The sequence below is a fragment of the Nocardioides sp. JS614 genome (assembly GCF_000015265.1).
In the GTDB taxonomy this organism is placed as follows: domain Bacteria; phylum Actinomycetota; class Actinomycetes; order Propionibacteriales; family Nocardioidaceae; genus Nocardioides.
Window position 1 is genome coordinate 1,641,206 of sequence record NC_008699.1, and the last position, 227,225, is coordinate 1,868,430.

217 protein-coding genes, 1 tRNA gene, 1 pseudogene and 1 other annotated feature (2 of these 220 running past the window's edge) are annotated in these 227,225 nt (G+C 71.0%); of the genes and pseudogenes, 123 read left to right on the top strand and 96 right to left on the bottom strand.

Annotated elements, in window-relative coordinates; genetic code table 11:
• Positions 1-763 carry the end of a LysM peptidoglycan-binding domain-containing protein gene (locus NOCA_RS09245; RefSeq protein ID WP_011755010.1) on the top strand. It extends 2,393 nt beyond the left edge of the window, so 763 of the gene's 3,156 nt are visible here — the last part of the coding sequence; its start codon lies off the left edge, out of view; its stop codon occupies positions 761-763.
• A gap of 93 nt (positions 764-856) precedes the next feature.
• Here the strand turns inward: NOCA_RS09245 and NOCA_RS09250 are convergent, their stop codons facing one another.
• The 4 genes from NOCA_RS09250 to NOCA_RS09265 all read right to left on the bottom strand — a co-directional run bounded on the left by NOCA_RS09250 (position 857) and on the right by NOCA_RS09265 (position 4,708).
• Positions 857-2,128 carry an MFS transporter gene (locus tag NOCA_RS09250; protein WP_011755011.1) on the bottom strand — a complete coding sequence of 424 codons (1,272 nt, stop codon included), beginning with the start codon at positions 2,126-2,128 and terminating at the stop codon, positions 857-859.
• Positions 2,125-2,859 carry a polysaccharide deacetylase family protein gene (locus tag NOCA_RS09255; protein WP_011755012.1) on the bottom strand — a complete coding sequence of 245 codons (735 nt, stop codon included), beginning with the start codon at positions 2,857-2,859 and terminating at the stop codon, positions 2,125-2,127. Before NOCA_RS09255 ends, NOCA_RS09250 begins: the two co-directional genes overlap by 4 nt.
• Positions 2,856-3,974 carry an MGDG synthase family glycosyltransferase gene (locus NOCA_RS09260; RefSeq protein WP_011755013.1) on the bottom strand — a complete coding sequence of 373 codons (1,119 nt, stop codon included), beginning with the start codon at positions 3,972-3,974 and terminating at the stop codon, positions 2,856-2,858. Before NOCA_RS09260 ends, NOCA_RS09255 begins: the two co-directional genes overlap by 4 nt.
• Positions 3,975-4,057: 83 nt before the next feature.
• A complete protein-coding gene (locus tag NOCA_RS09265) occupies positions 4,058-4,708 on the bottom strand; it encodes a DedA family protein (protein WP_011755014.1) in 651 nt (216 codons plus the stop codon).
• A 289-nt stretch (positions 4,709-4,997) separates the two neighbouring features.
• Here NOCA_RS09265 and NOCA_RS09270 point away from each other — a divergent pair, with 289 nt between their 5' ends.
• From NOCA_RS09270 to NOCA_RS25685, 25 genes are all read left to right on the top strand, one after another.
• Positions 4,998-5,621, top strand: coding sequence for a phosphatase PAP2 family protein (locus NOCA_RS09270; protein ID WP_011755015.1), 624 nt, complete (start codon positions 4,998-5,000; stop codon positions 5,619-5,621).
• On the top strand, positions 5,621-6,358 hold the full coding sequence (locus NOCA_RS09275; protein WP_041546426.1) for a DedA family protein: 738 nt from the start codon (positions 5,621-5,623) through the stop codon (positions 6,356-6,358). The genes NOCA_RS09270 and NOCA_RS09275 overlap by 1 nt, the downstream gene beginning before the upstream one ends.
• A gap of 215 nt (positions 6,359-6,573) precedes the next feature.
• Complete coding sequence (gene mptB / locus NOCA_RS09280; protein WP_011755017.1) at positions 6,574-8,103, top strand: polyprenol phosphomannose-dependent alpha 1,6 mannosyltransferase MptB; 1,530 nt, start codon at positions 6,574-6,576, stop codon at positions 8,101-8,103.
• A 125-nt stretch (positions 8,104-8,228) separates the two neighbouring features.
• Positions 8,229-9,209 carry a DMT family transporter gene (locus NOCA_RS09285; RefSeq protein WP_011755018.1) on the top strand — a complete coding sequence of 327 codons (981 nt, stop codon included), beginning with the start codon at positions 8,229-8,231 and terminating at the stop codon, positions 9,207-9,209.
• Positions 9,210-9,271: 62 nt separating this feature from the next.
• On the top strand, positions 9,272-10,246 hold the full coding sequence (locus NOCA_RS09290) for a hypothetical protein (protein WP_011755019.1): 975 nt from the start codon (positions 9,272-9,274) through the stop codon (positions 10,244-10,246).
• A gap of 173 nt (positions 10,247-10,419) precedes the next feature.
• Positions 10,420-12,030, top strand: coding sequence for a hypothetical protein (locus NOCA_RS09295; protein WP_238383443.1), 1,611 nt, complete (start codon positions 10,420-10,422; stop codon positions 12,028-12,030).
• Positions 12,027-12,713, top strand: coding sequence for a response regulator transcription factor (locus tag NOCA_RS09300; protein ID WP_011755021.1), 687 nt, complete (start codon positions 12,027-12,029; stop codon positions 12,711-12,713). Before NOCA_RS09295 ends, NOCA_RS09300 begins: the two co-directional genes overlap by 4 nt.
• Positions 12,710-14,170, top strand: a complete 1,461-nt coding sequence (locus NOCA_RS09305; RefSeq protein WP_011755022.1) for an ATP-binding protein — start codon at positions 12,710-12,712, stop codon at positions 14,168-14,170. The genes NOCA_RS09300 and NOCA_RS09305 overlap by 4 nt, the downstream gene beginning before the upstream one ends.
• A gap of 78 nt (positions 14,171-14,248) precedes the next feature.
• Positions 14,249-15,298: a phosphatase PAP2 family protein gene (locus NOCA_RS09310; protein ID WP_011755023.1), complete on the top strand. Its 1,050-nt coding sequence runs from the start codon at positions 14,249-14,251 to the stop codon at positions 15,296-15,298.
• A gap of 56 nt (positions 15,299-15,354) precedes the next feature.
• Positions 15,355-16,131 (top strand): polyprenol monophosphomannose synthase, encoded by a 777-nt coding sequence (locus NOCA_RS09315; RefSeq protein WP_011755024.1) that lies wholly within the window; start codon positions 15,355-15,357, stop codon positions 16,129-16,131.
• Positions 16,128-18,359 (top strand): glycosyltransferase, encoded by a 2,232-nt coding sequence (locus NOCA_RS25680; protein ID WP_011755025.1) that lies wholly within the window; start codon positions 16,128-16,130, stop codon positions 18,357-18,359. The genes NOCA_RS09315 and NOCA_RS25680 overlap by 4 nt, the downstream gene beginning before the upstream one ends.
• Before the next feature lie 7 nt (positions 18,360-18,366).
• Positions 18,367-19,116 (top strand): PIG-L family deacetylase, encoded by a 750-nt coding sequence (locus tag NOCA_RS09325; protein WP_011755026.1) that lies wholly within the window; start codon positions 18,367-18,369, stop codon positions 19,114-19,116.
• Positions 19,117-19,323: 207 nt separating this feature from the next.
• Positions 19,324-20,166: a hypothetical protein gene (locus tag NOCA_RS27035; RefSeq protein WP_140404106.1), complete on the top strand. Its 843-nt coding sequence runs from the start codon at positions 19,324-19,326 to the stop codon at positions 20,164-20,166.
• Positions 20,163-20,447, top strand: a complete 285-nt coding sequence (locus NOCA_RS09335; protein WP_011755028.1) for a hypothetical protein — start codon at positions 20,163-20,165, stop codon at positions 20,445-20,447. Before NOCA_RS27035 ends, NOCA_RS09335 begins: the two co-directional genes overlap by 4 nt.
• A gap of 152 nt (positions 20,448-20,599) precedes the next feature.
• A complete protein-coding gene (locus NOCA_RS09340; protein ID WP_041546429.1) occupies positions 20,600-21,166 on the top strand; it encodes a hypothetical protein in 567 nt (188 codons plus the stop codon).
• Positions 21,163-21,435 (top strand): hypothetical protein, encoded by a 273-nt coding sequence (locus NOCA_RS09345; RefSeq protein WP_011755030.1) that lies wholly within the window; start codon positions 21,163-21,165, stop codon positions 21,433-21,435. Before NOCA_RS09340 ends, NOCA_RS09345 begins: the two co-directional genes overlap by 4 nt.
• Positions 21,435-22,214, top strand: a complete 780-nt coding sequence (locus NOCA_RS09350; protein WP_011755031.1) for a hypothetical protein — start codon at positions 21,435-21,437, stop codon at positions 22,212-22,214. Before NOCA_RS09345 ends, NOCA_RS09350 begins: the two co-directional genes overlap by 1 nt.
• On the top strand, positions 22,211-23,584 hold the full coding sequence (locus tag NOCA_RS09355; RefSeq protein WP_011755032.1) for a hypothetical protein: 1,374 nt from the start codon (positions 22,211-22,213) through the stop codon (positions 23,582-23,584). The genes NOCA_RS09350 and NOCA_RS09355 overlap by 4 nt, the downstream gene beginning before the upstream one ends.
• The gene (locus NOCA_RS09360; protein WP_011755033.1) at positions 23,581-25,089 is read left to right on the top strand and encodes an SCO6880 family protein; all 1,509 of its coding nucleotides are present in this window, start codon (positions 23,581-23,583) and stop codon (positions 25,087-25,089) included. Before NOCA_RS09355 ends, NOCA_RS09360 begins: the two co-directional genes overlap by 4 nt.
• Before the next feature lie 2 nt (positions 25,090-25,091).
• Entirely contained in the window at positions 25,092-26,582 is a 1,491-nt protein-coding gene (locus NOCA_RS09365; protein ID WP_011755034.1) for an ATP-binding protein, read from the top strand.
• A gap of 3 nt (positions 26,583-26,585) precedes the next feature.
• Entirely contained in the window at positions 26,586-27,632 is a 1,047-nt protein-coding gene (locus NOCA_RS09370; RefSeq protein WP_011755035.1) for a M23 family metallopeptidase, read from the top strand.
• A gap of 4 nt (positions 27,633-27,636) precedes the next feature.
• Entirely contained in the window at positions 27,637-27,987 is a 351-nt protein-coding gene (locus NOCA_RS09375; RefSeq protein WP_011755036.1) for a hypothetical protein, read from the top strand.
• Between the two features lie 45 nt (positions 27,988-28,032).
• A complete protein-coding gene (locus tag NOCA_RS09380) occupies positions 28,033-28,488 on the top strand; it encodes a hypothetical protein (RefSeq protein ID WP_011755037.1) in 456 nt (151 codons plus the stop codon).
• Between the two features lie 68 nt (positions 28,489-28,556).
• Complete coding sequence (locus NOCA_RS09385) at positions 28,557-29,846, top strand: type IV secretory system conjugative DNA transfer family protein (protein ID WP_238383444.1); 1,290 nt, start codon at positions 28,557-28,559, stop codon at positions 29,844-29,846.
• Positions 29,843-30,382 (top strand): hypothetical protein, encoded by a 540-nt coding sequence (locus NOCA_RS25685; protein ID WP_011755039.1) that lies wholly within the window; start codon positions 29,843-29,845, stop codon positions 30,380-30,382. Before NOCA_RS09385 ends, NOCA_RS25685 begins: the two co-directional genes overlap by 4 nt.
• Positions 30,383-30,423: 41 nt before the next feature.
• Here NOCA_RS25685 and NOCA_RS09395 read toward each other — a convergent pair whose 3' ends face one another.
• The 5 genes from NOCA_RS09395 to NOCA_RS09415 form a co-directional block, all read right to left on the bottom strand.
• A complete protein-coding gene (locus NOCA_RS09395) occupies positions 30,424-31,422 on the bottom strand; it encodes a hypothetical protein (RefSeq protein ID WP_011755040.1) in 999 nt (332 codons plus the stop codon).
• Entirely contained in the window at positions 31,419-31,889 is a 471-nt protein-coding gene (locus NOCA_RS09400) for a DUF6932 family protein (RefSeq protein WP_011755041.1), read from the bottom strand. The genes NOCA_RS09395 and NOCA_RS09400 overlap by 4 nt, the downstream gene beginning before the upstream one ends.
• Positions 31,890-31,975: 86 nt before the next feature.
• Positions 31,976-37,297 (bottom strand): MobF family relaxase, encoded by a 5,322-nt coding sequence (gene mobF, locus NOCA_RS09405; protein ID WP_049774285.1) that lies wholly within the window; start codon positions 37,295-37,297, stop codon positions 31,976-31,978.
• 145 nt (positions 37,298-37,442) lie between these two features.
• Positions 37,443-38,447, bottom strand: a complete 1,005-nt coding sequence (locus tag NOCA_RS09410; RefSeq protein WP_011755043.1) for a DUF932 domain-containing protein — start codon at positions 38,445-38,447, stop codon at positions 37,443-37,445.
• 19 nt (positions 38,448-38,466) lie between these two features.
• On the bottom strand, positions 38,467-39,918 hold the full coding sequence (locus NOCA_RS09415) for a ParB/RepB/Spo0J family partition protein (protein WP_011755044.1): 1,452 nt from the start codon (positions 39,916-39,918) through the stop codon (positions 38,467-38,469).
• A 210-nt stretch (positions 39,919-40,128) separates the two neighbouring features.
• On the opposite strand from NOCA_RS09415, the gene NOCA_RS09420 reads away from it, so the two are divergent.
• The 3 genes from NOCA_RS09420 to NOCA_RS09430 are packed head-to-tail and all read left to right on the top strand — an operon-like array spanning position 40,129 to position 42,178.
• A complete protein-coding gene (locus tag NOCA_RS09420) occupies positions 40,129-40,575 on the top strand; it encodes a hypothetical protein (protein WP_041546432.1) in 447 nt (148 codons plus the stop codon).
• Positions 40,575-40,871 carry a hypothetical protein gene (locus NOCA_RS09425; RefSeq protein ID WP_011755045.1) on the top strand — a complete coding sequence of 99 codons (297 nt, stop codon included), beginning with the start codon at positions 40,575-40,577 and terminating at the stop codon, positions 40,869-40,871. Before NOCA_RS09420 ends, NOCA_RS09425 begins: the two co-directional genes overlap by 1 nt.
• Positions 40,871-42,178 (top strand): hypothetical protein, encoded by a 1,308-nt coding sequence (locus NOCA_RS09430; protein WP_011755046.1) that lies wholly within the window; start codon positions 40,871-40,873, stop codon positions 42,176-42,178. Before NOCA_RS09425 ends, NOCA_RS09430 begins: the two co-directional genes overlap by 1 nt.
• A gap of 54 nt (positions 42,179-42,232) precedes the next feature.
• On the opposite strand, the gene NOCA_RS09435 is transcribed toward NOCA_RS09430, so the two are convergent.
• Positions 42,233-43,318: a DUF3644 domain-containing protein gene (locus NOCA_RS09435; RefSeq protein ID WP_140404108.1), complete on the bottom strand. Its 1,086-nt coding sequence runs from the start codon at positions 43,316-43,318 to the stop codon at positions 42,233-42,235.
• A gap of 150 nt (positions 43,319-43,468) precedes the next feature.
• Positions 43,469-44,383 carry a restriction endonuclease gene (locus tag NOCA_RS09440; RefSeq protein WP_011755048.1) on the bottom strand — a complete coding sequence of 305 codons (915 nt, stop codon included), beginning with the start codon at positions 44,381-44,383 and terminating at the stop codon, positions 43,469-43,471.
• Positions 44,384-44,552: 169 nt separating this feature from the next.
• Here NOCA_RS09440 and NOCA_RS09445 point away from each other — a divergent pair, with 169 nt between their 5' ends.
• Genes NOCA_RS09445 through NOCA_RS09455 form a run of 3 tightly spaced genes read left to right on the top strand, consistent with a single transcriptional unit; the run spans position 44,553 to position 49,552 of the window.
• A complete protein-coding gene (locus tag NOCA_RS09445; RefSeq protein ID WP_011755049.1) occupies positions 44,553-45,218 on the top strand; it encodes a hypothetical protein in 666 nt (221 codons plus the stop codon).
• Positions 45,211-48,495, top strand: coding sequence for a DEAD/DEAH box helicase (locus tag NOCA_RS09450; protein ID WP_011755050.1), 3,285 nt, complete (start codon positions 45,211-45,213; stop codon positions 48,493-48,495). Before NOCA_RS09445 ends, NOCA_RS09450 begins: the two co-directional genes overlap by 8 nt.
• 1 nt (position 48,496) lies before the next feature.
• Entirely contained in the window at positions 48,497-49,552 is a 1,056-nt protein-coding gene (locus tag NOCA_RS09455; protein WP_011755051.1) for an Eco57I restriction-modification methylase domain-containing protein, read from the top strand.
• 146 nt (positions 49,553-49,698) lie between these two features.
• Here NOCA_RS09455 and NOCA_RS09460 read toward each other — a convergent pair whose 3' ends face one another.
• Entirely contained in the window at positions 49,699-50,295 is a 597-nt protein-coding gene (locus NOCA_RS09460; protein ID WP_011755052.1) for a tyrosine-type recombinase/integrase, read from the bottom strand.
• A gap of 26 nt (positions 50,296-50,321) precedes the next feature.
• On the opposite strand from NOCA_RS09460, the gene NOCA_RS09470 reads away from it, so the two are divergent.
• Positions 50,322-51,601 (top strand): IS3 family transposase gene (locus tag NOCA_RS09470; RefSeq protein ID WP_086000400.1). Its coding sequence is split into 2 segments (ribosomal slippage): positions 50,322-50,595 and positions 50,595-51,601, totalling 1,281 coding nucleotides; the frame shifts between segments, so codons are not numbered across the junction.
• Positions 50,591-50,725 (top strand) — a sequence feature (AL1L pseudoknot). It overlaps the preceding gene by 135 nt.
• Before the next feature lie 24 nt (positions 51,602-51,625).
• Here the strand turns inward: NOCA_RS09470 and NOCA_RS09475 are convergent.
• The 5 genes from NOCA_RS09475 to NOCA_RS09495 form a co-directional block, all read right to left on the bottom strand.
• Positions 51,626-52,180, bottom strand: coding sequence for a tyrosine-type recombinase/integrase (locus NOCA_RS09475; RefSeq protein ID WP_011755054.1), 555 nt, complete (start codon positions 52,178-52,180; stop codon positions 51,626-51,628).
• 453 nt (positions 52,181-52,633) lie between these two features.
• Entirely contained in the window at positions 52,634-52,918 is a 285-nt protein-coding gene (locus NOCA_RS26480) for a helix-turn-helix transcriptional regulator (protein ID WP_011755055.1), read from the bottom strand.
• A 526-nt stretch (positions 52,919-53,444) separates the two neighbouring features.
• Entirely contained in the window at positions 53,445-54,821 is a 1,377-nt protein-coding gene (locus NOCA_RS26485) for a bifunctional DedA family/phosphatase PAP2 family protein (RefSeq protein WP_011755056.1), read from the bottom strand.
• 76 nt (positions 54,822-54,897) lie between these two features.
• On the bottom strand, positions 54,898-55,302 hold the full coding sequence (locus NOCA_RS09490; RefSeq protein WP_011755057.1) for a phosphomannose isomerase type II C-terminal cupin domain: 405 nt from the start codon (positions 55,300-55,302) through the stop codon (positions 54,898-54,900).
• Between the two features lie 49 nt (positions 55,303-55,351).
• Entirely contained in the window at positions 55,352-55,816 is a 465-nt protein-coding gene (locus tag NOCA_RS09495; protein ID WP_011755058.1) for a GtrA family protein, read from the bottom strand.
• 93 nt (positions 55,817-55,909) lie between these two features.
• Between NOCA_RS09495 and NOCA_RS09500 the strand changes: the two genes are divergently transcribed.
• Together NOCA_RS09500 and NOCA_RS09505 are read left to right on the top strand one after the other, a co-directional pair.
• The gene (locus tag NOCA_RS09500) at positions 55,910-56,590 is read left to right on the top strand and encodes a response regulator transcription factor (protein WP_011755059.1); all 681 of its coding nucleotides are present in this window, start codon (positions 55,910-55,912) and stop codon (positions 56,588-56,590) included.
• 44 nt (positions 56,591-56,634) lie between these two features.
• The gene (locus NOCA_RS09505; protein WP_041546434.1) at positions 56,635-57,948 is read left to right on the top strand and encodes a sensor histidine kinase; all 1,314 of its coding nucleotides are present in this window, start codon (positions 56,635-56,637) and stop codon (positions 57,946-57,948) included.
• Positions 57,949-58,043: 95 nt separating this feature from the next.
• Here the strand turns inward: NOCA_RS09505 and NOCA_RS09510 are convergent, their stop codons facing one another.
• From NOCA_RS09510 to NOCA_RS09555, 10 genes are all read right to left on the bottom strand, one after another.
• Positions 58,044-58,490, bottom strand: coding sequence for a hypothetical protein (locus tag NOCA_RS09510; RefSeq protein ID WP_041546435.1), 447 nt, complete (start codon positions 58,488-58,490; stop codon positions 58,044-58,046).
• Positions 58,491-58,516: 26 nt separating this feature from the next.
• Entirely contained in the window at positions 58,517-59,305 is a 789-nt protein-coding gene (locus NOCA_RS09515) for a COG4705 family protein (protein ID WP_238383446.1), read from the bottom strand.
• 80 nt (positions 59,306-59,385) lie between these two features.
• Complete coding sequence (locus tag NOCA_RS09520; protein ID WP_041546437.1) at positions 59,386-60,849, bottom strand: hypothetical protein; 1,464 nt, start codon at positions 60,847-60,849, stop codon at positions 59,386-59,388.
• A 156-nt stretch (positions 60,850-61,005) separates the two neighbouring features.
• The gene (locus NOCA_RS09525; protein WP_049774287.1) at positions 61,006-61,782 is read right to left on the bottom strand and encodes an alkaline phosphatase family protein; all 777 of its coding nucleotides are present in this window, start codon (positions 61,780-61,782) and stop codon (positions 61,006-61,008) included.
• Positions 61,783-62,030: 248 nt separating this feature from the next.
• Positions 62,031-62,765 (bottom strand): polyprenol monophosphomannose synthase, encoded by a 735-nt coding sequence (locus NOCA_RS09530; protein ID WP_238383447.1) that lies wholly within the window; start codon positions 62,763-62,765, stop codon positions 62,031-62,033.
• 230 nt (positions 62,766-62,995) lie between these two features.
• Positions 62,996-65,689 (bottom strand): ABC transporter permease, encoded by a 2,694-nt coding sequence (locus NOCA_RS09535; RefSeq protein ID WP_011755066.1) that lies wholly within the window; start codon positions 65,687-65,689, stop codon positions 62,996-62,998.
• Positions 65,686-66,288 (bottom strand): ABC transporter ATP-binding protein, encoded by a 603-nt coding sequence (locus NOCA_RS09540; RefSeq protein WP_238383448.1) that lies wholly within the window; start codon positions 66,286-66,288, stop codon positions 65,686-65,688. Before NOCA_RS09540 ends, NOCA_RS09535 begins: the two co-directional genes overlap by 4 nt.
• A gap of 119 nt (positions 66,289-66,407) precedes the next feature.
• Positions 66,408-67,151 (bottom strand): ABC transporter ATP-binding protein, encoded by a 744-nt coding sequence (locus NOCA_RS09545; RefSeq protein WP_011755068.1) that lies wholly within the window; start codon positions 67,149-67,151, stop codon positions 66,408-66,410.
• A gap of 3 nt (positions 67,152-67,154) precedes the next feature.
• Complete coding sequence (locus NOCA_RS09550) at positions 67,155-67,634, bottom strand: hypothetical protein (protein ID WP_049774288.1); 480 nt, start codon at positions 67,632-67,634, stop codon at positions 67,155-67,157.
• 403 nt (positions 67,635-68,037) lie between these two features.
• Complete coding sequence (locus NOCA_RS09555; protein WP_011755070.1) at positions 68,038-68,361, bottom strand: PepSY domain-containing protein; 324 nt, start codon at positions 68,359-68,361, stop codon at positions 68,038-68,040.
• Positions 68,362-68,485: 124 nt separating this feature from the next.
• Between NOCA_RS09555 and NOCA_RS09560 the strand changes: the two genes are divergently transcribed.
• Positions 68,486-69,184, top strand: coding sequence for a response regulator transcription factor (locus tag NOCA_RS09560; RefSeq protein ID WP_011755071.1), 699 nt, complete (start codon positions 68,486-68,488; stop codon positions 69,182-69,184).
• 44 nt (positions 69,185-69,228) lie between these two features.
• Entirely contained in the window at positions 69,229-70,539 is a 1,311-nt protein-coding gene (locus NOCA_RS09565) for a sensor histidine kinase (protein ID WP_158305652.1), read from the top strand.
• A gap of 127 nt (positions 70,540-70,666) precedes the next feature.
• On the opposite strand, the gene NOCA_RS09570 is transcribed toward NOCA_RS09565, so the two are convergent.
• Complete coding sequence (locus NOCA_RS09570) at positions 70,667-71,098, bottom strand: hypothetical protein (RefSeq protein WP_011755073.1); 432 nt, start codon at positions 71,096-71,098, stop codon at positions 70,667-70,669.
• Between the two features lie 161 nt (positions 71,099-71,259).
• Here NOCA_RS09570 and NOCA_RS09575 point away from each other — a divergent pair, with 161 nt between their 5' ends.
• Together NOCA_RS09575 and NOCA_RS09580 are read left to right on the top strand one after the other, a co-directional pair.
• Positions 71,260-71,937, top strand: coding sequence for a response regulator transcription factor (locus NOCA_RS09575; RefSeq protein ID WP_011755074.1), 678 nt, complete (start codon positions 71,260-71,262; stop codon positions 71,935-71,937).
• The gene (locus NOCA_RS09580; protein WP_011755075.1) at positions 71,934-73,301 is read left to right on the top strand and encodes a sensor histidine kinase; all 1,368 of its coding nucleotides are present in this window, start codon (positions 71,934-71,936) and stop codon (positions 73,299-73,301) included. Before NOCA_RS09575 ends, NOCA_RS09580 begins: the two co-directional genes overlap by 4 nt.
• A gap of 237 nt (positions 73,302-73,538) precedes the next feature.
• Here the strand turns inward: NOCA_RS09580 and NOCA_RS09585 are convergent, their stop codons facing one another.
• From NOCA_RS09585 to NOCA_RS27805, 4 genes are all read right to left on the bottom strand, one after another.
• Positions 73,539-74,645 (bottom strand): tyrosine-type recombinase/integrase, encoded by a 1,107-nt coding sequence (locus NOCA_RS09585; RefSeq protein ID WP_011755076.1) that lies wholly within the window; start codon positions 74,643-74,645, stop codon positions 73,539-73,541.
• A 490-nt stretch (positions 74,646-75,135) separates the two neighbouring features.
• Entirely contained in the window at positions 75,136-75,471 is a 336-nt protein-coding gene (locus tag NOCA_RS09590) for a carboxymuconolactone decarboxylase family protein (protein ID WP_011755077.1), read from the bottom strand.
• Positions 75,472-75,668: 197 nt separating this feature from the next.
• Entirely contained in the window at positions 75,669-76,610 is a 942-nt protein-coding gene (locus NOCA_RS09595) for a cation diffusion facilitator family transporter (RefSeq protein ID WP_011755078.1), read from the bottom strand.
• Positions 76,607-76,930 (bottom strand): antibiotic biosynthesis monooxygenase family protein, encoded by a 324-nt coding sequence (locus tag NOCA_RS27805; protein ID WP_011755079.1) that lies wholly within the window; start codon positions 76,928-76,930, stop codon positions 76,607-76,609. The genes NOCA_RS09595 and NOCA_RS27805 overlap by 4 nt, the downstream gene beginning before the upstream one ends.
• Before the next feature lie 153 nt (positions 76,931-77,083).
• On the opposite strand from NOCA_RS27805, the gene NOCA_RS09605 reads away from it, so the two are divergent.
• On the top strand, positions 77,084-77,791 hold the full coding sequence (locus NOCA_RS09605; RefSeq protein WP_011755080.1) for a Crp/Fnr family transcriptional regulator: 708 nt from the start codon (positions 77,084-77,086) through the stop codon (positions 77,789-77,791).
• Between the two features lie 34 nt (positions 77,792-77,825).
• On the opposite strand, the pseudogene lepB reads toward NOCA_RS09605, so the two are convergent.
• Positions 77,826-78,227: pseudogene (gene lepB, locus NOCA_RS28220) on the bottom strand (signal peptidase I); the annotation flags it as partial.
• A gap of 11 nt (positions 78,228-78,238) precedes the next feature.
• On the bottom strand, positions 78,239-78,883 hold the full coding sequence (locus NOCA_RS28430) for a DUF6448 family protein (RefSeq protein WP_049774290.1): 645 nt from the start codon (positions 78,881-78,883) through the stop codon (positions 78,239-78,241).
• A 209-nt stretch (positions 78,884-79,092) separates the two neighbouring features.
• Between NOCA_RS28430 and NOCA_RS09615 the strand changes: the two genes are divergently transcribed.
• Together NOCA_RS09615 and NOCA_RS09620 are read left to right on the top strand one after the other, a co-directional pair.
• Complete coding sequence (locus NOCA_RS09615) at positions 79,093-79,683, top strand: cytochrome c oxidase subunit II (RefSeq protein WP_011755082.1); 591 nt, start codon at positions 79,093-79,095, stop codon at positions 79,681-79,683.
• Positions 79,680-81,365, top strand: coding sequence for a cbb3-type cytochrome c oxidase subunit I (locus NOCA_RS09620; RefSeq protein WP_011755083.1), 1,686 nt, complete (start codon positions 79,680-79,682; stop codon positions 81,363-81,365). Before NOCA_RS09615 ends, NOCA_RS09620 begins: the two co-directional genes overlap by 4 nt.
• A gap of 56 nt (positions 81,366-81,421) precedes the next feature.
• On the opposite strand, the gene NOCA_RS09625 is transcribed toward NOCA_RS09620, so the two are convergent.
• Positions 81,422-82,810: a tryptophanase gene (locus tag NOCA_RS09625; protein ID WP_011755084.1), complete on the bottom strand. Its 1,389-nt coding sequence runs from the start codon at positions 82,808-82,810 to the stop codon at positions 81,422-81,424.
• 121 nt (positions 82,811-82,931) lie between these two features.
• Between NOCA_RS09625 and NOCA_RS09630 the strand changes: the two genes are divergently transcribed.
• From NOCA_RS09630 to xdhC, 14 genes are all read left to right on the top strand, one after another.
• Positions 82,932-83,378 (top strand): Lrp/AsnC family transcriptional regulator, encoded by a 447-nt coding sequence (locus NOCA_RS09630; protein ID WP_011755085.1) that lies wholly within the window; start codon positions 82,932-82,934, stop codon positions 83,376-83,378.
• Positions 83,379-83,479: 101 nt separating this feature from the next.
• Positions 83,480-84,850, top strand: coding sequence for an 8-oxoguanine deaminase (locus NOCA_RS09635; protein WP_197687717.1), 1,371 nt, complete (start codon positions 83,480-83,482; stop codon positions 84,848-84,850).
• Positions 84,851-84,890: 40 nt separating this feature from the next.
• Positions 84,891-86,414: a pyridoxal-phosphate dependent enzyme gene (locus NOCA_RS09640; RefSeq protein ID WP_011755087.1), complete on the top strand. Its 1,524-nt coding sequence runs from the start codon at positions 84,891-84,893 to the stop codon at positions 86,412-86,414.
• On the top strand, positions 86,411-87,796 hold the full coding sequence (locus NOCA_RS09645; protein WP_011755088.1) for a pyridoxal-phosphate dependent enzyme: 1,386 nt from the start codon (positions 86,411-86,413) through the stop codon (positions 87,794-87,796). Before NOCA_RS09640 ends, NOCA_RS09645 begins: the two co-directional genes overlap by 4 nt.
• Before the next feature lie 56 nt (positions 87,797-87,852).
• Positions 87,853-89,220, top strand: a complete 1,368-nt coding sequence (locus tag NOCA_RS09650) for an amidohydrolase family protein (RefSeq protein ID WP_158305653.1) — start codon at positions 87,853-87,855, stop codon at positions 89,218-89,220.
• Positions 89,217-90,218: an LLM class flavin-dependent oxidoreductase gene (locus NOCA_RS09655; RefSeq protein ID WP_011755090.1), complete on the top strand. Its 1,002-nt coding sequence runs from the start codon at positions 89,217-89,219 to the stop codon at positions 90,216-90,218. The genes NOCA_RS09650 and NOCA_RS09655 overlap by 4 nt, the downstream gene beginning before the upstream one ends.
• A gap of 15 nt (positions 90,219-90,233) precedes the next feature.
• Complete coding sequence (pyrB, locus tag NOCA_RS09660; protein WP_011755091.1) at positions 90,234-91,187, top strand: aspartate carbamoyltransferase; 954 nt, start codon at positions 90,234-90,236, stop codon at positions 91,185-91,187.
• Positions 91,188-91,204: 17 nt separating this feature from the next.
• Entirely contained in the window at positions 91,205-92,188 is a 984-nt protein-coding gene (locus NOCA_RS09665) for an ornithine carbamoyltransferase (protein WP_011755092.1), read from the top strand.
• Between the two features lie 22 nt (positions 92,189-92,210).
• Positions 92,211-92,936, top strand: a complete 726-nt coding sequence (locus tag NOCA_RS09670; RefSeq protein WP_011755093.1) for an FAD binding domain-containing protein — start codon at positions 92,211-92,213, stop codon at positions 92,934-92,936.
• Complete coding sequence (locus tag NOCA_RS09675; protein WP_011755094.1) at positions 92,933-95,851, top strand: molybdopterin-dependent oxidoreductase; 2,919 nt, start codon at positions 92,933-92,935, stop codon at positions 95,849-95,851. The genes NOCA_RS09670 and NOCA_RS09675 overlap by 4 nt, the downstream gene beginning before the upstream one ends.
• A 13-nt stretch (positions 95,852-95,864) precedes the next feature.
• Positions 95,865-97,268: a dihydropyrimidinase gene (gene hydA / locus NOCA_RS09680; RefSeq protein ID WP_011755095.1), complete on the top strand. Its 1,404-nt coding sequence runs from the start codon at positions 95,865-95,867 to the stop codon at positions 97,266-97,268.
• 92 nt (positions 97,269-97,360) lie between these two features.
• Positions 97,361-98,833 (top strand): xanthine dehydrogenase small subunit, encoded by a 1,473-nt coding sequence (locus NOCA_RS09685; protein WP_011755096.1) that lies wholly within the window; start codon positions 97,361-97,363, stop codon positions 98,831-98,833.
• Positions 98,830-101,133, top strand: coding sequence for a xanthine dehydrogenase molybdopterin binding subunit (locus tag NOCA_RS09690; RefSeq protein ID WP_011755097.1), 2,304 nt, complete (start codon positions 98,830-98,832; stop codon positions 101,131-101,133). The genes NOCA_RS09685 and NOCA_RS09690 overlap by 4 nt, the downstream gene beginning before the upstream one ends.
• Before the next feature lies 1 nt (position 101,134).
• Positions 101,135-101,995 carry a xanthine dehydrogenase accessory protein XdhC gene (gene xdhC / locus NOCA_RS09695; RefSeq protein WP_011755098.1) on the top strand — a complete coding sequence of 287 codons (861 nt, stop codon included), beginning with the start codon at positions 101,135-101,137 and terminating at the stop codon, positions 101,993-101,995.
• Positions 101,996-102,030: 35 nt separating this feature from the next.
• Here xdhC and egtD read toward each other — a convergent pair whose 3' ends face one another.
• The 4 genes from egtD to NOCA_RS09715 all read right to left on the bottom strand — a co-directional run bounded on the left by egtD (position 102,031) and on the right by NOCA_RS09715 (position 106,024).
• Positions 102,031-103,029 carry an L-histidine N(alpha)-methyltransferase gene (gene egtD / locus NOCA_RS09700; protein ID WP_011755099.1) on the bottom strand — a complete coding sequence of 333 codons (999 nt, stop codon included), beginning with the start codon at positions 103,027-103,029 and terminating at the stop codon, positions 102,031-102,033.
• Between the two features lie 91 nt (positions 103,030-103,120).
• Positions 103,121-104,398 (bottom strand): ergothioneine biosynthesis protein EgtB, encoded by a 1,278-nt coding sequence (egtB, locus tag NOCA_RS09705; RefSeq protein WP_041546439.1) that lies wholly within the window; start codon positions 104,396-104,398, stop codon positions 103,121-103,123.
• Positions 104,399-104,555: 157 nt separating this feature from the next.
• Positions 104,556-105,263, bottom strand: a complete 708-nt coding sequence (locus tag NOCA_RS09710) for a Crp/Fnr family transcriptional regulator (protein WP_041546440.1) — start codon at positions 105,261-105,263, stop codon at positions 104,556-104,558.
• Positions 105,264-105,451: 188 nt separating this feature from the next.
• A complete protein-coding gene (locus NOCA_RS09715; protein WP_197687716.1) occupies positions 105,452-106,024 on the bottom strand; it encodes a hypothetical protein in 573 nt (190 codons plus the stop codon).
• A gap of 158 nt (positions 106,025-106,182) precedes the next feature.
• Between NOCA_RS09715 and NOCA_RS09720 the strand changes: the two genes are divergently transcribed.
• The gene (locus NOCA_RS09720) at positions 106,183-106,728 is read left to right on the top strand and encodes a redoxin domain-containing protein (protein ID WP_011755103.1); all 546 of its coding nucleotides are present in this window, start codon (positions 106,183-106,185) and stop codon (positions 106,726-106,728) included.
• Positions 106,729-106,737: 9 nt separating this feature from the next.
• On the opposite strand, the gene NOCA_RS09725 is transcribed toward NOCA_RS09720, so the two are convergent.
• On the bottom strand, positions 106,738-107,058 hold the full coding sequence (locus tag NOCA_RS09725) for a DUF427 domain-containing protein (RefSeq protein ID WP_011755104.1): 321 nt from the start codon (positions 107,056-107,058) through the stop codon (positions 106,738-106,740).
• A gap of 163 nt (positions 107,059-107,221) precedes the next feature.
• Between NOCA_RS09725 and NOCA_RS09730 the strand changes: the two genes are divergently transcribed.
• A complete protein-coding gene (locus NOCA_RS09730) occupies positions 107,222-107,953 on the top strand; it encodes a haloacid dehalogenase type II (RefSeq protein WP_011755105.1) in 732 nt (243 codons plus the stop codon).
• Positions 107,954-108,028: 75 nt separating this feature from the next.
• On the opposite strand, the gene NOCA_RS09735 is transcribed toward NOCA_RS09730, so the two are convergent.
• Positions 108,029-108,430, bottom strand: a complete 402-nt coding sequence (locus tag NOCA_RS09735) for a heavy metal-responsive transcriptional regulator (RefSeq protein ID WP_011755106.1) — start codon at positions 108,428-108,430, stop codon at positions 108,029-108,031.
• A 54-nt stretch (positions 108,431-108,484) separates the two neighbouring features.
• Between NOCA_RS09735 and NOCA_RS09740 the strand changes: the two genes are divergently transcribed.
• Genes NOCA_RS09740 through NOCA_RS09750 form a run of 3 tightly spaced genes read left to right on the top strand, consistent with a single transcriptional unit; the run spans position 108,485 to position 110,361 of the window.
• On the top strand, positions 108,485-108,784 hold the full coding sequence (locus NOCA_RS09740) for a hypothetical protein (protein WP_011755107.1): 300 nt from the start codon (positions 108,485-108,487) through the stop codon (positions 108,782-108,784).
• Positions 108,777-109,007: a hypothetical protein gene (locus NOCA_RS09745; RefSeq protein WP_041546441.1), complete on the top strand. Its 231-nt coding sequence runs from the start codon at positions 108,777-108,779 to the stop codon at positions 109,005-109,007. Before NOCA_RS09740 ends, NOCA_RS09745 begins: the two co-directional genes overlap by 8 nt.
• A gap of 1 nt (position 109,008) precedes the next feature.
• A complete protein-coding gene (locus NOCA_RS09750) occupies positions 109,009-110,361 on the top strand; it encodes a dihydrolipoyl dehydrogenase family protein (RefSeq protein WP_011755108.1) in 1,353 nt (450 codons plus the stop codon).
• 189 nt (positions 110,362-110,550) lie between these two features.
• Here NOCA_RS09750 and dmpG read toward each other — a convergent pair whose 3' ends face one another.
• Genes dmpG through NOCA_RS09765 form a run of 3 tightly spaced genes read right to left on the bottom strand, consistent with a single transcriptional unit; the run spans position 110,551 to position 113,331 of the window.
• Entirely contained in the window at positions 110,551-111,570 is a 1,020-nt protein-coding gene (gene dmpG / locus NOCA_RS09755) for a 4-hydroxy-2-oxovalerate aldolase (RefSeq protein WP_011755109.1), read from the bottom strand.
• Positions 111,567-112,511, bottom strand: coding sequence for an acetaldehyde dehydrogenase (acetylating) (locus NOCA_RS09760; RefSeq protein ID WP_011755110.1), 945 nt, complete (start codon positions 112,509-112,511; stop codon positions 111,567-111,569). The genes dmpG and NOCA_RS09760 overlap by 4 nt, the downstream gene beginning before the upstream one ends.
• Positions 112,504-113,331: a 2-keto-4-pentenoate hydratase gene (locus NOCA_RS09765; RefSeq protein ID WP_011755111.1), complete on the bottom strand. Its 828-nt coding sequence runs from the start codon at positions 113,329-113,331 to the stop codon at positions 112,504-112,506. Before NOCA_RS09765 ends, NOCA_RS09760 begins: the two co-directional genes overlap by 8 nt.
• A gap of 69 nt (positions 113,332-113,400) precedes the next feature.
• On the opposite strand from NOCA_RS09765, the gene NOCA_RS09770 reads away from it, so the two are divergent.
• Complete coding sequence (locus NOCA_RS09770; RefSeq protein ID WP_011755112.1) at positions 113,401-114,174, top strand: IclR family transcriptional regulator; 774 nt, start codon at positions 113,401-113,403, stop codon at positions 114,172-114,174.
• 42 nt (positions 114,175-114,216) lie between these two features.
• On the opposite strand, the gene NOCA_RS09775 is transcribed toward NOCA_RS09770, so the two are convergent.
• From NOCA_RS09775 to NOCA_RS09790, 4 genes are all read right to left on the bottom strand, one after another.
• Positions 114,217-114,768: a hypothetical protein gene (locus NOCA_RS09775; protein ID WP_011755113.1), complete on the bottom strand. Its 552-nt coding sequence runs from the start codon at positions 114,766-114,768 to the stop codon at positions 114,217-114,219.
• Between the two features lie 133 nt (positions 114,769-114,901).
• A complete protein-coding gene (locus NOCA_RS09780) occupies positions 114,902-115,972 on the bottom strand; it encodes an alpha/beta hydrolase (protein WP_011755114.1) in 1,071 nt (356 codons plus the stop codon).
• Positions 115,969-117,618 carry a xylulokinase gene (locus NOCA_RS09785; RefSeq protein WP_011755115.1) on the bottom strand — a complete coding sequence of 550 codons (1,650 nt, stop codon included), beginning with the start codon at positions 117,616-117,618 and terminating at the stop codon, positions 115,969-115,971. The genes NOCA_RS09780 and NOCA_RS09785 overlap by 4 nt, the downstream gene beginning before the upstream one ends.
• Positions 117,615-119,888, bottom strand: coding sequence for an aminotransferase class III-fold pyridoxal phosphate-dependent enzyme (locus NOCA_RS09790; RefSeq protein WP_197687715.1), 2,274 nt, complete (start codon positions 119,886-119,888; stop codon positions 117,615-117,617). Before NOCA_RS09790 ends, NOCA_RS09785 begins: the two co-directional genes overlap by 4 nt.
• A 121-nt stretch (positions 119,889-120,009) precedes the next feature.
• Here NOCA_RS09790 and NOCA_RS09795 point away from each other — a divergent pair, with 121 nt between their 5' ends.
• Both NOCA_RS09795 and gdhA read left to right on the top strand, forming a co-directional pair.
• On the top strand, positions 120,010-121,269 hold the full coding sequence (locus NOCA_RS09795) for a PucR family transcriptional regulator (protein WP_011755117.1): 1,260 nt from the start codon (positions 120,010-120,012) through the stop codon (positions 121,267-121,269).
• A 49-nt stretch (positions 121,270-121,318) separates the two neighbouring features.
• On the top strand, positions 121,319-122,656 hold the full coding sequence (gene gdhA, locus NOCA_RS09800) for an NADP-specific glutamate dehydrogenase (RefSeq protein ID WP_172419852.1): 1,338 nt from the start codon (positions 121,319-121,321) through the stop codon (positions 122,654-122,656).
• A 17-nt stretch (positions 122,657-122,673) separates the two neighbouring features.
• Here the strand turns inward: gdhA and NOCA_RS09805 are convergent, their stop codons facing one another.
• Positions 122,674-123,231, bottom strand: a complete 558-nt coding sequence (locus NOCA_RS09805) for a hypothetical protein (RefSeq protein ID WP_011755119.1) — start codon at positions 123,229-123,231, stop codon at positions 122,674-122,676.
• Between the two features lie 80 nt (positions 123,232-123,311).
• Entirely contained in the window at positions 123,312-124,097 is a 786-nt protein-coding gene (locus NOCA_RS09810; RefSeq protein WP_011755120.1) for a Crp/Fnr family transcriptional regulator, read from the bottom strand.
• A gap of 124 nt (positions 124,098-124,221) precedes the next feature.
• Between NOCA_RS09810 and NOCA_RS09815 the strand changes: the two genes are divergently transcribed.
• Positions 124,222-124,554, top strand: a complete 333-nt coding sequence (locus tag NOCA_RS09815) for a cupin domain-containing protein (RefSeq protein WP_011755121.1) — start codon at positions 124,222-124,224, stop codon at positions 124,552-124,554.
• Positions 124,555-124,568: 14 nt separating this feature from the next.
• Here the strand turns inward: NOCA_RS09815 and NOCA_RS09820 are convergent, their stop codons facing one another.
• From NOCA_RS09820 to NOCA_RS25690, 3 genes are all read right to left on the bottom strand, one after another.
• Positions 124,569-126,458 (bottom strand): heavy metal translocating P-type ATPase, encoded by a 1,890-nt coding sequence (locus NOCA_RS09820; RefSeq protein WP_197687714.1) that lies wholly within the window; start codon positions 126,456-126,458, stop codon positions 124,569-124,571.
• 80 nt (positions 126,459-126,538) lie between these two features.
• A complete protein-coding gene (locus tag NOCA_RS09825) occupies positions 126,539-126,772 on the bottom strand; it encodes a heavy-metal-associated domain-containing protein (RefSeq protein WP_011755123.1) in 234 nt (77 codons plus the stop codon).
• Positions 126,773-127,001: 229 nt separating this feature from the next.
• Positions 127,002-127,571 carry a TetR/AcrR family transcriptional regulator gene (locus NOCA_RS25690; protein WP_011755124.1) on the bottom strand — a complete coding sequence of 190 codons (570 nt, stop codon included), beginning with the start codon at positions 127,569-127,571 and terminating at the stop codon, positions 127,002-127,004.
• A 90-nt stretch (positions 127,572-127,661) separates the two neighbouring features.
• Between NOCA_RS25690 and NOCA_RS09835 the strand changes: the two genes are divergently transcribed.
• The 5 genes from NOCA_RS09835 to NOCA_RS09855 all read left to right on the top strand — a co-directional run bounded on the left by NOCA_RS09835 (position 127,662) and on the right by NOCA_RS09855 (position 135,075).
• Entirely contained in the window at positions 127,662-128,612 is a 951-nt protein-coding gene (locus NOCA_RS09835) for an ABC transporter ATP-binding protein (protein WP_011755125.1), read from the top strand.
• Positions 128,609-130,255: an ABC transporter permease gene (locus NOCA_RS09840; RefSeq protein WP_011755126.1), complete on the top strand. Its 1,647-nt coding sequence runs from the start codon at positions 128,609-128,611 to the stop codon at positions 130,253-130,255. The genes NOCA_RS09835 and NOCA_RS09840 overlap by 4 nt, the downstream gene beginning before the upstream one ends.
• Positions 130,256-130,333: 78 nt before the next feature.
• Positions 130,334-131,425, top strand: coding sequence for an SDR family oxidoreductase (locus tag NOCA_RS09845; RefSeq protein WP_197687713.1), 1,092 nt, complete (start codon positions 130,334-130,336; stop codon positions 131,423-131,425).
• Between the two features lie 11 nt (positions 131,426-131,436).
• Positions 131,437-133,506, top strand: coding sequence for a dehydrogenase (locus tag NOCA_RS09850; RefSeq protein ID WP_011755128.1), 2,070 nt, complete (start codon positions 131,437-131,439; stop codon positions 133,504-133,506).
• 96 nt (positions 133,507-133,602) lie between these two features.
• Positions 133,603-135,075: a WS/DGAT domain-containing protein gene (locus NOCA_RS09855; protein WP_011755129.1), complete on the top strand. Its 1,473-nt coding sequence runs from the start codon at positions 133,603-133,605 to the stop codon at positions 135,073-135,075.
• 28 nt (positions 135,076-135,103) lie between these two features.
• On the opposite strand, the gene NOCA_RS09860 is transcribed toward NOCA_RS09855, so the two are convergent.
• From NOCA_RS09860 to NOCA_RS09870, 3 genes are all read right to left on the bottom strand, one after another.
• Positions 135,104-137,356 (bottom strand): hybrid sensor histidine kinase/response regulator, encoded by a 2,253-nt coding sequence (locus tag NOCA_RS09860; RefSeq protein WP_011755130.1) that lies wholly within the window; start codon positions 137,354-137,356, stop codon positions 135,104-135,106.
• Positions 137,353-137,721 carry an STAS/SEC14 domain-containing protein gene (locus tag NOCA_RS09865; RefSeq protein WP_011755131.1) on the bottom strand — a complete coding sequence of 123 codons (369 nt, stop codon included), beginning with the start codon at positions 137,719-137,721 and terminating at the stop codon, positions 137,353-137,355. The genes NOCA_RS09860 and NOCA_RS09865 overlap by 4 nt, the downstream gene beginning before the upstream one ends.
• A 173-nt stretch (positions 137,722-137,894) precedes the next feature.
• Positions 137,895-138,098 carry a YgaP family membrane protein gene (locus NOCA_RS09870; RefSeq protein WP_011755132.1) on the bottom strand — a complete coding sequence of 68 codons (204 nt, stop codon included), beginning with the start codon at positions 138,096-138,098 and terminating at the stop codon, positions 137,895-137,897.
• A 159-nt stretch (positions 138,099-138,257) separates the two neighbouring features.
• Between NOCA_RS09870 and NOCA_RS09875 the strand changes: the two genes are divergently transcribed.
• The gene (locus NOCA_RS09875) at positions 138,258-138,893 is read left to right on the top strand and encodes a hypothetical protein (RefSeq protein WP_011755133.1); all 636 of its coding nucleotides are present in this window, start codon (positions 138,258-138,260) and stop codon (positions 138,891-138,893) included.
• Positions 138,894-138,961: 68 nt separating this feature from the next.
• Here the strand turns inward: NOCA_RS09875 and NOCA_RS09880 are convergent, their stop codons facing one another.
• The gene (locus NOCA_RS09880) at positions 138,962-139,780 is read right to left on the bottom strand and encodes a YwiC-like family protein (RefSeq protein ID WP_011755134.1); all 819 of its coding nucleotides are present in this window, start codon (positions 139,778-139,780) and stop codon (positions 138,962-138,964) included.
• A 291-nt stretch (positions 139,781-140,071) separates the two neighbouring features.
• Here NOCA_RS09880 and NOCA_RS09885 point away from each other — a divergent pair, with 291 nt between their 5' ends.
• From NOCA_RS09885 to NOCA_RS09895, 3 genes are all read left to right on the top strand, one after another.
• Positions 140,072-142,243, top strand: a complete 2,172-nt coding sequence (locus NOCA_RS09885; RefSeq protein ID WP_011755135.1) for a DEAD/DEAH box helicase — start codon at positions 140,072-140,074, stop codon at positions 142,241-142,243.
• A 76-nt stretch (positions 142,244-142,319) separates the two neighbouring features.
• Complete coding sequence (locus tag NOCA_RS09890; protein ID WP_011755136.1) at positions 142,320-142,844, top strand: sigma-70 family RNA polymerase sigma factor; 525 nt, start codon at positions 142,320-142,322, stop codon at positions 142,842-142,844.
• Positions 142,841-143,560, top strand: a complete 720-nt coding sequence (locus NOCA_RS09895; protein ID WP_011755137.1) for an anti-sigma factor family protein — start codon at positions 142,841-142,843, stop codon at positions 143,558-143,560. The genes NOCA_RS09890 and NOCA_RS09895 overlap by 4 nt, the downstream gene beginning before the upstream one ends.
• On the opposite strand, the gene NOCA_RS09900 is transcribed toward NOCA_RS09895, so the two are convergent.
• Entirely contained in the window at positions 143,550-145,640 is a 2,091-nt protein-coding gene (locus tag NOCA_RS09900; RefSeq protein ID WP_158305654.1) for a CDP-alcohol phosphatidyltransferase family protein, read from the bottom strand. The genes NOCA_RS09895 and NOCA_RS09900 overlap by 11 nt on opposite strands.
• Positions 145,641-145,661: 21 nt before the next feature.
• Here NOCA_RS09900 and NOCA_RS09905 point away from each other — a divergent pair, with 21 nt between their 5' ends.
• From NOCA_RS09905 to NOCA_RS09930, 6 genes are read left to right on the top strand one after another with little or no spacing between them, the layout of a single operon-like run.
• Positions 145,662-146,705 carry a zinc-dependent alcohol dehydrogenase gene (locus tag NOCA_RS09905; RefSeq protein WP_049774552.1) on the top strand — a complete coding sequence of 348 codons (1,044 nt, stop codon included), beginning with the start codon at positions 145,662-145,664 and terminating at the stop codon, positions 146,703-146,705.
• Complete coding sequence (locus NOCA_RS09910; RefSeq protein ID WP_041546443.1) at positions 146,693-147,073, top strand: 6-pyruvoyl trahydropterin synthase family protein; 381 nt, start codon at positions 146,693-146,695, stop codon at positions 147,071-147,073. The genes NOCA_RS09905 and NOCA_RS09910 overlap by 13 nt, the downstream gene beginning before the upstream one ends.
• Positions 147,070-147,981 (top strand): glycosyltransferase family 4 protein, encoded by a 912-nt coding sequence (locus NOCA_RS09915; protein WP_011755141.1) that lies wholly within the window; start codon positions 147,070-147,072, stop codon positions 147,979-147,981. Before NOCA_RS09910 ends, NOCA_RS09915 begins: the two co-directional genes overlap by 4 nt.
• A 20-nt stretch (positions 147,982-148,001) precedes the next feature.
• Positions 148,002-148,802 carry a lysylphosphatidylglycerol synthase domain-containing protein gene (locus NOCA_RS09920; protein ID WP_197687712.1) on the top strand — a complete coding sequence of 267 codons (801 nt, stop codon included), beginning with the start codon at positions 148,002-148,004 and terminating at the stop codon, positions 148,800-148,802.
• Positions 148,795-149,490, top strand: coding sequence for a RibD family protein (locus tag NOCA_RS09925; RefSeq protein ID WP_011755143.1), 696 nt, complete (start codon positions 148,795-148,797; stop codon positions 149,488-149,490). The genes NOCA_RS09920 and NOCA_RS09925 overlap by 8 nt, the downstream gene beginning before the upstream one ends.
• A complete protein-coding gene (locus NOCA_RS09930; RefSeq protein ID WP_011755144.1) occupies positions 149,487-150,089 on the top strand; it encodes a GTP cyclohydrolase II in 603 nt (200 codons plus the stop codon). Before NOCA_RS09925 ends, NOCA_RS09930 begins: the two co-directional genes overlap by 4 nt.
• Before the next feature lie 96 nt (positions 150,090-150,185).
• Here the strand turns inward: NOCA_RS09930 and NOCA_RS25695 are convergent, their stop codons facing one another.
• The 3 genes from NOCA_RS25695 to NOCA_RS09945 all read right to left on the bottom strand — a co-directional run bounded on the left by NOCA_RS25695 (position 150,186) and on the right by NOCA_RS09945 (position 153,515).
• On the bottom strand, positions 150,186-152,102 hold the full coding sequence (locus NOCA_RS25695) for a peptidase S26B, signal peptidase (RefSeq protein ID WP_011755145.1): 1,917 nt from the start codon (positions 152,100-152,102) through the stop codon (positions 150,186-150,188).
• Between the two features lie 18 nt (positions 152,103-152,120).
• Complete coding sequence (locus NOCA_RS09940) at positions 152,121-152,531, bottom strand: hypothetical protein (protein ID WP_011755146.1); 411 nt, start codon at positions 152,529-152,531, stop codon at positions 152,121-152,123.
• A 201-nt stretch (positions 152,532-152,732) separates the two neighbouring features.
• Positions 152,733-153,515, bottom strand: a complete 783-nt coding sequence (locus tag NOCA_RS09945) for a ceramidase domain-containing protein (protein ID WP_140404012.1) — start codon at positions 153,513-153,515, stop codon at positions 152,733-152,735.
• A 17-nt stretch (positions 153,516-153,532) separates the two neighbouring features.
• Between NOCA_RS09945 and pdxR the strand changes: the two genes are divergently transcribed.
• Positions 153,533-155,008: a MocR-like pyridoxine biosynthesis transcription factor PdxR gene (pdxR, locus tag NOCA_RS09950; protein WP_011755148.1), complete on the top strand. Its 1,476-nt coding sequence runs from the start codon at positions 153,533-153,535 to the stop codon at positions 155,006-155,008.
• Here the strand turns inward: pdxR and NOCA_RS09955 are convergent.
• The 3 genes from NOCA_RS09955 to NOCA_RS09965 form a co-directional block, all read right to left on the bottom strand.
• Positions 154,905-156,227: an APC family permease gene (locus tag NOCA_RS09955; protein ID WP_238383449.1), complete on the bottom strand. Its 1,323-nt coding sequence runs from the start codon at positions 156,225-156,227 to the stop codon at positions 154,905-154,907. The two genes, pdxR and NOCA_RS09955, sit on opposite strands and share 104 nt — an antisense overlap.
• Positions 156,228-156,318: 91 nt before the next feature.
• Positions 156,319-157,920, bottom strand: a complete 1,602-nt coding sequence (locus NOCA_RS09960) for an MXAN_6640 family putative metalloprotease (RefSeq protein ID WP_011755150.1) — start codon at positions 157,918-157,920, stop codon at positions 156,319-156,321.
• A 110-nt stretch (positions 157,921-158,030) separates the two neighbouring features.
• Positions 158,031-158,429, bottom strand: coding sequence for an adenylyltransferase/cytidyltransferase family protein (locus tag NOCA_RS09965; RefSeq protein WP_011755151.1), 399 nt, complete (start codon positions 158,427-158,429; stop codon positions 158,031-158,033).
• A 45-nt stretch (positions 158,430-158,474) separates the two neighbouring features.
• Here NOCA_RS09965 and NOCA_RS09970 point away from each other — a divergent pair, with 45 nt between their 5' ends.
• Together NOCA_RS09970 and NOCA_RS09975 are read left to right on the top strand one after the other, a co-directional pair.
• Complete coding sequence (locus NOCA_RS09970) at positions 158,475-159,737, top strand: DUF445 domain-containing protein (RefSeq protein WP_011755152.1); 1,263 nt, start codon at positions 158,475-158,477, stop codon at positions 159,735-159,737.
• Between the two features lie 4 nt (positions 159,738-159,741).
• Complete coding sequence (locus NOCA_RS09975) at positions 159,742-159,996, top strand: RNA-binding S4 domain-containing protein (protein ID WP_011755153.1); 255 nt, start codon at positions 159,742-159,744, stop codon at positions 159,994-159,996.
• 85 nt (positions 159,997-160,081) lie between these two features.
• Here NOCA_RS09975 and NOCA_RS09980 read toward each other — a convergent pair whose 3' ends face one another.
• Positions 160,082-160,450: an FKBP-type peptidyl-prolyl cis-trans isomerase gene (locus NOCA_RS09980; protein WP_011755154.1), complete on the bottom strand. Its 369-nt coding sequence runs from the start codon at positions 160,448-160,450 to the stop codon at positions 160,082-160,084.
• Between the two features lie 33 nt (positions 160,451-160,483).
• Between NOCA_RS09980 and NOCA_RS09985 the strand changes: the two genes are divergently transcribed.
• Positions 160,484-161,524 carry a PP2C family protein-serine/threonine phosphatase gene (locus tag NOCA_RS09985; protein WP_011755155.1) on the top strand — a complete coding sequence of 347 codons (1,041 nt, stop codon included), beginning with the start codon at positions 160,484-160,486 and terminating at the stop codon, positions 161,522-161,524.
• Positions 161,525-161,554: 30 nt separating this feature from the next.
• Here the strand turns inward: NOCA_RS09985 and NOCA_RS09990 are convergent, their stop codons facing one another.
• Together NOCA_RS09990 and NOCA_RS09995 are read right to left on the bottom strand one after the other, a co-directional pair.
• The gene (locus NOCA_RS09990; RefSeq protein WP_011755156.1) at positions 161,555-161,986 is read right to left on the bottom strand and encodes a CBS domain-containing protein; all 432 of its coding nucleotides are present in this window, start codon (positions 161,984-161,986) and stop codon (positions 161,555-161,557) included.
• Between the two features lie 121 nt (positions 161,987-162,107).
• The gene (locus NOCA_RS09995) at positions 162,108-162,983 is read right to left on the bottom strand and encodes an inositol monophosphatase family protein (RefSeq protein ID WP_011755157.1); all 876 of its coding nucleotides are present in this window, start codon (positions 162,981-162,983) and stop codon (positions 162,108-162,110) included.
• Positions 162,984-162,995: 12 nt separating this feature from the next.
• Between NOCA_RS09995 and NOCA_RS10000 the strand changes: the two genes are divergently transcribed.
• Positions 162,996-163,472, top strand: a complete 477-nt coding sequence (locus NOCA_RS10000; protein WP_140404011.1) for a DUF2231 domain-containing protein — start codon at positions 162,996-162,998, stop codon at positions 163,470-163,472.
• Between the two features lie 109 nt (positions 163,473-163,581).
• Here NOCA_RS10000 and rsgA read toward each other — a convergent pair whose 3' ends face one another.
• Genes rsgA through NOCA_RS28435 form a run of 4 tightly spaced genes read right to left on the bottom strand, consistent with a single transcriptional unit; the run spans position 163,582 to position 167,890 of the window.
• Positions 163,582-164,595, bottom strand: coding sequence for a ribosome small subunit-dependent GTPase A (gene rsgA, locus NOCA_RS10005; RefSeq protein WP_011755159.1), 1,014 nt, complete (start codon positions 164,593-164,595; stop codon positions 163,582-163,584).
• A 7-nt stretch (positions 164,596-164,602) separates the two neighbouring features.
• On the bottom strand, positions 164,603-165,895 hold the full coding sequence (gene aroA / locus NOCA_RS10010) for a 3-phosphoshikimate 1-carboxyvinyltransferase (RefSeq protein ID WP_011755160.1): 1,293 nt from the start codon (positions 165,893-165,895) through the stop codon (positions 164,603-164,605).
• A 25-nt stretch (positions 165,896-165,920) separates the two neighbouring features.
• Positions 165,921-166,445 carry a DoxX family protein gene (locus NOCA_RS10015; protein WP_011755161.1) on the bottom strand — a complete coding sequence of 175 codons (525 nt, stop codon included), beginning with the start codon at positions 166,443-166,445 and terminating at the stop codon, positions 165,921-165,923.
• A 59-nt stretch (positions 166,446-166,504) separates the two neighbouring features.
• Entirely contained in the window at positions 166,505-167,890 is a 1,386-nt protein-coding gene (locus NOCA_RS28435; RefSeq protein ID WP_197687711.1) for a sigma-70 family RNA polymerase sigma factor, read from the bottom strand.
• 118 nt (positions 167,891-168,008) lie between these two features.
• Here NOCA_RS28435 and NOCA_RS10025 point away from each other — a divergent pair, with 118 nt between their 5' ends.
• The 5 genes from NOCA_RS10025 to rsrA all read left to right on the top strand — a co-directional run bounded on the left by NOCA_RS10025 (position 168,009) and on the right by rsrA (position 171,387).
• A complete protein-coding gene (locus NOCA_RS10025) occupies positions 168,009-168,758 on the top strand; it encodes a hypothetical protein (RefSeq protein WP_011755163.1) in 750 nt (249 codons plus the stop codon).
• 217 nt (positions 168,759-168,975) lie between these two features.
• On the top strand, positions 168,976-169,737 hold the full coding sequence (locus NOCA_RS10030; RefSeq protein ID WP_011755164.1) for an SOS response-associated peptidase: 762 nt from the start codon (positions 168,976-168,978) through the stop codon (positions 169,735-169,737).
• A complete protein-coding gene (locus NOCA_RS10035; RefSeq protein WP_011755165.1) occupies positions 169,734-170,396 on the top strand; it encodes an alpha/beta hydrolase family protein in 663 nt (220 codons plus the stop codon). Before NOCA_RS10030 ends, NOCA_RS10035 begins: the two co-directional genes overlap by 4 nt.
• Positions 170,397-170,458: 62 nt before the next feature.
• Positions 170,459-171,112 carry a sigma-70 family RNA polymerase sigma factor gene (locus NOCA_RS10040; protein WP_011755166.1) on the top strand — a complete coding sequence of 218 codons (654 nt, stop codon included), beginning with the start codon at positions 170,459-170,461 and terminating at the stop codon, positions 171,110-171,112.
• Positions 171,109-171,387, top strand: coding sequence for a mycothiol system anti-sigma-R factor (gene rsrA, locus NOCA_RS10045; protein ID WP_011755167.1), 279 nt, complete (start codon positions 171,109-171,111; stop codon positions 171,385-171,387). Before NOCA_RS10040 ends, rsrA begins: the two co-directional genes overlap by 4 nt.
• Before the next feature lie 168 nt (positions 171,388-171,555).
• Here rsrA and NOCA_RS28645 read toward each other — a convergent pair whose 3' ends face one another.
• The 5 genes from NOCA_RS28645 to NOCA_RS10065 form a co-directional block, all read right to left on the bottom strand.
• Complete coding sequence (locus tag NOCA_RS28645) at positions 171,556-171,630, bottom strand: 50S ribosomal protein bL37 (RefSeq protein WP_369759046.1); 75 nt, start codon at positions 171,628-171,630, stop codon at positions 171,556-171,558.
• Between the two features lie 98 nt (positions 171,631-171,728).
• Complete coding sequence (locus NOCA_RS10050) at positions 171,729-172,112, bottom strand: thioesterase family protein (protein ID WP_011755168.1); 384 nt, start codon at positions 172,110-172,112, stop codon at positions 171,729-171,731.
• Positions 172,112-172,609 carry a GNAT family N-acetyltransferase gene (locus tag NOCA_RS10055; protein ID WP_011755169.1) on the bottom strand — a complete coding sequence of 166 codons (498 nt, stop codon included), beginning with the start codon at positions 172,607-172,609 and terminating at the stop codon, positions 172,112-172,114. Before NOCA_RS10055 ends, NOCA_RS10050 begins: the two co-directional genes overlap by 1 nt.
• Positions 172,602-174,257 (bottom strand): acetolactate synthase, encoded by a 1,656-nt coding sequence (locus tag NOCA_RS10060; RefSeq protein ID WP_011755170.1) that lies wholly within the window; start codon positions 174,255-174,257, stop codon positions 172,602-172,604. Before NOCA_RS10060 ends, NOCA_RS10055 begins: the two co-directional genes overlap by 8 nt.
• A 10-nt stretch (positions 174,258-174,267) precedes the next feature.
• Positions 174,268-175,119 (bottom strand): DUF2785 domain-containing protein, encoded by an 852-nt coding sequence (locus tag NOCA_RS10065; RefSeq protein ID WP_011755171.1) that lies wholly within the window; start codon positions 175,117-175,119, stop codon positions 174,268-174,270.
• Between the two features lie 67 nt (positions 175,120-175,186).
• Here NOCA_RS10065 and NOCA_RS10070 point away from each other — a divergent pair, with 67 nt between their 5' ends.
• A complete protein-coding gene (locus tag NOCA_RS10070) occupies positions 175,187-176,662 on the top strand; it encodes a sensor histidine kinase (protein ID WP_011755172.1) in 1,476 nt (491 codons plus the stop codon).
• Positions 176,663-176,728: 66 nt separating this feature from the next.
• On the opposite strand, the gene NOCA_RS10075 is transcribed toward NOCA_RS10070, so the two are convergent.
• On the bottom strand, positions 176,729-176,980 hold the full coding sequence (locus NOCA_RS10075) for a WhiB family transcriptional regulator (RefSeq protein ID WP_011755173.1): 252 nt from the start codon (positions 176,978-176,980) through the stop codon (positions 176,729-176,731).
• A 226-nt stretch (positions 176,981-177,206) separates the two neighbouring features.
• Between NOCA_RS10075 and NOCA_RS10080 the strand changes: the two genes are divergently transcribed.
• The gene (locus tag NOCA_RS10080; protein WP_011755174.1) at positions 177,207-177,605 is read left to right on the top strand and encodes a hypothetical protein; all 399 of its coding nucleotides are present in this window, start codon (positions 177,207-177,209) and stop codon (positions 177,603-177,605) included.
• Between the two features lie 10 nt (positions 177,606-177,615).
• Here the strand turns inward: NOCA_RS10080 and NOCA_RS10085 are convergent, their stop codons facing one another.
• The 4 genes from NOCA_RS10085 to NOCA_RS10100 all read right to left on the bottom strand — a co-directional run bounded on the left by NOCA_RS10085 (position 177,616) and on the right by NOCA_RS10100 (position 182,891).
• Entirely contained in the window at positions 177,616-178,428 is an 813-nt protein-coding gene (locus NOCA_RS10085; protein WP_011755175.1) for an RNA polymerase sigma factor SigF, read from the bottom strand.
• 1 nt (position 178,429) lies between these two features.
• Positions 178,430-178,861 (bottom strand): anti-sigma factor, encoded by a 432-nt coding sequence (locus NOCA_RS10090; protein ID WP_011755176.1) that lies wholly within the window; start codon positions 178,859-178,861, stop codon positions 178,430-178,432.
• Positions 178,862-179,409: 548 nt separating this feature from the next.
• The gene (locus tag NOCA_RS10095) at positions 179,410-180,156 is read right to left on the bottom strand and encodes an ABC transporter ATP-binding protein (protein ID WP_011755177.1); all 747 of its coding nucleotides are present in this window, start codon (positions 180,154-180,156) and stop codon (positions 179,410-179,412) included.
• Entirely contained in the window at positions 180,153-182,891 is a 2,739-nt protein-coding gene (locus tag NOCA_RS10100; protein WP_011755178.1) for an FtsX-like permease family protein, read from the bottom strand. Before NOCA_RS10100 ends, NOCA_RS10095 begins: the two co-directional genes overlap by 4 nt.
• Before the next feature lie 197 nt (positions 182,892-183,088).
• Between NOCA_RS10100 and NOCA_RS27515 the strand changes: the two genes are divergently transcribed.
• A complete protein-coding gene (locus NOCA_RS27515; RefSeq protein WP_158305655.1) occupies positions 183,089-183,259 on the top strand; it encodes a hypothetical protein in 171 nt (56 codons plus the stop codon).
• Between the two features lie 28 nt (positions 183,260-183,287).
• On the opposite strand, the gene NOCA_RS10105 is transcribed toward NOCA_RS27515, so the two are convergent.
• Genes NOCA_RS10105 through NOCA_RS10110 form a run of 3 tightly spaced genes read right to left on the bottom strand, consistent with a single transcriptional unit; the run spans position 183,288 to position 186,248 of the window.
• Complete coding sequence (locus NOCA_RS10105) at positions 183,288-185,210, bottom strand: ABC transporter ATP-binding protein (RefSeq protein WP_337998995.1); 1,923 nt, start codon at positions 185,208-185,210, stop codon at positions 183,288-183,290.
• Entirely contained in the window at positions 185,143-185,700 is a 558-nt protein-coding gene (locus tag NOCA_RS27520; protein WP_158305657.1) for a hypothetical protein, read from the bottom strand. Before NOCA_RS27520 ends, NOCA_RS10105 begins: the two co-directional genes overlap by 68 nt.
• Positions 185,697-186,248, bottom strand: coding sequence for a MauE/DoxX family redox-associated membrane protein (locus tag NOCA_RS10110; RefSeq protein ID WP_337998992.1), 552 nt, complete (start codon positions 186,246-186,248; stop codon positions 185,697-185,699). Before NOCA_RS10110 ends, NOCA_RS27520 begins: the two co-directional genes overlap by 4 nt.
• Positions 186,249-186,422: 174 nt before the next feature.
• Between NOCA_RS10110 and NOCA_RS10115 the strand changes: the two genes are divergently transcribed.
• Complete coding sequence (locus NOCA_RS10115; protein ID WP_011755180.1) at positions 186,423-187,652, top strand: IS110 family transposase; 1,230 nt, start codon at positions 186,423-186,425, stop codon at positions 187,650-187,652.
• Between the two features lie 336 nt (positions 187,653-187,988).
• On the opposite strand, the gene NOCA_RS27810 is transcribed toward NOCA_RS10115, so the two are convergent.
• A complete protein-coding gene (locus NOCA_RS27810) occupies positions 187,989-188,144 on the bottom strand; it encodes a hypothetical protein (protein WP_172419901.1) in 156 nt (51 codons plus the stop codon).
• Positions 188,145-188,590: 446 nt separating this feature from the next.
• On the opposite strand from NOCA_RS27810, the gene mobF (NOCA_RS10125) reads away from it, so the two are divergent.
• On the top strand, positions 188,591-191,191 hold the full coding sequence (mobF, locus tag NOCA_RS10125) for a MobF family relaxase (RefSeq protein ID WP_011755181.1): 2,601 nt from the start codon (positions 188,591-188,593) through the stop codon (positions 191,189-191,191).
• 14 nt (positions 191,192-191,205) lie between these two features.
• On the opposite strand, the gene NOCA_RS25700 is transcribed toward mobF (NOCA_RS10125), so the two are convergent.
• Positions 191,206-191,820, bottom strand: coding sequence for a helix-turn-helix domain-containing protein (locus tag NOCA_RS25700; RefSeq protein ID WP_011755182.1), 615 nt, complete (start codon positions 191,818-191,820; stop codon positions 191,206-191,208).
• 98 nt (positions 191,821-191,918) lie between these two features.
• On the opposite strand from NOCA_RS25700, the gene NOCA_RS10135 reads away from it, so the two are divergent.
• On the top strand, positions 191,919-192,161 hold the full coding sequence (locus NOCA_RS10135) for a helix-turn-helix domain-containing protein (RefSeq protein WP_011755183.1): 243 nt from the start codon (positions 191,919-191,921) through the stop codon (positions 192,159-192,161).
• A 58-nt stretch (positions 192,162-192,219) separates the two neighbouring features.
• A complete protein-coding gene (locus NOCA_RS10140; protein ID WP_011755184.1) occupies positions 192,220-193,356 on the top strand; it encodes a tyrosine-type recombinase/integrase in 1,137 nt (378 codons plus the stop codon).
• A gap of 29 nt (positions 193,357-193,385) precedes the next feature.
• Here NOCA_RS10140 and sodN read toward each other — a convergent pair whose 3' ends face one another.
• A complete protein-coding gene (sodN, locus tag NOCA_RS10145; RefSeq protein ID WP_011755185.1) occupies positions 193,386-193,787 on the bottom strand; it encodes a superoxide dismutase, Ni in 402 nt (133 codons plus the stop codon).
• Between the two features lie 87 nt (positions 193,788-193,874).
• Here sodN and NOCA_RS10150 point away from each other — a divergent pair, with 87 nt between their 5' ends.
• The 4 genes from NOCA_RS10150 to NOCA_RS10165 all read left to right on the top strand — a co-directional run bounded on the left by NOCA_RS10150 (position 193,875) and on the right by NOCA_RS10165 (position 197,184).
• Positions 193,875-194,216: a S24 family peptidase gene (locus NOCA_RS10150; protein WP_011755186.1), complete on the top strand. Its 342-nt coding sequence runs from the start codon at positions 193,875-193,877 to the stop codon at positions 194,214-194,216.
• Positions 194,217-194,316: 100 nt separating this feature from the next.
• A complete protein-coding gene (locus tag NOCA_RS10155; RefSeq protein WP_011755187.1) occupies positions 194,317-195,507 on the top strand; it encodes an NAD(P)-dependent malic enzyme in 1,191 nt (396 codons plus the stop codon).
• A gap of 19 nt (positions 195,508-195,526) precedes the next feature.
• Entirely contained in the window at positions 195,527-196,504 is a 978-nt protein-coding gene (locus tag NOCA_RS10160) for a zinc-binding dehydrogenase (protein WP_011755188.1), read from the top strand.
• On the top strand, positions 196,501-197,184 hold the full coding sequence (locus NOCA_RS10165) for an SDR family oxidoreductase (protein WP_011755189.1): 684 nt from the start codon (positions 196,501-196,503) through the stop codon (positions 197,182-197,184). Before NOCA_RS10160 ends, NOCA_RS10165 begins: the two co-directional genes overlap by 4 nt.
• Here NOCA_RS10165 and NOCA_RS10170 read toward each other — a convergent pair.
• Positions 197,159-197,812 (bottom strand): TetR family transcriptional regulator, encoded by a 654-nt coding sequence (locus NOCA_RS10170; protein ID WP_049774299.1) that lies wholly within the window; start codon positions 197,810-197,812, stop codon positions 197,159-197,161. The genes NOCA_RS10165 and NOCA_RS10170 overlap by 26 nt on opposite strands.
• Positions 197,813-197,892: 80 nt before the next feature.
• Here NOCA_RS10170 and NOCA_RS10175 point away from each other — a divergent pair, with 80 nt between their 5' ends.
• Positions 197,893-198,129, top strand: coding sequence for a hypothetical protein (locus tag NOCA_RS10175; protein ID WP_011755191.1), 237 nt, complete (start codon positions 197,893-197,895; stop codon positions 198,127-198,129).
• A 129-nt stretch (positions 198,130-198,258) separates the two neighbouring features.
• On the opposite strand, the gene NOCA_RS10180 is transcribed toward NOCA_RS10175, so the two are convergent.
• From NOCA_RS10180 to NOCA_RS25705, 3 genes are all read right to left on the bottom strand, one after another.
• On the bottom strand, positions 198,259-198,459 hold the full coding sequence (locus NOCA_RS10180) for a DUF2188 domain-containing protein (protein WP_041546450.1): 201 nt from the start codon (positions 198,457-198,459) through the stop codon (positions 198,259-198,261).
• A gap of 83 nt (positions 198,460-198,542) precedes the next feature.
• The gene (locus NOCA_RS10185; RefSeq protein WP_011755193.1) at positions 198,543-198,956 is read right to left on the bottom strand and encodes an MmcQ/YjbR family DNA-binding protein; all 414 of its coding nucleotides are present in this window, start codon (positions 198,954-198,956) and stop codon (positions 198,543-198,545) included.
• A 4-nt stretch (positions 198,957-198,960) separates the two neighbouring features.
• Positions 198,961-199,617, bottom strand: coding sequence for an acetoacetate decarboxylase family protein (locus tag NOCA_RS25705; RefSeq protein WP_011755194.1), 657 nt, complete (start codon positions 199,615-199,617; stop codon positions 198,961-198,963).
• A 151-nt stretch (positions 199,618-199,768) separates the two neighbouring features.
• Between NOCA_RS25705 and NOCA_RS28440 the strand changes: the two genes are divergently transcribed.
• Complete coding sequence (locus tag NOCA_RS28440) at positions 199,769-200,254, top strand: sulfatase-like hydrolase/transferase (protein ID WP_041546451.1); 486 nt, start codon at positions 199,769-199,771, stop codon at positions 200,252-200,254.
• A gap of 88 nt (positions 200,255-200,342) precedes the next feature.
• Here NOCA_RS28440 and NOCA_RS27815 read toward each other — a convergent pair whose 3' ends face one another.
• Positions 200,343-200,519: a DUF6104 family protein gene (locus NOCA_RS27815; RefSeq protein WP_011755196.1), complete on the bottom strand. Its 177-nt coding sequence runs from the start codon at positions 200,517-200,519 to the stop codon at positions 200,343-200,345.
• 2 nt (positions 200,520-200,521) lie between these two features.
• The gene (locus NOCA_RS10200) at positions 200,522-204,313 is read right to left on the bottom strand and encodes a multifunctional oxoglutarate decarboxylase/oxoglutarate dehydrogenase thiamine pyrophosphate-binding subunit/dihydrolipoyllysine-residue succinyltransferase subunit (RefSeq protein ID WP_011755197.1); all 3,792 of its coding nucleotides are present in this window, start codon (positions 204,311-204,313) and stop codon (positions 200,522-200,524) included.
• A gap of 213 nt (positions 204,314-204,526) precedes the next feature.
• On the opposite strand from NOCA_RS10200, the gene NOCA_RS10205 reads away from it, so the two are divergent.
• Together NOCA_RS10205 and NOCA_RS10210 are read left to right on the top strand one after the other, a co-directional pair.
• The gene (locus NOCA_RS10205; protein ID WP_011755198.1) at positions 204,527-205,117 is read left to right on the top strand and encodes a hypothetical protein; all 591 of its coding nucleotides are present in this window, start codon (positions 204,527-204,529) and stop codon (positions 205,115-205,117) included.
• Positions 205,117-206,025 (top strand): LCP family protein, encoded by a 909-nt coding sequence (locus tag NOCA_RS10210; protein WP_011755199.1) that lies wholly within the window; start codon positions 205,117-205,119, stop codon positions 206,023-206,025. The genes NOCA_RS10205 and NOCA_RS10210 overlap by 1 nt, the downstream gene beginning before the upstream one ends.
• 61 nt (positions 206,026-206,086) lie before the next feature.
• Here NOCA_RS10210 and NOCA_RS10215 read toward each other — a convergent pair whose 3' ends face one another.
• The 3 genes from NOCA_RS10215 to NOCA_RS10225 all read right to left on the bottom strand — a co-directional run bounded on the left by NOCA_RS10215 (position 206,087) and on the right by NOCA_RS10225 (position 209,616).
• Complete coding sequence (locus NOCA_RS10215) at positions 206,087-207,460, bottom strand: hypothetical protein (RefSeq protein ID WP_140404177.1); 1,374 nt, start codon at positions 207,458-207,460, stop codon at positions 206,087-206,089.
• 470 nt (positions 207,461-207,930) lie between these two features.
• Positions 207,931-209,175 (bottom strand): HNH endonuclease signature motif containing protein, encoded by a 1,245-nt coding sequence (locus NOCA_RS25710; RefSeq protein WP_011755201.1) that lies wholly within the window; start codon positions 209,173-209,175, stop codon positions 207,931-207,933.
• Positions 209,176-209,543: 368 nt separating this feature from the next.
• Positions 209,544-209,616, bottom strand: a tRNA-Arg gene (locus NOCA_RS10225).
• A 129-nt stretch (positions 209,617-209,745) separates the two neighbouring features.
• On the opposite strand from NOCA_RS10225, the gene argS reads away from it, so the two are divergent.
• From argS to NOCA_RS10315, 18 genes are all read left to right on the top strand, one after another.
• Complete coding sequence (gene argS, locus NOCA_RS10230; protein ID WP_041546454.1) at positions 209,746-211,410, top strand: arginine--tRNA ligase; 1,665 nt, start codon at positions 209,746-209,748, stop codon at positions 211,408-211,410.
• Positions 211,411-211,415: 5 nt separating this feature from the next.
• Positions 211,416-212,816: a diaminopimelate decarboxylase gene (gene lysA, locus NOCA_RS10235; protein WP_011755203.1), complete on the top strand. Its 1,401-nt coding sequence runs from the start codon at positions 211,416-211,418 to the stop codon at positions 212,814-212,816.
• Positions 212,816-214,141: a homoserine dehydrogenase gene (locus NOCA_RS10240; RefSeq protein WP_011755204.1), complete on the top strand. Its 1,326-nt coding sequence runs from the start codon at positions 212,816-212,818 to the stop codon at positions 214,139-214,141. The genes lysA and NOCA_RS10240 overlap by 1 nt, the downstream gene beginning before the upstream one ends.
• Positions 214,138-215,235 (top strand): threonine synthase, encoded by a 1,098-nt coding sequence (gene thrC / locus NOCA_RS10245; protein WP_011755205.1) that lies wholly within the window; start codon positions 214,138-214,140, stop codon positions 215,233-215,235. The genes NOCA_RS10240 and thrC overlap by 4 nt, the downstream gene beginning before the upstream one ends.
• A 9-nt stretch (positions 215,236-215,244) precedes the next feature.
• A complete protein-coding gene (thrB, locus tag NOCA_RS10250) occupies positions 215,245-216,147 on the top strand; it encodes a homoserine kinase (protein ID WP_011755206.1) in 903 nt (300 codons plus the stop codon).
• Between the two features lie 481 nt (positions 216,148-216,628).
• Entirely contained in the window at positions 216,629-218,425 is a 1,797-nt protein-coding gene (gene rho / locus NOCA_RS10255; RefSeq protein ID WP_086000429.1) for a transcription termination factor Rho, read from the top strand.
• Positions 218,426-218,521: 96 nt separating this feature from the next.
• Positions 218,522-218,893: a response regulator transcription factor gene (locus tag NOCA_RS10260; protein WP_011755208.1), complete on the top strand. Its 372-nt coding sequence runs from the start codon at positions 218,522-218,524 to the stop codon at positions 218,891-218,893.
• Positions 218,894-219,085: 192 nt separating this feature from the next.
• Positions 219,086-220,771, top strand: coding sequence for a sensor histidine kinase (locus NOCA_RS25715; protein WP_049774300.1), 1,686 nt, complete (start codon positions 219,086-219,088; stop codon positions 220,769-220,771).
• A 143-nt stretch (positions 220,772-220,914) separates the two neighbouring features.
• Positions 220,915-221,142 (top strand): 50S ribosomal protein L31, encoded by a 228-nt coding sequence (gene rpmE / locus NOCA_RS10270; protein ID WP_011755210.1) that lies wholly within the window; start codon positions 220,915-220,917, stop codon positions 221,140-221,142.
• A gap of 95 nt (positions 221,143-221,237) precedes the next feature.
• Complete coding sequence (prfA, locus tag NOCA_RS10275; protein WP_011755211.1) at positions 221,238-222,311, top strand: peptide chain release factor 1; 1,074 nt, start codon at positions 221,238-221,240, stop codon at positions 222,309-222,311.
• A 7-nt stretch (positions 222,312-222,318) separates the two neighbouring features.
• Positions 222,319-223,197 carry a peptide chain release factor N(5)-glutamine methyltransferase gene (prmC, locus tag NOCA_RS10280; protein WP_011755212.1) on the top strand — a complete coding sequence of 293 codons (879 nt, stop codon included), beginning with the start codon at positions 222,319-222,321 and terminating at the stop codon, positions 223,195-223,197.
• 19 nt (positions 223,198-223,216) lie between these two features.
• Positions 223,217-223,876 (top strand): L-threonylcarbamoyladenylate synthase, encoded by a 660-nt coding sequence (locus NOCA_RS10285; RefSeq protein ID WP_011755213.1) that lies wholly within the window; start codon positions 223,217-223,219, stop codon positions 223,874-223,876.
• Positions 223,877-223,887: 11 nt separating this feature from the next.
• A complete protein-coding gene (locus tag NOCA_RS10290; RefSeq protein WP_011755214.1) occupies positions 223,888-225,072 on the top strand; it encodes a glycosyltransferase family 4 protein in 1,185 nt (394 codons plus the stop codon).
• A gap of 194 nt (positions 225,073-225,266) precedes the next feature.
• The gene (locus tag NOCA_RS25720) at positions 225,267-225,740 is read left to right on the top strand and encodes a hypothetical protein (protein ID WP_011755215.1); all 474 of its coding nucleotides are present in this window, start codon (positions 225,267-225,269) and stop codon (positions 225,738-225,740) included.
• A gap of 102 nt (positions 225,741-225,842) precedes the next feature.
• Positions 225,843-226,004, top strand: coding sequence for a hypothetical protein (locus tag NOCA_RS10300; protein WP_162094026.1), 162 nt, complete (start codon positions 225,843-225,845; stop codon positions 226,002-226,004).
• 10 nt (positions 226,005-226,014) lie between these two features.
• Positions 226,015-226,845 carry a F0F1 ATP synthase subunit A gene (atpB, locus tag NOCA_RS10305; RefSeq protein WP_011755217.1) on the top strand — a complete coding sequence of 277 codons (831 nt, stop codon included), beginning with the start codon at positions 226,015-226,017 and terminating at the stop codon, positions 226,843-226,845.
• Positions 226,846-226,925: 80 nt separating this feature from the next.
• Positions 226,926-227,135, top strand: a complete 210-nt coding sequence (atpE, locus tag NOCA_RS10310; protein WP_011755218.1) for an ATP synthase F0 subunit C — start codon at positions 226,926-226,928, stop codon at positions 227,133-227,135.
• 39 nt (positions 227,136-227,174) lie between these two features.
• Positions 227,175-227,225: the start of a F0F1 ATP synthase subunit B gene (locus NOCA_RS10315; protein WP_011755219.1), read on the top strand. It continues 519 nt past the right edge of the window; the window shows 51 of its 570 coding nt (coding positions 1-51); it begins with the start codon at positions 227,175-227,177; the stop codon falls past the right edge of the window.

Here is a 227,225-nt window from a genome sequence, read left to right on the forward strand (position 1 = left end):
GTGCCCTCGGCCGAAGCTCCGCGTCCTCGGGCCGGTCGAGCTTCGCGCGGTCGGGGAGAAGACCGCGGAGGTCGAGGGGCGACCGGCGTACTACTCCGAACTTGCCGCGTATCTGGCCTGCCATCCCGAAGGCGTAACGCCGAACCGGGTCGCGGCGGACTTCGGCATCCAGAACAACACGCTCCACTCTCGGCTCACCGGGCTACGGAAGTGGATGGGGAACAAGCCAGGCACCGAGGAGTGGTACCTGCCGGTCGCGCATCGGGTTCGCGGGCAGCAGGTCTACCAACTCTCCGATGTGCTCGTCGACGGAGACCTCTTCCGGCGACTGCGCGGTCGCGGCGAGGCTCGCGGCCCGAGCGGCATCGATGACTTCAGGACGGCGCTGGAGCTGGTGGCTGGCCAGCCCTACGAGCGGCAGCGCTCGAACGGCTTCGGGTGGCTCGTGGACACCCCGGTCGACCAGTACGCCGTCGTCGCGATCGTCGACGTGGCTCACGTGTATGCGACCCACTCGCTCGCGGAGGGTCGGCCCCGTGACGCCATGTGGGCGGCCGAGCGGGCCATCGCGGCCGCACCGTCGGAGGACAAGCCGCGGCTCGACCTGGCCAAGGCGATGCAGGCTTTGGGCGAGGTAGACGAGGCGGATCGCTACCTCGGCCGAGAGGTGTTCAACCGAACCGACGACGACCGTGCGCCTCTCGATCCGTCCGATCGCACGAAGGAGATCTTCCACCGGATGGATCGGCCACACAGGGGCTGACGAGCCGCGGTGGCCGCAGGGGTTGTCGCGCATGTCCGTCCTTTGCCGATCGGTGGCACAGAAGGTTTGGTCTCGACGAGGGGTCTGCGGCGGTCAGCGCGACTCGGCCGGCGCCCCGGACTCGCGACGGGTGAGGCGCATCAGGAGCATGAACGCGACCGCCTGAAGCCCGCCGATGACGGCTGCCAGGATCGGGACGTGACCGGTGACCAGCGCGCCGGCGAGGCCACCGCCGGCGAGCGCACCGAGTCCTTGGACGGCGGCGAAGACCCCATAGGCGGTGGCTCGGCGGGGCGCGGGGACGAGGTCGGCGACGTAGGCCTTGACGGTCGAGTCCTGGATGCCGGTGGCGACGCCCCACACGACGATGCCGACGAGCACCAGCCACAGTTGGGTAGCGAAGACGCAGAGTGGCACGATCGCGACGAGAACCGGGACGGCCAGCAGGACGCGACCACCTCGGCGGTCGAAGAGGTGCCCGGTGCCGAGGGCGGCAATGGCCTCGACGGCCATGGCGAGGGCGTACGCGAGGGGGACGGCGGCTGCGGCCAGGAGCCCGTCTTGTACGAGGCGGAATGAGATGACCCCGAACGTCATCAGGCCAGCAGTCATCATCGCGGTGGCCAGGGCGAAGAGGTGGAACGCGCGCGGCAGATCGCTGCCCACCACCGCCTTGCCGACAGCCACGAGCGCGCTCGTTGCCGGAAGGGGCGCGTCGTCGCGCTCGGGTTCGGTCACGATCGGTGCCCGAAGGCGCAGCTGTGCCAGCAGCACGAGGGAGAGCGCCCCGGGAATCGCCAGGATCGCGAAGCCCGGCCACAGCACACCGGTCGCGGCCGCGACTCCGGCCAGGAGGAGCGGTCCGGAGAAGGCGCCTATCTGGTCGAGGGCCTTGTGGACTGCGAATCCCTTGCCTCGGCCGGTCGCGGTCGCCATCCGTGCAAGCAGGGCGGACTTTGCCGGACTGCGGACGGCCTTTCCAGTGCGCTCGAGCAGGATCAGGGTTGCGGCGACGGCGAGCCCGGCAACGCCGATGAACGGGGTGATCGCGAGCAGCGGGACGCAGACGGCGGTCATGGCGTAGCCGAGGACGGTCAGCCGCCAGTGGTGGTGGCTCCGGTCGGCCCAGACGCCGGTGACCAGCCGGAGTACCAGCGCGATGCCTTCGCCGGCGCCGGTGACCAGGCCCACGGTGAGCGCAGACGCGCCGAGGGTGCCGAGGAAGGGTCCGGCCGTTGCCCGCATGCCTTCGTAGACCATGTCGGCGGCCAAGCTGACGAGGCCGAAGGCGAGGACCGTTCGCCACGGCGACCATGCTCCGCTCTGAGTGGTCGATGTGGCGGCGCTCGCGGGTGTCTGCGTCACGTGGACAGATTCTCGCAGGAACCGCTGGACCAGTGGTCCCGGAGGGGGCCGACGGCTGCCGAGGCGAGCGGTCCGCCCAGGAGGCGCTCTGTCGCGTGCAGGGTGTGACGCCAGTCGCCGTGGGGGGCGTGGAGGTCGGTGTCGTGGAGCAGGATGGTTCCGCCCGGTCGCAAGGTGCGTGTGACGGTTGCGACGATGGTGGTTGGGGTCGCGGATCGTTCCCATTCTCGTCCCCAGGCGGTCCACAGCACGGGGGTCAGGTCGAGGTTTCGGCACGCGAGGAGGGCTTCGGTGTTGAGCACGCCGTAGGGCGGTCGGTACCAGCTGACGGCGGTGTTGGTGATGTCTTCGACGGCTCGTTGCGCGTCCCGTAGCTCGCGGGTCAGGCGCGCGGGTGGCACGGTCAGGGTGCAGCGGTGTATCCATCCGTGGATGGCCAGTTCGTGCCCTTCCTGAATGATCCGCTGGACCAGCGCGGGATGGGCGACGGCCTGGGAGCCGAGCACGAAGAAGGTCGCCTGCCGCTGGCGTTCGGCGAGTAGCTCGAGGAACGCAGGTGTACTGACCGGGTCCGGCCCGTCGTCGAAGGTGAGTGCGATGTGGGGTCGGCTGCTGATTCCCGACAGGCGACGCATCCAACGTTGGCGGAGCGGGCCGATCGCCGTCACGGCGGGGCCTGCCGCGACGGTGAGTGCGCCGACGCCCAGCGCGGCCTGAAGCCGGCTGCTCATGCGGCGACAGTTGCAGCATGTCGGCCGGTGAGCACGTCGAGCAGGTCGGGGGCGTCCATGGGGAGGCGGTTGTGGCGGGGGGCGACTTGGGCGCCCGCCATCCACACTGCGAGCTCCTCCGGGGTGCGGGCCCAGGGGATCAGGCCCGCCGCCTCCAGGTTGGCCGAGTTCGCGACGCCGTGGCCCGGCAGGGGCCGGTAGGTGATCACCGGCTTACCGGAGGCCAGTGCCTCCAGCGAGGTGAAGCCACCCGCGTTCTGCACGATGCAGTCGCAGGCCGCCATCAGATCCGGGATGTCGTCGCGCCAGCCGAGCGCAACCACGCCGGGGATCCGGGCGAGGCGACGACGAAGCCGGTCGTCGGTCCCGCAGAGCACGACCGGTGTCATCTGCCCGTCCTCGAGGATGTCGCGCGCGGTTGCCGCCAGCTGGCCCATGCCCAGCGAGCCGCCGGTGACCAAAGCCCATGGGCCCGTGATGTCTGCGGCTCTCGGTTCACCGTGGATCGGCGCGGGCGCCTCGCGACGCGTCGGGATGAGTGGCCGAACGACGTCGGTTCGTCCGCCCCAGCGGCGTGCCTCGGCTGCCGCGACGTCGTGGATGGCGAGGTTGAGATCGACCCTGGGGTGGATCCACAGCGGGTGGACCGAGGTGTCGGTGAGGTAGGTAACTGCGGGTACGGCGAGGTCGCCGGTCGTTCGGGCGTGCCCGAGGGCCTGGGCGCCGAACGGGTGGGTGGTGACCACGAGGTCACAGCCGCGAGTGGCTTCGACGACGGGGGCGGCGGCGAAGGCCAGCAGCCACGTCACCAACCGGTGGGCCGCGCGGCCCGGCTCGAGCAGCCGCAGGGTGGTTCCCCAGGAGTTGGGACGCCGCCGCAGCTGCGCGTAGTAGACGCGCCGCAGGATCGGCCCGATCCTCCACGGCAGCAGCGTCACGACGTCATGGATCGCGACCTCGCACCCCGCGGTGGTGAGGACGCGGGCGATCTCGCGTGCCGCGGAGTTGTGGCCCGCGCCGTAGCTGCCGGTGATCACGGCGACGCGCGGTGCGGGCGCTCCGGGCGTGAGGGCGAGCAGCGGCGCCGCCGCGGGAGGCACTGTCTGGATGGTCATGAGGGTGAGGATGGCCTTGGTCGAGTGAAGGCCACGTGAAGCCGGAAAGTCCGTCCTGGGCCGGGACGCCTCCAGAGCAGGCGTCAGGTCTGCGTCTGGCGGCGGCGCCACCAGTGATAGGCGGCCGGCAGTGCTGAGAACGCCAGAATGGCGAGGATGGCGGAGTCGATGTTGTCCTTCATCGACGGGACCGTGGTGCCGAGGAAGTATCCGAGGAGAGTGATGCTGGCGACCCAGGCCGTCGCTCCAAGGGCGCTCCAGAGGACGAATCGGCGTCGTTCCATGCGAGCAACGCCGGCGGTCAATGTGATGTAGGTGCGAATGAAGGGGACGAAGCGGCCGATCACGATCGCTCGATTGCCGTGGCGTTGGAAGAATGCGTGCGTCTTGTCGAGGTGGCGGCGCCGCAGCAGGCGGCTGTCGCGTCGGTAGAGCCGCGGCCCGATGAGGCGGCCGATCTCGAACCCCGCAATGTTGCCGAGGAATGCGGCGGCCGTGAACATGCCGAGCGCGAGCGCCAGCTCGACGCCGTGGCTTCCCGACAGCAGCGAGATGTCGCCGGTGGCGACGAAGAGCCCGAGCGCGAACAGCAGCGTGTCGCCGGGCAGGAACGGGAACAGCAGGCCGCATTCGACGAAGATCATCAGCAGGCTGACCCAGACCAATGACGGGCCGAACTGCTGCAGTAGCCAGTCCGGATTCATCCAGTTGAGGCCGAGCAGCAGCGGAACCACGAGGCCTCTCATTCGACAGCACCCCGCCCGCGGCATCCGTGCGGCTGTTGGCGCGCGGTGGTTGAGCCGCCCCGCCTTGGGATGGGTCCGCGACTGGTGCCCGGGCCGGCCCGCGACCGCGGGTCTGCGGGGGCGTGGGTGTCCTGATCCATGGTCCGCAGCGTGACCCCACCCGGGTGAAGGGCAGGTGAAGGTCCGGATCGATCGCTTCATGGCTGCTTCATGCGGGCGTGTCTACCTTCGTCCGGACGCGGGTCGCCGGTCGGGCTGCGGGATGGAGGACGACGTCGTGAGCACGAGCGCTGGATCCGTGGTGTGGGGTTCGGCTCAGGAGGCCTGGTTCGATGCGGTCAATCACCTGGCACGGGTCACGCCGTGGTTGCACACGCCGGCGCGGCTGTATGCCGAGTACGGTGTCGAGCTGTTCGCTGGCCTGCTGCTGGTGTCGTGGTGGCTGGCCCGCCGCGACGGCGACCTGCGCCGCGTCGCGGCGACGCTGTGGGCGCCCGTGGGTGCTCTGGTCGCCTTGGGGGTCAACCAGCCGCTGGCCTCGGCGGTCGCCGAGCCTCGGCCCTACATGGTGCTCCCGCACGCGATGATCCTGGTTTCGCGGAGCAGCGACTACTCCTTCCCGAGCGACCACGCCGTGATGGCCGGAGCCGTGGCAGCCGGAGTGCTGCTCGCGCACCGCAGGCTCGGACTCGTCACCGCCGCGCTCGCGGTCCTGATGGCCTTCACCCGCGTGTACGTGGGCGCGCACTTCCCCCTCGACGTCGCCGCCGGCCTGGTCGTCGGGGCCGTCGTGGCGGTGGTGTCGTTCCTCCTTGCCCGGTCGCTGATCGTGCGGCTGGTCGAGCTCCTGGCGCGAACCCCCGCGCGTGCCTTGCTGACCACCGGCTCGCGGGCGACGTGATGACCGGCCTGATCGAGCACCTGCTAGCGACCCCGGCATGGGTGGCGCTGCTGGTGGTGTTCGCACTGCCCGCCCTGGAGTCCTCGGCCTTCCTCGGGTTCGTCTTCCCCGGAGAGCTGGCGGTCCTCCTCGGTGGCGTCGTGGCCAGCCAGGGTCACGTCCCGCTGGGCGGCGTGCTGGCGGCCGGCGTCGGTGGCGCGATCGCCGGGGATGCGGTCGGCTACCTCGTCGGGCGCCGCTGGGGTCGACGGATCCTCGACTCCACCCTGGGCCGGTTCGTCAAGGTCGAGCATCTGGATCGCGCAGAGGTCGCCCTGGCACGGCGCGGCGGCTGGGCGGTCTTCTTGGGCCGGTTCACCGTCGCGTTGCGCGTGATGATTCCTGGCCTGGCCGGCATGGCGGGTATGCCGTATCGACGCTTCGCGCTCGCCAACGTCACCGGCGGCGCATTGTGGGGCGCGACCGTGGCGCTCGCCGGGTACCTGGCCGGGAGCAGTTGGCACGTGGTCGAGCACGACATGTCGGTTGCCGGCATCGGCGTCACCCTCGGGGTGATTGCGTTGCTGCTCATCGCCCACGCGATCGGCCGTCGCAGGGCTAGGACCCGCACCGCCACAAGCAATCCCGAGAGCATCGGCGGCAGCGACGGATCGGGGCGCCGCCGGAACGGTGATGCGGGGCTCGGCGGACACGGCACGCGGGGCGGCGCAGCGTCGGCCGATTCCCCGTTGGTGTGAGCGGTGGCGGGTCGCACGGGACGGGACCGCGCCGTTCGTGACCGCGCGGTCGGCTCCGCGGCGATCCGGCAGTAAGGCGGCGGGACTTGCAGGCCAAGCCGATTGGGCGGGAGAGGCGGCGACGGGCGCCTGGCGTCCGTCCGCCCTCGCTGCGTTGGTGCCGCGGGCACGGCCAGCGACTCAACCTTCTCGGCGGCCTTCTCGCCACGGCCTGTATGACCATCGGCTCATACGCCTACGCGCCGATGCCGACGCCCCCTGCGTTGCTGCGTGCTACGCCGCTCGGCGCCGCGCTCACCGCCCTGCGGGCATCGGATGGGGCGCGGACGTGGGGGCTCGTCCTGTGCTTCACCGGTGTCACGGTTCTCACCCTCGCCTGGTTCGCACTGGGTGTCGCTGTGAAGAACGAGGAGTCGGGCGTCAGGCGGGTAACCCTGACGGGCCTCACGTGGTCGGTGCCTCTTCTGCTTGCCCCGCCCATGTTCAGCGGCGACGGATGGAGCTATGCCGCCTACGGCTACCTCACCGGGCACGACATGTCGCCCTATGTGGTGCCGCCGTCGGTGCTGCACGGGCCGCTCATCGACGCGGTTTGCAGTTGTTGGCGAGACACGCCGGCGCCATATGGTCCGGTGCCGCTGCTGTGGGGCGGGGCGTTCAGCAGGTTCACGGCGAGCCCGTGGCTACTGTTGGCGGCCTACCGGCTGCTGGCGCTGCTGGGGCTCGGGATGCTCATGTACGCCGCGCCACGGCTTGCCCGAATCGCCGGCCGGCACCCGGCGCGTGCGGCGTGGCTCGTGGCCAGCCCGCTCGTCTTGGCCCACGGGGTGGGCGGTGTCCATCTCGATCTGGTGATGGTCGGCTTGGTGGCCACGGCCCTGGCCTTCATGTTCAGTCTACCGTCTCAGACGTTGCCAAGGCGGCGCGAGAGTGCTCGAGCGATGGCCTCGGGCTGGTTCACCGGAGCGGTCGGTATCGGGCTGGCCACCGCGGTCAAGGCACCGGCGGTGGTCGCCGGTCTCGGCGTCGCCCTGGTTGCGCTCCCGCGCGAAGCGACCACAGCAGCCCGGCTGCGAGCCGGAGCACGGGTCGGCTTCCTCGCGGTCGGCACGACCGGCGTCATCGGCGTGCTCGCCGGACTCGGCGTGGGGTGGCTCATCACGATCCATGCGACCCTGGTGCTGCATACCCCGCTGTCGCTGACCTACGACGTCGGCACCTGGGTCAGCGGGCTCACCGGTCACAACGCGGCGCCGGTGGTCGACGTCATCGGGATCGTGGTGCTGATCGGGGCCTGTGGCGTCATCTTGTGCCGAAGCCGTACCGGTGAGCCAGGCGCCGCGCTCGGGGCGGCCGCGGTCGCCATGCTGCTGACCACCGTGCTCAGCCCGGTGACGAACTACTGGTACTACCTGTGGTGTCTTCCGCTGCTGGCCTGCTGCCGCCTGCCGGCCTGGGCTAGACGAAGTTTGACCGCGCTGGTGGGCGTGCTCGGCCTCCTCGCCCCGCTCGACCCCGCGCTCCACGTTCCGGGCACCGGGAACATCCAGCTCGCCGCGGCGCTGGGCGCGGTCCTGCTTGCCGCAGGCGCTCCCATCGCCCGCGACCTTGTTGACCGAGCGGCCAAACAGTCCCAGACACCACCCGCTCCTGCTGGTCGCACGGCCGCCGACGCCATTGGAGCGCCGGGTGGGCATACCGACGTCGCGGACGGTGTGGCGTCGCGCAGCCGCCCGCTCGGCTGATCCACCGACCGGCGTACTGCGGTGGGCAAGCTAGCTGCCAAAGGCGACCGGGCAGGCCGCAGCGCCGGGTACCCGCAGCGAAGCCTTCATGCCTCGTTCATCGACGGCTGTCTAGGTTCCCGGCCATGAATGTCGTCGGGCTCCTGGTCGCCATCCTCGCGGCGGCCGGCTTCGCCACTTCGACATCCCTGCAGCACCACGCGAACACAACACTGACAACGAGCGACCCCCGCGGTCATCGCGGTCCCGAGGAGCATCATGGCCGGGGCGAGGGACATTTCGCGTCGCTGCTGCGCCAACCGTGGTGGGTTGTCGGGCAGGCGATCGCCCTGGTCGCGTTCGCGCTGCACGCCTGGGCGCTGCGCGTCGGCCTCCTTGTTGTCGTCCAGCCGGTCGTGGTCTCCGGCATCGTCCTGGCGGTCCCGATCCGTGCCGCGCTCGAGCGGAGACTCCCACACCTCGGGGAACTAGGGACGGTCGCCCTGACCGCGACCGGACTGACCGCATTCCTCCTCGCCGTCCATCCCACCGCGCCGTTGGCCGCGCATCCCGCGACGGGCAGCGCCGCGGTTGCCACCCTCGTCGGTGCCGCCGCGGCACTGGCTGCCAGCCGGTGGGCCAAGGGGCGGTCCGGAATTGCTCAAGCCACCGGCTACGGCGCCGCCTCGGGCGTGCTGTTCGGCCTGAGCGCAGGCCTGGTCAAGCTCGCGGCCACCGCCGGCGCGACGGCGACAAGCTTCCCCGCCGAGCTCGCGGCAGTACTCACCGCGTGGCCCACCTGGCTGGTGCCACTCGTCGGGGTCGCCGGCGTCGTGCTGAATCAACGGGCCTATCGCGCCGCGCGCCTGTCGGCCTCCATGCCGCTTCTCAACATCATCGACGTGCTGGTCGCCATCGCCTTCGGAATCGTGGTCTTCTCCGAGACCCCAGCGCATCGTCCGCTTGACCTCGCCGGTCAGGGGATCGGGATCACGCTCATGCTGATCGGCCTGCACCGCCTCGCCCGTGATCCCGGTGTCGACGCCGAAACGCAGTCGTGCTCGTTGCCCACCACCTCCGCCGGCTCAGCTGTCGGTGAACCGCAGCGCACGAGGAGTGCTCGTTGATCCCGTTCTCCACCCCGTCACTCTTGCTTGCCGCAACTCTCGCGGCTGCCGTCGGGTTGCATGTGTCGACCTGGGGGGCGTTCAAGGACTCGCCGTACGAGGGCTATCACCCGTTGCGTCAGGTGCGCACCGTCGCGCTGGCCGCGGTCGCGGCGCTCGTGGTCGTGGCCAGTACGGCCACCCGCGCGGGCGGCGTTGCCGTGGTGATCCTGCCGGCCCTCGGGGTGGTCTACACCCTGGAGAGGCTGGCGACCGAGTGGTGGAAGTCGATCGTCCGATCCGACGACCAGGCCGCGTACACGATCCCGATGCGCCTGGGTTTCCGCGGCCGTCCCATCGACGCGACGGTTGTGCGGTGGGCCGTGGGCCTGGCGGTCATCGCCGCGATGGTGGTGATCGGGTGGCTGGTGCACGCGGCCCAACAGCAGGCGGGCGAGGTGCCCGGATGGCTGGTCGGGCTGACCGTCGGCGGGCTGGGTGGCTGGCTGACCGCGATCGGTGGCGCCTGGAAGGACGCCCCGATCGAGGGGTTCAGCGGTTGGAAGTTCCTGCGTAGCCCCCTGGTCGCGACCGCGTGGGCGGTACCGCTGTCGCTGCTCACCCAGGACTGGGTGACGCTGGTGCTGTCCGCTGGCGGGATGGCGGTCGCCTCCATCGAGACCTACAAGACCTTCCTCACCGGTGGTCGCCCGCCTGGCAAGTTCGACGGGAAGCCGGTCCGGTGGGTGCCCACGCTGCTCATGCGCCGGATCGGCCGTGCACACGCGGGCGGCTGGGCCATCTTCGGTGCGATCGCCCTGCTGCAGGCTGCGCAGCTGCTGCGGGGGCCGCACACCCTCAACGACGGGCATGAGGACCCGTCCCGCCTGCTACCCGCCCTCGTCGCCGGAGGTGTCGCCGTCGTGTGCGTGTGCGCCGTTGCGGTCGTCCTGCGCGCCTCCGCCCTGTTCGCGAGTGCGCAGGACCAGGTCGCAGAGGCTAGCGAGCGCGCCGCGACCACGTGCGGCGTGGGTGAACCGGTCGATGTCGCCATCTAGACGTCCACGCCTCGACGGGTCGCCCCCGAGGTGCCACACCGGGGCTCGGTAGAGGTTCCTGCGGCTGTCACACGGGGCGGGGCGTGGCGATGCCTGGAGCCGCCAGTCGCCGGGTCGCCCGGCCTGCGCCGGAATTAACGGCACCTTCACTCACCGTCTCCTACCGTTCCAGCGTGTCCACCTCACTCAGCGACGACACTTCGCGGCCGGCTCCCACGGAACCTGGCGCCGGGGCTGACCGGGGCACCGGTGGCCGGGCCTGGTCAGCCGTGGCCGTGCTGGTCGCCGCCGGAGTGACCGTGGCCGCGTGGCTGCCGTTCCTGCACGCCCCGCTGGGCTCGGATGAGAGTGGGTTCCTGCTGCTGGCCCAGCACTGGCGGCCGGGTAGCTCGCTGTATGGCGACTATTGGGTCGACCGGCCCCCGCTGTTGCTGTGGCTGTTCTCGACGGCCGACCACCTCGGCCCTACCCGCGTGACGGCGGCCGGCGTCACCGCGCCCGGGGTCAAGTTGCTCGGGGCTGCCGCGAGCGGTGCCGCGGTGATTCTCGCCGGCATCCTCGCCAATCTGGTCGCCCCGAAGGCCGGGTGGTCCCGGCGTGCTGCCATCGTGCTGGCCGCCGCTCTGTTGTCCAGCCCGCTCTTCGGGATGCCAGAGACCGACGGTGAAGTGCTGGCGGTACCGTTCGTGCTCCTCGGCGTGCTGTGCCTGCTCGCGGCGCTGCGCCGGCCGTCGGGGCGGCGCGCGATGCTGCTCGCGTTCACCGCCGGCGGGTCCGCGACGGCTGCCGCACTGGTGAAGCAGAACGTCATCGACGTCTTCGTGTTCGCCGTCGTACTCGCCATCCTGTCCCGAGGCCGGGTACCCGGTCTTGGGCCCCGGTTGGCCGGGTTCGCGGGCGGCGCAACGGGGGTGCTGGCCGCGGCGGTCGCCGGAGCGTGGGTGCAGGGTACGACGGTGGCGGGGTTGTGGGATGCGATCGTGGTCTTCCGCCTCCAGGCCTCGGGGGTGATCGGCTCCTCGGCGTCCGAGGCCACCCCGGCGCGCATGACCGGGTTGATCGAGGCTTTTGGAGCCAGCGGCGCCGCCGCTGTGCTGGTGGTGTCTGGGGGCGTGGTGCTGGCCCGCGTGGTGCGGGGGCGGCGACCTGCGACTCAGGAGACGGTGGATCCGTCGCTGATGCCCGGGCCAGATTTGGCGTGGCCGGTGCTGGCCATGGTCGTTTGGGAGTTGTGCGGGGTCGCTTTGGGCGGCAGCTACTGGCTGCACTACCTGACCGGCCTGGTGCCGGGTCTGGTGTTGATGGTCGCCATTGCCCGGCCCGGGCGGTGGTCGAAGCGGGTGTTGACGCTGACGGTGGCCTATGCGGCGGTGGCCAGCCTGGCTGTCTGGGGTCACGATGTGGCTACGCCGGCCGGTGTCTCCTCTGATGCGCAGGTGATGTCGTACCTGCGCGAGCACGCGCGGCCCTCCGACGGGGTGGTCGTCGGGTTCGGGCATCCCGACATCGTCGCGGGCAGCGAACTCCACAGTCCGTATGAGCACCTGTGGAGCCTGCCGGTGCGGGTCCGGGATCCACGGCTGACCGAGCTGCGGCTGGTGATGGCGGGACCATCGGCTCCTCGGTGGATCGTTGTGGCCGGCGACAGCCTGGACACGTGGGGGCTGGAGGCCGACGAGGCGCAGCAGTACCTGGTGCGGCACTACGTTGAGCAGGTGGCCTACGGCGACTGGCACATCTGGCGACGACTGGGCCAGCGCGGCGGCATGGAGGCGGTGCGATGAGGATTCTGGTGGCCGAGGACGATGTCCGCCTGGCCGGCCTGCTGGAGGAGTCACTGGCCGAGGCCGGGTGGCAGGTCGAGGTGGTGCACAACGGCCGAGTCGCCTACGACCGGCTCCTGAGCGACACCAGCTTCGATGTGGCGCTCTTGGACTGGATGCTGCCCGGCATGGACGGCGTCACCGTTGCCCGCCGGCTGCGCGGCCTCGGGCTGGCGCTACCGATCCTGATGTTGACCGCCCGAGGGGACGTGCGGGACCGCATCGACGGGCTCGACGCCGGTGCCGATGACTACCTCCCCAAGCCCTTCGACCTCGACGAGCTGCTGGCCCGCCTCCGGGCGCTGTACCGGCGTGGTGGCCTCGGCGGCGAGGCGCCGGTGCAGATCGGTGATCTGGTCGTGGATCCAGGGGCTCGCAGGGTCTCCCGAGGCGGCGTCGAGATCATCTTGTCCACGCGTGAGTTCGACATCCTCTATCTGCTGGCCTCGCACGCCGGACAGGTGGTGACCCGGTTGACGATCCTCGACGAGGTCTGGGACGGCGAGACCGACCTGCGCAGCAATGTCATCGACGTTCACCTCGCCGCCATCCGCGGCAAGATCGACAAGCCGTTTGGCACCGACACCATCACCACGCTGCGGGGGGTCGGCTACCGGCTCGACATCCCAGCCGGGAAACGATGAGCAGGCTCTGGGCACGCCTCTCCCGGTTGCCGCTGCGGGTCCGTCTGGTCGCCGGCTTCTCCGCCGCCAGCCTTGTGGTGCTGATCGGTGCCGGGGTGTTCGTGTACTGGCGCGTCGACTACGCCCTGGACCGCGGCCTGGACACCGAGCTCACCCAGGCCAGCCAGACGCTCAGGCCACTGGTGCGGTCCAACGGCGCGGTGAGCAGCCGGACGGCGGCCGACGCCACCGGCGTGGCCTGGCAGGTACTCGACGCGGACGGCACCGTCCTCGACCACGGTGGTCCGGCCGGCGCGACCAGCCTGTTGAGCTCACGACAGCTGGACCGGGTGACGACGACGCCACGCACCTTCGATGTCGGCGACTTCCTCCCCGTCTCATCCGAGCCGTATCGCCTGCAGGTCGTCGAGCTGTCGGCGACCCCCCAGCGCTACCTGCTGGTCGGGGTACGGCGCGATCACCGCGACGAGGCGCTGCGGGAACTCCTCGTGCAGCTCACCGTCGCCGGGCTCGGGGCTCTTCTCGTTACTGGCCTGGTGGGCGAGCGACTGGCCCGGGCCGCGCTGCGACCTGTCGAGCGGTACCGCCGCCGTGCCGCCGCGATCGCGGCCGGCAACACCAGCCTCCGGCTCGACGTGCCGCCCCTGCGCGAGGACGAGATCACCCGCCTGGGGCACACCTTCAACGACATGCTCACCACCCTCGAGGGCGCCCTGGACCGAGAACGGCAATTCGTCACCGAGGCCAGCCACGAGCTACGCACCCCGATCACGCTGCTGACTAGCCGGATCCAGTTGGCCCTGCGGCGCCCCCGCAGCCCGGCCGACCACGAACGCATCCTCACCGAGCTCAAGGTCGACCTCGACCGGCTCGCCGCGCTCTCCGAGCAGCTCCTCCAACTCGGCCGGGTCGACGGCAACCACATCGCCGGGCGTAGCGACCTGGTGAGCGTCGCCAGCCGCACGGTCAACCAACGGCGTCTCGCCGATCCCCGGCACGCGGGGAACATCACCGTCACCCTGCCCGAACGCCGCGTGCCGGTGCCGATGGCCGACTTCGAGCTGGAGCGGGTGGTCACCAACCTCCTGGACAACGCCGTCGTCCACGGGGCCCCGCCGGTCGAGGTGAGCGTCGATGAACCGGCCCCGGGGTGGGCGCGGCTGATCGTCACCGACGCCGGGGTCGGCATGCCACCCGGCCTGTTGGCAACCGCGACCCAGCGCTTCGCCCGGGCGGACGACGCGCGACCGCGCCCCGGGTCGGGGCTCGGGCTCGCCCTGGTCGACGCGCTGGTCACCGGAGCGAGCGGTGAGCTGCGGCTGTGCCACGACGGGCGGCACTCCATTCACGGTCACCCCGCACCGATCGCCTGTGCCCACGGGCCGCAGATGACGGTCACGGTGCTCCTGCCGACGACACCCGAGTCCGACGCATCAGCGGCACTGCCTGCTGCGTAGCCGCCGGCATGTCCTACGCCTGTTCATGCGGCCTTCATGCCCAGGCACCTACCGTCCGGGCGTGAAGGAGATCAAGAGGTGAGCGCCCTTCGGGAAGCGGCCACCGAACCGGTCGAGGCCGATCGCGAGACGCCGCGGTCGGCGTGGGTCCGCGCGGCGCGGCTGTGGGCCGTCGTGGTGTGCTTCGTCGGGGTGGGGATCGCCCGGTCGGTCCAGGTCGACATCCCGTTCCGCGATCCGCACGGGGCGTTCCTGGTGAGCCGGGTGTTCCTGACCCTGTGGATCTTCCTCGGACTCCTCGCCCTCGACGCGCTCATCCGCGCCGGTCGCCCCCGGACCGTAGGCCGGGTGTGGGCAACCGTCCGGCGCCGGTGGACGCCGCGGCGCCTGGCCCTCGCCTGGGCCGCGCTGCTGGCCTATCACGTGACCTACTTCACCTACCACAACCTCAAGAGCTGGGACGTCTTCAACGCCCCGCGGGATGCGATGCTCACCGGGTGGGACCGGTGGTTGTTCTTCGGCCACAGTCCCGCCGTCCTTCTGCACGACCTGTTGGGGCAGCAGGCCGCGGCGTGGGTGCTGATGGTCTGGTACGAGACGTTCCCGACTCTCGTGGTGCTCGCGTTCCCCGCCGCCGTCGTCCTGGCCCGGCGGATCCGGGATGCCTACGTCGGGATCGCGGCGTTCGTGTGGGTGTGGATCCTCGGCACCGCGACGTACTACCTGATCCCCTCGCTGGGGCCGTTCCACGCCGAACCCGCTGACTTCACGGGCCTGCCGCACATGATGATCCAGGACACCCAGGCCCGCTACCTGGCGCAGCGCGACTACCTGCTCGTACACCCCCACGCGGGCGACGGATTCGCGCAGGTCTCGGCGTTCGCCAGCCTGCACGTCGGCGTGACTGCCACGATTCTGGGGCTCGCGTGGTGGCACCGGCTGCGCCGCACCACCATCGTGCTCGGGGTGTTCCTGGCCGGGACGATGGTGGCCACCGTTTACCTCGGCTGGCACTTTGCCGTCGACATCCCCGCCGGCCTCGCGATCGCCGCCGTCGCCTGGTGGCTGGCGCCGCGGACCGTTGGGGTACGCCGCCGACCATCCCCGGCACGGCAATGCGAGGACTAACCGAACCGGGTCCCGGCTTCATGCTTGCTTCATCGGCGCCCGCCTACGGTCCGGTCATGCGGTGCGTGATCGTCATCCCGACCTACAACGAGGCCAGCGCACTTCCCGGGCTGCTCGCGGCTCTCGAAGCGCTCCGAGGCACCGCGCAGCGCCCGGCGGTCGACGTCCTGGTCGTCGATGACAACAGCCCCGACGGCACCGGAGACCTGGTCCGCGCCCACCACGGCTTCGGGAACTGGCTCAGCCTGCTCACCCGCACGTCCAAGGACGGCCTCGGTGCCGCCTACCGTGCCGGCTTCGCCGCGGCCATCGCCGCCGGCTACGACGCGGTCGTCCAGATGGACGCCGACGGCTCCCACCCGGTCGCCGCGGTTCCGGAGATGCTGGCGCTGCTGGACACCCACGAGGTGGTGCTCGGCTCCCGGTACGTCCCCGGTGGCGCAACCGAGAACTGGCCGGTTCGCCGACGGGTCCTGTCCTGGTGCGCCAACTTCTATGCCCGCCGCGTACTCGCCCTGTCCACCCGGGACACCACCTCGGGTTTCCGGGCCTGGCGCACCGACGCACTCGTCAGGGCCGGAGTCCTAGACACCGCCTCCAACGGCTACGGGTTCCAGGTGGAGAACACGTGGCGCTGCGAACGCCTCGGTCTGCGGGTAGCCGAGCACCCGATCACGTTCACCGAGCGCACCGCCGGCGCCTCCAAGATGAGCCCCGAGGTCGCCCGCGAGGCCGCCGCGCTCGTGCTCCGCTGGCGGATCGGCGAGATCACGCATCGCTCCAGCGCGCCGGGAGCCCAGTCCGCCCAAGCGACCGGCGTGAGGCCACGATGACTGGGACCTACGCGGCCGAACACTCGCCCGACGCGCTCGCCGGCGCCGCGCTTTCCCCCGCGCGCCGTTCACAGATGTGGGGGCGCCTGCGGTTCCTCGGCTCCTGGATTCTCGCGCTCATCCTGGTTGCGGTTGCCCTGCCTCGGACCGTCGACGTCTCCTGGCACGGCCTGCTTCCGGCGTTGCGGGCCGTGCACTGGCCGGCCCTGCTGGCCCTTGTGGCCTTGTGGCTCCTTGGGCTCTTCGTCCACTCCTTCGTCCTGACTGCGGCAGCACCCGCCCTGACCCACCGCCGTGCCCTGACCCTCAACGTGACCGGCAGCGCCGTCGCCAACGTGGTCCCCCTGGGCGGGGCCGCAGGTGTCGAGCTCAACCGCCGGATGATGAAGGCCTGGGGCATCGACACCCGTGCCTTCGCCGGCTACACCTTTCTCACCAACCTGTGGGACGTCGCGTCCAAGCTGCTCCTGCCCATGATTGGCGTCATCGCACTCGTCCACGCAGGCGAGACGATCACGCCCCAACTCAAGACCGCCTCAGTGCTCGCCGGCATCGCCTTCCTCGGGCTTGCCGCTTTCGCAACGGTGCTCCTTCTCAGCCCGAGAGGAACCGCTCAACTCGGACACGGGATCGAGCAGACGCTGCGGTTCGGGCTGCGGCTGATCGGCCGCGACCGTGCACTGGATCTGGCCGGCCGGCTCAACGACGTCCGCTCCGAATGCGCCGGCCTGGTCGCCTCCGGATGGGTTCGAATGACGGCCGGCATCACCGGGTACGTCGCCCTGCAATGGCTCCTCCTCGGGTTCTGCCTGCAGCTGACCGGCGCCGGAACCACCTGGCCCGAAGTGCTCGCCGGCTTCGCCGTCGAACGGCTCTTCACGATCGTCCCCCTCACCCCAGGCGGAGTCGGCGTCGCGGACCTCGGCCTCGTCGGCGTCCTGCTGACCCTCGGCGGTGACCCGGCCGGCGTCACCGCCGCGGCCGTGCTCTATCGCCTGTTCGTCTTCGCCGTCGAGATCCCCGTCGGCGGCGGCGTCCTCGGAATCTGGTTCCTCGCCCAGCGCCGAACTCCCGCGCGTCCGCAGGACGCGGTGCGGTCGCTCGGCCCGACCCGCCGGATCGCGCACGTCACCGACGTCTTCCTGCCGCGGCTCGGCGGGATCGAGACCCACGTCGACGACCTCGTCCGACACCAGCGGGCAACCGGGCTCGACGCCCACGTCCTAACCCCCACCCCTGGCAACGGCCCCGACCCGGCATGGGTGCGCCGGATGCCCGCCGTCGTCGCGCGCGGCACCGTCACCGAGTACGACACCATCCACGTCCACATCTCCATGTGGTCGCCCTACGGGATCGCGGTCGCTCGCGCCGCGATGGCCGCCGGGATGCCCACCCTCATCACCGTGCACTCGATGTGGGCCGGCGCCGGCGGACTCCTCCGGCTCATCGCGCTCGCCGGCCTCCGACGCTGGCCCGTCGCCTGGTCCGCGGTCAGCGGAGCCGCCGCCGAAGCATTCCGACGCTCGCTGAACGGAGCCGAGGTAGCGGTGCTACCCAACGCGATCGATATCGACTCCTGGCGACCGCGTCCGGCCCCCATCGCTCGGCGCGAGCCGCAGGCCGCTGAGGGGCCGCTCACCGTGGTGAGCGTGATGCGCCTGATGCCGCGCAAACGACCCCTCCAACTGCTCGACATGTTCGAGCGGATCCGCGCACTCACTCCGAACGACGATGTTCGGCTGGTCATCGTCGGTGACGGCCCGCTCCACAGACGGCTGCAACGCGCGGTGCGCCGACGCGGCCTCGACGAGCGCGTGCGGATCACCGGGCGCATCCCTCGACACCAGGTGCTCGAGGAGCTACAGGCCGCCTCGCTGTACGTCGCACCCGCCCCCAAGGAATCCTTCGGAATCGCCGCACTCGAAGCACGCTGCGCCGGCCTGCCCGTCGTCGCACACCGCCGCAGCGGCGTCGGCGAGTTCGTCCGCGACCGCGTCGACGGCATCCTGGTCGCCAACGACACCGAGATGGTCGTCGCGATCGCCGACCTGGTGCGCGACCCGAGCCTCCGCAACCGGTTCACCGCGCACAACCGACGCGTCGCCCCGAAGCTCGACTGGAGCGACATTCTCCGGCAAACCGATGCGCTCTACCTGAAGGCCGCCAGCCGCGCCGTTCTCTTGACCCAAGAAATTGCCGCGCCGGTGCCAGTGATGGCGGAAGCCTGAGCTCACCATGGCCACCATCGTCTCCCTGCACGCCCACCCCGACGACGAGGCACTCCTGACCGGCGGCTGGTTGGCCCAACGAGCCGCCGCCGGCGACCGCGTCGTGCTCGTGTTCGCGACAGACGGCGACGCCGGGCTCACCGCCGCGACCCGCGCCCCGGGGGCCCTCGGGCAGACCCGGCGCCGCGAGGCTGCCGCCTCCGCGAGAGCTGTCGGAGCAGCGCGCATCGCCTGGCTCGGCTACGCCGACTCCGGCATGGCCAACGCACCCACGACCGGCCAAGGCCGGCTGGTCGACACACCCGTCACGGAACTGGCCCAAGCAGTCGCGACGATCCTCAACGAGGAGAACGCCGACATCCTCACCGGCTACGACGCCAACGGCGGCTACGGACACCCCGACCACATCCAAGTCCACCGGATCGCCCGCGCCGCACAGCAGTTCGCCAACCGCCGTCCGCTGCTTCTCGAAGCCACCCTCGACAGGACATGGCTGGTGCGCATCCTCCGCCTCGTCCGACCCCTCGGACGGCTGCTCCCCGGCCTCACCATCCCCGGCAACGACATCTACACCCCTCGCACAGGCATCTCCCACTCGATCGATATCCGCAACCACCTCGAAGCAAAGCGCGCAGCGCTGGCAGCCCACGCATCCCAAACCAGCGGCGGCGTCCGCACCATCAGCCTCATCCTCGCCATGCCGCGACCGCTGGGCCGCCGACTGCTCGGGACCGAATGGTTCCACGCGGTCCTGTAGGACCGTCTTGATTGGGGACCTACAACCTGACGTCCGTGCGTCACGGTCGCCTTGTCTATGGGAGCGACGTTGCCTGGCAAGCCGGCCATTGAGTCACTTGGGGCCTCGGACCGGCAGCCGGCTCTCGTGAGGATTTCAAGATTTTTCGGTTTGTGAGCCATCCGGTGAGGCAGTTGGTGAGCGTGTCGGTGAGGACCGTCTTCTTCCGTGGAGTTCCGCCTGGATCCACGGAAAGGAACTCCGCCGATGCCTTCGATCACGCAAGCGGGCATCACGCCCCGCGAACTCGACGACCTCGTCGACGGCGAGCGCTGGCGAGCGTGGTGCCGCGCCCGACCCGAACTCGAAGCCTTCGACTCGCTGGCCAATATCAGGCGCCTGAGGGGCGCGGCCGAGGACCAGGCGCTCGGCGCCCTCCTTTGGCTGGGAGCGGCCGAGGGAGGCGACGACCAGCTCGCGGCTGTCGCGGTGCTCCACCAACTCGGCGCCTCCATCCGGATCATCGCCAGGCACTTCTGGTACGCCGCCGACGGCGAGGCGGACGGCATCGTCGCGGGCGCCATGTGGGAGCAGATCCGTGCCTACGACTGGCGTGAGCGAACTGGGCGCCATGCGCAGGCGATCCACCACGCGACCAGGAAGTCGGTGCGCTCGGCGTTGCTTCGCGACCCCTCCCGGTGGCAGACGCGAGGGGTGATCCCGCTCAACCCCCAGTCGTGGCTCTTCGAAGCAGTGATGGAGCGACAGATCGGGGCGGAGCTCCAGGTGACCGACCTCGGGCCCCAGGATGAGCTGCAGGCGCTCCTCTGCTGGTCCCTACGGACCGGCGTCCTCGGTGACGACGAAGTCGCACTGCTCACGGAGCTTCTCGACGCCGACCGGGACAACCCCCGCATCACGAAGTGGATGCGGGGAGCCTGCTCGACTTTGGCAGTGGAACGGGCGGCGTCGGCGCGCGGCGTCTGCGCCAAGTCCGTGACCCGGGCCCGTGATCGAGCCATCGCGAAACTCCGCGTGGCAGCCCCGAACTTCCTCGACGAGGTCGCGTGATGACTGTCCACTCCACCCCCGTTGGCGCGCTTGAAGGGGACATGAAGACCTGCCCTTCCCCAGAGACGCTCCCGATCGAGGCCGGCGACGTCGAATGGGTCGCCGACCTGTTCGACACGCTTCGCGCAGGTGACATCGACGCCATCGTCGATCGCCTCGACGAGGTGGCTCGGCTCGCCCGCAAGTCCGCCAAGGCACGTCGCATGTTGGGCACGGTCGATCCGAGATTGCTCAGCCAGGGGCTCGCGCTCCACCGGGTCAGGGGCGAGGCGTCCCGATGAATGCCGTCACCGAGCCTGTCGCCCTCGCCGATCTCGTGGCCGCAGTACGCCGCCAACTGGCAAGCGCAGCCCCTCCGACCTGGATGGCGACCTCACTCCTGGGAGCGAGCACGAGCGTGCGCGGTGCTCACCAAGGCGCTGGAGCCAGCACAGTGTCAGTTGCCCTGGCCGAGGCGCTCGCTGAGAACGGTGACGCCGGCGGCGCCACGATCGTCGACCTCACTGACGACGAGTCGTTCGGTGCCTGCGCGACGATCGAGGCACGTGCCGACGTCGGGCTACGAGGATGGTCCGGCGGTCGTCGAGGCAAGGTCCGGGTCGTGCGTCCCACCTGCGGTGTCGCCGATGCCGACGCCATTCCGGGCAGCGTCGTCGTGGACACCGGCGAGTGCGGCTGGCCCGAGCGGTCTGACGTGCTGGTCATGCGGGCGACCATCCCCAGCGTCCTTCGCGCCGAGCGGGTGCTCGACACTTCGTCGGCGTACGCGGTCGCCGTCGTCGCCGCAAACAAGTGGCCCTCGACCGTACGAGCCTCCCGTGGACCACGGCTCATGGCCGCCGAGGCTGAGAACCGGGTCGTGTTCTTCCCGCGCGAGGCCGAACTCGAGATCAACGGGTTGTCGGCCGATGACCTGCCCGCGAGCACGCGCCGCTCGGCCATCCGCCTGCGCGAGCTCCTGGACCGCGAGGAGCGGGACGAGATCGGAGCCAGCGCATGATCCTTCAAGCCATCAACGACGTCTGCGCCCAGGCGCCGACCGGCATCGACCGGTACGCCGACATGCTGCTCGGCTGGGTGAAGTACGGCGTGGCGGCCGTCATCATCGCCGGCGGGTTCGTGTCGATCGGCGCGCTGGTCGTCGGCAAGCTCGGCAGCATGTCCCGGGCCGCCCAACTGGGCGCGTCCGGCCTCATCTACTCCGTCCTGGCTGCCGTCGGCTACGTGACGATCTACGGCATCCTCAACGCGATCGTCGGGAACTGCTGATGTCCGCGCGCAACGCAGCTGCACGGATGCTGTCCGGGCCGGACGAGTGGAACCGGCGGCGCCTACAGGTCCTTCTCGTCGTCGCGGTGAGCATCATGGCCGCGGTCGTCGGCGGGATCGTTTGGTCAATCATCGAGCTGCTCCACGGCGACCAAGGCTCGACGCAAGCCGAGACTGCTGAGCGCGCACCCGCAGATCAAGCCTGGGGCGATACGTCGCTGGATGGTGCGCAGCCGGGCACGCTGTCGAGGGGATCGACCGGCGTCATCCACATCCCGCAGCCCCGCTCCCTCGGAGAGGCGCAGGTCGGCACGACGTTCCCGAGGTCGCCGGAGGGTGCACTGGCGCAGTTGATCGCGATCGACCGCCGAGCGATCGAGTCCGGATCTGTCGTGACGGCGCAGGACGTCATCTCAGCCTGGGCGGCTCCCGGAGGCCCGACCCCAGACTCGTGGTCGGGTGTCGCCGCGGTCCAGTCGTTGCTCGAGTCCGCCGGCCTCCCCGCGAATGGGTCGACCGAGCTGGCCATCCAGCTCGAACCGGCCATGGGCCTGGTCCAGGACGAAACGCCGACCGTCTGCGTCGACTTCATCCTCACTGTCACGGTGCGAGGCGGGCAGCCGGCCCGGATCGCGGCGGCCGACTGCCAGCACATGACCTGGATGGGCGACCGGTGGGTCATCGCGGCGGGCGACGAGGCAGCAGCGACCCCGTCGCTGTGGCCGGGCTCCCAGGCCTCCTACGACGCCGGGTATCAGTGGCTGGAGGTCGAGCCGTGATCACGAACCTCGTCCCGATGATCGACCTCAACCCGTTCCACTGGCTCGGGGACCAGGTCAAGGAGAGCCTGGCCGACACGTTCACTTCGATGATGATGGCGCTCTGGTCGGCGGCACTGTGGCTGATGGATCTGGTGTTCAGCGTCCTCGACAGATTCCTGACACCAGACGTCACCGACCCGGGCCTCAACCATCTGTACGGCGTGACCCTGTGGCTGTCGCTGGTCATGGCACTCGTCATCGGGTTCGGCCAGATCGGCCTGGCCGCCGTACGCCGCGACGGCCAGACCCTTGGCGCACTCGCGATGGGCATCGTCCAGTACGGAGCCGTCGTCGCCGGCTGGGTCGTAGTCTGCGGCGGCCTGATCGTCGGTTGCGCCGGACTGACCCGCGGGCTGCTCAGCACTTTGCTCGACGTACCAGGCTTCGCGGGCTACTCCGCCTCGGCCGGGCTGCCAAACCAGGTCGTCGGCACGGTCGAGGCCGCGGTGCTCGGCCTCTGCTCGCTGTTCCTCGTGATCCCCGCTGCGTTCGGCTATCTGCTCATCATGCTCGTGCGCGAGGCTGCACTGCTGATCCTTGTCGCCACCATGCCGGTCGCCGCGGCCGGGGCGCTGGGAGAAGGCACCCGAGCGTGGATGTGGAAGTCGATCAGGTGGTTCGTTGCCGCCTGCCTGACCTCGCCACTCCTGGCCCTGGTGGTCGGCCTCGGCGTCCAGATCTCGCGAGCCTCCTTCCCGGAGGCGAGTACGACGACCCAGGTTGGCTCGCTGGCAGGCGGCATCGTCAACGCCAACGCGGCGAGCGTCGGGATGGCCGTCGTCGGCTGCTCGGTGTTCGCGATCGCCTGCTTCTGCCCGATGGTGCTCTTCCGACTGCTGGCGTTCGTCGACCCGGGCACAGCGTCGGGCGCCTCGTTCCGGACCAACCTGGCCGCGAACGGCGGCATCTCCGGCCTGATCTCAGGGAGGCGCGCACAGGCCGACGGATCCGGCGCCGCGACCCAGGTCGACTCTGACGGCCGGGCGGCGAGTGAGACCGGTGCGGACGCCGAGACGGCCAACCGCTTCCAGTCCCGTGCGGCCAAGGCCTTCGGCGTCGCCGGCAAGGTGGTCGGCACTGGCATGGACGCGGTCGGGAAGGTCGCATCCACCGGCGCCTCGATGTCGGTCGACGTCATGGGCCAGGCGGGCGTCGGCCATCAGGGCTACTACGACACGACGCCTCCCCGGCGCACCGGCAAGCCACCACCGCAGCGGACACGCGTCGGCCGCGGACACGACGAGGGCGGCGTCGCGAACGACCCGGCGCACATCGCCAACGCCGACGAAGCGGCCGCCGTGGCCGAGGACGGCGCGATGCTGGCATGACCGTCTACGGAGCTTCCACGAGCCGCGACAGGCAGGGCTGGTTCTTCGGCCTCACTGGCCCACAGGTCTTCCTCGTGCTCGCGGCCGCGTTCCCGTGCTGGCTGGCCATGTCGGTCGGCCAGTGGCGGGCGCTGCTCGGGCTCGTGCCACTGTGGCTCGTCGCCGTCGCGCTGGTCTGCGTCCCCGTGCGCGGCTGGTCGGCCGCTCAGTGGATCGGGGTCCTGGTCCGTCACGTGATCGGCCGCGCCACCGGATGGACGCGCTTCCAGTCGAAGGCGGCTGCCGGGGAGTTCGAAGACGTGACCGAGGCGGACCTGCCCGGCGTACTCGCTGGCATCCAGATCCACGACGGACCCCCGATGGCGGGGCGCGCCGTACGCCCCGCGCTCATCCAGAACCACGCCACCCGCACTTGGGCCGCGACCGCAAGGGTCGTCCATCCCGGCATCGGCATGGCCGACGACGCGGACCGCGGGCGGATGGGCGCAGGGCTGTCCGAGCTCTTCGAGGCTGCGTCCGCGAGCAGCCTGATCGACGTAGTCGCCATCTGCGTGCGCACGGTTCCCGACGACGGCACGGAGCGAGCCGAGTGGGTACGCCAGCACGCCCGCGCTACAGAGCCCGAGATCTCGGCGCGCATCCACGCCCAGCTCGACGCCTCGATCAACGGCGCCGCCGTCCGCACGGAGGCGTTCGTCACCGTCGTCGTCCGCGAGGACGCGGTCGCCAAGGACGCCCGACGCGCAGGCCGGGGCGTGACCGGACGGGCCCGGATCCTGTACGGCGTCCTCGGGGAGGTCGAGGCCCGACTCATGGGGGCCATCGGCTGCACACAGGTCACATGGCTCGATAGCGCCGACCTGGCCATCGCGATCAGGACCGGGTTCGAGCCTGGAGACGCTCCCGCGCTCGCCGACTCGGTGATCCATCACGGCTACGACGGCGACATCGCCGCCGGGGTGCCGGTCGCCGCCGCTGGCCCGACCACGGCGACGACTGCGATGCGCTGCTACCGGCACGGCGAGTGGGAGTCGATCGCCACCACCATCCTGCTGCCCCGCAAGGGCGCGGTGATGGGAGCGCTCGCCCGGGCGCTCGTGCCGTCCCAGGTGGGCGAGCGCCGCGCGCTGACGGTGTTCTTTCACCCCATCGGTCAGGCCGTCGCCGACCGCACGACCGGCCGGGCGGAGATGTCGGCCACGATGGCGGCCGAGGTACGACGCAGGGTCGGGCGCGTCGAACGCGCCCGGGAGCGACGAGCCGTCGAGCAGGTACACGAGACCGACGAGAAGCTGGAGCGCGGTCGATCCCTCGTACGGCTCTCCTCGGCACTCGCCGTCACCGTGCCGGCGGCCTGGAACGCCCAGGACTACGGCCGCCGCCTCGACGCGTCCGTCCGCCTGTGCGGATTCACGCCGCTGCCCCTCGACGGTGCCCACGACGCTGCGTTCGCGGCCGCCGTGATCCCGCTGGGCACCGGACTGCCGAAGCGGCGCCGGAGCTGACCATGGCCCGGCGTACGGCGTCGCGGTCGGTCGACCACCTGCTGACCGACTTCGGCACGCACCTGCCGCGGCAGGAGGCGGCGCCGCCCGCGCCGCCGCCCGACAAGCCGTTCCCGAAGGTCGTCGGCCGCCGTGGCCGCCGTCAGGCCGGACACGGCTGGGCGCCGACCCTGCCACCGCTGGCCGGCTACCAGATGACGTCGGAGCAGACCCCGGTCATGTGGCCGCTGATCGCCGGCGGCGGCCTCCCGCCCACGGGCGCACCGATGGGGTTCGACGTCCTGTCCGGCGGGTCCTTCTATTGCGACCCGATGGGCTGGGTGAACGACGACTCCATCCCGGTGACCAACCCGAACGTCTTCATCTTCGGCAAGCCCGGTCGTGGCAAGTCGGCCCTGGTCAAGGCGTTCATGCTCCGGATGATCCGCTTCGGCTACCGGTCGCTGGTCCTCGGCGACGTCAAGGACGAGTACGAGGACATCTCGCGGGCACTCGGCGTCGAGCCGTACCGGATCGGGCCCGGCCTGCCCGGTCGAATCAACCCGCTCGACGTGGGGCCGCTCGCACTCGATTGGGAGCGGCAGGACCGGGCGGAGACCGCCCGGCGCGGTGCGATCATCTTCAACCGGTGGCTGGCGCTGATCCGCGGACTCGTCGGGTCGCAGCAGGTGCCGTTCACGCCGACAGAGGCGCGCATCATCACGCACGTCCTGCGTGACCTCACGGGATGGACGACTGGCCAGACGACGTTGGCGCCGGTGACGATCCCGATGGTCTGGAAGGCCCTAGACGACCCGAGCGAAGCGCTCGTGGAAGCTTGCCGCTACGACTCTCGGCAGGGCTTCTTCGACAGCAGCCGGGCGTTGCGTGACGCCCTGGGCTCGTTGTGCCAGGGCGAACTAGAGGGGCTCTTCGACGCACCCTCGACGTTCCAGCCGAACTGGCGCGCCCCGATCCAGACGCTGTCGCTCAACACGCTCCACTCAGCCGGCAACGAGGCCGCCGTCGGCATCGCCCTGATGTGCCTCAACTCCTGGGGCCAGGGGATCCGCGAGATGGCCGAGCCCGGTGACCGCCGGATCGTGCTGCGTGACGAGGCATGGATGCAGACCCGCCTCGGCGTCGAGGCGGTCAAGACACTCGACTCCAACTTGCGGCTATCCCGAAATGACGGCGACGTCCAGCTGGTGACCTACCACAAGCCGTCCGACCCGCTCTCTGCCGGCGACTCCGGTTCGCAGGCGGCACAGATCGCCAAGGACCTGCTGCACCTTGCCGACGTGCGCATCCTGCTTGGGCAGGACGAGGAGGTCGCCAACGAGCTCGGCCACTTGCTCGGGCTGACACGGATGCAGCAGGACCTCGTCACCGGGTGGGCGATGCAGGACAAGGGCCGCGCGCTGTGGATGGTCGGAGACCGTCGGTTCAAGGTCGCGACGGTCCTCTCGCCGATCGAACGGCGGCTGACGTTCACCAACGAAGCGGTGGCCTGAGCCGTGGCCGGGAAGGCGACGTACGCCGTCGGGATGCTGGCGGTTCCGATCGCGGTCCCGATCATCTTCCTGCTCGTGGTCGGCGGCCAGGCGGCGTCATCGTCCGCCTCGGCGTGCGGGCCGTCGATTGCCGGTGTCGTCGCTGAAGATCCCGATCTCGACGATGAGCAGATGCAGGTCGCTCGGCAGATCGTGGCCGCCGTGCGCGCCTTTCCCGCGACTGCCGACAAGCCGCATGCCGCTGTGATCGCCCTGGCCACCGCGAGGCAGGAGTCCGGCATCCGGAACCTGGACTACGGCGACCGCGACTCGCTCGGCGCGTTCCAGCAGCGCCCGTCGCAGGGGTGGGGCACGCCGGACCAGGTGATGAACGTTCCGCACGCCACGACGACGTTCCTGGAGCACCTCGTGCTCGTCCCCGACTGGGAGACGCGGCGCGTCACGGACGTCGCCGCCGACGTCCAGCGGCCGGCCAAGGAGTACCGGGGCTTGTACGAGCAGTGGGTTCCTCTCGCGACTCGCCTCACCGAACAGCTGTGGCCGCAGGCCGCGTCGCTGATGCCAACGAACTCGTCGACCTGCACACAGCCGGCGACCGGCACCGGTGGCGTTGTCTACCCGGTGCCTCCGGCGTTCATCGGGGCTGACAGCCACAACTGGGGAGGAAGCGGGAGCCACTGGAGCATTTGGCATACGGGCACGGACTTCTCCGTCCCGTGCGGGACACCCGTCCTCGCCGCGACGGCAGGCACCGTAGAGATCGAAACCGACCAGGCGTGGGCGGGCACGTGGCTCGTCAAGGTCGTCACCAGCCCGGACTCGGTCGCCACCTGGTACGCGCACATGCAGAAGCTCGACGTGAGCCCGGGCGAGCAGGTCAGGGCCGGGCAGCAACTCGGCGAGGTGGGCGCCCGTGGGAATGCCACCGGCTGCCACCTGCATTTCGAGGTGCACCTGCACAACGGCAGCATCTACGGACCCGACAACGTCGACCCGAGTCAGTGGCTCGCGCAGAACACCTCCCTGGCCAGCGCGACGCTGCGAGGATGACCGTGTGAAGAAAGCTGATGTCGAGGCCGCGTTCGTGCCCTACCTCCTCGAGCGCGGCTGGGATGTTGATATCGACAAGGCGGACCACGCCGACGTGGTAGCGCGACGCGGCGCGGAGCACATCGTCGCGGAGGTCAAGGGCACCACTGCCGCGCCCGGGCTCGATGTAGACACGGCCTACGGGCAGCTGCTGCGACGAATGGGCGACCGACCGGAGGGCACTCGCTTCGCGATCGTGGTGCCGGAATCGGCGCGCAAGGCGGCCCTGCGTGTACCTGAAGAGATCCGCTGGAGGTTCGGAATCGATGTCTGGGTCGTGGACGAGCTCGGCTCGGTTGTGTTGATCCAGGACTGACAGCATCATTTGTCCGCTCGCTCGCCTTGATGCGCTTGAAGGAGCGTGAGGGTTCAGAGCCGACGTACCGACGCCTTCCCGACGACCTGGGAGATCCCGGTCGGGATCGGCCTCGTGTGGCTCCTCGCGGCGTTCCTCGCTCTGCCCGCGGGCCAAGGGGTCGCCTTCTTCTTGCAGGGCGACGGATTCGTCTGGCCGGGTCCCCGACTCGGCGAGAGCCTCCTCGGCCTTCTGAGCGGGAAGCCTGGCCGAGGCTTGGGTGCAGGGTTGCGCTCGGCCACGCCTCCGGTGGCGGTGGTCTACGCGGCGGCCGTCCTCGTTGAGTTGGCACTGGCCGCGAGCGCACTCGTCGGCTTCACGTTCTGGTGGCGCACCGTCGGGCCCTACGCGCAGTTCGGCATGGCGGCGAAGCACGAGGTGGTCGACGTCCTCGGCCGCGGCCATCTGATGCGGCGGCGCCGGACGATCCGTCCGGATCTGAGCGGCGGAGGTCGACGATGACCATCGAGGCGACAGACCTCGGCTGGCGGCTGGGGCGATCGAAGATCCCCGCTGGCGTCGAAGTGTGGGTGCCTTTCGACCGCACCGTCGGCGTGTACGGGCCGCAGGGGTCCGGCAAGACCCTGGACCTGCTCACGCCGGCCCTACTCACGGCCCCAGGTGCCGCGCTGGTCACGCTCACCAAGCCGGAGGATCTCTACCTCACCATCGGCGCGCGCGGGATGCGCGGCGCCGTACACGTTCTCGACCCCTTCGACCTCGCGCCAGGGACGCCCGGGTTGGTATGGGATCCGGTGGACGGCTGCGCGGACTCGATGACAGCTGAGCGCCGGGCGAAGGCGTTCACGGCGGGGACCGTGGGCGGCGCGGTGACCCGCGGCGCAGGAGACGAGGCGGCACGGTTCTACGCGGCAGAGGCGGCGAAGGTCCTCCAGGCGTACTTCCACGCCGCCGCGCTCGAGGGAGCGTCGCTGGACGACGTACTGATGTGGATCGCGGACCCGCACAACGCGACCCAGCCGGAGGAGATCCTCCGCACGCATCCGGGCTCGGCACCGTTCTGGGATGGCTTGCTGAGGGGCGCCCTTCACGGTGATCACCGGACGGCGGGGAACACGATCACGACCGTCCAGCAGGCGATGGCGCTGTTCTTCCAGGAGTCGATCCGGCGGCGATGCGTGCCCAGCTCGAGTCGGCCGGCCACCGACCTCAAGCAGGTGATAGCCGACGGCGGCACCGTGTACCTGCTCGGTCGGGAGGATCCGTACGCGTCCGCCTCGCCGCTGATGACCGCGATCGCCGAGCACGTCCTCGACACCGCGCTGGGCATGGCCATGGCGTCGCCGTACGGCCGAATTTGCCCGCCGTTCCTGGCCTGCCTGGACGAACTGCCCTCGACCACGCCGCTACCGACGCTGCGGACGCGGATGGCCAACGAGCGGGCGCTCGGCCTGTCGTTCGTCTACGCCGCACAGACCTGGCGCCAGCTCGTCATCTGCTACGGCGAGGACGAAGCCCGAGCGATGTTCGGCCTGACGAACAACATCGTGATCTTCGGCGGCGGCAAAGACGGCGAGTTCTACAAAGAGGTGTCCGAGCTGCTCGGCACGGCGCGGGTGTCGCGCCGCAGCTACAACCTCCACCGAGGCGGCTGGGGCAGCAGCTTCTACGGCGACGATGTACCGGTCCTCCGGCCGGAGGAGATCCGGCAACTTCCCGATCGCCACGCTCTGGTCGTCGCCGAGAACGCACGACCGTTCGTCGCCAAGCTGTCCCGGTGCATCGACGGTCGTCAGGGAAAGGCGCTACTCAGAGAGCAGGCGGCCGCTCGGACGCAGGCTGCGGAGGCACGACGATGACGGCGCCGGGCCTCATGGCGGCCCCATTCCCGACCCCGCCCGGCGTGGTGGCCGCCGTACTCGATGAACTGCGGATCGCGGCAGCGGCGACTGACGAAACCGATCACGAAGCACGACGAGTCGCGCTCCTGCCGCGCCCGTGGGACCCACCGAGCTGCCTGCCGGAGATCCGTCTGAGCATGTACGCCTGGCTGGACGCCGTCGTGGCGTGGATCAACGAGGAGCACACGTGGCGGACCGACCGGGTCATCCCTGTCTGCTGGGACCTCCACCCGCACGTCGTCCACGAACTCGCGACGGTCGCGTGCCTGCGGTGGGAGGCCACCTTCGCGCGGACCCCAGCGGCGCTCGAAGAGTGGCATCGATTCACGCTACCGGCGTTTCTCGGACGCGTCATCGATCGGATCGGCGAGACGGGCTGCCCGCCGGGACGTCACCAGCCGAGCCCGGGCATGGGACGCAACGCGATCTACCGCGACGCGAGCGAGTCCACCCGCCGGCGGGGTCGACGGTTTCAGGACGAGGGATCGAACTGAGGAGGTCCGTCGCCGCCATTCGCGTACAAGGACAGACGCGGCTACTCGGCCTCCGGTAGCTGTGGCGGCTCCGGCAGCGTCGACAGGCCGGTGACGACGTACGACTTCCTCTCGGCACCAGTCGCCGTCGAGCGTGCGATCGTGACGATCGCATCCGCTGCGACCCGCTGGCTGTAGAACTCTCCGAGCCGCGGCACCAGATCGTCTGCCACCTTCGCGCTGATGACTTCACCGTTGTCTCGCTGGATCTCCAAGCGCCCACCGTGGAACTCACTGGCAGTGCCGAGATGACCGTGAATCGTCTCGGTGGCCTCCGTAACTCGGTTCATGGTCAGGACGTCGTTCAGGCGGCGTGCAGATTGCTTGTCGACGGTTGCGCGCCGGGTCTCCTGGCCGAGGTGGGTCCAGTCGAGGTTCGCCGTCATCTCTCGGTCCACGATCGCGTCGGACAGGTCCTTCAGATGCTTGAACGCACGACCGCCCAGGGGGAGCACGGCCTCGATGATCGGTCCGTCATCGACTCCCTCTGCTCCGGCCAGGTCGATCACGTCGAGCACGACGTCGACGGCCTGGTCGAGCAGTGTTTCGGTCTCGTCTTGGGGAAAGAGCGGGTCTTGTCCCGCCTCGATCATGGCCTCGACCTTCGCGTCCACAGGTCCGCGCAGCGTGGCGCCAAACGATCCAGGAAAGACAGCCGCCAAACGCAGCGACGTCGAGTCACGGATCACGCCGGGCAGGGAGGCTCGCTCAGTCGCCTTTCCTGTCAGCGCCTGCGCGACCGATGAGATCGCCTCCTGGAGGCTATAGAGCAGCCGGCTTAGGGCATCAACCCGGATCTCGTGTCCCTTGACCGGCACCCCTTCGATCACGACCTTCAGTTCGGGCCGAAGAGCCAGGTCGACCGCTTCGGCAAGGTCGTCGCGCATCTGGTCGATGCTTCGCATCATCATGCGGGTGGCGAACGACGTACTGGCTTCGGTCTCAACGGCCAAGGCTTCGAGTTCGGCGATTTGCTCGCGGAGCACGGCGACACTGGTCACGCGCCCACCTCCAGGAAGCCCTTCGTCAAGGTGCTGCCCTTGACATTCGTCCACATCCTCCGCCAGTAGCCCTCGGCCTTGCGGGCCGCCGTACGGTCCGGATGACCTTCAGCGTATGTCGGCACGAAGTACGAGTCGATGCCCCATCTGTCCCTGGTGGAGGGACCGGCGATCAGATCCTGCAGGAGTGCTTGTTGGGGAGGTGCCAGCGAGTTCAGCGCGTCGCCGTCGATGAAGGTCACCACGTCGATGTCGCCCGGATCGACCTTCGAAGTGACGTAGCTGCCGTTTAGCCACTGGCGCTCGATCGGGATGATCGTCTCGATCGCTTGACGGTGCAGCAGCCACTGGTCGTAGAGCCTCTGACGCGTCGTTGAGGACGTGAACGGCGCCACGAAATGCTGATGCACTTGCGCCGCCGAGACGCTGACCAGACCCGTCGGCAGCAACCCGTTAGCGCCCAACATTTGGTGATCCCCTCCGTGTGTCCGCTCACGCTAGCGATCACCCCCGACGCTTGTCCGAGGAACGGTCCTGACGGAGGGCATGCGGCTCACCGCTCGACGGCGGGACTTGGGGGACGCGAGAGGTGAATGGGACAGTGCTCGGACGTCGCTGCGGGCGGCTCCATCACGCGTTCGCGATGGGTAGCCTTCGGCGCGGCCGCGGAGACCCCGAGTCGAGCAAGTTCGCGAGAAGCACAGGCCCGAGGGTCGTCTGTCCACTCCGCACCGGCTTCGAGAACTTCATCGATGACCGCCTGTAGCGGAAGGTCGAGCCGTTCCGATGCGTGCTGGGCGTACGCCAGCCAGCGGTCGGGTGCCAGCGTTCCGATGGTGCGGGCTGCCTCTCGGCAGTGGTCCACCCGTGCGAAGGCGTCGTCGTGGGTCGCCAAGCGATCGTCGAGTACGCGATCGACGAGCACCAGGGCGAAGTCCCGCGAATCGGCGAGTCCCGTCCGGAGGGCGGCCTTGCCGTGCTTGCGCAGAGCATCGGCAGGGTCGACACCTTCCGGAAGAGTGAGATGTCGAGGCGCTGCGCGAAGAGCCGCGAGACGCCAGAACGCTCGCTGGGCCGACTGCCATCCAGCCGAGTCGGGGTCGGTTGCGATCACGATGTTGCTCGGCGCCTCACGTAGATGCGGCTTCAGCGTGGCGGCCTGGGTCTCGGTGAAGGCCGTGCCGAGCGGCGCGATGCCGACGTACTCGCCGCCCGAGGCCAGGGTCACGGCGATGGCGTCCATGGGGCCCTCGACGAGTACCGGCGTCGAGCCCGCGTCCAGGTCAGCGGTGGCCTCGGTCAGGCCGAAGAGTGCCTCGCCCTTGGCGAACACCGCGGTGCTCCGGGTGTTCAGGTACTTCGGGCCGGAGAACTCGCCGTCCGGCTTGGTCGGGTTGCGGCGGCCGATGAAGCCCACGAGATCGCTGCCGGAGTAGATCGGGAAGACCAGCCGGTCGCGGAAGGCGTCGACCAGGTGCCCGCGCTCTGTTCGCCGTGCGAGTCCGGCGTCGAGTAGTTCTTCCTCGCTGGTGCCCCGCGTAGCCAGGTGCTGGATCAGGCTGGTCGGCCCGGGCGGGGCGTACCCGACCTGGTAGCGCGGGTCGTCCGTGAGGTCGTTTCCAAGGCGGTCGCGGAGGTAGTCGGGTGCCCACGACTTGGGGTACATGGCTGAGTAGTGGTCGAGCGCCCAGTGGTTCAGCTCGATGATCCGCTCGGCGGGCGCCCCGGGCTCGTTCATTGCCGGGATCGGCGCAACCGGTGTCGGCTCCGGCTGAGAGAAGTCGGGCTCGGGCGGCTCCGGCTCGGCGAACGGTGCGTCCGTCATGGTGGCGATGCGCCACACCAGCGCCGAGCACAGTTCCTCAGGCCGTACGTCGGGACCGTGGCCCGAGGTCGCGGCATCGATCAGTTGCTCGGCAGTCCACTCGGCGGGGCGCGCGTGGATGGCCGCGACCAGGGCCGGCCACATCGCGTCGGCCATGACTCGCTCACAGGTCGCCTCACCGAGTCGCTCACTGAGGTGTGAGGTCCAGCTGGGTCGGAGCGTGTGAGCCTGGTTGGCCGACGCGCGCAGGGCGGCAGGGCCGAGATGACGCACGATTCGCCACCAGAGAGCGTCGGCCGTGCGCTCGTCGGGAAGCGGGTGGACCGTGTTGAGGGCTCGGTCCATCAGTGGGCCGACATCGACGTGTGCCGCCTGCAGTGCCCCGAGTCGCTCCGAGAGGCGGCCGAATTCGGCGTCCGTCCGGACTTCCTCTGGCATGAGTTCGAGAAGTTCGTCGTCGGCGCGGTGGACGCCCAGCACCGAGCGCACCCGGCGTTCGAGGTCCTGCTGGTGGGGCGCAGTCGACGCCCCCGGCTGCACGGGGCCGGTGGCACGGGCGTGGTCCTCGGGGACGTCGAACGCTGCGCGCCAGACCGAGAGGTCGCCGCGCAGTGCCGAGTGCTCGGCTGCGGTGAGTCCTGAGGCCCACGGAGGCGTTGCTGTCGGGGTCCACGCCTCGGCTTCACCCCGGACAGCGCCAGCGAGGGTCGTGATCCGTTCGAAGCGACTGCGGAGGTAGGGACCCCAGGTCGCGTGGTCGGCGAGCCGTTCTGGCACGCCGTCGAGCCATGGCAGGGGGCCGGCCGCAGCCTTGCCGAGCCGCCAGTCGAGGACGGCCGCACGGTCGTCGGAGGTGCCGAGCTCGCGCTCGTTGGCGGCGTCGAGCAGCGTGGCGACGGGGTCTGCTCCGTCGACGGTTCGCAGGGCAAGGTGCCCACGCAATGTCGGGTACGCCGGTTCGCTGGTGAGCCCCGGCCAGATCGCCTCGACCTCCCGGTTCGTGCTCGCCAGCGAGTCGGCGCCGAGCACGTCCTCGGCGGCGTAGCCGAGGGCGTCGTGGTAGCGCATGACGGCGTCGTGGAACTGGGTCGTGTACGCCGATGCCTCGCGCTGCGTGGTCGTGGCGGAGCGGTCGGAGCCGTCGCGTTCAAGGATCTCGGCGAGAATGTCGATCGCCGTGGGTGGACGGAGTGCCTTCGGGTCGATGAGGCTGTGTGGGTCCCCGTCGTACCCGGTGTCGAGGTAGATGTGGTTCGCCTGGCGGCCGCGGGAGATGCCGACGTACAGCGTCTGCCTCGTCTCCTCGCCCGCCGCGACGAGGTGTGCGGTGTCGGCCGTCATGCCCTGCGCGCCGTGGACCGTCGTCGCGTAGCCGAGATGGACGTGTTGGGCGACGTAGTCGAGCGGGAGCTCGACAGTGCGACCGAGCTCGAGGTGTCGGGCGAGGAGGCCGCCGTCGCCCAGGACCTTCTCGATGCGCCAGCGGTCGCCGTTCTTGACCCAGTTGCTCCGGGAGACGACGAGCCGCCGGCTGTTGCGCCGCGTGACGATCACGTCGCCGACAGAGCCTCGGTTGCCGTCGGCGAGGTCGACTTCCGGACCAACAGTGGCGGTCGCCGTGAGCCGGTCGGCCCGGGCGCGAGCGTTGAGCTGGCAGACGAGTTCGCGTGTCGGAGCGAGGAGTACCGAGTCCAGCCCGGCGGCGCGATCGGACGCCCAGCTGTCGTACGCCTGGTCGGCCACCGCGCTCAGGTCGCCCACGTGGATCCTCGCGTTGTCGGCGTAGAACCCGAGTGCGGCCGCGTCGCCTTCGCGCACCGCGAGGGTCGCGGCCGCCTCGGCCGGGTCGTCGAAGCGGCGGACCTCGGAAAGGGTCGAGGCGCCGTACTGCTGCTGGATGTCGCGCAGGACACCGCCAGCTCCGACTGCGGCGAGCTGCTGGTCGTCGCCGATGAGTCGTACGGCGCCGCCGCGCTCGGCGACGAAGCGCACGGCGGCGGCCAACTCAGTGGTGGCCGCCTGTCCGGCTTCGTCGACGATGACCAGCGACTGCGGCCCGATGTCGCGGATCCAGCGGGGCCAAGCAACGGACGGCTCGTTGGCCAACGTCCAGGTCAGCTTGGCGAGGGTGTCGGTGTAGCCGCTGACGGCCTGGCCGAGCTCATGGGCGGCTTGCGCCGACGGCGCCAGCCCGATCACCTGGCCGCCGCCCGCTGCCCACGCGTCGGCGAGGACGCTCATGGTGGTGGTCTTGCCGGTCCCAGCGGGAGCGAGGGCGAGCTGGACGACGGCGCCGGACGTGGCGAGGTCGCGCGCCATCGCCGCCTGGGCGTCGTTGAGCTCGAATCCGTTGGCCGCGGCGCCTGCGATGGCCACTTCGACGCGTACGTCGGCGAGCGCGTGTCCTCCGGTTCGCCCGGCGAGGTTGAGGATCTCCTCCTCGGCGAGCAGAACCTTGGCCGACGTGTAGAGCGTCGCGCCGTGGACGTCGTACACGCTCGCGCCATCCGGGCGCTGCAGCGGGGGCGGCTCGGAGATCGGGTCGTCGACTCCCAGCCTGACGGACCGGGAGATCGCGGCATCAACGACCTGGTCAACGGCCCGGTCGACGTCATCGCGGGCGATGCCTGCACGCCGTGCCTGGCGCTGGGCTTCGGCGAGGAGATGCCACACGTTCCACGTCGCTCGTGACTCCTCGACGAAAGCGATCGTCGCCGCGGCGACGTCCTCGACCCAGTCTCGCGTCGCCGTCCGGCCACCGTTCCGGCGGCCGACCGCCCGGGAGTACATCTCGTCGACCTCGGCAGGGTCGCCCAGGACGTCGTCGGCTTCGGCCCGCCACTCGTCCCGCTGCTCGCGCTCGCTGCGGCGGCCGTGCTTGGCGTCGCGCGTCTCCAGAGTCGCCTGGTCGGCGAGGCTCTTCGCCTCGATGGCGGTCGGTGGGCGCCCGAAGCGCCCTTGGAACTCGGCTGCGATCTCGGCCTGACGGGCCTCGATCGCGACTCGGCGACGGGACCACCAGCGCGTGAGCGTGGTGCTGACACCGCGGATTTCCCGGACGGGAACCTTGCCACCGACCGTGTCGTCCCGGTCCGCGAACTCGACTCCCAGCCGCGCGACCAGCTCGGCCTCGACGCGGGTGTTGTAGTGCTCGGAGGCTGTCACCTTGGCCGCGTACAGCAGGCGACCGTCGAGGGCGAGCCAATGTCCGTCCTCGGCCTGCACCTTGTTGCTGACGGCAACATGCGTGTGGAGATCGGGGTCGCCGGCACGACTGTCGCGGTGCGTGAAGGCAGCGGCGACGAGACCGCGGACCTTGACCTGCCTGACGCCGCCGCTGCCGACGCGAGTGTGCGCGACCTCGCGCTCCAGCCACGTCAGCGTGTCGACAACGGCAGCGTCGTGCGCCGCGCGGATGTCCGCGGCAACCTCCTTGGGGGCCAGAGCCCAAAGCGCCGAGACGGACTTGACCGGAGAGAAGGTGAGATCAAACCCGGCGACCGCGCTGGTCGGCTGGCGTGAAGCCTTGGCGATGAACCCGGACAGCTCGCGGGCGTCCTGCGGCTCGCGGCCGTGGCCCTCGACGAACATCGCCGTGCCGATCTGGGTCCGGATGCGTGCTCTTTCCTCGGGCCGGATCGGGGCATTCCACTTCTGGCGGTGTTGTGCGTTGTACGCCGTGAAGGCCTCCGCGACACGGACGTTGAAGGTCGAAGCCGTGTCGTGGATCGGGAATCGTTTGCCGAGGGCGATCGCCGCCTCGACCTCGGCGCGGCTGGCGCCCTGCTCGGCGAGGCGCTCCTCGATGTTCGCCGCGTCCGGATGGATGCCCAACCCGTAGAGCGCCTTCATCTGCTGCGCCGTGACCCCCTGGCCGGAGTTCATTCCCAGTCCCGTGAGTCCCGAGCCCATCCACCGGCCGGGCGACTCGCCCTTCTCGTCGTAGTAGTCCGCGAGGCTCGTGTGGCCCTTCTCGGTGGTGTCGTGCGCGGCGACCTGGCGGGTGAGGTAGCTGTAGCCGTCACCCGCGGTCAGCTTCCGCAGACTCATCACGACGCCTTCAAGCGCGCGGTGCCGGGCGAAAGGACAGTTCCCACGGGCGCAAAAAGGCCCGCCGATCACGTCAGTGCAAAGGGTGTGTGGCTGTGGTCTTCCGCTGGAAGGTGAGGCAAGGAGGTCGAGCAGGGCGGAGGGGTCAGGCAGCGGTGAGGGCGGACCAGGCGAGGCGCTTGGTCTTGGTGGGCTCGTCGGAGGTCAGGAGTCGACGGGCGCGAGCGTTGGCCGTGTCGCTCTTGGCGCGAACTGGCGCGTAGTGGTCGACGTACTCGGCCACTGCTTGGTAGCCGGCCCATGCTGTGCCTCGGATGCCGGCCTGCGTGTCGGCGTCGTGGAAGAGGTACGACAGGGCGTCGTGCCGGTCGGCGTCGGCCTGCTTCGTGCGCTCGCTGGCGTCGGGGTCGAGCGGTCCGAACGTCGCCTCGATGAGGTCGTCGAACTGGCCGTCGGTCAGGGTCGTCTCGATGAGACGCTCGGCCTCGACCTCGAACGCCTCGACGTACTCGAACGTCAGCCCGAGGGCGTCGCGAGCTGCTGCCACCGCTGCCTTGGCGTTGCGGGTGTGCCGGATGGAGAAGCTCGACGCGTGAGCCGCCAGCGCGGCTGCTTGGGTGTTGGCGCAGACCACGCGCACCGGCGTCACGAGGATCCGGAAGGCTCCCGAGCCGTCGTGGCTGTTCAGCGCGGCGATGTTCAGGTCGACGGCGTCGGTGCCGCCGATCCTGAGCGTGTCCGGCAACTGCATCGTGATGAAGACCTGCCGTCCACCACGAAGCGATCCGGCGGTGTCGAACACCGCGCCGGACTGGTCGGCGAGGTTGTTGAGGAACTCGGCGTGATCCTCGTTCTGGAGAGGCTCGTAGCCCGCGCCCACGACCCCGAGCGCCTCGGCGCGGCCGGTGAACGGGTTGTCGCGCACCGTCGCGTAGCCGGGGGCGCTGATGGCGGTCACTCCGTCCGTGGTGACCTCGTGCGCGGTCAGCGGGACCTTGCGGACCCGCCAGCCCCCGAGATGCCCGATCGTCATCGCTTCCTCGGCGCTGAACGCGCGGCCTCGGACGGTGGTCCCGAGCCGGTGCCACGCGTCGGTGCGGGCGAAGATGGCAGCGGCCTCGCTGCCGTATGTCTCGATCTGGTGTGCCATGGTCTTGGCTCCTTCGTGCTCAGACGGCGACCGGCTGGTCGTCGGTCGGTTGGGTGGCGAGCAGGAGGCCTTCGACCTCGCTCGGCTGATAGCCCCACGTGGAGAGGGCTCCGAGGACGCGGGCATCCCAACGGCTCGGGTTGCGCCACGTGTGCTTGCCGGTGCTCGACTCCCACGCGGTTACGACGGCGGCGAGGGTGGTCATCGTCGCGGCCTTGGGGGTGGCTGCCTGCTCGGCCAGGTGCTCGGCTGCCTGACGACCTCCGCCGTACACGCTGGCGGTGTCGAGGCCGAGCAGTTCGCGCAGCATCGGGTGGGCTGAGTCCATGGCCTTGGTGAGGGTGAACTGCCCGCCCACGACCGCCTCACAGATCAGCGCCTCGGCTCCCTGCGGCGCGGTCTTGCGGGCGAGGAACTGCCGCAGCCAGTCGCGGCGTACGACCTCGGCGCTGGCCCACGCCTTGTTGTTGGCGATGACGCGCCGACGTTCCTCGCGGGCCGCTTCGGCGGCTTCCTCCTCGTCGGCCTCGCCATCGCCGGTCTTGTGGGTTCCGGTCCGGTAGTTCCAGCGCTGGACGAGTCCAGCCGCCGCCGGATCACGACAGATCCACGTCGGCTTGAACACCTGCACCGGCTCGTCGTCCGACTCGTCGTCCCCGTCGGTGGTCTCGTTGTCGGGGTACTCCCACTCAGCGACGACCACGACCGCCGCTCCCGGCACGGTCGGCCAGTCGTCCTCGGCGATCGCCTCGCCGTCGGCGGCTCGGACGTGGTCGTCCAGCCGAAGCCCGCGGGCGTCCCGGACCTCGTCCGGGTCGAGCACGGGGAGGCCCTCGGCCCGGAGCCGGTCGACCTCGGCCAGGAGGGCGGCGCGCTCGGCGGCCTCGTCGCGGAGTCGCTGGGCCACGTGGGAGAGGGGGCGGCTGAACTGCATGGCGCGCTCGAGTCGCTCGACCGCCTCGGCGTCGTGCTCGAACTCGGCGAAGATGGCAGCCTCGTCGAGCGTCAGGTCACCGGAGACGACACGAGCGCGGGTCTGCTCCTTGTCGACGATCGCCAGCGCCGCGTTCACGCGGTTGCGGGGCAGGGCCGCGCGCTTGGCGATCTGCGCGGCGCTCACGCCGACGAGCGCGAGTTGCTCGACACCGCCGACGATCTCGCTGTCGCGCATGGCGGCGCGGTGCAGGTTCTCGACCATCTGGTCGGTGATCCGGTCAGCCTCGTCGGGCTTCGGCACGACCTGCGCCGGGATGTCGGTCAGGCCGACCTCGGCGGCGACGACGGTACGTCGCTGGCCGCGCAGGACGACGTACGCGCCGTCCTCGTCGGCGTACACCGTCACCGGCTCCAGAACGCCGCGCTCCTTGATCGAGCGGGCGAACTCCTTGGCGTCGGCGTGCAGGTCGGTGCGGACGTTCGCGCCGATCTTGATCTTGCTGGGGTCCAGGCGGACGAACTGCGAGTCGCTCATCGTGTCTCCTTCGGTTGGTTGAGCGGTCAGGGGCAGACTGCGAGCCGGTTGGGGCTCCCCGCTGCTGTGGGCGCCGGGGCTGTGGAGAGACGCCCCGGAAGCGACCCCGCTCGACCTCCTCGCTGCTTCCTCGGTGCAGCGGTCCTCACTGCGTGCATGGGGTGTGGCGCCAGGTGTCCGCTCGCTGTGGCTCTCGCGCTTGAAGGGCGCATGGGAACCGAAACCGCGAAGGCGCTGCGGGCACGAAGGCGGGAGTCGCGTGCACAGATTGACCGGCTGATCGCGAAGGCACATGAACGTAGTCCGCTCGGTTCGGTACGGCGGGCGCGAGTCGCCGAGAGCGCCCGCCTTGCCCGGCGCCGGATCAAGGCGCTCGCCACCACCCACGAGGCGGCCGCAGCCATCGAGGTCGAGATCGGCCGGGCACTGCTGCGAGTCGTCGAGCAGGGCCTGTCCCGCAACGAGGCGTTCGAGCTGGCTGGACTGCGCCGCCACCTCGGTCGCCGTTACCTGGCCGCGGCCGAGGGTGCCCAGGTCGCGGCCAAGGCCGGTTTCTCCACAGACCCGGTCGCGCCGGCCCATCCCGAGTACGGCCGGCGCGACCGTGGCACCGACGGCAGCCGCTCGGTCGCCGACGTACCGGAAGGGAAGAACTGATGCAGCTCGCTCACGCAGTCACGCTCGCCGAGGCCCGCTCGTACGTCGCGGCCCTCGCCGACAACGCCCGCACGTTCGACGCGTCCGTGGAGTACGAGCACGTCCTCCTCGAGCTCGACACCATCCACGGCGGCGAGGTGCCGCCCACCACCGAGGTCCTCACCGACAAGAGCGACGTCCTCTACACGGTCGCCGAGGCGGCGATCGAGGAGCTCGTCGACCACGGCGTCGACGGCCTCCAAGTCGAGCTGATCCTCGCCAGGCTCGAGGACGCCCGGGCCCTGGACCGTCCGTGATGTACGGGACGAACGGCCGGCAGCTTCGAGAGGAGCTCACGACCCTCCTGCGGCAGCACCGGATCCAGCAGCGGCTTGGTGGGCCTGGCTCTCAGTCGATTCCGGTGACGACGACACCTGAGCAGCGCGAGGATCTCGGTCAGCTGATCCAGCGTTACCGGTACGCGGCGCTGGCGTGGTGCCTTCACGCAGTCGTGGCGGCGGACCCGCGACCGGGTCTCCAAGATACGTCGTCGCGCGGGCCGGCGGAGGAACTGCGGTTCCGGCTGACGCGCAGCATCAACATGTCGAACGCTGGCATGCCATCGCTCGACGATCTGTCCAAGCCGCAGGACTTCGCGATGGTCGAGAGCTGGCGACAGGTCGCTCGAGCCGCGGTCTTCGGCGAGCACGACTTCCCCGGCCTCATGGACCAGGGCCGGCTTTCCTACGCCGAGCGCATGACCGTCCTCAAGGACGCGGCTGAGGTGACGCGAGGCCTGGTCGTGCTCGACAAGCGGTACGAAAACATCCCCGGCTGGATCCCCATCCGGGAGCGCGCACGCCTCGACCGAGTTGCCCAGGCCTGCGCCACCTTCGCCCGTGACGTCGAGCCGGACTACTCGGTCGACCACAAGGGCTGGCGCCCGCCATCCGCCACCATCGACGGCGGACCTCTGCCCGGGATCGGCGGCGTGCTCCAGGCCGAGCACAACATGCTCGTTCACCTGTCGAAGTTCCCAACCGCGCTCAACCTGCGACGGGTCATGGACGGCCAGCGGATTGTCTCCCACGAGGCAGCCCGGCGCGCGCCAAACGTCGCGCCCGAACTGATCGAGAAGTGGCTCGAGCGGGAGCAGACCTACAAGCGGCTAATCGACGAGACCCGAGACGTCGGCGGTTTGATCGGCCACGGGGGACTCGCCGCGGCAGAGGCCGCCAACGCTGTCAGCCGACTGCGGCGGGTTCACGTCGATGAGATCTCGACGCCGGAGCCGTTGCGCGACCTCGACAAGCTGTTCACAAGGACCGACGCCCGCGTGGCGGCCATCATCGAGCAGGGTGTCGCCGAGCGGCTCTACTTCGTCAGCGTTAAGGCGCCTCGGATCGTAGACGGCACTGGCCATCTTGTGAGCCCTGGCCGAGAGCGATACGTCCCGATCCACTTGCCGGTCCAGACCGATCTGCTCGCGACCACCAGGCATCAGCTGCAACCGCCTCCCGTCGCGCCCGTTGCACCCACCGCGGCGAACGACGGCCGCGATCTGCTGAATGAGTCGATCCATCACCGACCCCCGCCGAGGTCAGGCCCCAATGCTGCTCGGTAGCTGGCAGAGGCGCGGGCGGCTCTCCTTCCACAAGCGCTGTGAAGGCCGCAACCCCTACTCCTGGGGCTGCGTCTCCCGAGGCTTGGGCTTCGGGTCGCGCCCAGTCACTTCGCGGAACCCCTCTGGTGTGCCGCACTTCTTGATGAGGTGCTTCACATAGGCGCGGGTGTACCGGTACGACTTGGTCGGCTCGTCGTACTCGCACCAGTCCGGGTTCGTGCGTTCGGGGTTCTTCGCACCGCCGGCGGGGCGGGCCTTGAGGTTCTTCCACGCCTGGGTGAAGTGACTCATGTTGAAGACGAAGGGCAGACCAGCCTGGACCTCGGCGGCAGCTGCCTTCGGCAAGAGCCTGCCCAGGCCCGAGACCGGCTGCTTCCGGTCGCGGATGATGACCTGACCCTTGCGCCCCATCTCCTCGACGGCCGTGCGCTCCTCGTCAGTCATGTCGCTCAAGTGGGTGAACTGGATGGCGACTGCATCGGGGTCCTTAGGGGCCAGCTCTACCGCTGCTCGGAGCCGGAACTCATAGCGCGGATCGGAGGTGACCGCTACGTCCAGTCCCGACTCGTACTCGGTCAGGAACCCCTCCAAGTAGTTCGGCAGCGTCTTTCGCAGACGTCGGAGTGCCTGCTCTCCTTGCGGCGTAAAGGTTCCGACGAAGAGCGGGATGCGTAGGCGGAGCGCGAGGGACTGGTCGTGTCCGAACTGGGTCGTCAGTTCGTCTTCGTAGTTGAGGAGGTGGGCGTGGGCATGTCCTGCCAGAGCGACTACGAGCGCGACGTCGGCTGCAGCGTGTCGGTGCTCCAGGCGGTTCCGAAGACGGATGAAAAGTGCAATGTTCGCGCGGACAGGATCCACCGGGTCTGGCCAGTGCTCCTTCATGCTGCGCTCGAGCTCCCAGCACTTCGGCTCTCCGTCGATCTTGACCAAGCGGTTCTTCCGAGTCGGGTCCCAGTACCGGAAGTCAACACCGTCGCGGAGAAACACAGCATGGAGGAGGTAGAGCCACGCCATATGCATATGGACCGTGAAGCCCTCGAAGGCCCTGTTCTCGGCGGGGTCGTTATAGAGGCGGACAGCGAGGCAAGCTTCTTCGATGCTCGCGTCGAGCGTGCCCTGCCATCGTGGGGGACGGGCCATGGTTACGCGAACGTTCCTTCGTACTCGATGACTGCGCATGCTGTGGCGAGGCCCACAGATTGGATCCGCCGGAAGAACTCTCCAGTCCGGCGCTGCCGGAGGTCGCGCTGCTCTTCGTCGTGCGTCGCCGACGCGTAGTTCAACACTCGGTCAGAGCCCCTCAAAGAAGTCCTCGTTGATCCGGTTGATCGTGGCAACCTTGATCGCCTCGACGCCGACGCCGTGGTCGATCATCAGGTCGACGAGCTCCTCGCCGTTGATCAGAACGACCCGGACCCCGCGTCCGTCAAGCTCTCGTGTGGCGGCCGGCGTGAAGGTGCTGGTCGTCAGGAACACGCCCCGGTCAACCTTGCCCGACATGGCCCCAAGGAAGTTCCGCATCTCCTCGGACCCGACTGTGTTCCCGGCGCCGTAGCGCTTGGCTTGGACATAGATCCGGTTGAGGCCGAGCTTGTCTTCCTCGATTACCCCGTCGACGCCGCCGTCGCCCGTCCTGCCGGTGTGCCGCATCAGACCGAGCCCGCCGTAGCCCATGGCTTCGAGCAGCTTGAGGACCAGGCGCTCGAAGGCCGTGGCCTCGATGGAGCGGACCTTCTCCAGCAGTTCGCTGGCGAGTACGACACGGGCGTCCGCCTCGGCCCGTGCGATCAGGTCGTCGGGTGACTCGTCTTCGGCTGCTGAGGAGGGCTGCTCGGCCGAGGAAGATCGGGCGGCCTTCTTGCTTCGGTACTTGTCGTAGAACTCGCGGTACTCCGCGAACTGCTCCAGGGTCGAGTTCCGGATCTCGCCGGGCGTCGCCAGAAGGGCCTGCCCTCGCTCAGTGATCTGTACGCGGCCGCGCTGCGGCCGGTCGACGGCCCGTGCTTTGAACAGGTAGGTCACCGACCAATGGACCCGGTTGGCGACGAGGCTCATGCCCGAGGTGATCGTCTGACGGCGGTCGTCGTCGCTGAGCGAGAGCCGGTCGGAAAGCTCCTCGGTCAGGTCGCGCATGGCGCGCACGCGGCCATCGGCCAGGGTCTCCAGCACCGGCCGCATCAGACTCTGGTAGTCAGGGATGGCCACCCCCGCATGATGGCAGTCGGATCCGACGGTTCCCGAGTGTTCGGCGGAAACCGTCGGCCCGTCCTGCGAGAATCGCCCGCGTGAGCCAGATGACCGAGGCAGCCGGCAAGCCGGCCGATGAGCCCACCGCCACCTACGGCCTTGCTCATCGGCGGCGAGGGGGATACCAGTGACTGTGACGCATACGATCGTCGAGGAGCTGGTGGTGAAGTCGCGGCATCGTGTCAAGACCTACGGCGAGGTCCTCACTCCGCGTCACATGGTCGACCGGATGCTCGACTTGGTGCGCGATGAGCTGGAGGCCGGCCCCGACTTCGTCGACAAGACCTTCCTCGAGCCGGCGGCCGGGGACGGCAACTTCCTCGTCGCGATCCTGCACCGCAAGCTGCGCGCGGTCCAGCAGCGGTACCCACATGAGGAGTGGCCTGAAGCCTCCCTGTTCGCCCTCGCCTCGATCTACGGCATCGAGCTGCTGGAGGACAACCATCGGGACGCCAAGGCGGTCATGCTGGCGGAGTTCTTGCATTTCCACGACGAGCACGAGATCCCTTGCGGCCCGGATACGGAGCAGCGACAAGCCGCGACCTTCCTGATCGACACGAACATCGTGCGCGGCGACACCATCACCGGACTGACCCCCGAGGGCCTGGACATTCAGTTCTCATGGTGGAACCGGGTCGCTGGTGCCCGCGGGACGGTCCAGCGCGAGCCGTTCACGCTCGCCTCCCTGCGCGACAGCGCCGCACTTGACCTCGCCATGGACTTCACGGTCTACGAGACCTACGAACCGTGCCGGATCGACCGGGTCCACCTGGAGGCGAAGTCTGGTGCCTAGCCCGAAGATCAGCACCTACCGCGAGATCGTCCCTCTCATCTACTCGTGGCGGACTCCTGACGTCCCCAAGTACGCGGGCTGGGAGAAGATCGGCTACACCGAGCAGGACAGCGCGGAAAAGCGCATCGACCAGCAGGCCAGCCAGATGTCCATCACCAAGGAGAAGGTCTGGTCTCGACGCGCGCTGTACACCACGGAGGCCGGCGGGCGGTTCACGGACAAGGACTTCCACGAGTACCTGCGCCAGCAGGGGGTCCAGCGAGAAACCACCCCCAAGCGGACCGAGTGGCACAACCTCGCGGCAGCGCCGAAGAGGTCGCTGGACTACTTCAACGAGTTCGCAGGGCAGGACTTCGCTGACTTCCAGGCCGATGGAGTGGACGACTACGTCCTGCGCCCTGAGCAGCAGGCCGCCGTCGATCAGGCGCTGGCCGCCTTCGCCGCGCACGACGAGGTTCTGTGGAACGCGAAGCCCCGGTTCGGCAAGACGCTGACCACCTACAACCTGATGCGGAAGCTCGACGTCCACCGGGTCCTCATCGTCACCAACCGTCCTGCGATCGCGAACTCCTGGTACGACGACTTCATGCGCTTCATCGGCCACCGGACGACCTTCAAATTCGTCTCGGAGTCGCCGTCTCTGGAGAACCGCTCTCCGATGAGTCGGGAGCAGTGGCGCGCCCACTCACGCGAGCACGGCGATGCGGACCCGCGCATCGTCGAGTTCGTCTCGCTGCAGGACCTCAAGGGGTCGCAGTACTTCGGCGGCAACTACCCCAAGCTCAAGCACGTCGCCGACTTCGAGTGGGACCTGCTGGTCATTGACGAGGCCCATGAGGGCATCGACACCGACAAGACCGACGTCGCCTTCGACCAGATCACGCGCGCCCGCACGCTGCACCTGTCGGGCACACCGTTCAAGGCGCTGGCCAAGGGCAAGTTCGGCAAGGACCAGATCTTCAACTGGACATACGAGGACGAGCAGACCGCCCGCCAAGAGTGGGCCGACGCCTCCCAAGAGAACCCGTACCAGGCACTGCCGAAGCTCAACCTGCTGACCTACCAGATCTCGCGGATGATCACCGACCGCCTGGCCGAGGGCGTCGCGCTCGAGGAGGACGAGGCGAACATCGACTTCACCTTCGATCTCAACGAGTTCTTCGCGACCAAGGACAACGGCTACTTCGAGCACGAAGCCGAAGTGATCCGGTTCCTCGACTGCCTAGCGTCCAACGAGAAGTACCCGTTCTCCACCCCAGAGCTGCGCGATGAGATCCGACACTCGTTCTGGCTGCTCAACCGGGTCGCCTCCGCCAAGGCGCTGCAGAGGCTGCTCAAGCAGCACGAGGTGTTCAAGGACTACACGGTGGTTCTGGCTGCCGGCGACGGACGCTCCAACGACGACTCCGACCTGGTCGCGGTCGGCAAGTCGCTGGACAAGGTGCGCACCGCCATCGCGGAGGCCGAGGAGTGCGATGGGAAGACGATCACGCTGTCGGTCGGTCAGCTGACCACAGGCGTCACGGTGCCCGAGTGGACCGCAGTGATCATGCTGTCCGACATGTCCTCGCCGGCGCAGTACATGCAGGCGGCGTTTCGTGCGCAGAACCCGTGCACGTTCGAGCGCGCCGAGCACGTGTTCCAGAAGCAGAACGCCTACATCTTCGACTTCGCGCCTGAGCGGACGCTGAAGATCTTCGACGCCTTTGCCAACAACCTGCACCCGAACCCGTCTGGCGACCCGGGGGTGCGGCTGGAGAACATCCGTACGTTGCTGAACTTCTTCCCGGTCCTGGGCGAGGACTCCGAGGGCCGGATGATCGAGCTCGACGCGTCCCAGGTCCTGACGTTCCCACAGGTGTTCAAGGCCCGCGAGGTGGTGCGTCGCGGATTCCTGTCGAACCTGCTGTTCGCCAACGTGGCTGGCATCTTTCGCTACTCCGCGCACGTCAAGGAGATCCTCGACAAGCTGCCCACCGCGAAGCAGGGCAAGACCAAGAAGGGGGAGCCGATCGAGATCCCGCACCCGCCGCCGGTCACCGACCCCGACGGCAACGTCCTCCCGACCGGCCTCGCGTCCGTCATCAACCCCAAGGTCGAGGAGCTCGGCAAGCCGGTCTGGCGGACCGAGGACATCCCGATGCCGGAGCCAGACGTACCCGTGCACACCATGGCCACGAAGATCGCGAAGGCGGTCACCGAGCAGAGCCACGACAAGCGCGAGGAGCTTAAGGAAGCCTACGGACTCACCGCGGCCCAGGTCGACCGCGACGAGAAGCGCACCGAGCAGGCCGTGAAGGCGCAGGTCGAGCGTGCTTACACCGAGCACAACATTGCGAGCAAGCACCTTGAGGACGAACTGGAGAACGCTGCCACCGAGGCGGAGGCCGAGGCGATCCAGGCCAAGAAGGTCGAGCAGGACGAGGCGTTCAAAGCGAACATCCTGTCCATCGTCACCGAGACGATGGACTCGATCGTGCCCGAAGTGGTCACCCGCGAGGAGATCAAGTCCGAGCAGAAGCGGGCGAACCGGACGATGGACGACGCCCGCTCACACCTGCGCGGCTTCGCCCGGACGATCCCGATGTTCCTGATGGCATACGGCGACCGCGACATCCGGCTGGCGAACTTCGACGACTACACGCCCGACGACGTCTTCCACGAGATCACCGGGATCACCGAGGCGGAGTTCCGCGTCCTGCGCGACGGCCAAGAGATCACCGAGGAAGACGGCACCGTCACGAAGATCCCCGGGATGTTCGACGAGGCCGTCTTCGACCAGGCCGTCCAGGAGTTCCTGAACAAGAAGGAAGCACTGGCCGACTACTTCGACGACGCGCAGACCGAGAACATCTTCGCCTACATCCCGCAGCAGAAGACGTCCCTGGTGTTCACGCCGCAGCACGTGGTCAAGACGATGGTCGACATCCTCGAGGCCGAGGACCCAGGTGTCTTCGCCGACCCGGACAAGACCTTCGCCGACCTGTTCTCGACTGCCGGGCTGTACCTGATGGAGCTGGTGCGGCGCCTCGACACCGGCCTTGCCAATGCCCACCCTGACCAGGACGAGCGGATCAAGCACATCCTGACCTCACAGATCTTCGAGATGAGCCACAACGAGATCCTCCACCGCATCACCATCGAGGCAGTGTCGGGGGGTGTTCCCGAACGCAAGGAGTGGATCGAGAGGTCCGGACACTTCCGCGTAGGAAACCTCGCCAGGATGACGGCGGATGAGCGCAAGAAGGCCGTGAACGACATGTTGGGAGAGAACTGAGATGAACCGAAAGTTCGACGTCGTCATCGGCAACCCGCCCTACCAGGAGGAGGCCCAGGGCGAGGGAACTCGCGATACCCCGATCTACCACCAGTTCATGGACGCCGCATATGAGGTTGGCACCAAAGCCGTGCTCATCACACCAGCGCGATTCTTGTTCAATGCAGGCTTCACGCCGAAGGCATGGAACGAGAAGATGCTGGCCGACGAGCACCTGAAGGTGGCGTACTTCGAGTCCGACTCAAACCAACTATTTCCGGGTCTTACGGACCCCATCAAGGGCGGCATCGCCGTCACCTACCGCGACTCGGAGCGAACGCTCGGCCCCATCGGCTTCTTCGCCAGGCACCCCGAAATCAACACGATCTTGGACAAAGTCCGCGCGTCCGGCATGGAGCCGTTGGAGAAGCTTGGGATCACCAGCTCGCGTTCCTACCGCTACACGGACAAGTTGTACGAAGACCACCCTGAGGCTCGTGAGCTGCGACCTGAGGGCAACGCGGCCCTGGTGAACACCAACGCGTTCGAGCAGTTTGCGTTCCTGTACTCCGCAGACCGACCGAATGACGGAGCCGAGTATGTGCAACTCCTCGGGATCATCAAGAACAGACGCACTCGCTGTTGGATTCGCCGTGACTACATCACCGGCCCGGACAGCCTCGACGAGTACAAGGTTGCAGTCCCGGCGGCGAACGGGTCGGGGTCGACAACCGACTTCTTTGGCGTCGCGTTGAACAACCCGACTGTGCTTGAGCCTGGGGTCGGGGTCACGCAGACATTCATCACCATCGGCTCGTTCGAGACCGAAGCGGAAGCGCAGGCGTGCCAGAAGTACGTCAAGACCAAGTTCGCACGAACGATGCTCGGCGTCCTGAAGATCACACAGCACAACCCGCGGAACACCTGGAAGTTCGTCCCGGCGCAGAACTTTTCGAGCTCATCTGACATCGACTGGACCAAGACCATTCCAGAGATCGACGCACAGCTCTACGCCAAGTACGGCCTCGACACCGAGGAGATCGCCTTCATCGAGGCCCAGGTCAAGGCGATGGAGTGACTGATCGAGACGCGGCGATTGGTTGACAGTGAGCTCGACCCTCCTGGCCCACCGAACTTCCATAGGCCTTCGACGGTCGCGTACAGATGGCGGCCCGGTGCCACGTTGATTCGAGCCCAGCGCGGCGATGCGGGACCATCACCCAGTCACGAGCTTGGTCGGCGCCGCGTCATGCGGTCGAGGGCATCGATGCTGCGCTGGTCGGCCTCGGCCAGCGCATGTAGGTACTTCTGGGTGGTCTGGATCTGCGCGTGACCCAGCCGGTCCATCACCGTCTTGAGGTCCGCCCCGCCGGCCAGGAGCCAGGAGGCGTGGGCATGGCGGAGGTCGTGCATCCGCACATTGAACGAGACGCCGCTGGCCTTCACGGCCGGCTGCCAGACCCTGGTCCGGAAGGTGTTGCGCGAGATTGGCGTGCCCGCCAACGTGGCGAAGAGCAGGTCGTCGCGGCCGAGACCGTGGAGCCTCGTGTGCGCGGCGACGGCGTCGAGCCAGTCCTGGCGGACGGCGAACGTCCGAGGCTCGTTGTCCTTCGGGTACGGCTTGGCGACGTACCGCTCGCCGGTCGGCGAGTGCTTCCGCGACACCTCCACGATGGTGTCCTCGACAGTGATCGTGCGCCGCAGGAAGTCGACGTGCCGGGGCTTCAGTGCGATGAGTTCGCCCCAACGCATCCCGGTCTCGATCGCTGTCTCGACCATGAGTCGGTAGCGGTCTGAAGCGCCCCAGGTTTGATGCCGCATCCTTTTGAGTTGGAAGGATGCGAACCATGCCGAAGAAGATCGATCCCGCAGTCAAGGAGCGGTGCGTGCGGCAGGTGCTGGAGCACCTGCCGGAGTACCCGTCGCTGACCGCGGCCGCCGAGTCCGTCGCACGCCGCGAAGGCCTCGGGAAGGAGACCGTGCGCCGGTGGGTCGTCCAGGCCCAGATCGACGGCGGCCAGCGCCAGGGCGCAACCAGCGAGGAGCTCGCTGAGATCAAGGAGCTCAAAGCCAAGGTCCGTCGGCTCGAGGAAGACAACGAGATCCTCCGCCGGGCCTCAATTTTCTTCGCGGGGGAACTCGACCCCCGCAATCGCTGATCGTCGCGTTCATCGACGAGCTGCGGGCCGAGGGCCACGCGGTCGAGTCGATCTGCCGGGTCCTGCGCGAGCAGGGCTGCCAGATCGCCGCGCGGACCTACCGCGACTGGGCACAAGCCAACTGCCTTGTCGCAGCCCGGACGATCACCGACGCTCAGGTCACCAACCAGGTCCGTGACCTGGCCTGGACCGTCGACCACGAAGGGGTGCGCCGGATGACACCCGAGGGGCTCTACGGGCGTCGGAAGATGACCGCGCTGGTGCAGCGCACGTCGCCCGAGGCATCGCCCGGCAGCGTGGACCGGGCGATGAGAACCCTGTCCCTGCAAGGGGTTCGGCGTTCGAAGGGGATCCGGACCACGATCCCGGCCAAGGACGGCAAGCGAGCCGGTGACCTGCTGGATCGCGACTTCACCGCCGAAGCGCCGAACAGGACCTGGGTCATGGACTTCACCTACGTGAGAACCTGGGCCGGGTTCGTCTACGTCGCGTTCATCCTCGACGTGTTCGCCCAGAAGATCGTCGCCTGGAACGTCGCGCCCACCAAGGCCGTCGAGTTGGTCGACGTCCCGCTGCGAATGGCGTTGTGGCAACGCGACCGCGAGGGCCACCCGATCGTGCCCGGCGAACTGATCGGCCACGCCGACGCCGGATCGCAATACACCTCGATCACCTTCACCGAACACCTCGCCGAGGAAGGCATCCGGCCCTCGATCGGGACGGTTGCCGATGCCTATGACAACGCCCTGATGGAGTGCGTGATCGGGCTCTACAAGACCGAGTGCATCCGCACCACGGTCTTCCACGCCGGCCCCTACCGGACCATCGGCGACGTCGAGTACGCCACCGCCGGCTGGGTCGACTGGTACAACAACAGGCGCCTGCACGGCTCGCTTGGGATGATGACCCCAGTGGAGTTCGAGCAGGCCCACTACGCGACTCTCAACCGAGAGCCGCAACCCGCATAGGAGCGGCACAGAACCTGAGGCGCTTCAGTCCGGCACCGCGGTGATAAGGACGTCGAACTCGTCGGGCGTCAGCGTCCGGGTCTTCTTGGTGACGATCTTCGGCAGCTCGGTGTGCTCACACGGGTTGCTGATGATCAGCTGGTCGCGGACGGCCCGCTTGAAGATGGAGTGGAGCATCGTGTGGTACTTGCGGATCGACCTGGCCGAGAGTCCCTCGGCGGCTGCCTGGGTCACCCAGTCCTGCACGAGCGACGAGGTGATCTGGTACATCGGCTTCTTGCCGAAGAACGGGAAGAAGTGCTTGTTGAGGTTCGACATGTAGGCGGCCAGCGTGGTGGCCTCGATGTGCTTGCTCGGCAGCCAGTGCTTCTCGACGTACTCCTGGAACGGGATGGCGCCCAGCGAGCGGTCGAACCACGAGCCGGCGTGGACCAGTTGCTCCTCGCGGTTGCCGGCGCGCTCGGCTGCGCGGCGCGACGAGTGCGTGCCGGCGGAGCGGATCCGACCGCCTGGGTCCCGGTACTGGGCCAGGAAGCGCGACGTTCCGTCGTCCCTCTTGCGCTCGACCACCCAAGCCATCGCCGTACCTCCAATGTCAGCAGAGAATCAGCAAACGTTGCCGAAGGAGGGCGAAGGCCGGCGAAGGTTCGCGGAAACTCAAAAACATACTCTGACCTGCGATGATACCTCACAAAGCCTCACATTGAGCGTGGCTTGCAGAGCGGCTTGAGGCACTTCAGATTGCGCTCATAACCCAGAGGTCGCAGGTTCAAATCCTGCCCCCGCTACAAAGGGAAACCACAGGTCAGAGCCGGGTTCGTGGGTTACCACGGGCCCGGTTCGTGTGTCCCACGTCAGCGCGGTGTCTGCTGACACTGCGTCAAGGTGAACCGGATTGCGCTGCATAGCGAACGGCAGCAATGTCTGGCGAAGGTCTGCGGAATGTGAACCCGGGCGACCTCTTGATCGCTGACCCAGAGGTCGCTCCGGATGCGGTGCGGACATTGCAACTCCAGCCGTGAGTGCCCGCGACTATTTGCGCCCAACGACTGCCTCAGATGTCGAGTAGTGATGCCGCACCCTACGTGACCTGCGGAAACGTCGCTCAGAGGTGGTCTGGGGCCGCGCTGGGGCCGCACGTGGCCGTCTTTCACCTCGCCAACAGGGGGGGTCACTTGGGCGAGTTCGGCACCGTGGAGGTCGCGCTGACTCGAGGTCGTAGTCGGTCTGGATGTTGATCCAGAAGCGGTCATCGACACCGAGGGCCTTGGACAGCCGCAGGGCGGTGTCGGTGGTGAAGGCGCGCTTGCCGCGCACGATCTCGCCGATCCGGGTCTGGGGAGGCCGGTGGCCTGGGCGAGGCGGTACTGCGTGATGCCCAGCGGCTCCAGGACCTCGGTCAGCAGGATCTCGCCGGGAGTGATCGCGTCGTGTGCCTTCGACGTGGTGGCCATGTTCGGTCTCCTCTCCTTGGTTGGGGGAGTGGTAGGCGGTGATCTCGACGTCGTGTGCTCCCTTGTCGGTCGAGACGAAGCAGATGCGGAACTGGTCGTTAATGCGGATGGAGTGCTGGCCGGCTTGTCGCCGACCAGCTTCTCCCGACGGCCGGGTGGCTACTGCAGGCTGTTCAGTTCTGAGGCCGCGTTGAGGATTGGCGACGGTGTTCGTCCTCCGTTTGGGGAGCGTGGCTGTTGGCCAGGCCCTTTGGGCGGCTTTGCGGGGTCCTCGGAGACGCGCCGATTGTCGGGTAGGTGTGGTGCACGATCCGAATTCGTTTGGTCATTGCCAGGGGTAGCTGCGCGCTCGTCGCTGTGCAGGAAGCCGAACTCAACCCAAGGAGCGCTCACCTTTGCCGAAGCAGGTCGTCAACCCGGGTGAGACTCAGGGCCTGGCTCTGGTCAGGGGGCGTCGTCGCTTTCTGGTCCTCGGGGGCGCGGGAATACGGCAGGCGTGAGCGGTCCTGCACGCCTGAAGTGGGGCCGGTGCCTAGTTCGAGCGGTCGGGCGCTGACGAGCTCCGTGGCGAGGGCGAGGAGGGCCAGCCAGCCGGCGGCGATGAGGCAGGCGGCGATGATGTCGGTGGTCCAGTGGTAGCCGAGGTACACGCGACTCGCGCCGACCGCGGCCACGACCAGTGCGGCAAAGGCTGCCGCTCCGATCTGGCTGACGCGGGTCATCCGGGGCCAGGCCAGCCACACGACGGCGACGACGAGGGTCGCTGTCATCAGGGTGTGCCCGGACGGGAAGGAGTATCCGTGGTCGACCGGCCCAAGCACGATGTGGGGCCCGGGCCGGTGGCGTGACACCAGTTGTTTGATCCCGATCGTGAGCGCTGCTGCGCCAGTCATCGCTGTCGTGAGGATCAGCGCCGACCGGCGGTGTTGAGTGGTCCACAGGAACACGATCAGGACCCCGGCGAGGATCGCGACAACCACCTCGCCCCCCAAGAAGCTGAGCGCGCGCGCCACGGGCGTCAGTGTCGCGTCTCGGTGCGCGACCACTGCGGCTGCCACCCGGGGGTCCGAGGCGGCGGGTCCGTCGTGCTCGCCGGCGGCATCGGCAAGCCCGAGCACGAGGGCCGCGCTGGCTGCGGCGCCGGAAGCGAGTGCCCAAGGCCGGAGCCATGTCCGCCTTCGCAGCAGGGCTAGGCCGGCTGGCGTCAGCGACAGCACGATGATCCCGACTGTGATGAGCTCGATGTGGTGCCGTACTGGTCCGATGCCGCCGAACAGGTACCCGGCGCCCAGCATGGACGCACACCACAGTGTCGCGCCGAGAACGTTGTAAGTGGTGAAGTGACCCCGTCTCATTCGGGCGGCACCTGCTGCCACGGGCGTGAACGTTCGAGCGAGGGGGACGAAACGCGCGAGGATCACGGCGCGGGGGCCGTGTCTCGCGAAGAACATTGTGGCATTCTCGAGATGTCGGGGGTCGAGCAGGCGAGACTGTGGTCGGCTGAGCACGCGGGGTCCGTAGCGGCGTCCGACGAGGTAGCCGACTTGGTCGCCCGCGGCGGCGGCGGTCGTGACGGCCGGGACGATTACCCAGATTGGCACACCGAGGTCCCCGTGTGCCACCAGCAGTCCGGCGGTGAACAGCAGTGAGTCGCCGGGCAGGAAGAACCCGAACAGCAGCCCTGTCTCGGCGAAGACGACGCCGAGCACGAGGATGACTGCGAACGGTCCCAGCGTGGACAGCAGCGCGTCGAGATGGCCGCTCACGACGGGCCCACGGGGGGCTGCGTGGGGGGCGAGGTGCTGGCGAGGCGTTGGCGGGGGAGGGGCGCCGGAAGGCCGATCACGCGACGCCGGCCCGGCCGTAGTCGTCAGCGAGCCTGACGATGTCGTCCTCGCGCGTTTCTGCCCCCCACTGCACCTCGATCACCAGGAGTTCCTCGTCGTGCTGGTTCGCGAGTCGATGTGCTGAGCAGCGAGGTACGTGCGCCGTCTCCCCCGGCGATGCCAGCCAGGAGCGAGTGCCGACCTGGCAGGTGGCGATTCCGGCCACCACTATCCAGGCCTCGGCTCGGAAGTGGTGCTGCTGCAGGGACAAGCGGGCGTGGGGGTGGACGTGAAGTCGCTTCACCTTGAAGCCGGGGCCTTCATCTAGAACGAGCCAGTCGCCCCACGGGCGTACGTCGGCCTGCCTCCGCGCGAGGCTGGTGATGGCGGCCGACGGCTCTCGAAACCTCCAGGTCCTCATGCTCCTAAAGCTAGGAACCCGATGCTGACACGCACCTGACAGCAAGGGGTTACACGTTCGGGTCGGTGAAGACGAACCGCCGGTAGCTCCAGAAGCGGAACGCAGTGCCGAGCACCAAACCAACGACGTTGGCCGAGATGTTGTCCGCGAGCCGACTGGTCAGGCCCAGGACGTCGTGGGAAACGACCAGACATGCGACGGAGATGGCCAGGCCGACCAGGTTGAACCCCACGAAGAGAGTGATCTTCCGGTGTCGATCGGCGCCGAAGCGACCGCGCCAGGTGATCTGCCGGTTGCCCACGTAGGTCACGAGCATCGCCACGGCGACCGCGAGGCAGCGCGCCGCCCACGGATGCCACGTCGAGAATGGCGGCGTCGAGAGAAGGATGTTGAACACCACCACGTCGACGACGTACGCGACCCCTCCGACCCCGAGGAAGGTCACCAGCTCGGCGAGCCGTGGGCCGAGCAGGGGGGTCCTTGCGATGCGGGGCAGGTCCTCGGTGGTTACCACAGGTCCACACTGTCGGGTGATCCTGTCAGCAGGCTGACAGGATCCACGGTGTTGAGTGGGATTCATCCGGGGCAGCGGGAAAGGAGTCGGTCGGTGAGGGTGCTGGTCGTCGAGGATGAGGCCAGGTTGGCCGCCTCGCTCAAGGCGGGGCTGGAGGCCGAGGGCTTCGCCGTCGACGTAGCCGCGGACGGCGGAGAGGCGCTCTGGTATGCCGAGGAGACCAGCTACGACGTGATCCTGCTCGACGTCATGCTGCCGGTGCTTAACGGCTACGAGGTCTGCCGGCGTCTCCGCGAGCGGGAGGTCTGGACGCCCATCCTCATGCTCACCGCTCGAGACGAGGAGCTCGACGAGATCGAGGGTCTCGACCAGGGCGCTGATGACTATGTCACCAAGCCGTTCAGCTTCGACATCCTGTTAGCTCGGATCAGGTCGCTGGTGCGTCGTGGGGCCACAGAACGTCCGACCATCCTCGAGGTAGGCGATCTGCGTTACGACCCTGCCCGCAAGGCGGTGTCGCGGGCGGGCCAGCCCATCGACCTGACCTCGCGCGAGCTTGCGTTGATGGCCTTCTTCATGCGCCGCGCCGGGGATGTGCTGACCAAGTTGGAGATCTTGGAGAACGTGTGGGACTTCGCCTTCGAGGGTGATCCCAACATCGTGGAGGTTTACGTCGGACGCCTGCGACGCAAGGTGGACAAGCCGTTCGGGTGCGCCGACCTCGAGACCTTCCGCGGGACCGGGTATCGCCTCCGGGTTCCGGAGGTCCCGTGAGCCGCGTCGAGCCGGGGACGCCCCAGGGGGGCTGGGGGCGACGCGTGCTGGCCCCGGTGCGGGTGCGCGTCACTCTTGCCGCGACCAGCGTGGCCCTGGTGGTCGGAGTCGTCGGTGCGGTGCTCTTCGTGGCATCCCTGCACCGCGACCTGGAGCGTGCGCTGGTCGCCTCGGCCCGCCAGCAGGTGGAGACGATCACCGCGCAGCTCGAGAACGGTTCCACCCCGGCGCAGGCGGCCGTCACGGCGCGCGACGACGTGATCACCCAGATCCTGTCACCGAGGGGCGAGATCATCGGCAGCGACCATCCGAAGATCTCGACGCGGCTGCGGGACTCAGCGGGGGTGTCCACCTCGGTCCAGGTGACAGGGCTCGACGACACCTATGTCGTCGTCGCCGCTGTGGCACCTTCGGGTGAGCTGGTCACCGTTGCACACTCCCAGGAGCAACTCGCTCAGGCGAGGAGGACGGCGGAGACACTGTTGACCGTCGCACTGCCGCTCGGGCTCGCCCTCTTGGCGGCTGCGGTGTGGCTGGCGGTGGGACAGGCTTTGAGGCCCGTGGAGTCGATGCGTCGGGAGGCCGCGCAGATCACCACCGCACACCAGGACCGACGACTGCCGGTGCCGCAAGGCGGCGATGAGATCTCCCGGTTGGCGTTGACACTGAACCAGATGCTCGAGCGCATCGGTTCCTCCCAACGTGCCCAGCGCCAGTTCGCCTCCGACGCCTCCCACGAGCTGCGCTCACCGCTGGCCGTGATCCGCCAGCTCGCCGAGGTCGCGCGCCGGCACCCCGACCAAGCTGACGTCGTCACCTTGACGAACGAGATCCTGGCTGAGGAAGGGCGCATGGAGGAACTGGTGGCCGCGCTCCTGACGCTGGCGAGGCTCGAGGACCGGGATCCAGCCACGAGCCACCTGGTCGATCTCGATGACGTGGTGCTCGCTGAGGTGAAGCGTGCCCGTCCGGCCAGCGGTCCGGAGATCGATGCGACCGGCGTAGGGGCAGGGCAGGTCCGTGGCGAGGAGGTCCTCTTCGGGCAGGTGGTCCGCAACCTGCTCAGCAACGCCCTACGCCACGCACGCTCCCGCGTCCAGGTGTCCCTCGACGAGGTGGACAGCCGGGTGCGCCTGGTGGTCGCCGACGACGGCCCAGGCATCCCTGTCTCCGAACGCGAGCGCGTCTTCGGGCGGTTCGTCCGCCTCGACGATGCACGCGCGCGCGACGAAGGTGGCGCAGGTCTGGGGCTCGCGATCGTCGAGAGGGTCGTCACCGGCCTGCAGGGGTCGGTCGCCGTGGATGAGGCCCCCGGTGGAGGAGCCAGGTTCACCGTGACGCTGCCCGCAGCCGGCTGACCTTGCTGGGTCACGCCGCACCGTCCGGCAAACGGAAGTGCCGCGTCCGCCGATCGGCGGACGCGGCACGTGCGCCCGTGTGCGGCGGGAGGGGCTCAGCTGGCGCCGGCGCTGGCTCCGTGGCCGACCACGGTGACCGGGACGCCGAGGTGGCCCAGCCGGTGTTGCAGGTCCTGGTGCAGACGCACCGTGAGCGCGTGTTCATGGACCGCGAGCATGATCTCGTCGATCGGCTCCGCGTTCAGCACGTGCTCCAGGGTGTCCATCGGGTCGTGCTGGACCGAGACCGAGCCGACCACGTGGCCTCCGGCGGCCCGTTCGAGCTCTGGCAGTGCCGCCCGCAGCACCTGTTCTGCCGCGGCTGCCTTGTCGTGGCGTTCGGGGTGGAGGAGGTGGACCTCGGCGCGGGCCGGGTTCGGGATGACGACACGGAACTGTGCCGGGGACTGCGCCGTCCGTTGCTTGATCGCCTCGAGCAGCTCGGGGTTGGGGTCGGCCGTGTCGGTGACGATTAGGACGCGATGGGGGTGGGTGTCGTTCACGGGTTTCTCCTTGTCCAGGTTGTGGGTCAGGCCTCGATGAGCCGCGGTTCTTCCTCGGTGCGGTCCACCTTGGTGATGCTCAGATAGACCACGGTGGCCGTGATGGCGCCCAGGAAGAGCACCGAGGTCCACAACGTGCCGAGGCCGAGCCCGCCCTCGGCGCGAGGAGCGGACAGGAAGTCGCCGATGTTGGCGCCCAGCGGTCGGGTGAGGATGTAGGCCAGCCAGAAGGACAGCACCGGCCCCATCAGGCCGGTTCGCCACCCGAGGAAGACGGCGGCGATGAGACCCGCGGGGAGCAGGATCGAGGGGCCGGGGCCCCAGCCGGTGAGGTCCAGCGTCCAGTCGCCGACGGCGGTGCCCAGGGCGAAGGTCACGAGCACCACCAGCCAGTACCAGGCCTCACGTTGGGTGGTGTTGATCGAGTGGATCGACAGCGTGCGCTCACGGGCGTACCAGAGGCTGAAGACGACGGCGAGGAGGACCGAGAAGGTCACCGAGCTGATCCACAGAGGTACGCCGCGCGCGTCGGTGAGGTTGTCGGTGAGCAAGGTGCCCACCACGCTGATCAGCACCACAGTGAGCCAGTAGATCCAGGGGACGTAGCGCGGCTGCCGGAACTGGATGACCAGCGCGACGACGAGGGCGGCGCCGAAGAGCAGCGTGGTGTTGGTCAGGCCGAAGCCGAGGGTCTCGTTGATGTAGTCGGCGAAGCTCTCTCCCACTGTGGTGCAGAGGATCTTGATGACCCAGAACCAGAAGATGACCTCGGGGACCTTGTTCGCCAGACGGCGAGTGACGGTGTCGGTGCTCATGCGGGCAACCATGACGGTCTCGACCTGACTCTCACCTGAACCGGCGACGACGCGGTGCCGCGTGAATCTCGCCGCCCCGGTCATCGGGCGCAGAGCGCGGGACTCGGAACCCGGGCCAGGACTCGTGCGGCAGTGTCACGAAGCCAGACCTGGTGACCGCAGATGATGGCTGCGACGTGGTAGTGCTGCTGCAGGGCGGAATCCAGGGCGCCGTTCGCGTCGAGCCCCCAGGCGTGCTCCTGATCCCACTGGAGGAACCAGGTGGGTCCGTCGGCCGCGCGGAGGCGATCGCTGAGCAAAACCAGGTTCGGGTCGAGCGTGCGCAAGGGCAGGCTCCACGCATAGGGATAGGCCGGGGCCAGACCCGAGGCCTGGAGCACGTTGGCATGGGTATAGGCCACGGTCAACGTGTCGCCAGGGCGGGCTGAGTCCGCGATCCATCGGGCGGTCGCCGCCACTGTGCTGGGGGCTCGCACGTCGCGATAGGCCACCACCACGGCGGTGCCAGCGGTCAACGCGACCGTCACGACCACGAGGACGCGGAGGATCCGATGTCCCTGCCGCGCTACGGGCGACCCGGCCGTCCCATCGGGACCCATGGGCGGAGCCGTGACCGTGAGGGCGGCGGCGAGCGAGGTCATGGGGATCAGCGCGATCAGGTAGTGGCTCCAGTAGTTGCCGCCAGCAGCGATGCCGGCGAGCGCGGACACGGTCGCGGCGGCGATCGCGAGAGTCAGGGGGTCGGGGCGTCGCAGTCGGCGTACGTTGGTCGCGAAGGCCACGGTCATCACCACCAGCAGGCCGCAGAGCACGCCCGCGACGGCGAGGTTGTCGAGCCGCGTCAGCGGAGCGTGGAACGACCACGACGCCATCACGGCCGCAGCGTCGGCGCGGAAGCCGTACATCGCGTACAGCATCGCGCCGAGACGGTGCTGGGCGCTCGCCCACCACAGCACAGTCCCGGCCGCGGTGAGCGCACCAAGGGTGAACCACCCTGCCACCTTCACCGCATCAACCCGGCGCCGACGGCTCGTCACGGCGGTGCCGGTCAGCAGCACGGCCGCGAAGACCAGGGCATCAAGGAAGTTCTGCTTGGTCAGCACCGCCGCCAACGCCATGCCTCCGGCGAGAAGACCCAGCGCCCGCGAGTGCCGCGGCCGATGCGCGCCGTACAGGGCGTGCATCGTCGCCGCCACCGAGGTCATCACCGCCGCCGACGCGACGAGCTCGCCGTTGAGCTGCTGGGCGCCAATGAGGGGACTGCAAGCGAACGCGAAGGCGGTCCAGGCACCCCAGCCCGAGGCCCGCCGTCGCACCGCCGCGGCCGCCCAGCCCGCGGCGGCCACCAGCGCGACCGCGACGGCCAGGGCGACGATTCGCGCGCCGTAGGGACCCAGGTGCGCGGCCAACGCGAGCACCGCGATCAGGCCCGGAGGGCGGTCCACCCACAGCGGTCCGTACAGGTACCGACCCGGAACGCCCCAGTGCTGGGCGACCGCGAGGAAGCCGCCCTCGTCGTCACCCAGCCGCGTGCTGAGGAACATCGCATGCGCCACAGCAGTCGCCAGGCAGGCGGCCGCCACCGGATGGGTTCGAACCCAGTTCACCGGGGAGGGGTGCCGCCCCGACCCCCGCATCGGCAGATCCGCCGGCGCGGTGACGGCATCGCTTCGCGAGAGCTCTGTGGTCATGTCATGTCACTAGGGGGCCGTCTTCAGCCCGAAGGCGCTGAGCAGGGAGGGGGCGCCGGCGGCCTGGTTCAACGGGGCGCTGCCGCTGACCTCCGAGAGCGACCGGGACAACGAGAGATGGTTCAGCGGCTCGGTCACGACCTTGCCGTGAAGGGCGGGGTTGGCCACCAGGGTCAAGACGTTGTTGCCGTGGTGGCGGTCGTCCTCGTCCGCGGTCACCACGATGGCCAGGTGACCGGACTTCCAGTCGGGTCCCTCCGTCAGCGGGGTGATCTGCTTGGACAGCCAGGCATCCGCTGAGGCCAGGGAGCAGTCGTGGGCGTCGTTGCACAGGTCCGGGATCACCAGCGACACCGTCGGGAGTCGGCCGCTGGTGGTCGCCGACGGCAGGGCGTCGAGGGCGACGTCGTACTGCTGGCACAGGCTGCGCTCGTCCACGAAGTAGGTCCACGGGTTGTGCCTGACGGCGTAACGGGTTCCGCCGTTGGTCAAGGCGCAATTCTCGGGCATCCCCTCGGCGTACACCGCCGCCGTGTGGCCCGCGCGCACCGCCTTTCCGAGCACGGTCGGGCCACGCAGGACATGGGCCTCGGGGTTGCGGTCATCGGTCACCCCCTGGGTCGACCCGCTCACGATCGCGAGGTAGTTGGGCAGCGACGGGTGGGTCATCGCGGTGTAGCCGGTGGCATGACCGTAGGTCGTCGCCAACGCGTAGGTGAACGGCATCCGGTCACGCATCTGGTCCAGCGAGTGGTTCTCCACGATGAACACCACGACCTTGCTCACCCTCGACGCGTGTCCCGTTGTTGCCGGGGCTGGCGACCTCGTCACCCTCGGGGACCTCGTCGGGGGAGGGGACATCGTTGCGCTGGGGCTGATCGCCAGAGACAAGGGCGCGTTCGTCGCCTCAGCCGATGGCTGGGGCGAGCCCGTGTTTCCCGCGCACCCCGCAACCAGCAGAGCCGCTACGCTCACCCGCCCGATCGATCCCCCGAGTCTGCGCAGCCGGCCAGACCGGACGCCACCTCGACCCGTCATCGCCCTGCCACCGCATGCGGCACCTGCCCACGGCGCGTGTCCCGGCCGCCCCGGTAATCCCGGACACGCCAGAGCAGCACCCTGACCATGGCCTCGAGGACGATGCGGGCCGACATCTTCGACGCCCCCCGGGCACGGTCCACGAACGTGATCGGGACCTCGCCGACCCGCAGACCCTGACCCACCGCACGCCAGGTGTTCTCGACCTGGAAGCAGTAGCCGTTGGACTCCGAGCTCACCGCACCGATCCTGGCCAGCGCCTCGGACCGGAAGGCCTTGAACCCGGCCGTCGCGTCACGAACCGGCAGGTCCAGTACAACGCGGACGTACAGGTTGCCGCCGCGGGAGATCAGCCGACGTAATACCGGCCAGTTCCGGACCGCGCCGCCGGGCACATAGCGCGAGCCCACCACGACATCGAAGTGGGCGAGCCCCTTCAGGAGTGCCGGGATCCGCTCGGGCGGGTGAGAGAAATCGGCGTCCATCTGCACGACCGCTGCGTACCCACGGCTCAACGCCCACCGAAAGCCAGCCCGGTACGCCGGCCCCAGACCCGCCTTCGCCGGCCGGTCCAGCACGTGCACCCGATCCCCGAAGGCCGGGTGCGCCCGGACGATGCCAGCCGTGCCGTCGGGGCTGCTGTCGTCCACCACCAGCACATCGGCCGAGGTTGAAGCGAGCACACCGTCGATCAGCGACCCGATGTTCTCGGCCTCGTCGTAGGTCGGCACCACGACCAGCTCACTCCCCGGACCACCTGACGCCGAGGGAGCCTGAACGGCTTCGGCACGAAGGTTCACCGCACACTCGTTCCGCCGCCTCCGGCGCGAGATCACAGGCATGCGCTCATGATCAGAGGCCGTTGCTGAACCCAGCCTGAACAACCGGGATGCTGCTCGTGTGACCGATCATCGCTGGGCGTGCGGGTTGAGACGCGGCAATGCGGCGGGCCCTGCCGACCTCAGTCGCGTTCACGCAGATCCGCGACGGTAGTGCTGGCGCTGAGGCGCGAAGCAACGGCGCTGGCTGCCGCGACGGCGGCGAGAGCCGCCACAGCTATGGACGTCAGGTAGGCCCAGGGGATCGCGAGCGCTGCTGGCGGTGGGTCGAAGACTCCGGAGAGCACCTTGACCAGCATCCGGCTCATTGCCCACCCGATGAGCCCTCCGGCGGCCAGGCCGATCGCGCTGGTAACGGCGGCTTCGCTGACGGCGAGTTTGACGAGCTGCCGGCGTCGGGCGCCGAGCGCCGAGGCGATGGCGAAGGTGCGTCGACGTTCGGCGAGTTGTAGGCCGGTGACCAGAGTCGCGGCCGCCAATACGAGGATGGCTGCGAGGGCGAGCTCGACACGGGTGAGTCCGCGCAGGTCGACTGCGGTCAGGCTGGATCCGATCAGACCGCGGGTCTGGGTGATGTCGGTGACCACGGCCGAGGTGCCCAGCTCCTTGCGCACGCTGGAGGCGACGGCGCGCTCCTGCCCTGGCGTGGTGTCGATGAGCAAGGTGCTGGTGGAGGGGTCGTGGGTCTGCTGGGCGACGTAGGAGGCGTTGGTCACGAGGAAGCTGTCCTTGGGGGCGGTCGGGAACTCGTTGGCGACGCCGACATAGGTGAATTGCACCGGCCGCAGGCTCCCGGTCGCGCCGTCGCGCAGCCGCAGGGTGAGGTGGTCGCCGAGGGCGAGGTTGAAGTCGGTGACGGTCTCGGCGCTGACCAGCACCCCGGAGGGGGTGTCGTGCAGGCGGGTGAGGATCTGGCTGGCGGTGCCGCCCTGGAAGTAGGCGCTCTGGAGCGTGGTGACCGTGGGAATGGTTTGGGTGTTGATGCCGTAAAGGTCCTGGAGGTCGTTGCCGACGTAGGCGAACCGGTGCTGCATCGGTTCGACGTGACGCACGCCGTTCAGCGTGTCGAGCTGTCGTGCGCGGGCGTGCACGGTGGCAGGGTCGGCAGCGGGTCCGGAGGCGGGGAAGGCCACCTGCACGTCCGCGCCGTTGGTGAGCTGGGCGTCGACCTCGGCCTGCTGGGCGTAGGTGCTGTTGAAGGTGGCGGCGGAGATCGCGAAGGCGACGGCGAGGGCGAGCAGGGTCGAGGCTCGGGCGATGACTCCTCGGTTGCGGACGATCCCGGCGACAACGGTGGAGGTGATCCGCCGGTTCAGCGGTGACAGGGCCTTGGTCAGCGGTCCTCGCCCGTGTCGCAGGAAGAGGGACGCGCCGTCGCGGGTCACGAGATAGGCCCCCATCCACAGGAGGGCGGGGGCGGCGAAAGCCCAGTAGCTGATCGACAGCTTGGGCACGCCTTCGGGGGCGAGTACGAGGGCGTACTTGTTGCGCGAAGTGGCCCAGAACACCAGTCCGGCTCCCGCAAGTAGGACCAGGGCGATCGCGAGTCCGGCGTACCGGGGTCGAGCGCCGGCCCGGTCGACCTGGCGCCGGCTGTCGGCGACGGTGAGGGTGCGCAGGTCTCGTGCGGCGGGCAGAAGGTAGCAGGCTTGGGCGGTGAGGAGACCGACGGTGCCGATGACCACGAGCCACACGACGCCGGCGGTCACCGTCGCGCCGAAGGTGATGCTGTGCAGGGCGAGTCGGCCGGCGAGCATGGCCACGCCGAGCCCGAGAAGCGTGCCCAGCGCTCCGACACACGCGGCTTCGGCGGCGACGAGGCTCAGGACCGTCCGGTGCCGAGCGCCTCGCAAACGCAGTAGGGCGAGCTCGGCGCGGCGGCGGTCACCGCTGGAGCCGACCACCACGGCGGTCAGCAGGGCCGCCAGGATTGCGGCGGGGGCGCCGAGGAACAGGAAGAGGATTTGGGAGTACGCCGCGTCCTCGCGGGCCGCGTCCAGGGCGGCGCCGAGGTTGTTGCCCACCTTCACCGAGCCGGCGAGGTCGGCTTCGAGGTTGTTGGCGTCGGCCAGTGTCGCGGCGTAGGCGGACGCGGGGTCTGCGGGCAGGTGGTCCTCCAGCGCGACATGCAGCTGCACCTTGGGAGTGACACCGGAGGAGGCGGCCAGTCGTTGTGCGACTGCGTCGGGCAGGAGCACCACATTGTCCGGGGGCGCCAGTGGCTGCGACTGGGGTGGGGCTCCGACCTTCTGGAACAGTGAGTCCGCCTGGGGGAGCTCCACCACGCCGTCGACGGTGACGGTGGCTGGCCGGTCGCCCCAGAGCAGAGTGATGTCCTGGCCCGGTTTCACGTGCAGGTTCGCGGCGGTCTGTTGCGCGAGGAGCACGCCGGTGTCGGCGCCGACGAGGGTTCTGACCGCAGCGGGGAAGTCGTGGGTGTAGGTCGTCGGGAGGCCGAGGACGGCGGCCTTGCCGGTCACTTGGCGGGTTCCGTCGGTCGTCGCCTCGATCCCGCGTGCGGTGAAGAAGTGGACCGGGTCGACCGTGGTCACGTCTCCACGGGCGGTGAGGGTATCGGTGACGCGGGTGGCGTCGGCGGGGTTGTCGAGGGCGACCTGCCAGTCCACGGCGACGCTGCTGGCCGCACGGGCGGTCATCGTGGCCCGTGAGGCGCTGATGAACATGGCGAGGAACGCCAGGGTGGTGACCGTCAGGACAACCCCGGCGGTCGCGGCGAGGAAGCGGCCTCGGCGTCGCCGGGTCGAGCCGGAGATCCAAGTCAGGTGCTGGCGCACCCCCTCCCGCACGAGGGTCATCGCGGCTCCTGCGTCAAGCGACCGTCGAGGATCGGCCAGGTCGTCGCGAGCCGGTCGGCGATGCGAGGGTCGTGGGTGGCGACCAGCAGGGGGGCGCCCAGTTGATGGGCGGTATGGAGGAGAAGGTCGGTGACGACCAGTGCGTGGTCGAGGTCGAGCCGTCCGGTGGGCTCGTCGGCGCAGATCAGTCGGGGCCTGCCGGCCAGGACACGGGCCACGGCCACGCGTTGAGCCTGCCCACCGGAGATCTCCTCCGGCAGGGCACCGGCCAGACCGTCGAGCTCGAGGTCGCGCAGCGCCGCGTGCGCGAGGTCGCGCGCCACCGCGGTAGGCATTGTCCCCTGCAGCAGCAACGGCAGCTCGACGTTCTCCACCACGGACAGTGCGGGCACGAGGCTCGGCGCCTGGAACACCACACCGATCTGGTGCCGCACGGGGAGTGATCGGTCCAGTCCGGGCCAGCTGATCTGCCCGGAGGTCGGTGCCACCAGGCCAGCGACGAGGTGCAGAAGGGTCGACTTGCCTGATCCCGACGGCCCGCAGACGGCGGTCGTGTCGCCCGGCAGGAGGCGAGCTGTCGCCTCCACGAGGGCGTGCACGGCGGCTTCCCGGCTGCCATAGGTGACCGATACCTCGCTGATCTCGACAACGGCCTCCACTGGAGGCGGAGCCGGGTCGAACGCCGGGCGCCGTGCACTCGGGTTTTGCGTCGTGGCCCTCATCGCCCGACGACCTGTCCGTCGTCGAGGCGAACGACGCGGTCGGCCCCGGCCGCGACGGCGTCGCTGTGGCTCGCCACGATCACCGCGACGCCCTGGCGGGCCACCGACCGCAGGAGTTCAATGAGGGAGGCCTCGGTGTCGGCGTCGAGCTCACCCGTGGGCTCGTCGGCCACCAGGACGAGGGGAGCGCCGGTGAGGGCGACAGCGAGCGCTGCCCGGGCGGACTCACCTCCCGACAGCTGCTCGGGCCAGGCGTCCAGCCGACCTTCGATCCCGAGACGCGCCGCCGTTGCTGACCACGACCTCCCGGCCTCGTCATTCGCGGCGAGGGTGGTGTGCCGGCCGGTGCGTGCGAGGTGGGCGGCGAGCCGCAGGTTGTTGCCGACGCGAAGGTGGCTGAACAGGTTCCCCGACTGCGCCATCACTCCGACGTAGCGGGCGCGAATGCGGTCCCGGTCGCGCTGGGACCGGTAGTTGATCCGTTCCCCGGCGATGCGGACGGTCCCGCCGGAAGGCTCGTCCATCCCCGTCAGGCACGCCAGCAGCGTCGACTTGCCCGATCCCGACGGTCCGGCGACGACTACGAACTCGCCCGCATCCACGTGGAGGCTCACGCCACGCAGCGCGAGGGTCTCCTCCTCTCCGGATCTGAAGAAGCGGTAGACGTTCTCCGCAGCCACCGCGTGTGCTTCACGGTCCGGGTCGGCCGGCGGGTGGATGGTGACGCTCGAGCTGGTCATGGGTCACTTCCAGCGCACCGAGTCGCTGACCAGCCGCCACGGGTCGACGTTGTCGGCCCCGGTGGGCCCCGCGAGGGTGAGCACCGCCTCGACGCCGTCCTTGAAGTAGACGTACCGTTCGAACGCGTCGGTCACCGTCTTGCCAGTCACCTCGTCCTTCGGTCCGTCGGCCTTGAAGGTCGCCAGGATGGCGGTGGTCCCGGCGCGGTCGACGCTGGACACCTCACCGCCGGAGAAGTTGCTCAACGACCTGCGGAGCTGCGGCAGGTCGTCGTTCTTGACCGTGTCCTTAGTGGGCTTCCTGGTAGCGCCGAGCACCTCCAGCTGGATCGTGTTGAGCTTGTCGGTGAAGCTCACGCCGTTCGCGGTGTCGGACTGCGCCCAGCCTTCGGGAACCTTGATCGTCACCCGCCCCGAGGCGTCGGTGTAGTTCACGAACACCTGGTCGTCGGGAATGTCACCGGGCGGGCTGTACTCCTTCACCGTCCCCGATCCCGAGCTTGCACCCGAGTTCGACGACGACGACCCTCCGCACCCGGCAAGCAGCACGGACAGCGCGAGGAGGCACGCGGTGAATGCCGCGGTGGCGGTTGTTGCTCGCCACTGACCACGAGCTGGCGATGACGTGGCAGGGGTCGAGGGGTACTGCGATGGGTTCATGGGGTGGGCCTTCGCGCGGTGTGGACCAGAGTCGTTGGGGACTGCTGGATCCATGGTGCGAGGGACCCGCTGTGAACATCCTGAGAGCGGCGCAGGCTCAAGGCACCGGCGAACCGGTTACCGGCCGAGCCGCGCGCAGAGAACACCGCGCTGAGCGTTTGGTGGTCCATTCAGCACAGCAGCAGGGGTGCGGCCGAAGCCGCACCCCTGCTGTCATAGGCGTGGATCAGTTGTCGCCGGAGTCGCTGTCGCCCTCGATGACGACGACCTGGTAGTTCTCGTCCAGTCGGACGTCGACGGTCGTGCCGTCGGACTTGGTGACCTCGACCTCGTAGGTCGCACCGTTCTCGCTGTCGGTCTCTACGCTGTTCGCGGTCCCGCCGCCGGTGGCCGCCAGGGCCGCCTCCGTCGCCTTATCGGCCTGCCTCTGGGTGTACTGGTGGCTCGCCGGACCGTCGTCACCGCCGCTGGTTGCGACAGCAACACCACCCCCGGCGACCGCCAGGACGGCACCTACTCCGGCCGCGGCAACAATCGTTCGCTTTCGCATGACTCTCCTCTCTCAATCTGCATGGTCGAAACCAGCCTGCACGAGCCTTGCTGAAGCCACCCTGAAGCATCTGAATTTGTTGTGACTTCAGGGAGCGTTCAGCGGCGGCTGAGATGCTGGCCACGTGCGGATCTTGGTGGTCGAGGACGACAAGCAGCTGGCGGCTGCGCTGCGGCGTGGGCTGGAGTCCGAGGGCCACGCCGTGGATGTCGCTCTGACCGGTACCGACGGTGAGTGGTATGCCAGCGAGAACACCTACGACGCGATGGTGGTGGACGTGATGCTGCCTGGCCTCACAGGTGACGCCCTGTGTGCCCGGCGTCGGGAGTCAGGTGACTGGACTCCCATCCTGATGCTCACCGCACGCAGCGGGCCCGAGCAGGAGGCACGTGCGCTTGACGCAGGGGCGGACGACTTCTTGTCCAAGCCGTTCTCGTTCATGGTCCTGACCGCCCGGCTGCGGGCGCTGCTGCGGCGAGACAGTCGCGAGCGGCCCACCGTGCTGGAGGTCGGAGACCTGCGCCTGGATCCGGCGCTCCACCGGGTGTGGCGAGGGGACACGTCAATCGACCTGACTCCCAAGCAGTTCTCCCTGCTGGAGTTCATGATGCGCCACGCCGACCACATCCTCTCCAAGTCGATGATCTTGGAGCACGTCTGGGACTTCTCCTACGACGGACATCCCAACATCGTCGAGGTCTACGTACGCCAGCTGCGGCAGCGCATCGACGAGCCGTTCCAGCGATCCTCCTTGCAGACTGTCCGCCTGGTCGGCTACCGGGTCGTCGACGACCTGGCGCAGCCGGGAACGGCCGCGAAGTGATGGGCAGGCTGAGCTTGCGAGCTCGAGCCACACTGCTCGGCACCGTGGTGTTCGCCGTGCTCCTTGCTGTCGGCTCTGTGTTGTTGGTCTCGACGCTGGAGAGCCGGTTGACCGCCACATCCGACCAATTGTCCCAATCGCGGGTCGATGACCTGCTGACCCTGGCCCGCCGTGGGGCACTGCCGACGAGCCTGCGGAATGTCGACGACAACGGTGTGGCTCAGGTCGTCAGGACTGACGGGACCGTGGTGGCCGCGTCACCCAATGTGGCAGGCCAGCCCGCGGTGGCGGCGCTGCATCCCGGTGAACGCGCCGAGACCAGTACCTTCCGGGCGCCCGACGACACGGAGACTGAGACGTACCGGTTCTGGTACGCCTCCGGCCCAACTCCGGATGGAACGGTCACCGTCTATGTCGGCGACAGTCTCGAGACGGTCTCGGAGGCGTCCCGGGCTCTGCGCTGGGCGCTGGGAGTCGGCGTGCCCATGGTCGTGGTCCTGCTCGGGATAGCGATCTGGCTGCTCCTGGGCCGGGTGATCGGGCGCCTGGACCAGATCCGGGCCGAGGTCGACCGGATCTCGGAGGAGAACCTGGACGCCCGCGTGGCCGGCGACGGCGTCGACGACGAGGTCGGTCGCCTTGCCGCGACGATGAACGCGATGCTCGAGCGTCTCGACGCGGCCGCGCGGCGGCAGCGCGACTTCGTGGCCGATGTGTCCCACGATCTCCAGAGCCCGCTGGCCGCGCAGCGAGTCGCACTCGAGGTGGCCCTCACGACACCGGACACTGTCGATGCCGTTCGTCTGCGCGACGATGTGCTGGGCGCGACCGCCGACATGGAGCGCCTCGTAGCTGACCTGCTCGTCATCGCCTCGGTGGACGCCAGAACTGACCCCGCAGCCGAGTTGATGGACCTGGACAGCGTGGTCCTCGAGGAGGCCGCACGCGCTCGGGTCAGTGCGGCCGTCGAGGTGGACACGTCTGCCGTCTCGGCGGCGCCGACGTACGCCGATCCGGGCGATGTCCGCCGCGTCGTCCGCAACCTGGTGGAAAACGCTCTCGCCCACGCTGACAGCCGGGTCGGGCTGTCCGTCGACCTGGCCGAAGTCGGCCCCGGCCCGTGGGCAGAGCTCCTGGTCATGGATGACGGGCCCGGCGTGCCGGCGGAGCACCGGGACCGGATCTTCGACCGCTTCTACCGGGCCGACACCGCTCGGCCTCGTCACGGCAGCGGATTGGGTCTGTCGATCGCCCGCGAGCTCGCCGAGCGAAACGGCGGAACCCTCGACCTGGTCGTCACGGAGCCGGGCGCAACATTTCGGTTGAGGCTCCCGGGGTCTCGGGAGGCCGCGTAGGCGCGAGACCACGTCCTCGACCGTCTGGTCGGCGGCGCCGAAGCGAGTGGCCCCGCCGCTGGTCGCGGCGGGGCCACTCGGGTTGCCGACGTCGCTCGACCATGGCGATCTACGGGGGATCGATCACTCAGTTCGTCTCGCCGGACTCGTCGGCGTCCTGGTGCCCGGGCTCGTTTGGGTTGGCGTCGGGGCCCTGGTCCGGCCCGTCGTTGGCCTCCTCGGCGCCCTCGGCGCCCTCGGCGCCCTCGGCGCCCTCGGGGCCCTCGGCCTCGCCGGACTCGTCGGCGTCCTGGTGGCCGGGCTCGTTGGGGTTGGCGTCGGGGCCCTGGTCCGGCCCGTCGTTGGCCTCCTCGGCGCCCTCAGTGCCCTCGGCCTCGGTCGCGTCATTGACATCGCCGTCACCGTCGGACTGGTCGGACGGCTGAACCTGGTCGGGGGCCGGCCCGGTGTTGCTGGAGTCGGCGTTCGCCGTGGCGAGCCCGCCGATGCCCAGGCCACCGACGACCGCGGCGGCCGCGAGGACGGCGGCGTTGCGCCGGAACGGGTTCGTGGTCTTCACGGTGGGTTTCCTCCTGGTGTCTAGGTCGGCTGGTCGCGACCTCGTGACATCAGCGTGCGGGAGGGGTGCTGTGAGGACGCTGAGACCTCCTGAGAGCCGTCCTCAGCGTCCTCACAACCCTGATCGCTCAGACTGGGACCACGGGATCTGGAGGTACGCGCGTGCGGGTGTTGATGGTAGAAGACGAGGTGCGACTGGCCGAGACGGTCAGCCGCGGCCTGCGGGCCGAGGGCTTCGTCGTCGACACGATCCATGACGGGGCCGAGGGCCTGGCCGAGGCGCAGCTCCGTGACTACGACGTGATCGTGCTGGACATCATGCTGCCCTCGATGAACGGCTACGACGTGTGCCGTGAGCTGCGCAAGGCCGGGGTGTGGGTGCCGATCCTGATGTTGACGGCCAAGGATGGGGAGTACGACGAGGCGGATGCCCTCGACCTGGGTGCCGACGACTACCTGACCAAACCGTTCTCCTTCGTCGTCCTGGTCGCTCGGTTGCGAGCACTTGTCCGCCGAGGTGCCCCGAAGCGTCCATCGGTCCTGACTGTGGGTGACCTGACACTCGACCCCGCGACGCGGATGGTCGGCCGGGGTGGGACCGAGATCGCCTTGACGCCCCGGGAGTTCGCGCTGTTGCACTTCTTGATGCGCCACCCAGGTGAGGTGCTGTCCAAGACCGCGATCGTGCAGAGTGTGTGGGACTTGAACTACGACGGGGACGAGAACGTCGTCGAAGTCTATGTCGGCTACCTGCGTCGCAAGATCGACCAGCCCTTCGGCACCACCACGATCCAGACCATGCGCGGGGCCGGCTACCGGCTGCTGGGTGACGGCGTATGAGACGACCGAGGCCCCGCGCGCGCAGCGTGCGGGTGCGCGCCACCGCCGCGGCCACGCTGGTTGTGGCGATCTTCCTCGCCGCAGGGGCGATCGGCTTCGCTCTGCTGCAGCGGCACCAGCTGCAGACCACCGTCGTCGACGCCGCTCGCCAGCAGGCCGAGGACCTCTCACGCCAGGTAGCCACAACGACACCGTCCGGCGCGTTGAGCACGGGTGAAGGCGACCAGTCCCTGGTCCAGGTCATCGACGCCCGGGGGAGGGTCATCGCGTCCAGCCCGTCCGTCGACGGGGAGCAACCCATCCTGGTGATCCAGCCCGACCTAGGGACGACCCAGACCCGCATCACCAATTCCCTGCCCATCGGTGAAGGGAACGACTTCGTCGTGGTCGCTCGGGGCGCATCGACCCCCGACGGACCAGTCACGATCCTGGTCGCCCAGAGCTTGGAGCTGGTCAGCGAGTCGACTGCCATCATCGTGGGACTGCTCATGGTGGGCTATCCGCTGGTCCTGGTGGCGGTGGGGGGCACCTCGTACTGGCTCGTCGGTCGAGCTCTTGCGCCGGTCGAGCGGATCCGCAGCCGCGTGGCCACCATCCACGGCACCTCGAAGGCCACCGACCGCGTGCCCGTCCCCGACACGCACGACGAGATCAGCCGCCTCGCCGAGACCATGAACGCGATGCTCAGCAGGTTGGAGGCCGCCAGCGCCAGCCAGCGGCAGTTCGTGGCCGACGCCTCGCACGAGCTGCGGAGCCCGCTGGCCACCATTCGGGCTGTCCACGAGATCGCGGTGCTGCACCCGGACGCCCAGGACTGGGACCAGGCGAACCGCGAGGTCCTGGGGGAGCTGGACCGCGTCGACCGGCTCGTGGCCGACCTTGTGCTGCTCGCCCGAGCAGACGAACGCGGAATCCCGGTCACCCTCGAGGAGGTCGATCTCGACGACCTCCTCCACCAGGAAGCCGATCGCCTGCGACGACTGCATAGTCTGGACATCGTCCTCCACGCGCCGCCGGTGCGAGCGGTCACCGACCGCCACCAGCTCGCTCGTGCGCTGCGCAACCTCACCGACAACGCGGCTCGCCACTGCAAGTCCCGAGTCGAGCTGCGTCTCAGCGAAGCCAACGGATCCGCCACGATCGAGGTGACCGACGACGGCCCCGGGATCCCCCCGACCGACCGGATCCGCGTCTTCGACCGGTTCGTACGTTTGGACCAGAGTCGCGCTCGGTCCCAGGGAGGCACGGGCCTCGGGCTATCCATCGCCCGTGAGATCTCCGTCTCCCTCGGGGGGGCCCTTGACCTGGTCGACAGCGAGGTCGGTGCCCGATTTTCACTGAAGATCCCACTGGCACCAGAGTGAGGTCGTCCGACACGCGGGGGGGGGGGGGGGGGGACCGCGTGCGAGGGGACCTCAGGCCCTCCCAACTCAGCTGACTTGACCGGACGTCCAGCGTGCGCATCCCACGTGAATGAGCGCCAAGGGGCGCGCGGATATCCATCCGCGACTCCTCTTGCGCGTCAGTCCGCGGACGAAGCTCGTGAGGCCGGTCGCCCAATCCGCGTTCATCCAGACGGTCGCGGGCCGGTGGGAATCGGGTCAGGAATTGCGGATGCGGTTGAGGGCGTCGAGGTTCTTGGCGTCGGCGTCGGGAAGGGCATGCAGGTATTTCTGGGTGGTGGTGATCTGGGCGTGGCCCATCCGGTCCATGACGGACTTGAGGTCGGAGCCGCCTGCGAGGAGCCAGGATGCGTGTGCGTGGCGGAGGTCGTGGACGCGGACGTCGAAGTCGACTCCGGACGCTCGTATGGCGGGCAGCCAGACGCGGGTGCGGAACGTGTTGCGTGAGATCGGGGTTCCCTCGCGGGTCGCGAACAGCAGATCATCTAGCCGGAGCCGCCGGGTGGTGATCCAGTCGGCGAGCTGATCCACGAGGTCTGCCGGGAGGCCCATGGTGCGGGCCTCGTTGTCCTTGGGGTAGGGCTTAGTGAGCATCCGGTGGCCGGTGGGGGAGTTCTTGATCGAAACCTCCACGACTGTCTCTTCGACCGTCAGTTGGCGCTTGATGAGGTCGAGGTGACGGGGCTTGAGCGCGATGAGCTCACCCCACCGGAGGCCGGTGTTGATGGCGGTCTCGACCATCAGCCGATGCTGTTCGGGGAGGGCGGTCAGGATGGCGACGTACTCCTCGGGCGTGAGCGTGCGGGCCTTCTTCTTGACCACCTTCGGGAGCTCAGTGTGGACGCAGGGGTTGAAGGTGACCACCCGGTCGCGCAGGGCTCGTTCGAACACCGAGTGCAGCATCGTGTGGTACTTCCGCACACTGGCGGGCGAGAGGCCGTGCTCGGTGGCGGTGGTGACCCAGCGCTGGATCTCCGAGGGCAGGATCTTGCCCATCGGCCGGCGTCCGAAGGTGGGGATGAAGTGCCTGTCGAGGTAGGAGCGGTAGGCGGCCAAGGTGGAGGTCTCGACGTGCTTGGACGGCAGCCACACGGTCTCGACGTACTCGGCGAAGGTGACCTGACCGCGGGAGTGGTCGTGCCACGCGCCCTCCCTGACCTTGGCCTCCTCCCGGTGGGCGGCGCGTTCGGCGGCACGCCGGGAGGAGAAGGTGCCAGCGGAGCGTTGCCGTCCCTCCGGGTCGCGGTAGCAGGCAACGAACCGTGTGTCGCCGTCGTCGGTGACCCGGGTCTTGATCCACGCCATGGCGCCTCCCCAAGAGGTCTGAGAATTGATGTCCGCACAGTGTCCGCAAACGTTGCCCCGAAGGCCGGCGAAGGCGAGCGAAGAGTCGCGGAAACAGATTTTGCGTCTGACCTGGGACTTTACCCTTACATACCGCTCCAGTCGAGCGGGGTGTGAGGCATTGTGTGAGCCAGATACGGCACTCATAACCCAGAGGTCGCAGGTTCAAATCCTGCCCCCGCTACAAATGTGATGTCTCAGGACATCGGAAATCCGGTGAACCGACAGGTTCGCCGGGTTTCGTCATTTTCGGGTGGGTCCTTGGGGGTGCTCCGGTGGGCTGGTAGTCCCGACTGGGGTCGAGGGTCAGCTCGCGGAGGAGTTCGCCGGTGGCTCCGGCCGAGTGGGCAGAGTTCACCGCCTCGGCTGCGGCCACGCCCAACCCAAGAAGAGCGCCCTGCCGATCTTCCGCCGGATGCTCAGCAGCCACGCACGCGCACTCCAGGCGTCGTCACTTCTCCGCGTCGGACATGGCGGAGATCGCCAGCGTCGAGTGCGCGTAGGCGCCGCCCGCGCGCATCTCGGCGGCCACCCAGATGGCCTCCATGACCTCCTCGGGCCGGGCGCCCTTGCGCACCGCGAGCTTGGTGTGGCCCTCGATGCAGTAGGGGCACTGCGTGGTGTGCGCGACCGCCACGGCGATCAACTGCTTGGTTTTCTCGTCGATGGCCCCCTCGGCGAAGACCGCCTTGCTGAAGCTCGTGAACGCGTCGTGGATCCCGGGCGCGAGATCCTTGCGGCGCCGGTGCTCCTCGGGCGTGGTCCGGTGGTAGAGCGCTTCGGTCACTGCTTGCCTCCTGGGTCCTTGTTCGGTTGTTGCTTCAGTCCTATCTCGCCGCCGCGGCGCGGGCTCGTGCAGGCCCGAGTCCGTGGGGCGGTCCCGTAGTCGAACAGGGACAATTGCTCGCCAGGCGCGGTGCCCACGCGTGCGGGCGGACCAGGTCAGCGAGTTCTTCCTGGTCGACTGCGGCGCCCGTGGTTCGATCAGGTGGAGACCATGGGCTTCGGCGGCCGGGACGGTTCCAGCTCGACGACGCAGTGTGCGGCCTCCGCGATCCCGTCGTGGACGCGTCGCCGGACCTCTGCGACGATCCGCTCGCCCGCGGCGACGGTGGTGTCGGCGGCGACGGCGAGCCGGATCCCGGCATGGAGCTGCTCGGGGCCGACGTACTCGGCCTGGACGTCGATGACGTCGAGGATTCCCGGCACCGAACCGGCCGTCGCTTGCAGCCGGTCGAGGTACTCCGGATCGGGGGAGCGGCCGAGGAGCAGCGAGTAGTTGATGCGGAAGATCTTCACCGCCTCGTAGGCGATCACGGTGGCGACCACGATCGCCGCGATCGGGTCCGCGAGCGGCACCCCGACCGCCAGCAGCACGGTGCCGACGAGCGCGGCGGCCAGGCCGAGCTGATCGTTGATCAGCTCCTGGGTCTGCGCTCGGGCCGCGGCACCCCGCTCGTGGCGGCGCAGCAACCCGATCAGGGGTACGGCGGCGGCCAGGGCCGAGACCAGCAGGACGGCGATGGCCAGCCACAGGTTGGAGTACTCGGCCTCGTCGGCGCTGAAAAGGGCCGGCACCGCCTCGATGTAGAGCTGGTAGCTGGTGAAGGAGATGAACAGCGTGGCCGCCACCAGTGCCGCGACGTTCTCCGCACGCCCGTGCCCGAACCGGTGCTCGCGATCCGGCACGCGGCCGGCCACGTACACCGCCACCAGCAAGAAGCCGGACACGAACAGGTCCGAGAGCGTGTGCATGGCCTCGGCGAACAACGCCATCACGCCGGTGACCAGGTATGCGGCCAGCTTCATCGCCAAGATGCCCAGGTACACGCCGACCGAGATCTTCAGGGCCCGGAGGTCCCCTGCCCTCCGGGCCACGGCGGAGGTCGTGGCCACCGGTGGCCCGGTGACCGCGATGGCGGTCATGACCGGTCTTCCAACGAGCAGGACTCCGGGAGCACCTCGTCGACGACCTCGAAGAACGCCGGCTCCGGCCGGCCCTGCAGCAGCGGCTCGACCTCGTCCCACATCTGCTGACGTTCCGGCGAGGTGTGCATCGCCATGAACGTCAGCTCGCTGGCGTGCTCGACGACGGCCGCGTAGGAGCCGTCCGCCGAACGCAGCAGCCGCCGCAAGACGAACCCCGGGAAGTCCCGGTACACCTTGTTGGAGCGCTCGAACCACTCGACGAATGCCGCCTCACGACCCTCGACCAGGGCGGGGAAGCGGACCAGGTTCACAAACATCCTGCTGTCCTTCCTGTGCTGTTCCGATGCTTCGTGACGAGGCTAGGAAGCCCGGAGCGCGACGACCTTGACCCGGATCAAGGAGGTCCAGATTCGCGAGATCCGATGACGTCCTCGCTGTTCGAGTGGTGTGGTGGTGGCGGAGGTGAGGGGATGCGCGACCACGACCACAGGTTCGAGTGCGTGCGGCTCGTGCCGATCTTCGACGGCCTGTCGGAGGCCGACCAGCACCGGATCGCCGAGACCGCCGTGACCCGCACGTTCGAGCCGCGCGAGCAGGTGTACGGCGCCGGGGACCGGACCGGCCTGCACATCGTGCACCGCGGCCAGGTCAAGGCGTACCGACTCACCGAGGGCGGCTCCGAGCAGCTGGTCCGGCTGTTGTCCCCCGGAGACTTCCTCGGCGAGTCGGCGCTGCTCGCCGACTCGGTCAGCGATCACTTCGCGATGGCCATCCGGCGCAGTGAGGTGTGCTCGGTGCCGCGGGCGGGGATGCGCCAGCTCCTGGTCGAGAGGCCGGCGGTCGCGCTGCAGATGCTGCAGACCGTCTCGGGGCGGCTCGCCGCCGCGGAGGAGATGCTCGCGGCCGTCACCGGCCAGTCGGTCGGCGAGCGGCTGGCCCAGCAGCTCCTGCACCTGGCCGACGAGGCGGGCTCCGCCAGTTTCCGGCTGCCGACGTCCAAGCGGGACCTCGCGTCCTACCTGGGCACCACTCCCGAGACGCTCAGCCGTCGCCTCGGCGCGCTGCAGCGGTCCGGTGCGGTCCGACTGGGGCCGCAGCGGACCGTGACGGTCGTGGACCGGCGCCGCCTGGAGCAGCTGGGCGCCGGGGCCGGGCCACCCGACCGCGGACCGCACTGACGGGCAGGTACGGCGCGCGCCAGGCCCGCGCGTCGCTCGAGGCCGCGCGGTTGTCGCCGAGGAGCAGCAGGTGCCCCGCCGGCACGTCGAACGTCCCGGGCCGCCCGCCCCGGTGGACGAGGTACGGCTCGGCCAGCTCGCGCCCGGCCACCCGGACCATGCCGGCCGCATCCACGTCGACGTGCTCGCCCGGCAGCCCGACGACGCGCTTGATGATCGGGCGGCCGATCTCGGGGGAGTCGACGACCACGACGTCACCGCGACGCAGTGGCTGCGCCGCGCCGAGGCGCCGGGCCAGCAATCGCTGACCCGGCGCCAGGGTGGGGGACATCGAGAGGGACTCGACCTCGGTGACGAACCCGAGCCGGTGGCGGACGGCTCCTGCGAGCAGGATCGCCAGGACCGTCGATCCGGCCACCGCCAGCAGGGTCTCCATCGTGATCACCCTCAGTGCTGGTGCCCGGCGTGGGCCAACCCGTGGTCGTGCCCGGAATCGTGCCCGTGGCCGTGGCCGTGCCCGTGGCCGTGCCCGTGCTCGTGGTCCTCGCCCTCGGCGTACTTGAAGAAGGACACGTAGGCCTCGATGTAGGAGCGGCCGGCGGTCACGTCGGTGGTGTCGTACTCCTTGCGCTCGAGCACGGTGGCGAACCGGCGCTCGAGCTCGGCCCACCGCTCTGCGGGAACCAGGCCGTCGAGTGGTGCCAGGTCGCCCGCCGCGATGGCCGCGTCGGCGGCCGCGACCCGCTCGTCCACCGGTCCTCCGTGCGGCTGCACACCGGAGTACGACGCGCCCTCGCCGGCCCGGTGGATGCGGATCAGGTTCTCCACGAACCAGCGGTCGGCGACCTCCCGGGCCGCGGGGCCCAGGTCGCGGGCCGTGCGCGCCTTGTCGTACACCTCGCGCAGCTCCGCCTCGCCCGCGGGCGAGACCCACTTCAGTGCGAGCGCCGGGTTGCCGGTCTCCAGGGCTTGCAGTCCGTCCTGTGCGGTCGGGCCGTCCATCGTGTCGCAGTGGGCGCTGGCCCGCAGCGGCTTGAGCAGCACGGCGGCCAGCGTCGCTGCGAATGCGGTGATGACCAGTACGAGTGTCATGTCGATCTCCTCAGGTGGTGTCGGTGAACTGGTTCGCCCCATCCCACCGCCGGCTGGGGCGACCCGCCTTGACGCAGGTCAAGACGCCGCACGGCGTGACCCACGAGACATGTCGGGTGGGCACAAATGCCCTTCTGGCAGGGATCGACCGGCTCTTACCTTGGCCCTGCGGGTGTGCCCCATCCGAGGGCCCCGCGGAGGCAGATCTGATGAGGCTCCTTGTCATCGACTCCAGCACGGTCCTGTGGGGCCAGACGATCATGTACACGGCGTACTGCCTGGCGATCATCAGCCTGGTCTGGTGGTTCGCCACTCGCATCACGAGACCGACGGGGGAGTCTCGGATCACCCCGAAGATCTTCTACATCTGGGTGGGCTTCCTGGCCGTGGTCGGAGTGAGCCTGCACCTGGTCACCTACAACACCATCCCCTGGGTCAAGGACGACCTCAAGGGCAGCGACGACTACGTCGCCAGCTACGACATCACGGTCGGCGCCCATGCTTGGCAGCTGCCCGAGAAGACCCTGCAGGTGCCCTGCGGCGAGCTCGTTCAGTTCTCGGTGACCAGCACCGACCTGACCTACGGGTTCGGGCTGTTCCGTGACGACGACTCGATGGTCGCCCAGATGCAGGTCGTGCCGGGGCACGACAACGACCTGCTGTGGACCTTCGAGTCCGACGGCCTCTACAGCATCCGCTCGACCGAGTACTCCGGCCCCGAGGGCGACGGGATGATCGTCCCGGACGCCGTCGAGGTCACCGGATGCGACCAGGCCGAGGCGGAAGGCGGAGCACGATGAGCACGTTCACCGAGACCCTGGTCCACGGCAAGTCCGGCGCCTTCAAGCCGAAGTCGCTGACCCCGATGCAGAGCCTGACGCTGAAGTACGTCGTGTTCGGGCTGGTCTACTACGGGTTCGCGGCGATCGAGGGCATGCTCCTGCGGATCAACGCGGTGAGCCCGCAGGACCTGCTCTACCCCGAGCGCTACTACGCGATGCTCACCGCACACCCGCTGGTCGGCATCTTCGGATCGAGCTACCTGCTCGTCTTCGGCGCGTTCACCTTCCTGGTGCCGTTCTTGATGAAGAAGCCGCTGTGGTCCTACAAGCTCGCCAACTGGACGCTGTGGCTGATCGTGGTCGGCGTCTTCACCTTCTGGTTCGACGGCTTCTTGACCCACTACGCGCCGCTCTACACGCTCTACTGGCCGCTCCCGGCGGACTTCGACCAGTTCGAGCCGGTGGCCGGCGCGATCTTCATCACCGGCGTCGCCCTGGTGATGGTCGGCACCCTCTTCTTCGTGCTCAACGTGCTCAAGACCATCACCTACACACCGGAGGGCTGGACCCGGCAGCCGGCCGGCCGGCTGCTCGGTGACGCCCTCGGCCTGACCACGCTGAAGAAGTTCTTCACCGGTCAGCTGCGCCGGGACCGCGAGCAGGACCACCTGGTGTCGCTGCCGGTCGCGGCGATCGCCCGCGGCAGCGTCGACGTGCTCTTCAACGCGGGGATCATCCTGTTCTCCGGGGTCTTGATCCTGATCTACATGGTGGCCGAGATCTCGGGGACCTCGCTCGAGACGACGAACATCGACGCGCTGCTGTACAAGAACTGGTACTGGTGGGGGCTCGACCTCGTCGCCGACGGTCTGGTGCTGATCTTCGTCGCCGGCACCTGGTACCTCCTGGCCCAGCTGATCACCGGCCGCGAGGTCTTCATGGCGCGCTGGGCACGCTTCGCGCTGGGGCTGGAGCTGGTCGTCTCCTGGACGGTGTGGAGCCACCATCTGCTCTCGGACCAGTCGCAGCCGGCGGCGCTGAAGATGGGCTCCGGTGAGTTCGTCACCGCGTTCGAGCTGATCACGCAGGGGCTGGCGTTCTTCATCACCCTCGCCACGTTGTGGATGGCCCGGCCGCTGAAGATGACGAACCCGCTGAAGTTCCTGCTCGGTGGGCTCCTCGGGTTCGCCCTCGCGGTGCCAGCGGGCATCATGCAGGCCGACGCGGGCCTCAACCGGATCCTGCACAACACCCAGTGGGTCGTCGGACCGCACGTCCACGTGGCGGTGCTGGTGGGGCTCACGATGACCCTCTACGCGGCCGTCTACTTCCTGCTGCCGATCCTCACCAACGGTGCGGAGCTGTACAGCCAGCGGCTGGCGAACGTGCACTTCTGGTGCCACCTGATCGGCGGCATCGGGATGGGTGCGTTCATGGGCATGGCCGGCCTGCAGGGCATGCTGCGGCGCACGATCTACTACGACGACGAGTTCTTGCCCTACATGGTGCTCGCCGCGATCAGCGGCGCGCTCCTGCTGGTCGCCTTCGTGGTGTTCCTCTACAACATCGTGATGACGCTGGGTCTCCAGGGCGCCGTCGGACTGTTCAAGAAGTCCTCGGCACCGGCATCGGTCCTGGTCCCCGGGATGGACGTGTCGATCCAGCCCGGGCCGGAGCCGGCAGCACCCGCGGGCGCCTGACGCCACCGGGTCGGCTGCGGTCCACGCCGAGGGGGCGGCGTGGACCGCAGGTCACGTCATGCCGTGCGACCGAGCGGCGCGAACCTCGCGGTGAAGTGCCGCAGCGCCGGCGGCTCCTCGACGATCCGGTAGCCCGGCAGGTCGCTCGCGCGGTCCAGGATCCGCTCGCACACCTCGATGACGTAGTCGATGTGGCTCTGGGTGTAGGTGCGCCGCGGGATCGCGAGGCGGACCAGGTCCATGGCGGCCGGCTGCTCCGAGCCGTCGGGGTGCCGCCCGAACATCACCGTGCCGATCTCGCAGCTGCGGATGCCGCCGATCTCGTAGAGCGCGACGGCGACCGCCTGGCCGGGGTACTCCAGCGGGTCGAGGTGGGGGAGCAGGGCGCGGGCGTCGAGGTAGATCGCGTGCCCGCCGAACGGGCTGAGCACCGGCACGCCGCGCTCGGCGAGCGCCCGGCCGAGGTAGGCGGTCGAGCCGATCCGGTAGCGCAGGTAGTCGTGCTGCACCACCTCGGCGAGGCCCTGCGCGAGCGCCTCGAGGTCGCGGCCGGCCAGGCCGCCGTACGTCGGGAAGCCCTCGGTCAGGATCACGATGTTGCGACACTGCGCCGCCAGGTCGTCGTCGGCCAGCGCGAGCCAGCCGCCGATGTTGCCGAGCGGGTCCTTCTTCGCGCTCATCGTCACCCCGTCGGCGAGGCCGGTCACGTCCCGGATGATGTCGACGACGTCCCGCTCGCCCTGGCCCGCCTCGCGCTCGCGGATGAACCAGGCGTTCTCGGCGAACCGGCACGCGTCCAGGAACAGCGGCTTGCCGAACCGGTCGCACAGCGCGCGGACGCCGCGCAGGTTGGCCAGCGAGACCGGCTGCCCGCCGCCGCTGTTGTTGGTGATCGTCACCATCACGCAGGGCACGTCGTCGGCGTGTGCCTCCAGCAGCTGCTCGAGGGCGGCGAGGTCCATGTTGCCCTTGAACGGGTGGTCCGAGCGTGGATCGCGGCCCTCGGCGATCACCAGGTCGACCGCCTCGGCCCCGGTGGCCTCGATGTTGGCGCGCGTGGTGTCGAAGTGCGTGTTGTTCGGGATGACCTTGCCGGCACCGCCGAGCACCGAGAACAGGATCCGCTCGGCCGCCCGACCCTGGTGCACGGGGATGATGTGCTCGAAGTCGAAGAGCCGCCGCACCGCGTCGCGGAAGACGAAGTACGACGGCGACCCGGCGTACGACTCGTCGCCGCGCTGCACCGCCGCCCACTGGTCGCGCGACATCGCACCGGTCCCGGAGTCAGTGAGCAGGTCGATCAGCACGTGCTCGGCGCGGAGCTGGAAGAGGTTGTAGTCGACCGCCGCCAGGTGCGTACGGCGCTCCTCGGCGGTCGTCATCCGCATCGGCTCGACCGAGTGGATCCGGAACGGCTCGATGATGGTGCGGAAGGGCTGGTCCATGGGACCAGGATGGAAGGGCGAGGCCCGGTTCAGAAGGGCCGACGGACCACAGGTGCGGCGATCCGCTTTACGATCGGTCCGAGTGACACCGGTTCCGCTTCACGATCGTCAGGAGCAGCTCATGGACCACGTCGACTGGCAGATCCTGCACGAGCTGCAGGCCGATGCCCGGCTCTCGTTCAACGAGCTGTCGCGCCGCATCCACCTGTCGGCGCCGATGGTGGCCGAGCGCGTGCGCCGCCTCGAGTCCGGCGGGACGATCACCGGCTACCACGCGCACGTCGATCCGGGTCGCCTCGGCCGGTCGGTGCAGGCGCTGGTCGTGATGAACTGCTACGGGCCGACCTGCCTGCTGCGGGATCCGGAGGTGCCGACCTGGCCGGAGGTGCTGCAGCTCCTGCGGATCACCGGCGACGGCTGCTCGGTCATGCTGGCGGCCGTCGCGTCGATGGCGGACTTCGAGGCGTTCATCGACCGGCTCGCGGCCTACGGCCGGCCCAGCAGCAGCATGATCCTGTCGGCGCCGCTCCCGTGGGCCGCCGTGAGCGAGCCGCCCGCCCGAGGCTGAGCCGGCGGTCCGCCGGGTCCCGGCCGGAGGTGCGACCAGGCTCACGCGCGGGCCGTGCGATTCCGCCGACACGGCCGTGCGGGGATGGCTAGCGTCGCGGTGTGACCGTCGACTTGTTGATCGACGGGGCCGAGCATGTCGTGACACTCGACGCCGACGACCGCGAGATCGCCGGGGGCTGGATCGCCCTCGACCAGGGCTTGGTCGCGGCCATCGGGGGGCCGGGCGACGCACCCCCGCCCGCGACCCGGGTGCTGCGCGCGGACGGCTGCCTGGTCACCCCCGGGCTGATCAACACCCACCACCACATCTACCAGAACCTGACCCGCGCCCACCGGCCCTCGGTCAACACCTCGCTGTTCACCTGGCTCACCACGCTCTACCCCCTCTGGGCGGGTCTCGACGAGGAGGCGGCGTACCTCTCGGCCTGGGTCGGTCTGGCCGAGCTCGCGCTCGGCGGCTGCACGACCACCACCGACCACCTCTACGTCCACCCGCGCCACGGCGGTGACCTGATCTCCGCCGAGATCACCGCGGCGACCGAGCTCGGCATGCGGTTCCACCCGACCCGCGGCTCGATGAGCCTGTCCGAGAAGGACGGCGGCCTGCCGCCGGACTCCGTCGTGCAGGACGACGACGAGATCCTCGCGGACAGCGAGCGGCTGGTCGCCCGCCACCACGACCCGTCCTGGGGCGCGATGGTGCGGATCGCACTGGCGCCCTGCTCGCCGTTCTCGGTCTCCTCCGACCTGATGCGGCGTACGGCGGAGCTGGCCGAGCGGCTCGACGTCCGGCTGCACACCCACCTCGCCGAAGACCCCGACGAGGACCTCTTCGCCGCGAAGGCCTTCGGTCGCCGCACCATCGACCACTTCGAGGACGTCGGCTGGATGTCCGACCGCAGCTGGGTGGCGCACTGCATCTACCCCAACGACGACGAGGTACGGCGGCTCGGCGCCGCCGGTGTCGGCGTCGCCCACTGTCCCTCGTCGAACATGCTGATCGGCGGGGGTGGGCTGGCGCCGGTCGTGGAGCTGCGCGCGGCCGGGGCCCCGGTCGGGATCGGCTGCGACGGCTCCGCGTCCACCGACCACGCGTCACTGTGGCTGGAGGCCCGGACCGCCCTCCTGCTGGGGCACCAGCGCAAGGGGCCGACCGGCATGACCGCCCGCGACGTGCTCGACATCGCGACCCGCGGGTCGGCCGCGTGCCTGGGCCGGACGGGTGAGCTCGGGACGTTGAGCGTCGGTGCGGTCGGCGACGTCGTCTGCTGGCCGCTGACCGGGATCGCGTTCGCCGGGGCACTCACCGACCCGGTCGAGGCGTGGCTGCGGTGCGGCCCGGTCGCGGCCCGGCACACGATCGTCGCCGGCCGGGCCGTCGTGGTGGACGCCGCCCTCGTCCACCCCGGTCTCGAGGAGATCCTGCACCGCCACCGTGCCGCCGCCCGCCGCCTCCAGCGGCTGGCCTGACCACAGCCCGCCACAGCCTGACCAGAGATCGGAGCCCGCCATGTCGTCCCTAGGAGTCGAAGGCCACGTCGTCGACGCAGGCAGCCGGGACCGCGCGGTCGCGCACTTCCGGGCGGCCGGCATCGTGCTCCCCACGCTGGCGGAGCTGGCCGATCCGTCGCGGATCCCGGTGTCGACGACGGGGGCGCTGCGCGCCGTCGGGCCGGACGAGGCGGACCCGCGCAACCTGTTCCGGATCCACTGGTACAACGACGCGAGCCGGGTCGCCCGCACCTCGGTCCCCGAGCACGTGGTCCTGCCTCGCGAGCTCACCGGCGTGGACGCGCGGATCGCCGTCGTCTTCGGTGACCGGTTCCCGATGATCCGTGCCCACAAGGTGCTGGCCGCCTACGCGTGCCTGGTGCCCCGCATCGTCACCGGCGGCTTCGACCCGACGTCCCAGCGCGCCGTCTGGCCCTCGACCGGGAACTACTGCCGGGGCGGTGTGGCCATCTCGCGGATCCTCGGCTGTCGCGGTGTCGCCGTCCTCCCCGCCGGGATGAGCCAGGAGCGGTTCGACTGGCTGCGGGAGTGGGTGGTGTCCCCGGAGGACGTCGTCACCACGCCCGGCACCGAGAGCAACGTCCGGGAGATCTACGAGGCCTGCGACGAGCTCGCCCGCGACCCGGGGAACGTGATCCTCAACCAGTTCTCGGAGTTCGGGAACCACCTGGCGCACTGGCTGTGCACCGGCCGCGCCCTCGGTGACGTGTTCGAGCACCTGCGCGAGACCGATCCGGACGCCGGCGCGGACCTGCGCCTGCGCGCGTTCGTGTCCGCCTCGGGCTCCGCGGGGACGCTCGGCGCCGGCGATCACCTGAAGGAGGCGTACGGCGCCGTCATCGTCGCGGCCGAGGCGCTCGAGTGCCCCACGATGCTGCGCAACGGCTTCGGCGAGCACAACATCCAGGGCATCGGCGACAAGCACATCCCGCTGATCCACCACGTCCACAACACCGACGTCGTGGTGGACGTGACCGACCGCGCGACGGACCAGCTGTCGGTGCTGTTCAGCGACCCGGAGGGCCTGGCCTACCTCGCCCGACGACGGGGCGTACCCGACGCGACGCTCGCCGCGCTGCCATCGCTCGGGCTGTCGAGCATCTGCAACGTGCTCGCCGCGATCAAGACGGCCAAGCACCTCGAGCTCGGACCGGACGACGTCATCGTCACCGTCGCCACGGACGGCGCGCAGATGTACGAGAGCGAGCGGCGCCGGATCCGGGCCCGCGACTTCGCCGGTGGCTTCGACGAGGAGACCGCGGCGGAGGTGTTCGGGCGGTGGATGCTCGGCGCCGACGACAGCGACCTGCTCGAGACGACGACGCGGGACCGGGAACGGATCTTCGATCTCGGCTACTACACCTGGGTCGAGCAGCGCGGCATCCCGATCGAGGACTTCGTCGCGCGCCGGGTCCCGGCGTTCTGGAGCGGCCTGCGCACCAGGATCGACTCCTGGGACGAGCTGATCGCGGACTTCAACGCGCGCACGGGCCTCGCGGGCGCCGGGTCCGGCGCGGCGTGATCGCACCCGCCAGCCGCCTGGTCTGCTGGGGCTGCGGCGGCGCACCGGACCCGGCCGATCCGTACCCGTTCCGCTGCCCCCGAGCCGGCGTCGGTGACGTCGACCACGTCCTGGTGCGCGTCCTCGACCTCGACCGGGTGCGGTTCCCGGACGGGCCGGCGGGGACGGCTCCGCCGTTCGTGCAGTACGGCGGGCTCCTGCACAGCCACCACCGCGCGACCGCCGCGGGCGTCGGCGTGGCGGAGCTCGACGACCTCGTCACGCTGCTGGATGAGGCCGTGGCTCGGGTCGCCGGCGCGGGGTTCCGGGCCACGCCGTTCGGTCGCGACGACACCCTGTCGGAGCGGCTCGGGTTCAGCAGCGTCGGTGGCGTGTGGGTCAAGGACGAGACCGGCAACGTGGCCGGATCGCACAAGGGCCGCCACCTCATGGGCGTCCTGCTCCACCTCGAGGTCGCGGAGCGTCTCGGCCTCGCGGCGCCGTCGGCACGGCCGGACCTGGCGATCGCCAGCTGCGGCAACGCCGCCCTCGCCGCCGCAGTCGTCGCCCGCGCCGCCGGCCGCCGGCTCCGGGTCTTCGTCCCCGTCGACGCCGACCCGGCGGTGCTGGGCGACCTCCGCGACCTGGGCGCAGACGTGGTCACCTGCGCGCGCACCGCGGACGCGGACGGCGACCCGGCGTACCTGCGGCTGCAGGCGGAGCTGGCCGCCGGCGCACTGCCGTTCACGTGCCAGGGCAACGAGAACGGACTGGTGATCGAGGGCGGTGAGACGCTGGGCTACGAGATCGCGTCCGACCTCCGGGCCCAGCGCATCGACCTGGACCACCTCGTGGTCCAGGTCGGCGGCGGCGCCCTGGCCAGCTCCTGCATCCAGGCGCTCGACGAGGCGGTCGCGCTCGGTGTCCTGGCCCGGCAGCCGCGGGTGCACACCGTGCAGACCACGGGCGGCCACCCGCTCGAGCGCGCCTACACCCGGGTCCGGGACGGCCTGGGCCCAGCACCCGGTGCGGCCGAGATCGACGAGGCCCTCCACGCCGCGGCGATCCACCGGTCGGCGTACATGTGGCCGTGGGAGGGCGAGCCCCGCAGCATCGCCACCGGCATCCTCGACGACGAGACGTACGACTGGCGAGCCGTCGTCGGCGGGATGCTCCGGACCGGAGGCCGGTCGCTGGTCGTGTCCGAGGAGCGGCTCGCCGGTGCCCACGCCCTCGGTCGCGCGGCGGGCTACCGAGTCGACCCCACCGGCTCCTCCGGGTTGGCCGGCCTCCTGGACCTGGTGGCCGCCGGCGACGTCCACCCCGACGCGCGCGTTGGCGTGCTCTTCACCGGCGTCGAGCGCCAGGACCAGGCAGGGACCAGGCGGGTCCATGGACCCTAGTGGACCGTGTGGTCCGGGAGCACGCTGAGGAGGATCGGAGCAGAGGAGCGCACATCGTGGCGGCCGACATTCGAGACGCTGTCCCCTCCTTGGCGCTGTGCGGCGCCACGATCGTCGTCGCGCTCGACCCTCCGGAGGTGGTCTCCGGCGACGTCGTGATCGCGGGCGACCGGATCCTGACGGTCGGCACCGCGCCGCCCGGCGTGCCGCGGCGCGACTGCTCGGGGACGCTGCTCCTGCCCGGCAACGTCTGCGCCCACCACCACCTCTACTCGGCGCTCAGTCGCGGGATGCCGTACCACCTCGCTCCGCCGGCCACGTTCACCGAGATCCTCCAGCGGGTCTGGTGGCGCCTCGACCGCGCCCTGGACGAGCAGTCGATCCGGGCCTCGGCGCTGCGCGGCGGCCTCGACGCGTTGCGTGCCGGCACCACGACGATCGTGGACCACCACGCCTCGCCCAACGCCATCGACGGCTCGCTCGACATCATCGCCGAGACCCTGGCGGAGCTGGGGGTGCGCAGCGTCCTGTGCTACGAGGTCAGCGACCGGGACGGACCCGAGCGCGCCGCCGCCGGCATCGCCGAGAACGGCCGCTTCCTCGCGCGGGCGCGTGGGTTGACCCGCGGTCTGATGGGCGCGCACGCGTCGTTCACGCTCTCCGACGGCACCCTCGCCCAGCTGGTCGACGCGGCCGATCGGGCCGGGACCGGCGTGCACATCCACGTCGCGGAGGACGCCGCCGACCAGGCCGACGCCCGCGCGCGCAGCAGTCAGGGGGTCGTCGAGCGGCTCGACCGGGCCGGGGTGATCACCGAGCGGGCCCTGCTGGCCCACTGCGTCCACGTCACACCGGCCGAGATCCGCGCCGTCGTCGACCTCGGTGCCACCGTCGTCTGCAACCCGCGCAGCAACATGAACAACTCCGTGGGCCACTCGCCCTTCAACCACCTCGCGCCGGGTGTCGGCGGTGGCGTTGCCCTCGGCACCGACGGCATCGGCGGCGACCTGTTCGCCGAGTCCCAGGTCGGCTACTTCCGGACCCGCGAGAGCGAGGTCGGAACGCCCGGCAGCTGGCCGCTCGCGCGCCTCGCCGACGGCGCCCGCTTCGCCGGCCGCGTCCACGGGGAGCCCCTGCTCGGCAGCCTCCGGCCCGGTGCCCCGGCCGACCTCGTGGTGCTCGACTATCCGACGCCGACCCCCGTCACCGCCGACAACCTGGTCGGCCACTGGGTCTTCGGCCTGTCCTCCGCCCAGGTGCGCGACGTGCTCGTCGCCGGCGACCTGGTCGTCGCCGACCGCCGGTCGACCCGGGTCGACGAGGCGGAGGCCGCCGCGGCGGGCTCGGTCGAGGCCGAGCGGCTCTGGGCCCGGATGGACGCGATCCCTGCGCACGACTTCACGCCCGAGAGGAGCAGGCCATGACGCAGCCGACGAGGGTGGCGCTCTACCTCCAGGACCTCCACCCGCTGCGCGAGGGGATGGAGTACGCCCGCTACGCCGAGGAGCGCGGCTTCGACGCCGTATGGCAGGCCGAGAGCCGGCTGGTCCGCGAGGCCACCGTGCCGATGGCCGCGTACGCCGCCGTCACCAGCCGGATCAAGGTGGGCTCCGGCATCGTCCCCATCTGGACCCGCAACGTCGGGCTGCTGGCCGCGACGTTCGCGACGCTCGACGAGCTGGCCCCCGGCCGGGTGATCCTCGGGCTCGGCGCCTGGTGGGAGCCGCTCGCCACCAAGGTCGGGGTGGACCGCCGCAAGCCCCTGCGGGCGATGCGGGAGACCGTCGAGGCCACCCGTCGCCTGCTGGCGATGGAGCGGGTCACCTACGACGGCGAGTTCGTGCACCTCGACGACGTCGAGATCGACATCGTCCACGGTGACCGCTCGCCGAAGCAGGTGCCGATCTACGTCGGGGCCACCGGCATGCAGATGATGGAGCTGGCCGGCGAGATCGCCGACGGCGTCCTGCTCAACTACATGGTCGCCCCGGCGTACAACGCCCAGGCGATGGCAGCCCTCGCCGCGGGCGCGGCGAAGGCGGGCCGGTCGGTCGACGACCTCGACCGGCCGCAGCTCGTCGTGTGCTCCGTCGACCGGGACCGCGCGGTCGCCCTGGACCGCGCCCGGGAGCTGCTCACGCAGTACCTCGGCCAGCAGCCACACATCATGAAGGCCAGCGGCGTCGACCCCGCGCTGATCGAGGAGATCGGCAAGGTCCTGACCTGGCCGGCCGAGCGCGAGGAGATCCTGCGCGCCATGCGGCTGGTCCCCGATGACGTGGTGCAGCAGATCACCGCCTCCGGCAGCCCGGAGGAGTGCCGCGCCAAGGTCGCCGAGTACGTCGAGGCGGGCGCCACGTGCCCCGTCCTCTACCCGCTCGGCGAGGACGTCCGACTGATGATCGACACCTTCGGTGTCTGAAGAGGAGAACGCACGATGAGGAGCTTCCTGGGCCGCGACATCCTGTCCCTGAAGGACGTCGAGCGCGACGACTACTTCCGGATCTTCCAGGTGGCCGAGGAGCTGCGCCCTCACGCGGAGAACCGTCGCAACGGGGATCTCCTCCAGCACAAGACGCTGCTGACCGCGTTCTACCAGCCCAGCACCCGCACCCGGCTCTCGACGGAGGCCGCGATGCACCGCCTCGGCGGTCACGTCCTCGGCTTCTCCGACGCCAAGATGACCCGCGCCGGCGACTTCTACCAGGAGTCGATGAAGGACACCGTGAAGATGCTGGAGTTCTACGGCGACGTGATCGCCATGCGCTCCCACGTCCAGGGCGCCCCGCACGAAGCCGCGCGCTGGGCCTCGGTCCCGGTGATCAACTGCGGTGACGGCTGGGGCGAGCACCCGACCCAGGTGCTCACCGACCTCTACACGATCTGGCGCGACAAGGGCAGCCTCGACGGCATCAAGATGCTCCTTGTCGGCGACATGCGGATGCGCACCATGCACTCGATCCTGCTCGCGTCCTCGCAGTTCGACATGGAGACGATGGTCGTCTCCCCGCCGGAGCTGGCCCTGCTCGAGGACTTCAAGGGCGAGCTCGCCGAGCGCAGCGTGAACTACCGCGAGCTCGAGTCGGTCGAGCAGGGCATCGCCGACGCCGACGTGATCTACATGGAGCCGGTGGTCCAGGCCGACTACACGCAGTCCCGCGTCGACCCCACCGTCGAGAAGGGCACCACGCCGCCGGCGTACCAGGTCACCCGGCGGCTGCTGCACGAGAAGGCCAAGCAGGACTCGATCGTCCTGCACTCGCTGCCCCGGATGGACGAGCTCACTCCCGACGTGGACGCCACCCGGCACGCCCGCTACTGGGCCGAGGCCGCCAACGGCGTCTCGGTCCGGATGGCGCTGCTGGCGCTGGTCCTCGGCGCGGTCGAGTAGCCGGGGGAGGGGGACCGATGCAGACGCACCTGCGCGGCCGGGACGTCATCGACTTCCAGGAGTGGACCCGCGACGAGATCGAGACCGTGCTCGACGTCGCGTTCGCGCTGAAACGGGACCGGGCACTCGGGCAGCCACACCCGTACCTGCGGGACAAGGTGCTCGCGATGCTGTTCTTCTTCGCGAGCACCCGGACCCGGGCCTCCTTCGAGGCCGGGATGGCGCAGCTGGGCGGGCACGCCCAGTTCATCGAGAGCCGCTCGACCCAGATCGCGCACGGCGACACGGCCACCGAGATCGGCGAGATCCTCGGCCGCTACAACGACGGCATCGCGATCCGCAACGTCGACTGGGGTGTCGGCAACGGCTACATCCGCGCCGTCGCCGTCGCCGCCGCGAGCCGGGTGCCCGTGCTCAACATGCAGTGCGACCACTTCCACCCGCACCAGGCGCTGGCCGACCTGATGACGATCATCGAGCGGTTCGGCGACCCCCGCGGACGCACCGCGACGATCAGCTGGGCGTGCGCGAAGACGTACTCCAAGCCGCTGAGCGTGCCGCAGAGCCTGATCATGTTGCTCCCGCGGTTCGGCATGAACGTCCGCCTGGTGCACCCGCCCGAGTTCGCGCTGATGCCGGAGTACGTCGAGCAGGCGCGTGAGAACGCCCGGCTCGGTCGGGCTTCGTTCGAGCTGATGGACGACTTCGACGCGGGCATCCGCGGGACCGACGTCGTGTATGCCAAGAGCTGGGGCGCGGTGATGACCACCTCCGACGTGGAGGAGGAGAAGCGGCTCGTCGACTCCTACGCCGACTGGATCGCCGACGAGCGACGGCTCGACACCGCGTCCGACGACGCGATCTACATGCACCCGCTGCCGGGCGAGCGCGGCACCGAGGTGACCGACGGCGTGATCGACGGTCCGCACAGTGCGGTCTTCGACCAGGCCGAGAACCGCCTGCACGGCCAGAAGGCCGTGCTGGCGCTGACGATGGGCTGAGGCCCGGCAGGACGGTGACACCATGGTGACGGCAATCGCCTACGGGCGCCCCTCGACGATCGACGAGGCCTTCGAGCTGCTGGCCCGCCCCAGTGCGGTCGTGCTCGCCGGCGGCACCCGCCTCAACGGTGACACCTCGCCGCGGCAGGTCGAGGTGGTGGACCTGCAGGCCCTCCCCCTCCACGGCATCCGCTCCGAGGGAGACCACGGGCTGCGGATCGGGGCCATGACGACGCTGCAGCAGGTCGCCGACGACGACCTGGTCCCTCCGACCGTGCGCGAGGCGGCCCGCCGCGAGCGACCGAGCACCCTGCGCGCCCAGGGCACCCTCGGCGGCTGCCTGGCGACCGGAGACGCCGAGAGCGAGCTGCTCGCCGCGCTCCTGGTGCACGAGGCGGTCGTGCACGTCGAGAGCCGGGACCGGTCCGGCGCCCTCTCCCTGGAGGCGTTCTTGGACGGGCTGCCGCTGGAGCCCGGACACCTGGTGACCGCGGTGGCGCTGCGCACCGACGGCAGCACCGCAGCAGCCCGCACCGCGCGGACGCCCGCCGACCGGGCCATCGTCGCCGCCTTCGCCCGGACCGTGCAGGACGGTCGCCGGATCGCGCTCACCGGCGTCGCGCCGAGACCGGTGCTCGTGCAACCCGGGGAGGAGCTCGACCCGACGGGTGATTTCCGGGGATCGAGCGAGTACCGCCGGGCCCTGGCAGGCGTCCTGATCACCCGGGTGCTGGAGGCGACGTCATGAGCACCATGATCGACCTCGAGCTCCACCTCAACGGCGCTCCGCGCACCGTGACCTGCGCGCCGGGCGACTCGCTGCTGAGCGTGCTGCGGCGGCTGGGCTGCTTCAGCGTGCGGTTCGGCTCCGAGACCGGCGAGACCGGCGCCGCCGCGGTCCTGGTGGACGGGCGGCTGCTGGCCGCCGACGTGCTGCTCGCCGCCCAGGCCGCCGGCCACGAGGTGACGACCGTGGAGTCACTGAACGTCGCCACCGGCGAGCTGCACCCCATCCAGGCCGCGTTCGTGGAGTCCGGCGCGCTGCAGTCCGGCTACTCCGCCGGGGCCATGGTGCTCGCCACCCAGGCCCTGCTCGCGCGCGACCCCGACCCCTCGGAGTGGGAGATCCGCGACGCGTTCTCCGGGATCCTCGACCGGGAGACGGGCTACGTGAAGGTCGTCGACGCCGTGCAGCGCGCGGCCGCGCTGCTCCGTGGCGAGAAGCCGGAGCCGATGGCGCCCGTCGTCGTCGGGCGGCTCACCGACGGCGACGGTGGGACCGTCCCGGACGCTCCCGCTGCCATGCCGCGCCTCGTGCCCGCGGCGGACGTCCCCTCCATGCAGGTGGTCGGGACGCCCGCGCCCAAGGTCGACGCGCTCAAGCTGGTCAAGGGGAATCCGGCCTTCGTCGACGACATCGAGCTGCGCGGGATGCTCTACGCCAAGGTGCTGCGCAGCCCGCACGCGCACGCCCGGATCGTCGCCATCGACGACTCCGAGGCCCGCGCGCTCCCAGGCGTGCACGCCGTGCTGCACACCTTCAACACGGCCCGCGTGAAGTACGCCTCCGGCGGCCAGAGCTGGCCGAACCCGCGCCCCTGGGACCAGGTGAGCTTCGACGACAAGGTGCGCCACGTCGGTGACCGCGTGGCCGCGGTGGCCGCGGAGACCGTGGCGATCGCCGAGGAGGCCTGCCGGCGGATCAAGGTGACGTACGACGTCCTGCCGGCGGTCTTCGACGAGGTCGAGGCGATCGGCCCCGGCGCTCCCGTCATCCACGACGAGACCGACACGGAGGGGATCGCCGACGCGGCCCGCAACATCCCCCGCCGGGTCAACGGGCAGACGGTCACCGACGACGAGCTGGCGGCCGCGTTCGCCGACGCCGAGCACGTCTTCGAGCAGACCTTCCACGTCCAGCAGCAGCAGCAGACCCCGATCGAGCCGCACATCACCATCGGCTGGCTCGACGCGGACGAGCGGCTGACGCTGCGCAGCTCCACCCAGGTCCCGTTCCACACCCGCCGGATGGTCGCCCCTCTGCTCGGCCTGCCGGTCAAGCAGATCCGGGTGATCAAGCCGCGGCTCGGCGGTGGCTTCGGCGGCAAGCAGGAGATGCTGCTCGAGGACGTGGTCGGGCACCTGGTGCTCGCGACCCGCCGACCGGTCCGGCTGGAGCTGACCCGGGAGGAGGAGTTCGTCTCCTCGCGGATCCGTCACGCCCAGACGATCACCTTCCGCTCCGCCGTCGACGCCGACGGCCGACTGCTCGCCCTGGACCACCACGTGGTCGGTAACACCGGCCCGTACGCGACGCATGGGTTCACGGTGCAGTCCGTCTCCGGCCAGCGCGGCCTGTCGCAGTACAACTGCCCCGCCAAGCGGTACACGGCCGACGTCGCCTACACGAACCGGCCGGTGGCCGGGGCGTTCCGCGGCTACGGCGCGCCCCAGGCGCTGTTCGCGCTGGAGTCCCACATGGACGACATCGCCCGCAGCCTCGGCCTCGACCCGATCGAGCTCCGTCGGCGGAACTGGGTGCGCACCGGCGACCCCCTCGACATCCTGCCCACGCTGGGCGAGCGGGGCGCCGCGGAGATCCAGGGCGAGGTGCCCCGGGTGACCAGCTGCGCGACCGACGAGTGCGTGGCGCAGGCCAGGCGCGCGATCGGCTGGGAGCGGCGCAACGACCCCGCGTGGAAGCAGCCCGCGGACCGGCCGAGCATCCGCAGGGGGATCGGCTTCGCGCTGTGCATGCAGGCCACCGCGATCCCCAACCTCGACATGGGTGGTGCCTCGATCAAGATGAACGACGACGGCTCGTTCAACCTGCTGGTCGGTGCGACGGACCTCGGCACGGGCGCCGACACGGTGCTGGCCCAGATCGCCGCCGAGGTGCTCGGGGTCGAGGCCAGTGACGTGGTCGTGTACGCCGCCGACACCGACCTGACGCCGTTCGACGTCGGGGCCTACGCCGACTCCACGACGTACATCTCCGGGATGGCGGTCAAGAAGGCCGCCGAGGCCGTGCGCGAGCGGATCGTGCTGCGCGCGGCCCGGCTGCTCGAGCTGGCCGGCCCCGCCAAGGTCGAGCTGCGGAACAAGCAGGCCTGGGCGCCCGACGGGCGCTGCGTGACGCTCCAGGACGTGGCCCTCCATGCGCTGCACATCGAGGACCAGGAACAGATCATGGCGACGGCCTCGCACGTCTCGGGTGAGTCGCCGCCGCCCTTCGCCGCCCAGACGGCCGAGATCGAGGTGGACGTGGAGACCGGCCAGGTGACCGTCACGAAGCTGGTGATGGCCGTCGACGCCGGGGTCGTCATCAACCCGACCACGGCGAGCGGCCAGGTCGAGGGCGCGATGGTGCAGGCGCTGGGCTACGCGCTCACCGAGGACCTCGTCCTCGACGACGACGGCCGTGCGGTGAACGCCCGGTTCGGGCCGTACTGGATCTTCCGGCCCGACGACACGCCCCCGATGGAGGTGTTCCTGGTGCAGACCATGGAGCCGAGCGGGCCGTTCGGCGCCAAGTCGGTCGGCGAGATCGCCATCGACGGGGTGGCACCCGCCGTGCGCAACGCGATCCTCGACGCGACCGGGGCCACCGTCAACGAGCTGCCGCTCACCCCCGAACGGGTCTGGCGGGCGCTGCACGCCTGAAGACGCGACCGAGATGTCGAACGACCTCGTGGTGCGGGGCGGCACCGTCGTCGACGGTGCCGGCACCCGCCGGGCCGACGTGCTCGTGCGGGCCGGCCGGATCGTGGCGGTGGAGCCCGAGATCGCGCTCGACTCCGCCGCCGCTGCCGACATCGTGGACGCCGGCGGCGCCTACGTGGTCCCCGGCGGCATCGACGTCCACACCCACTTCGCCCTGCCGGTGGGGGCGGTCACGTCGGCGGACGACTTCGAGTCGGGCACGCTGGCCGCGGCGTGCGGCGGGACCACCTGCGTCGTCGACTTCGCCGGGGCCGGTCGCGAGCCGTGGCAGGAGGCCCTGGCCACCTGGCACGACCGCGCCCGGGACCGGGCGGTCGTCGACTACGGGTTCCACCTGACGGTCGCCGAGCTGCCCGAGGACCCCGAGGCCGCCGTCGCCCGGTTCGGCGAGTTCGTCGAGCACGGCGTCACCAGTGTGAAGCTGTACCTCGCCTACCCGGACCGCCTGATGGTCGACGACGACACGCTGGCGCGGGCGCTTGCCGCGGGTCGGCGTACCGGCGTCCGGGTCTGCGTGCACGCCGAGGACGGCGCAACCGTCGAGTCCCTGGTCGTCGAAGCGCTCGCGGCGGGTCGAAAGGGCCCGGACGCGATCCCGGCCGTGCGACCCGACTCCGTCGAGGCCGAGGCGATCCGCCGCGCCGCGGTGCTGGCCGCTGCCGCGGACACGAGCCTGTACGTCGTGCACCTCTCCAGCGCGGCCGGCCTGGAGGCCGTCCGCGCGGCCCGCGCCGTGGGGGCCGACGTCCACGCCGAGACCTGCCCGCACTACCTCTACCTCGACCAGGCGCACCTCGAGGCCGGCGAGCCGGACTTCGTGTGCGCCCCACCCCTGCGGGGGGCTGCCGACCGCGCGGCGCTGTGGGGTGCGATCGCCGCCGGTGAGGTCGAGGTCGTCGCCACCGACCACTGCCCGTTCACGCGGGCCGACCGTCGGCGAGGGACCGGTGGGGACGGCTGGGCGGACTTCCGGCAGCTCCCCGGCGGGCTCAGCGGGGTCGAGACCCGGCTCGCGCTGGCCTACCAGGGCGTCGTGTCGGGCCGGCTCACCCTCGGGCGCTGGGTCGAGGTGACGTCCGGAGCCCCGGCCCGGCTGTTCGGCCTGGCCGGCGTCAAGGGGTCGGTCCGGCCCGGGCTCGACGCGGACCTGGTCGTGTTCGATCCGGGAGCGACCCGCGTCCTCGACGCCGCGACCCTGCACTCGCGCTGCGACCACAGCCCGTACGAGGGCCTGGTCGTCACCGGCTGGCCGGCCCTGACCCTCAGCCGCGGCGAGGTGGTCGCGGCCGCCGGCGAGCCCGTGGAGCCGCGCCCCGGACGCGGCCGGTTCGTCCGAAGATCGCCGATCGTCCACTGACGTCGGCCGCGGCGACCGGCCGCCCGGAACGTGCTCGCGGAGGCCGCCGGCCACGTAAAATGTTGTCGCGTTGCGTGCGTGAGGAGAGCGGCATGGCAGCAGCACCCAGCATCCCCGGTGTCACCGTCAACGGCCGCCGCCTGTCCCTCGCCGGGGTGTCGCCGCACACCACGACGCTGGACCTGCTGCGCGGCGTCGGGCTCACCGGCGCCAAGGAGGGCTGCGCCGAGGGGGAGTGCGGCGCCTGCTCGGTGCTGGTCGCTCGCCCCGACGGCGAGGGCATCCGGTGGACCGCGCTCAACGCGTGCCTGGTCCCGGCGGCCGCGCTCGACGGCCAGGAGCTGGTCACGGCCGAGGGCCTCGGCACGCCCGAGGACCTGCACCCGGTCCAGCACGAGATGGCGGTCCGCGGCGGCTCGCAGTGCGGATACTGCACGCCGGGCTTCGTGTGCAGCATGGCCGCGGAGTTCTACCGGCCCGAGCGGGTCGCGACGGGCCCGGGTCCGTCCGGCGACGCGCACGAGCGGGGTCCCAACGGGTTCGACCTGGCCGCGCTGAGCGGCAACCTGTGCCGCTGCACGGGCTACCGACCGATCCGGGACGCGGCGTACGCCCTGGGCTCCCCGGCTCCCGACGACCCGCTCGCGGCCCGGGTTCACCGAGCCGCGCCGGCGCTGGAAGCCACCCGGCTCGAGGACGGGACCGGGGTGTTCGTGCGTCCGCGGGACCTCGCCGAGGCGCTGGCCCTGCTGGGTGAGCACCCCGAGGCGGTGCCGGTCGCCGGCTGCACCGACTGGGGTGTCGAGGTGAACCTCCGCGGCGCGCGGGCGCCGTACGTCGTCGCCGTCGACCGGCTCCCCGAGCTGCGGCGGGTGTCGCTCCCTGCCCCGTCCGGCGGCGCCTTCGAGATCGGCGCCGCGCTCTCGCTCTCCGAGGTCGAGCTCGCCCTGGCCGGCCGGGTGCCGCTCCTGGCCGCGGTGTTCCCGCTGTTCGCCTCCCGGCTGATCCGCAACGGCGCCACGATCGGCGGCAACCTGGCGACCGCCTCGCCCATCGGCGACCTCGCACCCGCCCTGCTCGCCCTCGAGGCGTCCGTGGTGCTCGTCTCGACCGACGGGGACCGCGAGCTGCCGATCGCGGAGCTCTTCACCGGCTACCGACGCTCGCAGCTGCGGCCGGGGGAGCTGATCCGAGCGGTGCGGATCCCACAGCCGCTGGCCGGCACCACCGCCTTCCACAAGATCGCCAAGCGCCGGTACGACGACATCTCCAGCGTCGCGGTCGCCTTCGCCCTCGACGTCGTCGACGAGACGGTCGTCCGGGCCAAGGTCGGCCTCGGCGGCGTGGCGGCCACGCCGATCCGCGCGCGGGCGACCGAGGCCGCGCTCGAGGGCCGGACCTGGTCGGCCGAGACGGCACGCGCGGCCGCCGCGGTCCTGGGTGGAGAGGGGACGCCGATGGACGACCACCGGGCGAGCGCCGCCTACCGCGCCGCGATGCTCGAGCAGTCGCTGCTCAGGCTCTGGGCCCAGGGCCCGTCGGACGAGGGTGAGGCGTCGGCATGAGTGACCTGTCCACGCGCCCGGCCGACGGCGTCGTCGGCCGCGAGGTGCCGCACGAGGGCGCGGCCCTCCACGTCACCGGCACGGCGCTGTACACCGACGACCTGGTCGTCCGCACCCAGGACTGCCTGCACGCCCACCCGGTGCAGGCGCCGCACGCGCACGCTCGGGTCACCGCGCTGCGGACCGCTCCCGCCCTGGCCGTGCCGGGCGTGGTCCGGGTGCTCACCGCCGAGGACGTGCCCGGTGTCAACGACGGTGGTGTGCGGGGTGACGAGCCGCTGTTCCCGAGCGAGGTCTGCTACTTCGGGCAGGCCGTCTGCTGGGTGCTCGGGGAGACGGCCGAGGCGGCCCGGCTCGGTGCCGCGGCCGTCGAGGTCGACTACGAGCCGCTGCCCTCGGTCCTCCTGGTGACCGAGGCGATCGCGGCCGAGAGCTTCCAGGGCGGCCGGCCCACCGTCGAGCGCGGCGAGGTGGAGCGCGGCCTCGCCTCCTCGGCCCACGTCTTCAGCGGGGTCACCGAGATGGCCGGCCAGGAGCACTTCTACCTCGAGACCCAGTGCTCCCTGGCGCAGGTCGACGAGTCCGGCCAGGTGTTCGTCCAGAGCAGCACCCAGCACCCCACCGAGACCCAGGAGGTCGTCGCCCACGTGCTGGGCCGCCACGCCCACGACGTCACGGTGCAGTCCCTGCGGATGGGCGGTGCCTTCGGGGGCAAGGAGATGCAGCCGCACGGGTACGCCGCCGTCGCCGCCCTCGGCGCGGTGCTCACCGGCCGTCCGGTCCGGGTGCGGCTCACCCGCACCCAGGACATGACGATGACCGGCAAGCGGCACGGCTTCCACGCCGAGTGGCGGGTGGGCTTCGATCCGGACGGCCGGTTGCAGGCGCTCGACGTCACGCTCACCGCCGACGGCGGCTGGAGCCTGGACCTCTCTGAGCCGGTGCTGACGCGGGCGCTGTGCCACGTCGACAACGCCTACTGGATCCCGCACGTGCGCCTGCACGGCCGGGTCGCGCGCACCAACAAGACCTCGCAGACGGCGTTCCGCGGGTTCGGCGGCCCGCAGGGGATGTTGGTGATCGAGGACGTCCTCGGGCGCTGTGCGCCGGCGCTCGGTGTCGACCCGACCGACCTGCGCCGCCGCAACCTCTACACCGCGGGCCAGAGCACGCCGTACGGCCAGGTCGTGCGGCACGCCGAGCGCGCGAGCCTGGTGTGGGACCAGGTCCTCGCGAACGGACGGGTGGCGGAGCGGCAGGCGGAGATCGCCGCGTTCAACGCCACCCATCGGCACACGAAGCGAGGCCTGGCCCTCACCCCGGTCAAGTTCGGCATCGCCTTCAACTTCACGGCGTTCAACCAGGCGGGCGCCCTGGTCCACGTCTACAAGGACGGCTCGGTGCTGATCAACCACGGCGGCACCGAGATGGGTCAGGGCCTGCACACGAAGATGCTGCAGGTCGCGGCGACGACCCTGCGTATCCCGCTGGAGCGGGTCCGGCTGGCCCCGACCCGGACCGACAAGGTCCCGAACACCTCCGCCACGGCCGCGAGCTCGGGTGCCGACCTCAACGGGGCGGCGGTGAAGGACGCCTGCGAACAGATCAGGGGCCGTCTCGACGACGTCGCCGCCGGCCGGGAGGTGGGCTGGGCGGACCTCGTGCGCGAGGCGTACCTGCGCCGGGTCCCGTTGTGGGCGGCGGGCTTCTACCGCACCGACGGCCTGGAGTGGGACGCCGCCCGGATGCGGGGCCACCCGTTCAAGTACTTCGTGTACGGCGCGGCCGCGGCCGAGGTCGAGGTGGACGGCTTCACGGGTGCCTACCGGACCCGGCGGGTCGACATCGTCCACGACGTCGGCGACACCCTCTCCCCGCTGGTGGACCTCGGGCAGATCGAGGGCGGCTTCGTGCAGGGGGCCGGCTGGTTGACCCTGGAGGACCTGCGGTGGGACGAGTCGGACGGGCCGACCCGGGGCCGGCTCGCGACCCAGGCCGCGAGCACCTACAAGCTGCCGAGCCTGAGCGAGATGCCCGAGGTGTTCAACGTGTCGCTGCTGGCGGGCGCGCACGAGGACGGTGTGGTCTACGGGTCGAAGGCGGTCGGCGAGCCGCCCCTCATGCTGGCGTTCTCGGTACGCGAGGCGATCCGCGCGGCGGTCGCCGCGTTCGGCTCGGGGTCGGCCAGCGTCGAGCTGCCGTCACCGGCGACGCCGGAGGCGGTGTTCTGGGCGATCGAGCGGGCCCGGACCGGCGCCACCGACGAGCGGGTCGCCCACGCGGTCCCGGGAGTTGGTTGAGATGCATTGGCACGCTGCCGTGGAGCGGCTCCGGCGCGAGCGCCGGGCCGGCGTGCTCGTGACGGTGACCGTCGTCCGCGGCCACGCTCCGCGCGAGGCGGGGGCCAAGCTGGTCGTCGCCCTGCCGGTCCCCGGCGCCGGCGCGACACCGGGGTCGGGTCCACCGCAGGTCTGGGGCACGATCGGCGGCGGCAACCTCGAGGAGACGGCCCTGGACCGTGCCGCCGAGCTCCTCGCCGGGCCGCCCGGACCACCCGAGTCGCTGACCCTGCAGCTCAACGAGAAGGCGCGCACCGAGCACGGCCGGCAGTGCTGCGGCGGCGAGGTCACCTTGCTGTTCGAGCACCTCCCGGTGCTCGCGGCGGTCGCCGTCTTCGGCGTGGGCCACGTCGGCCTCGAGCTGGCCCGGGTGCTGTCCCGCCAGGAGCTCGAGCTGCACCTGGTCGACTCGCGGGCGGACCGGGTCGAGCCGGCTCGGCTGGCGTTCCTCGACGACGGTCCCGCCGAGCTGCACCTCCACCACGCCCCGCTGCCCGAGCTGGTCCTCGGCGAGGTGCCCACGGGGACGCACGTGCTGGTGATGACGCACGACCACGCCGAGGACTTCGCCCTCTGCGACGCCGCGCTGCGCTGCGAGCACCTCGCCTCGATCGGCCTGATCGGGTCCGCGGCGAAATGGCGCCGCTTCCAGCGGGCGCTGGCGATGGAGGGCCACCCGGCGGCGGTGATCGAACGCATCCAGTGCCCGATCGGCAGGCCGGAGCTCACGGGCAAGGAGCCCGCCACCATCGCACTCGGTGTCGCCGCCGACCTCCTGCCGAGGATCCGCCGCGCGGGCGCCGAGCCGCGACTGCACGGCTGATCCGCCCCGTCACCGGCTGTGGTCAGCGGCTGTGGTCACCGGCGGGCGAGCACGAGCGCGAAGTCCCCGGCCGGGTCGGTCCACCAACCCTCGGGCCGCAGTCCGGCGTCCTCCAGTTGGCCCGCGAAGGCCGGCCGGCGGAACTTCGCGGAGATCTCGGTGCGGATCTCCTCGCCGGGCCCGAGTTCGATCTCGAGGTCGAGCGCCGGCAGCCGCACGGTCATCTCGCTGCGGGCTCGCAGCCGCATCTCGATCCACTCCTGCTCGGCGTCCCAGTGTGCGACATGGTCGAAGCGGCGCGGGTCGAAGTCGGCGCCGAGCTCCCGGTTGAGCACCCTCAATACGTTCCGGTTGAACTCGGCGGTGACGCCGGCGCTGTCGTCGTACGCCGCGACCAGCCGGGCCGGGTCCTTCACCAGGTCCAGCCCCAGCAGCAGGGCCTCGCCACCGTGCATCGATCCGGCCAGCCGGCGCAGGAAGACCGCGCGCTGTGCGGGCGGGTAGTTCCCCAGCGTGCTGCCCAGCAGCGCGACGAGCCTGCGGCCCGGCGCGGGAAGCTGCGGCAGGTGCCGGTCGAAGTCGGCCACCACCCCCTGCACGGGCAGGTCCGGATACTCGAGCGCCAGCCCCGCGATGGCCTCGCGCAGCGCACCCGCGCTGACGTCCACCGGGACGTAGCCGCCCAACGTGCCGGCCGCCACCAAGGCGTCCAGCAGGATCCGGGTCTTCTCCGACGACCCGGAGCCCAGCTCCAGCAGCACGTCGGCCCCGGAGGCCCGGGCGATCTCGGCCGCCCGGGACACCAGGATCGAGTGCTCGGTCCGCGTGGGGTAGTACTCCGGCAGCCGGGTGATCTGCTCGAAGAGCGCACTGCCGCGGTCGTCGTAGAAGTACTTGGGCGGCAGCCACCTCGGCGCCGTGGTCAGGCCCTCGCGAACATCGAGCTCCAGGCCGCGCCGCAGGTCGGCGGGGTCCAGCAGGACGTCGATGTCAGCGCCAAGAGCGAGTCGGGCCCTGGAACCGTGGGCAGTCATGCGTCCTCCAGGTAGGGTGCGGGCCGAACGTGGGCGGGGGTCGTCCCGCGGCCTGAGGCCGGTCGGTCGGCACACGCGGTTGCCGAGAAGATCACTGGCGGCCCAGGTCGTCGGCCAGCCGGACACCGGTCACCGGCCAGCGGGCTCCGGCGGGGAAGAAGTTCCGGTAGGTAGCGCGGGCATGTCCCGGCGGGGTCAGTGCGCAGCCGCCGCGCAGGACCATCTGGCCGGACATGAACTTGCCGTTGTACTCGCCGATGGCGCCGGCGGCGGGGTGGAAGCCCGGGTACGGCAGGTAGGCCGAGGATGTCCATTCCCAGCAGTCGCCGAACAGCTGTCGAAGGCCACCGGTCGGCGGCCCGGCCGAGCGGGGGTGCCAGGACTCGGTGTCGGACAGGTTCGCAGGCCGCTCGGCCGGCCCAGCGTCCTCGAGGGTGGCGGCGTGCTCCCACTCGGCCTCGGTCGGGAGGCGCTTGCCGGCCCAGGCCGCGTAGGCGTCGGCCTCGTAGTGGCTGACGTGGCACACCGGCAGTGCGGGGTCGACGGGGAAGGTGCCGTGCAGCGTGTGCTCGAGCCAGACCCCGTCGACCTGGCTCCAGTAGAAGGGCGCACCCCAGCCCTCGGCGGTGACGCGTGCCCAGCCGTCGGAGAGCCAGAGCTCGGGCCGCTGGTAGCCGCCGTCGGCGATGAAGTCCGACCATTCGCCGTTGGTGACCAGCCGATCGCCCATCCGGAAGGGCGGCAGGTACTGCTGGTGGCGGGGCAGCTCGTTGTCGAAGCAGAAGCCGCCGCCCTCGTGGCCCAGCTCGACCAGCCCGCCGTCGTACTCCCGCCAACCCAGCGGCGTCGGGTCCGCGGCGACCGGAGGCCGCCCCGCGTAGACGGGTCGGAGCGGGTTGAGCGACAGCACGTGCTTGATGTCCATCAGCAGCAGCTCTTGGTGCTGCTGCTCGTGGTGGAACCCGAGCTCGATGGTCGGCAGCAGCTTCGCGATGGCGCCCTCGTCGAGCCGGTCCAGGAGGTCGTGGATCCGGTTGTCCACGTTGGACCGGTAGACGCCCACGTCGTGGGCGCCGGGGCGGCTGATCACCCCGCGCATCGGCCGGCTGTGGCGGGGGCCGACCGCCTCGTAGTAGCTGTTGAACAGGAACCAGTACGTGTCCTGGAACGGGGTGAAGCCGGGCTCGTTGTCGGCGAGCACGAAGGTCTCGAAGAACCACGTCACGTGCGCGCGGTGCCACTTGGTGGGCGAGACGTCCGGCATCGACTGGACGGTCTGGTCCTCGGGGGAGAGCGGTGCGGACAGCCGCTCGGTGTAGGTGCGTACCTGGTCGTAGCGGCGCAGCAGGTCCGAGACGTCGACGCTCATGTGGCGAGTCTGACACTCGACCATGAGGCCGGACAGTGTGCTGGCTTACAGAGACGGCCTGGCGTGCCGTGAGCGTCGCGTGCCTCACTGCCCACCGACATTGATCACCTCACCCCGTCGGGTGCCTGAGCGAGCGCCACGGCGGTCGTGCGGAGTACTACTCGCCGCTGAGCACCCGCAGGCGCTCTCGGTTCAAGATGGTGATCCGGCCGCGACCGAGGGTGATCAACCCCTGGTCCGCCAGGTCGCCGAGGATCTTGGTCGTGGTCTCGCGCGAGGTCGCGGCGAGTGCGGCGAGCTGCTCGTGGGTGAGGCGGACCTGGATGCCCCGTCCGAGCGGTCGGCCCGAGGTGGCGGAGGCGAGAGTGACCAGAGCCCCGGCGATCCGCTCGGGGACGGACTTGAAGACCGCGTCGGAGAACTTCTGCTCCAGCTCACCGATGCGACGACCCAGGGTCTCCGAGATCCGCGCTGAGATCCTCGGGTCGCCGAGGAGGAGCCGGCGCACATCGGCCTTGGTCATCACGCACACGACGACGTCGTCGAGCGCCTCGGCGAAGCTGTCGTGCATCTGCTGCCCCACGATGACCATCTCCCCGAAGATCGTGCCGGGATCGATGATCGCGGTCGTGAGTGCGCGTCCGTCGGGGGAGACCCGGAAGATGCGGATCCGCCCCTTCTTGAGGATGAACAGGGTCTCCAGCGGCTGGTGTGGGGTGTAGACGAGCGCGCCTGTCGCGTAGGCCCGCATCGGCGCCGCCTGCGCCAGCGCATCCATCTCCGTGTCGTCGAGGTCGCAGAAGATGTCCACCTCGGACATGCACCAGAGCCGGTCCGGGCCGGCAGCGGCGCGCTCGATCTCCACGTCGTCCTCTCTGCGCCCGGGGGACCAGGGTCGGGCCCCTCCCGCAAGGTCCTCCGGGTCCGTGATCGTCAGGCAGTGGGGTGGTCGGGTTCCCATCGTGTCATCCTCGTCGGGGCTTGGGGCGGACCACGTCCAGCCGGGTGGCGGAGCCCGCCACCCGGCTGACGGGACGTGGGGTCAGCGAGGGGTCAGTGCGCGGGGACCGCGGTGCGCGCCGGCGCGGTCCGAGTGCGTGCGGTGACGGCCACCAGGACGCCGAGGACCACCCCGAAGATGAGGTGCTCGACGATGAAGGTGCCCCAACCGGCCATCTCGGCCATGTTCTCGATCGGGTCTCCGCTGCCGAACACGGCGGCCGCGATCGGGAGGGCGACGTACGCGCTCAGCGCGAACACGAGGAAGCCGTAGACCAGGCCCGCCCCGGCGAGGGTGGCACCGCCGAGGCGGAGGCGGTGGGCGATCGCACCGAAGGCCGCGCCGTACGCGGCGCCGGTCATCATGTGGATCACCGCACCGAGGATGGCCGGACCGGCCAGGAACGTGAACGCGTCGCCGCTCTGCTGGTCGGCCATCATCGACTTCATCATGTCGGCGTCGTCGGTGACCAGCGACGCGATGTGGTACATCGGCGTGAAGAAGCCGGTGTCCTTGGTGTAGGCAGCGAGCATCGCGTACATCGCCATCACCACGGAGGCGATCACGCCGGCGACGGCGCCGATGACGACGGCTCGGCGAAGGCTGGCCGTGCTGGTGGGGGTCATGGGGTGCTCCTTGTCGATCGGCTGGCCCACGTGGGTCAGGCTCTGGACCGAGTGTTCCGACCGTTGGAGGGGCCCGTCGGTGAGCGCGCTTACACACCTCGGCGCCGGTTCCGGGAAGGCTGGTCGATCGACCCGATCCCGACTCGTGAGGAGCCCCTGTGACCGCCGAGGCGACCATTGCCGTGCCGCTCGACCTGGCCCTGTCCACCCCCGAGGGCGCACCGATCGTCCTGCGGAGCGTGCTCGAGCACCCCCTCACCGTCGTGCACCTGGTGCGGTACTACGGCTGCCTGCCGTGCCAGGACTGGCTGGTCCGGCTCGATCGCGCCGCCGGCGAGCTGGCCCGCGAGGGGGTGGGCGCGATCGCGATCGGGGGCTCCGCCGACTACCAGGCACGGTGGCTGCGCGAGGAGAGGGGAGTACGGGTGTCGCTGCTCCTGGATCCCGAGCAGCGGTTCCGGGACCACGTGGGGGCAGCGGATCCGCTCGGCTGGCACCTGCTCGATCCGCGCGGGGCTGCGGCGTACACCCGGTCCCTGGCCCGCGGGTTCCGCCCCCAGCACATCACCCGAGACACGGTGCGCAGCCCGGGCGTCGTCGTCCTCGACGCGACGGGGGCGGTCCGGTGGCGGCACGTCGGCACCCGGATCGGTCACTACCCGTCGCTGGACAAGGTGCGTGCCGCCGTCAGCAGGCTGCGGTGAGCCGACCGGTCATCGGGTGGGTTCGTGCTCGTGTCGCTCGGGCGCCGGACGTACCTCCACGCCGCGCCAGAAGGCGACCCGCCCCTTGACCCTGCGCGCAAGCGGCGACGGCCTCGGGTAGTACCAGGCGGCGTTGGCGCTGGTCACCCCGTCGACACCCACGTCGTAGTACGACGCCAGGCCCTTCCAGGGGCAGATCGTGTGGGTGCCGGTCGGGGTGAGGAACTCGTGGCTCAATGACTCCTCGGGGAAGTAGTGGTTGCCCTCGACGACGATCGTGTCGTCGCTCTCGGCGATCACCACGCCGTGGAAGACGGCCTGCATCCTCATCGCATCTCCTGGTGTGTGAGTGGACCTGGGCTGGTCAGGGTCGTCCTGAGCGACCTGGTGGACCGGGGACACTCAGGCACCCACCGGCAGTCTCGCCACGGCCGGGGCTGCGCACTGTGAGCGCGCTCACCGTTCCGCCCAGCCGGGTGACTACGGTGGAGGGATGACGAGCCGGCGGTCCGATCACCCGCTTCCCAGCTCCGACCACCCGGTCAGCCCGGACGGCGCGCGCAGACCGGCGCTGCTGGTCTTCGACGTCAACGAGACCCTCTCGGACATGTCGGACATCGGCGGACGCTTCGAGGACGTCGGGGCCCCCGCCGCCCTCGCGACGACGTGGTTCGCCGGACTCCTCCGCGACGGCTTCGCCCTCACCGCGGTCGAGGCGTGCGAGCCCTTCGCCCGGATCGCTGCCGAGGCGCTGCGCGGCGTCCTGCACGACCAGTCGTTGGACCGTGCCATCGACGACGCCATCCAGCACGTCATGGCGGGCTTCGCCGGCCTTCCGGTGCACCCCGACGTCCCCGACGGAGTCCGCGCCCTGAGTGGCCTGGGCATCCGCCTGGTGACCCTGAGCAACGGCTCCGCATCGGTCGCCGAGGCCTTGTTCGACCGGGCCGGGGTCAGGGCGCAGTTCGAGGCCCTGCTCTCCGTCGAGGACGCCGGTGCGTGGAAGCCGGCGGCGACCGCCTACGCCTACGCACTCGAACGGACGCGGACCGACCCCATGGACGCGATGCTGGTCGCCGTGCACCCCTGGGACATCGACGGCGCCTCGCGGGCCGGCCTCGCAACCGCCTGGGTCAACCGGGCCGGCGCCCCCTACCCGGACTACTTCCGAGCGCCCGACCTGACGGTGCGCTCCCTGACGGAGCTCGCCGACCGGCTGCGGTGACCGCCTCGGACGATGCGGCGGCTCAGGGGCGACGCCGGGCCGGCCCGAGGAGCTGGCGAAGGGGACGCAGCCGGGTCACGAGTCCCCGACCAGGATGTGGCAGACGGCGGCGTCCCCGCAGTCGGCGGGGTCGAGGCGGTCGCCGCGCGTGAGGAGGCGCTCGAGCTCGCCGGCGAGTGCCTCGAGCTCGCGCACCCGCGCGTGAACCTCGTCGAGTCTGGCCGCCAGCAGGGTGGTGACGTGGGTGCACGGCACGGTGCCTGCGTCTCGCAGGTCGACGATGCCGCGGATCTCGGCGAGGGTGAGGCCCGATGCCTGAGCGCTCCGGATGAACCTGAGCCGGCCCAGTGTGTCACCGCCGTAGACGCGGTAGCCGTTGGCCTCCCGCGGTGGCCTCGGCAACAGGCCGTCGCGCTCGTAGAACCTGATCGTCTGCGCGGTCACGCCTGCCGCATCGGCCAACTGTCCGATCAACATGGTCGCAGCCTAGCCTTGACCTTGTAGTGCGGATCAAGGTCTAGGTTCGGCGCCATGGACGTCACGCTGCTCTACTTCGACGGCTGCCCGAACTGGAAGATCGCCGACGAGCGCCTCGCGGCGATCACCGCGAAACGACCGGACATCACGCTGACCCGCCGCCTGGTCGAGACGATCGACGAGGCGGAGCGGCTCCGGTTCCACGGCTCACCCAGCATCCTCGTGAACGGCGCCGATGCCTTCGCGGACGCCGATACCGCGGTCGGACTGTCCTGCCGGGTCTACCAGACACCCGACGGGCCTGCCGGCGCACCCACCACCGAGCAGTTGGAAGCAGCCCTCGCCCATGGGTGAGCGCGGCTCCGGGGTCGGCGTGGTTGCGACGGCTGCCGCGGGCCTCGGCCTGTGCTGCGGTCTCCCGCTGCTGGCCTCGCTCGGCGCCCTCGGGCTGCTCGCGGGGCTGTCGACAGGCACCTGGATCCTGGTCGCCGTGGGAGCGACCATCGCCGGGTTCGGCGGATGGCGGGTGGTCGGTCGCCGGCGTCGAGCCTGTCCGATCGCGCCGGAGGTGCACTGAGATGGCCGAGACCTACGATCTTGTCGTCGTCGGTGCCGGGATGGCCGGCGTCGCGGCCGCCAACAAGTGTGCGAGCAGCGGTTGGCGGGTGGCGATCGTCGACGCGCTGCCGTACGGCGGCACCTGCGCGCTGCGCGGCTGTGACCCGAAGAAGATCCTGCGACGCGGAGCCGAGATCATCGACGGTGCCCGGCTCATGCGCGGCAAGGGGATCGATGGGCAGGGGCTGCGCATCGACTGGGCGGACCTGATGCGGCACAAGCGTGGCTTCACCGACCCGGTGCCCGACAACCTCGAACGCGACCTGGCCGGCCATGGCGTCGAGACCCTCCACGGCAACGCGCGATTCCTCGGCGGCAACACCGTCGAGATCGCGGGCGCCTCCGTGGAGTCGAGACACTTCCTGGTCGCCACCGGCGCACGCCCACGCGCGCTCGCCTTCCCCGGCCACGAGCACCTGATCGACAGCACCGACTTCTTGGACCTCGAGCGGCTGCCTGCCCGGATCCTGTTCGTCGGCGGCGGCTTCATCTCCTTCGAGTTCGCCCACATCGCGACGCGCGCGGGCAGCGCCACCACGGTGGTCGACCGCGGGCCGCGACCGTTGCGCGGATTCGACCCAGACCTCGTGGACCTGCTGCTCGGACGCAGCCGGCAGGCAGGCATCGCCGTACGGCCTGCCACCACGGTCACGGCGATCGCCAAGGACAAGGCCGGCTACCAGGTCACCCTGGAGACTCCCGAGGGATCCGAGACGATCGAGTGCGATCTCGTCGTCCACGGCGCCGGACGCGAGGCCGACCTCGCCGGTCTCGACCTCGAGGCCGCCGGTGTCGAGTGGAGCCCACGCGGGGTGCGCGTCGCCGGCCACCTCCAGAGCACCACGAACCCCGCGGTCTACGCCGCCGGCGACTCGGCCGACACCCCCGGGATGCCCCTGACCCCGGTCGCTGTGTTCGAGGGCAGGGTCGCCGCCTCGAACATGGTGAACGGCACGACCAGGGCGCCCGACTACGCCGGCGTGCCGACGGCCGTCTTCACCATCCCCGAGCTCGCTCGCGTCGGGCTGCTCGAGCGGGAGGCCAGGGAGAGAGGGCTGGACGTCGACGTCCGCTTCAACGACACCAGTGGCTGGTACTCCAACTACCGCACCGGCGAGACCACGGCCGCGGCCAAGATCCTCGTCGACCGAGCGACCGACCGGGTCGTCGGAGCGCATCTGCTCGGTCCCGAGTACGCCGAGCTGATCAACGTCCTCGGTCTCGCGATCAAGCTCGGGCTCACGACGCGACAGCTCAAGTCGACGACCGCCGCCTACCCGACGGTTGGATCGGATCTCGGCTCCATGCTCTAGCGCCTGCGAGAGATACCGGATTCTGGCCAGGGCAACGGCACGGCCGTCCCCGGGGGTGAGCGGTGCCGGAGAGGTCGGTCCTCGACGCGCTCCGCAGGTAGGGCGATGCACTCAGTGGAGCCTGCCTCCTTCGGAGCCCGGGTGGCGGGGCTCCCCCGAGTGACCGGCTCCCCCCGGTGCGGGCACCGGTCAGCTGGCGACGGCGCCGACCTGATCGAGCGCGATGTCGATGATCATGTCCTCCTGGCCACCGACCAGGCCGCGCCGGCCGCACTCCATCAGCAGCTCGCGCACGTCGACGCCGTACTGATCGGCGGCCCGCTCGGCGTGCCGTAGGAACGAGGAGTAGACCCCGGCGTAGCCGAGGGTGAGGGTCTCGCGGTCCACCCGGACCGGGCGGTCCTGCAACGGGCGGACCAGGTCGTCGGCGGCGTCCTGCAGCGCGAACAGGTCGCAGCCGTGCTCGAAGCCGGAGAGGTTCGCCACCGCGACGAACGCCTCGATCGGACAGTTGCCGGCGCCGGCACCGTGCCCGGCGAGGGAGGCGTCGACCCGCACCGCACCGGTCTCGACGGCCACGACGGAGTTGGCGACCGAGAGCGAGAGGTTCTCGTGGGCGTGGATGCCGATCTCGGTGGCAGGGTCGAGGACGTCTCGGTACGCCGCGACCCGGTCGCGGACGTCGTTCATCGTGAGCCGGCCGCCGGAGTCGGTGACGTAGACGCAGTGCGCACCGTAGGACTCCATGAGCAGGGCCTGCTTGGCGAGCTCCGCCGGCGGCGCCATGTGGGAGAGCATCAGGAAGCCGGAGACGTCCATGCCGATCTCCCGGGCCGCGGTGATGTGCTGGGCGGAGATGTCGGCCTCCGTGCAGTGCGTGGCGACCCGGACCGAGCGGACCCCGAGGTCGTAGGCGGTCTTGAGCTCGTGGATGGTGCCGACCCCGGGTAGCAGCAGCGTGGTCAGGCGGGCCCGCTCGAGCACGTCGGCCGCGGCCTCGATCCACTCCCAGTCGGTGTGGGATCCGGGTCCGTAGTTCACCGAGGAGCCGGCGAGGCCGTCGCCGTGGGCGACCTCGATGGCGTCGACGCCGGCGGCGTCGAGCGCGGCGACGATGCGGCGCACGTCGTCGAGCCCGATCCGGTGCCGCACGGCGTGCATCCCGTCGCGCAGCGTGACGTCCTGGACGAAGATCTGGTGTGCGTTCACCGGTCGGCCTTCCCTGCAGCGATCCGCTCGGCCACCTGGAGCGCGGCGGAGGTCATGATGTCGAGGTTCCCGGCGTACGCCGGGAGGTAGTGCGCGGCGCCCTCGACCTCGAGGAACACCGAGACCTGGTGCGTGGGGCGCTCCGCGTCGGGAGCGAGGAGGGTGTGCACCGGCTGGTCCGCCGGGATCTCCGTGACCTGGACGGCCTGCTTGAGCCGGTAGCCGGGCACGTAGGCCGCAACGTCGGCCACCATCTTGTCGACGCTCGCGCGGATCTGTTCGTGGACGTCGGGGTCGGCGGCCGTGACCAGTGCGAAGACCGTGTCCCGCATGATCAGCGGCGGCTCGGCCGGGTTGAGGATGATGATCGCCTTGCCGCGCGTGGCGCCCCCCACCTCCACGATGGCCGACGAGGTGGTCTCGGTGAACTCGTCGATGTTGGCGCGGGTGCCGGGGCCGGCCGACCGGGACGCGATCGAGGCGACGATCTCGGCGTACTCGACCGGGACCACCCGCGAGATCGCCGCGACGATCGGGATCGTCGCCTGGCCGCCGCAGGTCACCATGTTCAGGTTCGGTGCCTCGAGGTGGTCCTCGAGGTTGACCGCCGGGATCGTGAAGGGGCCGAGGGCGGCCGGGGTCAGGTCGATCAGGCGCTTGCCGAGGGGCAGGAGCCGGGCCGCGTTCACGACGTGCGCGCCGGCCGAGGTGGCGTCGAAGACGATCTCGATGTCGTCGAAGCCGGGCAGCGCGACCAGGCCCTCGACGCCCTCCGCCGTTGTCGGGACACCGAACCGGCCGGCTCGGGCGAGCCCGTCCGAGGCCGGGTCGATGCCGACCATGGCCCCCATCTCGAGGTGCTTGCTGGTGCGCAGCACCTTGATCATCAGGTCGGTGCCGATGTTGCCGGACCCGATGATCGCGACCTTGGTCCTAGTCACGGTTCTCACTCCCTACGGTGAAGGTCACCGAGCCGAGGCCCGACACGGTGCTACGGACGGTCTGGCCCGGCGCGATCGGGCGCATCGGCCCGAGCGCGCCGGAGAGGATCAGCTGCCCCGCGCGCAGCGGTGCACCCAGCTCACGTGCCTGCCGGGCGAGCCACTGCACGGCGGCGACCGGGTCGCCCAGGCAGGCCTCGCCCGAGCCGGTCGAGACCTCCTCGCCGTCGATCGTCATCGACATCACGACGTCCTTGGGCTCGAAGTCGTCCAGGCTGCGGTGCCGGCTCCCGAGCACGTAGACGCCGGCCGAGGCGTTGTCCGCGACCGTGTCCGCCAGGCTGATGTCCCACCCGGCGATCCGGCTGCCGCAGATCTCGATCGCGGCGACCGCGTGCCCGATCGCCTGCCGCACCTGCTCGCGGTCCAGCGGGCCGTCCACGAGGTCGTCCGCGAGCACGAAGGCGATCTCCGCCTCGGCGCGGGCCTGCATCGTGGCGTCGGCGGGGACGACGTCGCCGTCCGCGTAGGCCATGTCGTCGAAGAGGACGCCGAGGTCGGGGGTGTCGACGCCGAGCTGCTGCTGGACCGCCTCGGAGGTCAGGCCGATCTTGCGGCCCACGACCGTCGCACCTGCGGCGACGCGCTCGGCGGTGAGCAGCTGCTGCACGGCGTACGCCGCAGCGAGGTCGTCGCTCGCGATCAGGTCTCGGATCGGCGGGCAGGGGACCCCGGCGCGGTCGGCTTCGCGGAGCCGGTCGGCGGCCGCCGCAAGGACGCTGCCGGAGACGCTGTTGGTTGCGAGGGTGGTGTCGGCCATGAGAAGAGCATCGAGGGGGGCGGGCGCCGACCGTGAGCCCGGCGTTCCACTCAGCGGTACGATCTTGGGGTGGACCTGCCGGGGGACGAGAGCGCGGACCTGGACACCGTGCTGGGCAAGGCGGTGACGATGCTGCGTGCCTTCACCGTCGACGACCAGGTGCTCTCGTTGGCCGAGCTGGTCCGCCGCACCGGCCTGGCCAAGGCGACCGTGCACCGGGTCGCGGGGGACCTGGTCGACAATCGCCTGCTCGACCGCACCGCGCTCGGCTATCGCCTCTCCGGGGGGCTCTTCGAGCTCGGGATGCGCGCGTCGCTGGAGCGCGGACTGCTCGAGCTGGCGATGCCGTTCCTGCAGGACCTCTACGAGCGGACCCACGAGACCGTCCACCTCGGGCTACGGGAGGGTCACGACGTCGTCTACGTCGCCAAGATCGGCGGCCATCGACAGGCGGCCGCCCCCTCCCGGACCGGCGGCCGGATGCCGGTGCACTGCACCGCGATCGGCAAGGCCCTGCTCGCCCACGCCGACGCCGCCGTGCAGCGCGAGGTGCTGAGCGGGCCGCTCGAGCGGCGTACGCCGCACACGATCGTCGCCGCCGGGCTGCTCCAGCGCCAGCTCGCGACCGTCCTGGAGGCCGGCGTCGCCTTCGAGCAGGAGGAGTCGACGATCGGCCTGCTCTGCGTGGCCGCGCCGGTGCTCGACGACACCGACCACGCGCTGGCGGCGATCAGCGTGGCCGGGCCGGTCGGACGGTTCCGGCCGCAGGCGCACGTCGACGCGGTCCGGGCCGCGGCCACGGGCCTCGGCAGTGTGGTCGCGCGGAGGCGCTCGCTGCGCTGAGATCCGGCGCGTCCGCGGGCGCTCCGAGGACGCGGCCGAGGCTCAGTAGCCGTCGGCGACCACGACGGAGTCGTAGTCGAGCGGCATCCGCGGGACCGTCGGCCGGCACTGCATGAGCACCGTCTGGCCCGGCAGCACGGCGGGGCAGTAGCAGTCGATCTCCGCCAGCCACTCGGCATGGCCGCGGAAGGTGAACGCGTAGCGCAGCATCCGGGCGGTGTCGCCGGTGTTCGTGACCTCCAGGCCGGTGATCGTGATGTGGGGCGCGGTGGCCGTGACCGCGTGGGCCGCCTCCTGCGCGACCGTCCAGTCGCTCGCGACCTGGAAGCCCGCCAGGAGGAAGGCCTCGCCCTCCTGCACCTCCGTCCGCACCACGTCGACGACGGGTGCGGGGGCCGCCTGGAACGCGGTTCCCATCTGGTGGGCGAGCCCACCGACGACGGCGAAGCAGCCGCCGACCAGCAGGATCATCGAGAGGACCAGGCCGATCGCGACGATGCGCAACGGGTCGTGGGACTTCGCGGGAGGTCGGGCGTAGAAGCCCCAGGGAGTCAGCTGGGGACCCGGTTCGGGCCGGTGGTGCAGGTGGAACATGCTGCCGCGGCTTCCTGCGGGCGGGGTGCCCGGTCGATCCACGCTATTCCCGGGGTGGCCGCGGCGCAGCCGAACCCGCGTCCTTTTGCGTGATCTACAACATTGTTCGGTCTTTTCTAGACGGAGTGGCGATTCAGCCCGACCCGGCGCGGGCGCCGAGCTCGATCCGGAGCGCCCCGGCCGCCTGGAGGAGTACCTCCCGCCCGGACCGACCCACGCCGGTGGCGTTCACGATCCCGTGGATCAGGCCGCTGTGCCGCTGCAGCGAGACGCGGACGCCGGCCTCCTGCAACCGGTGCGCGTAGGCCGCGCCCTCATCGCGGAGCGGGTCGAAGCCGGCGACGGCGACGTAGGCCGGGCACAGTCCCGAGAGGTCCTCGGCGAGCAGCGGCGACACGCGCGGGTCCAGCGCCTGCGCGGGATCCTCCAGGTAGTGGCCGCGGTACCACTCCATCTGCGCCTCGGTGAGGAAGTAGCCCTCGGAGAACAGTGCGTAGGACGGGTGCTTGGTGGAGAGGTCCGTGACGGGGAAGAACAGCAGCTGGCAGGCCGGCTCCGGTCCGGAAGCGGCGTGCGTCAGCTGCGCCACCACGGCGGCGAGGTTCCCGCCGGCGCTCTCGCCGCCGACGCCGATGGCGGCGGGGTCGACCCCCCAGGTCGTGGCCGCCGCGACGGCAGCGTGGAAGGCGTCGACGGCATCCTCGACCGCCGCCGGGAACCGATGCTCCGGTGCCAGGCGGTAGTCCACCGACAAGACGGCGATCCCGGCATGGTCGGCCAGGAAGCGGCACGCGGAGTCGGACGCGTCGAGCCCGCCGAGGACCCAGCCGCCGCCGTGGAAGTACACCAACAGTGCAGCCGGGTCGCTCCGCCCCGAGGGGAGGTAGAGCCGGGCCGGGATCGGGCCGTTGCGACCGTCCAGGGTGAGGTCCCGCACCGTCTCGACCGGGAGCTCGTCCCCGAAGACCCAGGCCTCGCTGCTGATCTGGGCACGTCCCTCGGCGAGCGGCAGGGTCTCGAAGGTCGGTCCGCCGGCCAGGTGCAGCAGCCGGAGGGCGAGCTGCACCTCGGGGTGCAGCTGCTGGCCGTCGATCCGGATCGGACGGCCGGCGAACGCGCGCTGCACCGGCGCCGGCAGGGCGCCGACGGTGCGCATCACGCGGCGCGCGATCCGCTCCTGGAGCGGGTGGGGCGCGGGGCTCATCGGTTCCTCCTGGGGCGGTTGTGGGCGGCGTACAGGCGACGGTTGCGCCGGTAGATCCGGGTGAACGTGCGGTACTGGCGGTCGTAGACCGCGCGCCGCGCGGGATCCGGGGTGAAGGTCCCGGTGGTCCGCACCAGCCCGCCGATCTCGTCCCACGAGACCACACCGAGCCCGACCGCCGCGGCGAGGGCCGCGCCACGGGCGTTGGCCAGGATCGGATCCTCGACCTGGCGGATGGTGCACCCGAGGACATCGGCGAGGGTCTGGCACCAGAGGTCGGAACGGGCACCGCCGCCGACGAAGGCCAGCTCGGCGAACCCACCCGGCAGGTCCTTGCCGAGGAACCGCTCGACCGACTCCTTCATCCAGCGCACGTTGAGCGCGATGCCCTCGAACACGCTGCGGGCGAGGTCGGCCCGGGTCGTCGTCAGCGACACGTTGAACCAGCCGCCGCGGAGGAACGGGTCGTCGACGGGGGTCCGCTCGCCGTTGAGCCAGGGGGTGAACACGACGCCGTTGCTGCCCGGCGGCGCGGTCAGCGCGAGGGCGTTGAGCCGCTCGACGGCGTCCTCGGGGGCCGGGTGGGCGTCCAGCATCCCGTCGTCGGGGTAGACGACCGAGTCGATCAGCCAGTCGATCGCCTTGCCGGCCACGTCCTGGACGGTCGCGACCCAGTAGCGCCCTGGGACCGCTGCGGGCAGCGAGGCGATGTTGCGCAGCACGTCGGTGCGCTTGAACGGGACGTGGCAGCTCAGCCACGCGGACGTGCCGATGTAGAGGTGCCCGCGGTAGTCGTCGACCGCGCCGGCGCCGATGGCGGCGGCGATGCTGTCCGAGGTGCCCGTCACCACCTGGACCGCGGCCGGCAGGCCGAGCTCGGCGGCCGCGTCGGGGTGCAGTGGCCCGACCACGCTGGCCGGGGGCACGAGCTCCGGGAGCTTCGCGACGTCGATCCCGGTGCGCTCGGCGAGCGCGGCGTCCCAGCGCACCCGCTCGGGGTCCCGGTTGTCGGTGCACCAGCGCAACGTGGAGGTGTCGGTGGCGGCGACCGCGCGGCCCGAGAGCCGCATGGTGAGGTACTCCGGGACGTCGAGCAGGTAGGCGCTGGCGGCGTAGACGTCGGGCTCGTGGCGGCGCAGCCAGTGCGTCATGCCGACCGGGTCCTTGCCCGTCCGGCTGGGGGCGCCGCCGGTCTTGCGGAGCCACTCCCGCAGGCGTCGTACGTCGTACCCCGCGCCCGGGATCGCGAGCCGTCCTCCCGTCACCGCCCGGGAGTACGGCGCGCCGCGGCTGTCCATCCAGATCAGTGCGTTGCGCAGGTGGTGGCCGGTGGTGTCCACGGGGACCAGGCCGCCCCACTGGGCCCCGACGCAGATCGCGACCACCTCGTCGAGCGGCACCAGGCCGCGTGCGAGCAGCCGTCGGGTCGCGGTCACGATCGCGGACCACCACTGCTCGGGGTCCTGCTCGGCTCCGCCGCCGGGGGAGAGCAGCAGCTCGACCTGCTCGGCCTCGAACCCCAGGACCCGGCCCCGGGCCGTGGTGAGGGCGACCTTGGGTCCGCCGGTGCCGAGGTCGACGCCGATCAGGTACGGCCCCGACCCCGGTGCCGGCCCCGGCGCTGACAGGGCCGATGGCGGCGTCACACGCCCTCGACGAGGGCGAAGACCCGGTCGAACCGCTCGAGCGCGTCGTCGATGACCTCGTCGGTGTCGGCCATCGAGGTGTACAGGCGGGAGCCGGCCAGCGTGATGATGCCGTGGGCGGCGTACGCCGCGCCCAGCTGCTCCATCAGGTGCTTGCGCGGCTTGCTCTCCTTGAGCAGCTTGACCGGGTTGCGCATGTCGAGCAGCAGCACGCCGCTGGACTGCAGGTGCACGATCGAGCCCTGGTTGTAGGCGACGTACGGCAGGCCGTAGTGGTCGATCAGTCGCTGCAGCCCGCGCGCGAGGCGGTCGCCCGCGGCGCCCGCGACCACGGGCGCGTTGGTGCGCGCCATCTCCTCGATCGCGAAGTGCCCCGCCGCGCAGGACAGCGGGTTGGCCGACAGCGTGCCGCCGACCAGCACGTGGGCGCCGTTCTTGCCGTCCAGCCCGGAGCCGAACACCGACATCACCTCCGCGCTCCCGCCGACGCCGCCCGCCATCGGGTACCCGCCGGCCACGGCCTTGCCGAGGACGGTCAGGTCGGGGGTGACCCCGAAGTAGCCGGCGGCACCACCCATGCCGACCCGGAAGCCGGTGACCACCTCGTCGAAGATCAGCAGCGCACCGAACTCGTCGCAGAGCTCCCGGACCCGGGCGTTGTAGTCGCGCGGCGCCGGCCGGGTCCCGGACTCGGGCCCGAGGGGCTCCACGATCACCGCGGCCGTGCCGCCGCGGGCCCGGTTCTCGATCAGCTTGCGGCGCAGCTGCCCCACGTCGTGGGGGAAGCTCTCGCGCGTCCCCGCGGTGGCGCCGAACGGGATGCCCTTCGCGTTCATCCGGAAGGTCCCGGGGACGCGGAGCCCGTAGACCATCGAGTCGGACCAGCCGTGGTAGGCGCCACCGACCTTGATCACCATGTGCTTGCCGGTCTTCACGCGAGCCGCGCGGACGGCGGCCATCACGGCCTCGGTGCCGGAGCCGAGGGACCGGTACATCTCGATGTGGGGCAGGTACCGGTTGATCGACTCCGCGAGCTTGAGCTCGTACTCGTGGAAGAGGCCCGTCACCGGCCCGGACTCGCGGATCACCTCCGCCACCTGCTCGTTCACCGGCCCGTAGTTGCTGCCGAGGATCGTCGGCCCGCCCGCTTGGAGGAAGTCGACGTAGACGTTCCCGTCCCGGTCGGTCAGGTGCGCGCCATCGGCGCGGTCGATGGCGAGGGGGAAGGGGTAGTTGAACGCGAGGTTGTGCTGCACGCCTCCCGGGATCCGGGCCTTGGCCCGGTCGGTGAGCTCCTTGCTCGCGGCGCACTTGGTGTCGAACCAGGCGAGCACGTCGAGGAGGGCGTCGTGCCTCAGGCCGCGGACCGGTTGACCGGTCAGTGCCTTGATCCGCCGCATCACGGCGTCGACGTCCGGGTAGTCGCTGATCGCGTAGCCCAGGTCCGCCGCTCCCGGGGCCGCCCCGGGCGCCGCAACCTCCGGACCCGCGCCCGGAGCCGTCCGGACCCGCTCGGCCACCGCGTCGGCGCTGGGCAGCGGCTCCTCGACCAGGTCCCGGTCGACGGGTACGAACTGCTCGACCTGCGCCGCGATCCGCTTCTGGTCACTCTTGAGCTTGGTGAGTGCGATCTCCCGGATCGCCGAGGGGATCGTGTAGACCCGGCCGGTCTCGGTCGTGAGCGCCAGGAGGTAGGCGAGGCAGACCTTCTCGAGCAGCGCCATGTTGAAGATCGCCCGGTCGGGGTCGGTGCCGACGGCCAGGATGCCGTGGTTGGCGATGATGAAGGCGTTGGCCGAGGACCCGAGGCGCTTCGCCACGTTCTTGGCCAGGAACGAGGTGCCGGCGGGCGCGTAGTCGATGATGGCCACCTCGCGACCGAGGAACCGCACCTGCTCGTCGGTGAGCGCCGGGATCGGCCGCCTCAGGAAGGCCAGGGCCGAGGCGTACGGCTGATGGGTGTGGACGACCGCATGCACGTCGGGACGCTCGCGGTAGACCGCTGCGTGGAGCCCGGACTCGACGGTCGGGGGGAGGTCGGAGCCGCCCGCCTCCGCCACGACCTTCCCCTCGAAGTCGAGGATGCAGATGTCCTCGGGGCGCATCTTGGCGTAGTCGTAGTTGCTCGGCGTCACGGCGAACCGGTCGTGACCGGGCACGCGCACGGAGATGTTTCCCTCGGTGGCCTTGAGGTAGCCGCGCTCCAAGAGCGTGCGACACATGTCGACGACGTGTCGCCTCGAGGGAACGTGCAGCACACCGGCCTCCATCCACGAAAGGTGTCTGATGCCAGGATGGCCGGAGGCGGGGGAACTGGCGACCCGTCGCCGGTAGCGATCCGGTCGGCCGGAGTTGTCACCCGGTGACAATCTGAGGTGTCATCATCGAGCCATGGCGAGCCCGACCGTGCACCCGACGCCCTGGCAGGACCTGGGCGCCGACGTCGGGGCCGCGCTCGAGCGCCGCCTGGAGACCATGGTCGAGGAGCTCGCCCACGGCGTGACCGTGTCGGTGCCCGGCTTCGCCGGCATCGACCAGCCGCGCTTCCACCGAGACGCCCGCGAGACGGTGCGCGTCGCGCTGCGTCGCTTCGTCACCCTTGCCGGCACCGAGGAGCCGGCGCTGACGCCCGAGGTTCGCGAGGTGTACGTCGCCCTCGGGGCCGCCGAGGCCCGCGAGGACCGGGGCCCGGACGCGCTCATCTCGGCGTTCCGCGCGGCCGCCCGGCTGCTGCTGCGGGAGGCGAGCGACGCCGTGCTCGCCGACGGCCCGCTGAGCGTCGACCAGGTCCTGCAGATCGCGGACGCGACGAACGCCTTCGTCGACGAGCTGGTCGCCGCCTGCACCGACGGGTACGCGCAGCAGGTGCGCGAGCTCGCCGGTGAGCGCGACCGGCGCCGCCACCGACTGGCGGAGCTGCTCCTCGAGGGGGGCGCGTCGCCGCCCGTGGTGCAGCAGGCCGCAGCCGCGGTCGGGTGGGACCCGCTGGACCGGGTCACGCCGGTCCTGCTGCCCCTCGCGGAGGCCCGCGAGGCCCGGTTCCGCTACGGCTCGGACGGCCTGGTCAGCGAGCGGGGCGACCAGGTCGTCGCGATCGTCCGGCACGGGACCCGGTTCGACCGGGACCTGCTCGGCCCGCGGCTGCGCGGGCGCCGGGCGGTGATCGGCCCGACCGGCCCCTGGACGGACCTGCCCGAGGGCGTCCGCCTGACCGAGCTGACCGCGCGGCTGACCCGCGATCGCGAGGCCGCGATCACCGTCGATGAACACCTGGTGGAGCTGGCCCTGCAGGGGCAGCCGGCCGCCGTCGCGCTCCTGGTGCGAAGCCGGCTCGCCCCGTTCGACGGGCTGCCCGAGGGCCAGCGCCGGCAGCTGTTGGTCACCCTCGAGTCCTGGCTGCGGAACTGGGGTGCGCGGGCGGCGGTGGCCGAAGAGCTCTTCGTCCACCCGCAGACCGTCAGCTACCGGATCCGCCGGGTGCGTCAGCTCCTCGGGAACCGGCTCGACGATCCGGCGTACCGCTTCGAGGCCCTGCTGGCACTGGCGGACGTGCTCGGTCGCGAAGCCGCCCCGACGCCCGGAGTGAGCCAGGACACGGGAAGTGACTCAGAGGGTAAGACCCGGTCTCACCACCGGGGCGGAGGCCCCTAGGCTCGCACGCATGGTCGCCACTGCAACTCCGGGCCACGACGTCTCCGCGCTGCACCCCGAGCTCCGCCCGATGTACGAGAAGGTCGTGAGCCGCAACCCCGGGGAGCGGGAGTTCCACCAGGCCGTCTTCGAGGTGATGCAGAGCGTCGGCCCGATCGCCGAGGAGCGCTCGGACTACGCCCAGTGGTCGATCCTGCAGCGGATCTGCGAGCCCGAGCGCCAGATCATCTTCCGGGTGCCGTGGGTCGCCGACGACGGCAAGGTCGAGATCAACCGGGGCTTCAGGGTGGAGTTCAACTCGGCCCTCGGCCCCTTCAAGGGTGGCCTGCGCTTCCACCCGAGCGTGAACCTGTCGATCATCAAGTTCCTCGGCTTCGAGCAGGTCTTCAAGAACGCCCTCACCGGCATGCCGATCGGCGGGGGCAAGGGTGGCGCCGACTTCGACCCGAAGGGCCGCTCGGACGGCGAGGTGATGCGGTTCTGCCAGTCGTTCATGACCGAGCTCTACCGGCACGTCGGTGAGTACACCGACGTGCCCGCGGGCGACATCGGTGTCGGTGGGCGGGAGATCGGCTACCTGTTCGGGCAGTACAAGCGGATCACGAACCGGTACGAGTCCGGCGTCATCACGGGCAAGGGCCTGACCTGGGGCGGGTCGCAGGTGCGCACCGAGGCGACCGGCTACGGCACGGTCTTCTTCGTCGAGCAGATGCTGCAGGCCCGCGGCGAGCACCTCGAGGGCAAGCGCGTGGTCGTCTCCGGTGCGGGCAACGTGGCCATCTACGCGGTCGAGAAGGCGCAGGCCCTCGGCGCCGTCGTCGTCGCGGTGTCCGACTCGGGCGGGTACGTCGTGGACGAGGCCGGCATCGACCTCGAGCTCCTCAAGGAGATCAAGGAGGTCGAGCGCGGACGCCTGACGGAGTACGTCGAGCGTCGGTCCGGGGCGACCCACGTCACGGATGGCTGCATCTGGGACGTCCCCTGCGACATCGCGCTCCCGTGCGCCACCCAGAACGAGCTCGACGAGTCCGCCGCGAAGACGCTCGCGGCGAACGGCGTGACGCTGGTGGCGGAGGGCGCGAACATGCCCAGCACCCCGGCAGCCGTGCAGCTCTTCCAGGCGGCCGGGGTGCTCTTCGCGCCCGGCAAGGCCTCGAACGCCGGCGGGGTCGCGACCAGTGCGCTGGAGATGCAGCAGAACGCCTCGCGCGACTCCTGGCACTTCGACGAGACCGAGGCTCGGCTGCAGGAGATCATGAGCGAGATCCACGACACCTGCCTGGCGACCAGCGACCACTACGGCGCGCCCGGCAACTACGTCGTCGGCGCCAACCTCGCCGGCTACGTCAGGGTGGCCGACGCGATGGTGGCCCTCGGCGTGATCTGAGCCGACCGGAGAGACGGCTACCGGGAGACGACCGAGCGCAGGGCGCGCGCCGCACTCGGACGCTGCGGCTGGGGCCGGAGCGGCAGCGGGATCACCACCGCGTCGTGCTCGGGTGCGTCCGCGCCGTCGTCCCCGGCCAGCACGGCCTCGAGGTCGAGGCCGTACCGCGCCGGGGTGCCGGGCTCGCAGGACTCCCCGTGCAGGAGGTCGCCGTAGTCGGGTCCCGACATGCCGGTGTCGATGGCGCGCACGGTGCCGAGCCGCAGCACGCTGGGATCGTCGCACTCGGCGAAGAGGTGGATCTGGCGCGCGACGTCGAGGCGGCTCAGCCGGTGCCGCCAGATCGCCCACTCGTGCCGAGAGTGCTGCTTGGCGATCGCGGTGGCCTGGCGCAGCACGGCGTCGGCCGCGTCGAAGGCGCGGGTGAGCGCCGTGTGCGCGGCTCGGCGCGCCGCGAGCGGTGCGCCGACGGGGACGCGGCTCAGCTGGGCCTCGGCCCGCGCGACCCCGGCGAGGGCGTCGGTGATCTGGCGCTGCAGCTCGAACGGGACGACCGGGGGGCGGTGTCGGAACATGAGCACTCCTTGATTTTAAACAATCGTTTCGTGTTTATAACACCGTACGAGGGCGGTGTCGAGACCGAGTGGGCCGCGGCTCAGCCGCGTCGGGCGCGGACCGGACCCGGGCCGTGGGCGGCCCCGGCGATCGCCGCGAGCGCGGCCCGGTCGGTGAGAGAGGTCCAGCGTCGCCCGGTCTCGATCAGGCCGGCGCGGCGCCACTTGCTCAGCGTCCGGCTCACCGACTCGGTGGTGGTGCCGGTCATGGACGCGAGGTCCTCGCGGGTCAGCGGCAGCTGCAGGAGCACGCCGCCGTCCCGCGGCTCGCCCAGCTGGTCGGCGAGGACGAGCAGGGACGAGGCGACCCGCTGCTCGACGGTGCCGCCGGAGAGCCGCCGGACGGTCTGCTGGGCCTCCTCGAGCCGGTGCGACACCTCGTCCAGGACGGCCAGGGCGACGGCCGGGTGCCGGTTCATCACCCGGCGGAGGTCGGCGGCCGAGATCCGCAGCACGCAGCTGACGGTCAGGGCCATCGCGGTGTCGGGGTACGTCGAGTGGCCGAGCGCGGCGACCGAGCCGAACGTCGCCCCGGGGGTGATCACCTCGACCAGCACGTCGGAGTCGTCCAGCGCGGGCCGCAGCACCTTGACCCGGCCCGACGCCAGCAGGAACAGGTGCTCCGCGGAGCCGCCCGCGTGGTAGATGGCCTCGCCCTCGGTGTAGCCGCGGACCTTGGCCGCCTCGTCGAGCGCGATGATCTCCTCGCGGCTCAGGCCGGCGAAGTACGGCGCGTGGGACAACACGTCGAGCCGCAACGGACGCGGGCAGGTGTGCGGGGCCGTGCAGGTGCTCGCCAGCGGAGTGCTGCGACGCTCACGGGCCACGACGTCCACCTTCTTCCAGCGCTATGGTCCCCTCATCAGGGACAACGTGCGGGTGTGCGGAGTTCGTTCCCGCACCGACGTGCAGCCCGGCCCTCCCGAGGGTCGATCGACGAGAGGCGCCACCGTGCAGAAGACCACCCTGCTCGCGCTCGCCCGCCACCAGCTGGAGATCGCCCTGGACGCCCCGAGCGGGCGCAGTGCGCACACCGTGTACGGCGGCCACGAGCACGTGCTGCGCCAGACCCTGGTGGCGCTGCGCGCGGGGTCGGTGCTGCAGGAGCACGAGAACCCGGGCGAGGCCACGCTGCACGTGCTGCAGGGTCGGGTGACGCTCAGCGCCGGCGAGGCCGCGTGGAACGGCCTCGCCGGCGATCTGATCATCATCCCGGACTCCCGGCACTCGGTGGAGGCCGTGGAGGACTCCGTCGTGCTGCTGACGGTGGCCAAGCAGCGCTGACCGGACGGTCACGCTCACGCCGCCTGGGGGACGGAGCGGTCGGCCGGCGGCCGGATCCTCGCGGAGGCGCCCGGGTCGTCGGACCGGTACTTGCGCGCTCGCAGCAGCCGCATCGCATTGACGATCACGACGAGCACCGAGACCTCGTGGACGAGCATCCCGATGGCCATGGTCACGCCGCCGAGGAGCACCCCGAGGAGCAGGAACGCGACCGTCGTGACGGCGATGGTGATGTTCTGCCGCATGTTCGCCACGGTCCGACGGGCCAGCGAGATCGCCTCGGGCAGCCGCAGCAGGTTGTCACCCATCAGCGCGATGTCCGCCGTCTCGACGGCCACAGCGGACCCGGCCGCCCCCATGGCGACGCCGATGTCGGCGGTCGCGAGTGCCGGCGCGTCGTTCACGCCGTCGCCGACCATCGCGACGGTGTGTCCCTCGCGCTGCAGCTCGAGGATGGCCTCGAGCTTGTCCTCGGGCAGCAGGCCGGCGCGCACCTCGTCGACGCCGGTCGCGGTACCGACCGCCTCGGCCACGAGCCGGGCGTCACCGGTGAGCATGACGACCTTCCTGACGCCGGCCGCGTGCAGCTCGGCGACCATCCTGGCCGCGTCGCGGCGGATCTCGTCGGCGACGGCGACGACGCCGACCACCCGGTCGTCGACCGCCACGATCATCGGGGTGCGTCCCGCCTGGGAGAGCTCCTCGGCGGTCCGTGCCGCGGCCTCCGTGTCGGCGATCCCGAACTGCTCGAGGAGGGCGAGGTTGCCGATCAGGATGCGATGTCCCTCTGCGGTGGCGGTGATGCCCTTGCCGGGGAACGGCTCCGTGTGCTCCGGCAGGCCCTGGACGCCCAGGCCGTCCGCGGTCGCGGCGTCGAGGATGGTCCGCGCCAGCGGGTGCTCGGAGCCGGCCTCGCCGCGAGCGGCCCAGGTGAGCACCTGAGCCCGGTCGAGGCCCGGGTCGAGCACGACCACGTCGGTCAGCTGCGGCCGGCCGCGGGTCAGGGTGCCGGTCTTGTCGACCGCGACCGCGCTGATCCGCGCGGAGGTCTCGAGGTACTCCCCGCCCTTGATCAGGATGCCGTCCTTGGCGGCCCGTCCGATCCCGGCGACGATCGAGACCGGGATCGAGATCACCAGGGCACCGGGGCAGCCGATGACCAGGAGGGTCAGGCCGAGCACGATGTCGCCGCTGATCACGCCGGCCACGAGGGCCAGGACCATGATCGCGGGCGTGTACCAGGCCGAGAACCGGTCCATGAACAGCTGCGTCTCGGCCTTGGCGTCCTGGGCCTCCTCGACCCGGTGGATGATCCGCGCCAGCGTGGTGTCGCTGCCGACCCCGGTCGCCCGGACCCGCAGGAACCCGCCGCGCGAGACCGTGCCGGCGAAGACCTGGTCGCCCGCGCTCTTCTCGACCGGGATGGACTCCCCGGTGATGGAGGCCTCGTCCAGGGCGCCGGTGCCGCCGATCACGACGCCGTCGACCGGAACCTTGGCGCCGTTCTTCACCAGCACGGTCTCGCCGGTCCCGACCTGGCCGGCGGGGACCTCGACCTGGACCCCGTCGCGCAGGACGACGGCGCCGTCCGGGGCGACGGCCACGAGGGCGGCCAGCGCGGACCGGGTCTTGTTCAAGGTGGCGGTCTCCAGTGCGTGACCGACCGCGAACAGGAAGGTGACCGCGGCCGCCTCCCAGAACTCGCCGATGGCGATGGCGCCGATCGAGGCGACCGCGACGAGGAGGTCGATGCCGATGACCGACGCCCGGAGCGCGTTGACGGCCTTCACCGCGATCGGGGCGCCGGCGACCACGGCCGCGGCGACCATCGCCACGTCGCCCGGGAGCGACGAGACGAGCAGCCGGTCCGCCAGCAGCGCCAGGACGATCAGGACACCGGACACGGTCGGGACGGTCCACCGTCCCGACCGCACGGCCGACAGGTGATCGGCCACGTGTCTGAGGTGCTCTCGGTGGTTCGGCATCAGAACGTCACCGGGGCTGCGACGTAGCCGGCCTTCGCGACCGCGGCGACCAGGTCGTCGACCGGGACGGACGGGGCGTGGTCGATCTCGATGCGAGCGGAGGCGAAGTGGACCTTGACCCGCGCGACCCCGTCGATCTGGCCGACGCGCTTCTCGATCTTGGCGACGCACGACGGGCAGGAGAAGCCCTCGGCGCGGAGGACGGTGCGGGTGACGGCGCTGGTGGTGCTCATGGTTCTCATCCCTTCATCTGGCTTGCCGAGTGATGTCAGGGACGGTATTTCGCGCGCACCGGCCCAACCATGACGCCGGTCAAGGAACCGCAGATCCGGCCCCGGCGGCGCCGCGAGGGCGGTTTCCCCGGTGAACCGGGGAAACCGGAACTGTTGCCCCGAAACTTCGGGCCAACAGTTCCAACATCCCCGGTGAACCGGGGAAACCGACGAGTCCCGGTAGTGCCGGTCAGGTCCCGAAGCCGTCGAGGAACGTGGTCGCCACGAGCTCACCGGCGTCGTCGGCGTCGACCAGGCCCATGGCCGCCGCCCGGACGGTGGTCATCAGCAGGCCCGCGAGGGCCAGCCCGAGCCAGGGGGTGCTCGCCGCCGGGGAGATCTCGCCGGCCTTCTGGCCGCGCTCGAGCAGGGCCACCAGGGGCGCCAGGGTCCGGGTGCGGGCCGCGAGGAACCCCGGGTCGGTGTCGGAGCCCTCGGTGAGCAGGATCCGGAACCGCATGCCGAGCGGTACCAGCGCGGCGGCCGCGCGTCGGAGGCCCTCGCGGGTGTCGCAGTCCGGCAGGCCGGCGCCGTCGAGCGCGGCCGCCGCCCGCTCGAGCGCCTCCGTCTGGATCGCACCCAGCAGCGCATCGCGGTTCTCGAAGTGCCGGTACAGCGTGGCCCGGGCCAGCCCCGCCCGGTTGGCGACCTCGGTCAACGACGCCTCCGGTGAGGCCGCCAGCACGTCTGCGGCGGCGTCGAGCAGTGCTGCTCGGTTGCGGAGCGCGTCCGCGCGGGGGTGTTCGTCCTGGCCGGCCACGATCGCAGGCTAGCGGCCACCACGAGCGACTCGTGCCGGACAGGGCCTTGTGCTCTGGCGGTGTCGGCCGTGGAGCGGGAGTGTGGAGCCATGGGTGAGGCGTTCGCCGCCATCGAGCGCACCTGTGCGGACCCGGCCGTGACGGCGGCCGGGCTGGTCAAGGACTTCGGCACGACGCGGGCCCTCGACCACCTGGAGCTGACCGTGCGCACGGGGGAGGTGCACGGCTTCCTCGGTCCCAACGGTGCGGGCAAGACCACGACGATCCGGGTCCTCCTCGGCCTGCTGCGTGCCTCGGGGGGCCGGGTCAGTCTTCTCGGTGGGGATCCGTGGCGCGAGGCCGCGGCGCTGCACCGCCGGCTCGCGTACGTGCCCGGAGAGGTGAACCTCTGGCCGAACCTGACCGGTGGCGAGGTCATCGACCTGCTCGGCGCACTGCGCGGTGGCCTGGACCCGGCGCGCCGTGGGCAGCTGCTGGAGCAGTTCGAGCTGGACCCGACCAAGCAGGTCCGGTCCTACTCGAAGGGCAACCGCCAGAAGGTCGCGCTGGTGGCGGCGTTCGCCTCCGACGTCGAGCTCTACCTCCTCGACGAGCCGACCTCGGGCCTGGACCCGCTGATGGAGACGGTCTTCCAGGACGTCGTGCGCGGGGTGCGGGAGCGCGGCCGCACGGTGCTGCTCTCGAGCCACATCCTCTCCGAGGTGGAGGCGCTCTGCGACCGGGTCACGATCATCCGGAACGGCCGGGCGGCCGAGTCGGGCACCTTCGCCGAGCTCCGGCACCTGACCCGCACCACGGTCGTCGCCGAGACCGCGCGACCGGCGACCGGGCTGGCCGGGCTGGTCGCCGTGCACGACCCGACGGTCGAGGGCAACACCGTCCGGTTCAGCGTCGACGCCGGAGACCTCAACGGCGTGCTCGAGCGGCTCGTGGCGTACGACGTCCGGTCGCTCACCAGCACCCCGCCCACGCTGGAGGAGCTGTTCCTCCGCCACTACGGCGACCGCCTCGATCGGCCGACCGCCGTCGGGAGCCGGTGAGCACCGTGTCCGCCCCTGCGCCGGTCGACCTGGCCGGCACCCGGCGCCTGGTCCGCCTGGCCGTGCGTCGCGACCGGTACACGATCCCCGCCTGGTGGGCGGGGCTGGGCCTGTTCGTGGCGGCGACGACCGCGATGTTCACCGAGGATCTGGCCCGCCAGGAGGACCTGCTGACCGAGACCGAGCTGGTGGCGACCAACGCAGGCATGCGTCTGATCGGGCTCACCTCCGGACCGAGCGTCGGCGGTTACCTGCTGCACCGCGAGTTCGTGACGCTCGCCGTGCTCGCCGCGGTGATGAGCACCTTCGCCGTGATCCGGCACACCCGCCAGAACGAGGAGCTGGGCCGGGCCGAGATGCTCGGCTCGACCGTCGTCGGACGGCAGGCTGGCCTGGCGGCCGGCGTCCTGGTCGCCCTGGCTGCCGACCTCGGCCTCGCGCTGGTGCTCGGCGCCGCCATCGCGGTCAACGGGCTGTCGGTCGAGGGGGCGTTCCTGGCCGGTGCCTCCGTCGCCGCGGTCGGCATCGTCTGGGTCGGCCTCGCCGCGGTGACCTGCCAGCTCTCCGCGACGACCCGCGGAGCCGCCGGGATCGCGATGGGCGCGCTCGGGGTCGCGTTCGTGCTCAGCGGCGTCGGCAACATGATCGGGACCGTCGACGAGGCCGGGCTCCGGGTGGCCAGCGCCTGGCCGGCGTGGCTCTCGCCCATCGGGTGGGGCCAGCAGACCCGGCCGTTCGCCGACGCCCTCTGGTGGCCGCTGCTGCTGGCCCTGGCGTTCGCCGGCCTGCTGCTCGTGGTCGCCGTCGCGCTCGGCTCGCGCCGCGACGTCGGGCGCGGCCTCTGGGCGCAGCGCAGGGGCCCCGGGCACGCCCGGCGGACCCTGCTGAGCCCCACCGGACTGGTCTGGCGGCTGCAGCGTGGGGTGTTCCTGGCATGGGGTGTGGCCCTCACCGTCTTCGGGCTGATCTTCGGGAGCCTCACCGAACAGATCCAGGGGCTGGAGGGGGACGCCAAGGAGTGGTGGACGGAGATGGGTGGCACCGCCGAGGTGGTCGCGGCCTACCAGGTGTCGATGATCCAGATGGCCGGCATGTTCGTGGCCATGTACGCGGTCCAGGCGCTGTTGCGGATGCGGGTCGACGAGCTCGGCGGCACGCTCGAGCCGCTGCTGGCCGCCGGCGTCACCCGGATCCGCTGGTGGTGGGCCCACCTCGTCACCGTGGTGGGCGGGTCGGCGGCGCTGATGGTGGGGTTCGCCGCCGGCATGGGGCTGGCGACCGGCCAGGTCGTCGGGGACACCGGCGTCCAGGTGCGCGACCTCCTGTGGGCCGGCCTGGTCCAGCTCCCGGGCGTGGTGGTCGTCGCCGCGGCGGTGGTCGCGATCGTCTGCCTGGTCCCGCGCTGGTCGGTCCCGGCCAGCTGGGCGCTGCTGCTCGCGGCCCTCGTGGCCGGGCCGATGTTCGGGCCGGGGCTGAAGCTGCCGACGTGGGTGCAGGACCTCTCGCCGTTCACCCACAGCCCGCAGGCACCCGCCGTGCCGGTCGACGCCGTACCGCTGCTCGCTCTCGGCGGTGCCGCCGTCGCCCTCGCGGGCGCCGCCCTGCTCGTCCTGCGACGCCGCGACCTGGCCCTGCCGGCGTGACCCGAGGCGGCCAAAGGTCCCGAAGGTGCAGCCGTTCGCCTCGGGCGCCCGCCCACCGCTGAAGCTACCGTCCGGTACGTGACGGCTCTGCTGATGACCGGGTTCCCCGGCTTCCTCGGATCGGCCCTGCTCGGGCGCCTGCTGGCCCGGCGGGAGGGGGTCCGGGCGATCTGCCTGGTCCAGCCCCGGCACCTTGCGGAGGCGCGCACCAGGCTCGCCAGGATCGAGGCCGACCAGCCCCACGTCGCCGGCCGCGTCGAGCTGGTCGAGGGCGACCTCACCGCGCCGGGCCTCGACGTCGCACCCGCCGCGCACGCCGGTCTGGCCGAGGTCACCGAGGTGTGGCACCTGGCCGCCGTCTACGACCTCACGGTGCCGGAGGCGGTCGCCCGACGGGTCAACGTCGAGGGCACCGAACGGATCCTCGAGTTCTGCCGCACCCGCGCGCGCCTCGACCGGCTGCAGTACGTCAGCACCTGCTACGTCAGCGGCCGTCACCCCGGCCGCTTCTCCGAGGACGACCTCGACACCGGGCAGGAGTTCCGCAACCACTACGAGTCCACGAAGTTCGAGGCCGAGCTCCTCGTCCGCCGGGCGATGGCCGACGGTCTGCCGGCCACGGTCTACCGGCCCGGCATCGTCGTCGGTGACTCGCGCACCGGGGCGACGCAGAAGTACGACGGCCCCTACTTCCTCGCGACCTTCCTGCGGCGGCAGCCACGGTGGGCCGCGGTGGTGCCCGCGGTCGGGGACGCCGACAGCGTGCGGTTCTGCCTGGTGCCGCGAGACTTCGTCATCGACGCCATGGACGCGCTCTCGGTGCTCGACCGCTCGGTGGGTCGCACCTATGCGCTGACCGACCCGCACCCGCCGACGGTCCGCGAGCTGGTGACCACGTTCGCGCGCCACCTGGGACGCCGGGTCGTGTGGCTGCGGCTGCCGCTCGGCCCGACCCGCGCCCTGGTGGGGCTCCCCGGAGTCGAGCGCCTGCTCGGCATCCCCGCCGAGTCGCTGGACTACTTCGCGTCGCCGACGAGCTACGACACCTCGCACACCTCCGCGAACCTCGAGGGGACCGGTGTGGTGTGCCCGTCCTTCGACTCCTACGCGGGCCGGCTCCTCGACTACATGGTCGAGCACCCGGAGATCAACGCCGCGGCGATGGTCTGAGGGTGAGCGCGATGCCGAGGACCGAGCTGCCACTGGTCGTGAACGTCAGCCTCGCCGGCCGTGAGCGTGACTACGACGAGACCGTCACCTTCCTGCACCGCCGGTTCCGGATCAGGCGGATCGGCACGGACGGGGACCTCGCGGCCGCCGAGGAGCTGGTGCGTGCGATGGCGCCACGGGCCACGGCGATCGCGGTCAGCGGGCTGCGCGAGGCCAAGGCCAGCGGGCTGTACGACGGCGAGCTGACCGCGATCGAGCGGGTGGTCCGCGCCACCGACGCGGTCCCGGTCACGGACGGGCATGCCCTCCTCGGCGTGCTCCAGGAGTGGGCGGTACGGCGCGTCCAGACCGAGCTGCCGGGCTACTTCGACAACGCCCGCACCGTCGTCCTCGGCGGCCAGAACCACGAGCGCACCACCCGGATCCTGCGCGAGTACACCGCCAACCTCGAGTTCGCCGACCCGCTGCTGCGCCTCGACCTGCCCGCCCGCCTCGACGCCAACCCGCTGCTCGCGGTCGCGGCGGACCTCGGCCGGTCCTCGCTGGGGCTGCTGCCGGGCCTGGTGCGGGCCCAGCTCCAGGCCCCTGGCCAGGTGGTCAGCCACGCCCTCGCCCGCCGCGCGGCCCGGGACTGCGACGTCGTCGTCGGGACGTACGAGGAGCTCGCGGGCTTCGGGCTCGAGGACCTCGCGGGCAAGACCCTGATCAGCAGGTCGATCTCCGCGGAGCGGCTCACCGAGCTGGGCGACCGCGGGGTCGACATGGTCATCGACGTGACGCCCCAGCCGTTCGGGGTCACCGTGAGCGCGGCGGTGCTCGAAGCGCTGATGCTGGCGACCGTGCACGCCTCCGGCCGGCTCACCAACGACGACCTCCTGGAGATGATCGCCGCCGCCGGCTTCGAGCCACGGGTCCTCTACCCGAACGGGTTCAAGCGCAAGAGCCGGTTCGCGTTCGTCATCCACCCCCTGTCGCAGCAGTACTTCAACAACGTCGAGCCGCTCCGGACCCTCTCCAAGATCGCGCCGGGCGTGGTCATGGACGCCGTGGAGAAGGCGGTCGCCTATGCGCCGCCGTTCACCTACAGCCACGTCACCGGCATCGTCTCCCCGACCGGCGCGGAGGCGGAGGGCTGGCTGATCTCGGTCGGCGGCACCCCCAAGGAGCTGATGGCGCACAGCCCCGAGTTCACCTACGGGCGGCTGCTCGCCGCGGCGGAGACGGCGCGCCGGCTGGGCGCCCAGATCATGGGTCTCGGCGCGTTCACCAAGGTGGTCGGCGATGCCGGGGTCACCGTGGCGAAGAAGGCGCCGCTCCCGATCACGACCGGCAACAGCTACAGCGCCGCCGGTGCCCTGTGGGCGGCGCACGAGGCGCTGCTCCAGCTCGGCCTGGCGCCGGTGGACGACCAGGGTCACCTCAAGGGCAAGGCGATGGTGGTCGGCGCCACCGGGGCGATCGGCTCGGTGTGCGCACGCCTGCTCGCGCTCGCGAGCGCCGAGCTGTGGCTGGTCTCGCCGGAGTCCGCGAAGCTGCTCGCCCTCAAGCAGGAGATCCAGCGGGAGAACCCCAGGGCGAAGGTGCACGTCGCGGCCACGCCGGACGACCACCTGGCGGCGATGGACCTGATCGTCACCGCCACCTCCGGCGCCGGCAAGCGGGTGCTCGACATCATGGCGGTCAAGCCGGGCTGCGTGATCACCGACGTGGCGCGTCCGTTGGACCTCTCGGCCGAGGACGTGGCCCGGCGGCCGGACGTGCTCGTGGTGGAGTCGGGCGAGATCGAGCTGCCCGGCGACGTACGGATGAAGAACATCGGGCTGCCCAAGAACGTGGCCTACGCGTGCCTGGCCGAGACCGTCGTCCTCGCCCTCGAGGGCCGCTACGAGACGTTCACCGTCGGTCGCAACATCGAGTGGCCGAAGGTCAAGGAGATCTACAAGCTCGGGCTCAAGCACGGGATGCGCCTGGCGACGATCTCGGGGGTGAACGGCATCTACACCGCCGAGCACATCGCGGGCATCCGCGAGCGCGCGCTCGCGGCCCGAGCCGCCGCAGGGGCCAGCCGGACCGGGTCGTGACGCTCGGCGCGCGCACTGATGACGTTCGTCCCTGCCCGTCGACCGCGGAGGGCGTGACGATGGGCGCTACCAGCGGGTCATGAGGGTGAGGCGGTCATGGGTGGACGACAGCGGTTGAGCGGCCAGGACGCGCTCTGGTTGGCGATGGACAAGCCCGGCAACCTGATGGTCGTCGACAGTCTCTTCTGGACGGCCGAGCCGATCGACTGGGACCGCTTCCGTGAGGTGATGAGGGAGCGCTTCTGGGAACGGTACGACGTGGTCCGCAGCGTCATCGTGCGCGACGAGGACGGCGCCCTGTGCTGGGAGGAGGTGCCCGAGGCCGACCTCGACGACCGCTTCGAGCAGGTGGTGCTCCCGGCGCCCGGGGGTGACGCGGAGCTGCAGGACCTGATCGCCGCGCAGCGGGTGCTCCCGCTCGATCGCGGCGAGCCGCTGTGGCGTGCGGTGCTCGTGGACGGGTTCCACGGCGGCAGCGCCGTGCTGTTCCGGGGCCACCACTCGATCGCCGACGGGATCCGGATGGTCCAGCTCGTGCTGCGGGTCTTCGACTGCAGCCCCGACGGCGAGGACCCCGGCCCAGCGCGGAAGACGGCCAGGAAGACGGTGCGGAAGGCGCCTGATGCCGCTCGGACGCCGGTCCCGCGCCGGGGCGACACCTCCCTGACCGGCCGTGCGGTGGCCGCTGCGACCACCTCCCTGCAGGTCGCCCGGAGCGCGATGACCAACCCGGTAGGGGCCGCGCACAGCGCCCTCACGCTCTCCGAGGCCATGCTCGGCCGGTTCGGTGCCCTGCCGGTGGTCTCGGCGCTCCCCGGCGACGTCGACGCTGCTCGCAAGCTGGTCCTGGGGACCCGCAACGACACCACCGCGTGGAGCGGGACGGTGGGGGACCGCAAGGCGATCGCCTGGACCGCTCCGTTGTCCCTCGCCGAGGTCAAGGCGGTCGCGCACGCGCACGGGGCGACCGCGAACGACGTGCTGGTCAGCTGCGTCGCGCAGTCGCTGCGGGCGTACCTCGAGGCCCATGACGCGGTGTGCCACAGCGTCACGTGGGACGTGCCGGTCAACCTCAAGCCGTTCGACCCGGACCTGCCCGTCGAGCTCGGCAACGGGTTCGCGCTGGTGCAGCTCGAGCTGCCGACGAACATCGACGACCCGGTCCGCGCCCTCGACGTGGTGCGGCGCCGGATGAGCCGGATCAAGAACGGCCACGAGGCGGTCGTCGACTACGGGATCCAGGCCGCCATCGGTCGGATGAGCACGGCCCTCTACCGCGCGACCATCGACCTCCTGGCCAACCGGGCGGTCGGAGTGCTGACGAACGTGCCGGGGCCGCAGGTGCCGCTCTACATCGCCGGGCGGAAGGTCGAGGCGATGCTGGGCTGGGCGCCGCTGACGGCCGACCAGGCGATGAGCCTGACGATCTACAGCTACGACGGCAAGGTGTTCGTCGGCCTCGCCGCCGACGCCGGCCTGGTGCCGGACCACCAGCAGGTGGTCGACGGTTTCGCCCAGGCGTTCGCGCGCCTGGTCGAGCGGACCGAGGCGACCCGGCGCGCCGGCTGAGCCCGGGGCCGAGGCGAGGGCCGCGCCGTCACCCGGCGCGCTGCAGCGTGCGGGTCAGCTGGTCGACGGCGCGGTCGACCTCCGCCTCGATCCGGCCGGCCGCCTCGCCCGGGGCCTCCCGGCCCTCGGCTGCGTGCCGCTCGATGGTCCGGGCCAGGCCGCCGGCCGCGAGTGCGCCGATGTTGTCGGCGGCGCCGGCGAGCTGGTGGGCCCGGGTGCGCACCGCCGGCCAGTCGTTCCGGGCGGCGGCTTCTGCAATGGTGTGGGCGAGGCTCGGCGCGGACGCTGCGAAGGCCTCGACCAGCGTGGGCAGCAGCCCTCCGGTGCTCGCGTTCCCCAGACCGCGCAGCAACGTGACGCGCTCCAGGTCGAGGGCCGGACCGAGGTCCTCGGTCGGATGCCCGTCGGCCGGTGCGGGCTCCTCGTCGGACGGTGCGCCCTGGTCGACCGGCTCGGCCGGAGCCCACTGGCTGAGCACCCGGTCCAAGGTGGCCGCGTCGACCGGCTTGGCCACGAACCCGTCCATCCCGGCGGCGAGCGCGCGCCGCTTGTCGTCCTCGGTGGCGGACGCGGTCATCGCGATGATCGGCAGTCGGGTCCCGACCTCACGGCTGCGGATCTCCGCGGTCGCCTGGTAGCCGTCCATGATCGGCATCTGGCCGTCCATCAGCACCGCGGTGTAGGACTGGCGCGCGACGGCCGCGACCGCTTCCTTGCCGTCGCCGGCGAGGTCCACCTCGAAGCCGAGCCTGGTGAGCAGGCCCTCGGCGACCAGCTGGTTGATCGAGTTGTCCTCGGCGACCAGCACCCGGCCGCGGCTCGGCGCCGACCCGCGGCTCGGCGCCGACCCGCGGGGCGGGGCCGGCGCGTCCGGCTCGGGAGCGGTCGGTGCGGGCGGCGCCAGCAGCTCGGTCAGCCGGCTCCGGAGCTCGCTCAGGCGGACCGGTTTGGTCACGACCGTGCTCACGCCGGCGCGGAGCACGGCGTCGTGGTCGAGCTCGGCCGTCGCGGACAGCAGGACGGGGCGGCTGTCCCGCAACGCGGGGTCGGCCCCGATCGCAGCCAGCACCTCGAGGCCGTCGACGCCCGGCAGCCGGGAGTCGACCAGGACGACGGCGTACGGGTCCGCGGCCGCCGCGGCGGCCCGCATCAGCGTCAGCACCGCCTCCGGGCGCCCGGTCACGTCGGTACGGAGCCCCGCCTCGGTCAGCTGGGCACCGAGGACGCGACGCTGGGTCGCGTTGTCGTCGACGAGCAGGGCGCGCGCGTCCGCGGGGATCCCCCTGGCCGGGTCCGCGTCCCGGCTGGTGTCCAGGTCCGCGGCGGTGAGCGGTACGGCGAACCAGAACGTGCTGCCGTGGCCCTCCTGGCTCTCGAAGCCGATGGTCCCACCCATCAGGCGGACCAGGCGTCGCGAGATCGCGAGACCGAGACCGGTGCCGCCGTACCTACGCGTGGTGGACGCCTCGGCCTGGGTGAACGACCGGAACAGGCGCGCCTGCGCGGCCTGCGGGATGCCGATGCCGGTGTCGACGACCTCGAACCGGACGGGGGTCTCGCCCGGACTCGCGGCCGGCTGGCCGGACCGGTCCAGGGTCGCCCGGATCACGACCTCTCCGGTGGACGTGAACTTCACCGCGTTCGAGGCGAGGTTCAGGAGCACCTGGCGCAGGCGGGCCTCGTCGCCGACGAGGCCCGCGGGCAGGTCCGGGACCGCCTCGACGACGAGCTCCACGTCCTTGCGAGCCGCGCTGTTCGCCACCAGGCCGGCAACGGCGTCCAGGGTCCGCCGGGGATCGAACGGCGCCCGCTCGAGGTCGAGCATCCCCGCCTCGATCTTGGAGAAGTCGAGGATGTCGTCGATCAGCGTCAGCAGCGTGGTCCCGGCCTCGCTCAGACCCTTGGCGTAGCGCCGTTGGGTCTCGTCGAGCTCGGTGTCGAGCAGCAGCCGGGTCAGGCCGATGACCCCGTTCATCGGGGTCCGGATCTCGTGGCTCATCGTGGCCAGGAACGCCGACTTGGCGGCGGTGGCGGCCTCCGCCTCCTTGCGGGCGCGCACCGCCTCCCGGCGCGTGATCTCGAGGTCGTGGGTGCGCGCCTCGATCCGCTTCTCGAGGTCGGTCCGGCTGGCGCTGAGCTCCTCGGCGAGCATGTTGATGCCGAAGATCACCGCGTCCAGGTCCTCGTCGCCGGCGATCCGGGCGCCGCGGGCATCGAGGTCGCCGGTCGCCAGCCTGGTCAGCAGCTCGATGACGGGCTGGATCCGCTCGTGGCTGGTCATGGCTGCGCCTGGAGCCAGGCGATCGCGTCGGCCTCGGAGCCGAACATCCGGACCGGGTTCTCGCCGCGCTTGAGGCCCAGGAAGAAGTTCGCGAGCATCCGTGCCGGTGCGTTGTCGGCGACCAGCGCGACCGCGCGGTAGTGCGGGTTCTGGTCGATGAAGTACTCGCGGGCGTCACGGTCGATCTGCACGCCGTCGCGCAGGTCCACCAGCGAGAGCACCCGGCCCCGACCCAGGGCGTGGATCTCCTCGTCGATGGCCTTCGCCAGGGCGAGGTCGCAGTGCGCGCCCGGCTGCCAGTCCGTGCGCGCCACGCCGGCGCGCTCGTCCCACGAGACCCGGTAGCCCTTGTCTGCGGTCGCCACAGCGTCACCCCTCAACTCATCCCCACGCCCAGCGTAGGTCAGGTGCCCCCCGGCATTCATGAAGATCGGCAGGCTCGAGACCGGTCTGAGGGCGCGAGAGAGTCGTCCAGATCACGACGTGCCGAGTCCGGATGTGCGGGGGCAGGGCGGGTGACCCTCAGCTCGGATCCAGCTCAGCGGAAGGCGCAGCTGCCGCTGAGGCCGCACCGGCGCAGGATCATCGCCGCCGGGCAGAAGCCGGTGAAGCTGGACTGCAGCAGGTTGAGGCCGACGAAGGTGGTCAGCAGCAGCCACCAGGGAGAGACGAGGGCGACGAGCAGGACGCTGATCAGGATGAGGGTGCCGGCGAGGGTGAGAACGGCGCGGTCGATGCTCATGAGTACGGCGGGTCCTTCGGCTTCGGGGTTGCGGGCAGGCGGGGTCGGGACGAGCGAGGTCCAAAGGCCCGGTCGTCGGGTCTCTGGACCCTCGTCCCACTATACCCCGGGGGGTATATCTGGTGTCACCTCGGGTACACCCGGAGAGAGGCTCGAGAGATGCGCAAGAAGGTCCTGGTGCTCGGCGCCAACTTCGGAGGACTGACCGCGGCGCTCGCGGTCCGGCACGAGCTGGACGGCGACGTCGACGTGACGGTGGTCTCCGCCAGTGACCACTTCCTGTTCAACCCCCTGCCCGCTGACGGGGAGCGGCTGCCGTTCGGCTTCGGCATGGTGGTGCCGCCGTTCGTCGGGCAGGACTTCCTCACCCGGTCCGACGGCCTGGCGGACGAGAAGGGCTACGTGCAGGTGCGCCCGACCTACCAGAGCGAGAAGTACGACGACGTCTACGCGGTCGGCGTGGCTGCGGCCGTGGACGTGCCGTGGCAGACCCCGACGCCGGTCGGGATCCCCAAGACCGGGTTCCCGGCCGAGGTGATGGCGCACACCGCCGCCGCCAACATCGCCGCGCAGGTCAAGGGCGAGGTCCCGACCCGGACGAAGTCGTTCGGGGACATCAAGGCGGTCTGTGTGATGGACGCCGGAAACAACGGCGTGATCCTCCTCGCCGACAAGATGCTGCCGCCGCGCAAGCACGGGGTGCTGATCCCGGGCCCGCAGGCGCACCTGATGAAGCTCGGCTTCGAGAAGTACTTCCTCTGGAAGATGCGCCACCGCCACGTCCAGCTGCCCTGACCCCCCACACGTCGGTCGTCCCGACTCCGGCGGCCGGCGAGGGCGAGGGGGACGGCCGTGGCGGTCGCTCAGGCGACCGCCACGGCCGCGCCCGCTGCCGCGAGCACGACCACGAACCCCCCGAGCTCGACCATGCCGATGGTGCCGGGCCGCATCCCGGACCAGTCGCGGCGCAGCGCACGGGCCGCGAGCACCGCGAAGCCGGGTACCAGGAGCCAGCCCGCCGGCAGCCCCCAGACGAGCGCGAGCAGCGGGGAGGCGAGCAGGCAGGCCACGGCGAACGCGCGAGACGCCCGGGCGTACCGCGGGTCCCGGCGCTCGCGCAGCAGCGACTTCACGTGCAGCGTCGAGCCGAGCAGGACGACCGCGCACACCAGCGCGAGCAGCCACGCCTGGTCCGGCACGGCCGCGAGCAGTCCCGCGGGCATCGACTCGTCGGGGTCGTCGCCGACCAACCCGGTCACCACGACGATCCCCGAGCACTGGGCCACGAACACCGCGTCGTTGACGAGGTCCCGCTCCCGGTTGCGCCGGGCGTACGCGAGGTTGACGGCGAACGAGGCGAGGTAGAGCAGCGCGACCCACAGCAGCCACGGCCGCATCACCGCCACCGCGAGACCGGCCGGGGCGAACAGCGCGGCCCACACGAGAAGGGGCCGGCGGAACCGCTCCGGCCTGCGCGCCCGGACGTAGCTGAGCACGAAGTACGACGCCGGGTAGGCGGCGATCCACGCCCAGGCGAGCGGCAGCCAGGCCCAGGCCGGGTCCCCGACCAGGAAGCCGAGCGCCAGCGGGAGCCCCAGGAACGCCCACGCGCCGTGCTGCGGCGGGAACAGCGAGGTGCGCTGTGCGGTGCGGTTCCGGGGTGCGTGGTCGGGCGCGGTCACGACTCGAGCCTAGGAGCCTGGGCAGCGATCCGTGGTGCCACCGCGTGTGCGCCGGACCACAGGGAATGCGGACCCCTGGGCGATTGCTGTGTACGATGGTCATCGCACCCGGTCGCACGTCGTGGACCGGTGCCCCACGCCGAGTCCCGGCCATCTCGCCCGGTCTCTCGATCTCGTAGGTCTGCGCCATCGATCCTGCGGATCCGTGGAACCAGTACGCCGACGAGCGCACCGCCCCGGGGCGCCCAGGTCGTCGTCCTTCAGAACGAGCACACTCCGGAGGAGGGGTTCTTGGCTCGACAGGGCCAGCGCCAGTCGGCAGGTCGCCGTGCCCCCGCACGCAACCAGCGTCGTGGCGGCCGCGCGCTCGACAACGAGGGCATCATCCCGGTGCTCGCCCGCGCGGTGCGCGAGGTGGAGACCGCCGTCCAGCGCGGCGCGGTGTCCCCGTCGACCCGCACGAAGTTCCAGGTCGTCGCCCTGCTGGTCCGCGAGGAGCGGGCCCGGGTCAAGGCCGACGCCGAGAGCACCGAGGCGCAGCGCGCCGAGCAGCTCAAGCGCCTGGACGGCATCGCGACGATCCTCGCCAAGACCGCCGCGCGGGACACCTCGCTGCTGGCGCTCCTGGCCGAGCAGGCGGTGGTCTCCGACGCCGCCCAGGAGCTGCGCCGGCGGATGATCGAGGCCGCCGGGCTCGAGGTCGTCGAGGAGGAGCCCGCCGAGCCGGAGCCGATGGCCGTGATCACCGCTCCCACGCGCCGCGTGGTGCCGCAGTCGGTCGTCCAGCGCCAGCTCTCCAACCCGTTCCTGGTGCCCGACTTCTCCCACGCGCCGCAGGGCAGCGGCCGCGCCCGCCGGCTGGCCGGCTGGGAGCTGCTCGGCCCGTTGTTCCGGTCCTTCGAGTACGCGCTGCCGAAGGTCGGGCAGACCGGCGCGGCCTCGTGCATGGCACTGCCCGAGCCGATCTCCGCGGTCCGGCTGCCCGCCGGCCGGGAGCTGATGCACCACCAGGCGCAGCTCGTGGCGGCGGCCGGCGCCGGTCACCGGACCTTCCTGCTCGCCGACGAGCCCGGCCTCGGCAAGACCGCCCAGGCGCTCCTCGCCGCCCAGGCCGCGGACGCCTACCCTCTCCTGGTCGTGGTCCCCAACGTCGTCAAGACGAACTGGGCGCGCGAGGTGGGCCTGTGGACGCCGGGACGCTCGGTCACCGTGATCCACGGCGACGGTGAGGACGTCGACGGCTTCGCCGACATCGTGGTGATCAACTACGAGGTCCTCGACCGGCACGTCGGCTGGCTGGGCCAGCACGGCTTCCGCGGGATGGTCGTCGACGAGGCGCACTTCATCAAGAACAAGTCCTCGCAGCGCTCCCAGCACGTGCTCCAGCTCTCCGACCGGATCCGCACCCGCTTCCCCCGGCCGCTGCTGATGGCGCTGACCGGCACCCCGCTCATCAACGACATCGAGGACTTCCAGGCGATCTGGGAGTTTCTCGGCTGGATCGACGAGAAGTTGCCGCTCGGGGCCCTGATGGACGCCCTCGAGGACACCGGCCTGACCCCCGCGGACCCGGGCTTCTACCCGAACGCACGGCGCGCGGTCGTCGACATGGGCATCGTCCGGCGGCGCAAGATCGACGTCGCCGCGGACATCCCGGCCCGTCGGGTCGCCGACCTGCCGGTCGAGCTCGACGACGAGGCCGGCCGCTCGATCCGGGCCGCCGAGCGCGAGCTCGCCCGCCGGCTCGTCGAGCGCTACGAGATGGCGCTGGCGACCCGCAAGGAGGGCCGCGTCGTCGAGGGCATCGACCACGAGCTCGTGCGGCGGGTCGCGACCTGGGAGCGCGAGGACATGGACACCTCGAGCGGCGAGAACGTGTTCAGCATGATGCGGCGCATCGGCAGGGCCAAGGCCGGGCTCGCGGCCGACTACGCCGCCCAGCTCGCCCGCAACGTCGGCAAGGTCGTCTTCTTCGCCAAGCACATCGAGGTGATGGACGAGGCGGAGCAGACCTTCGCCGCGCGCGGACTGCGCTACTCGTCGATCCGCGGCGACCAGACGACCGCCGTACGCCAGCGCAACATCGACGCGTTCGTCAACGACCCCGAGGTCGCGGTCATCGTGTGCTCGCTGACCGCCGCCGGCGTGGGCGTCAACCTCCAGGTCGCCTCGAACGTGGTCCTGGCCGAGCTGTCCTGGACCGACGCGGAGCAGACCCAGGCGATCGACCGGGTGCACCGGATCGGGCAGGAGGAGCCGGTGACCGCGTGGCGGATCATCGCCTCGCAGACCATCGACACCCGGGTCGCCGAGCTGATCGACAGCAAGGCCGGGCTCGCCGCCGTCGCCCTGGACGGGTCGGACGAGGAGATCGCGTCCTCGGTCGACGTCCAGCTCGAGGCACTGGTCGCACTGCTGACCCAGGCGCTGACCGAGGCCCAGGAGCGCGCGGCCGCCTCCTGATGTCGCCGCGCGGCACCACGGCTGGTCCAGACTGAACCGGACAGCCGGTTCCTGCGTGTGACGGGTGGGAGGTGCGATGGCCGCCGAGAGCCAGGGAAGCCCCGAGGCGTTGATGCAGCAGCTGCACGACGAGCACGCCGCCGCGCTCTGGGGCTACTGCCTGCGCCTGACCGGGCAGGACCGGGCCCGCGCCGAGGACGTGGTGCAGGAGACGCTGCTGCGTGCCTGGCGGAACTTCCCCGCCCTCGACGAGGCGCACGGCTCGGTGCGCGCCTGGCTGTTCCGGGTGGCGCGCAACATCGTCATCGACGAGTGGCGCACCAAGCGGTGGCAGAGCGAGATCGCCGTGGCCGACGTCCCGGACGGGGCCGGCGAGTCGGACCGCACCGACCAGCTCCTGTTGTCGTGGGTGGTCGGCGACGCACTCACCAGGCTCTCGGCCGAGCACCGGGCGGTGCTGCTCGAGTGCTACTACCGCGGCCAGTCCGTCGCGGAGGCCTCGCGGCGGCTCGGCGTGCCGGAGGGCACCGTCAAGTCGCGCACGCACTACGCGCTCCGGGCACTGCGCCTGGCCCTCGAGGAGAGCGGGGTGGTCGCATGACCAGCGTCCCGCACCCGGCCGACGGCTGCGAGCTCGCCCACCTCGACGGCGCCTACGTGCTCGGCGCACTGGCGCCGGAGGAGCGGCTGGAGTTCGAGCGCCACCTGCGCGGCTGCAAGGACTGTGCCCGGTCGGTGCAGCAGCTCGCCGGCCTGCCGGGCCTGCTGTCCCAGGTCTCGGTCGAGGTCCTCGAGTCCGCGCCCGTCGACGAGCCGGTGCCCGACACGCTCCTGCCGGCACTCGTGCGGGAGGTACGCCGGGGTCGCCGACGTCGGCGCTGGCTCACCGGTCTGGCCGCGGCCGCCGCGGTGGTGGTGGTCGGCGCCGCGTCGGTCGCGGTCGTCACGACGAACGACGGCGACGGCGCCCCGGTCGCGGTGCCCACCGCGTCCGCCTCGGCGCGCGAGATGACCCCGGTCGGCGCCGACGGCGTGACCGGGTGGCTCTCGATGACCTCGGTCGCCTGGGGCACCCGCCTCGAGCTGACCTGCACCTACCAGGCTCCGACCGACGGGTACTACCAGCAAGCCGGGCCACCGACGTACGAGCTGGTCGTGCGCACCCGCGACGGCGGCGTCGAGCAGGTCGCCAGCTGGCGCGGCCTGCCCGGCCGCACCCTCACGATCACCGGCGCGACCGCGGCGTCCGTCGCGGACATCGTGTCCGTGCAGGTCCGGTCGGCCGACGGCCACCCGGTGCTGCGGATCAGCGGCTGAACGTCTCCAGGAAGCGGTCGCGGAAGGCGTCCATGCGCCAGACGGTGGCGTCGGGGGCGGGGTGCAGGCCCGGCTGCCAGCCCCAGCCGGCGATCCGGTCGACGACCCGTGGGTCCTGGGCGATCACCGAGACCGGTACGTCGTGGCCCGGGTCCGGGCCGGTGACGTAGGAGTGCGGCTGGTGGTCGCCGAGGACGACCAGGACCAGGTTCGGGTCGGGGTAGGTCTCCAGGAACGACACCAGGGTGTCCATCGTGTACTCGATCGACTGGCCGTAGAGCCGGCGTACGTCGGAGGAGTCGGGCTGCGTCGCGGTCTCGCCGAACACGGACCCGTCGCCGACCCGGTCCCAGGGCACCAGCTCCGGTGAGGGTGCCCACGGGTGGTGGCTGGAGACCAGGTCGATCTCGGCCATCACCGGGCGCCGGTGCCGCTGCTGGAGCTCGAGCCGGCGGAAGGTGGCCAGCGTGTACTGGTCCGGCATCGTTGCGTAGCCGAACTCCGGGCCGCGGTAGCCGACGTTGCGCGAGTCGTAGAGCTGGTCGAAGCCGTAGAACGCTGCTCCCTCGGGCCAGTCGCGGGTGTTCGCCGGGACGTCGAAGACCGTGCGCCAGCCCGCACCCTCGAACGCCGAGGCGAGCGTGAGCCGGTCGGCTCCCACCAGCTGGTCGTAGCGCTGCTGGCTGTCGACCCACAGCCCGGACTGCAGGGTGGAGTGGGCCAGCCAGCTGGCGGCCCCGAAGGTCGGCGAGGTGAGGAACGCGCTGCGCGCCGACCAGCCGGCGGCCCGCAGCCGTCGGCTGCCGTCGTCGAGCACCGCGTCGACGCCGGGCGCGATGTTCGGCGCGAACGACGTGCCCTGCACGGCCACCCGGCCGTAGGACTCCACGAACACGACCAGCACGTCCTTGCCGCGCAGGCCGGCCAGCAGGCGGTCCGGGTGAACGCCCGCGTAGCGGTCGGTCTGGATCTCGTGCTCGAAGGCGCGCCGGTCGGCCAGGTCGGCACGCACCTGCTGGACCTCGTCGAAGGCCAGGCCGGCCGCGCCGCTCGTGGCCACGGGCAGGCCGATCATGCCGAGCAGCCAGGCCAGCCCCAGGGCGACTGCGGTCCGGGCCGAGGCTGCGCGATGGGTCGCGACCAGCCGGCTGACCCGGACGGTGGCGAGCGGCAGCACGACGAGGACCAGCACCGCCGCGAGGCCCGCCGCGACGGCGGTCGCGACCGCTGCCGGCCGGCCCACCGAGTCGCCCAGCACCCCGACGCCGGGCCCCAGATAGGCCCAGTCGGTGACCGGGTCGACGGGGCGGTCCAGGATCGCGCGGAACCCCGCGTCCGCGAGGCCGAGCACCATCAGGACGCCGAGCGCCAGGCCGACCAGCACCGCGGCGACCCGGCGCGCCCGCGCACCGAGCACCAGCGCGAGGAGCACGAGCAGCGCCGCCTCCACGGGCACGCGCACCAGGCCCCCGGGGCCGTCGGGCAGGACCAGCGCGACCCACACCACGGCGAGGGCGGCCAGGGTAAGGCCGCCGCCGCGGGGGTACGCCGCTTGGTCGTGCGGCGCCCGCCGGGTCCGCCGCAGCCACCACACGTCCCGGCCGAACGACTCGGCCAACAGGCCGAGGGCGACCACGAGCGCGACCTCGGCCAGGCGGTCGGGGACCAGGTCCGCGGCGACGACCGCGAGCGTCACGCCCTGGACCGCCGCCACCACCTTGCGCCAGTGGCGCGGCGGCACCGGCCGACGCAGCCACGGCCACAGCCGCTCGGCGAGCCACAGCAGGTAGCGGGCCGCGCCGATCGCCAGGACCCACCAGCCGTGCGCGGCGGCGACGTACACGCTGAGCACCGCGATCAGGAACGCGTCGGTCTCCATGTCGAAGCGCGCGCCGGACGCCGATGAGGTGCCGGTACGTCGGGCCACCTGGCCGTCCACCCAGTCGAGGGAGAGGGCGACGGCGACGAGCACCAGGCCCGGGCCGGTGGGCCCGATGACGGCGACGACGAGCGCGAGCAGCGCCCGGACCAGCGTGACGGCGTCCGCGGGTCGTCGGAGCCGGTGGTGAACCGTCGGCACGGCACCTCCGTGTGTGTGGGTGTGACCAGTCCTACGGACGCCGCTGCGGCCCGGTTCACCCCGACCCGCGCCGCCCGCGCCTTCTGGGTCGGCGGGCCCGGGCACGGCGAGCTCCGGCCGGTCGGGCCGCGTCGGCCCGCCGCCGGCGAGGTGCTGGTGCGCACGCTGCACTCCGGCGTGAGTCGTGGGACCGAGACGCTGGTGTTCCGCGGCCGGGTGCCCGCCGACCAGCGTGCGGCGATGCGCGCGCCCCACCAGGAGGGCGACTTCCCCGGGCCGGTGAAGTACGGCTACCTCAGCGTGGGCCGGGTCGAGGAGGGGCCCGCGGACCTCGTCGGCCGGACCGTCTTCTGCCTCCACCCCCACCAGACGGAGTACGTCGTCCCGGCGACCGCGGTCGTCCCGGTGCCGGACGGGGTGCCGGCCCGCCGCGCGGTGCTCGCCGGCACCGTCGAGACCGCGCTGAACGCGCTGTGGGACCTGGGGCCGCTGGTCGGGGACCGGATCGCGGTCGTGGGCGGCGGGATGGTGGGGTGCTGCGTGGCCCGGCTGGTCGCCCGGATCCCCGCCACCGAGGTCACGCTGGTCGACGTCGCCCCGGGGCGAGCCCGGGTCGCGGCCGCGCTGGGCGTCGGCTTCGCCGTACCCGACGAGGCGCCGGCTGCGCGGGACGCCGTCGTGCACTGCAGCGCCACCGCCGCGGGGTTGCAGCTCTCTCTCGACCTGCTCGCCGCGGAGGGCACCGTGCTCGACCTCAGCTGGTACGGCGACCAGCCGGTGCAGCTCTCGCTCGGCGGCGCGTTCCACTCCGGGCGGCTCGGCATCCGCGCCAGTCAGGTCGGAGCCGTGGCCGCGGCCCGCCGGGCCACCCGCACCCACGCCGACCGGCTGGCGCTCGCGCTGGAGCTGCTGCGCGACCCGGCGTTCGACGCGTTGCTGACCGGGGAGTCCGACTTCGAGGACCTGCCCGACGTGATGGCCCGGCTGGCCGACGGCCGCCTGGACGCGCTGTGTCACACGATCCGCTACCCGGACGTCGAGGGGGACCCGCCGTGTACACCGTGACGGTCCGCGACCACATGATGGTCGCGCACAGCTTCACCGGCGAGGTCTTCGGGCCGGCGCAGCGCCTGCACGGTGCGACCTACGTCGTCGACGCGGCGTTCTCCGGGCCGGAGCTCGGGCCGGACGGGATCCTCCTCGACATCGGCCGCGCGGCCGAGCTGCTCCGCGAGGTCCTCGGCGGGCTCACCTACCGCAACCTCGACGACGAGGCCGACTTCGCGGGCGTCAACACCTCGACCGAGCTGCTCGCGCGGACGGTCGCCGACCGGCTGGCGGAGCGGACCCCAGGGCTCGGCCCGGTGACGGGCCTCCTGGTCACCCTGCACGAGTCGCACATCGCCTCGGCCAGCTTCGCGAGGCCGGTGTGACCGTCCACCTGGTGCTGCCCGCAGGCGTCGACGACCCGGCCCGGCCGAGCGGCGGGAACGTCTACGACCGCCGGGTCTCCGACGGCCTCGGCGCGACCGAGCACACGTCGACGGCCACCGTCCCGGACGGGTCGCTGACCCTGGTCGACGGCCTGCTGACCACGCCGGACCTCGTGGCGGAGGCGCACCGGTTGCGGCTGGTGGTGCTGGTGCACCTGCCCCTCGGCCCGGAGGCGCCGTGGGAGCGCGACGTCCTGCGCGCCGCCGCCGGCGTGATCGCCACGAGCCGCTGGACCCGCACCTGGCTGGTGGAGCGCTACGGGCTGGAGCCCGATCGGGTCCTCGTCGCCGAGCCGGGCACCGACCCGGCACCCCTCGCGCCCGGCAGCGTCGACGGATCGGCCCTGCTGTGCGTGGGTGCGGTGACCCCGCTGAAGGGGTACGACGTCCTGGAGGCCGCCTTGGGTCGGCTCGACGACCTCGCGTGGACCTGCCGGGGCGTCGGGTCTCTGGACGTCGAGCCGGCCTTCGCGGCCGCCCTGGGCGGCGCGGTCCGGCTCACCGGTCCGCTGACCCGGTCGGCGCTGGAGGCGACGTACGCCGAGGCGGATCTGCTGGTCCTCGCCTCCCGCGCGGAGACCTACGGCATGGTCGTGACCGAGGCGCTCGCCCGCGGACTGCCGGTCGTCGCCACCGACGTGGGCGGGGTCCGCGAGGCGCTGGGTGACGGGGGAGTGCTGGTGCCTCCGGAGGACCCGGCGGCGCTGGCCGGCGCCCTGCGCGCCTGGCTCACCGACCCCGGGCACCGGGCCGAGCTCAGGGCGGCGGTGCTGCGGCGGCGCGCGACGCTGACCGGCTGGGAACGCACCACCGCGCTGGTCGCCGAGGCCCTGGCGGTCCTGCGATGAGGAGCCCGGCGGCGAGCCCGGTGACGAGCCCAGGAACGAACCCGGCGACGAGGTGGTGGCGGGTCGGCGGCGGCGTGTTGGTCCTCGCCGTGGTGGTCGAACGGGTCGGGCCGGGTCCTTTCGTCGACGCGGTCCGCGCCACCTCGCCGGCGGCCCTGGCCGCCGCGCTGGCGATCACCGCGCTCACCACGCTGTGCAGCGCCTGGCGCTGGCGCGTGGTCGCCGCGCGGCTCGGCGTCGACGTACCGCTGCGGCCGGCGGTCGGCGCCTACTACCGCTCGCAGTTCCTCAACGCCACGCTCCCCGGTGGCGTCCTCGGCGACGTCCACCGGGCCGTGCGGCACGGGCCCAAGCCGGTCGCGCTCGAGCGGGTCGTCGGTCAGGCCGTGCAGGTGGTCGCGACCGGGGGCGTGCTGCTGCTCGTCTCGCCGTGGCCGGCGGCAGCCGTGGCCGTCGGCGCCGGACTCACCGTCGCGCTGGTGCGCTGGCCGCAGGTCGTGGCCGCGTCGGTGCTGGCCGCGGCCGGCCACGTCGTCGTGTTCCTGGTGGCCGCACGCACCGCGGGCACCGACGCGTCGCTGGCGGAGCTGCTGCCGCTCGCGCTCGTCGTGCTGCTCGCCGCCGCGATCCCGCTCAACGTGGCGGGCTGGGGCCCCCGCGAAGGAGCGGCCGCGTGGGCCTTCGCGGGCGCCGGGCTGGGTGCGGCCCAGGGCGCCACCGTCGCGGTCGTGTACGGCGTCCTCGCGCTGGTCGCCACCCTCCCCGGCGCGGCACTGCTCGCCACAGGACTGCTCACCAAGGGGGTGCTCGCCCGTGCCTGACCGGCCCTACACGCTGCTGAGCTGCGGCATGTCGTTGGACGGCTACCTCGACAGCGCCTCGGACCAGCGGCTGATCCTCTCCAACGACGCCGACCTCGACCGCGTGGACGCGGTCCGCGCCGAGTCCGACGCGATCATGGTCGGTGCCGCGACGGTGCGCAACGACAACCCAAGGCTGCTCGTGCGGGACCAGGAGCGCCGCGACGAGCGGGTGTCTCGAGGGTTGAAGCCCTCACCGCTCAAGGTGACCGTCACCTGCGCGGGCCGGCTGGACCCGCGCGGCCGGTTCTTCACCACCGGCGAGTCCGAGAAGCTCGTCTACTGCACCAGCGGGGGCGCGCCCGAGGCCCGGTCGCGGCTCGGCGCGGTCGCGACCGTCGTCGACGGCGGCCCCCGGGTCACCATGCGCCGGATGAGCGAGGACCTGCACGAGCGGGGCGTGCGCCGGCTGATGGTCGAGGGCGGGGGGACCATCCACACGCAGTTCCTCACCGAGGACCTCGCCGACGAGCTGCACCTGGTCGTGGCGCCGTTCTTCGTCGGCGACTCCCGCGCCCGCAGGTTCGTCGACGACGGCCCGTTCCCGTTCCGGTCAGACCGGCCGGCCCGCCTGGTCGACGTGCGCCGGATCGGCGAGGTCGTGCTGCTGCGCTACGCGCTCTCCTCCAGGTTCGAGGACGCGTCGTGACGGCCGCGGTCCGCACCGAGCTGATGGTCCCGCTGCGCCTCGCGGACGGCTGGTCCACGCTCGCGCGGCTCTACACCTTCGACGGCCTCACCGACCCCGGGGAGCACCTCGCCCTGCGGCTCGGCTCGCCCGGCGACGTACCCCTCGTGCGGGTGCACAGCGAGTGCCTCACCGGCGACGTCTTCGGCAGCCAGCGCTGCGACTGCGGCCCCCAGCTCCACGAGGCGTTCCGGCGCGTCGACGCCGTCGGCGGGTACGTGCTCTACCTGCGCCAGGAGGGGCGCGGCATCGGGCTCTACCCCAAGCTGGACGCCTACGCCCTCCAGGACGCCGGCCTCGACACCTACGAGGCGAACGTCGCGCTCGGGTACGGCGAGGACGAGCGCGACTACTCGGTCGCGGCCCAGATGCTCACCGCGCTCGGTGTCTCCCGGGTCGCGCTGCTCAGCAACAACCCGGACAAGGCCGAGCAGCTGGCCCTCGACGGGATCACGGTCGCCGCCCGCGTCCCGACCGCCGTCCACCGCTCCGAGGCGAATGCGCGCTACCTCGCCGCGAAGGCCCAGCACGCCGACCACACCCTCGACCTGGGCGCCTGAGCGGGCCGCAGCACCACACTCACAGTCACGCGGACCGAGCAAGCGGTGACACCGTCCGCATGACCTCCCGGAGGCCCCTGTCCCGACCGGTGGGGCTCAGGTGCAGTAGCCGAACGTCTGGGGCTGGCCGGCCTGGATCAGCTCGTTCCAGCTCAGGCCGTGCAGCACCCAGGTCCCGGTGAGCGCGGTGAAGGAGACGCTGGTGGCGTTCCAGAAGTTCGTCGGCTGGGCGACCAGCCAGTACGTCGGCGCGGTCAGCCCGGGGGTGGTGTGGTCGATGGTCGCCCGCCAGCGCACGGGCTGGGTCGAGGTCGTCGACACCGTGACGTTCGCGCAGTAGGTCCCGCCCCCGGAGCTGGTGATCGTGGCCGAGACCGTCGCGTCCACGAGGTCGGCGTCCGGGTTGGTCGGCGCGCAGTAGCCCCAGCTGACCGGCTCGCCGAGCCGGATCAGCTCGTTGCTCGCCGTGCCCTTGAGCACCCAGGCGCCCGAGCCGAACGAGATGCTCGTCGCGTTCCAGAAGTTGGTCGGCTGGGCGCCGAGCCAGTACACGGCGTTGGTCAGGCCGGGGGTGGTGTGGTCGATGGTCGCACGCCACTTCACGTACGTCGGGGACAGCGTCGAGACCGTCACGTCGGCGCAGTACTGCCCACCGCCGGAGCTGGTGATGGTCGCGCTCACGGTCGCATCGACGAGCGGGGAGGCCGCCGACATCGGTGCGCAGTAGCTCCAGCTGGCGGGGCTGGTGGCCCGGACGTACTCGTTGCTGCCCGAGCCGCGCACCACCCAGGTGCCGGTCCCGCCGTCGAAGGAGATCGTCGTGGCGTTGCTGGCGTTGGTGGGCTCTGCGGCGAGCCAGTAGTTGTTGTCGGTGAGCCCGACGGTCGCGTGGTCGATGCTCACCCGCCACCGGATCCAGTCCGTCGAGAGCGTCGTCACGGCCACGGTCGCGCAGTACTGGCCGCCGCCCGAGCTGGTGACGGTCGCGACCGCGGTCGCGTCGGCGAGGTCGGGCGGCGTGCGGGTGCCGCAGTAGCCCCACACGTACGACCCACCTGCGGCGAGCACGGAGTTGAACTCGACGCCCCTGACCCGCCACAGGTTCGGCTGGAAGGACACGGTGGTCACGTTGTACGACGACGACACGGCGGTGGCGTTGTAGGGCTGCTGGGAGATGTTGAGCGTGATCTCCCACTCCACGGCCTGGTCGGAGTGGTTGGTGACCGTCACGGTCGCGCAGTACTCCAGCGCGGTCTCGCTGGTGAGGACCTGCTCGTAGGAGACCGGGTTGGCCGCCAACGAGCTCGGCACCGTGAACGCGTCCAGGTCGGCCGAGGTGAGGGTCCCGATCGGGGCCGCGGACGCGCTGGTCGCGGTCAGCGTCGAGGCCAGTGCCGCAGCCAGCGCCGTCCCCGCTGTTGCGAGCCGCAGCGCGACCCTGCTGCGCGGGGCGGGTCGGCGGTGGCGCCGGGGCATGCCGGCGCCACCGCCCGGGGGTGGGGGGCCCCCGCCCCGGCCCGCCCACCCGAACACCGAGGCGCCGGCGAGCAGGCCGGAGATCATCGCGAGCAGCAGGGGTGACCCGAACCAGCGCAGCAGGATCCCGCCGCGCGGCACGTGCAGCGCCACCCGACCCGTGACGTCCGCGTCGGTCGGACGCCACGGGTCGACGTGGTCGTTGTGGTCGCCCTTCGTCACGTGGGTGCCGTCGGGACGCACCTCGACGACCCGGTGGACGATGTTCAGGCCGGCCCCGGGGCCGTCGGGGATGCGGTAGACGATCGGCGTCCCCGCCGGGTAGGACCCGGAGCGCCAGGTGAGGACCAGGTCACCGGGGTCGTACGTCGGCAGCATCGACGGTCCGGACACGACCGTGACGCCCAGCCGGGCCGGGCCGAACGGGCCGGGCACGCTGAGCGCGAGGACGGCGAGCAGGAATCCCCACCGGAGCAGGCTGAAGAGGCGGCGCGGCCAGGACCTGCGCCGTCTCGGTCGGGTATCGAGCTCGACCACCGGCTGCCGGACAGCGGGCTACGGCGTCGTCGTTCCGCTGATCACGACGGCGACCTCGGTGACGTCGGCAGCGGGAGCGTTGACGGTGAAGTCCGCCGTCTGGTCGTCGAGGAGCCCCGTGTAGACCGGGACCGCGACGTCGGCCTCGGCCAAGGAGCTGGTCCCGTCGCTGAGAGCGATCTTGACCCGCTGACCGATGCAGGCAGCGGCGACATGGTCGAGCGTCACGGACGAGACGTCGTACTCGCCCGTCGTGGCGTTGTAGGCCGTCGTGTAGCTGACGTCGATGCTGCTGTCGCAGGATGCGACGACCGTGGTGCCGGCACCGAGATCGGTCGAGTCGACCGTGCCGATGGAGGCCGCCGAGGCGACCACCGCCGCCGCGGCCGCACCCCCCGCGCCGAGCGCGAGGATGAGCTGCTTGGACATCTGTGAACTCCCTAGTCTGCCCCTCCCAGGGCGCTACAGGAGAACGCGCGTGCACACACCATCAGACCGCCACCCCAGCGCGGCATGCGAGCGCATGCTGCGACTATCTCCCTCCGGTTCGCCGCGCCGAGTCACGACTGTGTGATACAGGTCACGGTCTACACCGGTCTAGGCTGCTGGACCAGACCTCCGGCCCGATCTTTACCTTTCGCTGGCCCAGAGGCGGAACAACAGGTAGGCCGCCAGCGCGTCCAGCAGGTGCCAGGCGGCGTGGCCCTGGAGCAGGGAGTCGGGGTCGCACCACAGCGTCTTTGTGAGGTTCCAGATCCCGAAGGCGACCACGACGGCGCCCAGCGCGGCCGCGCCCCAGCGCAGGTCGGTCCGCGGGCCACCGAGGGCCGGGGCCCGGCGCCACAGCACCACCTCGACCACGACCGCGGTCAGCAGCAGCGCGGCGAAGGCCAGGTTGCCGGCGTACCGCACCACCGGCACCTCGTGCGGCCACAGGCCGACCAGCTCGCAGCCCGCGATCGACAGGCTGAAGACCTGGGCCAGGAACAGCGGGCCCTGGCCGGCCAGCCGCATCAGCGCGTACGCGGCCGCGAAGGACGCGACGAGGTACATGCTGAGCAGGTCGAGCTCGCCCCCCGCAGCCGACTGGGTCGCGTGCATCGCGGCGCTGGCCGGGCCGAGGATCACCACGACGCAGGCGTACGGCGTCGCCAGCCCGCGGAGCCGGACCCGGCCGGCGTGCCACGCGATCCCCAGGCCCGCGACGAGGAACCCCAGGTTGGAGAAGGTGTTCGACGGCTGCTTGACCCAGCCGTCCCGGGCCGCCTCGCAGAAGTCGTCCCCGCGGCCGACGTCCGGGCCCAGCCAGCCGGCCGCGACCGCGACCACCAGCAGCCCGGTCGCGACCGCCGCCACGGCCGCCGTCAGCGCGAGCGGACGCAGGCTCCGGGAGCGCGGAGGCCGGGGGTGCACCGCCCTAGTGTGTCGCCATGGACCTGCCGGTCGACCTGGACGCGCGCGCCGACCGGGCGAGCGCGATCTATCGCGCGCTGCTCGAGGCGATCCGCGCCGGCCGGGTCGGTGCCGGTGACCGGCTGCCGCCGACCCGCACCCTGGCCCGCGACCTGGGGGTCGCGCGCAACACGGTTGCCACCGCGTACGAGCGGCTCGCCGCCGAGGGCCTCCTCGACGCCCGCGTGGGCGCGGGCACCTACGTCACCGACCTGGCCGCGCCGGTGCCGGCGCCGCGCCGCCCCGGCTCGCTGCACCCACGGGCCGGCTGGTCGTTCCGGCCGCTGCCGGTGAGCGGCGAGCAGCCGGCACCGCCGTACGACTTCCGGGTCGGCATCCCCGACGCGTCGCTGTTCCCGTTCGACACCTGGCGTCGACTGGTGGCCGCGGAGCTCCGCGCCGGGGCGCACCGCCCGGGCACCTACGCCCACCCAGCGGGCCTGCCGCAGCTGCGGGCCGCCATCGTCCGCTACCTCGCCCTGGCCCGCGGCGTCGCAGCCGAGGCCGACGACGTCGTGGTGACCCACGGCACCCAGCAGGCCCTCGACCTGGTCGCCCGGGTGCTGCTCGAGCCAGGCGACGTCGTCGCGGTCGAGGACCCCGGCTACCCGTTCGCGCGCGAGCTGTTCGCGTCGCACGGCGCCCGCGTGGTGCCCGTCCCGGTCGACGCGGAGGGCCTGGTCGTCGAGCGGGTCCCGGAGCGGGCCCGGCTGGTGTTCAGCACCCCCTCACACCAGTTCCCGCTCGGTCCGCCGCTCTCGCTGGCCCGGCGCCAGGCGCTGCTCGAGCTCGCCAACCGACACCGGGTCGCGATCGTCGAGGACGACTACGACAGCGAGTTCCGGTTCACCGATCGCCCGCTCGAGACGCTGCACGCGATGGACCGGCACGGCCGGGTCGTCTACGTCGGCACCTTCTCGAAGTCGCTGCTCCCGGCCCTGCGGGCGGGCTACCTGGTCGCTCCCGAGCCGCTGCGCGAGGCGCTGCTCGGGGCCCGCCAGCTGGCGGACGGCCACGGCGGTCCGGCCGAGCAGGCCGCGCTCGCCCACTTCGTGGCCGACGGGCTCCTCGCCCGGCACCTCAGGCGGGCTCGGGCGACGTACGCCGAGCGTCGCGAGCTGGTCCGGTCCGGGCTGGAGCGGCTGCTCGCGGACCGCCTCGAGGTGGTCCCGTCGGCAGCCGGCCTGCACGTCGCCGCCACGTTCCGCGACGCCGAGGTCGACGACGCGGCGGTCGCGGAGGCGGCGCTGGCGGCCGGCGTCGCGGTCGAGCCGCTCTCGGCGTACGCCGTCGGGCCGGACGTCCCGCCGGGCCTGGTGCTCGGCTACGGCGCCGCAGGCACCGCCACGATCAGGCCGGGTCTGGAGCGGCTCGCCCGGCTCGTCGCGTCCACGCCATCCAGGCCACCGCGGCCGCGCCGACCAGGAGCTGCGGCAGCAGGTAGCGCCCGGTGAGGCCGAGCAGCACCAGCGTCGAGGCGAACGCGACGCCGGCGCCGCGACGGACCCAGGTGCCGGGCGGGAGCAGTCGGATCGCGGCGGCGGTGCCGACCACGTAGACCAGGCTGAAGGCACCGGTGACCAGCAGCATGGTCCGCTCGACGGGGACGCCGGTCACCGCCACAGCACCCAGGGTGCCGAGCGCGCCGAGGGTCACCACGGCCAGGGACCGCCGCGGCACCTGGCCGGCCGTCGAGCCGCGCGCGAACCACACCGGCAGCGACCCGTCGCGCCCGAGGGCGGCGCCCAGCCGCGCGCTGCCCGCGAAGTAGGCGTTCATCGCGCCGAGCGACAGCAGCACCGCCACGACGGTGGTCACGCCGCGGGCCGGCTCGCCGAAGCCGCGCACCAGGAGGTCGGACAGCGGCGCGGTGCTGGTGTGCTCGCCGAGCACCGCGACGGTCGCGAACGCGACGCCGAGGTACAGCACGCCCATCACGACCAGCGCGATCACGGTCGCACGGCCGATGTCGCGGGCCGGGTGCCGGTACTCCGAGGAGAGCGACGTGACGACCTCCCAGCCGGCGAACGCCCAGATCAGCAGGGCCGCTGCGGAGCCGACCGCGGCCCAGCCGTGCGGTGCGAACGGTGTGAGGTGGCCCGCGTCCGCATGGGGGAGGGACACGAGCGTGGCGACCAGCAGCAGCACCGCCAGGGTCGCCGCGATCGCGAGCTGCACCCGCCCGGAGACCCGGATCCCGTACCAGTTCATCACCGCCACCGCGCCGATCAGCAGCCCCGCGGTCACCAGCTGGGTCTGCCGGCCGCCGCCGGCGCTGTCCGCGACGTACGCCCCGGCGAAGCCGGCCGCCGCCGGGGCGCCGAGCGGGATCGCGAAGTAGAAGCACCAGCCGACCAGGGTCGCGACCCGGGCGCCGAAGGCGCGCCGGGCGTACGTCGAGACGCCGCCACCGTCCGGGTAGCGTGCGCCGAGCGCGGCGAACGTGCTTGCCAGCGGGACCGACAGCAGCACCAGGGCCAGCCAGGCGACCAGCGAGGCCGGGCCCGCCTCGTGCGCGGCCAGCGCCGGCAGCGAGATCACGCCCGTCCCCAGGACCGCCCCGAGCGTGAGTGCCGCGCCCTGGGACACCCCGAGTCCGCCCTCGGCCAGCGGGTCGTGGGCGGGCAGCGGATCGGGGGTCAACGAATGGGTCGGGCCCGGGGCCTGGGTCACGGGCACAATCTAGGGGCCCGGATTGTCCGTTCGCAGCGCCAATCCTGTTCGGTCTGTACGGGCCAATCCGGGGACCGGTCAGCGGGACCGGTCAGCGGGACCGGTCGGCCGTGGCCCGACGGAGGACGGTCCGCACCGTGAACGTCCTGTCGTTGTCGCGGGCCCGGCCCTGGCACGACCAGGTGGTCCGGTGCCAGCAGGAGAACCGGGTCGAGGCGTTGACCAGCACCACGGTGACCGACCGGACGTTGCGGCTGCCGAAGCCGACCGCCGTCCGGCCGCGGCCGTCGCGGTCGAGCCGGATGGTCCGATGGTCCACCCCGTGCTTCGTGCGGATCACGAGGACGGCGCGCGGGTCGGTTCGCTCGGCCGGGCCGTCGACGACGACCCGCAACCGCCAGCGCCGGTCCTTCAGCGCGGCGTCGGGGCGCACCACGACGTTGCGCGAGGCCAGGTGGTTGATCCGGAGGTCGGCGCCGTGTCGCGGCCGATCCGTCGAGAGTCGCCAGCGCTGAGTGGCCGGCGAGCCTGCCCAGGCGCCACCCTCCTCGTAGGTCCGTCCGGGCAGCACGTTGGCGGCGGCGAACGAGCGGTACACGTCCGGGAAGCCCCCGTACTTCCTCAGCACGCCCTTGACCGCGGTGGTGGAGTACTGGTGCCCGGCGCCCGGGTAGGCACCCGCGCGGGTCCAGATCGAACGGACCACGCCGTTGCCGAAGCGGTGGGAGAGGTACTCGAAGAACAGCCAGTTGCCGTACTGGTTGAAGCCCTGCTGGTCGAACCGGTCGAGCGGCCGGCCGGGGGAGCCCAGCTGGCCGTAGGGCAGGTACTGCCGGTTGTCGTTGACGTCGTCGGCGACCCGCTCCTCCATCCAGGTCGCCGACGCCTCCATCAGCCACGGGTCCTCGCCGTAGTCGTAGGCGAACTGCACGGCGTGGAAGAACTCGTGCGCAGCGGTGACCCGCAGGCTCTGCCGTGGTGGTGCGCCGTACTGCGCCCGGGCGAAGTCGTTGTCGAGGACGCAGTAGCCCGACGCGAGCCACTTCCGGTCCGGCACCCGCTCCTCGGGGACGCAGTACCCGTACAGGCCGCGGGACCCGAGCTCCTTGAGGTAGACGTCGAGCTTGTCGTCGCCGCCGCGGTGGCCGTCGCGGACCGGCGGCCGGTAGCCGAGCCTGCGGACCTCCGTGCGCCACACCCTGTTCATGAAGCCCAGGTTCGTGTCCACCCAGGCCCGGCTCGGCGGCGCGTCGGCGGTGCTGGTCACCCAGTGCATGCAGATGTGGTTGCGGCAGGTGCGCTCGGCCGGCACGAGGTAGCCGTCACCCTGGTCGTCGCCCGCGCCGTCGGTCGGCCGGGCCAGGATGCGTCGGGCGGCCCGACGGTCGTCGGCGCCGAGCGTGGGCAGCGCGCGGAACAGGTCGCGCAGCGCGAGGGTCGCGTCGGGTCGGGCCGGGACGGTCCGACGGGCTCGCGGCTGCTCCTCGGCCGCGGGGCCGCTGCCGAGGCCGATCGCGCTCCGGGCGGCGGCGAGCACCCCGTCGACAGCTGCGTCGTCGTCGGCAGGCACCCCCGCGGAGCCGAGCTCGAGGCCCGACGGCCGGTCCTCCGCGGCGGACGGCGCGCCGGCGCCGGCGAGCCCGGACACGGCCATGATCACGGCCAAGGTCACGCCCAGGATCGAGCGGCGCATCTTCCTCCTCGAGAACGAAAGCTGACGGCGCCCTGCGTGCGCGCCTGGCCGCGGTACTCGCCCGGCCCGGTGCCCCAGCCTAGACGGGCGACACACCCGGACCGGGGAGGTCAGCTGCCGCCGGAGATCTTCTCGATCAGCGCCGTGGTCGAGATCGCCGGCGTCCGGGACAGGTAGACGACCTCGCAGATGTCCTCGAACTCGTCGAACTTCCCGGCCCAGTCGTCGCCCATCACGAGCACGTCGGCGGCGTACTCCTCGATGTAGTGGCGCTTGAGCTCGAGGCTCTCCTCGACGAAGACCTCGTCGACGGGCTTGAGGGCGGCGACGATCGCGAGCCGCTCGGCCTGGCTGAAGACCGGCTCGCGGCCCTTCTTGCGCAGGTTCAGCTCGTCGGCCGAGACGCCGACGACCAGCCGGTCGCCCAGCGCCGCGGCGCGCTCGATCACCCGGAGGTGCCCGACGTGGAAGACGTCGAACGTGCCGAAGGTGATGACCGTGCGAGACATGCGGCGCATTCTGGCACGCGCACCCCTGGGGCAGGATGGCGGGCGATGACCACCATCTCGATGATCACGCCCAACCCGGCCGCCGACGAGCTGCGCCGTCGCGGCCTGCGCCGGATGCGGACGCTCGCTGTCTCGCTGCTGCTCTTCGCCGCCGTCGTGTACGTCGCGACCCTCGAGCAGGACGGGTTCCTCGGCTTCGTGAACGCCGGCGCGGAGGCGTCGATGGTCGGCGCGATCGCCGACTGGTTCGCCGTGACCGCGCTCTTCAAGCACCCGTTGGGGCTGCCGATCCCGCACACGGCCCTGATCCCGCGGCGCAAGGACGAGCTGGGCCGTGGCCTGGAGGAGTTCGTCGGGGAGAACTTCCTCCAGGAGGGGATCATCCGCGACCGGGTGGCCGCGGCCACCATCTCGCTGCGGGTCGGTCGGTGGCTCGCGCACCCCGAGCACGCCCGGCGGGCGGTCGACGAGGTGGCCGACGTGGCCGTGATCGCGCTGAACCGGGTCCGCGACGAGCACATCGAGGGGCTGATCCGCGACGCGCTCGTGCCGCGCTTCCACGACGAGCCGATCTCACCGCTGCTCGGCAGCCTGCTGGAGGAGACCGTCCGCGACGACCTGCACCACGGCCTGGTCGACCTCGGGCTCACCGAGCTGCACCGCTGGCTGGTCGAGAACCCGGACACGGTGGCCGAGGTCCTGGGGGAGCGGGCGCCGTGGTGGACTCCGACCCGGCTCAACGACGCGGTGACCACCCGGGTGCACCGCGAGCTGGTGCGGTGGGTCGAGGACATCCGCGACGACCCGCGCCACCACGCCCGCCAGGCCCTCGACTCGATGCTCGAACAGCTCGCTCACGACCTCCTGCACGACCCGGAGACGCAGGAACGCACCGAGCGGCTCAAGCAGCGGCTCCTCGACCACCCACAGGTGATCAGCTCGAGCGTCTCGCTGTGGAACGCCCTGCGCCGCAGCCTCCAGGCGTCACTCACCGACCCCGAGGGCGCCGTACGCCGCCGGCTGCTGGACGAGGTCTCCCGGTTCGCCGACCGGCTGCTCGCCGACGAGGCTCTGCGCGAGCGGCTGGACGGGCTCGCCGCGGACGCCACCGTGTTCGGCGTCGAGCGGTACGGCGCGGAGGTGACCACGGTGATCACGCACACGATCGAGCGCTGGGACGGCAAGGAGGCCGCCCGCCGGATCGAGCTGCACGTGGGCCGCGACCTGCAGTTCATCCGGATCAACGGCACCATCGTCGGCGGCCTGGTGGGCGTGCTGATCCACGCCGTCAGCGTGCTGGTTCACTGATCCCATGGCCGAGCCGACACCCTTCGACGTACCGATCCGCGACGAGTCGATCCGGCTCGGCCAGTTCCTCAAGCTCGCGAACCTGGTGGAGTCCGGCGCGGACGCCAAGCCGGTGATCGCCGACGGGCTGGTGCGGGTCAACGGCGAGGTCGAGACCCGCCGCGGCCGCCAGCTCGTGGTGGGCGACGTGGTCACCCTCGGGCCCGCGGCCGCCCGCGTCTGTGACGCCGCCTCGTTCGAGGACCACCTGCCCTGGTGACCGTCGAGCCGGGACTTCTGCGCGTTGATTCGGGACCTGGGTGGTCGGATCTCCCGACTCGACCGACGGAAGTCCCGAATCGACGTCAGCTGACGGCGAGCAGGTCCACGACGAAGATCAGGGTCTCGCCGGGCTTGATCACGCCGCCGGCGCCACGGTCGCCGTAGCCGAGGTGCGGCGGGATGACGAGCTGCCGCCGGCCGCCGACCTTCATGCCCTGCACGCCTTGGTCCCAGCCGGAGATGACCTGGCCGACGCCGAGGCGGAAGCGCAGCGGCTCGCCGCGGTTGTACGACGCGTCGAACTCCTCGCCGGTCGAGTGCGCGACGCCCACGTAGTGCACGGAGACGGTGGCGCCGGCCGAGGCCTCGGGTCCGTCCCCCTCGGTGATCTCGGTGACGACCAGGTCGGTGGGCGGTTCGAAGTCGGGGAAGTCGATCTCGGGCTTGTCCATGTGCCTCAGCCTAGGTGCTGACAGGATCGGGTCGTGACCTCGATCTCGCAGCGCTGGCGACGCCTCGACCCGGGACTGGTCCTGGGCGCGGCGGTGCTGGTCGTGCTGGTCCTCGTCGCCCTGACCACCAACGTGCAGCTGATCGCGGTCTTCGCCGCCGGCCCGATCGTGTCGAGCCTGCTCACCTCGCCGCGGCGGACCGCGCTGCTGGGGGTCGCGGCTGTCGGCCTCGCGCTGCTGTCCGGCCGTTGGCAGCACGACGTCGGGACCCTCGACTGGTCGGTGCGCGTCGTGCTCTGCGTGCTGCTCTCGCTCCTCGCCGTGCAGGGCGCTGCGCTGCGGGAGCACCGGGAGGGCCGCCTGCAGCGGATGACGGTCATCGCGGAGACCGCCCAGCGGGCGGTGCTCCGCTCGATGCCGACCGCGATCGGTTCGATCGGCCTGGCGGCGCGCTACGTCTCGGCGACCGCCGAGGCGCTGGTCGGGGGCGACCTGTACGAGGTCGCCGCGACGCCGTTCGGCGTCCGGGTCATCGTCGGCGACGTCCGTGGCAAGGGCCTGGAGGCCGTGCAGACCGCGGCCGCGGTGCTCGGTGCCTTCCGGGCAGCCGCGTTCACCGCCCCCGACGTCGCCGACCTGGCGCGCACGATCGACGACACCCTGGCGCGGATGATCGGTGAGGAGGAGTTCGTCACCGCCATCGTGGGCGAGTTCCACGGCGATCGGGTCGCCCTGGCCAACTGCGGCCACCACCCGCCGCTCCTGGTGGTCGACGCCGCCGTGACGACCACGGACACCGGTGAGCCGACGCTCCCACTCGGGCTCGGCGCGGTACCTGTGCTCACCGAGCACCCGTGGCCGGTCGGCGCCCGGATGCTCTTCTACACCGACGGGCTGGTCGAGACCCGGGACCGGCAGGGACGGTTCTTCCCTTTCGAGGACCACGCCGCCGAGCTCGGCGAGGGCACCGTCGAGGAGGCGCTGGACCGGTTGGTGGCGCGGCTGCTCGCCTGGAGCGGCCAGCGGATGGCCGACGACCTCGCACTGGTGCTCGCCGAGAGCGAGGGCCGCTGACCCGGGTCCCGCGCACCCGCCAAGGGACCGTCAGGTCTGGTGGACGTAGCTGTCGAGCTGGTCGCGCTCGAACTCCAGCTGGTCGATGCGGTGCTTGACCACGTCGCCGATGCTGATGATGCCGACCAAGCGGCCCCCCTCGACCACGGGGACGTGGCGCACCCGGCGTTCCGTCATCGTCTTCATGAGCTCGTCGACCTGGGTCTCCTGGTCGCACGTCTGGACGACGGTGGTCATGATCGCCTGCACGGTGTTGTTGATGACCGTGCCGTCGCTGTGGAGGTGGCGGACCACGTCGCGCTCGCTGACGATCCCGTCGACGCTGGTGCCGTCCGAGCTGACGATCAGGGCCCCCACGTTGTGCTCGGCCAGCTTCGCGATCAGCTCGCGTACGCCGGCATCCGGGCCGATGGTGATGACCTCATGACTGGGCTTGGCCTTGAGTACGTCGCCGATCCGCATCGCTCCACCTCCGTAGGGTCCTGGCCGACCTATGCGCAGACCGTACTGGTCGGTCCGGTCACCCGTACACCCCTGCGTCCAGCCAGCGGCCGGTCCCGGGAGCCGGGTGCCGTCCCTGACGTCAGTCCCGGGGGCGGTGCAGCCGCAGGTCGGAGACCGAGCCGGGGCCGGTGCGCCGCGAGTCGGGGTCGTCCTCGTCGTCGGGGAGCGCCGCGAGGAACGAGAGGGCGGCCTCGTGGAGGTGGCCGTTCGTGGCGAGCGCGTTGCCGCCGAACGGTCCGTCGGTGCCGTCCAGGGAGGTGAACCGGCCGCCCGCCTCGCTGACGATCACCGCCAGCGCGGCCATGTCGTAGATGGCGAGCTCGGGCTCGGCCGCGATGTCGACCGCCCCCTCGGCGAGCAGCATGTAGGACCAGAAGTCGCCGTACGCCCGGGTGCGCCAGCAGCGGCGCATCAGGGACAGGAAGTCGTCGAGCCGGTCGCGCTCGTCCCACCCGTGCAAGGAGGCGTAGGAGAGCGAGGCGTCCTCGAGGCGGCGGACGTCGGACACCTGGCAGCGGGTCGCCTTGAGCAGCGACCGGCCGGTCCATGCGCCGCTGCCGATCGACGCCCACCAGCGGCGCTGGAGCAGCGGAGCGGAGACGACGCCGACCACCACCTGGTCGTCGACGACCAGGGAGATCAGCGTGGCCCACACCGGGACGCCGCGGACGAAGTTCTTGGTGCCGTCGATCGGGTCGATGACCCAGCGCCGCTGGCTGTGGCCGGTGGAGCCCTGCTCCTCGCCCGTGACGGCGTCGCGAGAGCGCACCCGGGACAGCGTGCGCCGGATGCTCTCCTCGACCGCCTGGTCGGCGTCGGTGACCGGCGTCAGGTCGGGCTTGCTCATCACGTGCAGGTCGAGGGCCTTGTAGCGGGCCTCGGTCAGGGAGTCGGCATCGTCGGCGAGGACGTGGGCGAGCCGCAGGTCGTCCGTGTAGTCCGTGGAGATCGGCACACCGTCAGCCTAGTGACTGAACGATCCGGCGTGGTGGTCCGTGTACAGGTCATGGAGATCAATGGGCTCCCGCTGCATCCCCTGGTCGTGCACGCCGCCGTCGTGTTCGGCGCGCTCGCCGCGGTCGCGGCCCTCGGCTACGTCGCCCTGCCCCGGTGGCGCGGCATCCTGCGCTGGCCGATGCTGCTCGTCGCGCTGGTCGGGGTCGGGTCGATCGTCGCGGCGTACTACAGCGGCAACAGCTTCTTCAGCTCCCGGCCTCCCGAGATCCGGGCGAACCCCCAGGTGCTCAGCCACCAGCACCTCGCCCGGCAGCTGTTCTGGATCACCCTCGGCTTCGGGGTCGTCGCGCTCGCTGCCGCCTGGCTGTCGCGCCGCACCGGCGTGACCCGGGTCGTCCTGGACGTGCTGCTGGCGGCCGCCGCCGTGGTCGTCCTGGTCTGGGTGGTCCGGACCGGCGACGCCGGCGCCCGCGCCGTCTGGGGCTGACCCGAACCTCCCCGTCGCATGTAACGCCCTGTTACCGCATGTTCCGACCCGGCTGCAACACGGGTGGAGGAGGGGGTAACACGGCGTTACAGCAAGCCGGTCGCGCCCGTCAGTAGGCCGGCTCGCTGCGCGCGGCGAGCAGCCGGCGGAACGAGGCGACCCGCTCCGGATCGGCCGTGCCGGCGGCCACCGCCTCGTCCAGGCCGCACTCGGGCTCGTCGTCGCCGTGGGTGCAGCCCCGCGGGCAGTCCTCGGTCATCTCGTCGAGGTCGGGGAACGCCTCGATCAGGCGCTCCGGCTCGACGTGGGCCAGCCCGAAGGAGCGGATGCCGGGGGTGTCGATGATCCAGCCGCCGGCGCCGTCAGCAGCGTCCGGCAGAGCGAGCATGAAGGCCGAGGTCGAGGTGTGCCGGCCGCGGCCGGTGACGGCGTTGACCACGCCGACGTCACGCCGCGCGTGCGGCACCAGCGCGTTGACGAGGGTGGACTTGCCGACGCCGCTCGAGCCGAGCAGCACGCTGGTCCGTCCGCGCAGCCGGCCGCGGAGCTCGGTGAGGTCGTCCCCGCGCTGGGTCACGACCCACGGCACGCCCAATGACCGGTAGGTCCGCAGCAGGGTCTCCGGGTCCTGCAGGTCGGCCTTGGTCAGGCAGAGCAGCGGCTGCATCCGGGCGTCGTACGCCGCGACCAGCGCCCGGTCGATCAGCCGCGGCTGCGGTTCGGGGTCGGCGAGCGCGGTGACGACCACGAGCTGGTCGGCGTTCGCGACGATCACCCGCTCGACCGGGTCGTCGTCGTCCGCAGTGCGCCGCAGCGTGGTGACCCGCTCGCGGACCTCGACGATCCGGGCGAGCGACCCGTCGTCTCCCGAGGTGTCCCCGACGACCCGCACCCGGTCCCCGACGACCACGCCCTTGCGGCCGAGCGGGCGTGCTTTCATCGCGAGCACGGTGCGGTCCCCGACCAGCAGCGTGAACCGTCCGCGGTCGACCGTGACGACGACCCCGTCGACGGCGTCGTCATAGGTCGGGCGCTCCTTGGTGCGCGGACGGGTGTGGCGGCGCGGACGGTCGTAGTGCTCGACGTCGTGGTCGGAGTAGCGTCCCCGCGCCTTGGGGCTCATCGCCCGCTCACTCCTCGATCAGCCCGGACCAGAAGCCGGCGAAGTCGGGGAAGGTCTTGCCGGTCGTGGCGACGTTCTCGACCAGCACGTCCTCGACGGCGGCGCCGATGATCACCCCGGCGTGTGCCATCCGGTGGTCCGCGTAGGTGTGGAACACGCCGCCATGCAGTGGGGCGGGCCGGATGCTCAGCCCGTCGGCATGCTCGGTGACGTCGGCGCCCAGCCCGCTGAGCTCCGTCGCGAGGGCGGCGAGCCGGTCGGTCTCGTGGCCGCGGATGTGCGCGATGCCGCGCAGGTGCGACGGCGCCTCGGCGAGCGCGCACAGCGCCGCGACCGCGGGCGTGAGCTCGCCGACGTTGTGCAGGTCGACGTCGATGCCGAGCAGCGTCCCGCTGCCGGTGACCCGCAGCCCGGTGCTGTCCGGACCGTCGACGAAACCCACTTCGCAGCCCATCGCGGTGAGGATGTCGCGCAGCGCGTCGCCGGCCTGCGTGGTCGAGCGCGGCCAGTCGCGGACCACCACGGTCCCTCCCGACACGGCCGCCAGGGCCAGGAACGGCGCGGCGTTGGAGAGGTCCGGCTCGATCAGGTGGTCGACGGCGCGGACCGGGCCGGGCGCGACCCGCCATCGGTTCGCGTCAGCGCCGTCCACCTCGACCCCGTGCTCGCGCAGCATCGCCACGGTCATGTCGATGTGCGGCAGGGAGGGCACGGGCTTGCCGTCGTGGCGTACGTCGACGCCGTGGTCGTACCGCGCGCCCGCGAGGAGCAGCGCGGAGATGAACTGCGAGGAGGCCGAGGCGTCGACCACGACCGTCCCGCCCCGCACCGTGCCCGAGCCGTGGACCGTGAACGGCAGCGTGTCGCCCTCGACCGACACGCCGAGGGTGCGCAGCGCACCGAGGATCTCGCCGATCGGCCGCTTGCGCATGTGCGGGTCGCCGTCGAAGGAGACCGCTCCGGTCGACAGCCCGGCGACCGGCGGCACGAACCGCATCACGGTGCCCGCCAGGCCGCAGTCGACGGCGGCGTCGCGGTCGAAGGCGCCGGGCGTCACCAACCAGTCCGCACCGGTGGTGTCGACCTGCGATCCCAGTGCGGTCAGTGCGGCCGCCATCAGCATGGAGTCGCGCGAGCGCAGCGCCCGGCGTACGACGGAGGGCCCGTCGGCCATCGCGGCCAGCACGAGCGCGCGGTTGGTGAGCGACTTGCTCCCCGGGAGCGTGACGACCGCGTCGACGGGGCGCCGCGCCCGGGGTGCGAGCCAGGGGTCCGCCAAGGAGTCGGGGGGCGTCGTCACCCCCGCACCCTATCGACGGCCGGGGTCAGGCGACCTTGGCCTTGGCGAGCTTGGCCTCCTGGCGTGCGGTGCTGGCGAGGTGCCTGGCCTGACGCCGGGCGTCCTTGGCGGCGTGGCGGGCCCGCCAGGCGACGCCCGGCTTGCCGTCGGTGTCGCCTGCGGCGATCAGCAGCCCGCCCAGCATCGAGAGGTTCTTGAAGAAGTGCAGCTTCTGCTGGGTGCGCTGCGTCGGGTCCTGGACCTCCCAGAAGCGGTGACCGGCCGCGGTCGTCGGCACCAGGGAGGCGGCGAGCACCGCAGCCGAGAGCCGGGGGGCGCGTCCGGTGGCAAGAGCGAGGCCGGCACCGATCTGGATCCCGGCGTTGAGCTTGACCAGCTTCTCCGGGTCCTCCGGCAGCGGGACGCCGGCGCGCTTGGCGAGCGGGACGAGACGGCTGATGACGGGCTCCGCCTTGCCGGCTGGTACCGAGGCGTTCTTCAAGGCGTTGGCCGCTCCGACCAGGAAGGCGGAGGCGAGCATGGGGCGGGCGATGAGTCTGCTGACGGTCATGGCTCCTTCTTACCCGAGCCGGCCGGTTCTTACCCGAGGTCGGCCCCGTAGCCGCCCGCTCAGGGACCGACCGGGACCCCGACCGAGATCGTGGGCAGCGGCACGCCCGCCACGCCGCCGGTGACCTGCACCGAGGCACCGTCAGGGCCGGCCGATGCCTCGACGCCGAGCTGCACCAGGGGTGACTGAGGCGGCGCGGAGGGCGGCGCCGAGGGCGGTGCGGAAGGCTCCTCGGTCGGTCCGCTGGTGGGGCCACTCGTCGGTCCGTCGGTGGGGCCTCCGGTCGGCCCGGCGGTCGGTCCCGACCCTTCGGTGGCGGCCGCCGGCGTGGGCCGGCCCGGACCGGCGGTGGCCTCCGCCGACGTCGTGGTGCCGGTCGCGGCCCCGGGGCCGGCGGGCCGCCGGCCCAGCGGGAGGCCGGGTCCGGCCGAGGCCGTCAGCGAGGGCGCCACCGTCACCACGGGGTTGTCCTCGGCCGCCGGCTGCCCGCCCGGCTCGTGCTGCAGGGCCACGACCAGCCCGGCGACGACGACGGACGCGGCGGCGCCGGCGACCGCAGCGGTCGGGGCGTGGCTGACCACCGCGTCGCGGGCGCGGCCGATCAGCACGGCGACGCCGCCGGTGGCCGCGGACAGCCCCCCGGTGGTGGCGCCGACGTACGCCGTGGCCGCGGTGCCGAGCAGCAGCGGGGCGAGCAGGGCCCCGAGCCCCGAGTTGACCTCCGTGAGCTCGAGGTAGATCGCCGTGCAGCGCCGGCACTCCTCGAGGTGCTGCTCGACCCGGGCCGTGTCGCGGCGGGACAGGCCGCCGCGGACGTAGGCGCCGAGCTGGGCGCGGGTCCGGGCGCAGGCGTCGTCCTCGACGTCCTGGGTGTGCATCGACAGGTAGGCCTGGCGCAGCCCCTCGCGGGCCCGGTAGGCGAGGGCGGAGACCGAGTTGGGGCTCATGCCCAGCAGCAGGGCGACCTCCGCCGGCTTCTGCTCCTCGACCTCCGTGTGCCAGAGCACCAGCTGCCACCGCTCGGGCAGGGACGCGAACGCGCGGGCAGCGGTGGCGCTCTCGAAGCCCTCGACCGCCGTGTCCCGGAACGGCACCCCGGGGTCGAACGGGGTGAGGTCGCCGGTGGTCTGCAGCCGGGCCGTGGCCCGGATCCGGTCGACCTGGAGGCGGCGTACCGCCGTGAGGAGGTAGGCGCGGAAGGCGAGGTCCGGCCCGCCGCCGCGCTGCAGCACGACCAGCACCTTGGCGAACGCCTCGGAGACGAGATCGTCGACCTCGCCGGAGGGGACGAGCTGCCGCGCCAGGCGCCGGGCAGCCTCGACGTGGCGTGCGAAGAGCTCACCGTAGGCGTCGGTGTCGCCGCCCCGGACGGCGGAGATCAGCTCTCCGTCGCTGGGGCCCTCGAGAGTGGAGACGTGGCTGGCCACATCCGACCAACGCGCCACCCCGGAAAAGATCACGGCACCGGACGGCAGAAAAATGGTGACGAAGTTCGCGTGAACCGCGTCATGGACCCGCGCCCGGGCCGTTCCATCCCCGCAGACCAACCGAGGGGGAGCCACCGTGGGAAGGTTCACGACGCGCAGGCGACGTGCGACCACGGACGGCCCCGAAACAAGGAGGGAGCTGTCCTCACAGCTGCGCGCGGCCCTGCCGCCGCGGTTCGAGGCAGTCGGGGAGGCCCTTGTTTCGGGGTCGGGCACGGTCCCGGCCTGCGAGGTCGCCGGCGCGCTCCTGGCCCGCGACGGGCTCTCGCTCGAGGAGGCCCTCGACCGGCTCTCCACGACCACCCGGCTCGTGCTGGACACCGATCCGGCCTTCACCGACACCCGGGCACTGACGGTCGCGTGGAGCGAGGCGGTCCTCGGCTACCTGCACGGCCTGTCGTGCGACGACCCCTTGACCGGCCTCGCGAGCCTGGCACACCTGCGCAGTCGCGTCTCGGACGCCTATCGCGGAGAGGACCGGACCGGCGCCTCCGTCTCGGAGTCGCACGCCCTCGTGGTCGTGGCCGCCCCTCCCTGGCCGGATGCGGCGTCGGGCAGCGACGACGTGCTCACCCGCGCGATGCGGACCGCGCAGCTCGGCGACACGGCTCGGAGTGTCTTCCCCGGCACCGAGACCATCGGCCACGTCGCGCCCGGCCGGGTCGTGGTCCTCGCCGGTCGTGACGACCGGATCGGGCGGCGGGTCGGCCTGTTGCGCCGGATGCTCGACGGCGACGCGCACCCGCACGTCCGGGTGTGGATCGAGGGGCTGCCCGAGTCCGACGAGGCCGCGGGCCGGCTGCTCGACGAGCTGGCCCGCGTCTGACCGAGTCCCGCGACCTCGATCGACCACAGCGCGCCCCCGGGCGGCGCGGCCGAGGAGCGACCAGCGCGGAGGACCGGCGGTTTCCCCGGTGAACCGGGGAAACCGGAACTGTTGGCCCGAAACTTCGGCCGAACGGTTCCGGTTTTGGCCGAGAAGTCCAGCTTCCTCGCGCATCCGGGGTCGGGGGACCGGCCTCGGGTACCACTAGCCTGACGGTATGTGCGGTCGCTACGCCTCGAGCCGTCGGCCCGAGGATCTGGTCGAGGAGTTCGACATCGCCGACGTCCGGATCCCGGCGCCGCTCGCGGCCGACTACAACGTGGCGCCGACCAAGGAGGTCTACGCCGTCGTGGAGCGACCCCCCTCGAGCGAGAGCCCGGAACCGCCGCAGCGCCAGCTGCGGGTGCTGACCTGGGGCCTGGTGCCCTCCTGGGCGAAGGATCCCTCCATCGGCAACCGGATGATCAACGCCCGGATGGAGACCGTCGCGGAGAAGCCGGCGTACAAGCGGGCGTTCGCGAAGCGCCGCTGCCTGCTGCCCGCCGACGGCTACTACGAGTGGTATCCCACCGAGGAGCAGACCAAGGCCGGCAAGCCGCGCAAGCAGCCCTTCTTCATCCGCCCGAAGGACCACGGAGTGCTCGCGATGGCCGGCCTGTACGAGATCTGGCGCGACCCGACGAAGGGCGACGAGGATCCCGACCGGTTCCGGTGGACCTGCACGGTCATCACCACCGAGGCGGAGGACGCCCTCGGGCACATCCACGACCGGATGCCGCTGATGGTCGGGCGTGAGCGCTGGGCCGACTGGCTGGACCCGACCGCGCCGCAGGACCACCTGCTCGAGCTCCTGGTGCCGGCGGCGCCGGGGACGCTCGAGGCGTATCCCGTCGCCGCCCTGGTCAGCAACGTCCGCAACAACGGACCGGAGCTGGTCGAGCCGCTGCCGCTGGCGCCGGACGGCAAGGTCGTCTCGTGAGCACCGCAGAGCGCCGCGTCGACACCCCGCACGGCGAGGCGCGCCTGGTGGTCGACCAGGCGCGCGCTCCGGTCGCCACCGTCCTGCTCTCGCACGGCGCCGGCGCCGGGATCGACACGGCCGACCTGGAGGCCCTGGCGCGACACCTGCCGCGCAACGGGATCACCGTGGTCCGCCTCGAGCAGCCCTGGAAGGTCGCCGGCCGCAAGGTCGCCACCGCGCCTGCCACGCTGGACGCGGCCCTGGTGGCCGCTGCCAACCGGCTCCGCACCCGGACGCCGCTGGTCCTGGGCGGCCGGTCCGCCGGCGCCCGGTCGGCCCTGCGCTGCGCCCGACAGCTCGCGGCCAGCGGCTGCCTGGCGCTCTCGTTCCCGCTGCACCCGCCCGGCCACCCGGAGAAGACCCGGCTCGACGAGCTCCGCGGAGCCGGCGTACCGACCCTGGTGATCCAGGGCGAGCGTGACCCGATGGGCCGACCCGAGGAGTTCCCCGACGGCGTGGACCTGTGCGTGGTCCCCGGTGCCGACCACGGCCTGAAGGTCCCGGCGCGCGGGCCGATCGCCCAGTCCGAGGCCCTCGAGATCGTCGTCGAGTCCGCACTGGAGTGGATCGTGCGCGAGGTCGCCGGCGGCGGCCGGGGGAATGACGGCCCGGCCTGACGCGTTCACCTCGCATGCTCGCTGTGCTCGAACCGCCCGCCCCGGGGCTAGTCTGGGGTGCGATGACTGACCCCGACGTGACCCTGCCCGAGACCGTTCTCGACCCCGACCCCGTGGATCTCGCCACGGAGACCGAGGCCGAGCGGTCCGCGCGCTTCGAGCGCGACGCGCTGCCCTTCCTCGACCAGCTCTACTCGGCCGGCATGCGGATGACCCGCAACCCGGCCGACGCCGAGGACCTGGTGCAGGAGACGTTCGCCAAGGCGTACTCCTCCTTCCACCAGTTCAAGCCCGGCACGAACCTGAAGGCCTGGCTGTACCGCATCCTCACCAACACCTTCATCAACACCTACCGCAAGAAGCAGCGTCAGCCCCAGCAGTCGATGTCCGAGGACGTGGAGGACTGGCAGCTGCACCGCGCCGAGTCGCACTCCTCGACCGGGTTGCGCTCGGCGGAGATGGAGGCGCTCGAGCACCTGCCCGACTCCCAGGTCAAGGACGCCCTGCAGAGCCTGCCCGAGGAGTTCCGCCTCGCGGTCTACCTCGCCGACGTCGAGGGGTTCGCCTACAAGGAGATCGCCGAGATCATGGACACCCCGATCGGCACCGTGATGTCCCGGCTGCACCGGGGCCGGCGCCAGCTGCGCGACATGCTCTCCGACTACGTCCGCGACAACGACCTGCTCACCGTCGGACGGGATGGCGGCACGTCATGAGCCACGACCACCGCCCAGAACCCAGCTCCGAGGACTGTGCGGACTTCCTCGAGCGGATCGTGTACTTCCTGGACAACGAGCTCGACGAGGGCGACTGCTCCGCCGTGCGACTGCACCTGGACAGCTGCAACCCCTGCCTGGAGCGCTACGACCTCCAGCGCACGGTGAAGGCCGTGGTGGCGCGCTCGTGCGCGGAGTCGGCCCCCGACGAGCTGCGCAAGCGGGTGCTGCTGCGGATCCGCGAGGTGCAGGTCCAGATCCGCGAGACGCCCTAGCGAGGACGCGGCAGCGGACTCGCCGATGGTGGTCGAGCACGCCGCGCGGCTGAGGGACGAAGCCGCGACCGGCAGGTCGAGACCGAGCCACGACGGCCGGGCCGGCGTCGTCGGCCCACAAGCAGAGAACCCCCGAGCCGGTGGCTCGGGGGTTCGTGCTTTTCGCGCTCAGGCGTTGGGGCGCTTGCCGTGGTTCGCGCCCTTCTTCTTGCGAGCGCGGCGCTTGCGGCCGGTCTTGCCCATGGGATTCCTCCTGATCGGGACGTGTCTGGCCCGTCAGGGCCATCGGTCAGTCTCTCAAACTCGTGGCCGGTCTCCAAACCGGGCCGGGTCGAGTCCGCTCAGAGTCGGGACAGGAACCGCTCGGCGTCGACGACCACCCGGGTGATCTCGCCGGTGGCCGCGAGCTTCCCGGCTCCCGCGGCGCCGACGTTGCGCGCCGCGACGGTGAAGCGGTGCAGCCGGCCGTCGACGTACGACGCGGACGCGGTCACCTCGACCTGCTGGCCGACCGGGCTGGCCGCGACGTGCTCGACCTCCACCCGGGTGCCGACGCTGGTGGAGCCCGTCGGGAGGCTCGGGTCGATCGCGGCGCAGGTGGCCGCCTCGAGCCAGGCGAGCAGCCGGGGGGTCCCGAGCACCGGCAGGTCGCCCGACCCGAGGGTCGCGGCGGTGTCGTCGTCGGTCACCGTGAAGGTGAGCGTGGCGGTGGGGGCGGCGTCCATCAGAGCTCCAACCGGAAGGCGATCAGGTCGACACCCGGCACCGGCGACCAGTCCCGGTCGGGGAGCCGGCGGAAGCCGAGCCGCTCGTAGGCGCGGTGTGCGGCTCGCATCTCGTCCAGGCTCGAGAGCACGATCGCGTTCGAGCCGAGCTCGCGGAAGCGGTCCACGACCAGCTGCAGCAGCGCCTCGCCGACGCCGCGGCGCTGCGCGGCCGGGTCGACCGCGAGCATCCGGAACTCGCCCTCGCCCGGTCGTCCGATCTCGCGCCACGGGGAGCCTTCGAGCGCGATCGTCACGGTCCCGACGACCGACCCGTCGAGCTCGGCGACCCAGAGCTCGGCCTCGCGGTCCCGGGCCGCGGCATCGCCCAGCTTGTGCGTGTAAGGGTCCTCGGGGCCGAGGGTGAACTCGGTGTACGCCGCGACCGTGACGTCGCCCGCCGTCGCCAGGTCGCCGGGCTGGGCGCGGCGGACGACGACGTCGGCCGGCTCAGACACCGAAGCTGTTCCGCGGGTAGGTCGCGGTGACGTCGGTGATGACGTTGACCAGGTAGGGCACCCCGGAGGCGAACGCGCGGTCCAGCGCCGGGCCGACCTCGCGGGGGTCGGTGACCGTCTCGCCGGCGCCGCCGAGCGCGCGGACCACCTGGTCGTACGCCGTACGGGGCGCGAGGTCGGCGATCACGTCGTACCCGTAGAGCATCTGCATCGGGCCCTTCTCCAGGCCCCAGGCGGAGTTGTTGCCCATCACCATGACCACCGGCAGGTGGTGGCGCACCAGAGTGTCCACGTCCATCAGCGAGAAGCCCGCCGCCCCGTCGCCGAGCAGCAGCACCACCTGCGCCGAGGGCCGGGCCAGCCGGGCGGCGATCGCCGCCCCCAGGCCGGCGCCGAGACAGCCGTACGGGCCCGGGTCGAGCCAGCCGCCGGGGCGCTTGGGCTCGACGAACTTGCCCGCGAAGCTGACGAAGTCACCGCCGTCGCCGATCACGACCGCGTCCTCGGCGAGCCGGGGGACCAGGTCGCCGTAGATCCGGGCCGGGTGGATCGGGTCCGCCTCGGCGCCGAGCAGCGCGGCGTCCCGCTCGACCGCCGCGGCGACCGCTGCCCCGAGATCGCCGACCCAGCCGGACCAGTCCGGCCGCCGCACGACCTGCTCCATGGCGGCGAGCAGCCCGTCGAAGACGCTGGACAGGTCGCCGGAGACCGAGGCCGCGAGCGCCGCGTGACCGGAGAGCTGACCGGGGGAGTCGGCGACGTGCACGACCTGGGCCGGCGTGGCGCCGTCCGCGCCGCCGAAGATGCCGTATCCGAGCCGGAAGTCCAGCGGCGTGCCGACGACCACGACCAGGTCGCTGCCGCCGAGGGCCTGGCCGCGGGCCTTGGTGACCAGCAGCGGGTGGCCGCCGGGGACGACGCCGCGGCCCATGCCGTTGGTGATCGTCGGGATGCCGACGGCCTCGACGAAGCGCAGCGCGGCCTCCTCGGCGCGGTCGGCCCACACGTCGGTGCCCAGGATCAGCACCGGTCGCGCGGCGGCGGCCAGGAGCTCGGCGACCTCGGTGATCGCATCGGAGTCCGGCTCGGCGCCGCGGGGCGCGGTCACGTCCGGGAGCGGCCCGCCGGCGCTGTTGAACAGCTCGTCCATCGGCACGTCCACGAACACCGGGCCGCGGTGCGGAGAGCCGGCGGTGACGAAGGCTTGGTGCATGCCGCCAAGCACTTCGCCCGCGGTCGGGATCGTGCGCGCCAGCTTCGAGACCGGCGCGAGGATCGGAGGCTGGTCGAGCTCCTGGAGGGCGCCGGTGCCCCAGCGGCCCTGCGGGGCGCGGCCGCCGACGACGACCATCGGCGACCCGGCGAACTGTGCCTGCGCGACCGCGCTGAGCCCGTTGGTCACGCCGGGACCCGCGGTGAGCACCGCGAGACCGGGGACTCGGGTCAGCTTGCCGGTCGCCTCGGCGGCGAACGCGGCGGTCTGCTCGTGGCGTACGTCGAGCAGCCGCAGCGGCGTCGCCGACTTCACGGCGCCGTCGTACAGCGGGAAGACGTGCGCGCCGGACAGGGTGAACATGGTCTCGACCCCGTGGGCCTGTGCGACCGCGACCGCGAGCTCGCCGGCGTGGCCGTTCACTTCCGTGGACATGCTGCGAAGGTTACTCACCCGTAGGTGCGAGGTACGCGGCGTTGGTGGACTTGAGCGCGTCGAGCACCACCAGGAGCAGGTCGGAGCGGACCTGCGGGGGCCGCGAGCCCAACGAGAGCTGGAGGTACAGGGCGCGCAGGAAGGCCTCGGTGTTGCCACCCACGAGGTAGGGGTCACGGTCGTCGTACGACGAGCGGGTGCCGGCCGCGACGGCGAGCCGGGCGATCCAGGGCTCGAGCACGCGCAACGGGACGACGTTGCGCCGCAGCACGTTCATGGTCGCGAACGCGAGCCGGTCCGGCTCGCCGGTCGTGAACACCCGGTCGACCGGCAGCAGCACTCGGTCGGCGACCACGTCGAGGAGCACCGTCAGCTCGGGGGTGGCCAGGTGGGGTGAGCTCGCCAGGATCGCGAGGGCGTCGGCGCCGTGCGCGACCGCGTGCGCCCAGCCCTTGCCGGGCACGTACCCGCGCAGGTCACGCTCCCGCAGCAGCCAGGTGGCGAGGCGGTCGCCCCACTCGAGGATCTTCCCGCCGGGCAGCAGCGGGCGCCGGTTGTCGCGGGCGACGCACTCACCCAGGACGAGCGCGGAGAAGCTGCGCCGGAACACCGTGTCAGTGCCCTGCTCGCCGAGCCCGACCCCCAGGCCGACCGCCATGCCGTCGCCCAGCCCACCCAGGAGGTCGTCGTAGACACCTCGGTCGATCCACGTGGTGAGCGTCGGATAGGCGGTGCCGTCCCGCAGCGCGGGGTCGGGGTCGCCGAGCATGCGTGTGAGTTCGGCGGTCAGGTCGTCGAGCGGCCGGTCGGACGGGACCGCGAGCCCGTCTGCGTGCACCTGTCGCCAGTATGACCCGGACATAGGGGCCATCCTGCCAAAGGTCGGGCCCAGGTCCAGCGGCGGTCCACTCCCGCCTACGCTTGCGAGCGTGCCGACCCTCTCCGAGCTGGTCCGCAGCCACACCGACCTGGACGACCAGGACGTCGCGTGGCTCCAGCTGCTGCAGGCCGACTGGCAGATCGTCGCGGACCTGTCCTTCGCCGATCTGGTGCTGTGGCTGCCCGACCACGAGGGCAAGGGGTTCTGGGCGGCCGGGCAGATGCGGCCCACCACCGGCCCCACGGCGTACGTCGACGACGTGATCGGCACGTTCGTGCCGGTGGGCCGACGGCCGCTGATCGACGCGGCGTACACCCACGGTCGGCTGGTCCGCGAGGGCGACCCCGAGTGGCGCGACGACGTCCCGGTGCGGGTCGAGACGATCCCGGTCCGCCGCGCAGGGCGGGTGATCGCGGTCGTGGCCCGCAACACCAACCTGCTCGGCGTCCGCACCCCCAGCCGGCTGGAGCTGTCCTACCTGCAGACCGCGGCGGACCTGACCCAGATGATCGCGAACGGCTTCTTCCCCACGACCGGGCAGCGCAGCGACCACGCCGACTCACCGCGGGTCGGTGACGGGTTCCTCCGGGTCACCGCCGCCGGGCGGGTCGAGTACGCGAGCCCGAACGCGCTCTCCGTCTACCGCCGTCTCGGGCTCTCGGGTGACCTGGCGGGCGTCTCGCTCGCCGACCTGACCCGTGACCTGGTCCCGCCGCGCCGGCGGCCGGACGAGGAGACGCTGAGCGCCGTGCTGGGCGGGCGTGCCTACCGCGACACCGAGATCGGCACCGACACGGTGTCCTTGATCGTGCGGGCGATCCCGCTGCGCCCGCAGGGGGAGCACATCGGTGCGGTGATCCTGGTCCGCGACGTCACCGACCTCCGGCGGCGAGACCGTGAGCTGATCACCAAGGATGCGACGATCCGCGAGATCCACCACCGGGTGAAGAACAACCTGCAGACGGTCGCGGCGCTGCTGCGGCTGCAGGCCCGGCGGATGGACTCCGAGTCGGCGCGGCTGGCGCTCGAGGAGGCCGTGCGCCGGGTCGGGTCGATCGCGATCGTGCACGAGACGCTGAGCCAGGCCGTCGAGGAGCAGGTCGACTTCGACGACATCTTGGACCCGCTCGGCCGGATGGTCACCGACGTGAGTGCCCTGGGCAGCAGGGTGCGGGTGGTCCGGGACGGTTCGTTCGGGATCCTGCCCTCGGAGACGGCGACCGCGCTGGCGATGGTGCTGACCGAGGTCTTGCAGAACGCGGTCGAGCACGGGTACGACGGCGCCGACCCGGACGTCACCGGCGAGCTCCGGATCACCGTGCGGCGGCTGGTCGGTCGGCTGCACGTGCGCATCGACGACGACGGCTGCGGCCTGCCGCCCGGCTTCGACCTGGACGCCTCGACGAACCTGGGTCTCTCGATCGTCCGCACGCTCGTGGAGTCCGAGCTCGGCGGTCAGCTGGAGCTGGGTCCGAGACCGGACGGGACCGGCACGCGGGCCGCCCTGGACATCCCGCTGGACTAGATGACCAAGTTCATCTAGCCGCGCCTCGCTCGACCACCGTCAGCGGATCCGCCGACGCGTCTCCGGTCAGGCCGTGCGGACCCGCGCTCGTGCGTTGCGGCGCTTCAGAGCGCGCCGCTCGTCCTCGCTGAGACCGCCCCACACGCCGTGGTCCTGCCCGGCCTCGAGCGCCCACGCCAGACACTGCTCGCGCACCTCACATCGACGACACACCTGCTTGGCCTCCTCGATCTGGAGGATGGCCGGACCGGTGTTGCCGATCGGGAAGAACAGCTCAGGGTCCTCGTCGAGGCAAGCCGAACGGTGGCGCCAATCCATGGCTGGGAGATCCCTCTTTCCTACAAGTCATCGTGCAGGTCAGGGGCAGACAAGACCTGCGGTGCCGTGATCGGGCACAGCGAAGTGAACGCATTCACGAGCGCCCACCAAGGGTGGCAATCTTTGGACCGTTAAACAAGCCCTGTCGGCGGTCGGATTCGTCACAGCAGTCACGTGCGTGCCAGGCCGATCCTCGATCACCTGGGCCTTCTTCTAGGCTCCCTGCGTGACTGTACGCCGACCGGCCAAACCCGCCCCCCTGGTCGTCGCCGCCTCGCTGGTGGCGATCGAGGCCCTGTTCCTGCTCGGGTACGCCGTCCTGGAGCTGTTCAGCGTCTCCTCGGGCCGGGTCGCCGTCGCGGTCACGACGAGCGCCTTCTTCGCGGCCTACGGCGCCGTGCTGCTGTTCTGTGCCCGCGAGGTCACCCGCGGCCGGTCCTGGGCCCGCAGCCCGATCGTGCTCGCCCAGCTGATCCAGCTCGGCGTGGCCTGGAGCTTCCGCGGCGGGGACACCACGCCGGTGGCCGTCGCACTGGCGGTGGTCGCCGTCGTCGTGCTCGCGGGCCTGCTCGCGCCATCCAGCGTTGACGCCCTGGCCGACGACCGGATCGAGGACCGGGACTGACGCGACCGGCTCAGCTCGTCTCCTCCAGGGAGACCCGGAGCTGCTCGAGGGTCCGGTTGAGCAGGCGGGAGACGTGCATCTGCGAGACGCCGATCTCCTCGGCGATCTGCGACTGGGTCATGTTCTTGAAGAAGCGCAGCAGCAGGATCTTCTTCTCCCGCGGCTCCAGCCGGTCCAGCAGCGGCTTGAGCGACTCCCGGATCTCGACGTGCTCCAGCCCTTCGTCGTCGACCCCGATCGCGTCGAGCATGCTCGCGGTGTTGTCGTCGCCGTCGTCGGTGGCGTCCAGGGACAGCGTGGAGTAGGCGTTGCTCGACTCGATGCCCTCGACGATCTCCTCGACGGTGCAGCCGATGGCGCCCGCGAGCTCGCGCGGCGTCGGCGACCGGCCCAGCGACTGGGTCAGCTCGGCCGACGCCGTGCTGATCTGCATGCGCAGCTCCTGGAGCCGCCGCGGCACCCGGATCGCCCAGCCCTTGTCGCGGAAGTAGCGTTTGATCTCCCCGATGATCGTCGGGGTCGCATAGGTCGAGAACTCCACACCGCGGTCGGCGTCGAAGCGGTCGACGGACTTGATCAGCCCGATCGTGCCCACCTGGACGAGGTCCTCCAGCGGCTCGCCGCGGTTGCGGAAGCGGCGCGCACAGTGCTCGACCAGCGGCAGGTGCAGGTGCACCAGTCCCTCGCGGGCCGCGTCCCGGCGGGCCGCCGGTGCGCCGTCGTCGCGCAGCATCGCGAACAGCTCCGCACTGCGCAGGCGCGTGAGCTCGACGCCGGTCGGCGCGTCCGGATCCGCGTCGCCGTCCCCCGTGACAGCGAACATGTCAGATCCCGCCTCCCGGGAGGCCCGACTCCATGCTCACCGTGATCGAGAAGATGCCGTTCGAGGCCTCCGCGGACGCGCTGCTCGCCAAGGTGGTGAGCACCTGCCAGGCGAAGCTGTCCTGGTCGGGGGTGACCGCCTGGTCGACCGGGACACTGATCTGCACGGTGAGCTCGCCGGGTCGCAGGTAGAACCGGCAGGTCAGGTCCGACTCCGGGCGCGCCTCGGGAAGCACCATCGCGCTCGCCTCGCCGACCGCGATCCGCAGGTCCTCGATGTCGTCGATGGGGAAGTCCAGACGCGCCGCCAGGCCGGCGGTCGTGGTGCGCAGCACGGACGCGTACGCGCTGTCCGCCGGCAGCCGCAGCTCGACATCGGCTCGTCCACCGTCGTGGCTCGTCGCGGAGCCGGTCTGTGCGCCGATCGAAGCCATCTGGTCGTCCTTCGCGATGTGGAGACGGAGCGGTGCCGGTCCGAGCCGGGACCGCGGGCCCGACCCTCGGGCCGAAGACTAGTGGGGACCGGCCTCCGGGTGTCGTACCCGGTGGCCGGTCCCCACTAAACGAATGGCAACTCCCACAGTCGGCTCGGTGCCGGCCGACTCGGCGTCGGGAGCGGGGAGCCGTCGCGTCAGGCCTTCTTGGTCTCCTTGTGGGCCACGCTCGACGGCGATCGATGGTCAACGCCGACAAACGGGGGTTGACCTGCAGAAACGCGTTGGCAGCATTGGGACGCAATTGGACCTTCTGCGGACTCATTGCGGACAGCGTCGCTGCGTCGACGCGGACTTCCATGTGCGCACGGTTCGCGTCGTCCGACCTGGAACTCGGTGACACGTCTCGCGAGTTCCATGGGCCCGTCGGCGCGGCGCTACGACGTAGCCACCCGTCGAGCAGTCGCGGTGCCTTCCGGACCTCGTGTTGCCCGAGCGTTGCCCAAGTCTCCTCTGCCCGGGTCGGTGTGGCCGAGCGGGTCCCATCGTCACTGCGGCTGGAGCCGTCCGTCTCGAAGGTGGATAGCGTGGTCGCAACGGGCGGCGAGGGCGGGGTCGTGGGTCGCGATCAGCAGCGTGGTCTGGAAGGTGTCGCGCAGGTTGAACAGGAGCTGGAGGATCTCCTCACCGGTGTGGGTGTCGAGGCTGCCGGTCGGCTCGTCGGCCAGGACGATGCGGGGATGATTGATCAGTGCCCGGGCGATCGCCACGCGCTGTTGCTGTCCGCCGGACAGCTTGGTGGCTGGTGAGCTCTCCCTTCCAGCGAGTCCGACGGCGTCGAGGAGCTCCTCGGCGCGCGTCTTGGTCATCGCGCGTTCCTGGCGGCTCATTCGCTGCGGAATGAGGGGCACGGTCACGTTGTCGAGCACCGAGAGTGTGGGGAGCAGATGGAATCGCTGGAACACGAAGCCGATGCTTCGGCGATATCGGGCGAGCTCCCGCGGGGTCAGGCTGGTGATGGTCTGGTCGTGGACGACAATGGTGCCGTCGTCTGGCGTGTCAAGGGCACCGATGAGGTGCAGCAAGGTCGACTTCCCCGAGCCTGACGGGCCGGTCAGCGAGGTCGCGGCGCCGCTTGGGATGTCGACATCGATGCCGTCAGCGGCCACGACGTCTGCGTCTAGGGTGCGGAAGGTCTTGCGTACGCCGCGCACGCTGATCGCGACGTCATCGCGGTGCTCGACGACCGCAACCGCCTCGAGATCGTCGCGATCGTCTGGGTTGGTGTTCCTCATGCGTCCTCCGTCAACAGCTCGGCGGTCGGGATGTGAGTGACCATTGCGGTGGCGGCCAAGGCCGACAGCGCGGCAAGGAGGCTGGAGACGGCCCAGACCGCAACAGCCCATCCGATCACGATCGAGGTGAGGTCTCCGGCGACCACGGCCGTGACCCCCAGGCCGATCAGCCCGCCCAGGGTGGCACCGAGGACACCGAGCATGGCCCCCTCCGCGGTGATCAGGTACCTGAGCTGACCTTCGGCCCATCCGATCCCCCGCAGCGTGGCCAGCTCGGTCCCGCGGTCTCGGATATTGAGGTACATCACGTTCGCCACGCCGAGGCAACCGAGGAGCAATGTCGCGATCGTGGCGACGATGTCGACGGTCCGGGTCTGGATGGAGACGGTCTCGCCGAGGACAGTCCCCACGATCGCACCCTGGAAACCGAGAACGATCGCGGCCAGGAGCGTGGCGGTGGCGACCGCGATCATCAGACCGATCCCGGCCAGGGCGCTCCTGGTCCGTGACAGCCCGAGATTGAGCCAGGCGAGCCCGATGACGCGAGCGGCATGGTGCGGACGGCGTGCCTCGCTCACGGCGGGCCGCACCGCCTCGATCGGATCGGCCCGGGCGGCCACAGTGGCGGGCACGGCACCCGCGACAACGGCGACGCCGATGGCGATCGGGAGCGCGAGCGCCGCCCGTGGCAGATCCACGGCGGACCCAAGAGCACGACCGAGCACCCAGGAGAGCACGGCGCTGGCCAGGCCGGCGACGCACGCCACGACGAGGAGCTCGTAGCCGACCGCTCGGAAGAGTTGCGCCTTGCTCCAGCCCAGGCTCGCTAGGACGCCGAGCTCGGTACGACGGGCCCGGACAGCCGCGACCGCGGCGTTTGCTATCGACAAGGCTGAGACGAGCAGCACCAGCGCGAACAGGGCGAGCGACTTCTTGTCGACTGCGGTGAGGATCCTCGTTGCGACCCCCTTGGTCACCCACCACTGCTGGAGCGCCAGTTGCGGCCGACCGTGGTCACCTGCGGGCAAGAGCAGGCCCTGAGCACCTGCAGAGGAGCCCGTTGTGATGTCGACGTCGAGGCCGGTCGCATCCTTGATGCGCTGGGCGACGATCCTGATCCGCTCCCGGGAGACCTCATCCGCGACGCTTGCATCGGCCACCCGGACGCGGACCGCGGAGATAGGCGCGGAGGCCGCCGCCCCGCTCCAGCCGCGGGTCAACTGCGGGATGGCCTCGAGAGTGGTGACCATCGTCGGCGGCGGTTGGACCAGTCCACCCAGGTCGGTCGAGGGTGCCAACGGCCGGTTGCCGAGGGCGTTCGTACTGGCCCGGTCCGCTCCCTCGGTCGGCGCTGCCGAGTATCCGGCGAGGACCTCGTCGGTCAGATCCGTGATATGGCTGAGCTCGGCGGGATCGAAGGTCCCCTGCAGTCGCAGGGTTGCGGGGGAGGCCGGTGTGCCGGCGACCGCGGGCTCCTTGGCCGAGTTGGTTACCTCTCTCGCGGCCGGTTCTCCGCTTGCTGGTGCCCGAGCGGCGAGGTCGAACCCTGGCGGCTGCTTCCGCAGTTCGACCTCGAGACGCTCCGAGGTCACCGCCAGGCGCGGCATCCCCACCTGTCCGAGCTGGGTGATCTCACCGGGGAGGAAACGGGTCGGACGGCGTTGGCCGTCGATCGGCTTCGTCGTGCGGAATGCCTCCATGAGCTGTGCCTGGGCGGCCGCGGCGTCGACTACTTGTGTGGTGACCAGGCTGGCTGGCAGCTTCACCAGATCCCCGGTGCCGGCTCCTGCCAGCACGGCCCGGCCGGCGGAATCCGGAAGGCCTGACAGCGTGATAGTCGCCGTCTCGTCGACCCCGGGCTCGTCCGAGACCAGCACGGGCACGCCCTTGCCATCCACCGAGTCCGGGTACTTGACCGAGGCCCCGGTCAGTGGATCGCCGGAGGTCACCGCGCCGTCGAGACCCACCAACGCGTCCTCACTGGCCGGGTCAACCGCCGCGATCACATAGGAGAACGGGAAGTCCACCATCGCCCCGCGGACACCGTCTCGTGCGAACTCCTCACCGACGTGACCGTGACCCATGCCGCCCTTCGTGCGAGAGAAGCACAGCAAGTTCGCCGGCCTCTTCTCTGGCGACACCTCGTCGGAAGGTTCGACCGGACAGATCGCGCGAGACTTGCCGGTGCCGTCCTTGAACAGCCACGGCCCTTCCCCCAAACCCGCGCCTGTGTTCGGACGCAGCGCATGGTCGGTGATCACTGTGAACTGAGGGCTCTCCCGGGTGACCGTCAGGCCATTGTCACCCGCCCAGGTAACATCCACCCGCGCGACCGAGGTACCTCGCGGCGACCAGGCCGCTGTCGCGTCCACCGGAATCTGGAGCGCGGGATAGGCGTAGCCCAGCATCGCGATCGGTGCCGCAACCTCCACGCCGGGGACGTCTTGGATCTCGTGCCACTGCCGCAACGTGATGCCGCCATAGATGCCGGTGAGGAAACCGGGCTCGATGAGCCCCTCCTGCTCCTCAAGGTCCGACCGCGTCCCCGGTGGGCGGACCAGGACGTCATAGGTCTTCTGCGACGCTTCTGCGACCGTACCCACGGTGTCCAGGCGCTCCGCGTTCGACGCCCCGGTCAGCACCGTGAATCCGGTCGCCGCCACCAAGATCGCAAAGCCCAGCACCAGCGTCCGAGAGCCACCCCGCCACAGTCGCCGCCACACCATCACCCACATTGGCGACCACCCTGAAGAACGACGCCACGAATCGACCTGATCGGTATCGGCCCAAGGTTTCTGGAGTCGAGGCTGCTCTCAGCATCCCCCAGGACCCAAACAGAGCCAGGAGCATCTCCATGACCCGTGGAGTAGTCGAGACTCGCACGGACGTGGTGTATCTCCGCGATTCGTTTGACCAGTAGAGGAGGGCTGCCGTGACCCCGTTCGTGCTCGAAGGCAACAATCTGATCGACGCGATAGCGATACCGCGTGCTCGGGCGCCATATCCACACTCGTTGCCGGTCGAGCAGCGCGGGCTCCATGCTATGTCCGACTACCGTCAACCGGGCGAGGCGACGTCGCATGATGAACATTGCGAGCACTGACGTCGTGCCACCAACCACGAGCAATGCCCTAGCCGACGACATCGCCGGAATCTCGCATCACGTAGGTCGCGGCTTGTACAGAGAACATTCTCTGGAAGTTCCCGCCCCGCGCGAGGAGTTCTGAGCGACTTCCTCGCTCGCAGATCTCGCCGTCGCTCATCACAACCACATGATCGGACTCGGCTACCAGGCCGAGCCGATGGGAGATGATCAGCCGTGTGGCGCCCTCTCCGAAAGCGAGGATGTCGCCCATGAGTTGCGCTTCGCTGATCGGATCAAGCCCGGCGTTCGGCTCGTCGAGAACCACCAGGTCAATGGGCTCGCCCAATAACTGGGCATATCTCGCGCGCGCGACCGCAACTCTGTCCCACTGCCCGCCCGACAGAGTGATTCCTGCGTCGCCAGACGCGTCCCGCCGCTGTGTGCTGAGCATCGTGTCCGCTCCGTGCGGAAGAGATTCGATCATCCCGGTCAGCCTAGCTGCGGCCAGCGCGGTGTATGTGGCTTCGTCCGGGCCTCCTGACCCGAGCCGCGAGTCCCTGCCCAGTGAGACATTGTCTCGTAGCGACATCTCGTAGCGGGGCCGTTCCTGTAGAACTCCCGTCACATGTCGCCGGTAATCAACGGGATCGAACCGCGCGATGTCGACGCCGTCCCACAGGACTCGTCCGCGGGATGGGGTATTCAGTCGTAGAAGGAGCCTGACAATTGTGGACTTGCCTGCACCGTTCGGGCCGACGAGCGCAGTTGTCTTGCCAGCGGGGATCGTGAGATTCAGGCCGCGCAGAATCCACTCTTGGTCCTCGCTGTAGCGGAACCAGACATCCTCAAAGTGGATGGCGTCACTGAGACACGGCGTGGGCAGGGGGACATGAGAAAGCTCGCTCGCCGTCGAAGTCGAGTTCGCGCGCACAAAACGCTGATAGTGCCCAAATAGTCGGAGCGAGACACTGAGCCTGCCCTGGAGGTTCAGCAGTGAGGCAGCGCGGGTTTGAATTGCCATCACAGCCGTTGTGAACAGTACGAAGTCACCTACCGTGACGCGCCCATGCGCCGCCCCAACCGCGGCCCAAGCGGTGCCTGCCACGACGACAAGCCCGTGCGCGCCGACCAGAGCCATCCGGGCGCCCGTGGCCTTCTTGACTGCAGCGACCTCGGACCATTGCGCCTGGCTCAGGGCCGCGTCGAACCTCGTTCGAAGGTAGCCGCTGCTTCCATGGAGTCGCATATCTCGGGCGGCATCAGGAGTCACGAAGAGGGAACCGAAATACCGCTCCCACCGCTGCGCGGGAGCATTGCGTTCAACGATCCGGCCGGACGCGTGGTTGATTCGGACCTGGATGTACGCCGTCGGTGCAGACACGGCGACGAGGGCCAGGACCATGAGTGGCCATGAACTCCACAGCAGAACTCCGTAGCCGACGAAGGTCACGAGAGTGGAGACGACCTCAACGATCGCACTGGGGATCAACGTGGGAATCATTCGGATGCCCTCGCGAGCAAGCGTCAGGCTGTCGTGCTCGTCTGGGTCATCGAGAAACTCGGTACCCACATGCCGCATGGTGGCATCGAGAAGGAGACGCTCAGAACGGATCCGCGACCTTGCCTCAAGGGACGCGCCTACGATTGCGGACAGATAGCTGACCTGAGTTGCTGCTGCCGCGAACCCGGCGACCATGGTGGCAAGAGCTAGGGCCATGCCCGCGCCAAATGTGCCCGCACTGAGCCCGTCGACGAGATGCTGGGTTGCCCATGCCGCCGGCAATGGCATTGCCCCCGCCACGCAACCGGCCAGTAGTACGCCAGCGAACTGGCGTGGCCCGCTCCGGGCCACGAGGCGCACGGCTGCCAGCGCCTTGAGTAGTGGTGATCGTGTCGACAATCTATGCATCCCTGCCAAGCGACACCGGCGTAGGGACGACATCGTGACCGACCTGGGCGCGCAGATCATCAAGACGGTGCGCCGACGCGACGACTCTGCCGCCTCCCAGCACCGCGATGACCGGAAGCTCATTCGGTGCGCCCAGTAGCGGAGTCAGGGCAAGTGGTTGGGGCGAGACCACAGCATGACTTGCGATTGACCAGGTGTCATCAAGGTACGACTGCGGATCGACGCCATCTCGTGTGGAGTCGGCGATGACCAGCAGGGGGAGTGGGAGGCCTCCGATACCGTCGAACTCGGCGCGCAAGACCCTGCAACCGACACAGCCTGGAACGACGAACGCAACCAGGGCATCGCCGTTCAGACAGTCATCCACGTCCGTGGACCAGTTCCAAGCGGGATCAGCTTGGAGCGCGGTCCCAGGGAGGGGGTGAACCGGACGTGCGGATGTCATTGTCCGACCTACACGCCGCAGCGCGTTCAAGACCGCAAAGGTCAGAACAACGTTCATGACCAGACCAAGGGTCACGAGACACAGCCATGCGAAAGTGACGGTCATCGGCGCTTGGCCTCCAGAGTGTCCGCAGCACGAGGCATTGGATCGATCCGCAGTGCGGAGTAGATGCGATCGGTCGACGCGATGGCGATCCCAATCATGGCGCCGAGTCCAATTGAAAACACGATCGCGCCCGCACTGGAGGGATCCGAGTTCCTAACAACGCCGCCCGTCGTCACTCCCATGAGCACAGCGTTGCGGCACAGGAGCAGCCATACAGGGACAGGCGCTGTGGATCCGAAGCAGTGACACGCCCACGCTTCTGAGCGACTGGCCGACTTCCACAACAGGAACGCGCTGAAGACGGCCGACAAGACCATTGCGGGAACGAGTCGGATTTGAAGCCTGCCGACGGGAACAAGGACCGAGACGGCGACGCAGATCTCCGCAACAACAACGAGGCCAGCCACGGTCGAGCGCGTGGCGTACGCGAATCCAGCGGCCTCCATGGAATCCGCGAAGCCGTCAAAAGCGCGCCTGCTCACGAGCTTGCCGGTCGCCGAGAGCGCGAACACCACCAGCACCACTGCAGCTGCGCACAACGACACCATGGCTTCTCCCGAGTAGTAGAGACGACCGGCGCCCAGCTAGATCGGCTGATATAGGTCGGGGTAGTCCTTCACGGACACCTCCGGAGGTGCTTGGAAGGGACCGACAGGTTCTCTTCATCTGAGGGTCGGGCGTTGGCGCGCCGTGGCCTTCCGGCGCCCCCGGAGGTGGGTCCAATGGTTGTTCAGGCTGTTCCGGTCACGTTGTCGACGGTCGTCGTCGCGGTCGATGTTGGCAAGACTGAGTTCGCGTTCTCGGTCACCGATGCCACCCGGACATTGCTCCTCAAGCCGCGGACCGGCTGCCCGATGACCGGGCCGTCGCTGGCACAGGTCGTGGCCGACATCGCCCGGTTGCTCCCGATCGATGCGGTGGTCAAGGTCGGTATCGAGGCGGCCGGGCATTACCACCGGCCGTTGCTGATGACAGGGGCGTGGCCGGGGACCTGGGAGGTGCTCGAGCTCAATCCGGGTCATGTCACCGAGCAGCGTCGGGTGCTGGGCAAACGCACCATCAAGACCGACGTGATCGATCTTCAGGCGATGACCGAGCTGCTGCTGGCCGGTCGCGGTCAGCCGGTCCGGGACCGCTCGCTGGTGTTCGGGGAGTTGACGGCGTGGTCGGCGCATCGGGTCGGCCGGGTGGCGTTGCGGACAGCGACGAAGAACCAGCTGCTCGGACATCTGGACCGGACCTTCCCCGGGCTGACCCTGGCGCTGCCGAATGTGCTGGCCACCAAGGTCGGCCGGCTTGTCGCCACAGAGTTCCCCGATCCGGCACGGCTGGCCGCGTTGGGCAGCAGCCGGTTCATCCGCTTCGGAGCGACCCGGGGCCTGCAGATCCGCCGGCCCGTGGCTGACAGGCTGGTCCAAGCCGCTCGCGATGCGTTGCCCACCACCGATGCAGCTGTCGCCCGCGCCGTCCTTGCCGCTGACCTCGCGCTGCTCGACGACCTGGACGCGCAAGTCGACCAGGCCACCGAGCAGCTGGCTCGACTGCTGCCCCGTAGCCCGTTCGCGCCGCTGCTGACGGTCCCAGGATGGGGCGCGGTCCGGGCCGGAAACTACGGCGGCGCCCTGGGGGACCCGGCCCGATTCGACAACCACCGGCAGATCTACCGCACCGCCGGACTCAACCCGATCCAGTACGAGTCCGCCGGAAGACGTCGCGACAGTGTCATCAGCCGCGAGGGCAGTGTCGAGCTGCGTCGCGCGCTGATCGACCTGGGAGTGGGGTTGTGGCTCAGTGAGCCCGCCGCCAAGGTCTACGGTGCGCAGCTTCGTGACCGTGGCAAGAAGGGTCTGGTCATCGCCTGCGCGATGGCCAACCGCGCGAACCGGATCGCGTTCGCTCTGGTCCGCGACCAGAGCACTTACGATCCCAGCAGGTGGATCCGGGAGGGCTGAGGCCAGCACTTCACAACTCCGGCCGGTCGTGTCAGGCTCGTGGGCACGAAGGACCCGGACCAGACGCCGCATTCGCTATGGCAGACGCCGCAAGACGTTATGCCGCTGCTAGCTTGGCGCCCGGGTCCTTCGCCCTTGCGGCAGCCCGAACGAAGCCAGACGACCCGTCCACAGGCGAGGTCGCATACGTCAGCGTGGGCGCCCGGCACCCCAACAGCCAGCACGACCGACCAAACAGCACCAACATCAACTCCGCGGCCCGGAGCCGCTGGACCCTGCCCACCTTGAGACTTGACGCGACCTACAGCCAGCTAGCTGGGGCCGATCGTCGTGGTGTCAGCAGTAGACGTAGTAGACGCAGTTGCCGTAGCAGTTGTGGATGTAGTTCCTAGCGTCGCAACAGTCGCCATTGTTCGGCACACACGCGCCGGCTTCGAGTTCGCCGACAAATCTGCCGGCAACCTTGTCCAGCAGGCGGATGACCTTCGTCATCTCCAACTCCCTCCGAGATATGCGTCGGCCGAGCGCCGACGCGCCCAACACTCTCAGCACTAACGCCAGACCATCGCAAGCCCTGAGGCCTGCCGGTATAGACCGCTGAGGTAGCCGATCCCCGGCGTGGGACGAGGAGGCCGCTGGGGTCACGGGCGTCTCGTTCCACGCGGACACCGTCGCTGTCGTGCCTATCGCTCCAAGCCCAGCTGTCGACGTAACCTTCACCGCCTCGCCTGACTGACAACCGTTGGCTCTTCACGGTCCCCGGAATCCCCCGCCACTGACCCGTTCTTCAGCCTTTCAAACCCCCCGTCTAAGCGGCACGCATGCTACGAAGGTTCGTAGATGGGTCGCCCGTGATCGGGCGGCCCACGCGGCATTCCTAGGGGTCCGTTGGTTGTCGACGGACCTCGTTGAGGGCGGTGGTCCGGGTGCATGGCGGGGTGAAGTTCTACCGCGGCGCGGCGAAGGCGGCGCGCGCCTACGTCGAGCGTGATCGCTCGTGGGCCGATGACTACTACCTCGCCGAGGGCACCGGCGTCGCCGAGCGACTCACTGCGACCTCGGATGGTGTCGCAAGTGCGGGCCTGATGGACGGCGACACCTATGAGCAGTGGGTCGCCGGGATCGACATCGATACCGGGCGGAAGAAGGGCCGGGTCCGGGAGGACGCGAACGCGCTGCGTTTCGTCGAGGTCACCGTCAACGGTCCGAAAACCTGGTCGCTGGCCGCCGCGCTGCACCCAGAACTCTCGATCGCGCTGGACGGAGCCCAGGAGAAGGCCGCCGCCGAGATCATCAGCTGGGTCGCCCAGCGTGCGACCACCCGGGTCGGTCCGCGTGGACGACAGGTGCAGGTGCCGGTGGAGCGGATCGAGGCGGCGGTGATCCGGCACTACACGTCGCGGGCCGGCGACCCGCACCGTCATCTGCACCTTCAGGTCAACGCCCGCGTCTTCGCCGCCGGGGCGTGGCGGGGTCTGCACTCGGTGGGTGTGCGCGACATGATCGAGGCGATCAACGGGATCGGGCATGCAGCGGTCGCCACGAACCCGGCGTTTCGAGCGGTGCTGGCCGCACATGGCTTCACTTTGGACGCCGAGACAGGGGAGATCGAGCAGCTCGCGTCCTACGTCGGGGCGTTCAGCGCTCGGACCAGTCAGATCCACCGCAACATCGACCGGTACGAAGCCGAGTGGCGGCGAGAGCATCCTGGTGAGGGGCCGGGGCCGCGGCTGCGTGAGATGTGGGATCGGCGGGCGTGGGCCGATGCGCGGCCGGACAAGGTCGTCCCCACGGATGGCGCTGACCTGGTTGCCAGGTGGAACGACGAGCTACGCGCCCTGGGCTACCGCGACCCAGCTGCCCCAGCCGCACTCGAGGCAACCCAGATCGCCTGGATCGACCGGGACGGGGCGGCAGACTGGGTGATCTCGCAGCTCGGATCGAAGCGCTCAGCATGGAACATCGCGGACGTTCGCGGCAAGGTCGAGGTCCTGCTGGCACAGACCAATCTGGTCGCGGAGTCCGCGGCACGCATCGAGCTTGCCGAGGACGTCACGGCTCGGGCCGCCGCTCGCTGTACGCCGCTGCTCACACGGTCGAACGTGCCCCAGCACGTCCGGGCCCTGACCTCCCAGCAGGTCCTCGCGGTCGAGGGCGACATCGTGCGTCGCCTCGCCTGCCGCGCCGAGACTCCCGCAAGGCGGGTCCGCCTTCAGGGGCGTGGGCTGACGCGGGTCGACCCCACCCAGGCGGCCGTCGTGGGCACGCTGGCCGGCGATGGCCCGCTGGTCGTCGTGGAGGGCGCGGCCGGCGCCGGCAAGACCACCGCGCTGAGGTCGGCGCAGGCCACGCTGGCTCGGCAGGGGCATCGGCTGCTGGTGGTGACGCCGACGTTGAAGGCGGCCGAGGTCGCCGCCGCGGAGACCGACGCCGACGGGCACTCGGCCGCCTGGCTGATCCACCAGCACGGCTGGCGCTGGGACGACGACGGGCACTGGGCACGCCGACCCAACACCACACCCGACCCGGCCGCCCGGCTGAGACCCGGTGATCTGCTGCTCATCGACGAGGCGGGCATGCTGGACCAGGACACCGCCCGCGCGCTCTTGACGATCGCCGACGAGGCCGGGGCGCGGGTCGCCCTGGTCGGCGACCGACACCAGCTACCCGCAGTCGGACGCGGCGGCGTACTCGACCACGCGATCGCGTGGGCCAACCCCACCGCCGTCGTGTCGTTGGAGAAGGTGCACCGGTTCACCGACCCCGACTACGCGGCACTCAGCCTGACGATGCGCAAGGGCGACAACCCGGAGGAGGTCTTCGACTCGCTCTACCGCCGCGGACAGGTCGTCATCCATCCCAGCGACATCGAACGCGACCTCGCGTTGAGCCAGGCCGGTGCCGCCGGTGACCTCGTCGTTGCCGACACTCGCGAGCAGGTCGCCCGCCTGAACGCCGCAATCCGTGACCAGCGCCAAGTCACGGCCGAGTCCACCGTCTCGATGACCACGTCTCGCGGTGAACGGATCGGGATTGGTGACCGCGTGGCCACCCGCCGCAACGACCACGACCTCGGGGTCGCGAACCGGCAGACCTGGACCGTCACCGGCCTCGGCGAGGACGGCAGCCTCACCGTCCGCGGACGAGGACGTGACCGGCTGCTCCCCGCGGAGTACGCGAACAGGTTCGTCGAGCTGGCCTACGCCACCACCGTCCACGGGGCACAGGGAGAGACCGTCGATGCCGCGCACGTCGCCATCGGGGACACCACCGGGGCTGCCGCGGCGTACGTCGCAATGACCCGCGGCCGGGAGCGCAACACCGCGCACCTGGTGGCCGAGTCCGTCGAGGATGCCCGCAGGCAGTGGGTCGAGGTCTTCGCCCGCGACCGTGCCGACCTCGGCCCGGCCCACGCGAAGCGGCAGGCGATCGAGGCCATCGACCGGTACGGCAGCCAGCAGCGCCGGAGGCCGGCGCAAGGGCCCGTCGAGGAACCGCCACGACCCGTCCCGTCCTCCGGCAGCGGGATCGGCCTGTGAGACCCGCCAGTGACTCACTGACGCGGCTTGCGCCGGCGGACCGGTCGCCACTCGACGCCGATCTCGCCTGCGAGCCACGCGCTGAATCCGGCAGGGTCGCGGGGCTGTTTGTCCTGGGGGGCGGTGGCCGCGTCGACGACAGGCTGCCACGCTGCCCGGATCACGCTCGGAAGGTTCAGCCGCTCCCAAACCTGCATCAACAAGATCCCGTCGACGGAGTCGAGCATCAGATCGATGGCGCCGAGCCCGATGACCCACGCGTAGTAGTCGATGCGCTCGGCCTCGTTCGACAGGTCCCAGACGAGCGGTCGGCGGGACTTGGCGAGGTATCCCAGAACCTGGATCTTGCTGAAGCAGTCCGGCATCGGCACCGACCAGAGCTTTTCGGGCACGACGTACCGGCCGATCTCGGGGTCCTGCCGAGTGTCGAAGTCGATGATCGGCTTGATCGTGAGCTCGGCGTCGGCGGACTCCAGGAGCCGCTCCACCACCTCCAAGGTCGGCGACTTGCGGCGGGACTCGTACTCCGAGACCGACGATTGCGCGGTGCCCGCCTTCATCGCCAGCTGCGCCTGCGACAGACCCGCGGCCTTGCGGGCGATCTCGATGACCGTCTTCGGCGGGTACATGGCCGCAGGATATCGCTGATCATCGATTGGGAGGGCCTGCACACCTACTGGGTGAGGTCGAGAACCGCTTGGCCTCATCGACCAGCGAGGAGCACACCATGACCGCACAGCAGATGAACCCCGACGACAACCGCCGCCCGTCGAAGAGCCTCGGCGACGAGATGCTCAGCCTCCAGGAAGCCTGCGCCTTCCTCCGCGTTCCCGAAGGCACCCTGCGCTACTGGCGCCACCTCGGCGCGGGGCCCCGCAGCTTCAAGGTCGGCCGCCACGTCCGCTATTGGCGCGCCGACCTCGTCCTCTGGCTCACCGAACAGACCAACCGCGCACAGGGCCGCCGCTGACAGTCCCAGACGTCCGATCCCGGAGAGACGATGGAGCAAGCACGAGAGGACCACCAACATGGCAGCAAACATCGCGAAGCGGCCGAACGGCCGATGGCGGGCCCGATACCGCGACGACACTGGGCGAGAGCATGCCCGACATTTCGTGCGCAAGGTTGACGCCCAGGCGTGGCTCGACGAGCAGACCGCCAGGATGGTGCGGGGGGAGTGGGCCGACCCGAGGGCTGGACGGGAGTTGCTCAGCGCGTATGCAACCCGTTGGCAGTCGGTCCAGGTCTCATCTCCGGGAACGGCGCGGATCGTCGACAACGCGCTGCGACTCCACATCCTGCCGCGGCTCGGAAGCGAGCGCGTCGCCAACATCCGCCGGAGCGACGTACAGGCCTTCGTGAAGTGGCTCGAGAGCCGCGAGCTTCGGCCGGCCACCGAGAGCCAGCCGGCACGCACCCTGTCAGCTGGAAGCGTCCGGAACATCTATGAGGTGCTCGCGCGTGTCATGGACGCCGCAGTGGAGGATCGGGTCATCGCGGTCAGTCCTTGTCGCCGAATCGCCCTGCCGAAGGGCCACGACGACGAGGTCGAGGTCCCGACACTCGACGAGATCGATCGCGTCCGTGATGCGCTGGCCGAGCGATGGCAGGTGCTCCCCGTCGTGCTCGCCGGCTCCGGACTGCGCGTCGGCGAGCTGCTCGGGCTCAGGCTGTCCGATGTCGACTTCCTGCGCCGGTCGATCCGTGTCGAGCGACAGCGCCTGCAAACGAATCAGATCGCTCCGTTGAAGTCGAAGGCCTCGCGGCGGAGGGTCCCCGTCGGCCAGGTGGTGATCGACGCACTCGCGGCTCACCTCGCTTCGTATCCACCGACCGAGGAGGCCTTGTTCACCGACGAGTTCGGCAAGCCCCTGACCTACCGGCGCTGGAAGAGGCTCGTCAGCGACGCAGCCAAGGTCGCCGGCGCCGAGATCACGTCGCACTCCTTCCGGCACTTCGCCGCCTCCGCGCTGATCTCCGGGGGCGCGTCGGTGAAGCAGGTGCAGGCTTTCCTCGGGCATGCGTCGGCGGTCGTGACACTGCGGACGTACGCCCACCTATGGCCAGGCGACGAGGACCGGACCCGGAAGGTGCTCGACGCCGCTCTCGGACCGCTCGGAGCCCGTGCGGACTCCGTGCGGACCGAGGTGGCGCCGGAGGGGTAAACGCGCAGGTCAGTCGCCTGCGCGCGAAATCAGGCCTTCTTGGTCTCCCAGAAGATCTCGGCGATCTGGTCGATCTTCGCGAGCAGCTCGTCGGCCTTGCCGGCGTCGAGCTCACCCTTCGTGCCGGCGGCGCCGGCCAGCTTGGTGGCCTCGTTCACGAGCGTGTGCAGCTGGGGGTACTTCTCGAAGTGCGGCGGCTTGAAGTAGTCGGTCCACAGCACCCAGAGGTGGTGCTTGACCAGCTCGGAGCGCTGCTCCTTGATGAGGATCGCTCGGGTGCGGAAGTCCGGGTCGTCGTTGTCGGCGACCTTGGCGATGATGGCCTTGATGGACTCCGCCTCGATGCGCGCCTGCGCGGGGTCGTACACGCCGCAGGGAAGATCGCAGTGGGCGGAAACCTCGAGGGTGGGGGCGAACAGTCGCACAAACATGCGGATCCTCTCGTCTTCGGTTGTCCGTGGGGTTCGACTGCGACACTACTCCGCGTGCGAGGAGCAGGACGAGGAGCGTCTTCCGCCGTGGAACGCGGGCCGCGCTGGGGCTTCGCCGTCGTCAGCGGTCGGTCCATGACGCCGCTGCTCGCGCCGGGCGACCGGCTGCTGGTGTCCTACCGGCGCCCGGCCCGACCGGGCGCGGTGGTGGTCGCCCGGCTGGCCGACGGGACGGTCGCGGTCAAGCGCGCAGCACAGCGTCGTACGACGCGCACCGGTCAGGCGGGATGGTGGCTGCTCAGCGACAACCCCGACGAGGGCGTCGACTCCCGACACCGCGGGGTGGTCCCCGACGACCAGGTCCTCGCCGTCGTGACCGCTCGGATCTGGCCGCGGCCGCGCCGGCTGCGAGCCGCTGTGCCAGACTGACGCCGGGAGAACCCCGGAGGACGAGGTTCCGCGCACCACCCCTGCGCGTCGAGCCGGACCTCCCCCACACGCCGCCCCACGGGAGAGTCAGAATCAGGTCATGGCCGAAGCAGAGTCCGCGAGCCCCCATCCGTACGCCGGAGACCCGGTCTTCGACCTCCATGTGGGCGGCAAGATGGCGGTCAGGTCCTCCGTCGCGCTCGACGGGCCGGACGACCTGTCGAAGGCCTACACCCCGGGTGTGGCCCGGGTGTGCGAGGCGATCGCGGAGGACCCGTCGCTGACCCAGCACTACACCTGGGTGCCCAACACCGTCGCGGTCGTCACCGACGGCACCGCCGTCCTCGGGCTCGGTGACATCGGGCCGGCCGCGGCGATGCCCGTCATGGAGGGCAAGGCGGTGCTGTTCAAGCAGTTCGCCGGCGTCGACGCCGTGCCGATCTGCCTGGACACCACCGACGCCGAGGAGATCATCGAGACCGTCGCCCGGCTGGCGCCGAGCTTCGGTGGGATCAACCTCGAGGACATCTCGGCGCCGCGCTGCTTCGAGATCGAGGACCGGCTCAAGGAGCGGCTCGACATCCCGGTCTTCCACGACGACCAGCACGGCACGGCCGTCGTCACGCTCGCCGCGCTCACCAACGCCCTCAAGCTGACCGGCCGCAACCCGGAGTCGACCCGGGTGGTGATCTCCGGGGCCGGCGCCGCCGGCGTCGCCGTCGCCAAGATCCTGCTCGAGGCCGGCATCAAGGACCTCGCCGTCACCGACCGCAAGGGCGTCCTCAACTCCGAGCGCGGCGACCTCACCCCGGTGAAGCGCTCGCTCGCGGTGCTGACCGCCGACCGCAGCGGGCGCACCGGAAGCCTGGCCGACGTGCTGGCCGGAGCCGACGTCTACATCGGCGTGTCCGGCGGGACCGTGCCCGAGGAGTGGGTGGCCGCCATGGCCCCCGACGCGATCATCTTCGGGCTCGCGAACCCGACGCCCGAGGTGCACCCCGAAGTGGCCCACCGGCACGCGCGGGTGGTGGCGACCGGACGCTCGGACTTCCCGAACCAGATCAACAACGTGCTCGCCTTCCCCGGCATCTTCCGGGGCGCCTTCGACGTCCACGCCACGGCCATCACCGAGGGCATGAAGGTCGCCGCGGCCCAGGCGCTGGCCGACCTGGTCGGCGACGCGCTCGCCGAGGACATGGTCATCCCGTCGCCGTTCGACCCCCGGGTCGGGCCGGCGGTGGCGGCGGCTGTGGCGGACGCCGCACGGCGCGACGGGGTGGCCCGCCGGTAGGGACGGGTAGGTTCGGACAATGTTCGCCGTCTACGCCGACCGGTTCTCCAAGGACGACCCGCTCTCCGCCCTGCAGGTGGGGGAGCGCCCGGATCCAGCGGACTCGGGGATCCCCGACGGGTGGACCACGGTCACCGTGAAGGCCGCCTCGCTCAACCACCACGACCTGTTCTCGCTGCGCGGGGTCGGGCTGCGCGAGGAGGCGCTGCCGATGATCCTCGGCTGCGACGCCGCCGGGTACGACGAGGACGGCAACGAGGTCGTCGTCCACGCGGTGATCAGCGACCCGTCCTGGACCGGCGACGAGACCCTCGACCCGAAGCGGTCGCTGCTCTCCGAGCGCTACCAGGGCACGTTCGCCGAGCGGGTCGCCGTACCCCGCCGCAACGTCGTCCCCAAGCCGGCCTCGCTGTCCTTCGAGGAGGCCGCCTGCCTGCCGACCGCCTGGCTCACGGCCTACCGGATGCTGTTCACCCGCGGTGAGCTGCGCGCCGGCGAGACCGTCCTCGTGCAGGGCGCCGGGGGCGGCGTCGCGACCGCCGTGATCACCCTGGCCCGGGCGGCCGGGCTGCGCGTGCTCGTGACCAGCCGCGACGAGTCCAAGCGCGCCCGCGCGCTCGAGCTCGGCGCGCACGAGGCCTTCGAGTCCGGAGCGCGGCTGCCGGTCAAGGTCGACGCCGTCATGGAGACCGTCGGCAAGGCCACCTGGGCGCACTCCATCCGCTCACTGCGCCCGGGCGGGCGCATCGTCACGTCCGGCACCACCTCCGGGCCGGACGTCGACGACGCCGAGCTCACCCGGATCTTCTTCCTCCAGCTCAGCGTGGTCGGCTCGACGATGGGCACCCGCGCCGAGCTCGCCGCGCTGGTCTCCCTGCTCGACGCCTCGGGCGCGCGCCCGCTGGTCGACCGCACGCTGCCGATGACCGAGGCCCGCGCCGGCTTCGCAGCGATGCTCGAGGGCGAGCAGTTCGGGAAGATCGTCTTCACCCGATGATCCACCTCCTCACCGGGGCCGGGTCGGGCATCGGCGCGGAGCTGGCCCGCCGGCTGCACGAGCGCGGCGACGACCTGGTCCTGCTGGCGCGCTCACCGGAGCGGGCGGCGGAGCTGCGCACGGCCTACGCCGGCGCGACGGTCCTCGTGGCCGACCTGGCCCGGCCGGAGTCCGTGGAGTCGCTCGACCTGCCCGACGGACTGGACTCGGTGGTGCACGCGGCCGGGGTCGTCGAGCTGGGCGCCGTGGCCGCGCTCTCGGTGGCGGACTGGACCTCGCAGCTGCGGGTCAACCTGGTCGCGCCCGCCGCGCTGACCCGGGTGGCACTCCCCGCGCTGCGTGCCCGCCGCGGCACCGTGGTCTTCGTCAACTCCAGTGCCGGGCGGACCGCCCACCCGTCGTGGTCGGCGTACGCCGCCTCCAAGCACGGGCTGCGCGCCCTCGCGGACGCACTGCGCGCCGAGGAGGCGGAGCACGGCGTCCGCGTGAGCACCGTCTTCCCGGGTCGCACGGCCACGCCGATGCAGGAGAAGGTGCACCGGCAGGAGGGCAGGGAGTACGACGCCGCCCGGTGGGTCCGGCCCGAGACCGTCGCCGACACGATCCTGCACGTGCTCGACCTGCCGGCCGACGCGACGATCCCGGAAGTGGTGGTCAGGCCGGGCCCGAGCGCCAGTTGAGGGCGCCGATCAGCACCATCCGCAGCTGCACCCGCGCCTGCTCGACGAGCGCCTGCTCGGCGGCCGGGCCGTCGGCCGTCAGGATCGCTTCGGCGGTGGAGACCATGGCCGTGACGATCAGGTCGGAGAGGATCCGCAGGTCGCGCGCGGACCACGTGTCGGTGCCCGGCAGCCGGGCCAGGTCGCTGGCCAGCTCGTGCTCGAACAACGCGATCTGGTCCCGGATCGCGCGCCGCACCGCCGGCAACCCGGCGGCCCGCTCCCGGGCGATGAACGAGAAGTGCGCGCGTTGCTGGTGGACGTGGTCCACCAGGATCCCGATCGAGCGGTCGACGATGTCGGCCAGGGCCGGGTCGCCGCGGCGGATGTCGCGCAGCATCGTGCGCAGCGACACGAACGACTCGTCGACGAGCGCGACCCCGAGCGCCTCGACGGAGTCGAAGTGCCGGTAGAACGCGGTCGGCACGATGCCGACCTCCTTCGCCACCTGGCGCAAGGAGAGGGCCGCCATCGTGGTCTCCGAGGACAGCTCGAGGGCCGCGTCGAGGATCGCCCGCCGGGTGCGCTCCTTGCGGGCCATGCGCGACATCGGCTCCGCCGCCGCGCTCCCCGCCGTCACCTCAGGCATGACGTCAGGCTAGTGGTGCGCGTCTCCCTGTGAGGGAGCCGACCCTTCCGACGCGGGCGTGCGCAGGTGACACTGGTGCCATGCGCGACCGCCTGAGCAGCTCAGAGATCCGCAAGGACGCCATCCAGGGCACGGTCGAGGCCGCGGCCTCGACCGCGGGCCAGGTCGCCACCATCCTCACGGGCGCGGTCCGCGACGTGGCGTCCGCGATCGGTGGCTTCGCGACCGAGGTCTTCGAGATCCGCGACTCCGCTCGCAAGGCGACCGCCGAGCACGGGTCGCCGGGCGGGGCACCGGGCGAGCGCGACGACGACTGACCCGGACGAAAGTCCACCCGATCGGGTGGGTTCGGGAGCTGTCGGGTGCGGGCACTGGGTGAGTGCACGCGGCACGGCCCCGGAGCCACCACTCACGCAGCGGCAGCTCACGGGGCCCTGCCCGTGCGCTCAGCCGCGTGCGTCGTACCGACGGATCTCCTCGACAACGGCGGCAGCGTTCCGGATGACGTGCTCCACCCCGCGCCGGCGTGCTTCGTCGCCGCCGGCGGCCACCGCGCCCTCCTGGGTCTCGTGCGTCCCTGGGAGTTCACCCTCGACGCTGTCCCAGTTGTGCCAGGCGTCGTGCTCGAAGTAGGTCTCCACGCTCATCCGGTTCCTCCCTCTGTGCGTGCCGGTCCCACCGCGGGCGCGGCGAAGCCGTTCATGCACTCGACGGTGGGGGCGACCGGTGGTCACGGACCCGCTCGGTCCAGCAGCCTCACCAATTTCTGGGGTGCGCGGCAACGATAGCTCTCGGTGACAAGCTCCCCGACCTCTGTCCAGTCGGTGCTCGCGTCGAGCACCAGGCCGACGACGGTCGGCGACCAGGGCGGGCGGTAGAACGGCAGCCCGGCGTGGGTGAGGGCGAGCAGCTCGTCGCCGGTGGCGTGGAAGGTCAGCACCGTGCGCGGCTCCGGGTCGCCGGTGATGTCGCGGTACGACGACTCGTAGCCCTCCTGGGCGACCATGACGTGGGCGAAGGTCCGCTTCCGCACCCGCCACCGCACGCCGGTCCAGGCATCCTCCTCGTAGGAGTCCGGGAGGGGCCGGGCGATGGCGGCGAGCCGGCGTACGACGTCTGGTGCCGGCTCCAGGCGGTGCGGCACGGACTCAGCCGAACGACATCCGGAAGTCGGCCTGGCGGAAGGAGGCGAGCTGGCGGGCCTCGCGAAGCCACCCCAGCGGGCCGTCGGAGGCGAAGTCCCAGCGACCGCGGCACGGCAACGCCTTGGACGAGCCCTGGAGGGTGGCGGTGCGCTCCTGGCCGGCGGTGTCCTCGATGCCCGGCTGCCAGGTGCCGCCCTTGAACGGCAGCCGCGCCATCGCCTTCGACACGTCGGTGAACGACGCGCTCGCGATCGGGTGCCGGCCCAGCGTCGCCGACCAGTCGGTCGTCGTGAGCGGGCCGCGGCGCACGCTGTCGAGCTCGAAGTCGCACAGGTCCTTGGGGATCGCCCACAGCTCGCGACCGCCGGCCACGGACGCGGGGGAGTCGACCCAGATGTCGGTGATGCTCACGCGGCGTCCGTGAGCGCCCGTGCTGACCGGTCGGGCCACCAGCAGCTCGGAGTAGGTCAGCGGGCTCCCGGGCTCGTAGCTGACGAAGGCCACGCCGTAGACCCCGGCAGGGCGGAGCTCGTCGACCGGCGCACCGACCCGGAACAGGGAGAGCCAGAGCTGGCCGACCATCCGCCACGGCGCGGGCGGGTAGCTCGTCGACGGGGAGGTTCTTGAGGACTGGTGCGGATCGGTCGTCGGCTCGGCCATGCCCGGCATCCTTCCCCATCGCGGCCCCCGACAAGAGTGTCAGTCAAGTGACAGGATCCTCGGGTGCCAGCGCCTGACCTCCCGAGCCGCGACCTCCGAGCCCCGCTTCGTCGGCTACCCACGGGCGGCGTCGGGCGCCCCCCACGTGCTGATGGTCGTGGTCGACGACGTCGGGTTCGCGCAGCTCGGCTGCTTCGGCGCCGGCTTCGAGACCCCGAACATCGACCGGGTCGCGGCCGACGGCCTGCGCTATCAGCGCTTCCACGTCACCTCGGTCTGCTCGGCGACCCGGGCCGCGCTGCTGACCGGCCGCAACCACCATGCGGTCGGGATGGGCGTAACCCAGGAGGCTGCGCTCGGCTTCCCGGGCTACCACGGCCGGGACCGGGTCCGGCTGCGCCAGCGGGCGGCCGCCTCCTCACCGGCCCTGCGCGGCCGCGTCCTGGACACGATCACGTCCTGGGAGCACACGGTGGCGTCCGCACTGGCCGAACGGGGCGAGCCGGCCGCCGACGTCCTCGCCGCGGTGGGCGTCGCGGTGTTCCGCTCCGCCATCACCGCCTGGCTGCGCGACGGAGGCGACCTCGTCGCGCACGTGGAGCGCGGGTTCGACGCGTTGGATGAGCGGTCAGGCTGACTGGGTCTCGACACGGCGGTCGCGACCTCGCAGGCTCGGTCGCGCGCCTTGCTCGACCACCATCAGCGAGTCCGCTGACGCGTCCCCGCTAGTCCTCCGGGTCGTCCAGGCGGGCCAGCCAGGTGGCGAACCGCTCGACCGCCGTCTCGAACTCCGGGTGGGTGTCGGTGAACTCCTGGAGCCGGTCGGCGAGCCAGGCCAGGGTGACCTCCTCGTCACCCCGGCGCTTCTCGAGCTCTTCGATGCCGCGATCGGTGAAGTACATCGTCAGGCGAACGCCCTCTGGATCAGGTCCTTCTGCTCCTCGGTGTGCCGCTTGACCGTGCCGACGGCGGGGGAGGAGGACTCGGGCCGCGAGACCAGCTCGACGCGGGCGTCGACGTGCGGCCACACGGCGAGCTGGTAGTGCGGCCACGGCCCCATGTTCGCGGGCTCGTCCTGGACCCAGCGGACCGCCTTGAGCTTGGGGAAGCGGGCGATCTCCTCGCGGATCTCGGCCTCGGGGCGCGGGTAGAGCTGCTCGACCCGGGCGATCGCGAAGCGCCCGCCGTCCTCGCGCTTGCCGCGCTCGACCATCAGGTCCCAGGTCACCCGGCCCGAGCACAGCAGCAGCGTGTCCACCTGGTCGGGATCGGCCTGGTCGTCGGTGATGAACGGCCGGAACGTGCCCGAGGTGAATTCGCCTGGGTGCGAGGCGGCGTCCTTGCGCTTGAGCATCGACTTCGGGGTGAAGACGATCAGCGGGCGGTGCTCCTCGCCCAGCGAGTGCTGGCGCAGCAGGTGGAAGTACGACGCCGGAGTCGACGGCTGGGCGACCACGAACGCCTCGTCGGCCGCCATCGTCAGGAACCGCTCGATGCGCGCCGAGGAGTGGTCGGCGCCCTGGCCCTCGTAGCCGTGCGGCAGCAGCAGCACGACGCCGGACTGCTGGCCCCACTTGCTCTCGCCGGAGGTGATGAACTCGTCGATCACGGTCTGGGCGCCGTTGACGAAGTCGCCGAACTGCGCCTCCCACAGCACCAGCGCCTCGGGCCGAGCCACGGAGTAGCCGTACTCGAAGCCGAGGGCGGCGTACTCGGAGAGCAGCGAGTCGTAGATGTAGAACTTCGCCTGGTCCTCGGTGAGCGAGGACAGCGGCGTCCACTCGTCGGCGTTGACCCGGTCGATGATGGTGCCGAACCGCGACACGAACGTGCCGCGCCGCGAGTCCTGGCCGGCCAGCCGCACCGGCCGGCCCTCCATCAGCAGCGAGCCGAACGCGAGCACCTCACCGGTGCCCCAGTCGATCGGGCCGTCGGCGATGGCCGCGGCCCGCCGCTGCAGCTGCGGCATCACCTTGGGGTGCACGGTGAAGCCCTCGGGCGGGGTGACGTAGGCGTCGGCGATCCGCTTGAGGACGTCCGGCCCGACGGCGGTCTGGGCCTGCCCGACCGGCTTCTCCGGGTAGTCCGGGACCGTGGTCCACTCCGAGGGCTGCGAACTGGCCTCGCGGACCTCGGTGAAGACCCGCTCCAGCTGCTGCTGGTAGTCGCGGAGCACCTGCTCGGCCTCCTCGATCGTGATGTCGCCACGACCGATGAGGGATTCGGTGTAGAGCTTGCGGACCGAGCGCTTCTGCTCGATCAGGTCGTACATGAGCGGCTGGGTGTACGACGGGTCGTCGCCCTCGTTGTGGCCCCTGCGGCGGTAGCAGACGAGGTCGATGACGACGTCCTTGTTGAACGCCTGCCGGTACTCGAAGGCCAGCCGGGAGACCCGGATGCAGGCCTCGGGGTCGTCACCGTTCACGTGGAAGATCGGGGCCTGCACCATCCGCGCCACGTCGGTGGCGTAGAGCGAGGAGCGCGAGGAGCCGGGCGAGGTGGTGAACCCGACCTGGTTGTTGACGACCACGTGGATGGTGCCGCCGGTGCGGTAGCCGCGCAGCTGGGAGAGGTTGAGTGTCTCCGCGACCACGCCCTGGCCCGCGAAGGCCGCGTCGCCGTGCACCAGCAGCGGGAGCACGGGGTACGCCGCGCCGCGGTCCAGGACGTCCTGCTTGGCGCGCGCGATGCCCTCGAGCACCGGGTCGACCGCCTCGAGGTGGGAGGGGTTCGCGGCGACCGAGACCTTGATCCGGTCCTTCGAGCCCGCCTCGAACTCGCCCTCGGCGCCGAGGTGGTACTTCACGTCGCCGGAGCCCTGGACGGTGCGCGGGTCGATGTTGCCCTCGAACTCGCGGAAGATCTGGGAGTACTTCTTGCCGACGATGTTGGCGAGCACGTTGAGCCGGCCGCGGTGGGCCATGCCGATCGCGACCTCGTCGAGCGCCGCCTCGGCGGCGGCCTCGCAGATCTCGTCGATCACCGGGATCGTGGTCTCGCCGCCCTCGAGGGAGAAGCGCTTCTGGCCGACGAACTTCGTCTGCAGGAACGTCTCGAACGCCTCGGCCTGGTTGAGCTTGAGCAGGATCCGCAGCTGCTCCTCGCGCGGCGGCTTGGTGTGCGGCACCTCGATGCGCTCCTGGAGCCACCGGCGCTGCTCGGGGTCCATGATGTGCATGTACTCGATGCCGATGGTCCGGCAGTAGGAGTCGCGCAGGATCCCCAGGATCTGGCGCAGCTTCATGAACCGGCGGCCCTCGCCACCGAACGAGCCGGTCGCGAACTCACGGTCGAGGTCCCACAGGGTCAGCCCGTGTGACTCCACCTCGAGGTCGGGGTGGCTGCGCTGGCGGTACTCCAGCGGGTCGGTGTCGGCCATCATGTGGCCGCGCACGCGGTAGGCGTGGATCAACTCGAGGATCCGGGCCTGCTTGCTGATCTCGTCGTCGTGGCTGGTGGAGATGTCGCTGGCCCAGCGGATCGGCTCGTAGGGGATCCGCAGGGACCGGAAGATCTCGTCGTAGAAGCCGTTCTGGCCCAGCAGCAGCTGGTGCACGCGCTTGAGGAACTCGCCGGACTGCGCGCCCTGGATGACCCGGTGGTCGTACGTCGAGGTGAGGGTCATCACCTTGCTGATCGCGTTGCGTGCGATCGCGTCCTCGGAGGCGCCCTGCCACTCGGGCGGGTACTCCATGGCGCCGACGCCGACGATCGCGCCCTGGCCCTTCATCAACCGCGGCACCGAGTGGCTGGTGCCGATGCCCCCGGGGTTGGTCAGGCTGATCGTCGTGCCCTGGAAGTCCTCGACCGTGAGCTTGTTGTCGCGGGCCTTGCGCACGATCTCTTCGTAGGCGGTCCAGAACCCGGCGAAGTCCATCGTCTCGGCCGACTTGATGTTCGGCACCACCAGCTGCCGCGTGCCGTCGGACTTCTGCAGGTCGATCGCGAGGCCGAGGTTGATGTGCGCCGGGGTGATCTGGTTGGGCTTGCCGTCGACGGTGTCGAACCCGACGTTCATCTCGGGCATGGTGCGGACGGCCTTGACCAGCGCGTAGCCGATCAGGTGGGTGAACGACACCTTGCCGCCGCGGGCCCGGGCGAGGTGGTTGTTGATGACCGTGCGGTTGTCCCACAGCAGCTTCACCGGGACCGAGCGCACCGAGGTCGCCGTCGGCACGGTCAGCGAGGCGTCCATGTTCTGCGCGGTCCGCGCGGGCGCGCCGCGCAGCACGGTGTAGGTCGGCTGGTCGGTGGTCGGCGCGGGGGTCGCGGGACGCGACTCCTTGGGCACCGGGTTGGCCGTGCCCTTGGCCGGCTCGGCGGCCTTCGCGGTGTGCCGCGGCTTGGCCACGGGGGCCGGCGCCGGCTTGGCGGCGGTGTCCTGCGCGGGCTGCCCGGCGGGCTGCTGGGCGGGCTGCGGGGCCGCCTGCTGCGCGGGCTGCTGGGCCGGCTTCGGGGCCGGCGCGGCGGCCGGCTGGGCGGGCGCGCTGGCGCGGGCGGCGGGCTGCGACGTACCGTTGGTGCCCGCGCCGGAGCCGGTGGCCCGGAAGTACTCGGCCCAGGTAGCGTCGACGCTGTCCGGGTCCTGCTGGTACTGGTCGAACATCTCCTCGACCAGCCACTCGTTGGCGCCGAAGTCGGCCCCCTCGAACTGCTGGGCGGGGACGTCGGACTGACTGCCTGGGGAATGCGGCACGGGTTGATTCGCCTCTTCCGGTACGTGCGCGGGGGAGTAGTTCAATCGGCAAGGCTAGTCCAGCGCCCCAGCAAATGCAGACTGCCGGGGTGGTCGGACGGCGTGGTGTGGTTCGGGTCATGGTGGGGTCGCGGACACCGCCCTCCACCGACACCCCGGACCGCACCGGACAGAGCACCTGAGACAGCACCCGAGAGAGGGAGTCCCGCAGCCATGACCAGACCCCAGCGGCGCTTGTCCGCCGCGATCGTGGTGGCCCTCGTCCTGGCCCTCGGGGTGGGCGCGTGCAGCGGCGGGGACGACGAGCCCGCGGACCAGCCGCAGTCGCAGCCGGCCGGCTCCGCCACCGTCTCGAAGGTCGAGACCGTGGTGAGCTTCGGGCGGGTCACCGGCTCGCTCCCGCGGGTCGAGCGCACCAGGCTCGCAGGCCAGGTCCGCGAGCTCGTGGACGGCTGGACGCGGGCGGCGTACCTCGGCGGTGACTACCCGCGGCGCGACTTCTCCACGTCCTGGCCCGGGTTCACGCCCGGGGCGCGGAAGGAGGCGCATGGCGACCGGGCGCTGATGAGCAACGAGGACATCGGCCAGCGGATCGACGGCGTGCAGGCCCGGCGCAGCCGGGTGCGGATCGACGTCCTCGCCGTCCGGAAGCGGGCGGTCGGGGTCACCGCCCGGGTGCTGCTCGGCTTCCGGACCAGCGGGAGGCTCGAGCGCGACGTCCGGGTGCAGGGGCGGCTCTACCTGACCCGCACCGACCGCGCCTGGCGGATCTTCGGCTACGACATGACGAAGGGGACCCGGTGATGTCAGCACGCTTCCACAAGCTCGTTCGGCTCGGGACCATCGGGCTGGTCCTGGCGATCGCGGCGCTCGTCGTGCCGGACTCGGCGGTGAAGAGCACCGAGGTCGCGCTGGTGAAGGTGAACCGGGCCGACGGCGTCGACCTGACCCCGGACGTGGTCTGGATCCTCGCGGTCGGCTCGGATGCCCGGCCGGGTCACGACATGACCCGGACCCGCGGTGACGCCCTCCAGCTGATCGGGATGAACACCCGCACCGGTGCTGCCTCGGCGATCGGCGTGCCCCGCGACTCGTGGGTCTCGATCCCCGGCCACGGCTTCGAGAAGATCAACGCCGCCCTCTACTTCGGCGGCCCCCAGCTGCTCGGGCAGACCGTCGGCAACCTGGTCGGCGTCCAGCCCGACTACGTGTTCGTGAGCCGGTTCAAGTTCTTCCAGGCGATGGTCAAGGACATCGGCGGCATCACCGTCGACAACCCCGTCGCCTTCGACGACACCTACCTCAAGCCGAAGGGCTTCCGGAAGGGCAGGATCCACCTGGGCGGGTACGACGCGATGGCGTTCTCGCGGATCCGGCACAACCTGATCCGCGGCGACTTCGACCGGTCGGCCAACCAGCAGCGGGTGCTGCGGGGGATCCAGGCCAGGGTGCGGGCGCGTGCCCACGTCCCCGGCTTCATCGAGCGAGGCGTGCTGTCGGTGATGCAGCACCTCTACACCGACCTCTCACCGGTCGAGCTGTTCCGGCTGGCCCAGGTGGTCGCGCACGTCGACCCGCACAAGATCACCACCTGCGTCGTGCAGGGCGGGATCGGCAGCATCGGCGGCGCGAGCGTGGTGCTGCCGAACGTCGGCATGGCCCGCCGGCTCGGCAACGCGGCCCGGAACGACGCGACGATCGGGCACTGCTGACCCGGAGGACAGCAGTGCCCGAGCGTCGGAGGTGGAGCGTTCGACCCGAGGGAACGGTGGATCAGTTCGGGATGATGTGACCGCCGGCCCAGCCCAGCTCGAGGATCGAGCCGCCGGGGATCAGCCCGGGCAGGGTCAGCACCAGCGCCTTGACCTCTGCGCCGGTCCAGTTCTGCTTGACCACGCGGTACTGGAGGGTGTTGCCGTCGCCGAGGTCGACCGTCTCACCCGGCTTGGGCAGCTTGACCTCCTCGCCGTCGAGCGTGATCTTGGCGAGACCGGTCGTGATGACGCGCTTGACCTTGGTCGTGTCCTGCGGCTTGCGCATCGCGACCTTCGAGGTGATCCCGTCGATGACCAGGCCGAGGCTGGGGATGTCGAGCGAGCCGATCTTGCTGGCGACGAAGCCGTTGGCCGAGCCGTTGCGGAACTGGTCACCCATCAGCCGGTACTCGATGCCGGTCAGGTTCACCAGGCCGCCGAGCACCCGGGCGTCGGCGATCTTGTGGGTCTTCACCTTGCCGTTGCTGCCCGAGCAGTTGAGCGACTGCTCCTGCAGGCCGCCGAGGCGGAGCAGATCGTTGCCGCCGAACATCTCCAGGCCCATCGCCCGCGAGTGGAAGACGCCCGCCGGCACCGGCTCGGAGATCGCCGTGCGCGCCCGGCCGAGGGTGATGACGGTGTCGTGCCCGGTCGCGTTGACCAGGAGCCGCAGCGCGTAGGTCTGCGACGCCGCGGAGTGCGGCCCGGCGGAGCCGGACTTCACCCCGGCCAGGCCGATGCTGCCGAGACCCGGGATCTCGATGGTGTTCCCGGTGACGGAGGTGAGCAGTTCGAGCACCTGGGTGACGAGGTCGCTGCTGGTGGACCCGAGGATGTCCAGCAGGTCCTGCAGCTCCTGGGGGATCTGCTCAGGCAGGTTCTCGATCCTCAGACCCTCGAAGCTGAAGGACTCCTGGTGGCCGAACGTGCCGTCCGCCTTGCGGAAGGCGTCGGCGACCGACGTGAGGCCCTTGAGAGACAGGGTCGGGGTCTGGGTCCCCTGGAACTCGCCGCCCAGGGCGAGGTCGGCGATCGTGCTGGTGCCGCGGACGCCGTTCAGGCCGTCCTTCGCGTAGGTCTCGGTGTGGCTGGTCGCCGCCGACACCTTGACCAGCTCGTTGTCGGGAAGGGAGAGCGTCGAGTTCTTGAGCACGGTGCGGCCCGCGTAGCGGGTGCAGCGCTGCTGTGCGAACGCCTCCTTGGCGTTGCGGATCTCGACGCCGTCGATGATCACCTTGGTGCCGTACGCCGTGCCCTTGTAGCCGAGGTTCGTCTTCACGAGGCGATCCCCGTCCGAGGCCTTGTGCGCGTCGGCGGGCGTGGTGGTCACGAGGGCGCCGGCGAGGCCGGCTGCGCAGACCGTGAGGGTGGTGATCGCCCTCTTGAGGGACATGTTCACTGCGTGTCCTGCTTTCGTTGCCGGAGCCGCTGCGTCCCTCCCCGTCGGCCGCGGCTTGTCTGATCCCATGTCGGTGGTCCCACCGAGCGGTTTCTGGCCACGATTGTGCGTGTGTGCTCGATCGCTGGGGAGGGGGCGAAGCGAGAAAGACGCCGCCGGTCAAGACCAATCCGGCCGATTTCCTACCCGTGCGTAACCCCTCGGTGAAGTCGCCGTTTTCATCGCCCCACTCGGCCGGAATCGCTCGCTACGGTCCCGATCCCATGCCGATCGACGCGGGACGTCAGCGGATCGACGGCCGGTGCGCCCACGGAGCATCGACCCGCCGTCGCCATCCGTCAAGCCTCGCCCGCTCCGGGGCGGGTCGCCGCGGTTGCGGGGGTGTGGTGGCCGTCGGGTGTCCGCCGGCGGGTGGTGGTCGTCGTCGGTGGTCGTCGGGTGGTGGCGGCGGGCCGAGGGTCGGTCTATGTCCGTCTGGTGAAGGCGATCTTGCCGCCGGGGAGTTGGGTCATCCGGTAGGTGGGGTCGTGGGCGCGGGTGTGGTGTTTGGGGCACAGCAACCGCCCGTCTTTGACGGATGTCGAGCCGCCTGCGGCCCAGGGGTTGTTGTGGTGGATGTGGCACAGGCCGGGGGGCCAGTCGCAGCCGTCGGCGGTGCAGGTCTGGTCGCGGTGGGCGATCGCGAGGCGTTGGGCTTTGGTGTGGAACCGGCGTCGGCGTCCGACGTCCAGCGGCTGGGAGTCGCCGTCGAGGATCATGGGGATGATCGCGGCTTCACAGGCGAGGCGGCGGGCTTGGCTGGGTGAGATGGTGGTGCCGGTGTCCAGGACGCCGGGTTCGAGGCCGCCGAGGAGGGTCTCGACCGGGATGGTGACCACGACGGTGGCCGACACGCCGCCGGCGTGGGGGAGCCGGTGGGTGGGGTAGCGCTCGATCCATTCGCACAGGGCCCGGCCGAGCCGTTCGGGGCCGGGCAGCCGCTCCCCGAGGCCGCCGTTGACCGCGGCGCGGTGTTTGGGGGCGGCGAAGGCCATCAGCTGCTTCTTCAGCGCTTGGGCTTGGGCGGTGGGCAGGGTGCCGCGGAGTCGGGTGGTGCCGTCGCCGTGGTCGGTCAGGGTGAGCCGGGTGCTGTGGGTGGCGGCGCGTTCTTCGGCGTCGAGGAGTCGGGCGTAGTGGGCGTCGGCGGTGTCGGGGTCGATGACGTGCAGGAGCCCTTTGCCGAGGTGGCGTAGCGCGTGGGCGTCGAAGTGGGCGGCCTGGCCGATCAGGTGCCGCTCGGCCTCCTCCACCAGGACCGGGTCCACGTCGTCGGGCAGGGCGTCGACCGCGGTCATGATCACCGCCGCCTGGTCGACCAGCACCTGCCCGGCCGCCAGCGCGTCACGGACCAGGCCGTGCCGACCCAGACCGGCGGCGAGCCGGGTCTTGGCGGCCGCGGTCCCATGGGTCTGTCGGGTGGCGTGGGCCCACCAGGAGGTCAGCGACGTCGCCCCGGCCCGTTCGGCGACCTCCACGCTCGTGGCGTGGGTGGTGACCCGGGCCTCGAGCTCGGCGACCCGGGCGCACGCCCGGGTGGCCTCGACCAGGGTGGCGGCGGTCTCGGCCGGGTCCATCGACCACAAGGACGCCTCGGTGATCTCGTCGAGCAGGGCATGGACCTGGGCGAGGGCGCGGGAGACCTGGTGTCGTGGCTGGGCCAGTGCGGTCATAGGACGCTCCCGAGAAGTGTTGCGTGTGAACATGATATCAAACATGTGCTCGAAAAATCAACAGGTGATCGAAACCATTTTCGAGCACGGCCAGAGGGGTTGGCTGGTGACCCGGGAGCACACCGCGACCCGACGCGCACCTGTCCCGTTTGCCGCCGAGACCGCAACCAGATGCCGACCACAAGGCCGGAGCTCGGCCGCCCGGGTCGTCGAGTCCGTCGCTGGCGTTCGCTGCTCGACCCTCGGCGGTGTGCCCCGCCTCGGCCAGCTGGTGGCGGGCCAATGAGGACGAGACCGGATCGGACCGTGGTCCAGTGAAGGGCCGACGCCGCGGGAGGGGACCACGCCCGACCGTGGAAAGAAGAAAGCGCCCCCGGCAGGATTCGAACCTGCGGCACCTGGTACCGGAAACCAGTGCTCTATCCCCTGAGCTACGGAGGCAGCGGCCCCGCGCGGCGAGGCTGCGCCGTCACCCTACAACCGACGCGGGACGGACGCGCAATCGACCGGTCGCGTCCCAGGGCGGATATCGGTGCGAGGCGCGAGCCCGGGCGCCGATACCCTGGACCGGTGACTCCAGAGCAGCTCTCCACCGCGATCGTCGACGTACTGACGACGCTGTCCGACGAGGGTGCGATCACCCTCCCCGACGGCGTCCCTGCGAACGTGACGGTGGAGCGTCCGCGATCCAAGGAGCACGGCGACTACGCCACCAACGTCGCCCTCCAGCTGGGCAAGAAGGCCGGGATGAACCCGCGCGACCTGGCCACGCTGGTCCAGCAGCGCCTGGAGCAGACCGACGGCATCGCCGGGGTCGACATCGCCGGCCCGGGCTTCCTCAACATCACGGTCGCCGCCGGTGCCCAGGGCATCGTGGCGGCTGAGATCGTCGACGCCGGCGCGGCGTACGGGCACACCGACGTGCTGCGCGGCGAGCGGGTCAACGTCGAGTTCATCTCGGCCAACCCGACCGGGCCGCTGCACCTGGGCCACACCCGCTGGGCCGTCGTGGGCGACGCGATCTCCCGCGTGCTCGAGGCCGGCGGGGCCACCGTGACCCGCGAGTTCTACATCAACGACCGCGGCAACCAGATGGACCTCTTCGGTGCGTCCATCGAGGCCGCCGCGCTCGGCAAGCCGACCCCCGATGACGGTTACCACGGCGGCTACATCGCGGACCTCGCGCGGCAGATCGTCGCCGAGGACCCGGCGATCCTCGAGCTCCCCGACGAGGAGCGCCTGGTCGCGTTCCGCGAGCAGGGCTACGCGCTCCAGCTCGCCCAGCAGCAGGAGCAGCTGGCCCGGTTCAACACCGTCTTCGACGTGTGGTTCTCCGAGCGCAGCCTGCACGACAGCGATGACGTCGCGGCCGGGCTGGACAAGCTGCGGGCGCAGGGGCACCTCTACGAGGACGACGGTGCCTTGTGGATGCGGACCACCGACTTCGGTGACGACAAGGACCGGGTGCTGATCCGGTCGAACGGCGAGCTGACCTACTTCGCCAGCGATACCGCCTACTACGTGAACAAGCGCGAGCGCGGCTTCGACCGCTGCATCTACCTGCTCGGCGCCGACCACCACGGCTACGTCGGCCGGCTCAAGGCGATGGCCGCCTGCGCCGGGGACGACCCGGAGCGCAACATCGAGGTGCTGATCGGCCAGCTGGTCAAGATCGTCCGGGGCGGCGAGGAGGTGCGCCTCTCGAAGCGGGCCGGCGAGATCGTCTCCCTCGAGGAGCTGATCGACGAGATCGGCACCGACGCGCTGCGCTACTCCCTCGCCCGCTACCCGGCCGACTCGCCGCTCACGCTGGACATCGCCGAGATCACCAAGCAGTCCAGCGAGAACCCGGTGTTCTACGTGCAGTACGCCCACGCCCGGATCGCCTCGATCCTGCGCAACGCCGAGGACCTCGGCATCGCCTGGTCGACCGGTGACTTCGACCCGGCGCTGCTGTCCCACCCCAAGGAGGGTGAGCTGCTGCGCGCGCTGGCGGAGTTCCCCCGGGTGGTCGCCGCCGCCGCGGAGCTGCGCGAGCCGCACCGGGTGGCGCGCTACCTGGAGGACATGGCCGGTGTCTACCACCGGTTCTACGACAACTGCCGGGTGCTGCCGATGGGCGATGAGCAAGCCGGTGACCTGCACCGCGCCCGGCTCGTGCTCGTCGCGGCCACCCGCACCGTCCTGGCCAACGGCCTCGACCTGGTCGGGGTCTCCGCACCCGAGCGGATGTAGGACGGATGAGCCACGAAGCCGGCTGGGCGCACGCGCCCGGCGCCCTCCGCGGTCCCGCCTGGCTGCAGGCGCCCGCAGATCCGGACGCCCTGGTCTCGCACCTGTGGTCGTCGACCGCGCACAAGGTCGACGGCGTCCTGCACGTCGGCGGCCTGTCGGTCCCCGACGTCGTCGCGAACGTCAACACCCCGGCCTACGTCCTCGACGAAGCCGACTTCCGGATGCGTGCGCGGGCGTTCCGCGACGCATTCGCGGCGTACGACGTCTTCTACGCCGGCAAGGCGTTCCTCTGCACCACGGTCGCGCGCTGGGTGCAGGAGGAGGGGCTGTGCCTCGACGTGTGCTCGAACGGCGAGCTCACCGTGGCGCTGCGGGCCGGCTTCGATCCGGCCCGGATCGGCTACCACGGCAACAACAAGACCGTCACCGAGCTGCGCCGCGCGCTCGCGGCCGGAGTCGGGCGGATCATCGTCGATTCCTTCGACGAGCTGGCCCGGCTCGAGATGATCACCGCCGACAGCGGCCTGCCCGCCCGCGTGATGATCCGGGTGACGGCGGGCGTCGAGGCGCACACCCACGAGTACATCGCCACCGCGCACGAGGACCAGAAGTTCGGGTTCTCGATCACTTCCGGGGACGCGTTCGAGGCGGCCCGCCGGGCCGAGGCCGCGCCGGGGATCGACCTGCTCGGCCTGCACTCGCACATCGGCAGCCAGATCTTCGACTCCTCCGGGTTCGAGGTCGCGGCCCGCAGGGTGCTGGCCCTGCAGGCGCGGATCTCCCAGGAGCTGGGGGTCACGCTGCCCGAGATGGACCTCGGCGGCGGGTTCGGGATCGCCTACACGACGCAGGACGACCCGGCCGAACCCGCGCAGCTGGCACCTGCGATGACCAAGATCGTCGAGCACGAGTGCCGGGCCCTCGGCATCCCCGAGCCGCGCCTGTCGATCGAGCCCGGTCGCGCGATCGTCGGTCCGGCGATGTGCACCGTCTACACCGTCGGGACCGTGAAGCCCGTCCAGCTCGACGGCGGGGCGGTGCGCACCTACGTCTCCGTCGACGGCGGGATGAGCGACAACATCCGCACCGCCCTGTACGACGCGGACTACTCCTGCACGCTGGCCTCCCGGCCGTCGACGATCGGCGGCTCCGTGCTCGCCCGGGTCGTCGGCAAGCACTGCGAGGCCGGTGACATCGTCGTCAAGGACGAGTTCCTGCCCGCCGACGTCCGCCCCGGCGACCTGGTGGCCGTCCCCGGCACCGGCGCCTACTGTCGCTCGATGGCCTCCAACTACAACCACGCGCTGCGTCCGCCGGTGGTCGCGGTGCGGGACGGAGTCGCGCGCGTCGTGGTTCGCCGGGAGACTGAGGACGACCTGTTGGCAACGGACATGGGTGATCAGTGATGGAGAGCGACAAGCTCGCCGCAGAGAAGGCGCTGAGAGTAGCCGTGCTCGGCTGCGGGTCCGTGGGGTCGCAGGTGGTCCGGCTGCTCGAGGAGCAGGCGCACGACCTCGCAGCCCGGGTCGGTGCGCGGGTCGAGCTGGCCGGCGTCGCCGTACGCCGGCCGGAGGCGCCGCGCGAGGTGGAGGTCCCCACGGAGCTGATCACGACCGACGCCACCGCGCTCGTCACCCGCGAGGACGTCGACCTCGTGGTCGAGGTCATCGGGGGCATCGAGCCGGCCCGCTCGCTGATCCTTGCCGCCCTCGAGAACGGCAAGTCGGTGGTCACCGCGAACAAGGCGCTGCTGGCCGAGGACGGGCCGACGCTGTTCGAGGCGGCGGAGAAGGCCGGCCGCGACCTCTACTACGAGGCTGCGGTGGCCGGGGCCATCCCGATCCTGCGCCCGTTGCGCGAGTCGCTGGCCGGAGACCGGGTGACCCGGGTGCTCGGCATCGTCAACGGCACCACCAACTTCATCCTCGACCGGATGGACAGCTCGGGCGCCGGCTTCGCCGAGGCGCTCGAGGAGGCCCAGGAGCTCGGGTACGCCGAGGCCGACCCGACGGCCGACGTCGAGGGCTTCGACGCCGCTGCCAAGGCCGCGATCCTGGCCTCCCTCGCCTTCCACTCGCGGGTCACCGCCTCGGACGTGCACCGCGAGGGCATCTCCGAGGTCACGGCCGCCGACGTCCAGTCCGCGCGTGAGATGAACAGCGTCGTGAAGCTGCTCGCGATCTGCGAGCTCCGCGTGACCGAGGACGGGCAGAGCGCGGTCGCGGTCCGGGTGCACCCGGCGATGATCCCGCGCGACCACCCGCTCGCCTCGGTGCGCGAGGCGTTCAACGCCGTCTTCGTCGAGTCCGAGGCCGCCGGCCAGCTGATGTTCTACGGCCCCGGGGCCGGTGGTGCGCCGACCGCGTCGGCGGTCCTCGGTGACCTCGTCACCGTGGCGCGCAACCGGCTCGCGGGCACCCGCGGCGCCGGCGAGTCGGCGTACGCCGACCGCGCCGTGCTGCCGATGGGCGAGACGCTGACCCGGTACCACGTGGCGATCGACGTCGACGACCGCGCCGGCGTCCTCGCCTCGGTGGCGACGGCGTTCGCCGAGAACGGCGTGTCGATCCAGACCGTCCGGCAGGAGGGTCGGGGAGCCGACGCGCAGCTGGTCGTCGTCTCCCACGAGTCGACCGACGCGGCGTTGCGCGCCACCGTCGAGCACCTGCGCGAGATGGACATCGTGCGCGAGGTGACGTCCGTGATGCGTGTCGAGGGGGCGACCGAGTGAATCCGACCGGCTTCACGCCCACCCACCAGTGGCGCGGTGTGATCGAGGAGTACCGGCAGCTGCTGCAGATCCCCGAGGACACGGTGGCGGTGACGCTGCGCGAGGGCGGCACGCCGCTGGTCTTCTCGGAGTGGCTCTCCGGCCGGACCGGCGCCGACGTCTGGCTCAAGGTCGAGGGCGGCAACCCGACCGGGTCCTTCAAGGACCGCGGGATGACCGCCGCGATCTCGGTCGCGAAGCACGAGGGCGCCGAGGCGGTCGTCTGTGCCTCGACCGGCAACACGTCCGCCTCGATGGCGGCCTACGCCGCGAAGGCCGGGCTGAAGCCCCTCGTGCTGGTGCCCGAGGGCAAGATCGCCGCGGGGAAGATGGCCCAGGCGATCCTGCACGGCGCCCAGGTGATCATGGTGCGCGGCAACTTCGACGACTGCCTCGGGCTGGCCAAGGGCCTCGCATGGGACTACCCCGTCGCGCTGGTGAACTCGGTCAACCCGGTGCGGCTCGAGGGCCAGAAGACCGCGGCGTTCGAGATCGTCGACTTCCTCGGCGACGCCCCGGACTTCCACCTGCTACCCGTCGGCAACGCCGGCAACATCTCGGCGTACTGGCTCGGCTACACCCAGTACGCCGACTGGGGCCGGGCCACCAAGAGACCCGTGATGCGCGGCTTCCAGGCCGAGGGGGCGGCACCCCTGGTCACCGGTGAGCCGTTCCCGGACCCCGAGACCCGCGCGACCGCGATCCGGATCGGCAACCCCGCATCGTGGAAGCTCGCCGCGGCGGCGCGCGACGAGTCCGGCGGCCGGTTCGCTGCGGTGAGCGACGGCCAGATCCTGGCCGCCCAGCGCGAGCTGGCCTCCCGGGACGGCGTCTTCGTCGAGCCCGCGTCGGCCGCCGGCATCGCGGGCCTGCTCGAGGAGCTCGCGGCCGGCGAGGACTACCGCGGCAGCACGGTCGTCGTGACGGTGACCGGGCACGGTCTCAAGGACACGGCGACCGCGCTCGAGGGCTTCACCGAGAGCGGGAACAGCATCGTCGACACCGTGATCGACGCCGAGGTGACCGCCGCGGCGCAGGCCGCCGGTCTCGCGTAACGGGCCGGCGTGGTCACCTTCGTCGACGGGCCGGTCCGGGTGTCGGTCCCGGCCACCTCCGCGAACCTCGGGCCGGGCTTCGACTCGCTCGGCCTGGCCCTGTCGATGCGCGACGAGATCGAGGCCGAGGTGCTCGGCGCGGGTCTCGAGGTCCGGGTGTCGGGCTCGGGGTCCGACGAGGTGCCGCTCGACGAGACGCACCTGGTCGTGCGCTCGATGCACGCGGCCTTCGACCTGCTCGGCCGGCGCCCACCGGGGCTGCGGTTGACGTGCCGCAACGCGATCCCGCACGGCCGCGGCCTCGGGTCGTCCTCGGCGGCGATCGTGGGCGGTGTGGTCCTGGCCCGCGCCCTGGTCGCCGGGGGAGCCCTGCTGGTCGACGACGCGACCCTGTTCCGGATGGCCGCGCGGATCGAGGGCCATCCCGACAACGTCGCGCCCGCGTTCCACGGCGGGTTCGTGATCGCCGGCCGGGACGAGGGCACCGACTTCTACGCCGTGTCCTCCCCGGTGGACCCGCGCATCGAGACCGTCGTCTTCGTGCCGCCGACCCCGGTCGCCACCGAGGTCGCCCGCGGCCTGCTGCCGGCGGCGGTGCCGCATGCCGACGCGGCCGCTGACGCCGGGCGTACGGCGCTGCTGGTCGCGGCGCTCGCCGGCCAGCCCGAGCACCTGTGGCTGGCCACCCGCGACTACCTCCACCAGGACTACCGCCGCCCCGCGATGCCGGAGTCACTGGCCCTGGTCGACGCGCTGCGGGCCGACGGCGTGCCGGCGACCGTGTCCGGCGCCGGTCCGACGGTGCTCGCGTTCACCGACGCCTCGGCGGCCGGTGCGCTGGCGGACCGTTGCCCCGCGGGCTGGGTGGCGCACCACCTCACCGTCGATCGCGACGGTGCCCGGTCCACCTGAGGCTGCCTCGGCCGGCCGGCTCTCCTGACACTTCCGTGGGTACGGCGGGGTGTCCTGGCCACCGAACCGGCCCCGGGAACGGTTGCTCACGCACCGCCGGCCCGGCACGAGCGACCCACGGATGCACCGGGAGAGCCGGGCCGTGGGACGCGGCGTGGTGCCCGATGTCACACCGCAGCGCGCCGGTGGTATGTTGGCCGCGCTCCGGAGCTCTCCGGAGCAGCACCCGCCGGTCGCCCTGAGGGGCATCGGCACCGTGCACCCCCTTCCTCGACCTCGTGCCGACCGTGGTTGTCACGCCTGCTCGGCCGCCTCCTTCGTGAGCGCCGGTGGACGAGGAAGCAATGACCAGACGCCACCGGCCGCGGGCCGGCTCGGCACTGATACGTGGGAAGGACCTCACGTGACGGAGACCATCGACCCCGGCACCGAACCGACCGAGGCGGCGCCCGCGAAGAAGCGCGGCGGCGGGCTCAGCTCGATGCTGCTGGCCGACCTCAAGGCGATGGCCGCAGGCATGGGCATCTCGGGCGCCGGCTCGATGAAGAAGGCTCAGCTGGTCGAGGCGATCAAGGCCCACCAGAGCGGCGGCCGGCCGGCCAAGGAGCGCGGCGAGCAGCAGCAGGCCCAGCAGGAGCGGAGCGAGCAGCAGCGGACCCAGCCGGAACAGGCCCCGCAGGAGCGGACCCAGCCGGAGCGACCGCAGCAGCAGCGGTCGGAGGAGCAGCCGCGGCGCGACCAGCGGCCCGACGAGGCCCAGCGGGACCAGCAGCGGGACCAGCAGCGCGAGCGCAACCGCGGCCAGGGTCAGGGGAACCACGACCAGAAGCAGGACCAGAACAAGCAGGGCCAGCCCAAGCGGCAGGACCAGAAGCAGGCCCAGAACAAGCAGGACCAGAAGCAGGACCAGGGCAAGCAGGACCAGAAGCAGGACCAGGGTCACCAGGATCAGGACCATCACGACCAGGGACACCAGGACCAGGGGCACCAGGACCAGGGCCGGGCGGGCGAGGACCAGGGTGAGGGCAGTCGCCGCAACCGGCGGCGTCGCGGTCGCGACCGTGACCGTACCGGTCGGGGGGTCACCGGCGGTGGTCAGCGCAACGAGCCGGACACCACGATCCTCGAGGACGACGTCCTGGTGCCGGCCGCGGGCATCCTCGACGTTCTCGACAACTACGCGTTCGTGCGGACCAGCGGCTACCTCCCCGGCCCTGACGACGTGTACGTGTCGCTCTCGATGGTGCGCAAGTTCGGGCTGCGCCGCGGCGACGCGCTCGTCGGGCAGGTGCGCCAGCCCCGGGAGGGCGAGCGCAAGGAGAAGTTCAACCCGATGGTCCGCATCGACAGCGTCAACGGCGCCGATCCGGAGATCGCGAAGGGGCGGGTCGACTTCGCCAAGCTGACCCCGCTCTACCCCTCCGAGCGGTTGCGGCTGGAGACCGAGCCGACGAACCTGATCGGTCGGGTCATCGACATCGCGGCCCCGATCGGCAAGGGCCAGCGCGGCCTGATCGTGTCCCCGGCGAAGGCCGGCAAGACCATGATCATGCAGTCGATCGCGAACTCGATCACCACCAACAACCCCGAGTGCCACCTGATGGTGGTGCTGGTCGACGAGCGGCCCGAGGAGGTCACCGACTTCGAGCGCTCGGTCAAGGGTGAGGTCATCTCCTCGACCTTCGACCGTCCGGCCAGCGACCACACGATGGTCGCCGAGCTCGCCATCGAGCGGGCCAAGCGGCTGGTCGAGCTCGGCCACGACGTCGTCGTACTGCTCGACGGCATCACCCGGTTGGGGCGCGCCTACAACCTCGCGATGCCGGCGAGCGGCCGGATCCTCTCCGGTGGTGTGGACTCGGCCGCGCTCTACCCACCGAAGAAGTTCTTCGGTGCGGCGCGCAACATCGAGAACGGCGGCTCGCTGACCATCCTCGCCACGGCCCTGATCGAGAGCGGCTCGAAGATGGACGAGGTGATCTTCGAGGAGTTCAAGGGCACCGGGAACATGGAGATCCGGTTGCGCCGCGACCTTGCCGACAAGCGACTGTTCCCCGCGATCGACGCGGTCCAGTCCGGCACCCGCCGCGAGGAGCTCCTGATGAGCAAGGAGGAGCTGGCCATCGTCTGGAAGCTGCGCCGGGTGCTCTCCGGGCTCGACGGCCAGCAGGCGCTCGAGCTCCTGCTGGAGCGGCTGAAGAAGTCCCAGACCAACATCGAGTTCCTGATGCAGGTCCAGAAGACGACCCCGACCCCGACCGGCGGGCGCGAAGACTGAGAACAGCCGGCACGCGTGCCAACGCCGTCTTACGCTTTCGCTGGACGCGATGCCGGATAGGCTGCGCACGCACATGCCCGAGGGAAGGGGACCTGAGTGGCTCGGATTCTGGTCGCGGACGACGACGTCGACATCCGTGAGCTCGTCGAGTTCAAGCTGTCGACGCTCGGCCACGACGTGGTCGCGGTGTCGGATGGGGCGGCGGCGATCGAGGCGTGTCAGGCCCAGCGCCCCGACCTCGCGGTCCTCGACGTGATGATGCCCGGTGTCTCCGGACTCGACGCGATCCGGGCGATCCGCGCGGACCCGGCGCTCGCCGACCTGCCGGTGATCCTGCTGACCGCTCGGGCCCAGGAGTCCGACGTGGAGACCGGCTTCGACTCGGGCGCCGATGACTACATCACCAAGCCCTTCAGCCCCCGCGAGCTCGCCTCGCGGGTGCAGGCACTGCTCACCCGTTCGGTCTGACCGAATCGGCACCGCGGGGAGCCCGGCGGCGATACGCTCCTCGGCAGGGGTGCGGGGGGCACTCTGACGGTGTGTGCGGGGAGTCCGTGCGTGGGGAGTCCGTGCGTGGACACTGTGGGAGTCGGCGCGTCCGTGGGGGACGCGCGAGGGGTGTGGTCGAGCCATGAGCGAGCGCAGCGAGCGAGTACGCGCATGAGTGCGGGCCGTCCGGTCGCGCGGTTGGTCCAGCCGGTGATCGTGCGCGTGACCGCGATGGCCGCGTTGATGGCTCTGATCGCGGTCCTCGGCGTCGTGCTGTCGACGGCGGCGGTCAACCACCTCACCGACGACCTGCAGCCGGCGGCCGCCGCCAACCAGGACGTCTACCAGGACCTCACCGACATGTCCGCCGCCGTGGAGTCGTGGTCGGCCTCCGGCCAGCGGGCCGCGGCCGATCGGTTCACGCAGGCACTGGTGCGGTTCCCGGCCGACCAGCAGAAGGTCCGCCGGTTCGCCGACGGCGACGACGAGCTGGAGATGCTGGTGACCCGCCAGGAGCGGGTCGCCCAGGCCTGGATCGAGCGGTTCGCTCAGCCCCGGATCGACGCCGAGGGCGGGACCCCTCCCGCGGCCGGGCAGGTGCGGTCCGGCGCCGCCGCGTTCGAGGCGGTCCGTAGCGCTCACCAGGACACCACCCAGGCCTTCGACAGCCGGGTGCGCCAGGCGCGCGCCGACGCGTCGCTCCGCCTCAAGGGGACCGTGCTTGCCGTGGTCCTCCTCGCCGGCGCGGCCTGGTACGTGATCTCCCGCTCCCGGCGCCGACTGATGACCGAGCTGTCCGAGCCGTTGCTGGCGCTGGAACAGGTGGTGCAGCGGATGGCCAAGCAGGACCACGACGTACGAGCCAAGGAGCTGGGGCCCAAGGAGGTGCGTGCGGTCGCGTCGGCGCTGAACGCCTTCGCCGACGCCCAGGGCCGGGCCCGCGCCGTCGAGGGCCGGATCCAGAGCGAGCTGCGCAGCCTCGACACGGCGCGCGACGACTTCGTCTCCAACGTCTCCCACGAGCTGCGCACGCCGCTGACCACGATCAGCGGCTACCTCGAGCTCGTCGCCGAGGAGTTCGAGGGCCGGATGGATCCGCCGCACGAGCGGATGCTGGAGGCGACCCGGCGCAACGTGGCCCGCCTCAAGGCGCTGATCGACGACCTGCTCGCCCTCTCGCGCGCCGAGGGCCGCCGCAGCGACTTCGAGCCGGTCGACCTCGCACTGCTGGTCCGGGAGGCGGTGACCGACGTCCGCATCACCGCGGCCCGGCGCCGGATCCGCCTCGAGGTCGACACCCCCGAGGACGTCGTACCGGTGCTCGCCGATCGGGCCATGCTGCACCGCGCGTTGCTCAACGTGCTCAGCAACGCGGTGAAGTTCAGCCACGACGACGGCACGGTCGACGTCGTGCTCACGGTCCTGGGCGGTCAGGTCGAGGTGCGGGTCACCGACCACGGCATCGGCATCCCGGGCGCCGAGATCGAGCGGCTCGGCACCCGGTTCTTCCGGGCGTCGAACGCGGTGACGAACGAGATCGCCGGCACCGGGCTGGGCCTGCGGATCACCCAGACCATCATCGACCGCCACTCCGGCGAGGTCGTCATCGAGTCCGAGGAGGGCGAGGGCACCAGCGTCGTCGTCCGGCTCCGTCGGCACGGCGACGGCCTGCCGCCACTGCTGCCCCACGAGATCGTGGCGGAGGAGGAGGCGCGCGCCGCCGCGCTGCGGGCGCGCGGCGCCCGCGGTGCCGGTGTCGAGGTGGTCGACGCCGCCGACCCGGAACGCCCGGCGGGCGACACGGACGGAACGGACGCACCGCCGCGGATCGTGCCGGCCTTCCCCCGGCGACGCTGAGCGGAGCCGCGCCAACGGTTCCGGTCCCGGCAGGGGAACAACGCGGATTACCGCGGCGTTGGGACCCGTGACACAATCGTGTGCTGGCTCCGGTTCACGGCTCTCGCAGGGAGAGGCGACCCGGCGGCCGATGAGAGGACACCATGAAGAAGGACATCCACCCCGCGTACGTCGAGACCCAGGTGACGTGTACCTGCGGCGCGACGTTCACCACCCGCAGCACCGCGACCTCCGGCACCATCCACGCCGACGTCTGCTCGCAGTGCCACCCGTTCTACACCGGCAAGCAGAAGATCCTCGACACCGGCGGTCGCGTCGCCCGCTTCGAGGCCCGCTACGCCAAGAAGGCTGCTGCTGACGCCAAGAAGTAGCTGTTCCCAGGCGCCGGTCACTCCGCACACGTGCGGGGGACCGGCGCCTGTTTCATGTGCCGGAGCCCGTCCGGTCCACCACCGAGAGGTCGCCGATGTTCGAAGCCGTGGAGGGCATGCTCGCCGAGCACGCCGATCTCGAGCAGCGGCTCGGTGCGCCCGAGACGCACGCCGACGCCCGGCTCGCCAAGCAGCTCAACCAGCGCTACGCCGCCCTGTCCTCGATCATCGGTGCGTACCGGGAGCTGCAGCAGCTCGACGACGACATCGAGGCCGCCCGCGAGCTCGCCCAGGAGGACCCGGCGTTCGCCGAGGAGGCCGCGGCCCTGACCGGTAGGCGCCAGGAGGTCGAGGAGCGGCTACGTCGGCTCCTCGTCCCCCGAGACGCCGCCGACGACAAGGACGCGATCCTCGAGGTCAAGTCCGGCGAGGGCGGTGAGGAGTCGGCCCTGTTCGCCGGCGACCTGCTCCGGATGTACACCCGCTACGCCGAGGCCCGGGGCTGGAAGGTCGAGGTCCTCGACGCCGCCGAGTCCGACCTCGGCGGCTACAAGTCCGTGACGGTGGCCGTCAAGGCGAAAGGGACGCCCGAGCCGGGGGAGGCGCCGTACGCGCTGCTCAAGTTCGAGGGCGGCGTCCACCGGGTCCAACGGGTCCCCGTCACCGAGTCGCAGGGCCGGGTGCACACCAGTGCAGCCGGTGTGCTCGTGCTGCCTGAGGCCGAGCAGGTCGACGTGCAGATCGACGAGAACGACCTGCGCATCGACGTCTTCCGCAGCAGCGGGCCCGGCGGCCAGAGCGTGAACACGACCGACTCCGCGGTCCGGATCACCCACCTGCCGACCGGCATCGTCGTGAGCTGCCAGAACGAGAAGAGCCAGCTGCAGAACCGCGAGCAGGCGATGCGGATCCTGCGCTCCCGGCTGCTGGCCGCCGCCCAGGAGAAGGCCGACGCCGAGGCGGGGGAGGCCCGACGCAGCCAGGTCCGCACCGTCGACCGCTCCGAGCGCATCCGCACGTACAACTTCCCCGAGAACCGGATCTCCGACCACCGCACCGGCTACAAGGCCTACAACCTCGACCAGGTGCTCGACGGCGACCTCCAACCGGTCCTCGACTCCTGCGTCGAGGCCGACCTCGCCGCCCGCCTCGAGGCGCTGGAGCAGTGAGCGCCCGATGACCCAACGTCGCGCGGTCGTCACGGCCGCTGCCGAGCGGCTCCGCCACGCCGGTGTCCCCAGCCCCGGGCACGACGCCGAGGCGCTGCTCGCGCACGTCCTCGGCACCACGCGTGCCGGCCTGGTCGCGGTGGAGGACGTGGCCCCCTCGGCGCTGGAGGAGTACGACGCGCTGGTGGCCCGGCGCGCGGCGCGCGAGCCGCTCCAGCACCTCACCGGCAGCGTCGGCTTCCGCCACGTCGAGGTGGCGGTCGGCCCCGGGGTGTTCGTGCCGCGGCCCGAGACGGAGCTGCTCGCCGGCTGGGCCATCGAGCAGTGTCTTCGGTGGTCGAGTAGCCGTCGCGTCGGAGGAGCGACCGCCGGTCGAAACCCGGTGGTCGTCGACCTCTGCACCGGCTCGGGCGCGGTCGCCAAGGCGATCGCGGACGAGGTACCCACCGCCGACGTGCACGCCGTCGAGCTCGACGAGGAGGCCCACCGCTGGGCGGGCCGCAACCTCGCCCGCACGACCGTCGACCTGCGGCTCGGCGACATGGCGACCGCCTTCGACGACCTGCTGGGGCAGGTCGACATCGTGACCTGCAACCCGCCCTACATCCCGCTCGACGCCTGGGAGTCGGTCGCGCCCGAGGCCCGTGACCACGACCCGCACCTGGCGTTGTTCTCCGGCGCGGACGGCCTCGACGCGATCCGGGCCCTCGAGCGGCGGGCCGCCGAGCTGCTGCGACCGGGAGGTGTCGTCGGCTTCGAGCACGCGGACGTCCAGGGCGAGTCGGCGCCCGCGGTGTTCACCGCGACCGACCGCTGGGTCGACGTCCGCGACCACGACGACCTGGCGGGCCGCGCGCGCTTCACGACCGCGCGACTGGCACGATGACCGGTGTGAGGTCCGAGCAGTGAGCGAGCGCTACCCGACCGGCACCGACGAGGAGCGCGAGGCCGCGGTCGAGGCCGCCAGCCTGGCCGTCCAGCGCGGCGAGCTGGTCGTGCTGCCGACCGACACCGTGTACGGCGTGGGCGCCGACGCCTTCGATCCGGCCGCGGTCCGCGGCCTGCTCGCGGCCAAGGGACGCGGGCGCGACCTGCCGCCGCCGGTCCTGGTCAGCGCCGCGACCACCCTCGACGCGCTCGCAGTGCGGGTGCCCGGCTATGCACGGGCCCTGGTCGAGGCGTTCTGGCCCGGCCCGCTCACGCTGGTCTGCCACCAGCAGTCCTCGCTCCAGTGGGACCTCGGCGACACCCGCGGCACGGTGGCCGTGCGGATGCCCGACCACGACGTGGCGCGCGAGATCCTCGAGCGCACCGGGCCGCTCGCCGTCAGCTCCGCCAACAAGACCGGCATGCCGGCCGCCACCGACGCCGACCAGGCCGAGGACATGCTCGGCGACGACGTCGCGGTCATCGTCGACGGCGGCCCGGCGCCGGGCGGCGAGGCGTCCACGATCGTCGACGTGACCGGCGCCCAGGGCCGGGTCCTGCGTCGTGGAGCGCTCTCGCTCGAGCGGCTCAACGAGGTGCTCGAGCCGCTCGGCGCGACGCTGACCGTCGAGGGCTGAGGGCGGGGCCGGTGCGGGAGTACCTCCTCGTCTTCCTCGTCGCGGCCGCGACGACGTACCTCCTCACGGTCATCGCGCGCGAGATCGCCCTCCGCACCGGCGCGGTCGCGAAGGTCCGGGACCGCGACGTGCACGCCGTGCCGATCCCGTACCTCGGCGGGCTCGCGATGCTGGGTGGCCTGGTGGCGGCGTACCTCGTGGCGCGGCAGCTGCCGTTCCTCTCCAAGAGCGGAGCGTTCGTCTTCCACGATGCCGGCATCGTGCTGATCGCGGGCGCGCTCATCTGTGCAGTGGGCGTGCTCGACGACCTCTTCGAGCTCGACGCCCTGACCAAGCTCGGCGGCCAGGTGCTCGCCGCGGGCTTCCTCATCGCGTTCGGGATCCAGTACATCTTCTTCCCGGGTGGCGACGGGGTACAGGTCAGCATCGACCAGAGCCAGGGCGCGCTGCTGACCGGGTTCATCGTCGTCGCGACCGTGAACGCGGTGAACTTCGTCGACGGCCTGGACGGCCTGGCCACCGGTGTGGTCGGGATGGGGGCGCTCGCGTTCTTCGTCTACTGCTACCAGCTCGCGAACATCAACAACGTGACGCTGGCGACGACCGGGGCGCTGCTGAGCGCCTCGCTCGCCGGCGCGTGCGCCGGCTTCCTGCCCCACAACTTCCACCCGGCGCGGCTGTTCATGGGGGACAGCGGCTCGATGTTGCTCGGTCTGGTGCTCTCCGCGAGCGCGGTCACCCTGACCGGGCAGTTCGACCCCGAGCAGATCAGCGCGGGTGCGGCGGGCTCGCGGGCCAGCTTCGTGCCGACGCTGCTGCCCCTGCTGCTGCCCGTCTCGCTCCTGGTCGTGCCGATGCTCGACCTGGTGCTCGCCGTCGTCCGCCGCACCCGCGCCGGCCGGTCGCCGTTCGCCCCGGACAAGCAGCACCTGCACCACCGGCTGCTCGAGATCGGGCACTCGCACCGGCGCGCGGTCCTGATCATGTGGATGTGGGCCGCGCTGGTGGCCTTCGGCACCGTCTTGATCAGCCTCTACAGCGCCGACGCGTGGATGTGGTCGTCGGTCTCGGCGATGGCGGCGCTGACGGTCGGGGTGACCTTCGTGCTGCCCAAGCTGCGCCGGACCCAGCTCGTCACCGACGCCGGGGTCGCCGACGCCGGGCACACCGAAGGTGGGGCCGCCGACGCGTCCTAGGGCATGTCTCTCAAGTCTCGGCGACGCGCAGCAGGCCATGGACTTGGGAGACACGCCCTAGCCCCGGCGCTTGCCGCCGGCGGCTATTGGAACGTTCCGTTTTCGGCTGCCCGGGACTTTGTGTTAACTTTCACAAGCGTCGCCGACACCGATCGCGACGGCCCCGAAATTCGCCTCCCAGGACGGCCGCCACCTTGACGACCGAGACGAACCAGGTCAACCGCAACGGCGGGTCCCGTGTGCTCCTCGGAGCCACCGCCGGTTCGCTGGGCGCCGGCCTGGCGCTCACCCTCGTGGGCGCGCTCGCGGGCGGCTCGCCGGCGGCTCTGGGCGCGCTTGTCGGGACCGCCCTGGTCGTCGTCGTCTTCGCGGGCGGGTCCTTCGCGGTCAACGAGGTGGCCGGGCTGATGCCCGCCGCTGCGCTGCTGGTCGCGCTGCTGACCTACACCCTCCAGGTGGTCGCCATGGCCCTGGTGTTCGTCGCGCTCTCGGGCTCCGGCCTGCTCGACGAGACCCTGGCCCGGGGGTGGCTCGGGGGTGCGGTCATCGCGGGCACGGCGGGCTGGCTGGCGCTGCAGGTCGCCCTGGCCACCCGGCAGCGGATCCCGGCGTACGACCTGCGTCCGAGGACCGCCGGTCCCACCACCGCACGGCCGGGTGAACGATGACCGCCGGCGACTGCTATCGTCCGGGGCGCAATGAGTCGACAGGATCCGCCGCCTGGGACTCAGGGACCGTCCGGGGATCCCTGGCACGCCTTCGGGTACATCGTGTCCGGGGTCGCGCTGTACGGATTCCTGGGCTGGCTGGCCGACCGATGGCTCGGCACGCAGTTCCTGGTCGCAGTGGGGATCCTGCTCGGCGCGGGACTCGGCATCTACCTGACCTTCGCCCGGTTCAACCGCGCGCAGCCACACGAGCACGACACGTAGAGGAGAACCGGTGACCTTCGCAGCCTCCGTGGTGCGCACCGCAGAAGGAGACGGCTTCACGCCGCCCGGCCCCCACGACTTCGACCTCCCCGCGATCGGTGGTGGCCACGACACGTTCGAGATGTTCGGCCAGTCGTTCGTGCTGGGCGTGACGAAGCCGATGCTCCAGCTCGTCCTCGCGGCGATCGTGCTGTTCGTCTTCTTCTTCGCGGCCGCGCGCAAGCGGGCAATGGTGCCGAGCCGGCTGCAGTTCGTCGGCGAGGGGTTCTACGGCTTCGTGCGCAACTCGCTGGGCCGAGACATCATCGGCCACGACTTCGCGAAGTTCGTGCCCTACCTGTTCACGCTGTTCTTCTTCATCCTGCTCAACAACGCGTTCGGGAGCATCCCGTTCATCGAGTTCCCGACGTTCTCGCGCTCGGGCATGGTCTACGGCCTCGCGGTCCTCAGCTGGGTGATCTACAACGCGGCCGGCATCAGCAAGCACGGCTTCGTCGGCTACCTCAAGCTCCAGACGGTGCCCGGCGGCATCCGGGGCCCGATCCTGGCGCTGCTGATCCCGCTCGAGTTCATGTCGAACATCCTGGTCCGCCCGGTCACGCTGGCCCTGCGTCTGTTCGCCAACATGTTCGCCGGCCACCTGCTGCTGATCCTGTTCGCGCTCGGCGGCGAGTACATCCTCACCGAGATGTCGGTGCAGTACGCCCCGGTCGGCATCCTCGCCTGGCTGATGTTCGTCGCGGTCGCGTTCTTGGAGATGCTGATCCAGTTCCTGCAGGCCTACGTCTTCGTCCTCCTGAACGCCATGTACATCTCCGGCGCGGTCGCGGACGAGCACTGATCTCCACCCAGAGTCCCACCCAGGTCTCCACCTCACCTCGAAGTAGCAAGTAACCCGAAAGGAAACTAGCCGTGATCCCAATGGCTATCGAAGGCTCCGCCAACATGATCGGCTACGGCCTGGCCGCGATCGGCCCCGGTGTCGGCATCGGTCTGATCTTCGCCGCCTACATCAGCGGCGTCGCGCGCCAGCCGGAGGCCCAGAGCCGCCTGCAGGCGATCGCCATCCTGGGCTTCGCGCTCGCCGAGGCGCTCGCCATCATCGGTATCGCGCTCGCGTTCGTTCTCTGACCGGTCCGACGACCGACGTAGGACCCGGAAGGACCTGCCATGCAAGCACTGCTCGCCGCACCGTTGGCGAAGGCGGAGGAGCTCAACCCG

Bases quoted from the DNA above. Each gene is read 5' to 3' on its own strand.
- NOCA_RS09255 (WP_011755012.1), bottom strand. From the start codon at position 2,859: ATGAGCAGCCGGCTTCAGGCCGCGCTGGGCGTCGGCGCACTCACCGTC.
- NOCA_RS09260 (WP_011755013.1), bottom strand. From the start codon at position 3,974: ATGACCATCCAGACAGTGCCTCCCGCGGCGGCGCCGCTGCTCGCCCTC.
- NOCA_RS09275 (WP_041546426.1), top strand. From the start codon at position 5,621: ATGACCGGCCTGATCGAGCACCTGCTAGCGACCCCGGCATGGGTGGCG.
- mptB (WP_011755017.1), top strand. From the start codon at position 6,574: ATGACCATCGGCTCATACGCCTACGCGCCGATGCCGACGCCCCCTGCG.
- NOCA_RS09285 (WP_011755018.1), top strand. From the start codon at position 8,229: ATGAATGTCGTCGGGCTCCTGGTCGCCATCCTCGCGGCGGCCGGCTTC.
- NOCA_RS09300 (WP_011755021.1), top strand. From the start codon at position 12,027: ATGAGGATTCTGGTGGCCGAGGACGATGTCCGCCTGGCCGGCCTGCTG.
- NOCA_RS09305 (WP_011755022.1), top strand. From the start codon at position 12,710: ATGAGCAGGCTCTGGGCACGCCTCTCCCGGTTGCCGCTGCGGGTCCGT.
- NOCA_RS09315 (WP_011755024.1), top strand. From the start codon at position 15,355: ATGCGGTGCGTGATCGTCATCCCGACCTACAACGAGGCCAGCGCACTT.
- NOCA_RS25680 (WP_011755025.1), top strand. From the start codon at position 16,128: ATGACTGGGACCTACGCGGCCGAACACTCGCCCGACGCGCTCGCCGGC.
- NOCA_RS09325 (WP_011755026.1), top strand. From the start codon at position 18,367: ATGGCCACCATCGTCTCCCTGCACGCCCACCCCGACGACGAGGCACTC.
- NOCA_RS09345 (WP_011755030.1), top strand. From the start codon at position 21,163: ATGATCCTTCAAGCCATCAACGACGTCTGCGCCCAGGCGCCGACCGGC.
- NOCA_RS09350 (WP_011755031.1), top strand. From the start codon at position 21,435: ATGTCCGCGCGCAACGCAGCTGCACGGATGCTGTCCGGGCCGGACGAG.
- NOCA_RS09360 (WP_011755033.1), top strand. From the start codon at position 23,581: ATGACCGTCTACGGAGCTTCCACGAGCCGCGACAGGCAGGGCTGGTTC.
- NOCA_RS09365 (WP_011755034.1), top strand. From the start codon at position 25,092: ATGGCCCGGCGTACGGCGTCGCGGTCGGTCGACCACCTGCTGACCGAC.
- NOCA_RS25685 (WP_011755039.1), top strand. From the start codon at position 29,843: ATGACGGCGCCGGGCCTCATGGCGGCCCCATTCCCGACCCCGCCCGGC.
- NOCA_RS09400 (WP_011755041.1), bottom strand. From the start codon at position 31,889: ATGTTGGGCGCTAACGGGTTGCTGCCGACGGGTCTGGTCAGCGTCTCG.
- mobF (WP_049774285.1), bottom strand. From the start codon at position 37,297: ATGAGTCTGCGGAAGCTGACCGCGGGTGACGGCTACAGCTACCTCACC.
- NOCA_RS09410 (WP_011755043.1), bottom strand. From the start codon at position 38,447: ATGGCACACCAGATCGAGACATACGGCAGCGAGGCCGCTGCCATCTTC.
- NOCA_RS09415 (WP_011755044.1), bottom strand. From the start codon at position 39,918: ATGAGCGACTCGCAGTTCGTCCGCCTGGACCCCAGCAAGATCAAGATC.
- NOCA_RS09420 (WP_041546432.1), top strand. From the start codon at position 40,129: ATGGGAACCGAAACCGCGAAGGCGCTGCGGGCACGAAGGCGGGAGTCG.
- NOCA_RS09425 (WP_011755045.1), top strand. From the start codon at position 40,575: ATGCAGCTCGCTCACGCAGTCACGCTCGCCGAGGCCCGCTCGTACGTC.
- NOCA_RS09430 (WP_011755046.1), top strand. From the start codon at position 40,871: ATGTACGGGACGAACGGCCGGCAGCTTCGAGAGGAGCTCACGACCCTC.
- NOCA_RS09435 (WP_140404108.1), bottom strand. From the start codon at position 43,318: ATGGCCCGTCCCCCACGATGGCAGGGCACGCTCGACGCGAGCATCGAA.
- NOCA_RS09455 (WP_011755051.1), top strand. From the start codon at position 48,497: ATGAACCGAAAGTTCGACGTCGTCATCGGCAACCCGCCCTACCAGGAG.
- NOCA_RS09460 (WP_011755052.1), bottom strand. From the start codon at position 50,295: ATGCGGCATCAAACCTGGGGCGCTTCAGACCGCTACCGACTCATGGTC.
- NOCA_RS09475 (WP_011755054.1), bottom strand. From the start codon at position 52,180: ATGGCTTGGGTGGTCGAGCGCAAGAGGGACGACGGAACGTCGCGCTTC.
- NOCA_RS09490 (WP_011755057.1), bottom strand. From the start codon at position 55,302: ATGAGGACCTGGAGGTTTCGAGAGCCGTCGGCCGCCATCACCAGCCTC.
- NOCA_RS09515 (WP_238383446.1), bottom strand. From the start codon at position 59,305: ATGAGCACCGACACCGTCACTCGCCGTCTGGCGAACAAGGTCCCCGAG.
- NOCA_RS09520 (WP_041546437.1), bottom strand. From the start codon at position 60,849: ATGTTCCTCAGCACGCGGCTGGGTGACGACGAGGGCGGCTTCCTCGCG.
- NOCA_RS09535 (WP_011755066.1), bottom strand. From the start codon at position 65,689: ATGACCCTCGTGCGGGAGGGGGTGCGCCAGCACCTGACTTGGATCTCC.
- NOCA_RS09545 (WP_011755068.1), bottom strand. From the start codon at position 67,151: ATGACCAGCTCGAGCGTCACCATCCACCCGCCGGCCGACCCGGACCGT.
- NOCA_RS09555 (WP_011755070.1), bottom strand. From the start codon at position 68,361: ATGCGAAAGCGAACGATTGTTGCCGCGGCCGGAGTAGGTGCCGTCCTG.
- NOCA_RS09580 (WP_011755075.1), top strand. From the start codon at position 71,934: ATGAGACGACCGAGGCCCCGCGCGCGCAGCGTGCGGGTGCGCGCCACC.
- NOCA_RS09585 (WP_011755076.1), bottom strand. From the start codon at position 74,645: ATGGCGTGGATCAAGACCCGGGTCACCGACGACGGCGACACACGGTTC.
- NOCA_RS09595 (WP_011755078.1), bottom strand. From the start codon at position 76,610: ATGACCGCCATCGCGGTCACCGGGCCACCGGTGGCCACGACCTCCGCC.
- NOCA_RS27805 (WP_011755079.1), bottom strand. From the start codon at position 76,930: ATGTTTGTGAACCTGGTCCGCTTCCCCGCCCTGGTCGAGGGTCGTGAG.
- NOCA_RS09605 (WP_011755080.1), top strand. From the start codon at position 77,084: ATGCGCGACCACGACCACAGGTTCGAGTGCGTGCGGCTCGTGCCGATC.
- NOCA_RS28430 (WP_049774290.1), bottom strand. From the start codon at position 78,883: ATGACACTCGTACTGGTCATCACCGCATTCGCAGCGACGCTGGCCGCC.
- NOCA_RS09615 (WP_011755082.1), top strand. From the start codon at position 79,093: ATGAGGCTCCTTGTCATCGACTCCAGCACGGTCCTGTGGGGCCAGACG.
- NOCA_RS09620 (WP_011755083.1), top strand. From the start codon at position 79,680: ATGAGCACGTTCACCGAGACCCTGGTCCACGGCAAGTCCGGCGCCTTC.
- NOCA_RS09625 (WP_011755084.1), bottom strand. From the start codon at position 82,810: ATGGACCAGCCCTTCCGCACCATCATCGAGCCGTTCCGGATCCACTCG.
- NOCA_RS09630 (WP_011755085.1), top strand. From the start codon at position 82,932: ATGGACCACGTCGACTGGCAGATCCTGCACGAGCTGCAGGCCGATGCC.
- NOCA_RS09640 (WP_011755087.1), top strand. From the start codon at position 84,891: ATGTCGTCCCTAGGAGTCGAAGGCCACGTCGTCGACGCAGGCAGCCGG.
- NOCA_RS09655 (WP_011755090.1), top strand. From the start codon at position 89,217: ATGACGCAGCCGACGAGGGTGGCGCTCTACCTCCAGGACCTCCACCCG.
- pyrB (WP_011755091.1), top strand. From the start codon at position 90,234: ATGAGGAGCTTCCTGGGCCGCGACATCCTGTCCCTGAAGGACGTCGAG.
- NOCA_RS09665 (WP_011755092.1), top strand. From the start codon at position 91,205: ATGCAGACGCACCTGCGCGGCCGGGACGTCATCGACTTCCAGGAGTGG.
- NOCA_RS09670 (WP_011755093.1), top strand. From the start codon at position 92,211: ATGGTGACGGCAATCGCCTACGGGCGCCCCTCGACGATCGACGAGGCC.
- NOCA_RS09675 (WP_011755094.1), top strand. From the start codon at position 92,933: ATGAGCACCATGATCGACCTCGAGCTCCACCTCAACGGCGCTCCGCGC.
- hydA (WP_011755095.1), top strand. From the start codon at position 95,865: ATGTCGAACGACCTCGTGGTGCGGGGCGGCACCGTCGTCGACGGTGCC.
- NOCA_RS09685 (WP_011755096.1), top strand. From the start codon at position 97,361: ATGGCAGCAGCACCCAGCATCCCCGGTGTCACCGTCAACGGCCGCCGC.
- NOCA_RS09690 (WP_011755097.1), top strand. From the start codon at position 98,830: ATGAGTGACCTGTCCACGCGCCCGGCCGACGGCGTCGTCGGCCGCGAG.
- xdhC (WP_011755098.1), top strand. From the start codon at position 101,135: ATGCATTGGCACGCTGCCGTGGAGCGGCTCCGGCGCGAGCGCCGGGCC.
- egtD (WP_011755099.1), bottom strand. From the start codon at position 103,029: ATGACTGCCCACGGTTCCAGGGCCCGACTCGCTCTTGGCGCTGACATC.
- egtB (WP_041546439.1), bottom strand. From the start codon at position 104,398: ATGAGCGTCGACGTCTCGGACCTGCTGCGCCGCTACGACCAGGTACGC.
- NOCA_RS09715 (WP_197687716.1), bottom strand. From the start codon at position 106,024: ATGACCCCCACCAGCACGGCCAGCCTTCGCCGAGCCGTCGTCATCGGC.
- NOCA_RS09725 (WP_011755104.1), bottom strand. From the start codon at position 107,058: ATGAGGATGCAGGCCGTCTTCCACGGCGTGGTGATCGCCGAGAGCGAC.
- NOCA_RS09730 (WP_011755105.1), top strand. From the start codon at position 107,222: ATGACGAGCCGGCGGTCCGATCACCCGCTTCCCAGCTCCGACCACCCG.
- NOCA_RS09735 (WP_011755106.1), bottom strand. From the start codon at position 108,430: ATGTTGATCGGACAGTTGGCCGATGCGGCAGGCGTGACCGCGCAGACG.
- NOCA_RS09740 (WP_011755107.1), top strand. From the start codon at position 108,485: ATGGACGTCACGCTGCTCTACTTCGACGGCTGCCCGAACTGGAAGATC.
- NOCA_RS09745 (WP_041546441.1), top strand. From the start codon at position 108,777: ATGGGTGAGCGCGGCTCCGGGGTCGGCGTGGTTGCGACGGCTGCCGCG.
- NOCA_RS09750 (WP_011755108.1), top strand. From the start codon at position 109,009: ATGGCCGAGACCTACGATCTTGTCGTCGTCGGTGCCGGGATGGCCGGC.
- NOCA_RS09765 (WP_011755111.1), bottom strand. From the start codon at position 113,331: ATGGCCGACACCACCCTCGCAACCAACAGCGTCTCCGGCAGCGTCCTT.
- NOCA_RS09775 (WP_011755113.1), bottom strand. From the start codon at position 114,768: ATGTTCCACCTGCACCACCGGCCCGAACCGGGTCCCCAGCTGACTCCC.
- NOCA_RS09780 (WP_011755114.1), bottom strand. From the start codon at position 115,972: ATGAGCCCCGCGCCCCACCCGCTCCAGGAGCGGATCGCGCGCCGCGTG.
- NOCA_RS09790 (WP_197687715.1), bottom strand. From the start codon at position 119,888: ATGGAGGCCGGTGTGCTGCACGTTCCCTCGAGGCGACACGTCGTCGAC.
- NOCA_RS09795 (WP_011755117.1), top strand. From the start codon at position 120,010: ATGGCGAGCCCGACCGTGCACCCGACGCCCTGGCAGGACCTGGGCGCC.
- NOCA_RS09805 (WP_011755119.1), bottom strand. From the start codon at position 123,231: ATGTTCCGACACCGCCCCCCGGTCGTCCCGTTCGAGCTGCAGCGCCAG.
- NOCA_RS09825 (WP_011755123.1), bottom strand. From the start codon at position 126,772: ATGAGCACCACCAGCGCCGTCACCCGCACCGTCCTCCGCGCCGAGGGC.
- NOCA_RS09835 (WP_011755125.1), top strand. From the start codon at position 127,662: ATGGGTGAGGCGTTCGCCGCCATCGAGCGCACCTGTGCGGACCCGGCC.
- NOCA_RS09850 (WP_011755128.1), top strand. From the start codon at position 131,437: ATGCCGAGGACCGAGCTGCCACTGGTCGTGAACGTCAGCCTCGCCGGC.
- NOCA_RS09855 (WP_011755129.1), top strand. From the start codon at position 133,603: ATGGGTGGACGACAGCGGTTGAGCGGCCAGGACGCGCTCTGGTTGGCG.
- NOCA_RS09860 (WP_011755130.1), bottom strand. From the start codon at position 137,356: ATGACCAGCCACGAGCGGATCCAGCCCGTCATCGAGCTGCTGACCAGG.
- NOCA_RS09870 (WP_011755132.1), bottom strand. From the start codon at position 138,098: ATGAGCATCGACCGCGCCGTTCTCACCCTCGCCGGCACCCTCATCCTG.
- NOCA_RS09875 (WP_011755133.1), top strand. From the start codon at position 138,258: ATGCGCAAGAAGGTCCTGGTGCTCGGCGCCAACTTCGGAGGACTGACC.
- NOCA_RS09890 (WP_011755136.1), top strand. From the start codon at position 142,320: ATGGCCGCCGAGAGCCAGGGAAGCCCCGAGGCGTTGATGCAGCAGCTG.
- NOCA_RS09895 (WP_011755137.1), top strand. From the start codon at position 142,841: ATGACCAGCGTCCCGCACCCGGCCGACGGCTGCGAGCTCGCCCACCTC.
- NOCA_RS09940 (WP_011755146.1), bottom strand. From the start codon at position 152,531: ATGTCCAAGCAGCTCATCCTCGCGCTCGGCGCGGGGGGTGCGGCCGCG.
- pdxR (WP_011755148.1), top strand. From the start codon at position 153,533: ATGGACCTGCCGGTCGACCTGGACGCGCGCGCCGACCGGGCGAGCGCG.
- NOCA_RS09960 (WP_011755150.1), bottom strand. From the start codon at position 157,920: ATGCGCCGCTCGATCCTGGGCGTGACCTTGGCCGTGATCATGGCCGTG.
- NOCA_RS09965 (WP_011755151.1), bottom strand. From the start codon at position 158,429: ATGTCTCGCACGGTCATCACCTTCGGCACGTTCGACGTCTTCCACGTC.
- NOCA_RS09970 (WP_011755152.1), top strand. From the start codon at position 158,475: ATGACCACCATCTCGATGATCACGCCCAACCCGGCCGCCGACGAGCTG.
- NOCA_RS09975 (WP_011755153.1), top strand. From the start codon at position 159,742: ATGGCCGAGCCGACACCCTTCGACGTACCGATCCGCGACGAGTCGATC.
- NOCA_RS09980 (WP_011755154.1), bottom strand. From the start codon at position 160,450: ATGGACAAGCCCGAGATCGACTTCCCCGACTTCGAACCGCCCACCGAC.
- NOCA_RS09990 (WP_011755156.1), bottom strand. From the start codon at position 161,986: ATGCGGATCGGCGACGTACTCAAGGCCAAGCCCAGTCATGAGGTCATC.
- rsgA (WP_011755159.1), bottom strand. From the start codon at position 164,595: ATGAGCCCCAAGGCGCGGGGACGCTACTCCGACCACGACGTCGAGCAC.
- NOCA_RS10015 (WP_011755161.1), bottom strand. From the start codon at position 166,445: ATGACCGTCAGCAGACTCATCGCCCGCCCCATGCTCGCCTCCGCCTTC.
- NOCA_RS10030 (WP_011755164.1), top strand. From the start codon at position 168,976: ATGTGCGGTCGCTACGCCTCGAGCCGTCGGCCCGAGGATCTGGTCGAG.
- NOCA_RS10040 (WP_011755166.1), top strand. From the start codon at position 170,459: ATGACTGACCCCGACGTGACCCTGCCCGAGACCGTTCTCGACCCCGAC.
- rsrA (WP_011755167.1), top strand. From the start codon at position 171,109: ATGAGCCACGACCACCGCCCAGAACCCAGCTCCGAGGACTGTGCGGAC.
- NOCA_RS10050 (WP_011755168.1), bottom strand. From the start codon at position 172,112: ATGGACGCCGCCCCCACCGCCACGCTCACCTTCACGGTGACCGACGAC.
- NOCA_RS10060 (WP_011755170.1), bottom strand. From the start codon at position 174,257: ATGTCCACGGAAGTGAACGGCCACGCCGGCGAGCTCGCGGTCGCGGTC.
- NOCA_RS10065 (WP_011755171.1), bottom strand. From the start codon at position 175,119: ATGTCCGGGTCATACTGGCGACAGGTGCACGCAGACGGGCTCGCGGTC.
- NOCA_RS10075 (WP_011755173.1), bottom strand. From the start codon at position 176,980: ATGGATTGGCGCCACCGTTCGGCTTGCCTCGACGAGGACCCTGAGCTG.
- NOCA_RS10085 (WP_011755175.1), bottom strand. From the start codon at position 178,428: ATGTTCGCTGTCACGGGGGACGGCGACGCGGATCCGGACGCGCCGACC.
- NOCA_RS10090 (WP_011755176.1), bottom strand. From the start codon at position 178,861: ATGGCTTCGATCGGCGCACAGACCGGCTCCGCGACGAGCCACGACGGT.
- NOCA_RS10095 (WP_011755177.1), bottom strand. From the start codon at position 180,156: ATGAGGAACACCAACCCAGACGATCGCGACGATCTCGAGGCGGTTGCG.
- NOCA_RS10100 (WP_011755178.1), bottom strand. From the start codon at position 182,891: ATGTGGGTGATGGTGTGGCGGCGACTGTGGCGGGGTGGCTCTCGGACG.
- NOCA_RS10105 (WP_337998995.1), bottom strand. From the start codon at position 185,210: ATGATCTGCGCGCCCAGGTCGGTCACGATGTCGTCCCTACGCCGGTGT.
- NOCA_RS27520 (WP_158305657.1), bottom strand. From the start codon at position 185,700: ATGACCGTCACTTTCGCATGGCTGTGTCTCGTGACCCTTGGTCTGGTC.
- NOCA_RS10110 (WP_337998992.1), bottom strand. From the start codon at position 186,248: ATGGTGTCGTTGTGCGCAGCTGCAGTGGTGCTGGTGGTGTTCGCGCTC.
- NOCA_RS10115 (WP_011755180.1), top strand. From the start codon at position 186,423: ATGGTTGTTCAGGCTGTTCCGGTCACGTTGTCGACGGTCGTCGTCGCG.
- NOCA_RS27810 (WP_172419901.1), bottom strand. From the start codon at position 188,144: ATGACGAAGGTCATCCGCCTGCTGGACAAGGTTGCCGGCAGATTTGTC.
- NOCA_RS25700 (WP_011755182.1), bottom strand. From the start codon at position 191,820: ATGTACCCGCCGAAGACGGTCATCGAGATCGCCCGCAAGGCCGCGGGT.
- NOCA_RS10135 (WP_011755183.1), top strand. From the start codon at position 191,919: ATGACCGCACAGCAGATGAACCCCGACGACAACCGCCGCCCGTCGAAG.
- NOCA_RS10140 (WP_011755184.1), top strand. From the start codon at position 192,220: ATGGCAGCAAACATCGCGAAGCGGCCGAACGGCCGATGGCGGGCCCGA.
- sodN (WP_011755185.1), bottom strand. From the start codon at position 193,787: ATGTTTGTGCGACTGTTCGCCCCCACCCTCGAGGTTTCCGCCCACTGC.
- NOCA_RS10155 (WP_011755187.1), top strand. From the start codon at position 194,317: ATGGCCGAAGCAGAGTCCGCGAGCCCCCATCCGTACGCCGGAGACCCG.
- NOCA_RS10160 (WP_011755188.1), top strand. From the start codon at position 195,527: ATGTTCGCCGTCTACGCCGACCGGTTCTCCAAGGACGACCCGCTCTCC.
- NOCA_RS10165 (WP_011755189.1), top strand. From the start codon at position 196,501: ATGATCCACCTCCTCACCGGGGCCGGGTCGGGCATCGGCGCGGAGCTG.
- NOCA_RS10170 (WP_049774299.1), bottom strand. From the start codon at position 197,812: ATGCCTGAGGTGACGGCGGGGAGCGCGGCGGCGGAGCCGATGTCGCGC.
- NOCA_RS10175 (WP_011755191.1), top strand. From the start codon at position 197,893: ATGCGCGACCGCCTGAGCAGCTCAGAGATCCGCAAGGACGCCATCCAG.
- NOCA_RS10180 (WP_041546450.1), bottom strand. From the start codon at position 198,459: ATGAGCGTGGAGACCTACTTCGAGCACGACGCCTGGCACAACTGGGAC.
- NOCA_RS25705 (WP_011755194.1), bottom strand. From the start codon at position 199,617: ATGGCCGAGCCGACGACCGATCCGCACCAGTCCTCAAGAACCTCCCCG.
- NOCA_RS28440 (WP_041546451.1), top strand. From the start codon at position 199,769: ATGGTCGTGGTCGACGACGTCGGGTTCGCGCAGCTCGGCTGCTTCGGC.
- NOCA_RS27815 (WP_011755196.1), bottom strand. From the start codon at position 200,519: ATGTACTTCACCGATCGCGGCATCGAAGAGCTCGAGAAGCGCCGGGGT.
- NOCA_RS10205 (WP_011755198.1), top strand. From the start codon at position 204,527: ATGACCAGACCCCAGCGGCGCTTGTCCGCCGCGATCGTGGTGGCCCTC.
- NOCA_RS10210 (WP_011755199.1), top strand. From the start codon at position 205,117: ATGTCAGCACGCTTCCACAAGCTCGTTCGGCTCGGGACCATCGGGCTG.
- NOCA_RS10215 (WP_140404177.1), bottom strand. From the start codon at position 207,460: ATGTCCCTCAAGAGGGCGATCACCACCCTCACGGTCTGCGCAGCCGGC.
- NOCA_RS25710 (WP_011755201.1), bottom strand. From the start codon at position 209,175: ATGACCGCACTGGCCCAGCCACGACACCAGGTCTCCCGCGCCCTCGCC.
- lysA (WP_011755203.1), top strand. From the start codon at position 211,416: ATGAGCCACGAAGCCGGCTGGGCGCACGCGCCCGGCGCCCTCCGCGGT.
- NOCA_RS10240 (WP_011755204.1), top strand. From the start codon at position 212,816: ATGGAGAGCGACAAGCTCGCCGCAGAGAAGGCGCTGAGAGTAGCCGTG.
- rho (WP_086000429.1), top strand. From the start codon at position 216,629: ATGCTGCTGGCCGACCTCAAGGCGATGGCCGCAGGCATGGGCATCTCG.
- NOCA_RS25715 (WP_049774300.1), top strand. From the start codon at position 219,086: ATGAGTGCGGGCCGTCCGGTCGCGCGGTTGGTCCAGCCGGTGATCGTG.
- rpmE (WP_011755210.1), top strand. From the start codon at position 220,915: ATGAAGAAGGACATCCACCCCGCGTACGTCGAGACCCAGGTGACGTGT.
- prfA (WP_011755211.1), top strand. From the start codon at position 221,238: ATGTTCGAAGCCGTGGAGGGCATGCTCGCCGAGCACGCCGATCTCGAG.
- prmC (WP_011755212.1), top strand. From the start codon at position 222,319: ATGACCCAACGTCGCGCGGTCGTCACGGCCGCTGCCGAGCGGCTCCGC.
- atpE (WP_011755218.1), top strand. From the start codon at position 226,926: ATGGCTATCGAAGGCTCCGCCAACATGATCGGCTACGGCCTGGCCGCG.